At 54.9% G+C, this 230686-nt stretch carries 204 protein-coding genes, 9 tRNA genes and 1 riboswitch (2 of these 214 cut by a window edge); of the genes, 123 read left to right on the plus strand and 90 right to left on the minus strand.

Annotated features, from left to right (window positions below; all coding sequences use genetic code 11):
• Both cysK and cysZ read right to left on the minus strand, forming a co-directional pair.
• Positions 1–109 carry the 5' end (the start) of a cysteine synthase A gene (gene cysK / locus DEU53_RS07125; protein ID WP_101763577.1) on the minus strand. Its footprint begins 863 nt before the window's first position, so only the first 109 of its 972 coding nucleotides appear in the window; its start codon is at positions 107–109; the stop codon falls past the left edge of the window.
• A gap of 140 nt (positions 110–249) precedes the next feature.
• On the minus strand, positions 250–1008 hold the full coding sequence (gene cysZ, locus DEU53_RS07130) for a sulfate transporter CysZ (RefSeq protein ID WP_101763578.1): 759 nt from the start codon (positions 1006–1008) through the stop codon (positions 250–252).
• A 217-nt stretch (positions 1009–1225) separates the two neighbouring features.
• Between cysZ and zipA the strand changes: the two genes are divergently transcribed.
• The 3 genes from zipA to DEU53_RS07145 all read left to right on the plus strand — a co-directional run bounded on the left by zipA (position 1226) and on the right by DEU53_RS07145 (position 4510).
• A complete protein-coding gene (gene zipA / locus DEU53_RS07135; RefSeq protein WP_110866520.1) occupies positions 1226–2203 on the plus strand; it encodes a cell division protein ZipA in 978 nt (325 codons plus the stop codon).
• 68 nt (positions 2204–2271) lie between these two features.
• On the plus strand, positions 2272–4290 hold the full coding sequence (gene ligA / locus DEU53_RS07140) for an NAD-dependent DNA ligase LigA (protein WP_110866521.1): 2019 nt from the start codon (positions 2272–2274) through the stop codon (positions 4288–4290).
• A 1-nt stretch (position 4291) separates the two neighbouring features.
• Positions 4292–4510: a DUF3820 family protein gene (locus tag DEU53_RS07145; RefSeq protein WP_101763581.1), complete on the plus strand. Its 219-nt coding sequence runs from the start codon at positions 4292–4294 to the stop codon at positions 4508–4510.
• 31 nt (positions 4511–4541) lie between these two features.
• Here the strand turns inward: DEU53_RS07145 and DEU53_RS07150 are convergent, their stop codons facing one another.
• Positions 4542–5543, minus strand: a complete 1002-nt coding sequence (locus tag DEU53_RS07150; RefSeq protein WP_110866522.1) for a bile acid:sodium symporter family protein — start codon at positions 5541–5543, stop codon at positions 4542–4544.
• A gap of 102 nt (positions 5544–5645) precedes the next feature.
• Here DEU53_RS07150 and DEU53_RS07155 point away from each other — a divergent pair, with 102 nt between their 5' ends.
• A complete protein-coding gene (locus DEU53_RS07155) occupies positions 5646–6566 on the plus strand; it encodes a LysR family transcriptional regulator (protein WP_101763583.1) in 921 nt (306 codons plus the stop codon).
• Here DEU53_RS07155 and DEU53_RS07160 read toward each other — a convergent pair.
• The 5 genes from DEU53_RS07160 to DEU53_RS07180 all read right to left on the minus strand — a co-directional run bounded on the left by DEU53_RS07160 (position 6563) and on the right by DEU53_RS07180 (position 7451).
• Complete coding sequence (locus tag DEU53_RS07160) at positions 6563–6892, minus strand: FlxA-like family protein (RefSeq protein ID WP_101763584.1); 330 nt, start codon at positions 6890–6892, stop codon at positions 6563–6565. The two genes, DEU53_RS07155 and DEU53_RS07160, sit on opposite strands and share 4 nt — an antisense overlap.
• A gap of 161 nt (positions 6893–7053) precedes the next feature.
• Positions 7054–7129 (minus strand) — tRNA-Lys (locus DEU53_RS07165).
• Positions 7130–7133: 4 nt separating this feature from the next.
• A tRNA-Val gene (locus DEU53_RS07170) sits at positions 7134–7209 on the minus strand.
• Positions 7210–7250: 41 nt separating this feature from the next.
• Positions 7251–7326: transfer RNA gene (locus DEU53_RS07175), tRNA-Val, on the minus strand.
• A 49-nt stretch (positions 7327–7375) separates the two neighbouring features.
• Positions 7376–7451: transfer RNA gene (locus DEU53_RS07180), tRNA-Val, on the minus strand.
• Positions 7452–7724: 273 nt separating this feature from the next.
• Between DEU53_RS07180 and gltX the strand changes: the two genes are divergently transcribed.
• On the plus strand, positions 7725–9146 hold the full coding sequence (gene gltX / locus DEU53_RS07185) for a glutamate--tRNA ligase (protein WP_110866523.1): 1422 nt from the start codon (positions 7725–7727) through the stop codon (positions 9144–9146).
• A gap of 35 nt (positions 9147–9181) precedes the next feature.
• Here the strand turns inward: gltX and DEU53_RS07190 are convergent, their stop codons facing one another.
• Entirely contained in the window at positions 9182–9535 is a 354-nt protein-coding gene (locus tag DEU53_RS07190; protein WP_110866524.1) for a YfeC-like transcriptional regulator, read from the minus strand.
• 111 nt (positions 9536–9646) lie between these two features.
• Entirely contained in the window at positions 9647–10435 is a 789-nt protein-coding gene (locus tag DEU53_RS07195; protein WP_101763587.1) for a formate/nitrite transporter family protein, read from the minus strand.
• 362 nt (positions 10436–10797) lie between these two features.
• Here DEU53_RS07195 and DEU53_RS07200 point away from each other — a divergent pair.
• Together DEU53_RS07200 and DEU53_RS07205 are read left to right on the plus strand one after the other, a co-directional pair.
• Positions 10798–10873, plus strand: a tRNA-Ala gene (locus DEU53_RS07200).
• 42 nt (positions 10874–10915) lie between these two features.
• Positions 10916–10991: transfer RNA gene (locus DEU53_RS07205), tRNA-Ala, on the plus strand.
• Between the two features lie 124 nt (positions 10992–11115).
• On the opposite strand, the gene DEU53_RS07210 is transcribed toward DEU53_RS07205, so the two are convergent.
• The 4 genes from DEU53_RS07210 to DEU53_RS07225 form a co-directional block, all read right to left on the minus strand.
• Positions 11116–12732, minus strand: coding sequence for a rhodanese homology domain-containing protein (locus DEU53_RS07210; protein ID WP_110866525.1), 1617 nt, complete (start codon positions 12730–12732; stop codon positions 11116–11118).
• Positions 12725–13315: a cysteine dioxygenase gene (locus DEU53_RS07215; RefSeq protein ID WP_101763589.1), complete on the minus strand. Its 591-nt coding sequence runs from the start codon at positions 13313–13315 to the stop codon at positions 12725–12727. Before DEU53_RS07215 ends, DEU53_RS07210 begins: the two co-directional genes overlap by 8 nt.
• A gap of 5 nt (positions 13316–13320) precedes the next feature.
• Positions 13321–14409: an LLM class flavin-dependent oxidoreductase gene (locus DEU53_RS07220; protein WP_110866526.1), complete on the minus strand. Its 1089-nt coding sequence runs from the start codon at positions 14407–14409 to the stop codon at positions 13321–13323.
• Positions 14410–14601: 192 nt separating this feature from the next.
• Complete coding sequence (locus DEU53_RS07225) at positions 14602–15792, minus strand: NupC/NupG family nucleoside CNT transporter (protein WP_101763591.1); 1191 nt, start codon at positions 15790–15792, stop codon at positions 14602–14604.
• Between the two features lie 369 nt (positions 15793–16161).
• On the opposite strand from DEU53_RS07225, the gene DEU53_RS07230 reads away from it, so the two are divergent.
• Positions 16162–17403, plus strand: a complete 1242-nt coding sequence (locus DEU53_RS07230) for an Nramp family divalent metal transporter (protein WP_008101352.1) — start codon at positions 16162–16164, stop codon at positions 17401–17403.
• A gap of 45 nt (positions 17404–17448) precedes the next feature.
• Here DEU53_RS07230 and DEU53_RS07235 read toward each other — a convergent pair whose 3' ends face one another.
• Both DEU53_RS07235 and mgrA read right to left on the minus strand, forming a co-directional pair.
• Entirely contained in the window at positions 17449–17805 is a 357-nt protein-coding gene (locus DEU53_RS07235) for a DUF2502 domain-containing protein (protein ID WP_101763592.1), read from the minus strand.
• A 159-nt stretch (positions 17806–17964) separates the two neighbouring features.
• Complete coding sequence (gene mgrA / locus DEU53_RS07240) at positions 17965–18954, minus strand: L-glyceraldehyde 3-phosphate reductase (RefSeq protein WP_110866527.1); 990 nt, start codon at positions 18952–18954, stop codon at positions 17965–17967.
• 213 nt (positions 18955–19167) lie between these two features.
• Here mgrA and DEU53_RS07245 point away from each other — a divergent pair, with 213 nt between their 5' ends.
• Both DEU53_RS07245 and glk read left to right on the plus strand, forming a co-directional pair.
• A complete protein-coding gene (locus DEU53_RS07245) occupies positions 19168–20820 on the plus strand; it encodes an alpha-keto acid decarboxylase family protein (RefSeq protein WP_110866528.1) in 1653 nt (550 codons plus the stop codon).
• Positions 20821–20980: 160 nt separating this feature from the next.
• Positions 20981–21946 carry a glucokinase gene (gene glk / locus DEU53_RS07250; RefSeq protein WP_101763595.1) on the plus strand — a complete coding sequence of 322 codons (966 nt, stop codon included), beginning with the start codon at positions 20981–20983 and terminating at the stop codon, positions 21944–21946.
• A 31-nt stretch (positions 21947–21977) separates the two neighbouring features.
• On the opposite strand, the gene DEU53_RS07255 is transcribed toward glk, so the two are convergent.
• Both DEU53_RS07255 and DEU53_RS07260 read right to left on the minus strand, forming a co-directional pair.
• Positions 21978–22703, minus strand: coding sequence for a LytTR family DNA-binding domain-containing protein (locus tag DEU53_RS07255; protein ID WP_101763596.1), 726 nt, complete (start codon positions 22701–22703; stop codon positions 21978–21980).
• The gene (locus DEU53_RS07260; protein WP_110866529.1) at positions 22700–24391 is read right to left on the minus strand and encodes a sensor histidine kinase; all 1692 of its coding nucleotides are present in this window, start codon (positions 24389–24391) and stop codon (positions 22700–22702) included. The genes DEU53_RS07255 and DEU53_RS07260 overlap by 4 nt, the downstream gene beginning before the upstream one ends.
• 419 nt (positions 24392–24810) lie before the next feature.
• Between DEU53_RS07260 and DEU53_RS07265 the strand changes: the two genes are divergently transcribed.
• Both DEU53_RS07265 and alaC read left to right on the plus strand, forming a co-directional pair.
• Positions 24811–25335, plus strand: a complete 525-nt coding sequence (locus tag DEU53_RS07265; protein WP_110866530.1) for a GNAT family N-acetyltransferase — start codon at positions 24811–24813, stop codon at positions 25333–25335.
• Positions 25336–25453: 118 nt separating this feature from the next.
• Positions 25454–26692, plus strand: coding sequence for an alanine transaminase (gene alaC / locus DEU53_RS07270; RefSeq protein WP_008101332.1), 1239 nt, complete (start codon positions 25454–25456; stop codon positions 26690–26692).
• Between the two features lie 41 nt (positions 26693–26733).
• Here alaC and ypdK read toward each other — a convergent pair whose 3' ends face one another.
• From ypdK to DEU53_RS07285, 3 genes are all read right to left on the minus strand, one after another.
• Positions 26734–26805, minus strand: coding sequence for a membrane protein YpdK (gene ypdK / locus DEU53_RS07275; protein ID WP_099686956.1), 72 nt, complete (start codon positions 26803–26805; stop codon positions 26734–26736).
• Positions 26806–27007: 202 nt separating this feature from the next.
• A complete protein-coding gene (locus tag DEU53_RS07280; protein ID WP_110866531.1) occupies positions 27008–28036 on the minus strand; it encodes an HlyD family secretion protein in 1029 nt (342 codons plus the stop codon).
• Between the two features lie 5 nt (positions 28037–28041).
• Positions 28042–29643 (minus strand): MFS transporter, encoded by a 1602-nt coding sequence (locus DEU53_RS07285; RefSeq protein WP_110866532.1) that lies wholly within the window; start codon positions 29641–29643, stop codon positions 28042–28044.
• Positions 29644–29793: 150 nt separating this feature from the next.
• On the opposite strand from DEU53_RS07285, the gene DEU53_RS07290 reads away from it, so the two are divergent.
• The 4 genes from DEU53_RS07290 (at position 29794) to DEU53_RS07305 (ending at position 32387) form a co-directional block, all read left to right on the plus strand.
• Positions 29794–30579 (plus strand): IclR family transcriptional regulator, encoded by a 786-nt coding sequence (locus DEU53_RS07290; protein WP_008101326.1) that lies wholly within the window; start codon positions 29794–29796, stop codon positions 30577–30579.
• A 7-nt stretch (positions 30580–30586) separates the two neighbouring features.
• Positions 30587–31039, plus strand: coding sequence for a universal stress protein (locus tag DEU53_RS07295; protein ID WP_101763602.1), 453 nt, complete (start codon positions 30587–30589; stop codon positions 31037–31039).
• 9 nt (positions 31040–31048) lie between these two features.
• Positions 31049–31852 (plus strand): hypothetical protein, encoded by an 804-nt coding sequence (locus tag DEU53_RS07300; protein WP_110866533.1) that lies wholly within the window; start codon positions 31049–31051, stop codon positions 31850–31852.
• A gap of 253 nt (positions 31853–32105) precedes the next feature.
• Entirely contained in the window at positions 32106–32387 is a 282-nt protein-coding gene (locus DEU53_RS07305; protein ID WP_110866534.1) for a membrane lipoprotein lipid attachment site-containing protein, read from the plus strand.
• Between the two features lie 515 nt (positions 32388–32902).
• On the opposite strand, the gene DEU53_RS07310 is transcribed toward DEU53_RS07305, so the two are convergent.
• On the minus strand, positions 32903–34120 hold the full coding sequence (locus DEU53_RS07310) for an MFS transporter (RefSeq protein ID WP_110866535.1): 1218 nt from the start codon (positions 34118–34120) through the stop codon (positions 32903–32905).
• A 269-nt stretch (positions 34121–34389) separates the two neighbouring features.
• Between DEU53_RS07310 and DEU53_RS07315 the strand changes: the two genes are divergently transcribed.
• Positions 34390–34629 carry a hypothetical protein gene (locus DEU53_RS07315; protein ID WP_008101313.1) on the plus strand — a complete coding sequence of 80 codons (240 nt, stop codon included), beginning with the start codon at positions 34390–34392 and terminating at the stop codon, positions 34627–34629.
• 38 nt (positions 34630–34667) lie between these two features.
• On the opposite strand, the gene DEU53_RS07320 is transcribed toward DEU53_RS07315, so the two are convergent.
• A complete protein-coding gene (locus DEU53_RS07320; RefSeq protein ID WP_110866536.1) occupies positions 34668–35567 on the minus strand; it encodes a DMT family transporter in 900 nt (299 codons plus the stop codon).
• Between the two features lie 180 nt (positions 35568–35747).
• On the opposite strand from DEU53_RS07320, the gene DEU53_RS07325 reads away from it, so the two are divergent.
• The 3 genes from DEU53_RS07325 (at position 35748) to DEU53_RS07335 (ending at position 37270) form a co-directional block, all read left to right on the plus strand.
• Positions 35748–36617 carry an AraC family transcriptional regulator gene (locus DEU53_RS07325; protein ID WP_110866537.1) on the plus strand — a complete coding sequence of 290 codons (870 nt, stop codon included), beginning with the start codon at positions 35748–35750 and terminating at the stop codon, positions 36615–36617.
• 106 nt (positions 36618–36723) lie between these two features.
• Positions 36724–37056, plus strand: coding sequence for a hypothetical protein (locus DEU53_RS07330; RefSeq protein ID WP_233501684.1), 333 nt, complete (start codon positions 36724–36726; stop codon positions 37054–37056).
• A gap of 25 nt (positions 37057–37081) precedes the next feature.
• Entirely contained in the window at positions 37082–37270 is a 189-nt protein-coding gene (locus tag DEU53_RS07335; protein WP_110866538.1) for a hypothetical protein, read from the plus strand.
• 20 nt (positions 37271–37290) lie between these two features.
• Here DEU53_RS07335 and DEU53_RS07340 read toward each other — a convergent pair.
• A tRNA-Arg gene (locus DEU53_RS07340) sits at positions 37291–37365 on the minus strand.
• A gap of 87 nt (positions 37366–37452) precedes the next feature.
• On the minus strand, positions 37453–38367 hold the full coding sequence (locus tag DEU53_RS07345) for a formate/nitrite transporter family protein (protein ID WP_110866539.1): 915 nt from the start codon (positions 38365–38367) through the stop codon (positions 37453–37455).
• Between the two features lie 243 nt (positions 38368–38610).
• On the opposite strand from DEU53_RS07345, the gene ccmA reads away from it, so the two are divergent.
• The 10 genes from ccmA to mlaA are packed head-to-tail and all read left to right on the plus strand — an operon-like array spanning position 38611 to position 46369.
• Positions 38611–39225, plus strand: coding sequence for a cytochrome c biogenesis heme-transporting ATPase CcmA (gene ccmA / locus DEU53_RS07350; protein ID WP_110866540.1), 615 nt, complete (start codon positions 38611–38613; stop codon positions 39223–39225).
• Positions 39225–39884, plus strand: a complete 660-nt coding sequence (gene ccmB / locus DEU53_RS07355) for a heme exporter protein CcmB (RefSeq protein ID WP_101763610.1) — start codon at positions 39225–39227, stop codon at positions 39882–39884. The genes ccmA and ccmB overlap by 1 nt, the downstream gene beginning before the upstream one ends.
• Before the next feature lie 57 nt (positions 39885–39941).
• Positions 39942–40682: a heme ABC transporter permease gene (locus tag DEU53_RS07360; protein ID WP_110866541.1), complete on the plus strand. Its 741-nt coding sequence runs from the start codon at positions 39942–39944 to the stop codon at positions 40680–40682.
• The gene (ccmD, locus tag DEU53_RS07365; RefSeq protein WP_110866542.1) at positions 40679–40912 is read left to right on the plus strand and encodes a heme exporter protein CcmD; all 234 of its coding nucleotides are present in this window, start codon (positions 40679–40681) and stop codon (positions 40910–40912) included. The genes DEU53_RS07360 and ccmD overlap by 4 nt, the downstream gene beginning before the upstream one ends.
• Positions 40909–41394 (plus strand): cytochrome c maturation protein CcmE, encoded by a 486-nt coding sequence (gene ccmE, locus DEU53_RS07370; protein WP_008101293.1) that lies wholly within the window; start codon positions 40909–40911, stop codon positions 41392–41394. Before ccmD ends, ccmE begins: the two co-directional genes overlap by 4 nt.
• The gene (locus DEU53_RS07375) at positions 41391–43349 is read left to right on the plus strand and encodes a heme lyase CcmF/NrfE family subunit (RefSeq protein WP_110866543.1); all 1959 of its coding nucleotides are present in this window, start codon (positions 41391–41393) and stop codon (positions 43347–43349) included. Before ccmE ends, DEU53_RS07375 begins: the two co-directional genes overlap by 4 nt.
• Positions 43346–43903: a DsbE family thiol:disulfide interchange protein gene (locus DEU53_RS07380; protein WP_101763614.1), complete on the plus strand. Its 558-nt coding sequence runs from the start codon at positions 43346–43348 to the stop codon at positions 43901–43903. The genes DEU53_RS07375 and DEU53_RS07380 overlap by 4 nt, the downstream gene beginning before the upstream one ends.
• Positions 43900–44355 (plus strand): cytochrome c-type biogenesis protein, encoded by a 456-nt coding sequence (locus DEU53_RS07385; RefSeq protein WP_101763615.1) that lies wholly within the window; start codon positions 43900–43902, stop codon positions 44353–44355. Before DEU53_RS07380 ends, DEU53_RS07385 begins: the two co-directional genes overlap by 4 nt.
• A complete protein-coding gene (ccmI, locus tag DEU53_RS07390; RefSeq protein ID WP_110866544.1) occupies positions 44355–45566 on the plus strand; it encodes a c-type cytochrome biogenesis protein CcmI in 1212 nt (403 codons plus the stop codon). Before DEU53_RS07385 ends, ccmI begins: the two co-directional genes overlap by 1 nt.
• Before the next feature lie 35 nt (positions 45567–45601).
• Positions 45602–46369, plus strand: a complete 768-nt coding sequence (mlaA, locus tag DEU53_RS07395) for a phospholipid-binding lipoprotein MlaA (protein ID WP_101763617.1) — start codon at positions 45602–45604, stop codon at positions 46367–46369.
• 46 nt (positions 46370–46415) lie between these two features.
• On the opposite strand, the gene fadL is transcribed toward mlaA, so the two are convergent.
• The gene (gene fadL, locus DEU53_RS07400; protein ID WP_101763618.1) at positions 46416–47699 is read right to left on the minus strand and encodes a long-chain fatty acid transporter FadL; all 1284 of its coding nucleotides are present in this window, start codon (positions 47697–47699) and stop codon (positions 46416–46418) included.
• Positions 47700–48058: 359 nt separating this feature from the next.
• Between fadL and DEU53_RS07405 the strand changes: the two genes are divergently transcribed.
• The 4 genes from DEU53_RS07405 to sixA all read left to right on the plus strand — a co-directional run bounded on the left by DEU53_RS07405 (position 48059) and on the right by sixA (position 52639).
• Complete coding sequence (locus tag DEU53_RS07405) at positions 48059–48355, plus strand: YfcZ/YiiS family protein (RefSeq protein WP_101763619.1); 297 nt, start codon at positions 48059–48061, stop codon at positions 48353–48355.
• Positions 48356–48521: 166 nt separating this feature from the next.
• Positions 48522–49832 carry an acetyl-CoA C-acyltransferase FadI gene (fadI, locus tag DEU53_RS07410; protein WP_110866545.1) on the plus strand — a complete coding sequence of 437 codons (1311 nt, stop codon included), beginning with the start codon at positions 48522–48524 and terminating at the stop codon, positions 49830–49832.
• Positions 49832–51961 (plus strand): fatty acid oxidation complex subunit alpha FadJ, encoded by a 2130-nt coding sequence (gene fadJ / locus DEU53_RS07415; protein ID WP_110866546.1) that lies wholly within the window; start codon positions 49832–49834, stop codon positions 51959–51961. The genes fadI and fadJ overlap by 1 nt, the downstream gene beginning before the upstream one ends.
• Before the next feature lie 195 nt (positions 51962–52156).
• Positions 52157–52639: a phosphohistidine phosphatase SixA gene (gene sixA, locus DEU53_RS07420; protein WP_101763719.1), complete on the plus strand. Its 483-nt coding sequence runs from the start codon at positions 52157–52159 to the stop codon at positions 52637–52639.
• A gap of 55 nt (positions 52640–52694) precedes the next feature.
• Here sixA and smrB read toward each other — a convergent pair whose 3' ends face one another.
• Positions 52695–53243, minus strand: a complete 549-nt coding sequence (gene smrB / locus DEU53_RS07425; protein WP_101763622.1) for an endonuclease SmrB — start codon at positions 53241–53243, stop codon at positions 52695–52697.
• Positions 53244–53403: 160 nt separating this feature from the next.
• On the opposite strand from smrB, the gene prmB reads away from it, so the two are divergent.
• The 6 genes from prmB (at position 53404) to DEU53_RS07455 (ending at position 58031) form a co-directional block, all read left to right on the plus strand.
• Entirely contained in the window at positions 53404–54336 is a 933-nt protein-coding gene (gene prmB, locus DEU53_RS07430; RefSeq protein ID WP_110866547.1) for a 50S ribosomal protein L3 N(5)-glutamine methyltransferase, read from the plus strand.
• 46 nt (positions 54337–54382) lie between these two features.
• Complete coding sequence (gene aroC, locus DEU53_RS07435; protein WP_110866548.1) at positions 54383–55468, plus strand: chorismate synthase; 1086 nt, start codon at positions 54383–54385, stop codon at positions 55466–55468.
• Positions 55469–55473: 5 nt separating this feature from the next.
• Positions 55474–56301 (plus strand): penicillin-insensitive murein endopeptidase, encoded by an 828-nt coding sequence (gene mepA / locus DEU53_RS07440; protein ID WP_370445554.1) that lies wholly within the window; start codon positions 55474–55476, stop codon positions 56299–56301.
• 8 nt (positions 56302–56309) lie between these two features.
• The gene (locus tag DEU53_RS07445) at positions 56310–57107 is read left to right on the plus strand and encodes a sulfite exporter TauE/SafE family protein (RefSeq protein WP_110866549.1); all 798 of its coding nucleotides are present in this window, start codon (positions 56310–56312) and stop codon (positions 57105–57107) included.
• Positions 57108–57173: 66 nt separating this feature from the next.
• Positions 57174–57719 (plus strand): elongation factor P hydroxylase, encoded by a 546-nt coding sequence (locus DEU53_RS07450; protein WP_110866550.1) that lies wholly within the window; start codon positions 57174–57176, stop codon positions 57717–57719.
• Between the two features lie 30 nt (positions 57720–57749).
• The gene (locus tag DEU53_RS07455; protein WP_008101252.1) at positions 57750–58031 is read left to right on the plus strand and encodes a YfcL family protein; all 282 of its coding nucleotides are present in this window, start codon (positions 57750–57752) and stop codon (positions 58029–58031) included.
• Positions 58032–58060: 29 nt separating this feature from the next.
• Here DEU53_RS07455 and mnmC read toward each other — a convergent pair whose 3' ends face one another.
• Positions 58061–60073, minus strand: coding sequence for a bifunctional tRNA (5-methylaminomethyl-2-thiouridine)(34)-methyltransferase MnmD/FAD-dependent 5-carboxymethylaminomethyl-2-thiouridine(34) oxidoreductase MnmC (mnmC, locus tag DEU53_RS07460; protein WP_110866551.1), 2013 nt, complete (start codon positions 60071–60073; stop codon positions 58061–58063).
• 153 nt (positions 60074–60226) lie between these two features.
• Here mnmC and fabB point away from each other — a divergent pair, with 153 nt between their 5' ends.
• Positions 60227–61447 carry a beta-ketoacyl-ACP synthase I gene (fabB, locus tag DEU53_RS07465; protein WP_110866552.1) on the plus strand — a complete coding sequence of 407 codons (1221 nt, stop codon included), beginning with the start codon at positions 60227–60229 and terminating at the stop codon, positions 61445–61447.
• A 218-nt stretch (positions 61448–61665) separates the two neighbouring features.
• Complete coding sequence (locus tag DEU53_RS07470; protein ID WP_110866553.1) at positions 61666–62847, plus strand: MFS transporter; 1182 nt, start codon at positions 61666–61668, stop codon at positions 62845–62847.
• Between the two features lie 115 nt (positions 62848–62962).
• Here the strand turns inward: DEU53_RS07470 and flk are convergent, their stop codons facing one another.
• Positions 62963–63994 carry a flagella biosynthesis regulator Flk gene (gene flk / locus DEU53_RS07475; RefSeq protein WP_101763630.1) on the minus strand — a complete coding sequence of 344 codons (1032 nt, stop codon included), beginning with the start codon at positions 63992–63994 and terminating at the stop codon, positions 62963–62965.
• A 112-nt stretch (positions 63995–64106) separates the two neighbouring features.
• A complete protein-coding gene (locus tag DEU53_RS07480; RefSeq protein WP_110866554.1) occupies positions 64107–65012 on the minus strand; it encodes a DMT family transporter in 906 nt (301 codons plus the stop codon).
• A 94-nt stretch (positions 65013–65106) separates the two neighbouring features.
• Here DEU53_RS07480 and DEU53_RS07485 point away from each other — a divergent pair, with 94 nt between their 5' ends.
• The 15 genes from DEU53_RS07485 to hisP all read left to right on the plus strand — a co-directional run bounded on the left by DEU53_RS07485 (position 65107) and on the right by hisP (position 79203).
• Positions 65107–65886, plus strand: coding sequence for a helix-turn-helix domain-containing protein (locus DEU53_RS07485; protein WP_110866555.1), 780 nt, complete (start codon positions 65107–65109; stop codon positions 65884–65886).
• Between the two features lie 56 nt (positions 65887–65942).
• Entirely contained in the window at positions 65943–67067 is a 1125-nt protein-coding gene (gene pdxB / locus DEU53_RS07490; RefSeq protein ID WP_110866556.1) for a 4-phosphoerythronate dehydrogenase PdxB, read from the plus strand.
• A 101-nt stretch (positions 67068–67168) separates the two neighbouring features.
• Positions 67169–68179, plus strand: a complete 1011-nt coding sequence (locus DEU53_RS07495) for an aspartate-semialdehyde dehydrogenase (protein ID WP_110866557.1) — start codon at positions 67169–67171, stop codon at positions 68177–68179.
• Positions 68179–68985: a tRNA pseudouridine(38-40) synthase TruA gene (truA, locus tag DEU53_RS07500; protein ID WP_110866558.1), complete on the plus strand. Its 807-nt coding sequence runs from the start codon at positions 68179–68181 to the stop codon at positions 68983–68985. The genes DEU53_RS07495 and truA overlap by 1 nt, the downstream gene beginning before the upstream one ends.
• Positions 68986–69021: 36 nt before the next feature.
• On the plus strand, positions 69022–69675 hold the full coding sequence (locus DEU53_RS07505; protein ID WP_101763636.1) for a DedA family protein: 654 nt from the start codon (positions 69022–69024) through the stop codon (positions 69673–69675).
• 132 nt (positions 69676–69807) lie between these two features.
• On the plus strand, positions 69808–70716 hold the full coding sequence (gene accD / locus DEU53_RS07510) for an acetyl-CoA carboxylase, carboxyltransferase subunit beta (protein ID WP_008105205.1): 909 nt from the start codon (positions 69808–69810) through the stop codon (positions 70714–70716).
• A 66-nt stretch (positions 70717–70782) separates the two neighbouring features.
• A complete protein-coding gene (gene folC / locus DEU53_RS07515; protein ID WP_110866559.1) occupies positions 70783–72051 on the plus strand; it encodes a bifunctional tetrahydrofolate synthase/dihydrofolate synthase in 1269 nt (422 codons plus the stop codon).
• Positions 72041–72790 (plus strand): cell division protein DedD, encoded by a 750-nt coding sequence (dedD, locus tag DEU53_RS07520; RefSeq protein WP_110866560.1) that lies wholly within the window; start codon positions 72041–72043, stop codon positions 72788–72790. Before folC ends, dedD begins: the two co-directional genes overlap by 11 nt.
• Positions 72791–73040: 250 nt before the next feature.
• Positions 73041–73526, plus strand: a complete 486-nt coding sequence (cvpA, locus tag DEU53_RS07525) for a colicin V production protein (protein ID WP_064739347.1) — start codon at positions 73041–73043, stop codon at positions 73524–73526.
• Positions 73527–73562: 36 nt separating this feature from the next.
• Positions 73563–75080 carry an amidophosphoribosyltransferase gene (gene purF, locus DEU53_RS07530; RefSeq protein WP_101763639.1) on the plus strand — a complete coding sequence of 506 codons (1518 nt, stop codon included), beginning with the start codon at positions 73563–73565 and terminating at the stop codon, positions 75078–75080.
• Between the two features lie 116 nt (positions 75081–75196).
• The gene (locus tag DEU53_RS07535; protein ID WP_061717852.1) at positions 75197–75766 is read left to right on the plus strand and encodes a UbiX family flavin prenyltransferase; all 570 of its coding nucleotides are present in this window, start codon (positions 75197–75199) and stop codon (positions 75764–75766) included.
• A gap of 278 nt (positions 75767–76044) precedes the next feature.
• On the plus strand, positions 76045–76827 hold the full coding sequence (argT, locus tag DEU53_RS07540; RefSeq protein WP_101763640.1) for a lysine/arginine/ornithine ABC transporter substrate-binding protein ArgT: 783 nt from the start codon (positions 76045–76047) through the stop codon (positions 76825–76827).
• A 194-nt stretch (positions 76828–77021) separates the two neighbouring features.
• Positions 77022–77708, plus strand: a complete 687-nt coding sequence (locus DEU53_RS07545) for a histidine ABC transporter permease HisQ (protein ID WP_008105192.1) — start codon at positions 77022–77024, stop codon at positions 77706–77708.
• Positions 77705–78421 carry an ABC transporter permease gene (locus DEU53_RS07550; RefSeq protein WP_008105190.1) on the plus strand — a complete coding sequence of 239 codons (717 nt, stop codon included), beginning with the start codon at positions 77705–77707 and terminating at the stop codon, positions 78419–78421. Before DEU53_RS07545 ends, DEU53_RS07550 begins: the two co-directional genes overlap by 4 nt.
• Positions 78422–78429: 8 nt before the next feature.
• Positions 78430–79203: a histidine ABC transporter ATP-binding protein HisP gene (gene hisP, locus DEU53_RS07555; protein WP_101763641.1), complete on the plus strand. Its 774-nt coding sequence runs from the start codon at positions 78430–78432 to the stop codon at positions 79201–79203.
• Positions 79204–79364: 161 nt separating this feature from the next.
• Here hisP and DEU53_RS07560 read toward each other — a convergent pair whose 3' ends face one another.
• Positions 79365–80312 carry a sugar-binding transcriptional regulator gene (locus tag DEU53_RS07560; protein ID WP_101763642.1) on the minus strand — a complete coding sequence of 316 codons (948 nt, stop codon included), beginning with the start codon at positions 80310–80312 and terminating at the stop codon, positions 79365–79367.
• A 195-nt stretch (positions 80313–80507) separates the two neighbouring features.
• Here DEU53_RS07560 and dalD point away from each other — a divergent pair, with 195 nt between their 5' ends.
• From dalD to DEU53_RS07575, 3 genes are read left to right on the plus strand one after another with little or no spacing between them, the layout of a single operon-like run.
• Positions 80508–81902, plus strand: a complete 1395-nt coding sequence (gene dalD, locus DEU53_RS07565; protein ID WP_110866561.1) for a D-arabinitol 4-dehydrogenase — start codon at positions 80508–80510, stop codon at positions 81900–81902.
• 10 nt (positions 81903–81912) lie between these two features.
• The gene (gene xylB, locus DEU53_RS07570; RefSeq protein ID WP_110866562.1) at positions 81913–83382 is read left to right on the plus strand and encodes a xylulokinase; all 1470 of its coding nucleotides are present in this window, start codon (positions 81913–81915) and stop codon (positions 83380–83382) included.
• A gap of 22 nt (positions 83383–83404) precedes the next feature.
• Positions 83405–84685: an MFS transporter gene (locus tag DEU53_RS07575; protein WP_110866563.1), complete on the plus strand. Its 1281-nt coding sequence runs from the start codon at positions 83405–83407 to the stop codon at positions 84683–84685.
• A gap of 32 nt (positions 84686–84717) precedes the next feature.
• Here the strand turns inward: DEU53_RS07575 and DEU53_RS07580 are convergent, their stop codons facing one another.
• Positions 84718–85611: a TIGR01777 family oxidoreductase gene (locus DEU53_RS07580; protein WP_110866564.1), complete on the minus strand. Its 894-nt coding sequence runs from the start codon at positions 85609–85611 to the stop codon at positions 84718–84720.
• 204 nt (positions 85612–85815) lie between these two features.
• On the opposite strand from DEU53_RS07580, the gene yfcF reads away from it, so the two are divergent.
• Together yfcF and yfcD are read left to right on the plus strand one after the other, a co-directional pair.
• Positions 85816–86457, plus strand: coding sequence for a glutathione transferase (gene yfcF, locus DEU53_RS07585; protein ID WP_008105173.1), 642 nt, complete (start codon positions 85816–85818; stop codon positions 86455–86457).
• Between the two features lie 111 nt (positions 86458–86568).
• A complete protein-coding gene (gene yfcD / locus DEU53_RS07590) occupies positions 86569–87114 on the plus strand; it encodes an NUDIX hydrolase YfcD (protein ID WP_007889295.1) in 546 nt (181 codons plus the stop codon).
• Between the two features lie 46 nt (positions 87115–87160).
• Here yfcD and DEU53_RS07595 read toward each other — a convergent pair whose 3' ends face one another.
• From DEU53_RS07595 to ackA, 3 genes are all read right to left on the minus strand, one after another.
• Complete coding sequence (locus DEU53_RS07595) at positions 87161–88420, minus strand: 4-aminobutyrate--2-oxoglutarate transaminase (RefSeq protein ID WP_110866565.1); 1260 nt, start codon at positions 88418–88420, stop codon at positions 87161–87163.
• A 129-nt stretch (positions 88421–88549) separates the two neighbouring features.
• Positions 88550–90694, minus strand: a complete 2145-nt coding sequence (pta, locus tag DEU53_RS07600) for a phosphate acetyltransferase (RefSeq protein WP_176971183.1) — start codon at positions 90692–90694, stop codon at positions 88550–88552.
• A 73-nt stretch (positions 90695–90767) separates the two neighbouring features.
• The gene (ackA, locus tag DEU53_RS07605) at positions 90768–91970 is read right to left on the minus strand and encodes an acetate kinase (protein WP_101763649.1); all 1203 of its coding nucleotides are present in this window, start codon (positions 91968–91970) and stop codon (positions 90768–90770) included.
• Between the two features lie 339 nt (positions 91971–92309).
• On the opposite strand from ackA, the gene yfbV reads away from it, so the two are divergent.
• The 3 genes from yfbV to DEU53_RS07620 all read left to right on the plus strand — a co-directional run bounded on the left by yfbV (position 92310) and on the right by DEU53_RS07620 (position 94081).
• Positions 92310–92762: a terminus macrodomain insulation protein YfbV gene (yfbV, locus tag DEU53_RS07610; protein ID WP_101763650.1), complete on the plus strand. Its 453-nt coding sequence runs from the start codon at positions 92310–92312 to the stop codon at positions 92760–92762.
• A 150-nt stretch (positions 92763–92912) separates the two neighbouring features.
• Positions 92913–93407, plus strand: a complete 495-nt coding sequence (locus tag DEU53_RS07615; RefSeq protein WP_110866566.1) for a YfbU family protein — start codon at positions 92913–92915, stop codon at positions 93405–93407.
• A 14-nt stretch (positions 93408–93421) separates the two neighbouring features.
• Entirely contained in the window at positions 93422–94081 is a 660-nt protein-coding gene (locus tag DEU53_RS07620; RefSeq protein ID WP_110866567.1) for a sugar phosphatase, read from the plus strand.
• Positions 94082–94108: 27 nt separating this feature from the next.
• Here DEU53_RS07620 and yfbR read toward each other — a convergent pair whose 3' ends face one another.
• Together yfbR and DEU53_RS07630 are read right to left on the minus strand one after the other, a co-directional pair.
• On the minus strand, positions 94109–94708 hold the full coding sequence (yfbR, locus tag DEU53_RS07625; protein ID WP_110866568.1) for a 5'-deoxynucleotidase: 600 nt from the start codon (positions 94706–94708) through the stop codon (positions 94109–94111).
• A gap of 70 nt (positions 94709–94778) precedes the next feature.
• Positions 94779–95996: a pyridoxal phosphate-dependent aminotransferase gene (locus tag DEU53_RS07630; RefSeq protein ID WP_008105154.1), complete on the minus strand. Its 1218-nt coding sequence runs from the start codon at positions 95994–95996 to the stop codon at positions 94779–94781.
• Between the two features lie 968 nt (positions 95997–96964).
• Between DEU53_RS07630 and lrhA the strand changes: the two genes are divergently transcribed.
• The 15 genes from lrhA (at position 96965) to DEU53_RS07705 (ending at position 114224) form a co-directional block, all read left to right on the plus strand.
• Positions 96965–97888 (plus strand): transcriptional regulator LrhA, encoded by a 924-nt coding sequence (lrhA, locus tag DEU53_RS07635; protein ID WP_021509211.1) that lies wholly within the window; start codon positions 96965–96967, stop codon positions 97886–97888.
• Positions 97889–98548: 660 nt separating this feature from the next.
• Complete coding sequence (locus tag DEU53_RS07640) at positions 98549–98992, plus strand: NADH-quinone oxidoreductase subunit A (protein ID WP_007889316.1); 444 nt, start codon at positions 98549–98551, stop codon at positions 98990–98992.
• A 15-nt stretch (positions 98993–99007) separates the two neighbouring features.
• Positions 99008–99688: an NADH-quinone oxidoreductase subunit B family protein gene (locus DEU53_RS07645; protein WP_008105151.1), complete on the plus strand. Its 681-nt coding sequence runs from the start codon at positions 99008–99010 to the stop codon at positions 99686–99688.
• A 116-nt stretch (positions 99689–99804) separates the two neighbouring features.
• The gene (gene nuoC / locus DEU53_RS07650; RefSeq protein WP_008105149.1) at positions 99805–101604 is read left to right on the plus strand and encodes an NADH-quinone oxidoreductase subunit C/D; all 1800 of its coding nucleotides are present in this window, start codon (positions 99805–99807) and stop codon (positions 101602–101604) included.
• 2 nt (positions 101605–101606) lie between these two features.
• A complete protein-coding gene (gene nuoE, locus DEU53_RS07655; RefSeq protein WP_008105146.1) occupies positions 101607–102122 on the plus strand; it encodes an NADH-quinone oxidoreductase subunit NuoE in 516 nt (171 codons plus the stop codon).
• A gap of 2 nt (positions 102123–102124) precedes the next feature.
• Complete coding sequence (nuoF, locus tag DEU53_RS07660) at positions 102125–103465, plus strand: NADH-quinone oxidoreductase subunit NuoF (RefSeq protein ID WP_199559689.1); 1341 nt, start codon at positions 102125–102127, stop codon at positions 103463–103465.
• A gap of 103 nt (positions 103466–103568) precedes the next feature.
• Positions 103569–106292 carry an NADH-quinone oxidoreductase subunit NuoG gene (gene nuoG, locus DEU53_RS07665; RefSeq protein ID WP_110866570.1) on the plus strand — a complete coding sequence of 908 codons (2724 nt, stop codon included), beginning with the start codon at positions 103569–103571 and terminating at the stop codon, positions 106290–106292.
• Entirely contained in the window at positions 106289–107266 is a 978-nt protein-coding gene (gene nuoH / locus DEU53_RS07670; RefSeq protein ID WP_110866571.1) for an NADH-quinone oxidoreductase subunit NuoH, read from the plus strand. The genes nuoG and nuoH overlap by 4 nt, the downstream gene beginning before the upstream one ends.
• A gap of 11 nt (positions 107267–107277) precedes the next feature.
• On the plus strand, positions 107278–107820 hold the full coding sequence (gene nuoI, locus DEU53_RS07675) for an NADH-quinone oxidoreductase subunit NuoI (RefSeq protein WP_007889332.1): 543 nt from the start codon (positions 107278–107280) through the stop codon (positions 107818–107820).
• 10 nt (positions 107821–107830) lie between these two features.
• Entirely contained in the window at positions 107831–108382 is a 552-nt protein-coding gene (gene nuoJ / locus DEU53_RS07680; protein WP_008105138.1) for an NADH-quinone oxidoreductase subunit J, read from the plus strand.
• Positions 108379–108681, plus strand: a complete 303-nt coding sequence (gene nuoK, locus DEU53_RS07685; RefSeq protein WP_007889334.1) for an NADH-quinone oxidoreductase subunit NuoK — start codon at positions 108379–108381, stop codon at positions 108679–108681. Before nuoJ ends, nuoK begins: the two co-directional genes overlap by 4 nt.
• Positions 108678–110513 carry an NADH-quinone oxidoreductase subunit L gene (nuoL, locus tag DEU53_RS07690; RefSeq protein ID WP_110866572.1) on the plus strand — a complete coding sequence of 612 codons (1836 nt, stop codon included), beginning with the start codon at positions 108678–108680 and terminating at the stop codon, positions 110511–110513. The genes nuoK and nuoL overlap by 4 nt, the downstream gene beginning before the upstream one ends.
• An 84-nt stretch (positions 110514–110597) precedes the next feature.
• Entirely contained in the window at positions 110598–112118 is a 1521-nt protein-coding gene (gene nuoM, locus DEU53_RS07695; protein ID WP_110866573.1) for an NADH-quinone oxidoreductase subunit M, read from the plus strand.
• A gap of 6 nt (positions 112119–112124) precedes the next feature.
• Positions 112125–113582, plus strand: a complete 1458-nt coding sequence (gene nuoN / locus DEU53_RS07700) for an NADH-quinone oxidoreductase subunit NuoN (protein ID WP_008105131.1) — start codon at positions 112125–112127, stop codon at positions 113580–113582.
• A gap of 189 nt (positions 113583–113771) precedes the next feature.
• Positions 113772–114224: a GNAT family N-acetyltransferase gene (locus DEU53_RS07705; RefSeq protein WP_110866574.1), complete on the plus strand. Its 453-nt coding sequence runs from the start codon at positions 113772–113774 to the stop codon at positions 114222–114224.
• A 29-nt stretch (positions 114225–114253) separates the two neighbouring features.
• On the opposite strand, the gene DEU53_RS07710 is transcribed toward DEU53_RS07705, so the two are convergent.
• Positions 114254–115912 carry a glucan biosynthesis protein D gene (locus DEU53_RS07710; protein ID WP_110866575.1) on the minus strand — a complete coding sequence of 553 codons (1659 nt, stop codon included), beginning with the start codon at positions 115910–115912 and terminating at the stop codon, positions 114254–114256.
• A gap of 291 nt (positions 115913–116203) precedes the next feature.
• Between DEU53_RS07710 and elaB the strand changes: the two genes are divergently transcribed.
• Positions 116204–116512, plus strand: coding sequence for a stress response protein ElaB (gene elaB / locus DEU53_RS07715; RefSeq protein ID WP_008105125.1), 309 nt, complete (start codon positions 116204–116206; stop codon positions 116510–116512).
• Between the two features lie 144 nt (positions 116513–116656).
• The gene (locus DEU53_RS07720; RefSeq protein WP_110866576.1) at positions 116657–117853 is read left to right on the plus strand and encodes a nicotinamide mononucleotide deamidase-related protein YfaY; all 1197 of its coding nucleotides are present in this window, start codon (positions 116657–116659) and stop codon (positions 117851–117853) included.
• Between the two features lie 37 nt (positions 117854–117890).
• On the opposite strand, the gene yfaE is transcribed toward DEU53_RS07720, so the two are convergent.
• The 4 genes from yfaE to ubiG all read right to left on the minus strand — a co-directional run bounded on the left by yfaE (position 117891) and on the right by ubiG (position 123120).
• A complete protein-coding gene (gene yfaE, locus DEU53_RS07725) occupies positions 117891–118151 on the minus strand; it encodes a class I ribonucleotide reductase maintenance protein YfaE (RefSeq protein WP_061717835.1) in 261 nt (86 codons plus the stop codon).
• A gap of 2 nt (positions 118152–118153) precedes the next feature.
• Positions 118154–119284, minus strand: coding sequence for a class Ia ribonucleoside-diphosphate reductase subunit beta (nrdB, locus tag DEU53_RS07730; protein WP_101763665.1), 1131 nt, complete (start codon positions 119282–119284; stop codon positions 118154–118156).
• 53 nt (positions 119285–119337) lie between these two features.
• Positions 119338–121623, minus strand: coding sequence for a class 1a ribonucleoside-diphosphate reductase subunit alpha (nrdA, locus tag DEU53_RS07735; RefSeq protein WP_110866577.1), 2286 nt, complete (start codon positions 121621–121623; stop codon positions 119338–119340).
• Between the two features lie 771 nt (positions 121624–122394).
• On the minus strand, positions 122395–123120 hold the full coding sequence (gene ubiG, locus DEU53_RS07745) for a bifunctional 2-polyprenyl-6-hydroxyphenol methylase/3-demethylubiquinol 3-O-methyltransferase UbiG (protein WP_110866579.1): 726 nt from the start codon (positions 123118–123120) through the stop codon (positions 122395–122397).
• Positions 123121–123296: 176 nt separating this feature from the next.
• On the opposite strand from ubiG, the gene gyrA reads away from it, so the two are divergent.
• A complete protein-coding gene (gene gyrA / locus DEU53_RS07750) occupies positions 123297–125936 on the plus strand; it encodes a DNA topoisomerase (ATP-hydrolyzing) subunit A (RefSeq protein ID WP_110866580.1) in 2640 nt (879 codons plus the stop codon).
• Positions 125937–126100: 164 nt separating this feature from the next.
• The gene (gene rcsC / locus DEU53_RS07755; protein WP_101763669.1) at positions 126101–128956 is read left to right on the plus strand and encodes a two-component system sensor histidine kinase RcsC; all 2856 of its coding nucleotides are present in this window, start codon (positions 126101–126103) and stop codon (positions 128954–128956) included.
• A 48-nt stretch (positions 128957–129004) separates the two neighbouring features.
• Here the strand turns inward: rcsC and rcsB are convergent, their stop codons facing one another.
• The 3 genes from rcsB to DEU53_RS07770 are packed head-to-tail and all read right to left on the minus strand — an operon-like array spanning position 129005 to position 133501.
• Entirely contained in the window at positions 129005–129655 is a 651-nt protein-coding gene (rcsB, locus tag DEU53_RS07760) for a response regulator transcription factor RcsB (protein ID WP_007889370.1), read from the minus strand.
• Between the two features lies 1 nt (position 129656).
• Positions 129657–132323, minus strand: a complete 2667-nt coding sequence (rcsD, locus tag DEU53_RS07765; protein WP_110866697.1) for a phosphotransferase RcsD — start codon at positions 132321–132323, stop codon at positions 129657–129659.
• Between the two features lie 23 nt (positions 132324–132346).
• On the minus strand, positions 132347–133501 hold the full coding sequence (locus DEU53_RS07770; protein WP_110866581.1) for an MFS transporter: 1155 nt from the start codon (positions 133499–133501) through the stop codon (positions 132347–132349).
• Positions 133502–134063: 562 nt separating this feature from the next.
• Between DEU53_RS07770 and DEU53_RS07780 the strand changes: the two genes are divergently transcribed.
• From DEU53_RS07780 to ompC, 4 genes are all read left to right on the plus strand, one after another.
• The gene (locus DEU53_RS07780) at positions 134064–135848 is read left to right on the plus strand and encodes an Ig-like domain-containing protein (protein ID WP_110866583.1); all 1785 of its coding nucleotides are present in this window, start codon (positions 134064–134066) and stop codon (positions 135846–135848) included.
• A 71-nt stretch (positions 135849–135919) separates the two neighbouring features.
• The gene (locus tag DEU53_RS07785) at positions 135920–138052 is read left to right on the plus strand and encodes a type I secretion system permease/ATPase (RefSeq protein ID WP_110866584.1); all 2133 of its coding nucleotides are present in this window, start codon (positions 135920–135922) and stop codon (positions 138050–138052) included.
• Positions 138049–139218, plus strand: a complete 1170-nt coding sequence (locus tag DEU53_RS07790) for an HlyD family efflux transporter periplasmic adaptor subunit (protein WP_110866585.1) — start codon at positions 138049–138051, stop codon at positions 139216–139218. Before DEU53_RS07785 ends, DEU53_RS07790 begins: the two co-directional genes overlap by 4 nt.
• A gap of 598 nt (positions 139219–139816) precedes the next feature.
• Positions 139817–140941: a porin OmpC gene (ompC, locus tag DEU53_RS07795; RefSeq protein WP_110866586.1), complete on the plus strand. Its 1125-nt coding sequence runs from the start codon at positions 139817–139819 to the stop codon at positions 140939–140941.
• 24 nt (positions 140942–140965) lie between these two features.
• Here the strand turns inward: ompC and DEU53_RS07800 are convergent, their stop codons facing one another.
• Positions 140966–141529: a TetR/AcrR family transcriptional regulator gene (locus tag DEU53_RS07800; RefSeq protein WP_110866587.1), complete on the minus strand. Its 564-nt coding sequence runs from the start codon at positions 141527–141529 to the stop codon at positions 140966–140968.
• A 93-nt stretch (positions 141530–141622) separates the two neighbouring features.
• Between DEU53_RS07800 and DEU53_RS07805 the strand changes: the two genes are divergently transcribed.
• The gene (locus DEU53_RS07805) at positions 141623–142078 is read left to right on the plus strand and encodes a nuclear transport factor 2 family protein (protein ID WP_110866588.1); all 456 of its coding nucleotides are present in this window, start codon (positions 141623–141625) and stop codon (positions 142076–142078) included.
• Between the two features lie 3 nt (positions 142079–142081).
• Here DEU53_RS07805 and DEU53_RS23045 read toward each other — a convergent pair whose 3' ends face one another.
• On the minus strand, positions 142082–142240 hold the full coding sequence (locus DEU53_RS23045) for a hypothetical protein (RefSeq protein WP_199559685.1): 159 nt from the start codon (positions 142238–142240) through the stop codon (positions 142082–142084).
• A gap of 402 nt (positions 142241–142642) precedes the next feature.
• Between DEU53_RS23045 and apbE the strand changes: the two genes are divergently transcribed.
• The 3 genes from apbE (at position 142643) to DEU53_RS07825 (ending at position 146500) form a co-directional block, all read left to right on the plus strand.
• Entirely contained in the window at positions 142643–143680 is a 1038-nt protein-coding gene (gene apbE, locus DEU53_RS07810) for an FAD:protein FMN transferase ApbE (RefSeq protein WP_110866589.1), read from the plus strand.
• Between the two features lie 11 nt (positions 143681–143691).
• On the plus strand, positions 143692–144333 hold the full coding sequence (alkB, locus tag DEU53_RS07815; RefSeq protein ID WP_110866590.1) for a DNA oxidative demethylase AlkB: 642 nt from the start codon (positions 143692–143694) through the stop codon (positions 144331–144333).
• Positions 144334–144847: 514 nt separating this feature from the next.
• Positions 144848–146500, plus strand: coding sequence for a multidrug ABC transporter permease/ATP-binding protein (locus DEU53_RS07825; protein WP_110866591.1), 1653 nt, complete (start codon positions 144848–144850; stop codon positions 146498–146500).
• Between the two features lie 156 nt (positions 146501–146656).
• Here DEU53_RS07825 and DEU53_RS07830 read toward each other — a convergent pair whose 3' ends face one another.
• Together DEU53_RS07830 and DEU53_RS07835 are read right to left on the minus strand one after the other, a co-directional pair.
• Complete coding sequence (locus DEU53_RS07830; protein ID WP_110866592.1) at positions 146657–147382, minus strand: 4'-phosphopantetheinyl transferase; 726 nt, start codon at positions 147380–147382, stop codon at positions 146657–146659.
• Positions 147383–147459: 77 nt separating this feature from the next.
• Positions 147460–147663 carry a hypothetical protein gene (locus DEU53_RS07835; RefSeq protein WP_008105079.1) on the minus strand — a complete coding sequence of 68 codons (204 nt, stop codon included), beginning with the start codon at positions 147661–147663 and terminating at the stop codon, positions 147460–147462.
• A 291-nt stretch (positions 147664–147954) separates the two neighbouring features.
• Here DEU53_RS07835 and DEU53_RS07840 point away from each other — a divergent pair, with 291 nt between their 5' ends.
• The 4 genes from DEU53_RS07840 (at position 147955) to DEU53_RS07855 (ending at position 151200) form a co-directional block, all read left to right on the plus strand.
• Positions 147955–148275 (plus strand): metalloregulator ArsR/SmtB family transcription factor, encoded by a 321-nt coding sequence (locus DEU53_RS07840; protein WP_101763682.1) that lies wholly within the window; start codon positions 147955–147957, stop codon positions 148273–148275.
• Positions 148276–148316: 41 nt separating this feature from the next.
• A complete protein-coding gene (locus DEU53_RS07845; RefSeq protein WP_110866593.1) occupies positions 148317–149606 on the plus strand; it encodes an arsenic transporter in 1290 nt (429 codons plus the stop codon).
• Between the two features lie 12 nt (positions 149607–149618).
• The gene (arsC, locus tag DEU53_RS07850) at positions 149619–150044 is read left to right on the plus strand and encodes a glutaredoxin-dependent arsenate reductase (protein ID WP_110866594.1); all 426 of its coding nucleotides are present in this window, start codon (positions 149619–149621) and stop codon (positions 150042–150044) included.
• Between the two features lie 289 nt (positions 150045–150333).
• The gene (locus tag DEU53_RS07855; RefSeq protein ID WP_146222848.1) at positions 150334–151200 is read left to right on the plus strand and encodes a hypothetical protein; all 867 of its coding nucleotides are present in this window, start codon (positions 150334–150336) and stop codon (positions 151198–151200) included.
• A gap of 65 nt (positions 151201–151265) precedes the next feature.
• Here the strand turns inward: DEU53_RS07855 and DEU53_RS07860 are convergent.
• The 3 genes from DEU53_RS07860 to DEU53_RS07870 form a co-directional block, all read right to left on the minus strand.
• Positions 151266–151342, minus strand: a tRNA-Pro gene (locus DEU53_RS07860).
• A 70-nt stretch (positions 151343–151412) separates the two neighbouring features.
• Complete coding sequence (gene yejM / locus DEU53_RS07865) at positions 151413–153167, minus strand: LPS biosynthesis-modulating metalloenzyme YejM (protein WP_110866596.1); 1755 nt, start codon at positions 153165–153167, stop codon at positions 151413–151415.
• A gap of 22 nt (positions 153168–153189) precedes the next feature.
• Positions 153190–153417, minus strand: a complete 228-nt coding sequence (locus DEU53_RS07870) for a YejL family protein (protein WP_036648480.1) — start codon at positions 153415–153417, stop codon at positions 153190–153192.
• Between the two features lie 158 nt (positions 153418–153575).
• On the opposite strand from DEU53_RS07870, the gene yejK reads away from it, so the two are divergent.
• On the plus strand, positions 153576–154580 hold the full coding sequence (yejK, locus tag DEU53_RS07875) for a nucleoid-associated protein YejK (protein WP_101763686.1): 1005 nt from the start codon (positions 153576–153578) through the stop codon (positions 154578–154580).
• Between the two features lie 35 nt (positions 154581–154615).
• Here yejK and DEU53_RS07880 read toward each other — a convergent pair whose 3' ends face one another.
• From DEU53_RS07880 to DEU53_RS07890, 3 genes are all read right to left on the minus strand, one after another.
• Positions 154616–158428, minus strand: a complete 3813-nt coding sequence (locus DEU53_RS07880) for a S6 family peptidase (protein WP_110866597.1) — start codon at positions 158426–158428, stop codon at positions 154616–154618.
• A 216-nt stretch (positions 158429–158644) separates the two neighbouring features.
• On the minus strand, positions 158645–158929 hold the full coding sequence (gene rplY, locus DEU53_RS07885) for a 50S ribosomal protein L25 (RefSeq protein ID WP_101763688.1): 285 nt from the start codon (positions 158927–158929) through the stop codon (positions 158645–158647).
• Between the two features lie 131 nt (positions 158930–159060).
• Positions 159061–160815: a DEAD/DEAH box helicase gene (locus DEU53_RS07890; RefSeq protein ID WP_101763689.1), complete on the minus strand. Its 1755-nt coding sequence runs from the start codon at positions 160813–160815 to the stop codon at positions 159061–159063.
• 166 nt (positions 160816–160981) lie between these two features.
• Here DEU53_RS07890 and rsuA point away from each other — a divergent pair, with 166 nt between their 5' ends.
• From rsuA to DEU53_RS07905, 3 genes are all read left to right on the plus strand, one after another.
• Positions 160982–161704, plus strand: a complete 723-nt coding sequence (gene rsuA, locus DEU53_RS07895) for a 16S rRNA pseudouridine(516) synthase RsuA (RefSeq protein ID WP_101763690.1) — start codon at positions 160982–160984, stop codon at positions 161702–161704.
• A 12-nt stretch (positions 161705–161716) separates the two neighbouring features.
• Positions 161717–162901 (plus strand): Bcr/CflA family multidrug efflux MFS transporter, encoded by a 1185-nt coding sequence (locus DEU53_RS07900; RefSeq protein ID WP_110866598.1) that lies wholly within the window; start codon positions 161717–161719, stop codon positions 162899–162901.
• 346 nt (positions 162902–163247) lie between these two features.
• Positions 163248–163574 carry a hypothetical protein gene (locus tag DEU53_RS07905; RefSeq protein WP_101763692.1) on the plus strand — a complete coding sequence of 109 codons (327 nt, stop codon included), beginning with the start codon at positions 163248–163250 and terminating at the stop codon, positions 163572–163574.
• Here the strand turns inward: DEU53_RS07905 and yejF are convergent.
• The 9 genes from yejF to yeiP all read right to left on the minus strand — a co-directional run bounded on the left by yejF (position 163568) and on the right by yeiP (position 174500).
• Positions 163568–165157, minus strand: a complete 1590-nt coding sequence (yejF, locus tag DEU53_RS07910) for a microcin C ABC transporter ATP-binding protein YejF (protein WP_110866599.1) — start codon at positions 165155–165157, stop codon at positions 163568–163570. The two genes, DEU53_RS07905 and yejF, sit on opposite strands and share 7 nt — an antisense overlap.
• A complete protein-coding gene (locus DEU53_RS07915; RefSeq protein WP_110866600.1) occupies positions 165158–166180 on the minus strand; it encodes an ABC transporter permease in 1023 nt (340 codons plus the stop codon). It abuts the gene before it with no gap.
• Positions 166180–167271, minus strand: a complete 1092-nt coding sequence (locus DEU53_RS07920; RefSeq protein ID WP_110866601.1) for a microcin C ABC transporter permease YejB — start codon at positions 167269–167271, stop codon at positions 166180–166182. The genes DEU53_RS07915 and DEU53_RS07920 overlap by 1 nt, the downstream gene beginning before the upstream one ends.
• Before the next feature lie 10 nt (positions 167272–167281).
• Complete coding sequence (locus tag DEU53_RS07925; protein ID WP_110866602.1) at positions 167282–169090, minus strand: extracellular solute-binding protein; 1809 nt, start codon at positions 169088–169090, stop codon at positions 167282–167284.
• Between the two features lie 65 nt (positions 169091–169155).
• Positions 169156–170721, minus strand: a complete 1566-nt coding sequence (locus DEU53_RS07930) for a cyclic di-GMP phosphodiesterase (protein ID WP_110866603.1) — start codon at positions 170719–170721, stop codon at positions 169156–169158.
• A gap of 280 nt (positions 170722–171001) precedes the next feature.
• Positions 171002–171577 (minus strand): bifunctional murein DD-endopeptidase/murein LD-carboxypeptidase, encoded by a 576-nt coding sequence (gene mepS / locus DEU53_RS07935; RefSeq protein WP_008105015.1) that lies wholly within the window; start codon positions 171575–171577, stop codon positions 171002–171004.
• Between the two features lie 514 nt (positions 171578–172091).
• Positions 172092–172799 carry a phosphatase PAP2 family protein gene (locus DEU53_RS07940; protein ID WP_101763698.1) on the minus strand — a complete coding sequence of 236 codons (708 nt, stop codon included), beginning with the start codon at positions 172797–172799 and terminating at the stop codon, positions 172092–172094.
• Between the two features lie 44 nt (positions 172800–172843).
• Entirely contained in the window at positions 172844–173818 is a 975-nt protein-coding gene (locus DEU53_RS07945; protein WP_110866604.1) for a GTP-binding protein, read from the minus strand.
• A gap of 106 nt (positions 173819–173924) precedes the next feature.
• Positions 173925–174500: an elongation factor P-like protein YeiP gene (yeiP, locus tag DEU53_RS07950; protein ID WP_008105009.1), complete on the minus strand. Its 576-nt coding sequence runs from the start codon at positions 174498–174500 to the stop codon at positions 173925–173927.
• A gap of 152 nt (positions 174501–174652) precedes the next feature.
• Here yeiP and DEU53_RS07955 point away from each other — a divergent pair, with 152 nt between their 5' ends.
• The 4 genes from DEU53_RS07955 to fruA all read left to right on the plus strand — a co-directional run bounded on the left by DEU53_RS07955 (position 174653) and on the right by fruA (position 178965).
• On the plus strand, positions 174653–174907 hold the full coding sequence (locus DEU53_RS07955) for a YkgJ family cysteine cluster protein (protein ID WP_101763700.1): 255 nt from the start codon (positions 174653–174655) through the stop codon (positions 174905–174907).
• Between the two features lie 278 nt (positions 174908–175185).
• On the plus strand, positions 175186–176316 hold the full coding sequence (gene fruB / locus DEU53_RS07960; RefSeq protein WP_101763701.1) for a fused PTS fructose transporter subunit IIA/HPr protein: 1131 nt from the start codon (positions 175186–175188) through the stop codon (positions 176314–176316).
• Complete coding sequence (gene fruK, locus DEU53_RS07965; protein WP_101763702.1) at positions 176313–177251, plus strand: 1-phosphofructokinase; 939 nt, start codon at positions 176313–176315, stop codon at positions 177249–177251. The genes fruB and fruK overlap by 4 nt, the downstream gene beginning before the upstream one ends.
• 16 nt (positions 177252–177267) lie before the next feature.
• Positions 177268–178965: a PTS fructose transporter subunit IIBC gene (fruA, locus tag DEU53_RS07970; RefSeq protein ID WP_110866605.1), complete on the plus strand. Its 1698-nt coding sequence runs from the start codon at positions 177268–177270 to the stop codon at positions 178963–178965.
• A 54-nt stretch (positions 178966–179019) separates the two neighbouring features.
• On the opposite strand, the gene nfo is transcribed toward fruA, so the two are convergent.
• Complete coding sequence (gene nfo, locus DEU53_RS07975; RefSeq protein WP_101763704.1) at positions 179020–179865, minus strand: deoxyribonuclease IV; 846 nt, start codon at positions 179863–179865, stop codon at positions 179020–179022.
• A gap of 57 nt (positions 179866–179922) precedes the next feature.
• Positions 179923–180966: a YeiH family putative sulfate export transporter gene (locus tag DEU53_RS07980; protein ID WP_110866606.1), complete on the minus strand. Its 1044-nt coding sequence runs from the start codon at positions 180964–180966 to the stop codon at positions 179923–179925.
• Between the two features lie 138 nt (positions 180967–181104).
• Here DEU53_RS07980 and yieE point away from each other — a divergent pair, with 138 nt between their 5' ends.
• The 4 genes from yieE to DEU53_RS08000 all read left to right on the plus strand — a co-directional run bounded on the left by yieE (position 181105) and on the right by DEU53_RS08000 (position 185608).
• Complete coding sequence (gene yieE, locus DEU53_RS07985; RefSeq protein ID WP_110866607.1) at positions 181105–181971, plus strand: DNA-binding transcriptional regulator YeiE; 867 nt, start codon at positions 181105–181107, stop codon at positions 181969–181971.
• Between the two features lie 136 nt (positions 181972–182107).
• The gene (locus tag DEU53_RS07990; protein ID WP_110866608.1) at positions 182108–183574 is read left to right on the plus strand and encodes an amino acid permease; all 1467 of its coding nucleotides are present in this window, start codon (positions 182108–182110) and stop codon (positions 183572–183574) included.
• Positions 183575–183743: 169 nt separating this feature from the next.
• Positions 183744–184823, plus strand: coding sequence for an iron ABC transporter permease (locus DEU53_RS07995; protein WP_101763708.1), 1080 nt, complete (start codon positions 183744–183746; stop codon positions 184821–184823).
• Positions 184823–185608, plus strand: a complete 786-nt coding sequence (locus DEU53_RS08000; RefSeq protein WP_110866609.1) for an ABC transporter ATP-binding protein — start codon at positions 184823–184825, stop codon at positions 185606–185608. The genes DEU53_RS07995 and DEU53_RS08000 overlap by 1 nt, the downstream gene beginning before the upstream one ends.
• A 171-nt stretch (positions 185609–185779) precedes the next feature.
• Here DEU53_RS08000 and fghA read toward each other — a convergent pair whose 3' ends face one another.
• The 3 genes from fghA to DEU53_RS08020 all read right to left on the minus strand — a co-directional run bounded on the left by fghA (position 185780) and on the right by DEU53_RS08020 (position 188738).
• Positions 185780–186622 (minus strand): S-formylglutathione hydrolase, encoded by an 843-nt coding sequence (fghA, locus tag DEU53_RS08010; protein ID WP_110866610.1) that lies wholly within the window; start codon positions 186620–186622, stop codon positions 185780–185782.
• A gap of 12 nt (positions 186623–186634) precedes the next feature.
• Positions 186635–187759: an S-(hydroxymethyl)glutathione dehydrogenase/class III alcohol dehydrogenase gene (locus DEU53_RS08015; protein ID WP_064739274.1), complete on the minus strand. Its 1125-nt coding sequence runs from the start codon at positions 187757–187759 to the stop codon at positions 186635–186637.
• A gap of 67 nt (positions 187760–187826) precedes the next feature.
• Positions 187827–188738: a LysR family transcriptional regulator gene (locus DEU53_RS08020; RefSeq protein ID WP_101763711.1), complete on the minus strand. Its 912-nt coding sequence runs from the start codon at positions 188736–188738 to the stop codon at positions 187827–187829.
• 99 nt (positions 188739–188837) lie between these two features.
• Here DEU53_RS08020 and DEU53_RS08025 point away from each other — a divergent pair, with 99 nt between their 5' ends.
• From DEU53_RS08025 to mglC, 7 genes are all read left to right on the plus strand, one after another.
• Positions 188838–189965 carry a YbfB/YjiJ family MFS transporter gene (locus DEU53_RS08025; RefSeq protein WP_101763712.1) on the plus strand — a complete coding sequence of 376 codons (1128 nt, stop codon included), beginning with the start codon at positions 188838–188840 and terminating at the stop codon, positions 189963–189965.
• Between the two features lie 117 nt (positions 189966–190082).
• On the plus strand, positions 190083–190748 hold the full coding sequence (gene folE, locus DEU53_RS08030; protein WP_049852430.1) for a GTP cyclohydrolase I FolE: 666 nt from the start codon (positions 190083–190085) through the stop codon (positions 190746–190748).
• A 53-nt stretch (positions 190749–190801) separates the two neighbouring features.
• Positions 190802–191962, plus strand: coding sequence for a DUF418 domain-containing protein YeiB (gene yeiB / locus DEU53_RS08035; RefSeq protein WP_110866611.1), 1161 nt, complete (start codon positions 190802–190804; stop codon positions 191960–191962).
• Between the two features lie 142 nt (positions 191963–192104).
• Positions 192105–193145 carry an HTH-type transcriptional regulator GalS gene (gene galS / locus DEU53_RS08040; RefSeq protein ID WP_110866612.1) on the plus strand — a complete coding sequence of 347 codons (1041 nt, stop codon included), beginning with the start codon at positions 192105–192107 and terminating at the stop codon, positions 193143–193145.
• Between the two features lie 303 nt (positions 193146–193448).
• Complete coding sequence (mglB, locus tag DEU53_RS08045; RefSeq protein ID WP_101763715.1) at positions 193449–194444, plus strand: galactose/glucose ABC transporter substrate-binding protein MglB; 996 nt, start codon at positions 193449–193451, stop codon at positions 194442–194444.
• Between the two features lie 70 nt (positions 194445–194514).
• Entirely contained in the window at positions 194515–196035 is a 1521-nt protein-coding gene (mglA, locus tag DEU53_RS08050; protein WP_110866613.1) for a galactose/methyl galactoside ABC transporter ATP-binding protein MglA, read from the plus strand.
• Between the two features lie 18 nt (positions 196036–196053).
• Positions 196054–197064 (plus strand): galactose/methyl galactoside ABC transporter permease MglC, encoded by a 1011-nt coding sequence (gene mglC, locus DEU53_RS08055; RefSeq protein WP_007889502.1) that lies wholly within the window; start codon positions 196054–196056, stop codon positions 197062–197064.
• A gap of 127 nt (positions 197065–197191) precedes the next feature.
• On the opposite strand, the gene sanA is transcribed toward mglC, so the two are convergent.
• From sanA to DEU53_RS08080, 5 genes are all read right to left on the minus strand, one after another.
• On the minus strand, positions 197192–197911 hold the full coding sequence (gene sanA, locus DEU53_RS08060; RefSeq protein WP_008104952.1) for an outer membrane permeability protein SanA: 720 nt from the start codon (positions 197909–197911) through the stop codon (positions 197192–197194).
• 134 nt (positions 197912–198045) lie between these two features.
• Positions 198046–199743 carry an NAD-dependent malic enzyme gene (locus DEU53_RS08065; RefSeq protein ID WP_101763321.1) on the minus strand — a complete coding sequence of 566 codons (1698 nt, stop codon included), beginning with the start codon at positions 199741–199743 and terminating at the stop codon, positions 198046–198048.
• 160 nt (positions 199744–199903) lie between these two features.
• Entirely contained in the window at positions 199904–200800 is an 897-nt protein-coding gene (cdd, locus tag DEU53_RS08070; protein ID WP_110866614.1) for a cytidine deaminase, read from the minus strand.
• A 124-nt stretch (positions 200801–200924) separates the two neighbouring features.
• Positions 200925–201617, minus strand: coding sequence for a CidB/LrgB family autolysis modulator (locus DEU53_RS08075; protein WP_110866615.1), 693 nt, complete (start codon positions 201615–201617; stop codon positions 200925–200927).
• Positions 201610–201993, minus strand: coding sequence for a CidA/LrgA family protein (locus DEU53_RS08080; protein ID WP_110866616.1), 384 nt, complete (start codon positions 201991–201993; stop codon positions 201610–201612). Before DEU53_RS08080 ends, DEU53_RS08075 begins: the two co-directional genes overlap by 8 nt.
• 152 nt (positions 201994–202145) lie before the next feature.
• On the opposite strand from DEU53_RS08080, the gene DEU53_RS08085 reads away from it, so the two are divergent.
• Positions 202146–202502 (plus strand): endonuclease domain-containing protein, encoded by a 357-nt coding sequence (locus DEU53_RS08085; protein ID WP_110866617.1) that lies wholly within the window; start codon positions 202146–202148, stop codon positions 202500–202502.
• A gap of 225 nt (positions 202503–202727) precedes the next feature.
• Here DEU53_RS08085 and metG read toward each other — a convergent pair whose 3' ends face one another.
• Positions 202728–204761 (minus strand): methionine--tRNA ligase, encoded by a 2034-nt coding sequence (metG, locus tag DEU53_RS08090; RefSeq protein WP_110866618.1) that lies wholly within the window; start codon positions 204759–204761, stop codon positions 202728–202730.
• A gap of 161 nt (positions 204762–204922) precedes the next feature.
• Here metG and apbC point away from each other — a divergent pair, with 161 nt between their 5' ends.
• Positions 204923–206035 carry an iron-sulfur cluster carrier protein ApbC gene (apbC, locus tag DEU53_RS08095; RefSeq protein ID WP_110866619.1) on the plus strand — a complete coding sequence of 371 codons (1113 nt, stop codon included), beginning with the start codon at positions 204923–204925 and terminating at the stop codon, positions 206033–206035.
• On the opposite strand, the gene DEU53_RS08100 is transcribed toward apbC, so the two are convergent.
• Positions 206032–206484 carry a GNAT family N-acetyltransferase gene (locus DEU53_RS08100; protein WP_110866620.1) on the minus strand — a complete coding sequence of 151 codons (453 nt, stop codon included), beginning with the start codon at positions 206482–206484 and terminating at the stop codon, positions 206032–206034. The genes apbC and DEU53_RS08100 overlap by 4 nt on opposite strands.
• Before the next feature lie 226 nt (positions 206485–206710).
• On the opposite strand from DEU53_RS08100, the gene ahpC reads away from it, so the two are divergent.
• Positions 206711–207274 carry an alkyl hydroperoxide reductase subunit C gene (ahpC, locus tag DEU53_RS08105; protein WP_101763328.1) on the plus strand — a complete coding sequence of 188 codons (564 nt, stop codon included), beginning with the start codon at positions 206711–206713 and terminating at the stop codon, positions 207272–207274.
• Between the two features lie 67 nt (positions 207275–207341).
• The gene (gene ahpF / locus DEU53_RS08110) at positions 207342–208910 is read left to right on the plus strand and encodes an alkyl hydroperoxide reductase subunit F (protein ID WP_110866621.1); all 1569 of its coding nucleotides are present in this window, start codon (positions 207342–207344) and stop codon (positions 208908–208910) included.
• 67 nt (positions 208911–208977) lie between these two features.
• On the opposite strand, the gene DEU53_RS08115 is transcribed toward ahpF, so the two are convergent.
• From DEU53_RS08115 to DEU53_RS08140, 6 genes are all read right to left on the minus strand, one after another.
• Positions 208978–209181, minus strand: a complete 204-nt coding sequence (locus tag DEU53_RS08115; RefSeq protein ID WP_101763330.1) for a hypothetical protein — start codon at positions 209179–209181, stop codon at positions 208978–208980.
• A gap of 185 nt (positions 209182–209366) precedes the next feature.
• Positions 209367–211232, minus strand: a complete 1866-nt coding sequence (locus DEU53_RS08120) for a GNAT family N-acetyltransferase (RefSeq protein ID WP_110866622.1) — start codon at positions 211230–211232, stop codon at positions 209367–209369.
• Positions 211232–212263, minus strand: a complete 1032-nt coding sequence (gene galE, locus DEU53_RS08125) for a UDP-glucose 4-epimerase GalE (RefSeq protein ID WP_110866623.1) — start codon at positions 212261–212263, stop codon at positions 211232–211234. The genes DEU53_RS08120 and galE overlap by 1 nt, the downstream gene beginning before the upstream one ends.
• Positions 212264–212319: 56 nt before the next feature.
• Positions 212320–213444 (minus strand): sugar efflux transporter, encoded by a 1125-nt coding sequence (locus DEU53_RS08130; protein WP_110866624.1) that lies wholly within the window; start codon positions 213442–213444, stop codon positions 212320–212322.
• A gap of 53 nt (positions 213445–213497) precedes the next feature.
• Positions 213498–216161, minus strand: coding sequence for a beta-N-acetylhexosaminidase (locus DEU53_RS08135; protein WP_110866625.1), 2664 nt, complete (start codon positions 216159–216161; stop codon positions 213498–213500).
• Positions 216162–216212: 51 nt separating this feature from the next.
• Positions 216213–217610, minus strand: a complete 1398-nt coding sequence (locus DEU53_RS08140; RefSeq protein WP_110866626.1) for an OprD family outer membrane porin — start codon at positions 217608–217610, stop codon at positions 216213–216215.
• Between the two features lie 266 nt (positions 217611–217876).
• A riboswitch (TPP riboswitch) is annotated at positions 217877–217972 on the plus strand.
• Positions 217973–218005: 33 nt separating this feature from the next.
• Here DEU53_RS08140 and thiM point away from each other — a divergent pair.
• The 3 genes from thiM to fbaB all read left to right on the plus strand — a co-directional run bounded on the left by thiM (position 218006) and on the right by fbaB (position 220788).
• A complete protein-coding gene (gene thiM / locus DEU53_RS08145; protein WP_110866627.1) occupies positions 218006–218791 on the plus strand; it encodes a hydroxyethylthiazole kinase in 786 nt (261 codons plus the stop codon).
• Positions 218788–219588, plus strand: coding sequence for a bifunctional hydroxymethylpyrimidine kinase/phosphomethylpyrimidine kinase (gene thiD, locus DEU53_RS08150; protein ID WP_110866628.1), 801 nt, complete (start codon positions 218788–218790; stop codon positions 219586–219588). The genes thiM and thiD overlap by 4 nt, the downstream gene beginning before the upstream one ends.
• Positions 219589–219735: 147 nt before the next feature.
• On the plus strand, positions 219736–220788 hold the full coding sequence (gene fbaB, locus DEU53_RS08155) for a class I fructose-bisphosphate aldolase (RefSeq protein WP_110866629.1): 1053 nt from the start codon (positions 219736–219738) through the stop codon (positions 220786–220788).
• A 155-nt stretch (positions 220789–220943) separates the two neighbouring features.
• Here fbaB and DEU53_RS08165 read toward each other — a convergent pair whose 3' ends face one another.
• The 5 genes from DEU53_RS08165 to DEU53_RS08185 form a co-directional block, all read right to left on the minus strand.
• Positions 220944–221630, minus strand: a complete 687-nt coding sequence (locus tag DEU53_RS08165; RefSeq protein ID WP_101763339.1) for a GntR family transcriptional regulator — start codon at positions 221628–221630, stop codon at positions 220944–220946.
• 98 nt (positions 221631–221728) lie between these two features.
• Entirely contained in the window at positions 221729–223189 is a 1461-nt protein-coding gene (locus DEU53_RS08170) for a mannitol dehydrogenase family protein (RefSeq protein ID WP_110866630.1), read from the minus strand.
• Positions 223190–223233: 44 nt separating this feature from the next.
• Positions 223234–224517: an MFS transporter gene (locus DEU53_RS08175; RefSeq protein ID WP_101763341.1), complete on the minus strand. Its 1284-nt coding sequence runs from the start codon at positions 224515–224517 to the stop codon at positions 223234–223236.
• Positions 224518–224601: 84 nt separating this feature from the next.
• A complete protein-coding gene (locus DEU53_RS08180; protein ID WP_110866631.1) occupies positions 224602–225612 on the minus strand; it encodes a Zn-dependent oxidoreductase in 1011 nt (336 codons plus the stop codon).
• Positions 225613–225820: 208 nt separating this feature from the next.
• Positions 225821–225896 (minus strand) — tRNA-Asn (locus tag DEU53_RS08185).
• A gap of 306 nt (positions 225897–226202) precedes the next feature.
• Here DEU53_RS08185 and DEU53_RS08190 point away from each other — a divergent pair.
• Entirely contained in the window at positions 226203–227324 is a 1122-nt protein-coding gene (locus DEU53_RS08190) for a Gfo/Idh/MocA family protein (RefSeq protein ID WP_110866632.1), read from the plus strand.
• A 77-nt stretch (positions 227325–227401) separates the two neighbouring features.
• Here the strand turns inward: DEU53_RS08190 and yegS are convergent, their stop codons facing one another.
• The 3 genes from yegS to baeR all read right to left on the minus strand — a co-directional run.
• Positions 227402–228301 (minus strand): lipid kinase YegS, encoded by a 900-nt coding sequence (gene yegS, locus DEU53_RS08195; protein ID WP_110866633.1) that lies wholly within the window; start codon positions 228299–228301, stop codon positions 227402–227404.
• Between the two features lie 249 nt (positions 228302–228550).
• Complete coding sequence (gene yegQ / locus DEU53_RS08200) at positions 228551–229918, minus strand: tRNA 5-hydroxyuridine modification protein YegQ (protein ID WP_110866634.1); 1368 nt, start codon at positions 229916–229918, stop codon at positions 228551–228553.
• 145 nt (positions 229919–230063) lie between these two features.
• A protein-coding gene (baeR, locus tag DEU53_RS08205) for a two-component system response regulator BaeR (RefSeq protein WP_101763346.1) crosses the window boundary here: on the minus strand, positions 230064–230686 show its 3' portion. Its footprint extends 85 nt past the window's final position; 623 of the gene's 708 nt are visible here — the last part of the coding sequence; its start codon lies off the right edge, out of view; the stop codon is at positions 230064–230066.

Genomic DNA, 230686 nt, shown 5'->3' on the forward strand with positions numbered 1-230686 from the left:
GGTTGCGCGACTCGACCTTAGCCAGAATGCGGCCGTTACCGATGCGGTTCAGTCGAACCAGCGGCGTATGACCAATTGTCAGAGAGTTGTCTTCATAGATCTTACTCATAGCTCGTCCTTAACTGTATGAAATATTGGGAACCCTCAGAGCATACCTTTTCTAATGATGTGCGGAAGGAAAGAAATCGCATATCTATATAGCGCACAACCATAAGCCTTACGCAAAAATGCATAAGACGATTTAAAGCTTTAGCGGCGCGCATGTTGTGCATGATAACGATCCACCCACATGGCCGTTGCACCGCATACCGCAACCGGCAGAATCGCCAGATTGATAATCGGGATCATGGTGAACAGGCTAACCAGCGCACCAAATTGCATATTTGCGCTTTTGTGCTGGCGCAACGCCTGGCGCATCTGCTGGAAACTCACTTTGTGGTTATCAAATGGGTAGTCGCAATACTGCACGGACAGCATCCACGCACTGAATAAAAACCATAGAACGGGCGCCACCGTTTGTCCAAAGCCGGGGATAAAGTGCAGCAACAGCAAACCAAGCGCACGCGGCAAATAGTAGCCGAGCTTCTGAAACTCTCGCTTCATGATGCGCGGTATGTCTTTTATCAGGCCCACCCAACCGCTATCTGGTAATGGCGTTCCGGTCAATCGCCCTTCAAGCTGCTCGGCGAGCAAGCCACAGAAGGGCGCGGCAATCAGATTTGCCAGAGTCGAAAAGAAGTAACTGAATACCAACACAATCGAAATCACTGAGAGCGGCCATAGCAGATAACTCAGCCACTGCAGCCAGTCGGGGATATGTGACATTAAAGCCGGGATCCACTGCCCCAAGCGCTGAAACAACCAGATAAAGGCACCGCCAAGTAGCACGATGTTGATCAGTAGCGGCATGATGACATAGCGACGAATGCCGGGCAGGCGCACCAGTTTCCATCCTTCAGCGAAGTAGTGAACACCATTAAATGTTGAGACCGAATTTCCTGCGGGCATAGCGAGGCTTTCTCCTAAATATAGCGGCGCGACCATCATAACCTGGCTTTTTATCGGCTTCAGGCAGTGTTTGCGCGAAAAAACAGCAAAAAAGCGTGGGGCAGCTATCTAATTTGTCAGAAAATACTGCACAGACTTGCACTTGTTTAGCTGGGCAAATACAGTTAGAGGATAAAGTTTGCCGTGGTGGCAAGGTATTGGAACAACAGAGAATACAATGATGCAGGATTTGCGTCTGATATTAATCGTTGTTGGCGCGATCGCCATAATAGCGCTGCTACTTCATGGACTGTGGACCAGCCGTAAAGAGCGCTCCTCCGTGTTTCGTGATCGCCCGCACAAACGTCTGAAACAGCGCGAAGAAGCCGATGAAGATCTGCTGAGCGAAGAAGATGATGGCGTCGGCGAAGTCCGTGTACGTCGTCATCGTGATGCGGATGAAGAACCTGAATTCACTGCACGTCCAGCGAGCGCGCCGCGTGCGCCTGAACCTGTACGTCAACCGGCATCACGTCAGGCTGACCCATTATTAGGCGATCCGCTGCTGGATGACGAGCCAGACGTGCGTAAGCCGGCTGCGCCGCAAGCGCCAGTGGCGAAGCCAACGGCAGCGCCTGCACCACTACCGATTCAGGCCGATCCATTGCTGGATAACGAACCGCTTTCCGCGACTCAACCTGCACCTGAATTCCTCGCCGCAGAAGAGCCAGAATTCGAACCTGAAGCGCCAGTTGCACATCAACCAGAAGCGCCACAGCCAGCGGCTGCTGCGCCTGGCAGTAAAAGAGAGGCCGTATTAGTGCTGCACGTCGCTGCACATGCGGGCGGCGAACTGAACGGTGAAGCGCTGTTGCAGGGCATCCTGCAGGCCGGATTCCAGTTTGGTGAAATGAACATTTTCCATCGCCATCTCAGCCCAGCCGGTAGCGGTCCGGTGCTGTTTAGCCTGGCGAACATGGTGAAGCCGGGTTCATTCGATCCGGATCAAATGGGGAATTTCTCAACGCCTGGCGTCTCGATCTTCATGATGGTGCCGTCGTACGGCGATGCGAATCAGAACTTCAAGCTGATGCTGCAATCCGCGCAGCGTATCGCTGATGATGTAGGCGGCGTGGTGCTGGATGATGAGCGTCGCATGATGACGCCGCAGAAGCTGGAAACCTACAAAACGCGTATTCGCGAAGTTATCGGTTAATCGCCGCTAGCTGAGTCAAAACAAATATAACCCCCGCCTGTCGGGGGTTTTTTATCGGATAAGAGACTATGAAATCGGTTCAGGAGCAGATCACCGCGCTGCGCACCACGTTACGTCACCACGAATATCTCTACCACGTGATGGATACGCCGGAAATTCCGGATGCAGAGTATGACCGATTGATGGTTCAGCTGCGCGAGCTGGAAAGCGCACATCCTGATTTGATCACCCCTGATTCACCCACCCAACGCGTGGGTGCGGCACCGCTGGCGGCTTTTGAGCAAGTGCGTCATGAAGTGCCGATGTTATCGCTGGACAACACCTTTGATGAAGCGGGCTTCCTTGCCTTTAATAAACGCGTGCAGGATCGCCTTAAAAGCACTGACGAATTGACTTACTGCTGCGAGCTCAAGCTGGATGGTCTAGCCGTGAGCTTGCTGTATGAAGATGGCCTGCTGGTGCGTGCGGCGACGCGCGGAGATGGCACCACCGGCGAGAACATCACGGCGAACGTGCGCACAATTCACGCCATTCCTCTGCGTCTGCATGGCGATAACATCCCCGCACGCGTTGAAGTGCGTGGCGAAGTGTTTATCACCGAAAGCGGTTTTGAAAAGCTGAATGAAGAAGCGCGTCGCACCGGCGCGAAAGTCTTTGCTAACCCACGCAACGCCGCAGCCGGTTCACTGCGCCAGCTCGATCCACGCATCACCGCTAAACGTCCACTGACCTTCTTCTGCTACGGTTTTGGTTTGCTGGAAGGCGGTGAAATGCCTGCCAGCCATTGGCAACGTCTGCAACAGTTTAAGGCGTGGGGATTGCCAGTCACCGATCGTATTCGCCTGGCACACAGCGCCGATGAGGTGCTGGCGTTTTATCGCCAGGTTGAGCAGGAACGCCCGTCGCTCGGCTTCGATATCGATGGCGTGGTTATCAAGGTCGATTCTCAGGCGCTGCAGGAGCAGCTCGGCTTTGTGGCGCGTGCGCCGCGCTGGGCTGTGGCTTTTAAATTCCCGGCGCAGGAACAGATGACGTTCGTGCGCGATGTCGAATTCCAGGTGGGCCGCACCGGCGCGATTACGCCCGTCGCGCGTCTGGAGCCGGTTCAGGTTGCGGGCGTTGTGGTAAGTAATGCCACGCTGCACAACGCCGATGAAATTGCCCGACTGGGTTTGCGCATTGGCGACAAGGTGGTGATTCGCCGCGCTGGTGACGTGATTCCGCAAGTGGTCAACGTGGTGGAATCGGAGCGCCCGGCAGAGACGCGTGAAATCGTCTTCCCAGGTCATTGCCCGGTGTGCGGTTCAGACGTTGAACGCGTGGAAGGTGAAGTCGTGACGCGCTGCACCGGCGGCCTGATTTGTGGCGCGCAGCGTAAAGAAGCGCTTAAACACTTCGTTTCGCGTCGTGCGATGGATGTCGATGGCATGGGCGATAAGATCATCGATCAGTTGGTGGAGAAAGAGTACGTTTTAACGCCAGCCGATCTGTTCCGCCTTACTGCCGGTAAGCTAACCGGACTCGATCGCATGGGCCCTAAATCGGCTCAGAACGTGGTTGATGCGCTGGAAAAGGCCAAATCCACCACGCTGGCACGTTTCCTCTATGCGCTGGGTATTCGCGAAGTGGGCGAAGCCACTGCCGCCAACCTTGCCAATCACTTTGGCGAGCTGGAAAAGGTGATGAATGCCGATCTCGATGCGCTGATTGAAGTGCAGGATGTCGGCAAAGTGGTGGCGACGCATGTGCGTAACTTTATGGATGAAGAGAGCAACCGCGCCGTTATTCGCGATCTTACTGAAGAGATTGGCGTGCACTGGCCGCAGGTTGAAGTGATCAATGTCGAAGAAATTGAAAGTCCATTTGCCGGTAAAACCGTGGTACTGACCGGCTCTCTGTCGCAGATGAATCGCGATGATGCCAAAGAGCGTCTGGTAGCGTTGGGCGCTAAGGTGAGCGGTAGCGTGTCGAAGAAAACCGATTTGCTGATTGCGGGGGAAGCGGCCGGTTCCAAGCTGGCGAAAGCGCAGGAGCTCGGCATTCTGGTGATCGACGAAGCGGAAATGATTCGCCTGCTCGGAGCGTAACGTGGATAAACAGCAACTGGTTGAAATCGCCAACACCGTGATGCCGTTCGGCAAGTACAAGGGCAGAGCGCTGATTGACGTGCCGGAGGAGTATTTGCTGTGGTTCGCTCGCAAAGATGAATTCCCGGCCGGTAAGTTAGGCGAATTGATGCAGCTGACGCTGACCATCAAGATCGAAGGGCTGGAAGGTTTAATCAAACCGCTCAAGCGCAATGAATAACAAAACGGCCCGCTTTTGCGGGCCGTTATATTTAGGACTTCTGCGCTTGTACTTGCTGCTGCGCCAGCTGTTTTTCATTGCCGGCTTTATAGCGCTGGGCAATGAAAGAACACACCATTAACTGCACCTGATGGAAGATCATCAGCGGCAGCACGATAATCCCCACGGAACTGGCCGGGAACAGGATGTTGGCCATCGGGACGCCGTTTGCCAGACTCTTTTTCGAGCCACAGAACAGCACCACAATCTCGTCCGCACGGCTGAAGCCAAACAGGCGCGATGCCGCCAGGTTAATCGCCAGTGCGATAAACAGCACCAGCACGCTGCCGACCAGAATCCACAGCAAGGTATCCACGCCCACGCGATGCCAAATGCCGTTCACCACCGCTTCGCTGAAGGCGGAGTAAACCACCAGCAGAATCGAGGTTTGGTCGGTTTTACCAATCAGGCTGCGATGCTTCTCGACCCACGCCCCAATCCAGCGACGCGACAGATGTCCTAAAACAAACGGCACCAGCAGTTGCAGCATAATTTTGCCAATCTGCTCCAGACCGTTGCCCGGCATTTCGCTGTGCACATTCATCACCAAATTCACCAGCAGCGGCGAGACAAATACGCCGAGCAGGCTGGAGGCTGAAGCCGCACAGACCGCAGCGGCGACGTTGCCGCCCGCCATTGAGGTGAAGGCGATTGAGGATTGCACGGTCGCTGGCAGAATACACAGATAGATAAAGCCGGTGTAAATCTCCGGGCTGACGTTAACCGGATGCCACCAGACAATCAGCAAACCAATAATCGGGAAAATCACAAAGGTGCTGCACATAATCCACAAGTGCAAACGCCAGTGGCTGCTGCCGGCAATGATCTTCTCGCGCGACAGTTTGGCGCCATGCATAAAGAACAGCAGGGCGATGGCGGCGGTGGTCAGATATTCGAAGATATCGACAAAGACGCCTTTGGCAGGAATAAAGCTGGCCAGCAGCACGGTAATGATGAGTTTAATCATCATCGGATCGAGGCGTAAAAATCCCATTGTTAAAATCCGGTTAAATTTAAAAAAATGATGGTGCTGATTGTGCGCCTGCTGGGTTTAGAAATAAAATTGATTTATTGCATCAATCTATGAGCGATATCGATGAATTACACCTTACGTCAGTTGCGCACCTTTGTCGCGGTGGCGCATCACGGCAGCTTCAGTCTGGCCGGCCAAGCGATTGGTTTAAGTCAATCGGCGGTCAGCCACAGCATTAAAGAGCTGGAAGCGGAAATGGGCGTGCGCTTACTCGATCGCACCACGCGGGAAGTGATGCTGACCGAGGCGGGGCAGCAGCTGGCCACACGGCTTAATCGTCTGCTGGACGACCTCAATACCACCGTGTTGGATGTGCGCAGCTATGGCGAACAGCGCAGCGGCACGGTGCGTGTTGCCGCCAGCCAAACGCCTTCTGCCCATCTGATGCCGCAGTGCCTGGCCAGCAGCCAGCAGCGCTATCCGGATATCCGCGTCATCCTGCATGACCGCGTACAGCAATGGGTGCTGCAAAGCGTACGCAATGCGGAGGTTGATTTTGGCATTGTAATTGGCCCGCTCAACGACACTGATTTCGACAGCGAAGAGATTTTGCAGGAGCCTTTTTTACTGCTGTGTCATGAAGATGACGAGCTGGCGCAAATTGAACAGGCGCAATGGTCGATGCTGGCGGGACGCAATATGGTGCTGCAGGATTATGCTTCTGGCAGTCGCGTGTTAGTTGATGCCGCGCTGCAACAGTTGGCGTTGAGTGTGCATGTGGTGCAGGAAATCGGTCATCCCGCTACGCTTTATCCGATGGTGGAAGCGGGAATTGGCATCAGTATTCTGCCTGCGCTGGCCTTGCCGCTGCCGTCAGGACGCAAACTCACGGTGCGGCGTCTTTATCCGGAAATTAATCGCAGCCTGATGCTGATAAAGCGCAAAAACCGCTCGCTGACACCCGCCGCAGAAGCGATCTGGCAGGAAGTGCGCCAGCAGGCAGCCCTGCTGACGCAACAACGCATGCTAAAGCCGGCGTTTTAAACGTACACGTTGATTTGATTGGTATCAGTTGGGCGGTTAATACCATCAGCTTTGGTGGCCGCAGGTTGCTGTGCTTCCTGTTTCTGTTGCGCTTTCTCAGCTTGCTGCTGCTCAATCTGCGCGATTTGCGCTTCAATCATTTGAATCTGTGATTGCAGCATCTGCTCCTGTTCAGACTTTTGCTCATCGGTGAGCGTATCGTCGCTGGAAAGATCTTTCAGCTGCTTAGTGATGGATTGAATCTGTTTATAGAGGCTGGCGATTTCTGAGGTAGAACCGCCGCCGCTACTTGCGGTGCTGACACTACCTACGCTGGATATAGACATGGTTTTCTCCTTGCAATAGACCATTATCGTTATCGGTCAGAGTATAAGGAGGCTTGAGGGCAGGGAATGTTAAACTTGCGAAAAGGGTTCGTTGGGATTTAGCGCATTAACCACAGATTTAACGCATAGCAAAAAGGCGCCTTTAGGGCGCCTTTCTACATTGGTGGGTCGTGCAGGATTCGAACCTGCGACCAATTGATTAAAAGTCAACTGCTCTACCAACTGAGCTAACGACCCGAAGTGGTGGGTGATGACGGGCTCGAACCGCCGACCCCCTCCTTGTAAGGGAGATGCTCTACCAACTGAGCTAATCACCCACTTCGGTACTGCTTAACAAGAGTGTCATCTGACTAAGATATGGTGGGTGATGACGGGCTCGAACCGCCGACCCCCTCCTTGTAAGGGAGATGCTCTACCAACTGAGCTAATCACCCATATCTTATCTCTTGTTCACTGCGGGCCATCTTTAAACCTTCTAAAGAGTGGTGGGTGATGACGGGCTCGAACCGCCGACCCCCTCCTTGTAAGGGAGATGCTCTACCAACTGAGCTAATCACCCCCGCTGTGTGGAGTCGCATTATAGGGATCCTTCAAAGTGAGTCAACGGTTTTTAAAACTTAAATGTGCGTTCGCTTTAAAAATAATCATCGTGGGGTGCTTTTCGCCAATGTGCTGGTTTTATTAGCAGAAAAGCGCACAGCAAACCGGGATGCCACCGCGACAATCATTGAGGAATCAGCCTCACCTGCTAGAATGTGCGCACTGTTTTTTCGCGTTAACCCGTTTTTTTGTCATCCAGACAATGAAACCTGCGCATTTAAGGCAATGCTGAATGAAAATCAAAACTCGCTTCGCACCCAGCCCAACGGGCTATCTGCACGTAGGCGGTGCTCGTACTGCTCTTTACTCCTGGCTTTATGCTCGCCATAACAAAGGCGAATTCGTTCTGCGTATCGAAGATACCGATCTGGAGCGTTCCACACCGGAAGCCATTGAAGCCATCATGGATGGTATGAACTGGCTGAGCCTTAACTGGGATGAAGGTCCGTATTATCAGACCAAGCGTTTTGATCGCTACAACGCGGTGATCGACGACATGCTGGAAGCGGGCACGGCCTATAAATGCTACTGCAGTAAAGAACGTCTCGATGCGCTGCGTGAAGAGCAGATGGAAAAAGGCGAAAAGCCGCGTTATGACGGTCGCTGCCGCGACAGCCATGAACATCACGCTGCTGATGAGCCGTGCGTGGTGCGCTTCCGCAACCCGCAGGACGGTTCTGTCATCTTTGACGATCAGATTCGTGGTCCGATTGAATTCAGCAACCAGGAACTGGATGACCTGATCATTCGCCGCACCGACGGTTCGCCCACCTATAACTTCTGTGTGGTGGTGGATGACTGGGATATGGGCATCACTCACGTGATTCGTGGTGAAGACCATATCAACAACACGCCACGCCAGATCAATATCCTGAAAGCGATCGGTGCAGAAGTGCCAACCTACGCGCACGTATCAATGATCCTCGGCGATGACAGTAAGAAGTTGTCCAAGCGTCATGGCGCTGTTGGCGTGATGCAGTATCGTGATGACGGTTATTTGCCGGAAGCGCTGCTCAACTATCTGGTACGTCTTGGCTGGTCACATGGCGATCAGGAGATTTTCAGCGTGCCGGAAATGGCAGAGCTGTTCACTCTGGATGCCGTGAGTAAGTCGGCCAGTGCTTTCAATACTGAAAAACTGCAGTGGCTAAATCATCACTACATTAATACGCTGCCGCCGGAGTACGTTGCTACGCAGCTGCAATGGCATATTGAGCAGCAGAAGATTGATACCCGCACCGGTCCGGAGTTGGCAAAGCTGGTTACCTTACTGGGCGAGCGTTGCAAAACCCTGGTAGAGATTGCGGCATCTTGCCGTTACTTCTATGAAGAGTTTGAAGCCTTTGATGCTGACGCGGCGAAGAAGCATCTGCGTCCGGTCGCGCGTCAGCCGCTGGAAGTGGTGCGCGACAAACTGGCTGCAATCAGCGACAGCAACTGGAACGCAGAGAATGTGCATCATGCAATTCAGTCTGCGGCAGATGAGCTGGAGCTGGGGATGGGCAAAGTCGGTATGCCACTGCGTGTAGCGGTGACCGGTTCTGGTCAGTCACCGGCGCTGGATGTGACGGTGGAAGCAATTGGTCGCAGCCGCTGCGTTGCGCGAATCGAAAAAGCGCTGGCATTCATCGCGGAGCGCGAAGCAAACGCATAATATGAAAAAGCCGGAAGCATCTGCTTCCGGCTTATTTATTCTTCCTGAATCCCCAGACGTTCCAGTACGCCTCGAATTCCCTCCCGCAACAACAACGCCGCAAATTGCTCTTGCTCCGCTGCCGTCATTTGCTGGACAGAATTTATTAATAACGCAGGTAACGTATTTTGTTGTGCACCGTAATTAGCCGCCGGTTCGTTCGCGTGGCGGGTGGATTGAACAAAGCTCTTTACGCGCTCATCTATATGGATCAATCGCGCTTTACCGCCCTGAACACCGGGCTTTGGCGTGGTTGTCCAGTTTTCACGCTTGATCCATTTATTCACCGTTTGCCGACTGTAGCCCGTTTCCTGCGCGAGCTCCTCGGGGGTAAGCCATTCCTTTTTCACGATGCTGTCCCTGTTAAATACATTAGTTCTACATATTACAACAAAACGTAACGGGGAAAAGTAACCTGAACAGAAAATGCCTTCTGCTCTCCAACAAAAGGCAAAATTAGGTTATTGCGCCTGGCTCACTGCGGGTTGTTCCGGACGGAAAGCGATGAAATAGGTGAGGCCAACAAAAATTGCACCGCCCACGCCGTTACCGAGGAACACCGCGATCACATTTGGCGCAAATTCCGCCCAGCTCATCTGCCCGGCAAAAATTGCCGCCGGAACAATAAACATGTTTGCGACAACGTGCTGGAAGCCAATCGCCACGAACGCCATCACCGGGAACCACATACCGAAGATTTTACCTACTACATCTTTACTGGCGAAGGCGAGCCATACCGCCAGACACACCAGCCAGTTGCAGCCCACGCCGGAAATAAAGGCGTGCAGGAAATCGGCATTCACTTTTGCGTGCGCAATCGCCACGGTTTTTTTCAGGTAATCGCCTTCGGTCATGCCCAGCATGTGACCAAAGAACCATGCAACCGCAACGCTGCCAATGAAATTGGCGAGGGTAACCCAAAACCAGTTACGCAGAACGCTGAAGCCACTGATGCGACGAGCGAACCAGGCGATGGGCATCGTCATCATATTGCCGGTCAGCAGCTCGCCGCCCGCCAGTACCGTCATGATCAACCCGACCGGGAACACCGCAGCGCCGAGCAGCACGCCGAATGAACCCCATTCAGCAGGCAGTTGGTTAATGACATGCAGATCGAGCAGGAAGCCAGTGGCGATAAACGCACCGGCCATAAAGCCAAGAATCAACAAGGTGGAGATAGGCAGGCGGCTTTTAGCCACGCCAGCTTGAATCGCCAGTTGGGCGATCTCTTTAGGTGTATGCAGCGACATAGTTCACTTTTCTTTTATGGATTAATGGGGACGTTGCTGGCCGGTCATTGAGAGAACACCCTGGTAGGATGACCGGTTAATTAGCGCGCTAAGTTTTACACGCACTTTTAACGAAAACAAGACTGCTTCTAACATCTTTAACCTAAAGTTAACGCTGGGTTGAGGTTGGAGTGGGGAAGCATTGCCGGAGGTTGCATATAAATAGTCGCGCAGCGGGATGGCGTGTTGAAAAAAAAGCCATGCTGACGCGGGGTTGACGCCTTTTTCAGCGATCAAACACAGAACGTGAATTTGACGTTGACACTCAAGGGGCGGTTTCATATTATCCCGTCCGTCGAGTTTACTCGGCAGTTTTTCGGTTCGGGGGTATAGCTCAGCTGGGAGAGCGCTTGCATGGCATGCAAGAGGTCAGCGGTTCGATCCCGCTTATCTCCACCAAACCGCTCCCAACGGTTTGACCGAAAAATGATTTCCAGATGTGGGGGTATAGCTCAGCTGGGAGAGCGCTTGCATGGCATGCAAGAGGTCAGCGGTTCGATCCCGCTTATCTCCACCAAATCTCTGTTCATTCTGAACACATTCAAAAAATACCTTCTTAAACGCAACGCAGTAAATTGCGATTTTTGTCGTTTGAAGGGCCGCCATTTTGGCGACCTCATCACTCACCACGCAAATTATCATCAGGCCGTAACAGCCTGCGGCTGCAATTGCAGCACCCGGAAACCGTGCGTGCCATCGCGATCCAGCTGCGCCACTAAACCGTATTCCCAGTCCAGATACGCCTGCATCACGCCCGCTTCAATATCGGTGCCTTCATATGGGCGGCGATAGCGATCAATGGCCGGGGACAACAGTTGCTGCTCTCCTTGCTCCGTTGGCAAACCCGCTTCGCGCCAGGCAGCGTTACCGCCCTCCAGCACAAACACCGGCTTGCCGGTCAGCTCAGCCACTTGTTGCACCGCATAACCCGCTAGCAGGCTGCTGCCGCAGGTCAGAACATAGCGACGTGCCTCCGGCAACAATGCTTTGCCTTGCTGCTGCAGGGTAGAGCGTAGCAACCAGGCCGCGCCCGGAATATGGCTGTGGAGATGGTTCGCGCGCGTGGTGAAATCCAGTACCTGCGTTTGCCCTTCCTGCAACCATTCCGCTAACTGCTGCGGTGAGATGAATTCAGGTTGAGCGACGGGCGGCACCTGCGCTTTCCAGTTACCGCGTTCACTGAAATCACTGGCCTGCAGCTCCTCCAGCACCGAAACCTGCCAGCCAAGCTGCGCCAGCCAGGATGCGGTCATATTGGCGCGCACGCCGTCATCATCAATCAGCACAATGCGCGCACCGCGCACGCTGGCGTAATGATCGGTCTCCTGCACCAGTTGACCTCCCGGCACATGGCGGCTGCCAGGCAGATGCCCGGCGGCATATTCGTCGGCATCACGCACATCGAACAGATAAGTGGTGCGCGTCTCCTGCTGCCAGCGTTTCAGCGTGGCGAGTGGGATACGTTCCACACCGGCGCGATCGGCGATGATGCGCGCATTGTTCGCCGCCTGACGCTGTGCGGTTTCGCTGGCCTCACCGTAGCGGCGCGACTGGCCTTTATCCAGCGCATGCCCGGCCAGCGTCCAGCCGATGGTACCATTACGCAGTGCGAACACCGGATTGCGAATCCCGGCGTTCACCAGCGATTGCGTACCAATGATACTGCGCGTGCGGCCGGCGCAGTTCACTATCACCGTGGTCTCCGGCGATGGCGCGATGTCACGCACGCGCAGCACCAGTTCACCGCCCGGCACGCTGGTGGCGCCTGGAATACTCATGGTTTGATATTCATCGAAACGACGCGCATCGAGCACTACCACGTTAGCATCGCTGTTAATCAGCTGATGCACCTCGTCCGCAGATAAAGAAGGTGTGTGATTGTGATGCTCAACCAGTTCGCCAAACGCTTTGCTGGGTGAATTCACGTCGATAAACAGTTCGCCGCCCGCCGCTTGCCAGCCGGCCAAATCATCTGCCAGCAGCGCGACATTGCTGTAACCCAGCGCGGCAATCCGTTCGGCAGCGGTTTGCGCCAGGCCTTCGTTACCGTCATACAGCGTGATCGCGGTGGTGCGCTGCGGAATGCGGTCCAGCAGCTCAAGTTCCAGTTTTGACAGTGGAATATTCACGGCAAACAACGGATGCGCGGTGGCAAACAGCGCTTCATCGCGCACATCGACAATCGCCACTTCCTGCTGCTGACGCAGGGCCTCAATAATTTCCGCCGCCTGGCGTAAAGGGAAAACCGGTTTAGTCATGTGAAAGGTCCCAAATGTTCGGTAAGTAACGGTTGCTGTAACCGGAGATAAACGTTTTTTCACTGCCGTCTTCGCGGTAGACCGCGCGTTTGACCGCGCCAATGTTGGCGCCATAAACGTGAATGCTGATGGAGACGCGGTCGTCATAGGCGTTGCTGACGCGATGAATATCGCCTACCGTCGGCGACACCGCTTCAACGCGGCCGGGATCGAGTCGGACTGGCGCGCCTTCCGGCTGCAATCCGTTTGGCCCCGGCTGCCAGGATTGTGAAATCTCTGCGCCGCGCAGCATGCCAATCAGTCCCCATACGCGATGGTCGTGAATCGGCGTTTGCTGGCCTGGCCCCCAGACGAAACTCACCACCGAAAAGCGTTGCTGCGCATCGGCATACAACAAATATTGTTGATAGTGTTCGGGATGAGGTTGTGTAAAGGCGTCGTCCAGCCAGTCGTCGTGGCGAATCAACTCGCCAAGCCACGCGCTGCCACGTTGCAACACCGTGGCCTCCTCCGGCTGCGCATCCAGCAAGTTGGCAAGATTGGCGACAAAATCACGCAGGCGCTGGTGCTGATACTGGCTCATAAGCTTCAGGCGCTCCTTTTCTCGGCGGCTGAGAGCGCATCGACTTTCTCGCGCGTCAGCGGAATCAGCTCGCGACCATATTCCACCGCATCGTTAAGCGGATCGAAGCCGCGAATCAGCACGCTATGAATGCCAAGGCGATAATATTCCAGCAGTGCATCGGAAACTTGCTCCGGCGTTCCCACCAGCGCAGTGGAGTTGTAGCCGCCCTGAACCAGTTTTGCGACACCGGTCCACAGCACTTTATCCAGACGATCGCCTTCATTAGCGGCGGCGAGTAAACGCTGCGCGCCAACGCTCTGCGGCTTTGCCTTACCAAAGGCAAAGCCACTTTCGTTAAGCTGTTTTTCGGCCGTGGCGCGGATGTGCTCCGCACGTTCCCAGGCTTCTTTTTCAGTTGTGCCAAGAATCGGCCGGAACGAGATGTTGAAGTTAATTTCGCGGCCCTGTCTGGCGGCAGCGGCACGCACGTTGCGTACCGTCTCTTCCGCGCCTTTCAGCGGCTCGCCCCACAGCGCAAACACATCGGCATGGCGTGCTGCAACATCAATCGCCTCCTGCGACGATCCGCCAAAATAGATGGGCAGTTTATTCTGCAGCGGTTTGATGGCTGAGAACGCCTGCTCGGCCTGATAAAACTGGCCTTGATGATCGTACGGCTGCGCGGATTCGAGGCTCTGCTTCAATACGGTGAGGAACTCATCGCTACGTGCATAGCGCTCGGCTTTATTGAGGAAGTCACCGTCGCGGCGCTGCTCAGCATCGCTGCCGCCGCTGATGATGTGCACCGCTAAGCGACCGTCGGTGAGGTGATCAAGCGAAGCCAACTTGCGCGCCGCTAGCGTCGGCGAGACAAAGCCGGGACGATGCGCCAGCAAAAATTTCAGCGTCGAGGTGTGCGCCGCCGCGTGCGCGGTGACCAGAAAACCATCCGGCTGATCCGACCAATAGCCCACCAGAATGCGATCAAAACCGGCGTCTTCGTGCGCCCGCGCAAAACGCGCAATGTACTCTTTATCGAACAGCGGGCCGCTAGCCGGAATAATTTCGGAAGCGAGGCGGTGGCCAATCATGCCAAGGAATTGAATGCTCATGCGGTTCTCCTGAAGTGACGTCATGGAGAAAAACTACGGGCGCAGGCGGTGTGAACGGAAATTCAATATTGTGCAAAGGTTTTGCGTTTAACAGTGAAGCGGGTGATAGCGGGGGAAAAGCGGAAGCGACGCGGATTAGAACCGATTGAAATAATTAAGAAGAGAAGGGCGAGCCGCAGCTCGCCCCGTATATCAGAAGGCCAATACCAGACCAGCGATAGCGGCTGACAGCACGCTCACCAGCGTTGAACCGTACAGCAGTTTCAGGCCGAAGCGTGAAACCACGTTACCTTGCTCTTCGTGCAGACCTTTAATCGCGCCCGCCACAATCCCGATAGAGGAGAAGTTAGCAAAGGAGACCAGGAACACAGAAAGAATACCTTCCGAGTGTGGCGACAGCTGACCGGCGATTTTCTGCAGATCCATCATTGCCACGAATTCGTTGGAAACCAGTTTGGTGGCCATGATGCTGCCTACTTGCAGCGCTTCGTGTGAAGGAACACCCATCACCCACGCAAATGGATAGAACACATAGCCCAGCACGCCCTGGAAGCTGATGCCGAAAATCAGGTCGAACAGCGCGTTCAGACCGGTGATCAAGGCGATAAAACCAATCAGCATTGCGGCAACAATCATCGCAACTTTAAAACCGGCGAGGATGTATTCGCCCAGCATTTCGAAGAAGCTCTGGCCTTTATGCAGGTCCTGCAATTGCAGATCTTCTTCGCTATCCACGCGGTACGGGTTAATCAGCGACAGCACAATAAAGGTGCTGAACATGTTCAATACCAGCGCGGCCACCACATATTTTGGCTGCAGCATGGTCATGTAGGCGCCGACAATTGACATCGAAACGGTCGACATGGCAGTCGCTGCCATGGTGTACATACGGCGCTGTGACATTTTGCCAAGGATATCTTTATAGGCGATGAAGTTTTCTGACTGTCCCAAAATCAGAGAGCTCACGGCGTTAAAGGATTCCAGTTTGCCCATACCGTTTACTTTGGACAGCACGGTACCAATGCCGCGAATCACCCACGGCAAGATGCGGAAATGCTGCAAAATACCGATTAACGCAGAGATGAAAATGATGGGGCAAAGCACGTTGAGGAAGAAGAAAGCGAGGCCTTTTTCGCTCATATTGCCAAACACGAAGTTGGTGCCTTCGGCGGCATATTTGAGCAGATGATCGAAGAAACCTGCGAAGCCCTGCACAAAGCCGAGACCGATGGAGGAGTTCAGGAAGAACCAGGCCAGCAGAATTTCGATTACCAGAAGTTGAACGATATAACGAAGACGGATGCTTTTACGATCGTGGCTGACCAGCAAGGCCAGCACCGCTACCACCACTAGTGCTAAAAGAAAATGCAAAACATGGGACATGTCGGCTCCAAATTTGAGGAGGGTTGTATTTTGTTGCGTATTCTATGTAACGCGTTACTTAAAAACGAGATCAAAACCACATTATAAGTATTCGCTATCGCGTTTTTTCTCAGATAAGTCTGACCGCTCACAACCCTATTACAAATTCATCACAAGAAATATCCACAAAAACATTGTCTATAAAATAACCCAAGAGTAGAGTCTTTTGCGTTGCACTTGTTTTTAGCAAGAACTGACTTTACCGCAATGTATAGCAATGGCTATACTTTATAGCACCATCTATTACTACAATAACTATAACCAAATTTCATCTGCCTTGAATGACCCTTAATCTGGACAGGTCAACAAGCATTAGGACAGGGTAAAACTATGCTAGAAAGCCGCACCGCCGAGCGCGCCGCTCGCGGAGCCAGAAAGATCAAACTCGCGCTGCTGGGCCCCGCCTTTATTGCGGCGATTGGCTACATCGATCCCGGCAACTTCGCGACCAACATTCAGGCCGGCGCCGCCTACGGCTACAAGCTGTTATGGGTGGTGGTGTGGGCCAACGTCATGGCGATGCTGATCCAGCTGATGTCCGCCAAGCTGGGCATTGCTACCGGCAAAAATCTTGCAGAACACATCCGCGATCGCTTCCCGCGCCCGGCGGTGTGGTTCTATTGGGTGCAGGCGGAAATCATCGCCATGGCCACCGATCTCGCTGAATTTATCGGCGCGGCGCTCGGCTTCAAGCTATTACTTGGCATTTCCCTGCTGCAGGGTGCGGTGTTAACCGGTATCGCGACCTACCTGATTCTAATGCTGCAAAGTCGCGGGCAGAAGCCGCTGGAACTGGTGATTGGCGGTCTGCTGCTGTTTGTAGCGGCGGCTTATATTGTGGAGCTGTTTTTCTCCCAGCCTAAAGTGAGTGAGCTGGTGGTTGGCATGGCGCTGCCATCGCTGCCAACATCGGATGCGGTATTCCTCGCTGCTGGTGTGTTAGGCGCCACCATTATGCCGCACGTGATTTATCTGCACTCGGCGCTGACGCAGCACGGCAATAAAGGCAGCAAGGCGCAACGTTACAGTTCAACCAAGCTGGATGTGGCTATCGCCATGACCATCGCTGGCTTTGTGAATCTGGCGATGATGGCCACCGCCGCCGCGGCGTTTCACTTTAGCGGTCACTCCAGCATCGTCGATCTCGATCAGGCATACCTAACGCTGCAACCGCTGTTGGGTGAAGCGGCGGCGATTGTGTTCGGTTTGAGTCTGGTGGCTGCCGGTCTCTCCTCAACCGTGGTTGGCACGCTGGCGGGACAAGTGGTGATGCAGGGCTTTATCCGTTTCCACATTCCGCTGTGGTTCCGCCGCACCATCACCATGTTGCCCTCTTTTATAGTAATTTGGGCGGGCTGGGATCCCACGCGCATTCTGGTAATGAGTCAGGTGCTGTTGAGTTTTGGTATCGCGCTGGCGCTGATTCCGCTGCTCTCCTTTACCGGCAACCGCGAATTGATGGGCGATGAGATGGTGAACTCGCGTCTGATGCAGAATGCCGGGCGGCTGATTGTGGTGCTGGTGATCGCGCTCAATCTCTATTTGCTGGTCGGCGAAGCGCTCGGTTGGTAACTGCCAGAGAAAAGAAAAATCCCGCCATTGTGCGGGATTTTTTGTTTAGTGATGATGGTGATCGTGGTGACCTCGACGATCATCATGGCGATGATCGTGGCGGTGATGTTCACGACGTTCACGCTCATGCCAGCGGCGTTCGCGCTCACGTTCATAGGCGCGATGACGTTTCCACTCTTCGTGACGCCACCAGCGATGATCATTGTACTGATAACGATCGTTCCACCAGCGCGGCTCGCGCCAGCGCCCCCCGTCCCAGTAATTACCGTGACGATCGCGATCGCCGAGATGCAGCGTAACGCCCGGACCCAAATTGATGGTGGCGCTGTCGGCTTGTGCTGTGCTGATAGCCAATGGGGATAAGGTTGCCAGCAAGGCGGCAAACAAAATGGCACGTTTCATAACTTCTCCTTTTCAGTAGCTTATAACTGCCACCGTTGCGCTAGTTTGCCACATCGGACCAGGGAAGCCTTGAGAATCAGTCTGAAAACGCTGAGGTAAATCTGAAATGAGAATTTTCTGCTGCGGAAAACGCCCGACCAATGCCGGGCGGGTAAACGTTTACACTAAGATGTTGTGGATAGCGTCGATCTCATCCTGGCTTAGTTCCGGCTGGCTCAACATCTCAACCGCATCATCAATTTGCGCGGTTTTACTGGCGCCAATCAGCACCGAGGTAACACGCGCATCGCGCAGCACCCAGCTCAGCGCCATCTGCGCCAGCTTCTGGCCGCGCTGTTGGGCAATCGCCTGCAGCTGACGCACTTTTTCCATCTTCTCTTGCGTCAGCTGGTTTTCATTCAGGAACTTACTGCCGCTGGCGATGCGCGAGTCTTGTGGAATACCCTGCAAATAGCGGTCGGTTAACACGCCACCCGCCAGCGGCGAGAAGGCGATGCAACCAACGCCGTTGTCGCCCAGCACATCCAGTAAACCCTGCTCAGGCATACGTTCAAACATCGAATAACGCGGCTGGTGGATCAGGCAAGGCGTGCCGAGGTCGCGCAGAATCGCAATCGCTTCGGCAGCTTTGTCTGCCGGATAGTTGGAGATGGCGGCATACAGCGCTTTGCCCTGACGCACCACCTGATCCAGCGCACGCATGGTCTCTTCCAGCGGCGTTTCGGGATCGGGGCGGTGATGATAGAAGATATCAACGTACTCCAATCCCATGCGCTTCAGGCTTTGATCGAGACTGGAAATCAGATACTTGCGCGAACCCCAATCGCCGTATGGGCCGTCCCACATGGTGTAACCGGCTTTAGTTGAAATCACCAGCTCGTCACGCAGTCCCTGAAAATCCTCGCGCAGAATGCGACCAAAGTTGGATTCCGCCGATCCCGGCGGCGGGCCGTAATTATTGGCGAGATCGAAATGGGTAATGCCGCGATCAAAGGCATGGCGCAGCAGTTCACGGCTGTTATCGACGCGCGTACTGTCGCCAAAGTTATGCCACAAACCCAGTGAAATCGCCGGTAACTTCAGGCCGCTACGGCCACTGCGGCGGTATTGCATCTGTTGATAACGTTCGGGATGGGGAAAAGCACTCATGCAGCGTTCCTGTCTCATAGGGGAGAAAGTGACATCAGCATATCAGTGTATGCGTTTACACTAAGGCGAAACGCGCCGAAGATCGCAACTTACAGAATTATCTGTCGTCGTAACGAATGCTTGCCACAAATCACCACGCCACGATGATGAATATCTCGCCAATTCAGCCACATCGCTAATACTCGTGATTATCCCCTTAACAAGGAGCTGTCGATGAAAAACCCGAATGTTGGCGATTATTTACTGCACCGATTACAGCAAGCTGGCATCCGTCATCTGTTCGGCGTGCCCGGCGATTACAACCTGCAATTTCTCGACAGCGTGATTGCGCATCCCGACATTGCCTGGGTTGGCTGTGCCAATGAACTGAATGCGGCGTATGCGGCGGATGGTTACGGGCGCTGCAACGGTGCGGCGGCACTGCTGACCACCTTTGGCGTCGGCGAGCTCAGCGCTATCAACGGCATCGCCGGCAGCTATGCCGAATATGTGCCGGTGATTCATATCGTTGGCGCGCCCGCCAGTCAGGCGCAACAGCAGGGCGATTGTGTGCACCATTCGCTGGGCGACGGCGATTTTGGTCACTTCCTGCGTATGGCGCAGGAAGTAAGTGTGGCATCGGCGGTGCTGACGGCGGAAAACGCAGTGACTGAGATTGATCGCGTTATCAGCGAGGCGCTAACGCAACATCGCCCCGGCTATTTACTGCTGGCGGTGGATGTGGCGGCGGCTGAGATTTCGCTATCAGAGGAAAAAGCCACAGCCGCAGATAACCATCAGCAGGTTGCCGTGGCCTTTGCCGATGCGGCAGAACGCTTGCTGGCACCAGCACAGCGCGTGGCGCTGTTGGCCGATTTCCTGGCCTCACGCTGGCAGTTGCAGCCACAGCTTGAGGTGTTGCGCCAGCTGCGTGCGATTCCTGCCGCCACCTTGTTGATGGGCAAGGGCGTGCTGAACGAGCAGCAGCCGGGCTTCGTCGGTACGTATGCCGCGCAAGGCAGCAGCGATGCGGTGCGTCAGGCCATCGAAGATACCGACGTTACGCTGTGCGTCGGCGTGCGGTTTACCGACACCTTAACCGCCGGCTTCACACAAAATCTGCCCGCCGAGCGCGTGATCGATCTGCAGCCGTTTCAGGCCACGGTCGCTGGCGAGGTGTTTGCGCCGTTGAGCATGCAGCAGGCGCTGGCGGCGCTGACGCCGATTTATCAGCGTCACTGCGCGCACTGGCGGCTGGCAGATGCGCCTGAGTGCGAGGAAAGTGAGCAAATTGCTGCGGCGGTAATCAGTCAGCAGGCATTCTGGCAGGCGATGCAGCGCTTCCTGCAACCCGGTGATATTATCCTTGCCGATCAAGGCACTGCGGCCTTTGGTGCGGCGGCGCTGCGTTTACCGCAGGATGCGCAACTGCTGGTGCAACCGCTGTGGGGATCGATTGGCTATACTTTACCCGCCACTTTTGGTGCGCAAACCGCGCAGCCAGATCGGCGGGTCATCCTGATCATTGGCGATGGCTCTGCGCAGCTGACGATTCAGGAGTTAGGTTCGATGCTGCGCGACGGCCAGCAGCCGATTATCTTCTTGATTAATAACGATGGTTATACCGTTGAGCGCGCGATTCACGGTGCTGAGCAACGTTACAATGATATCGCGCAATGGAACTGGACCGCGCTACCGCAGGCACTGAGCCAGCACTGTGCGGCGCAAAGCTGGCGCGTCAGCGAAACGGTGCAACTCGACGCGGTGATGGAACAATTGATGCGGAATCGACGTCTGTCGCTGGTGGAAGTGGTGATGGACAAACAGGACTTGCCGCCGCTGCTGCGTAAAGTCACCGCCGCACTGCATCAGCGTAATAGTGGCTAAATTTCGGAAAGTTGCCGCTGGGAAGTCGGGCAGGTGATCGGTAGGCTGTGCAGCATCTTTGAATGGATTACGCCCATCGTGCAGGTGGGCGTTGTTGTTTTATTGGCAGGCTTTTATAGTGTCCTGCAATTGTTTATGACCCAAGCGGAGCAGCAGAAGAATGACAACATACGCCCTGGTCGGCGATGTGGGCGGTACCAATGCCCGTCTCGCATTGTGTGAGGTAGAAAACGGCGCTATCTCGCAAGCCCAAACCTTCTCAACATCAGACTACGACAATCTCGAAGCGGTGATTCGCCACTATCTGGACGAGCAAAAACAGGACATTAAGCACGCCTGTATCGCCATTGCCTGTCCGATTACCGGCGATTGGGTGGAGATGACCAACCACGATTGGGCGTTCTCGACCAAAGTGATGAAAGAGCATCTGGCGCTGGAAAGCCTGGAAATCATCAATGATTTCACCGCCGTTTCGATGGCGATTCCGATGCTGAGCGAACAGGAAGTGATTCAGTTTGGCGGTAGAGCGCCGGTTGAAGGCAAGCCTATCGCGATTTATGGTGCGGGTACCGGCCTCGGCGTCAGCCATTTAGTGCACGTGGATAAGCGCTGGATCAGCTTGCCGGGCGAGGGCGGTCACGTTGACTTCGCGCCAAATAGCGAAGAAGAGGGTGAAATTCTCGAAGTGCTGCGCGCGGAGATTGGCCACGTTTCGGCGGAACGCGTGCTGTCCGGTGCCGGTTTGGTTAATCTGTATCGCGCCATCGTGAAGTCAGATGAGCGTGAGCCAGAAAACCTCAAGCCTAAAGATGTCACCGAACGCGCATTAAAAGATACCTGCATCGATTGCCGTCGCGCGCTGTCGTTGTTCTGCGTGATCATGGGCCGTTTTGGCGGCAACCTGGCGCTGAATCTGGGCACCTTCGGCGGCGTTTATATCGCGGGCGGTATTGTGCCGCGCTTCCTCGATTTCTTTAAAGCCTCCGGTTTCCGCGCGGCATTTGAAGATAAAGGTCGCTTCCGCGATTACCTGGTCGATATTCCGGTATATATGATTACTCACGATCAGCCGGGCTTACTCGGCGCCGGTGCGCACCTGCGTCAGGTGTTGGGCCGCGAGCTGTAAACACGCAGGCGAGCGGCATCCGCCGTTCGCCTTATAATCTCATCAACTGCCGAAAGGCTTTCACCTTGCTGCGACTCACCGGCACCTGCGCATCCAAATCACGCAACTTCACCAAATAGGTATTGTTAAACCACGGCTCGATTTCACGAATCTTGCTCAGGTTGACGCAGTAAGAGCGATGGCAGCGGAAGAACTGCTGTTCCGGTAAACGGCTGCAAAACTCACTGATCACCATCGACATCACATAGGCTTCGCGCCGCGTATACACAAACGTCAACTTCTCGTGCGCCTCAACGTAATAAATCTCGTTGATATCGGTGACGATAATGCGTTCATCTTTCACCAGATTGACGGTTTGTGGCGAGCTGGTGGCTGCGTTTTGTGGTTGCAACTGCTGTTGCGCGCTGGCTTCCAGTTTCTGCAGCATGGTCATGATGCGCGACTCATGATACGGCTTGAGAATGTAGTCAAACGCGTCCAGCTCAAACGCTTCAACCGCATGCTCTTTCCACGCGGTGATAAACACAATCAATGGCTTATGAGCAAACTGATTGATGTTTTGCGCCAGCAGCATGCCATCAAGCGAAGGAATGTTGATATCGAGGAAAATCACATCCACACGATGGTTCTGCAGATATTTCAGCACTTCCAGCCCATCATCAAAGCAGGCCTCAACGCTGATTTGGCTATGTTGCTGAATCATCCAGCTTAACTCTTGCTGGGCAAGAAATTCGTCTTCAACGATGATGGCTTTCACGTGGCGGTTTCCGTGGTGGGGCGCAGCGGGGCAGGCAGCCGCTGGCCATTCTTGCTAAGCGTAAAGGCGATTTCCGTGCCGGGATGATGGCGGGTGATGACCAAGCCCTGGCCGGAGAGCAGCTTAACGCGATGATGCACATTCAGCAGACCAATTTTGTTGCCGGGCATCTCGTTTCGCGCCACGCGGCTCATCACATCATCGCTGATGCCATCACCGGTATCGCGCACCGCAACGCGCACCCGATCGCCTAAATCCTTCACGCTCAGCGTCACTACGCCTTTGCCGCGGCAAGGCTGAATGCCGTGCACAATCGCGTTCTCTACCAGCGGCTGAATCAGCAGGCTGGGCAGCGTGAAGTGCAGATCTTCATCCACGTCATAAATCATCGACAGCTTATCGCCGAAACGCGCCTGCTCAATCGCGATGTAATCCTTCACCTGCCACAACTCTTTCTTGATATCGATAAGCTCGTCATCGTTGAGTTCGAGGTTGTAACGCAGATAACGTGACAAATTGATCACCAACTGGCGCGCGGTGTCCGGATTAAGGCGAATCGAAGAGGAAATAGCATTCAGGGCGTTAAACAGGAAATGCGGGTTAATTTTGCTCTGCAGTGCGCGCAATTCTGCCTTGTTCGCCATCTCACGCAGCTGTTCAGCCCGCGAGACTTCCAACTGGGTGGAGATGATTTGCGACAGCCCAATCGCCATCTCTTTCAGCGACCCGGTGATGCGATGCGCTCGGCGATAATAGATTTTTAGCGTGCCTGTCACTTCCCCTTTTTCCCAAAGGGGAATAACCAGCATCGAGTGAATATCTTTGGTGCGATGCGCCTCGTCGTTGTTCTTAATAATGATTTTACCGCTGGCGATCGCCTGCGCGGTGGTCGGGCTGATGGCATCATCGCCGTTGTGATAGTTCTGCTCGCCGTAACCGACATAGGCGAGAATCTGTTTGTTATTGGTGATGGCGACCGCATCGGCGTGAATGTCGGTGCGGATGATATCGCACACTTTATGCAGCGACTGGCTATCAACCTGGCGAAACAGCGGCAATGTTTTGTTGGCGATCTCCAGCGCAAGCTTGGCCTGACGCGCCGCAATCGCCTCTTTTTCACCTTCGACGCTCTGCACCAGCAGCACGATTAAACCGATGCTCGATGCGCCCAAAATCATCGGCAGCGCAATCTCGGACACAATCGCCAGTCCCAGCGTCATTGGCTTGGCCCACAGCACAATCAGCAGCATGGTCAGGCTTTCGCACAACATACCGCCGAGAATACCGGCGCGCCAGCGCTGCTCTTTATTCACCCGGCGGTTGATCACGCCCGAAGCGATGCCAGCAATGATGCTGGTGATCAGGCAAGGCACCGCCGTGACGCCATCCATATCAATCAGATAGCGATGTAAACCGGCAATCACGCCGGTGGCGATGCCCACCCACGGACCAAACAGAATGCCGCCGGACATCACCGCAATCACGCGCACATTGAGCAGAGATCCGTCGACGTTAATGCCTGACCAGGTGCTGAACAGCGCAAACAGCGAGAATATTGCCGTCACCACCAGTTTTTCTCGCACCGAATGCTCATCTTTTTGCAACAGCTGACGAAACACCCGCGTGCGCGTGAGGAAGAACAGACAGATCAGCATCAGCGCCGCGCGGTCAAAAACCGCCAGCAGCATGTCGAAGTGGGAAGGCAAGGGCATCTCTCAGGCAAGAAACGGGAGGCTATGATAAAAAATGTGGTCACGATCCGCCAGCGCCACGGCAATCTGCAGACCTTTCTCGTAGCCGGGATCAATTTTGAGCATGCCTGGTCGCCATAAATGACCTAATGCTTGTCAGTTAAGACATGAAAACCCTTAATTACCGCGAGCACACATTGTAGCGGCGCAATTCATTGCGCGATAAATCGCGCCGCTACGGAATATGCGATGATTTGATTAGGTGCTTAACTGATCGGCATTACGCCATAAATGGCGACCTCTGCAAAAAGAGGAAAACTTGAGTAACAAAAAGAGGATTAGCGAAAGCGTGCGCCGAACGCTGGTTGTCAATACGCCGGTTTGCTATGTTGCCGGATAAAAAGGGGAGCTTAGCCATGCAATTACTCACGCCACGTTTGTCCCTCAGTCGGCTTCAACCTGAAGACTGGCGGATTTTCAAAGCGGTACATCAGGACCGCACGACCATGACGTGGGTCAGTGAAATTCCGGATGAAAACGATATTCGTCAACGCTTTACTGAGCGTCTGGCGCCGTGGCAGGCGAGCAGTTTTCATATGCTGTGTCTGGTGGCGCGCATCCGGGAAACCGGCGAGCCGATTGGCCTGTTTGGCTGTAGCGCCGAGTGGCATCCTTATCGTCAGGCCGAAGTGGGTTACATGCTGCGCGCGGCGTTTACCGGAATGGGTTATGGCAGTGAAGCGCTCGACGCGCTGTGCCAGTTTTTGCTACAGGCAGAATTTCATAAGCTGAAAGCGATGGTGATTGAGGGGAATTGGCCGTCGCGCCGCATTCTTGAGAAGAATGGTTTCGTCCTTGAGGGTACGTTGCGGGATAATTATCTGCTAAACGGCCAATGGGTAAGCGATTGGGTGTTTGGCCGCCTGAATCCGCAACATTAAAAAAATTTCCGTCTGCTCTCGACAATCTTGTTATCAGCGCGTTATGTTCTTGGTGCGGTCACCACAGTGACCCACGTCGCTCGGACGGTCCGGGCGCTTACGTAAACCAGAGGACATCATGGCTGATAACAGCACACCCCGTCGTTTCTCGCGTATTGAACGCCTTCCCCCGTATGTTTTTAACATTACCGCTGAATTGAAGATGGCTGCGCGTCGGCGCGGCGAAGACATCATCGATTTTTCGATGGGCAACCCGGATGGCCCCACGCCGCCGCATATCGTCGAAAAACTCTGCCAGGTGGCGCAGCGCGAAGACACGCACGGTTACTCAACCTCGAAAGGTATTCCCCGTTTGCGTCGCGCGATTTCGCGCTGGTACGCAGACCGTTATCAGGTAGAGATCGATCCGGAATCGGAAGCGATTGTCACCATCGGCTCCAAAGAGGGTTTGGCGCACTTGATGCTGGCCACGCTCGATCACGGCGACACCGTGCTGGTGCCGAACCCCAGCTATCCGATTCACATTTACGGCGCGGTCATTGCTGGCGCGCAGGTGCGTTCTGTTCCGTTGGTAGCGGGCGTTGATTTCTTCAACGAGCTGGAGCGGGCGATTCGCGAAAGCTATCCCAAACCGAAAATGATGATTCTCGGCTTCCCGTCGAACCCTACAGCGCAATGCGTTGAGCTCGACTTCTTTGAGCGCGTCATCGCGCTGGCGAAGCAGTACAACGTGCTGGTCATCCATGATCTCGCCTACGCTGATATCACCTACGATGGCTGGAAAGCGCCGTCGATTATGCAGGTGCCAGGCGCGCGTGATGTGGCGGTAGAATTCTTTACCCTGTCGAAAAGCTACAACATGGCGGGCTGGCGCATCGGCTTTATGGTCGGTAACAAAGAGCTGGTCTCCGCGCTGGCGCGCATCAAAAGTTATCACGATTACGGCACCTTCACGCCACTGCAGGTCGCAGCGATTGCGGCGCTGGAAGGCGATCAACAGTGCGTGCGCGATATCGCTGAACAGTACAAACGCCGCCGCGATGTGCTGGTGAAAGGCCTGCACGAAGCGGGCTGGATGGTCGATCTGCCGAAGGCGTCGATGTACGTCTGGGCGAAAATTCCCGATCACTACGCGCATCTTGGCTCACTGGAGTTTGCCAAATTACTAATGCAGGAGGCCAAAGTGTGCGTCTCGCCGGGCATCGGTTTCGGTGATTACGGGGATACCCACGTGCGTTTCGCGCTGATTGAAAACAGCGATCGTATTCGTCAGGCGGTCCGGGGGATTAAATCGATGTTCCGTGCCGATGGCATTTTGCCGGGAACGGTGAAAGCGCTGGAAGAAGAAGAGGAATAACCATTAAGTGGGGCGACTCAGCGTCGCCCCGCCTGGCGGCTCTACAGCATCAGTACAAAAGTACCGACCCAAAGCAACAGGAAGAAAGAAATTCCCATCAAAGCGTATCTCACAAAACAACTCCTCTGAGCGGCTACCCGGCGGGCGATCCCAAACCCGCGTAACCCGAACAGAATAAGAGAAAGGTGGAGTTCATCATCGCTACACGCTTTCTTCTCAGGTCGCTCCAGGCAAGCCCGAAACAGGATCGAGGGCTAATTTACGCGGATTTGTCCCAAAAATAAATAGGCCGCTTCTGAGATATTGCTCACATTTTCAGCGGGTCTCAATCTCCGGTATCGCCGACATTCCCACGCGCAGTTTGGCCAGATCCGGCTGGTTTTCATCGAGCACAATTTTCACCGGTAAACGCTGTACCACTTTGGTGTAATTGCCGGTGGCGTTGTCCGGCGAAATGGCGGAAAAGGTCGCGCCCGTAGCTGGAGCAATGCTGTCGACGTGACCGCTAAATACCTTGCCCGGCAAGGCATCCACCTTCACGCTCACTTTCTGCCCTTGCTGCACATCCGCCAGCTGCGTTTCCAGATAATTAGCGGTGATATAGGTTTGCTGCAGCGGCACCACCGCCAGCAAACGCGTGCCTGCGCTAACGTAGGCGCCGAGGCGCACCGAACGCTGACCGACCATGCCATCCACCGGCGCCACAATCCGCGTGTAGGAAAGATTGAGCTGCGCCTGATCGACGCTGGCCTGCGCGGCAGCGACATCGGCAGCGGCCTGACGCACCGCAGCTTGTAGCACGCCAACTTGCTTGACGGCGGAAGCTAGCGCCGCTTCGCTCTGGCGGACGGTAGCCGAAGCGGATCGCTGCGTTGAGTTGGCTTTTTGCTGATCGTCTGCGGCGATGGTGCCACTTTTATACAGCTGGTTGTAACGCGCGGCGCTTTGTCCGGCGTACTGCGCGGAAGCCTGGCTCGCCGCTAACGTGGCCTTCGCCTGGTCGATAGTGGATTGCTGCTGTTCCAGCTGCGCCTGGCTACTCAAACGCTTCGCCTCGCTGACCTGCAAATTGGCCTGCGCGGTCTCTAACGCCACGCGGTAATCGCGATCGTCGAGTGTCGCCAGCAGTTCGCCGGCCTTTACGCGCTGGTTGTCTTGCACGTTGACGCTGGCGATGTAGCCGGAAACTTTCGGCGCAACCAGCGTATAATCGGCATTCACATAGGCATCGGTGGTGCGGTGATCGTTGCCGGTCATCGATGACCAGACAAAAAAGGCCATCGCTAATAACACCAGTAATAAGGCGCTCAACAGCACCGTTCTCTTCAAAGCAAAAGCTTGCATATCAATTATCTCGACGTCGTCGTAACAGGTTGAATCAGTGTTTGTGGTGGCCACACGCGTTTTGGCAACCAGGCGGTTAACAGTAAAAGCAGGGCGGCGAAGGCAATCAGCATCTGGTAGCAATCACTCAGGCTCAGCACCATCGCCTGCTGTTTCAGCAAGGTGGCGAAGCCGCTGAGGTTTTCCGCGCTGCTGACGCTGCCGTCCGGCAGCAACGGCACGCTGCTGCTGGATTGTGCGCTGTTCGGCGCCGTCATCAGCCATGAACGGCTGGCGGCGCTATCGACCAGCACGTTGGAGTGGAATTTTTCACGGTGGCTGATAAACCATTCCACCAGCGTGCTGGCGGCGATGCTGGAGAAACCGCGCACCGTGTTGAACATCGCCGAGGCAAAGGGGCCTTCTGGTGGTGCAACCACGCTGGTGGCACTCATCAGCACCGGCAAAATCACCATGGGCTGGCCGAACGCCTGCAAAATCTGAATCAGCCAGAAATTCTGCCGCGCCCAATCGGTGGTGATGTGCATGCCCATCAGGCAGGACGTCACCAACAGCGCTACGCCCGCTGTCAACATCCAGCGGCAATCCACCCAGCGAATATTCAGCAGCGCGGCAACAAAAGGCGCGATCAGCAACTGCGGCAATCCGATGGTCAACGCCAGCGGGGCGAACTGCAGCGTGCGGAAGCCTTGCACCTGCGCCAGATAGGCCGACGGCAGCGCCGAACCTGACAGCGACAGAATCAGCACGCCCGCCAGCACCAGCAAGCCGTGCGCGAGATTGCGCCGCCCCAGCATCTGCAATTTGAACAGCGGCAGCGGATGAAACCATTCATTAATAAAGAACACAGTCAGCAACGCCAGCGCGCTGAATAATAGGCCGCAAAATAACGGCGATTCGAGCCAGTCGAGTCGCTCGCCCTGCGTCAGCGCCAGGATCAGCAGCGCCATACCCGAACAGCCGGTTAGCATGCCAAACAGATCGATCTGTTTAAAACGCTCAAGGCGCAGCGGATCCTGCGGCAAACCCCAGCTAATCAGCAGCATGGCAATCAGCATGGCGGGCACCACTTGCCAGAAGACAAACAGCCAGCTGACGTCATCGGTCCAGAACGCCGCCAGCGAAGCGGCCATATTCGGACCGAAGGTGGCGGTCAGCGCATATCCGGCTAAACCGTATAATTTGATCGGCGGCGGCAGAAAGCGCAGCGCAACGGTCATCAGCATTGGCGGCAGCGCGCCGCCAAATAACCCCTGCACCACGCGCAAGGCGATAAACAGCGTGGCGTTAGGCATCAGCGGCAGCAGCAGACCGCTTAGCATAAAACCAGCGGAGACGGTGAGCGCAAAGCGGCGCAGCGAAAAGGTGACGGCGAACCAGGGCGCAATCATCATTGCCGCCACTTCAGCGGCCTGATACGCGGAGATGATCCAGCTGCCTTGATCGAAACTGATGCCGATGGCAGCGCGGATATCGGCTAACGCGATATCGGTGACGCGATCGTTTAATCCTGATGTGAGCGCGGCAATCAGCACGCCAACCAATCCCAGCGCCAGGCGCAGAGTAAACGGATGGGGGGCCGGAGCCGCAATGGGCTGGGCGTTCATAGCAGGCTTCTCGTTATGATGTTGATGCAGTGTATTGCGATGTGATACAGGTGGCATCTTACATATCGATATGCTGTATTGCAATGTGATACAGGGTGTAAAAGTGCGATCATTCGCGTTAAAGTAGGGCAGGCCAAAAAGGAACGCATCATGGTTGAACTTCCCTCAAGCCGTGAGGATGAAAAAGCGGGTGGCATTCAGGTCATCGCGCGTGCGGCAAAAATTCTGAACGCGCTGGGTGAGCATCCCGGCGGCATGAGTTTGGGTGAAATTGCGCAGGTGGTTGATCTGCCGCGCTCGACGGTGCAGCGCATTATTGGTGCGCTGGACAGCGCACAGCTGGTGCGCAGCAGCGGTGCCGGCGGGTTACGTCTTGGTCCGGCGCTGCTCAAGCTGATCTCCAGCGTGCACAGCGACGTGGTGGAAATCGTGCGTCCATTCCTCGAACAACTCTCTGCAGAGATTAATGAAACGGTATCGCTGGCGCGGGCCAGCGGCACGCAGCTGGCTATCGTGCATTATGTGGTGGCCTCGCGCGAACTGCGCGTGGTGCCGCGCATCGGGCTGAATTTGCCGCTTTACAGCACATCGGGCGGCCGCGCGTTGCTGGCGCTGGAGAGCGATGAAGATGTGCGCGTGATGGTGGGCGAAGCCTATAAAGAGTTAACCGAGATGACGGTGAAAACGCTGCCGCAATTGCTGGAGCTGATTGCCGAGGTACGCGCCAGCGGATTGGCGATTGATCGCGGTGAGACGCTGGAGGGCATTTCGACCATGGCGGTCGCCATTGATACGCTGTTTGGCCGCTTCTCCATCTCATTACTGGTGCCGACCGCGCGTTTTCATAAGCAGGAAGCGCATTATCGTGAGCAAATCATCAAGTGCAAAGACGCCTTGATTCGTGAAATTGGCAAAATGACCGCTGTGGAAGGATAACCAACTGATGAAAACCTTGCTGATGGCCATCGATAACTCTCCGGTGGCGGAAAAAGTGATTGCGTTGACCATTGAACAAGCGCTGGCGCATCAGGCACAGGTCACGGTGCTATGCTGCGTTGATCCCGCTTACTCCTCCTGTAATCAACCGATAGAGATTGATGCCGGTGAAGATCCGGATGATTTTGTGGCGGCGAAAGATGAGCAGAACACCGCCGAAATGGTGGTGCGTCATGCGCTGGCGCCGCTTTTGCGCGCGGGCGTGGCGGCAAAAGGTTTGATTCTGGCGGGGGAAGCGGCGGAAACCATTGTGGCGCAATCCACACTTTTGCATGCCAGCATGATCATCATGGGACGCCGTCATCTGTCGCCGTTTAATCGTCTGCTGAAAGGTTCGGTCAGCGCTGCGGTGATTGAACGCGCCAATTGCCCCGTTTTAATTGATGTACGTAAGGATTAACCCCGCTCGATGCTCTCGCTTTTTCCGATTACGCTAGCGGCGTTCGCGCTGCTGGCGATCATTATTATTCTGCTGGTGCGCACCACCTCGCTGCGACTGTGGCAAGGCGTGCTGTTATTTATCTTGCCGCTAATACTGGCGAATTTACTGTGGTTCAGCTGGCTTCATCCACGTCAGGAGCGGCAGGCGCTGATGGAAGAGGTCGCAACCCAACTCAGCCTTGCGCCCGGTTATCGCCTGCTAAAAATTCAGGAACCCGCATTGTGGCAGTTGCTTAATCGCGAGCTGCTGCATAAACGGCTGGAAGGTGTTCCCGCCAATCAGGCGCTGGGGGATATGCGCGGCTGGTTGATGGATCTGGTTAATCAGCGTCTGACGCGCGCCAGCGATGCGGCGATCATTGATTACATCCGCGTCTCGGTCGAGGAGATGCAGGCGTTGCAGCAGCAGGAACCGCAGCGCTGCTTCCGTTTCCTCTATCCGCAGGTGAATGGCGGCGTCAATTTGCAACAGGTGCTGTCACCGGAACTGAATCAGCGCGATGCGCAAGCACTCGAAACGCTGCTGCAGCAAAGTACCGGCAATGAACAGCCGCTGGATCAGGCTGCGGCGCAGCGCGATTTACAAAGCGTGGTGGAAAAACTGTATGGCAAGTGGGGCGATCGGCTGCAACAGCTGAATATGCCAGCGGATACCGCGGTTGATCGCGGCGCAATGTGCGCGATGTCGATTGATCTCTACAGCGGCATTCTCGCATTGCCTGACAAACAAGCGGCCAATCTTTTACGTAAGATGGTCAGCCTTACCGGTTAGCAGGCAAAAAAAAAAGCCCGCTCAGCGCGGGCATGAAGGTCATTATCAGTATGTTTATTATTAATTCACCTGGTGTGGTGCAGACTTCGTTTTGTCTGAACAGATAATCGCACCCTTACCTTGATAAGTGAAACCGTTTGGTTTTATCGATTTGATTGGCGAAAGCTTCACTAATCCCGGACATTTCGCGCTTTATTCCTATAGATAAGCGCGGCGTTGCCTTTTAGACTGCAACGCTCAAGAGGAAACCCTAATGAAAAAAATGCTTATTAGCACATTGGCGCTTTTTATGTTGGCAGGTTGTAGCGTCAGCAAACCAGGAGGATTTGAGCGTGTTGATGAAGATACCAGCTCAAATACCGTGCAGTATCGTTACGATCCGCACACGCTGAATAAAGACGCAATGGAGATCGACCTTGCGAATTATTGCAGCCAGCGTGGATTTGATAAGGTGGAATCACTGCCGTCGCAAAATAGCCATTTGCCCGGACTTAAGAAAGCCTGGTATCAATGTAATTACGCGGTAAAAAGCTAAAAAAATAGGGCGGGATAATTTCCCGCCCTTTTTATTTTCTTATTATTTGCTGTGTGTGCTTTGCCCAACTATCTGCGGTGTCCATGACCGCCGTGCCCATGATGCCAGCCGCCGCCACCACCATGATGGCCCCAGCCTGGGCCGCCGCCTCCACGATGATGATCGATAATACAGCCACTCAACATCGTCATAATGGCTACAACCGATGCAAGCTTAATCACTTTCTTCATGGAGAGTCCTCCTCTGTTCCAATGACGCCAGATTACAGGGGAATAGTGGAGTGAAGATGCAGGAAATGTAGAGTTATTACGGAATGTATTACGGAGTGTGTCAATTAAATGCTAAAAAAGTCGCGGGGTAAAATAAACCAATCGGAATAAGCTGAATGCCTGATAATAATAACGAGATTACTCCGAAAGGCAAGGCTTAATAATAGTGGTTCTCAATTAACGCGTTATTGTGGATTAATTGTGGAGAAATGGGATGCCGCGTATTCATGCGGCATCCCAGCGAACTTAATTATGCAGTAAAGGTTCTGCCACGTTTTGGCGATTTGGCAGACGGATGCTCAGCGACAACACCAGCGAAATCACCAGCAAGGTCATAATCAGGCTGAAGGTGACGGTGAAGCCGCCAAAGGCGGAAGCCACCAGCGAACCCAGCACGCTGCCGATACCGAAGCCCAGGTAAATCAGACCATAGTTTTTGGTCAGGTTGTTCAGGCCAAAGAAATCGCTGACCAGCGATGGGAACACGGTAATGGTGCCGCCGAAGCTAAAGGCCACGCAGGCTAAGGAGAGGAAGAAGGTCGATTCACTCATATGGGTGAATAGCAAAATACTCATGCCCACCAGCGAGACGATTTGCGCCAGCGTAATCACACGGATGCGCGCCATTTTATCCGATAGCACGCCAAGAATCAGACGGCCGCTGAGGTTGGCAATTGCAATCACCGTGACCGCATTGGCGGCGGTTTGCGCGCTCAGATGCACCATGCCTTCACCGATATCTTTCGCCACGCCAATCACGTACAGGCCGCTCATGCAGGCAGTGAGGAACATCAGCGCCAGCATCCAGTACTGCGGTAAACGCACCGATTGCGCCAGCGTGTAATCTTTGGCTTCCAGCTGCGTATTACCTCTGTTCTTCTGCATCGGTGCGTCACGCATCAGCAACGCGCCGACAATGATCATGCTCATCGCCAGCAGGCCCCAGATCATGAAGGTATTCTCCAGACCTTGTGCGCTCAGCAGTGCGCCGCAGATGAATTTAAAGCCGAGGCTACCCAAACCGTACGCACCAATCGAGCAGGCGGAAATGAGCCCTTTGCGCTCCGGGAACCACTTCACGCAGTTAGAGAGCGTCATCAGATAACCGGCGCCATCGGCCAATCCCACCAGAATCCCTGCGCTGAGGTAGAGCATCATCAGATTATCGGCATGCGCGGTCAGCCAGAAACCTACCGCCATCAGCATGCCCGCACCGATGGTGACGTTGCGCACGCCAAAGCGCTCCTGCAATTTCCCGGCAAGCGATGACGCAATCGCCAGGCCAAGACTGAGTAAACCGAACGAGAAAGCCACTTCACTGATCGGCGCATTCAGCTTATTTGCCAGCGGGCCGTTAAACAGGCTCCAGGTATAAACCGAGCCCAAAGCGAACTGGGTGATAATAGTGCCGATAAGGGTGAGCATGCGGGTACGTTGGTCATTCGCGGGGGTTGCTGTTGTCATTTTTATCTCTCACTCGAGAAAGCGGAATCTGTGGAGATAATAAATTGCTCTCGCGCGTGCGGGGGGTGCAGAGGCGTGAATGAACCGGATGGTGGAACGAAATGCAGTAAAGCGGGTATGAATGGCATTGTGATGACAGTAAGTGATGTCATTTAAGCCGTAGCGGTTGCTACGGGTAACCATCTGTAAGTGTTTGTATCGATCGCGCCATATCGCCTGCAAAGTTGTGGATGTTTGCCAGGCTTAGAATTCATTCAAAAGGAGGAAATATGAAAGACCGAACATATGAATCCGCGTCAAATGAGGATGAGGTTTGCTGCATTATCGGTCAGGCGGTGATCGAGTTAAGCGATGAGCATCAACCAGTGAATAAATCCACGTTGTCGCTGAAATTACTGGCAATGGCCGACCGCGACAAAGATGATGAACGCGTCCTGCTTTACTGGATTGCCAGAAAAGCCATAACTAAACCTCACCAGCTCAATATCGGCGTTCAGGGCTGGCGCTAGAGGAACAAAAGAGCGGGCGCAATGCCCGCTCTCGTTATTTATGCGGTCCGCAATCGGCCCATCGTCGGCCAGCGTACAAACATCACCATGTTCCCCGCCAGAATCATCACCAATCCGATAATCGCATTACTATGCCAGTGATAACCTTCATAAAGCGTGGAGAGCGTTAGCGCCACCAGCGGGAACAGCAAAGTACTGTAAGCGGCCTGACTGGCACCAATACGGCCCACCAGCGTGAAGTAGGCCCCAAATCCCACGACCGAACCAAATATCGCCAGGTAGCTCATCGCGCCTAACCATTGCATATTCAGCGCTGGCGCCAGCGAATCGCCGTTAATTAATGCCAGTGCGGCCATCACCAAAGCGCCATACAGCATCGCGTAGCTGTTGGTGGTCAGCACATCACGCTGACGGCGTTGATGGCGCAGCGAAATCATATTGCCGAAGGAGAAGCCCAGCGTGCCAAGCGCGCTGAGGCCCACGCCCCACAGCAACTGTGGAGCCGGATGCGCCGCCTGAATATCATTCCAGAACAGTGCGACAATACCGCCCAGGCCAAGCACCGCCGCTGGCAACAGGCGAAACGATGGGCGCTGACGGAAGAAGATCCAGCCGTTAAGCGCGTTATACAGCACGGCCATCGAGAATATCACCGACTCGAGTCCGCTGCTGATCCACGCGGCAGCATGATAGAAGCAGACAAAGTTGAAGCCAAACACGCAGCAGCCCTGCAGCAGACAAAACAGATGATCGCGCTTATCCAGCGTTCGTAGCCGATGCAGCAGTTTGAGGATCCCCAGCATCATCAGCGACGCCAGTAAGAAACGCCAAAATACCGCCACCAAAACGGGCGTATCGCCCGCTTCCTGCTGCAGGAAAATGGCAATCCAGGTGGTTCCCCAAATCATCACCACGGCAAGGTATAACATCACATTCATAGCGCACTCTCCGACATAATCTGGCGCGCAGTGTGGCGTGAAAAGCAACCTGCGGCTTGCACGTTTTTGCGCGGCAATTGCAAAATCTTGCGCTTTTTACTTCTGTGTCCGGCTGTGACCTGTTTTCTGTCTGCGGAGATCCGTACACTGGGCGCTCATGAACTTCGAGTGATATGAACCATGGCCGATTACCAGACCTTCAACATGCTGCAGCGCCACAAAGCGCAGCTGCGCGACAGTGTGCAGTTGTCGAGCGGCATTAAGCTGGCGGCCTGGTTTAACAGCGGCGATCGCGTCACCAATCTTAGCGATCATCACACGCTGAGCCTGTATACCGCAGACGGCTATGAAACCTGGCATAAAACTCAAAACGGCTGGCGCAACGGCGGCGGCCCGGATCGCTTTTGCCTGATGCCCAGCGGGGTAGAATCGGTGTGGGATATTCGCGCCGATTTGTCGTTTGTGCATCTCTATTGCACCGACGAACATCTGAGGCATTTGGGCGAGCAGATTTGGGATCGCAGTCCGTCGCAGCTCAATCTGCATGAAAAGATCTTCGCGGCGGACGATCGCATCACCCAACTTTATCGCCACTTCTTGCTGAGCACCGACTGGCAACAGCCGGCGAACCAATTGATGCTCAGCAGCGCATCAACGTTGCTGATGACGCATCTGCTGCAACGCTACAGCGATGTGCAATGGCAAGCGCCGCAGGTGCGTGGCGGACTGGCGCCCGCCGTGTTGCGGCGAGTCATGGCGTATATTGATGCGCAGCTCGATCAGCCATTAACGCTGGCGCAACTGGCTGCTGAAGCGGCGCTGAGCGAATACCATTTTGCCCGCATGTTCCGCAGCAGCGTTGGCGAGGCCCCGCATCAATATGTGATGCATCGCCGCATGGATGCTGCGCTGCAGCTGCTGAAATTCAGCCGTTTATCGCTAACAGAAATCGCATTGCGCTGCGGTTTTCACTCCTCGAGTCACTTCAGTAACCGCTTCCGTCAGCTGCATGGCGTGACGCCATCGGCATGGCGCCACGATCAAGTCTGATTACGATCTCACTTTTAAACCGTTGTAATCGGCTGCAAGAACCTCTGTTTTTTTCTGAACACATCTCTCAATTAGGCATTCTCAAACTCAGTGAGGCATTTTTTCCATGGATTTTGGAGTAGGATGCTTTGCAGGAAAATTAAGCTATCACATTGATTACAATGACAAGTTACAAGAGGCTGTAATTGTGGAAAAGCGCGTGTCAAAGCTGGAAGCGGATATTGACGATATCAAAACCGATATGGCAGTAATGAAAACGGATATCGCGGTGATCAAATCGAATTACGTCACCAAAAGCGATCTTTATCAGGAGATCGGCAAAGTGCATCAGGATATTGGGAGAATTCATCAGGAGTTAAGTAAGCAGACAAAATGGATAATCGCTGGGATGCTGAGTACTGCGGGCATGACGTTGGCACTGGCTCGCTGGTTGTTTTGAGTGAATAACTAATCAAGGAGTGAACATGGAAAAGCGCGTATCAAAGCTGGAAGCGGATATTCATGAAATGAAAACGGATATCGCGGTGATCAAATCGAACTACGCCACTAAAAGCGATCTTCATCAGGCGATAAATCAACAAACGAAATGGATTGTGGCGGGAATAATGAGCACCGCTGGACTGACACTTGCTCTGGCAAGATGGCTGTTTTAAGCGGGAGAACGATGAAAATCTGGTGTCCCCTGCAGGAATCGAACCTGCAACTAGCCCTTAGGAGGGGCTCGTTATATCCATTTAACTAAGGAGACGCCGGGCGCGCAGTATAGCGCACCGCGAACCTGATTTTAACTATGCAGCGGTTGTTTGCTCAATCTATCAGCAATTTAAGACCAGGCTTACGCCTGTTTTTGCTTCTCTTTCCGCCTCTGTTCCGCACGCGCTTTGGCTTTCGCCGCTTCACTCATATCGTTACGAATCTGCGCATGGCTGATCAACGCAAATATCAGCGTACCGCCCGTGATGTTGCCAAGCAGCGTAGGCAGGGCAAATGGCCAGAAGAATTCGTACCACGGCAGCGTGCCCGCAAACACCAGATACAGCACCTCGACTGAACCGACCACGATATGCGCTAAATCACCTAACGCCACCAGCCAGGTCATCATCACAATCACTACAATCTTTGCGCCACCCGCATACGGGAACATCCACACCATGGTGGCAATAATCCAGCCTGATATCACCGCATTAGCGAACATTTCGCTTGGGGAGTTCACCATCACTTTTTCACTGATGGCGGTAAAGGCCTGACGCGTCGCATCGTCGAATATTGGCATATGATTAAAGGCCAGCGCCCCTAATGCGGTGCCAATCAGATTGCCGAGCAGCACCACGCACCAGAGACGTAACAGCAGCGCAAAGTTGCTGCCGGTCGGTTTGTGCATCACCGGCAAAACGGCGGTAACGGTATTCTCGGTAAACAGTTGCTGGCGCGCCATAATCACAATCACAAAGCCAAAGGTATAACCCAAATTTTCCAGTAAAAATGCGCCCGGCACGCCTTTAAGATGGACCTGAAAAATGCCTTTCGCCATCAGCGAAGCGCTCATTGACAGTCCCGCCGCAACCGCGGACCAGAGCAGCGCCATGCCGTCACGCTCGAGCTCTTTTTCCCCATCCTGGCGTATCTCTTCATGAATCGCCGCAGCCTGCGAGGGCAGGGCATCTTCATCGACTTCTATCTCCTTACCTTGCTCCTTCTCATCACTCTCTACATCGTTGTCACTGTTTGAAATCGATGGTGATTGTTTCATGTTTTCCTCAGGTGATAATGCCATTGCGTCATAAGCGTAGCTGGTTTTTGCAAGGTCGATTTGTTACGAAGATTCAAATTAAGAGTAACGAAATTTTAACTGAGTTGGATTTTTGAGCAATTTGTTGATCTGGGGCGCACGAATACCCCATTTGGGGTAAGTGGGAGCCAGCTCACAGACTTCGGCCCACAGATTCAATGTGGTATTATCCCCGCCTCATTCATTGCCGCGATTCTCCCTTCTATGCTCGAAGTCATTAATCTCTCATGCGTTCGTGATGAGCGAACCTTGTTTCATGGGTTGAGCTTCCGCGTGCAACCGGGTGACATTGTGCAAATTGAAGGGCCAAACGGAGCCGGGAAAACTTCACTGTTGCGCCTGCTGGCCGGATTAAGCCGGGCGGAAGAGGGCGACGTCATGTGGCAGTCACAGCCCCTTCGTCGACAGCGCGAAGTATGGCAACAAAATCTGCTCTATCTTGGCCATCACCCCGGCGTGAAATCGGTACTCTCACCGCTAGAGAACCTGCATTTCTGGCACGGTAGCAGCAAAGAAGACGCGATTTTTGCCGCGCTTGAGCAGGTCGATCTGCTGGGCTTTGAAGAGGTGCCGGTGGCACAACTCTCCGCCGGACAGCAGCGGCGCGTGGCATTAGCACGCTTATGGCTCAGTCCGGCGTCGATGTGGATCCTCGATGAACCCTTAACCGCCATCGATAAAGGCGGTGTGGAAAAATTAATGGCGCGATTCGTCAGCCATGCCGATAACGGCGGAGCGGTGATTCTGACCACGCATCAGGATCTGCCCGATCACAGCGCGCGCGTGCGTAAAATTCGTCTTACTTCGGAGTGGGCTTGATGTTAGGCCGGGTCATTCAGCGTGAATTAAAAATCGCTTTTCGTAGCGGCGGGGAAGTGATCAATCCGCTGTGGTTTTTCCTGATTGTTATCACGCTGTTTCCGTTAGGTATCGGACCGGAGCCACAGCAGCTGGCGCGCATTGCGCCGGGCGTGGCGTGGGTTGCCGCGTTACTCGCCTCATTGCTGGCGCTGGAACGGCTGTTTCGTGACGATTTTCTTGATGGTTCGCTTGAGCAACTACTTCTGTTGCCGACGCCGCTACCGATCACGGTGCTGGGCAAAGTGATTGCGCACTGGCTGATTACCGGGCTACCGCTGATTTTATTGTCGCCGCTGGCGGCATTGTTGCTGTCGCTGGATTTTGCCGGCTGGCGCGCGATGGCATTGACGTTATTACTTGGCACGCCAACGCTGAGTTTTCTCGGCGCGATAGGTACCGGATTAACCGTTGGGTTGCGGCGCGGCGGCGTATTACTGAGTTTGCTGGTATTGCCGTTGTCGATACCGGTTTTGATATTTGCCAGCGCGGCGATTGATGCCGCCGGAATGGGATTGCCGATCGGGGGTTATCTGGCGATTCTTGGCGCGATGCTGGCGGTAAGCGCAACGCTGTCGCCGTTCGCGACGGCAGCGGCCTTGCGTATCAGTCTGCATTAATTCGTGCCGCCCCAGAGCGGTCGAAACCTGAATTCTCTTTATTGTGAGCTATGCAAAATGTGGAAATGGTTACACCAGTGGGCAAAGCCTGAGCGGCTTTACCAGCTATGCGGTCGCTTGATTCCGTGGTTCGCGGTGCTAGGTGTTGGCACGCTGTTACTCGGTTGGGTCTGGGGATTCGGCTTTGCACCGGCGGATTATCAGCAGGGCAACAGCTTCCGGATTATGTACATTCACGTGCCTGCAGCGATGTGGTCGATGGGCGTGTACGCGTCAATGGCTATTGCGGCATTTATCGGCCTGGTGTGGCAGATGAAGATGGCCGATCTGGTCTCAGCGGCGATGGCGCCGATTGGCGCGGTGTTCACCTTTATCGCGCTGATTACCGGCTCCGCCTGGGGTAAACCGATGTGGGGAACCTGGTGGATCTGGGATGCACGCCTGACATCTGAGCTGGTGCTGCTGTTCCTCTATATGGGCGTTATCGCGCTGTATCACTCCTTTGAAGACCGCCGCACCGCCGGGCGCGCCGCCGGCATTTTGATTCTGGTTGGCGTGGTTAATCTGCCGATCATTCACTTCTCGGTGCAATGGTGGAACACGCTGCATCAGGGCTCATCAGGCATTCTGCAGCAGGCTATCGATCCAAGCATGCGCACACCGCTGCGCTGGTCCATTCTCGGTTACCTGCTGGTGTTTGGTGCGCTGACCTTAATGCGCCTGCGCAATTTGATTCTATTCACCGAGCGTCATCGTCCGTGGGCGATTGATGTGGCGCAGGGAGGAAGCAAATCATGACGCCAGCCTTTGCATCGTGGAGCGATTTCTTCGCCATGGGCGGCTATGCCTTTTACGTCTGGCTCGCCGTTATCCTCACGTTGATCCCGTTATTCGGTCTGGTACTGCACACCGTGCTGTTCCGCCGCCGTTTGCTGGCGGAAATTCGCCAGCGTCAGTCCAGGGATCGCCGCATTCGCGCGGCTAAATCGAAAAAAGCTGCCAGTGGAGCAGCGGGAGAATCCGTGTGAATATCCGTCGTCGTAATCGCCTCTATGTGGCGATCGCGGTGTTGATCGGGCTTGGCCTGGCGACCGCGCTGGTGATGTACGCGCTGCGTTCCAACATCGACCTTTTTTATACCCCGAGTGAAATTATCAACGGCAAAGGTGAAGATCATCAGAAGCCTGAGCCGGGCCAGCGCTTGCGCATTGGCGGCATGGTGATGCCGGGCAGCGTAAAGCGCGATCCGAAAACCCTCGCCGTCTCTTTCAAACTGTATGACGCCAACGGCGTGGTCAGTGTGACCTATGAAGGCATTCTGCCGGACCTGTTCCGTGAAGGGCAAGGCGTGGTAGCGCAAGGCGTGCTGGAAGAGGGCAATCTGGTGAACGCCAAAGAAGTGCTGGCGAAACACGATGAAAAATATACGCCTCCCGAAATTGAAGATGCCATGAAGAAGAATCACACAGGACCTGCAGCAGCCTATCAGCAGTCGGGTGCGCAATCATGATGCCGGAAATTGGTAGCTTTCTGCTGTGTCTGGCGCTGGCTTTAGCGCTCCTGTTGAGCGTCTATCCGTTGTGGGGCGCTGCGCGGCAGGATGCGCGTTTGATGGCGATGGCGCGCCCGTTAACCTGGGGCATGTTTATCTGTGTCGCCGCCTCTTTTGTGGTGTTGGTGCACGCCTTTGTGGTGAATGACTTTACCGTTGGCTATGTCGCCACCAACTCCAACACCTTGCTGCCGGTCTATTATCGCATCGCGGCAACCTGGGGTGCGCACGAAGGTTCACTGCTGTTGTGGGTGCTGCTGCTCAGCACCTGGACGCTGGCGGTGGCGATCTTCAGTCGCGGGATGCCGCAGGATGCGCTAGCACGCGTGCTGGCGGTGATGGGCATGATTAATCTCGGCTTCCTGCTGTTTATCATTCTCACCTCGAATCCATTTACCCGCACCTTGCCAAACTTCCCGATTGACGGGCGCGATCTCAACCCAATGCTGCAGGATATCGGGCTGATCTTCCATCCGCCGCTGCTGTACATGGGTTATGTCGGCTTCTCGGTGGCCTTTGCGTTTGCCATTGCCTCGCTAATGGCCGGACGTCTGGATACCGCATGGGCGCGCTGGTCACGTCCGTGGACTACCGCCGCGTGGGTCTTCCTGACCATCGGCATCGTGCTCGGTTCGGCGTGGGCTTATTACGAACTCGGCTGGGGCGGCTGGTGGTTCTGGGATCCGGTCGAAAACGCCTCCTTTATGCCGTGGCTGGCCGGAACAGCGCTGATGCACTCGCTGGCGGTGACGGAAAAGCGCGGCAGCTTCAAGTCGTGGACGGTGTTACTGGCGATCACCGCGTTCTCGTTAAGCCTGCTTGGCACTTTCCTCGTGCGCTCCGGCGTGCTGGTTTCCGTGCACTCGTTCGCCTCCGATCCGGCGCGCGGCATGTTTATCCTCGCCTTCCTGGTGATTGTGATTGGCAGCTCGCTGCTGCTGTACGCGCTGAAAGGCGGTCAGGTGCGCAGCCGCGTACAGAGCGAAGCCTGGTCACGCGAATCCTTCCTGCTGGGTAATAACGTGCTGCTGATCGCCGCGATGCTGGTGGTGTTACTCGGTACGCTGCTGCCGCTGGTGCATAAACAGCTCGGTCTCGGCAGCATCTCGGTGGGCGAACCGTTTTTCAACACCATGTTTACCTGGCTGATGGCACCGCTCGCGCTGATGCTCGGTATCGGTCCGCTGGTGCGCTGGCGTCGTGACCAACCACAGAAACTGTGGAAACGCCTTGGCGTGGGCCTGTTGGTGACGCTGATTCTGTCGATCGCCCTGCCGTGGCTGCTGCAGGATCGCATTGAGGCGATGACGGTTATCGGCCTGCTGATGTCGATCTGGGTGATTATGTTGACGTTGATGGAACTGCACGAGCGCGCCACCCATCGCCACTCTTTCTTCAAAGGTTTACGACATCTATCGCGCAGCCATTGGGGCATGGTGCTGGGGCATTTAGGCGTGGCGGTGACCGTGGTCGGTATCGCCTTTAGCACCCAGTACAGCGTTGAGCGTGATGTGCGCATGAAGGCGGGTGATACCGTTGATATCCACAATTATCACTTTACCTTCCACGGCGTGCGCAACCTGCAAGGGCCGAACTACAGCGGCGGCGTGGCGGTGATTGAAGTGACGCGTAACGGCAAGCTGGAAGCGGTGATGCAGGCGGAAAAACGCTTCTATGCAGCCGCGCGCACCATGATGACCGAAGCGGCAATCAGCGGCGGTTTCACCCGCGATCTGTATGCGGCGCTGGGCGAAGAGCTGGATGACGGTTCGTGGGCGGTGCGGATTTACTACAAACCGTTTGTGCGCTGGATCTGGTTCGGCGGCGTGTTTATGGCGGTGGGCGGCTTGTTCTGCCTGTTCGATCCGCGCTATCGCTCACGCAAAAAAGAGCAGCGCGAGGAGCTGGCATGAACAAAAAAATCCTGTTTATCCCGTTAGTTCTGTTTTTGCTGCTGGCCGCAGCGCTGCTATGGCAGCTGTCGCGCAACGCCAACGGCGATGATCCAACGCGTCTCGAATCAGCGTTGATCGGCAAACCGGTGCCAGTATTCAAACTGGAAGCGCTGGATCAACCCGGCAAAATCTACGATCAGCAGGTGCTGACCGACGGCAAACCGATTCTGCTCAACGTCTGGGCAACCTGGTGCCCAACCTGCCGCGCGGAGCATCAATACCTCAACACGCTGGCGGAAAAAGGCATTCGCGTGGTTGGCCTCAACTATAAAGACGATCGCACCAAAGCGGTGACCTGGCTGAACACGCTGGGCAATCCTTATGCGCTCAGCCTGTATGACGGCAACGGGATGCTCGGTCTCGATCTCGGCGTTTACGGCGCACCGGAAACCTTCCTGATCGACGGCAAAGGGATCATTCGTTATCGCCACGCAGGCGACATGAACGATCGTGTCTGGCTCGAAGAAGTGAAACCGCTGTGGGACAAATACAACAAGGAGGCGGGCGTATGAAACGGCTGCTTCTACTGTTAGCGGGCATTCTGCTCAGCACCAGCCTGTGGGCGGCGATTGATACTTATCAGTTCGATTCGGTGCAGCAGGAAGAACAATACCGCGATCTCACCGCATCGCTGCGTTGCCCGAAATGCCAGAACAACAGCATTGCCGATTCCAATGCGATGATCGCGTCGGATATGCGTCTCAAAGTCTACGAGTTAATGAAGCAGGGCGAAAGCCGCCAGCAGATCATTGATTACATGGTGGCGCGTTACGGTAATTTCGTGACGTATGAGCCGCCGGTAACGCCTTCCACGCTGATTTTGTGGGTGGGGCCAGCGCTGTTTGTGGTGCTGGGCGCGCTGATCATTATTCTGCGTAATCGTCGTGGCAAAGCGCGTAGCGAACTCGACGACAGTGAACAACAGCGCCTTGCGGCGTTACTCAAGCGTGACGGGAAGCCGTAATGACTGGATTCTGGATTACCCTGATTATTTTACTGCTGGCGGCTATCGCGCTGTTTCTGCGTGCCGGCTGGCGTCAGCGCGAGGCCAGCAGTGGCGATCGCGATCGTCTCAACACCGATTTCTATCAGCAACGCCTGCGCGAGCTGGAGCGCGATGAAGAAGAGGGCGTGGTGGCTGAGCGCCCGGAAATGGTGCGCGAACTGCAACAAACGCTGTTAACCGATGTGCCGCAGCAGGATGCCGCGACCATTCATCGCAGCAGTCGCTGGGTGTTGCTGCCGGGCGTGATTGTGCTGCTGGTGGTATCGGTTGGCGTGTATCTGAAAACCGGCGGACTTACGCAGCAAACCGCGTTTGTCAGCGTACAGCAGGAGTTTCCTGCGTTACGTGCGCGCGTGATGGATCCTAAAGCTCAGCCGCTAACCATGGAAGAGTTGGCGCGTCTGCAGCTGGGTCTGCGCAGCTCGCTGCAGAACGACGCAACGAACCTCAACGATTGGGCGATGCTGGGCCGCTTAGGGATGGTGCTGAATAATGCCACCGATGCCAGCCAGGCATTTGAACATGCGCTACAGCTGGCGCCAGACAACGTCGAACTGCAGCAGGATTATGCCGAAGTGCTGACGCGCTCCAGCGATCCGCAGGATAACCGTCAGGCCAACGTGTTGCTGAAAGCGCTGCTTAAACGCGATCACAGCGATGTGCGCACGCTGAGTCTGCTGGCGTTTAACGCCTTTGAACAGCAGCAGTACAACGAGGCGATTGGTGCATGGCAGGTGATGCTGAAACTGTTACCGGCAGGCGATCGTCGCATCACCATGATCGAGCGCAGCATTGAACAAGCGAAAACCGACGCGGGACAGCAAAATAGCAGCCTGGCATTGACGGTGAGTTTGACGCCGCCGGCAGAAAAAATGTTACCGCAAGGCGGAGTGTTGTATATTTCTGTGTCTGACGGTGTTTCACCGGTGCCTGTGGCTGTGAAGCGTTTACCGCTGAGCCACTTTCCGTTATCGCTCACGCTCGATGACAGCAATGCCATGATGCCCGATCGCCTGCTTTCGGCACAGCATCAGGTACAAGTCAGGGTGCGCATTTCGCGCGATGGCAGTGCCAATCCACAGTCTGGCGACTGGTTGGGTTTAAGCGCGGTCACACCCTGGGATGGTCATCAGCAACTGGCTGTGGAAATTAATCAACAGCAGCCCTGAAGCGATACCTTACTGATCCGCACAGGGAGAGAAGAATGAATAACCGCCTGACCGGTTTGGCGCTAGCCAGCTTACTGCTGGTGGGTTGTGCCAGCTCAAAACCGGCTGAAAATACGGAACCTGCGCAGCGCAGCGATCCGCTGGAAGGCTTTAACCGCACGATGTTTAACTTCAACTACAACGTGCTGGATCCGTATGTTCTGCGTCCGGTGGCAGTCGCCTGGCGCGATTACGTGCCGGTGCCGGCACGTAGCGGCATCAGTAATGTGTTATCCAACGTTGAAGAGCCCGCCAGCATGGTCAACGCCATTCTGGTGGGTGAACCGCGCCAGGCAGGCATCCACTTCACCCGCTTCTTCCTGAACACCGTGTTAGGGCTGGGTGGCTTTATCGACGTGGCGGGCAAAGCCAATCCGGCGCTGGCGCGTGAAGTGCCGCATCGCTTTGGTAGCACGCTGGGACGTTATGGCGTCGGTTACGGCCCGTATGTTGAATTGCCGGCCTACGGTAGTTTCACCATCCGTGAAGATGGCGGTGACTTCGTTGATACGCTCTATCCGGTCTTAAGCTGGTTGAGCTGGCCGATCTCGGTAGGTAAATGGACGCTGGAAGGGATTGAAACCCGTGCGCAGTTGCTGGATTCGGACGCCATTTTGCGTCAGCAGCAAGATCCGTACGCCTTTATTCGTAATGCCTACTTCCAGCGACATGACTTTATTGCCAACGGCGGTAAGCTGAAGCCGGAAGATAATCCGAACGCCAGTGCGATTCAGGACGATCTGAAAGATATTGATTCTGAATAAAACAAAAAGGCGACTCAATGAGTCGCCTTTTTTATCAAGCTACGTATCAGAACTTGTAGTTAAAGTTCGCGCCGTACAGCCAGGCTTTACCTTCAGAGTTAAAGGTATACGGGCCTTCTTTCACGGTGACTTTCTGACCGTGCATGTAAGAAATACCCAGGTCGACAGAAGCATCTTCATTGAAGGCGTAAGACGCACCGGCACTCAGCCACAGACGATCCTGATCCGGAATAGAGATAGAACGCTTATCGGCCGGAACCGGGCTGTCATCAAAGGCGATACCGGTACGGAAGGTCCAGTTATCGTCGTAGAAGTAAGTGGTACCCAACGCGATACGGTAGGCATCGTGGAAACTTTCATCCTTATAGAACAGCGTCTGGCCATTGCTGCCAGTGGCTTTCAACTCCTGGAATTGACTCCAGCTGGTATAAGTCAGGCTATAGTGAACCGCCCATTGCGGTGCCACTTTATGCCAGCCTGAAACTTCCCACATCTCTGGCAGATTCAAAGTCAGAGAACCCGGAATTGTGGTGCCGCTGGTGCCGTAAGGCAGGCCTAAAGCCAGTGCCTGCGGTGTACCGTTAAAGGCGGTGGGGATGTTGCTCTTGTAGTCACCGTCAAAGTCGACTTTTACTTCTGAGCGGTAGGTAAAGCCAAAGCGGTTATTTTTATCCACTTCGTACAGGATGCCGGCGTTCCAGCCGTAACCCCATTCATCACCTTTTAAATGCGCAATCTGGGTATCGGCTGGCAATCCTGCCACGGCACCTGCTTCACCGGCATAGCGCTCAATTTTCGCTTTTGCGTAGACCGCATCAAAGCCGATACCGAAGCTGAAATTCTCATTCAGTCGATAAGCGGTGCTGATATTAAAATTACCGGTCATCAGGTCGGTTTTGCCGCCATAACCACCTGCGGTATAGCCGTCATTAAATTCGGTTGCTAAACCATAGTTTGAGGTCGCAGATGCACCAATCCACCACTGATCGTTAATTGGGTGCACATAGTGAAGATTAGGGATCCACTGATTTGGGGCGATATTTTTGGCATCAAGGCTGCGACCTGTCGGGCTCTGACCGCTAATATCCACTTCGGGATCAATATAAACCGCGCCGATAGAGAAAGAAGGGCGATCCATTAATGCCATGGTTGCCGGGTTACGGCTGGCAGAGGCGGCGGTATCACCCATCGCACCTTCGCCGGAATATGCACGACCTAAACCAATTGCTGAGAATTCATTCAGTTGAAAGCCCGCGGCGTAAACATGAGAACAGACGAGCGTTACTGCAGCTGCCACAGCTGACTTTGCAAACAGGTTTTTATGGTTCATGACCACAACCTCATCCAGATTTATTATTTAACGTTGTTACGTCGCGTAACAAAGAGCGGCGAATTGTAGGGACTGATGGCAAAACCACATATCAGACCAGTGCGACGAGTATAGGTCCGACCTGTGTATTTGTTGCAATATTGTTTTTTAAATATTTCTGATTTGATCGATAAAATCAGATCTGCTTAACAAAATCTTAGCGGTTCGACTTAAACATAGCGTTCAATTTTGCTGTGGATCAATTTTTAGTGTGATATTCGTCACTTAGCGGCTTGATCGTGGATGTGAAAACGCAGCAGGCGTACACTTTGCGGCAGAAAATAATCCGATTATGTTGAAATTATCGTCAGGAGAGAATCATGACTGATGCCATTAAAAAGTGTAATGCCAACGAAACGGCGGCCTGCTGCTGTGTCGATGTGGGAACCGTGATGGATAACACCGATTGCACCGCAAGCTGGTCTGGCGTATTTGCCGACCGTCATGCGGCGGAAGCGATGCTGGCGCATTTGACTGAGCGCGCGCGTCAGGTGGAATCCGATCCTTGCGATATTCGCGCGGATTTTGCCAATGAAGGCGACGCGGTGCGCCTGTCTATCGACTTCACCTTTGCCTGCCAGGCCGAAACCCTGATTTTCCAGCTCGGCCTACGCTAATCATGCCGCTGCCGAAACCCCTTCGGCAGCCTTAACTCATTTTCGTGTATTCCTTCGCACTTTTTTCCTCTGCTTATTGGCTACTTAGCAACACTTAGTTAACACTGATGATCAGGTCAGACCTGTTTGGCAATGATGCCCCGGTCGAAAAATACAGGTGATTGCAATGAGCAAAGCGCAGCCGCTGCTGACGCGTCAGGGCGAACGTATCGCCATAACCCACGGATTACGCACGCCTTTTGCCCGCCAGGCGACCGATTTCCACGGCATTCCCGCGCTGGAGCTGGGGCGCATGGTGATCAGCGAACTGATGGCGCGCAGCGAATTACCGGTCGAGATTATCGATCAACTGGTGTTTGGCCAGGTGGTGCAGATGCCGGAAGCGCCCAACATTGCGCGTGAAATTGTTCTGAGCAGCGGATTAGGCGTGCATACCGATGCCTATAGCGTTAGCCGCGCCTGCGCCACCAGTTTTCAGGCGGTGGCAAACGTGGCGGAAAGTTTAATGGCGGGCACCATCGATGCCGGCATTGCCGGTGGCGCGGATTCATCCTCGGTGCTGCCGATTGGCGTCAGTAAAACTCTGGCGCGTGCGCTGGTGGATCTCAACAAAGCGCGCAGCTTTAGTCAAAAACTCAGCATCCTGCGTCGTTTGCGTCCGCGCGATCTCTTGCCGGTGCCACCGGCGGTAGCGGAGTATTCCACCGGATTACGCATGGGTGATACCGCCGAGCAGATGGCGAAAAGTCACGGCATCACGCGTGAACAGCAGGACGCGTTAGCGCTGCGTTCGCACCAGCATGCGGCGCGCGCCTGGCAATCGGGCGTGTTAAGCCAGGAAGTAATGCCCGCATTTGTGCCGCCGTGGAAAGCGCCTATCGAGCAGGACAACAATATTCGCTTTAACGCCAGCGCCGCCGATTACGCCAAACTGCGCCCGGCGTTTGATCGTCGCCACGGTTCGGTGACCGCCGCCAACAGCACGCCGCTGACCGATGGTGCCGCAGCGGTGATCCTGATGCGTGAAGGGCGCGCGCGCGAACTCTGCATTCAGCCGCTCGGCTATCTGCGCAGCTATGCTTTTACGGCGATTGACGTCTGGCAGGATATGCTGCTTGGACCGGCCTACGCCTCGCCGCTGGCGCTGGAGCGCGCCGGCATCACGCTCAACGATCTGACGCTAATTGATATGCACGAAGCCTTTGCCGCACAAACCTTAGCCAACCTGAAAATGTTCCGTGACGAACGCTTTGCGCGCGAGGTGCTGAATCGTCCGCATGCGTTAGGTGAAGTCAATGAAGAACGCTTTAACGTGCTTGGCGGATCGATAGCTTATGGTCATCCGTTCGCTGCCACTGGCGCACGCATGATCACGCAAACGCTGCAGGAACTGCGGCGGCGCGGTGGCGGATTGGGATTGGTCACCGCCTGCGCGGCGGGCGGCCTGGGCACGGCAATGGTTTTGGAGGCCGAATAATGAGCGAATCCGCCTTTCATTTACACATGAGCCTCGACCACGTCGGTGTGATCACCATCGATGTGCCGGGCGAGAAGATGAACACGCTGAAGGCCGAGTTTGTGCCGCAGATCAAAGCGGTGCTGGACGAAGCGCGCAGCCATCAGCAGTTGGCTGGATTAGTGTTGATCTCCGGCAAGCCAGACAACTTTGTTGCTGGTGCGGATATCAGTATGATCGCCAATTGCAAAACGGCGCAGGAAGCTGAGGCGTTGGCAAAGCAGGGACAAGATGTGATGGCGATGATTGCCGCGCTGCCGTTTCCGGTAGTGGCGGCGATTCACGGTGCCTGCCTCGGCGGCGGTCTGGAACTGGCGCTGGCCTGCGATGCGCGCATCTGTTCGCTGGATGACAAAACGCGCCTCGGTTTGCCGGAAGTACAGCTCGGTCTGCTGCCGGGTTCTGGCGGTACGCAACGTTTGCCGCGCCTGATTGGCGTACAGCAGGCGCTGCCGCTGATCCTCACCGGCAAACAGCTGCGCGCTAAACAGGCGCTCAAGCTGGGGATTGTCGATGACGCGGTGCCGCAATCAATTCTGCTGGAAACGGCGATTGCGCGCGTACACAAAGGAAAAGGCGCACGGCGGGAGCTTTCGCGCCGCGATCGTTTTCTGCAGGGACCAATCGCGCGTCAGGTGCTGTTCTCGCTGGCGCAGCGGCAAACCCACAGCAAAACCCAGGGCAACTATCCAGCGGCCCAGCGCATTCTTGACGTGGTGCGCATCGGTCTGGAGCAGGGCAGCAGCGCCGGGCATGAAGCGGAAGCGCGCGCCTTTGGCCAACTGGTGATGACGCCAGAATCGGCCGCGCTGCGCAGTTTGTTCTTCGCCTCAACGGCCTTAAAGAAAGAGTCGATGGCCAGTGTCGAGCCGCAAGTGCTGAAGCAGATTGGCGTGCTCGGCGGCGGTTTGATGGGCGGCGGCATCGCCAGCGTTACGGCGCTGCAAGCCGGTTTGCCAGTGCGCATTAAAGACATCAATCTGGTCGGCGTGAATCATGCGCTGCAATACAGCTGGGATCTGCTGAGCAACAAGGTGAAGCGGCGTCAGCTAAAAGCCGCCGAACGCCAGCAGCAGATGGCGCGCATCAGCGGTGGCACCGATTACCAGGGATTCAGCCAGCGCGATCTGGTGATAGAAGCGGTATTTGAGGATCTGGCGCTCAAGCAGCAGATGGTCAGCGAAATCGAAACCCATTGCCAGCCGCACACCATTTTCGCCTCCAATACTTCGTCGCTGCCAATTGCTGATATCGCAGCCAAAGCCCAGCGGCCTGAAAACGTGATCGGTCTGCATTTCTTCAGTCCTGTGGACAAAATGCCGCTGGTGGAGGTGATTCCTCACGCCAATACCTCGGCGCAAACGCTGGCAAATACGGTGCAGCTGGCGCGTCAGCAGGGCAAAACGGCGGTGGTGGTGGCGGATCGCCCCGGCTTTTACGTTAACCGCATTCTCGCGCCCTATATAAATGAAGCGATGCACTGCTTGCAGGAAGGTGAGCCGATTGAGCATATCGATCGCGCTCTAGTGAAGTTTGGTTTCCCGGTTGGGCCACTGCAGCTGCTGGATGAAGTGGGCATTGATGTCGGCAGCAAAATCAGCCCGATTCTTGAGCAGGCTTACGGTTTACGTTTCAGCGCCCCCAACGCCGCGAACGCCATTCTGGCCGACGGCAGAAATGGGCGCAAAAATCACAAAGGGTTTTACCTCTATCAACGTTCGCGCTGGCCGGGAAAACGCAAAGTCGATGCTTCCCTTTATTCACTGCTGAATATCAAACCGCAGGCAAGGCAGAGCGAAGCGCAGATCGCTGAGCGCTGCGTCTTGATGATGCTGAACGAAGCGGCACGCTGTCTGGATGAAGCGGTGATCCGCAACGCGCGTGATGGCGATATTGCGGCGGTATTTGGCATCGGTTTTCCGCCGTTCCTTGGCGGTCCGTTCCGCTATATGGATCAGCGCGGCATTGGCGATATCGTCAAAGCATTAAGGTCATTAATGCAGCAGCACGGCGAGCGTTTTACGCCGAGTGAGGCGCTGATTGCAATGTCAGAACAGCAAACGAATTTTTACACTTCTGCACAATCGTGAATAGGCGCACAGATTCAGCGGGTTAGTCAGCGGGCCGTGCAGCGGTAAGCGCGGCACCATTCTGAGATATGCTTATTTAATAAACAACCGGTTGACTATACTGAAGCCATTGGGGTAAAACACACCGTTCATTCGCAGAATGAAGCGTCTGGTGCTGTGGTACCGGCCGATATCGACAAACAACAGCGGTGCTTTATGCAAGTTTTTATCATGCGTCATGGCGATGCAGCTCTGGAAGCAGCGAGTGATTCTGTTCGACCTCTCACACTCTGTGGCTGTGATGAATCGAGAGCGATGGCGAGCTGGCTCAACGGCAAAACGCCAGAAATTGATCGGGTATTAGTCAGTCCTTACCTGCGTGCCGAGCAAACGCTCGCCACGGTGCGCGAAACCCTGAAATTGCCAGAAGGGCAGGATGTCTTGCCGGAACTGACGCCGGGCGGCGATCCGGGCATGGTGGCTTGCTATCTGCAGGCGCTGGCACAAAAAGGGGTTAAATCGGCGCTGGTGATTTCGCATCTGCCGCTGGTGGGTTATCTGGTGTCTGAACTCTGCCCGCAGGAAGCGCCGCCGATGTTCGCGACCTCGGCAATAGCCTGTGTGAACTTTGATGCAGAGGCCTGCGAAGGCAAGCTGGAGTGGCAGGTCAGCCCGTCAAAATTGGCTAAAGCGATGTAATTCCGCTCTATGGGCCGCTTACAAACGCGGCCCTATCCTTTTGTAGCGCGGCACGTCACGGTAATTCAGGCGGCTGCCACTCTTCTACCTCTATCAGCACCAGCAGTGCGGCATCGCCGCCAAACATTTTCGGTGCCTGATGAAACGCCATCACATGCGGATGTTGTGCCAGCCACAGCGGTGTTTGCTGCTTGAGGATGTGTTTGCCGTGCCCGGTCATCACGCTGGCGCAGAACAGATGTTCGCGGCGACAGGCGGCAATCAACGCACCGAGTTCCTGCTTGGCCTGCATCTGCGTTAAGCCATGCAGATCGAGAAAAATTTCCGGCGTGTAATCGCCACGACGCAATTTCTTCTGCTCGTAATGGCTGACATCCGCGCGCACGTAGCGCACCGGACCTTCGCTCGACAGCAACGGCTGAAACTCGTCTGAAAAATAATGGCTGTTATCGACCTGTTCTGAAAGCAGGCGTTTAAGCGGTACTTCGCGCGTTTTCACTACCGGTTTATGCACGATAGTGTCCTGTTTCAGCTTGCGGGTTCCACTCATTAACTGGCGGAACATCTCCTGATCGTCCTGGCTTAGCGGCGTTTTCTTACTCATGGCTCTGTGATTGGGTCAGAAAAGGCTGGTTAAACAGCCGGTGGCATACCTTAACCGTTACTGTTAACAAATGTCAGCTTTTTCGCCTCGCTGCGCTGAATTCTGCCCGGCTTCGTGGCACACTATCGGCCGATTGATTTTATGGCCTGCGGAGGGCTACGTGGACAAGATATTCGTCGATGAGGCAGTGAATGAACTGCACACCATTCAGGACATGCTGCGCTGGGCTGTCAGCCGTTTTTCGGCGGCAGGCATTTGGTACGGCCACGGCACGGATAATCCCTGGGACGAAGCAGTCCAACTGGTTCTGCCAACGCTGTGGCTACCGCTGGATATTCCAGAAGATATGCGCAATGCGCGCCTGACTGCCAGCGAGCGTCATCGCATTGTTGAGCGCGTGATTCGCCGCGTCAACGAGCGCATTCCGGTGGCGTATCTCACCAACAAAGCTTGGTTCTGTGGCCACGAATTTTACGTTGATGAGCGCGTATTAGTGCCGCGTTCACCGATTGGTGAACTGATTGAGAACCGCTTTGCTGGTTTGATCAGCGATTCGCCTCATCACATTCTCGATATGTGTACCGGCAGCGGCTGCATCGCCATTGCCTGCGCTTACGCCTTCCCGGAAGCGGAAGTGGATGCAGTCGATATCTCCACCGATGCGCTGGCTGTCGCCGAGCAGAATATCGAAGAGCATGGCCTGCTGAACCACGTCACGCCAATCCGCGCCGATCTGTTCCGCAACTTGCCGCCGGTGAAATACGATCTGATCGTCACCAATCCGCCGTACGTAGATGCGGAAGATATGGACGATCTGCCGAACGAATATCGCCACGAGCCGGAACTGGGTCTGGCGGCGGGCAGCGACGGCCTGAAACTGGTGCGTCGCATTCTGGCCTGTGCGCCGGATTACCTCACCGAGCAAGGCGTGCTGATTTGCGAAGTGGGTAACAGCATGGTGCACATGATCGATCAGTATCCAGACGTGCCGTTTACCTGGCTGGAGTTTGATAACGGCGGTGACGGCGTGTTTATGCTGACGCGCGAGCAAATCGTGGCGGCACAGCATCACTTCTCATTTTACAAAGACTAAATAAGAGGGCGAGCGCTCGCCCGCAACATCGCAACAAGGAACCAGCATGGCCGGAAACAGCATCGGACAAGTTTTTCGCGTAAGCACTTTTGGCGAGTCGCATGGTATTGCGCTGGGCTGCATCGTTGACGGTGTGCCACCCGGCATTCCGCTGACGGAAGCCGACATCCAGCACGATCTCGATCGTCGTCGTCCTGGCACTTCGCGCTATACCACGCAGCGCCGCGAGCCGGATCAGGTGAAAATTTTGTCTGGCGTGTTTGAGGGCGTGACGACGGGAACCTCAATCGGTTTGCTGATTGAGAACACCGACCAGCGTTCACAGGATTACGGCACCATCAAAGATCTGTTCCGTCCTGGCCATGCCGATTATACCTACGAGCAGAAATACGGCCTGCGCGACTACCGTGGCGGCGGCCGCTCTTCGGCGCGTGAAACCGCGATGCGCGTGGCAGCAGGGGCGATTGCCAAGAAGTATCTGCAGATGAAGCACGGCATCGTGGTGCGCGGCTATCTGGCGCAGATTGGCGATGTGGCCTGCGAGCTAAAAGACTGGAGCATCGTGGAAGAGAACCCGTTCTTCTGCCCGGATGCCTCCAAACTGGAAGCGCTGGATGAGCTGATGCGCGGCCTGAAAAAAGAGGGCGATTCCATCGGCGCCAAAGTTACCGTGCTGGCAGAGAACGTGCCGCCGGGCCTGGGCGAGCCGGTATTTGATCGTCTGGATGCGGATTTAGCGCATGCGCTGATGAGCATCAACGCGGTGAAAGGCGTGGAGATCGGCGACGGTTTTGCGGTGATCAATCAGCGCGGCAGTCAACATCGCGACGAGATCCGTGCCAACGGTTTCCAGAGCAATCACGCGGGCGGCATTTTGGGCGGCATCAGCAGCGGCCAAACCATTAGCGCCAATCTGGCGATGAAACCGACCTCCAGCATCACCGTGCCGGGCAACACCATCACCCGCGAGGGTGAAGAAGTCGAGATGATCACCAAAGGTCGTCACGATCCCTGCGTCGGCATTCGCGCTGTGCCGATTGCCGAGGCGATGATGGCGATTGTGTTGATGGATCACCTGCTGCGCCAGCGTGCGCAAAACGGTGACGTCAACAGCAGCGTTCCGCGCTGGTAAACCCGATGATGCGCCGTCTGCTCATTATCTGTGCCGCGCTGCTATGCAGTGCGGCCGCCATTGCCGCCACGCCGTGGCAGCAAATTCATCAGCCGATTGCCGGCAGCCCGCAGTCAATTGGCGGCTTCGCCAACGGCTGTATTGTGGGTGCGCAGCAGTTGCCGCTTAACTCACCCAATTATCAGGTGATGCGCCAGGATCAGCGCCGCTATTTCGGCCATCCCGATCTGATCGCCTTTATTCAGCGTCTCAGCACCCAGGTTCATCAGCTTCAGCTGGGACAAGTGCTGATTGGCGATATGGGCATGGCGGCGGGTGGACGTTTTAGCAGCGGCCACGCCAGCCATCAAACTGGTTTAGACGTCGATATCTGGCTGCAGCTGCCGAAAACCCGCTGGACGGCGCAGCAGTTGCTCAAGCCGCAGCCGCTCGATCTGGTTTCTGCCGATGATAAACAGGTGATTGCGCGTCACTGGCAGCCGCAAATCGATAGCCTGATTAAACTGGCGGCGAAAGATGATGAAGTGACGCGTATCTTCGTCAATCCAGCAATCAAAAGGCAGCTTTGTGCCGATGCTGGCAGCGATCGCGCGTGGCTGAATAAAGTGCGTCCGTGGTTTGCTCATCGTGCGCACATGCACGTGCGTCTGCGTTGTCCGGCGGGGAGCCTTGAATGTGAAGACCAGGCACCTCAACCGGCGGGTGATGGCTGTGGCGCTGAGTTGGACAGCTGGTTCCTGCCGAAAAAGCCAGGCAGCACGCCGCCGGTGAAGAAAACGCCGCCGCCATTGCCGCCGTCTTGCCAGGCTTTACTTGATAAGCATCTTCTGTAGGTATTTCAATGGATTGGTTCGTTGTCAGCCCACTCATCCTTTGTGTGCTGTTTTTTGTGGCAGTGCTGGCGGCGTTTATCGATTCGATCGCTGGCGGCGGCGGCCTGCTTACCGTGCCGTCTTTGCTGGCGGCCGGGCTCTCTCCGGCACAGGCGTTAGCCACCAATAAGCTGCAATCGGTCGGCGGATCGTTCTCCGCCAGCCTCTATTTCATCCGACGTGGTGCGGTGAATCTGAGCGAGCAGTGGCTGAATATCGCCATGACCTTCCTCGGCGCGATTGCTGGCACCATTTTGATTCAGCACTTACAAGCGGATGTACTGCGCCAAATCTTACCGCTGCTGCTGATCTGCATCGGTTTGTGGTTTCTGCTGATGCCGCGTTTGGGTGAAGCCGATCGCGAACGTCGTCTGCACGGTTTGCCCTATGCGCTGGTAGGCGGCGGCTGCGTCGGCTTCTACGACGGCTTCTTTGGCCCCGGTGCCGGCTCATTCTATGCGCTGGCCTTCGTCACGCTGTGCGGCTTCAATCTGGCGAAAGCCACCGCCCACGCCAAAATCCTAAATTTCACCTCGAATTTTGGCAGTTTGCTGTTCTTTATGTTCGGCGGAAAAGTGGTGTGGGGCACCGGCGCGATTATGTTGCTCGGCGCCTTTATCGGCGCGCGCCTCGGCGCCAGGCTGGTATTGAGCCGTGGTCAGAAACTGATTCGCCCCATGGTAGTGATCGTTTCTGCGATAATGAGCGCTAAATTGTTATGGGACAGTCATGGCGCAGAACTGATGGCCTGGCTGGCCACGCTGTAATCCAACACTCGTCAAGACCGGCTGCCAATGCGACAATGGCGCCGGTTTTTTTAAAGATTAAAAATTATGAGTACAACACACCATTACGATCAGCTGATTGCCATCTTTGATGGCTGCTTCGTTGACGATTTTCAGACCCGTCTAATTAAAGGCGACGACGAACCTATTTATCTTCCAGCGGATGAAACCTCACCGTGGAATCGCGTGGTGTTCGCGCACGGCTACTACGCCAGCGGACTGCATGAAATTTCCCACTGGTGCATTGCCGGTGAAGCGCGCCGCAAGCTGGTGGATTTTGGTTATTGGTATTGTCCGGACGGACGCGATGCGCAAACGCAGAGCCAGTTCGAATCGGTTGAGGTAAAACCGCAGGCGCTGGAGTGGTTATTCTGCGTGGCGGCGGGCTTTCCCTTCAACGTAAGTTGTGACAATCTCGAAGGCGATTGTGAGCCAGATCGCATAGCGTTTCAGCGCAAGGTGCATGCACAGGTGATGACGTATCTGCAGCAGGGCATTCCAGCACGACCAGCTCGCTTCATCGATGCACTGACGAATTATTACGGCACGCCGCCACTGACGGCGGCACAATTCCCCTGGCCGGAAGATCTGTAATCCGCGAAGGTTATAAGAAGAGAGGAAGAGATGATCGTAGAATTTGAAACCCGCATTCTGGCCCTGATTGATGACATGGTCGATCACGCCAGCGATGACGAGCTGTTTGCAGGCGGCTATCTGCGTGGTCATCTGACCCTGGCAGTGGCGGAGATTGAGCTGAGCGGTGAACACACGCCGGAAGCGCTGCAAACTCACGTCACCAACAGCCTGCAAAAAGCCATTGCTGCTGGCGAACTGTCACCACGCGATCAGGCGCTGGTCACCGGCATGTGGGACAATCTGTTCCTGCAGGCACGTCAAACCGCTTAACGTCTCGGGGCGATCGCTCGCCCCGCAGATTATCGACCCGCTTTTTTACCCTTCAGCAGTTTTCGCACCCAATAGCGATTTGGACTCATCGCCGCCAGCGTGGCTGCATCCAGCGGCTGCGGTTCGCCGCTCATCTGCGCCGCCAGCACTTCGGCCGCCAGCGGTGCGCTGCACAAACCACGCGAACCTAATGCGCCCAACACAAACAAACCGTTATGCACCGGCGCATCGGCTACGCTTGCACCGCGCGCACGCTGTTCTGGCAGATCGGCGTATTGCGTGAGTGTCGCTTCATAATCTGGCGCGCTGCCGCTCATCGGCAGATGATCGCGCGTGGCACAGCGCACGCCGTTGCGCGCCTGGTTATCGGACACATCAACCTGTTGCGGCCATTGGCTCTGCGGCAGACAGTTAATCAGCCGTTGGCGATTCTCCTGCTGATCGTCGGCGCGGAAATCTGTGGCGGTATCGCCACGATGATAGCTGGCGCCGATGCAATGGGTGGCGAAGTTCGGGCTGACCGGCGTGAGATAGCCGTCGTAACACAGCACGGTGCGCAGCGCGCCCAACGACGGATTAGTCGGCGCGTGGCTCACTTGTCCCGCCACCGCGTACACCGGCAGCGTTTTGCTGTGCTCAAGTTCCAGCAACGCGTGACCATTCGCCAGCACCACTTGGGAATGCTGCACCGGCGGCTGCTCGCTAAAGTGCAGCGTCCAGCGATCTTCATCGCGCGTTAATTGCGTGACGCGATGCAGCCAGTGCAGGCGTAATCCCCGCGATTGCGCGTACTCCAGCAGATTGCTGGTCAGCTGTGCAGGTGACAGCCAGCCACCTTGCGGATAAAAAATCCCGCCAACATCAAGTTCAACGCCCGCCAGCTGTTGCGCTTCTTCTTTATTAACGCCGTACGCGATGTCATGCGGCAATGCCATGTTGAGCATCTGCGCAATTTTCTCCGCGCTTTTATCATCCCAGCCCAGTTGCAACACGCCGCTCCAGTCATGCTCAAACTCCACTGGCAGCCGATCGTATAGACGTCGGGCAAAACCAAAAGCGGCCGGGAAGAAGGTGGCCAGCGCGGGATCGTGCTGATTCAGCAGCGGATAGAGCGCGCCCTGACGATTGCCGGATGCGCCCAGCGCGGGCGCGTCATCGGCGCAGTAGAGCGTTACGCGCCAACCGCGTCGCAGCAGCGCCAGCGCCAATACTGCGCTGGCGACGCCGCCGCCAATCAGCGCTACTTTATTGCTGCCTGCCGGTGGGCGTGCATACCACGGCTGGCTGTGCGGCAATGCAGCGGCTTGCTCCAGCACGCCGACCAGCATTTCACGCTTGTGACCAAAGCCTTTGCGCTTCTGCATACTGAAACCGGCGTCCTGCAACCCGCGTCGCACAAACCCCGACGCGGTAAAAGTCGCCAGCGTGCCGCCCGGCCGGGCGAGGCGCGCCATCGCGGCGAACAGATCTGGCGTCCACATCTCAGGATTTTTTGCCGGCGCGAAGCCATCAAGGAACCACGCATCCACCTGACGATTGAGGCTGTCATCAAAGGTGTGAATTAGCGCGTTAATATCACCAAGCCAGAGGTCCAGCGTGACTTCGCCGCCGTTAAACAGCAGGCGCTGACAACCCGGCAACGCCTGCGGCCACTGCTGTTGCAGCTGTTCGGCCCACGGCTTTAGCTCCGGCCAATGGGCATGCGCAGCCACCAGATCGGCGTGCGTCAGCGGGAATTTCTCGCAGCTGATGAAGTGCAGACGCTGCAAAGTGGCGTTGGGTTGCTCATTGCGGAAGCGATCGAAGGCTTGCCACAGGGTAAGAAAGTTCAGACCAGTCCCAAAACCGCTTTCGGCGACAATAAATAAATCGCGTGAATGTTCAGCAAAACGGTGCGGAATATGGTTGCCATCAAGGAACACATAGCGCGTTTCCTCCAGTCCATTATCGTTGGAGAAATAGACGTCGCCGAACGCTCGGGACACAGGTGTACCCTGTTCATTCCAGTTTATTTGGGCGTGTTCAACCGGGGTTAATTTCACGGGAAAGGCTCATATTTCAGGCAGTGGCGCGAGTTTAGCGATAGACGTCACATGACGCAAATTTACAAAGGGAAATGGCTGATCGGACTTGTTCGGCTTACAACTGTACGCTAGAGTGCACCACATCCAAATATGTGGAACGAGGATTATTGAATGAAACGTGCAGTGATTACTGGCCTGGGTATTGTTTCCAGCATTGGTAATAACCAGCAAGAAGTGCTGGCTTCTCTGCGTGAAGGCCGTTCCGGTATTACTTTCTCTGAAGAGATGAGAGATGCCGGTATGCGCAGCCACGTATGGGGCAACGTCAAACTGGATACCAACGGGCTCATCGATCGCAAAATCGTGCGTTTTATGAGTGATGCCTCTATTTATGCCTACCTTTCAATGGCCGAAGCGATCAAAGACTCTGGCCTGACTGACGAACAGTATCAGCAAAACCCACGTGTGGGTTTGATTGCCGGTTCTGGCGGCGGTTCTCCGCGTTATCAGGTATTTGGTGCTGACGCCATGCGTAGCCCACGCGGCCTGAAAGCGGTCGGTCCTTATGTGGTGACCAAGGCGATGGGTTCAGGCGTTTCTGCTTGCCTGGCAACCCCGTTCAAAATTCACGGCGTGAACTACTCCATCAGTTCAGCCTGTGCTACTTCTGCACACTGCATCGGTAATGCGGTTGAGCAGATTCAGCTGGGTAAACAGGACATTGTATTTGCTGGCGGCGGTGAAGAGCTGAGCTGGGAAATGGCCTGTGAGTTCGATGCGATGGGCGCACTGTCGACCAAATACAACGAAACGCCAGAAAAAGCCTCACGTACTTACGATGCCAACCGTGACGGCTTCGTTATCGCTGGCGGCGGCGGTATGGTGGTGGTTGAAGAGCTGGAGCACGCTCTGGCACGTGGTGCACACATTTATGCTGAGATCGTGGGCTACGGCGCAACCTCAGATGGCGCAGACATGGTAGCTCCTTCAGGCGAAGGCGCAGTGCGCTGCATGAAGATGGCGATGCAAGGTCTGGATACCCCAATCGATTACCTCAATACCCACGGCACTTCTACGCCGGTTGGTGATGTGAAAGAGCTGGGTGCGATTCGCGAAGTGTTCGGCGATAACTGCCCATCACTGTCTGCCACTAAAGCCATGACCGGTCATTCACTGGGTGCGGCGGGCGTGCAGGAAGCGATCTACACTTTGCTGATGCTGGAGCACGGTTTCATCGCGCCAAGCATCAACGTGGAAGAGCTGGATGAAGCGGGCAAAGGTCTGAACATCGTGACCAAACCGACTGATAAAGCGCTGACCACCGTGATGTCGAACAGCTTTGGCTTCGGCGGAACTAACGCCACTCTGACCATGCGTAAGTTGCCAGCATAATCCCGTAGGATCGCCATTCATGGCGACCTAATTATGCTAGCAATATCACAAGGGCCGGTTATCCGGCCCTTGTTGTTTTGACATTCCACCTTCAGCTTGCCTACACTACCACTCCATCCGAAACAAAATTATCACTTTTAGCTTAGTGTGAACCAAATATCCCGTTTCTGTTTTGGCAGCAAGCGCGTGTCTGGTTATTACAAGGAGTTCGACCCACCATGACCACGACTGCTGACGCGCAAACGCAATCCGTTATGCCGCTGGCCTGCACCTCCTTTGCGGTATTCCTCACCTATCTGACCGCTGGCCTCGCGCTACCGGTCATCCCGCTGTATGTCCATCATGAACTCGGCATGAGTAACCTGATGGTTGGCGTGGCGGTGGGGATTCAGTTCTTCGCCACGCTGTTGACGCGCAGCTTTGCCGGGCGTCGAGCCGATCAGCACGGTGCGAAACTCACCACGCAGCACGGCATGCTGGCCATCGCGCTGGTGGGCGTGGCGTATCTGGCGGCCGCGTTGTTACCGGTTTCTCCGTGGATGAAGTTTGGTTTGCTGGCGGTAGGGCGCTTGCTGTTAGGATTCGGCGAAAGCCTGCTGCTGACCGGCAATCTGACCTGGGGCATGGGATTGGTGGGCAGCAAACGCTCCGGATTAGTGATGTCATGGAACGGCATGGCGATTTATGGATCGCTGGCGGCTGGCGCACCGCTCGGCTTGCTGATCAATCAGCACGGCGGCTTTGCTGCTCTCGGTGCGGTTGCGCTGCTGTTGCCGCTGCTGTCGCTGGCGATAAATGGCTGGATCCGCAAAGTGCCGGTGGTGGGCGGCGAGCGGCCATCGCTGCTTAGCGTAGTGAAAACCATCTTTCAGCCGGGACTGGCGCTGGCGCTGCAGGGCACCGGTTTTGCGGTGATCGGCACCTTTACGTCACTCTATTTTGCTGCGGAAAACTGGGGCAACGCCGGTTTTGCGCTGACCGCCTTCGGCTGTGCGTTTGTGCTGGTGCGCGTATTCTTTGGCGGCTTGCCGGATCGTCACGGCGGCGTAAAAGTAGCGATGATCTCTTTGCTGGTGGAAACCGCCGGTCTGCTGCTACTGGCGTTCGCCACTTCTGGCTGGATGGCGCTGATTGGCGCGGCTTTGACCGGCTGCGGCTGCTCGCTGATCTTCCCGGCGCTGGGCGTTGAAGTGATTAAACGCGTATCGCCACAGATTCGCGGCACCGCGCTTGGCGGTTTCTCTGCATTTCAGGATATCGCGTACGGTGCCAGCGGCCCGTTGACCGGCTTACTGGCGACGGCGCTGGGTTACGGCTCGGTCTATGTTGCGGGTGCCTGTTGTGCGGCGCTGGGCATTCTGGTTACCTGGAGCTTTGCGCGGGCTGCGACAACAGCGTAACCAGCTTATCGCAGGCGCTGACAATCTCCCCGGGTGTCAGCGCCGCAAAGCCCAGTCGCTGGCTGACTGGCAGCTGGACGGCAATTCTCGCCACGCCCGCTGCCAACTGTGGCTGCTAGATAAACAGCCACAGCAGGAAGATAAACAGGAAGATGCCGACAATCAGCGTTAACGCCGGGCGCTGCGCCAGCGGCTGCGGCAGCATCTGGATAAACGGCGACCAGATTGGCTGCGGCCGAATTTCGCTATCGGCCAGCGGCTGTTCGTGCAGTTTCTCGGCGCGGCGGCTAAACAGCAGATTCAGCAGATCCTGCGTCTGCGCTGGCGTCAGCACGGTGGTCGGCAGCGCCTGGAAACGTTGCTGGCTGTAATCTTCCAGCAGTCGCTGCTCATCATGGGTTAACGGCTGGCGCAGTGAGGTTTCCAGCATCTGCAAGGTTGGCGCACTGTGCTGAGCCAGCGTCTGGCGCACCTGCAAATATTGCGTCAGCAGCGGGAAGTGGCGTGAGGGAATCGGATCGCCACTTTTCAGATTCACCAGCTTCAGCGTATCGGCCAGCAGTTTCACTGGCGATTCACCGGTTTTCGCTGCAAGGCGCGTCACCTGCTGATTCAGCGACTGCTGTTCTGCCGGCAACAAGCTGCGATCGGACACGCGCGTTTGCTGCGGCTGCGGGATCGCCATCTGACCGTTTTGCAACATCGTCAGCACCTGACGCAGCTGATCCTGCGACAACGCGCTCAACACCGTTTGGTTAAACTGCTGACGAATAAAATCGCTCACCGCCTGGCGATTATTGCCCTGCGGCAATTTTTCCAGCAGCTGTTGCAGCAGCTGGCGCGTAGCAAGACTGTTTTGCACCTGGGTTAAGCGACCGTTGAGATGCTGCTCCGCCGCCGGAAAGTGGCGCGATTGCAGCTCCGCCTCACTCTTCACCCCGACTTCATGCCGCACGCCAGCCCAGAGTTCCGGCGCTTTTAGCGTACTCAAAGACATAATGCGAACAATCAGACGTTCCAGCGTGGTGCGCTGGGCAGGAGAAAGCGGCTGCTCACCGGCTGGACCGCCAGGTCGCGTTGGGCCAGTGGCCTGAGATAAAGGGGAACGATCGCCCGCGGGCACACCGGGACCGCTGAGAGGTTGCATGGCGGAATCCTTGAAAACGGGTCAGATCCGGGTGCGCCGGAAAAAAGAGGCCACATCATAGCAAAAGCCCCCAGGAAATCCACGGGGGCTGCGGCCTTTCCGGATAATAAAGTCAGGCGGCGGGATCGGGAAGGGTCGCGCTGCGCGGCTTACGCAGCGGGGTTTTCAGCCGTTGCGCCAGAATAACACCGACTAACGTCATGCCGCCGCCAATCCAGTGATAGCCATGCAGCTGCTCATGCAGGAACATCACGGCAATAATGGCCGTAAACGCCGGCACGAAGTTCATGAATATGCTGGTGGTGCTGGCGCCCAAACGCTGCACGCCAAGGATCCACAGGAACGGCGCGATGATCGACGCAAACAGCCCGGCATACAGCACCAGCGGCAGATTGTGCATGTTGAGCGTGACATCCGGCGCGCGCAGGAAGCCAGGCAGCAACAGCAGCACGCCAAAGAAAATCTGCACATACAGGCTTTGCCAGGTCGGCAGCGGAATCGCCCAGCGCTTGGTCAGCACGCCGTACAAGGCATACGAGGTCGATGCTGCCAGCATCATCAATTCGCCATTGCCGAGCCGTTGATTCAGCAGCTGCGCCGGATTGCCTTCGCTCACCAGCCACACCAAACCAGCGAACGACAGCACGCCGCCAATCAGAATGCCGCGCGTCGGCGCGAGGCGCAGCACAACCAGACTGAGCAGGATGGTCAGCAGCGGAATGGTCGCGCCGAGAATTCCCATCATCACCGCAGAAACGCTGTGCGCCGCGTAATAGGCGAGACTTTGATACAGCACCATGCCAAGCAGACCCAGGAACAGCAATCGCCAGCCGTTGGCTTTAATGGTGTGACGATGGCGCCACACGCCCGGCAGGCAAAACGGTGTTAGTACTACTAGCGCCAGCAGCCAGCGATAGAAGGAGATCGCCGCAGGATCGATACTTCCCGCCGAGAGTTTGCTGACGATAGTGTTGATCGACCAGATCAATACCGCGATCAGCGGAAACAGTAAATTCATGATACAGCTCCTCAGATAATCGCGAATAGTTTACGTTTGACCGGTTTAAAGCAGATAGTTAAAATCGGACAATATTTGTTAGTGACCGGACAGAATGAATCTACAAGTCGAATACCAGCCGCCGATTGATGCGCCTTTGCTGCGCTTCTTCATGCGTTATGACGAGGTCAACGCCAAAACCGAATACCTCACCCATGTGCATGATTGGGGTCAGGTGATTTTCGTCACCAGCCACGTGCTGGAGATGGAAGTGGAGGGCGAACGTCTGCTGACGCCCGCAGATATCCCGATCTGGATTCCGGCCGGCCATCGTCACAGCAGCTACAATCACAACGAAGCGCGTTTTCGCACCTTTAATCTCGCCGCCGATCTCTGCGCGGGCCTGCCGGATAAAGCCTGTTTATTGCATGTCGATGCCATTGGGCACGCCATCATGAATGATTTTGCCCGCCGTGAACTGGAGCAGCCGCAAACGCAAGCCGACTGGCGCATGTGTGAAGTGTTGATCGATCGGCTGCGTCTGGCGCCGGTGCATAAAAGCTTTTTGCCGATGTCGGATGACAAATTCCTCGCGCCGATTCTGCGCGCGCTTGAAGCGCATCCCGGCGATAACACCACGCTGGCACAATGGGCGAAGCGCGTGTTCACCACCGAGCGTACGCTAGCGCGGCGCTGTCAGCAGCAGTTGAATATGTCATTCAGCGAGTGGCGGCAGCGTTTACGCTTTCTGCGTGCTATCGCGCTGCTGGAGCAGGGTTGCAGCGTGCAGGGCATTGCTCACGAGCTGGGTTACAGCTCGGCGTCGGCGCTCATTGTGATGTTCCAGCAGCAGGCCGGTACCACGCCCGATCGCTATCGCAGTCGGTTAGGTTAATCCCCGGCTTTATGGCAAAATACGCGCCTTAAATTTTTGCAGACAGGACCGCCGCAGTGAAAATTCTCGTCGATGAAAATATGCCTTATGCCCGTGAACTCTTCAGCCGCACCGGCGATGTGCTCGCGGTGCCGGGACGTCCGTTGCCGGAAGCTGAGCTGCAGGACGCCAGCGGATTGATGGTGCGTTCCGTCACCAAAGTGAATGCGGCACTGCTGGCCGGTACGCCGGTGAAGTTTGTCGGCACCGCGACCGCCGGCACCGATCATATTGATGAAGCATCACTGGCGGCGGCAGGCATCAGCTTCTCTGCGGCGCCTGGCTGTAATGCCATTGCGGTGGTGGAGTATGTGTTCTCCTCGCTGCTGCTGCTGGCGGAGCGCGATGGTTTTGCACTGCGCGATCGCACCGTGGGCATTGTTGGCGTGGGGAATGTTGGCGGCCGCCTGCAGAAGCGTCTGCAAGCCTGGGGCGTGAAAACGCTGCTGTGCGATCCACCGCGCGCCGATCGTGGCGATCAGGAAACCTTCCATTCGCTGGATGATCTGGTGGCGCAGGCCGACATCCTGACCTTCCACACGCCGCTGTTTAAAGATGGCCCGTATAAAAGCTGGCATTTGGCCGATGCGGCGCTGCTGATGGCGCTCAAACCCAACACTATTCTGATCAACGCCTGCCGCGGTGCGGTGGTAGATAACGCGGCGCTGCTGGCAGTGCTGAAGATGCGCCACGATCTTAGCGTGGTATTGGATGTGTGGGAGCCGGAGCCGGATCTGTCGCTCGATCTGCTGGATAAAGTGGATATCGCCACCGCCCATATCGCTGGCTACACGCTGGAAGGTAAAGCGCGCGGCACCACGCAAGTGTTTGAAGCCTGGTGCGACTTTATCGGCCAGCCGCAGCAGGTGGCGCTGGAAAGCCTGCTGCCGGCACCTGAATTCGGTTCTGTCACCCTGCGCGGCAAGCTCGATCAGCCAACGCTAAAACGCTTAGTACATCTGGTGTATGATGTGCGCCGCGACGATGCGCCACTGCGTAAAGTGGCGGCAAAGCCAGGCGAGTTTGATCGCCTACGCAAGCAATATCAAGAGCGTCGTGAGTGGTCATCGCTGCAGGTGCATTGCGATGATGCGGAGACGGCGGCGATGCTCAATCAGCTTGGCTTCCGCGCCAGTTTGTAAAGAAATTTCAATCACCTGCACTATTGCGGGGGATAATTCCTAAATCTCGGGCGATGTTTTCATCGCCTTCTGTTTTTGTGTCAATCTCTGGAGTAACCAACATGTCTGACGGCTGGAATATCGCGCTTTTGGGCGCAACAGGCGCAGTAGGGAACGCTGTACTGGAACTGCTGGCTGAACGCCAGTTCCCGGTTGGTGAGTTGTATTTGCTGGCGAGTGAAAACGGTGCCGGTGAGAACAAACGTTTTGAGGGACGTACCGTGCTGGTGCAGGACGTGGCCGAATTTGACTGGACGCAAGTGCAGCTGGCGTTCTTCACTGCGGGTCGTGAAGCCTCGGCGCGCTATGCCGAAGAAGCCGCCAGCCAGGGTTGTCTGGTGATCGATAGCAGCGATCTGTTTGCGCTCGAACCGGATGTGCCGCTGGTGGTGCCGGATGTGAATCCACAGGTGCTGGCGGATTACCGCAATCGCAACATCATTACCGTTGCCGACAGCCTGGTAAGCCAGCTGCTGTGCTCAATCAAACCGCTGGTAGATCTGGCCGGTCTGAGCCGTTTGCAGGTTACCAACCTGATTGCGGCCTCCAGCCATGGTAAAGCGGCGGTTGATGGCCTGGCCGGTGAAAGTGCGCGTTTGCTGAACGGCGTGCCGGCGGAAACGCACTATTTTGGCCGCCAGCTGGCGTTCAACATTTTGCCGCTGTTGGCGGACAGCAATGGCAGCGTCGAGAGCGAACGTCGCGTGGTTGAGCAGGTACGTAAAGTGCTGCAGGACGAAGGTTTGCCGATCGCGGTAAGCAGCGTGCAGGCGCCGGTGTTCTACGGCAATGCGCAGATCGTACACGTGGAGAATCTGCGTCCGCTCTCTGCAGAAGAAGCGCGCGATGAACTGGGCCGCTCCGGTGATATCAACCTGAGTGAAGAGAGCGATTACCCCACGCAGGTGGGCGATGCGTCCGGCAGCGACGTGCTGAGCATTGGCTGCGTGCGCAATGATTACGGCATCCCAGAGCTGCTGCAGTTCTGGTCTGTGGCAGACAACATCCGTTTCGGCGGTGCACTGATGGCGGTGAAAACCGCTGAGAAACTGGTGCAGGAGTATTTCTATTAATGTTGCCTGAAGGGAAAACGCTTAAGCTGGCGTTGGGTATTGAATACGATGGCAGCCGTTATTACGGCTGGCAGCGGCAAAATGAAGTGCGCAGCGTGCAGGAAAAGCTGGAAAAGGCGTTGTCGAAAGTGGCCGATCATCCGGTGGTGGTGTTCTGCGCGGGCCGTACCGATGCTGGTGTGCATGGCACCGGACAAGTGGTGCATTTCGAAACCACCTCACCGCGTGCTGACGCAGCCTGGACGTTGGGTGTGAATGTCAATCTGCCCGATGACATCGCGGTGCGTTGGGTGAAAGCGGTGCCGGACGAGTTTCATGCGCGTTTTAGCGCCACGGCACGCCGCTATCGCTACGTGATTTACAACCATCGGCTGCGTCCAGCGATTCTGGGCAATGGCATTACCCATTATTACCATCCGCTGGATGCAGAGAAGATGCAGCGCGCTGGTCAGGCGCTGATTGGCGAGAACGACTTCACCTCGTTCCGTGCGGTGCAGTGTCAGTCACGCACGCCGTGGCGCAACGTGATGCATCTCAACGTCACGCGTCATGGGCCGTATGTGGTGGTGGATATCAAAGCCAATGCATTTGTACATCACATGGTGCGTAATATTGTCGGCAGCCTGATGGAAATCGGCACCGGCAACCAGCCGGAAGAGTGGATGGCGACGCTGCTCGCGGCCAAAGATCGTAAGCTGGCGGCGGCGACCGCCAAAGCCGAGGGGCTTTATTTGGTAGCGGTGGATTATCCATCCCACTTTGCATTACCTCAGCCTGCGTTGGGACCGTTGTTCCTCGCGGATTAACCGTTAATTGTTGGGTGTTAGGGGAGTTGTGGTTATATGGATTTCATCCACTTTTTAGTCGATTTTATTCTGCATATTGATGTGCATTTGGCCGAGCTGGTGGCGCAGTACGGCATCTGGATTTACGCCATTCTGTTCCTGATTCTGTTTTGTGAAACGGGTTTGGTCGTCACGCCGTTCCTGCCAGGCGATTCCCTGCTGTTTGTTGCCGGTGCGCTGGCGGCCTTGCCGGGTAACGATCTCAACGTTCACCTGATGGTAACGCTGTTGGTGATCGCCGCCATCCTCGGTGATGCGGTGAACTACACGATTGGTCGTCTGTTCGGTGAGAAGCTGTTCAGCAACCCGAACTCGAAAATTTTCCGTCGCAGTTACCTGGATAAAACCCACGCGTTCTACGATCGCCACGGCGGCAAAACCATTATACTTGCGCGCTTTGTACCAATCGTGCGAACCTTTGCCCCCTTTGTGGCGGGGATGGGACACATGTCTTATCGCCACTTCGCGCTCTACAATGTGACGGGCGCACTGCTGTGGGTGCTGCTGTTCTCTTACGCTGGTTACCTGTTTGGCGACCTGCCGGTTGTGCAGGAGAACCTGAAGCTGCTGATCGTCGGCATCATCGTGGTTTCTATACTGCCAGGCGTAATTGAAGTGTGGCGTCATCGCCGCCAGCAGAAGTCGCAGTAAGCTCGTTACCAGATTTTTATCCACAGCGTGAACGGGTTGTGGTTTAATGAGCGACATTTACGGCCTGCTGAAGGTGATTTCAGCAGCAATGAGAAGACTGGACCAGGTCAGCATTAAATAGAAAGGTCATCAATGAGCTGGATTGAACGCATACTGAATAAAAGCACTGCCACGCCAACGCGCAAAGCCAGCATCCCGGAAGGGGTGTGGACCAAGTGCGATAGTTGTGGGCAGGTGCTGTACCGCGCCGAGCTGGAGCGTAACCTCGAGGTCTGCCCGAAGTGCGACCATCACATGCGCATGCACGCACGTGAGCGTCTGCATAGCATGCTGGATGAAGGTTCGCTGGTTGAGCTGGGCAGCGAGCTGGAACCGAAAGATCTACTGAAGTTCCGCGACTCGAAGAAGTATAAAGACCGTTTGGTCGCCGCACAGAAAGACACCGGTGAGAAAGATGCGCTGGTGGCGATGAAAGGCACGCTGCACGGCATGCCAATTGTTGCTGTGGCCTTTGAGTTCTCCTTTATGGGCGGCTCAATGGGTTCAGTGGTTGGCGCGCGCTTTGTGCGTGGCGTTGAGCAGGCGTTGGAAGACAACTGCCCACTGATCTGCTTCTCCGCGTCAGGCGGTGCACGTATGCAGGAAGCGCTGCAGTCGCTGATGCAGATGGCGAAAACCAGTGCGGCACTGGCGAAAATGCAGGAGCGCGGCTTGCCTTACATCTCCGTGCTGACCGACCCAACCATGGGCGGCGTTTCAGCCAGCTTCGCGATGTTGGGCGATCTCAATGTGGCGGAACCGAAAGCGCTGATCGGCTTTGCCGGTCCACGCGTTATCGAGCAGACCGTACGTGAAAAACTGCCGCCGGGCTTCCAGCGCAGTGAGTTCCTGATCGAGAAAGGCGCGATCGACATGATCATCCGTCGTCCGGAAATGCGCTTTAAGCTGGCAAGCCTGCTGGCGAAAATGATGAACCTGCCAGCGCCGCAGCTGGATGGTGATCAGCCAAATGTGGCTGAGCCGGAGAGCAACGAAGCCTGACAGGCAACGGAAAGGCGCAGCGATGCGCCTTTTTACCAATGCACCGTAAATCAGTAAACGGGACACATGGATAATCTTCTCCTTCCTCAAGCCACGTCGCCTTTGGCCACGTGGCTTCATTATCTTGAGCATCTGCATTCGCAGGCCATTGAACTGGGTCTGGATCGTATTCAACGCGTCGCCGCACGCCTCGACCTGCTCAAACCCGCTCCTTTTGTCTTCACCGTCGCCGGTACCAACGGCAAAGGCACCACCTGCCGCACGCTGGAAACGCTATTGATGGCCGCGGGCTATCGCGTGGGCGTTTACAGCTCGCCACATCTGGTGCGTTACACCGAACGTGTACGGGTGCAGGGCGCTGAACTGGATGAAGCGCAGCACAGCGCCAGTTTTGCCGCGATTGAAGCCGGGCGCGGTGACACTTCACTGACCTATTTTGAGTTCGGCACCTTGTCGGCCTTCAATCTGTTCCGCGCGGCGAATCTCGACGTGGTGATCCTTGAAGTCGGCCTGGGCGGACGTCTTGATGCCACCAATATTGTCGATGCCGACGTGGCAGTGATCACCAGCATCGCGCTCGATCACACCGATTGGCTGGGTCCGGATCGTGAAAGTATCGGTCGGGAAAAAGCCGGCGTGTTCCGCGCAGGTAAACCAGCAATTGTCGGTGAAGCCGATATGCCGGGCACCATCGCCGACGTCGCAGCGGAGAAGGGTGCGGTGTTGCTGCAGCGCAATCGCGACTGGCAGTGGCAGCAAACGGGTACCAGCTGGACGTTGCAGGATGCGCACGGCGAGCTGCGCGATTTACCGCTGCCGCAGGTGCCGTTACCCAATGCCGCCACCGCGCTGACCGCACTGCGTGCATCGGGTTTAACGGTAAGCGAAGCGATTATTCGTCAGCATCTGCCGCTCGCGATTCTGCCGGGGCGTTTCCAGACCGTCAGCGAAGCGCCGCGCGTCATTCTCGATGTGGCGCACAATCCGCATGCCGCTTATTATCTGGCTTCGCGTCTGGCTGAAGAGCCGCACAGCGGTGAAGTGCATGCGGTGGTCGGCATGCTACACGACAAAGATATCGCGGGCACGCTGGCGGCGCTGGCACCACAGGTTGATCGTTGGTACTGCGCGCCGCTCGACGGTCCGCGCGGTGCCTCCGCCGATGAGCTGCTGGCTCATCTGGATGGCGGTGTGGCTTACAGCAACGTTGATGCAGCCTGGCAAGCGGCGCGTCAGCAGGCGCGTCCCGAAGATGTGATTCTGGTGTGTGGCTCTTTCCACACCGTAGCGCAGGTTATGGAATCGATGGCAGCGGAGAACGGCAGTGGCAAGTAAGTTCCAAAATCGCTTAGTCGGTACGGTCATTCTGGTGGCGATTGGTGTCATCGTCTTGCCCGGCCTACTGGACGGTAAGAAGAAACATTATAAAGAAGAGTTCGCCGCCATTCCGCTGGTGCCAAAACCGGACGATCAGCAGGATAGCGAAATGGTGCCGCCGGTGACGCAACCCTTGCCGGCGCAGCCGCCGGAAGGGGCGGGTGCGGCCCAGAATCAGAACGGTGGTAAAACCGCCACCAACGGCAGCGCACAGCCCACGCAGAATAGCGAGCCCAGCGTGGTCACGCCGCCGCCGGTGCATCAGCAAGTGCAGCCGAAACCGGTGGAACAGTCGAAGCCAAAAGCGGTCGAGCAGCCGAAACCGAAGCCGGTTGAACAGCCGAAGCCAAAACCGGTGGAGCAAGCTAAGCCGAAGCCCGTCGAGCAGCCGAAACCGGTAGAGCAGTCGAAACCGGTGGAAACGCCGAAGCAGAGTGAACCCGCAGCGCCAGCTGGTCAGGCATTTGTGGTGCAGCTCGGAGCGCTGAAGAATGCGGCGAAAGTGAGCGAGATTGTGGCGCAGCTGCGTCTTTCCGGTTATCGCGCCTTTACCGTGCCGTCTACGCCGGTGCAGGGACAAATCACCCGCATTTACGTCGGTCCGGATGCCAATAAAGCGAAGCTCCAAGGCTCGCTGAGTGAGTTGCAAAGCATCTCCGGCCTCGGTGGCGTGGTGAAACCGTATAGCGCGCGATAACGCGCTGATAAGCCGCGCCAATAGCAGAAAAAGGCGCGGCTTTACAAAATTTTTGTAGCGAAGCGCGACAGGAAAATCATTGAATATCAGTGGATTAAATCACTGATAATACACAGGGCGAGGAAAGTTTTTTTCATCGCCCTTTTTGCGGAAACAGAACCGGAAAACCCTACGCAAACGTTTTCTTTTTCTGTTAGAATGCGCCCCGAACTGGATGCAGGGGTGCGATAGCACTGGGCTGGAAGAGTTCATGATCTGGATTGATTACGTCATTATTGCGGTAGTTGGTTTTTCGGCTCTGGTCAGCCTGATTCGCGGGTTTGTCCGGGAAGCCTTATCTCTCGTTACCTGGGGATGCGCGTTTTTTGTCGCCAGTCATTATTACGCCTACCTTGCAGTCTGGTTTACAGGTTTTGACGACGAACTGGTTCGCAACGGCATCGCTATCGCGGTGTTGTTTGTTGCCACCCTGATTGTGGGTGCCATCGTGAACTATGTGATCGGCTCGCTGGTTGAAAAAACCGGCTTGTCGGGAACCGACAGGGTGTTGGGTGTCTGTTTCGGGGCGTTGCGCGGTGTGCTGATCGTGTCTGCTATGCTGTTCTTTCTCGATACATTCACCGGCTTTTCTAAAAGCCCGGACTGGCAACAGTCGCAACTCATTCCCCAGTTCAGTTACATCATCAGGTGGTTTTTCGATTACCTGAAAAGCACGTCGAGTTTTTTACCCCGGTGACACCATCGGGAGTGCGGCTAATGAGGAAATGACAATATGTGCGGTATTGTTGGTATCACCGGTTTCATGCCAGTAAACCAGTCAATCTATGACGCGTTAACGGTGCTTCAGCACCGCGGGCAGGATGCCGCCGGCATTTGTACCATCGATGCTATTAACTGCTTCCGTTTGCGTAAAGCCAACGGCCTGGTCAGCGATGTGTTCGAAGCGCGCCATATGCAGCGTCTGCAGGGCAACATCGGGATTGGTCATGTGCGCTACCCAACGGCAGGCAGCTCCAGCGCCTCTGAAGCGCAACCTTTCTACGTGAACTCTCCTTACGGCATCACGTTGGCGCATAACGGCAACCTGACCAACGCCCACGAACTGCGTAAACAGCTGTTCGAAACGGGTCGCCGTCACGTTAATACCACCTCAGATTCCGAAATCCTGCTGAACATCTTCGCGCAGGAGCTGGACCGTTTTCAGCACTATCCGCTGGAAGCTGACAACATTTTTGCTGCGGTGGCGGCTGTGCATCAGCAGGTGCGCGGCGCTTACGCAGTGGTTTCAATGATTATTGGACACGGGATGGTCGCCTTCCGCGATCCCAACGGTATTCGTCCGCTGGTGCTGGGCAAGCGCGTTATCGCCGATGGCCGCACCGAATACATGGTGGCGTCAGAGAGCGTCGCGCTGGATACGCTGGGCTTCGAGTTCATTCGTGACGTAGCGCCTGGCGAAGCCGTGTACATCACCGAGCAGGGCCAGCTCTCTACGCGTCAATGCGCCGAGAACCCGAAAACCAATCCGTGCCTGTTCGAATACGTCTACTTTGCGCGTCCGGACTCGTTCCTCGACAAAATCTCGGTGTACAGCGCACGCGTGCGTATGGGCACCAAGTTGGGTAACAAAATTGCCCGCGAGTGGGAAGATCTGGATATCGATGTGGTGATTCCGATTCCGGAAACCTCAACCGATATAGCGCTGGAAATCGCACGCATCCTCGACAAGCCATATCGTCAGGGCTTCGTGAAGAACCGCTACGTTGGCCGTACCTTTATCATGCCCGGCCAGCAGCAGCGCCGCAGCGCCGTTCGCCGCAAGCTGAACGCCAACCGTGCTGAGTTCCGTGATAAGAATGTGTTGCTGGTGGATGACTCCATCGTACGCGGCACTACATCCGAGCAGATCATTGAGATGGCACGTGAAGCGGGCGCGAAAAAAGTCTATCTCGCCTCGGCGGCACCAGAAATCCGTTTCCCGAACGTCTATGGCATTGATATGCCAAGCGCTACCGAACTGATTGCGCATGGCCGTGAAGTGAATGAGATCTGCCAGCTGATTAAAGCGGATGCGTTAATTTTCCAGGATCTCAACGACCTGATTGAAGCGGTGCGTGAAGAGAACCCGGATATCGCCAACTTTGAGTGCTCGGTATTCAACGGCATCTACGTCACCAAAGATGTCGATCAACAGTACCTTGAGTATCTGCAGTCGCTGCGTAATGACGATTCCAAAGCCATCGCGCGTCAGACAGAAGTGGAAGGTCTGGAGCTGCACAACGAAGGCTAAGCCAGAGGTTATGGCAGAGTAAAAGCAGGGCGGGCGCAATCCCGCCCTGTTTGTTTTTGTATTTTTGTTCAGTGAGCCGCTATCATTGCCGCAATCTGAACCTGCAAGGCTGAATTATGAAACGACTGATCATTGGTATTTCCGGCGCCAGCGGCGCGATCTACGGCGTGCGCATGTTGCAAGTGCTGCAACCGCTGGCGGAGGTGGAAACCCATTTGGTGATCAGCCCCGCCGCGCGGCAAACGCTGGCGCTGGAGACCGATTTCAGCCTGCGCGAGGTGCAAGCGATGGCCGATGTGGTGCATGACGTGCGCGACATCGCCGCCAGCATTTCATCCGGATCTTACAAGACTCTCGGCATGGCGATCGCGCCGTGCTCGATGAAAACGCTGTCAGGAATCGTGCACAGCTACAGCGATAGCCTGCTGACCCGCGCCGCCGATGTGGTGCTAAAAGAGCAGCGTAAGCTGGTGCTGTGCGTACGCGAAACGCCGCTGCATTTGGGACATCTGCGCATGATGACCACCGCCGCAGAGCTGGGCGCGCTGATCATGCCGCCGGTGCCAGCGTTCTATCATCGTCCGCAATCCATCGGCGATTTAGTCGATCAAACGGTGAATCGTGTGCTCGATCAGTTCGATATTGAGCTGCCAGAAGATCTTTTCACTCGCTGGAGTGGTGCATAATGGTGCATTAATGCACTGCTCGTGTGCAAATTCGCGTGTGCGATCACTCTTCGTGCATCTTGTGCACCAAAAGTTAACAATGTCGCTTTTTCTTCCTCACACCGCTGTTATATTTCCCTCACAAACTAAGTGCTTGCGCCGCTAACCGGCGCAGTATTTAGCGCGCTTGCGCAGCGTTTAGCCAATTCGCACAACTGGCATGAAACGTGCACATCTTACAGCGCAAACCAACACATCACGCACCACATAACAATAAGCACTTCACTTGAGGGTTACCTATGAAAAAGCGAGTTCTGGCTCTTTCTCTGATGCTGACAATGGTAAGTAGCGCGAGCGTCTTCGCCGCTGTGCCGCAGTCGCTGCGCATCGGAACTGACCCGACTTATCCGCCATTCGAATCCAAGAACGCGCAAGGTCAGCTGGTGGGCTTTGATATCGATCTGGCGAACGAAATTTGTAAACGTATCAAGACTAAATGTACTTATGTGGAAAGTGATTTCGATGCGCTGATCCCGTCGCTGAAAGCGAAGAAGATCGACGCCATCATCTCTTCTCTGTCAATTACCGAAAAGCGTCAGGAAGAGATCAACTTCTCTGAAAAACTGTACGCGGCGAACGCGCGCTTAGTGGCACCGAAAGGTTCTACGCTGCAACCGACCATTGAATCCCTGAAAGGGAAAAACATCGGTCTGCTGCAGGGCACCACGCAGGAAACCTATGCAAAAGAGTACTGGCAGCCAAAAGGTGTCACCGTTACGCCTTACGCTAACCAGGATCTGGTGTATCAGGATCTGAATGCCGGTCGTATTGATGCCGCGTTCCAGGACGAAGTGCAGGCGAGCGAAGGTTTCCTGAAGCAGCCTGTTGGCGCTAAATATGCGTTTGCCGGCCCGGCAGTGAAAGACGACAAGATCTTTGGCGTCGGTACCGGTATGGGCTTGCGTAAAGATGATGCCGATCTGAAGGCCGCGATCGATAAAGCTTTTGTTGAGATGCGTAAAGACGGCACTTACGACAAGATTGCTAAGAAGTACTTTGATTTCAACGTGTACGGCGATTAATTATCCTGTTTCCTAATCCTGGTCTGTGAAAGGCAGGAAGGTTGCACATAAGTATTCACTCCGGGCGCTTACCTATGTAAACTGCCCGGCTTCATACGCTTGCCGCCATCCATCCTGCGATTCAAATTCCCCGGTTAGGACTGTCCGTCAGTTGGGCAGCGTTTGTAACTTACCCTCACGACAGGATTGAACCCATGTTGTATGGCTATTCCGAAGTAATCCTCAAGGGCACCCTTGTGACGCTGGAGCTGGCGCTCAGTTCCGTGTTGCTGGCGGTGGTGCTCGGCTTGATTGGCGCTGGCGCCAAACTTTCCCGCAGTCGCCCGCTGGCGATGCTGTTTGAAGGCTACACCACCTTAATCCGCGGTGTGCCCGATTTGGTGTTGATGCTGCTGATCTTCTACGGTCTGCAGATCGCCTTGAATACCCTCACTGATGCGCTGGGACTGGCGCAATTTGATATTGACCCGATGGTCGCCGGTATCATCACGCTCGGCTTTATCTACGGTGCTTACTTCACTGAAACCTTCCGTGGTGCGTTCCTCGCGGTGCCAAAAGGGCAGATCGAAGCGGCAACCGCCTTCGGTTTCACCGGCTCGCAAACCTTCCGTCGCATTCTGTTCCCGGCCATGATGCGCTTCGCGCTGCCGGGCATCGGCAACAACTGGCAGGTTATTCTCAAAGCCACGGCGCTGGTTTCGCTGCTGGGGCTGGAAGATGTGGTGAAAGCCACGCAGCTGGCAGGTAAAAGTACCTGGCAGCCGTTCTACTTCGCCATTGTGGCAGGTGTGATTTATCTGGTGTTTACCACGCTGTCAAATGGCGTGCTGTGGTGGCTTGAGCGTCGCTACACGGTGGGTGTGAAAAGGGCAGAGCTATGATTGAGATTATTCAGGAGTATTGGAAACAGCTGCTCTGGACCGATGGTTACCGTTTTACCGGCATCGCGATTACGCTGTGGTTATTGATCATCTCGGTGGTGATCGGCGGTTCGCTCGCGGTGCTGCTGGCGATTGCGCGCGTCTCCTCTAACCGCTTTATCTCCACGCCGGTTTGGCTGTTCACCTATGTGTTTCGCGGCACGCCACTGTATGTGCAACTGCTGGTGTTCTACTCCGGCATGTACACGCTGGAAGTGGTGAAGGGCACCGAGTTGCTGAACGCCTTCTTCCGCAGTGGATTGAACTGTACGCTGCTGGCGTTCACGCTGAACACCTGCGCCTATACCACCGAAATCTTTGCCGGTGCGATTCGTTCGGTGCCGCACGGTGAAATCGAAGCGGCGCGCGCCTATGGCTTCTCACCGTTTAAATTGTATCGCTGCATCATTCTGCCTTCGGCACTGCGCACCGCGCTGCCGGCGTACAGCAATGAAGTGATCCTGATGCTGCACTCCACCGCGCTGGCGTTTACCGCGACGGTGCCGGATCTGTTAAAAATCGCGCGCGATATCAACTCGGCCACCTATCAGCCGTTTACCGCGTTTGGCATCGCTGCGGTGCTGTATCTGATTATCTCTTACGGGCTGATTAGCTTGTTCCGCAAAGCTGAACAACGCTTCCTGGCGCACGTAAAACCTTCTTCATCGCATTGAGTATCACTATGGCTGACAATAAATTAAGCGTTACCGAACTGCACAAACGTTACGGTGAACATGAAGTTCTGAAAGGCGTATCGCTTCAGGCAAATGCCGGCGATGTGATCAGCATTATTGGCTCGTCCGGTTCCGGGAAAAGTACCTTCTTGCGCTGCATTAACTTCCTCGAGAAACCGAGCGAAGGCACCATTGCGGTCAACAACCAGCAGATCAATCTGGTGCGCGACACCGACGGTCAACTGAAAGTCGCGAACAAAGAGCAGCTGCGTATGCTGCGCACGCGCCTGACCATGGTGTTTCAGCACTTCAACCTGTGGAGCCACATGACGGTGCTGGACAACGTTACCGAAGCGCCGATTCAGGTGCTGGGGCTGAGCAAGGCGGAAGCGCGTGAGCGTGCGATCAAGTATCTGGATAAAGTCGGCATTGATGCGCGTGCGCGTGCCAAATATCCGGTGCACCTTTCCGGTGGTCAGCAGCAGCGCGTGTCGATTGCGCGGGCATTGGCGATGGAGCCAGAAGTCTTGCTGTTTGACGAACCCACTTCTGCGCTCGATCCGGAACTGGTCGGCGAAGTGCTGCGCATCATGCAGAAACTGGCGGAAGAGGGCAAAACCATGGTGGTAGTGACGCATGAGATGGAGTTTGCTCGTCACGTCTCTAATCATGTGATCTTCCTGCATCAGGGCAAAATTGAAGAGCAGGGCACGCCGGATGAGCTGTTCGGCAATCCAAAAAGCCCACGTTTGCAGCAGTTTTTGAAGGGATCGTTGAAGTAGATTTTGTGCCCGCTGTCCCCCATCCAGGCCAGTGCTCGCTGTCCCCCTCCTCGGTCCTCCCCCAAAATTGGGGGAGGAAGATGCTGCTATATGTGGGTGTTGAAGTGGGATTTGGCAGCGTCTTCTTCCCCCGCGGGCGGGGGAAGGCCAGCAAGCACCCTCTACCCCCGCAACAACTTCAGCGCCGTATCCTCATCGGTCACCAGACCGGACACCCAGCCGCCCTGCAACGCCGCGCGAATCGCCGGATATTTACGCTCGCTGCCGGCAAAGCCAATAATCTGGCGTTGCGTCTGGCTCTCCAGCAACACGCTGGTGAGCAGTTCATCGGTTTCACCCCACACGCGTTCACCTTGCTGATTGAAAAAGTGCCCGAGCATTTCGCCCACCACGCCGCGCGCGTTGAGCGCAGCAACTTGCGCATCGGTGATAAAGCCTTCGGCATGCAGCGGGCAGCCGGGCTGCACTTCGCCGATGCCAACGAAGGCCACATTCGCCTGCAAGGCGCGTAACGTCACGCGCTGATAAACCTGATGCTGAATCCACATCTCTTTATCTTCGGGCGTATCCGCATACAGCGGCGCAGGAATGAAGAAATACTTGCCCTGCATCTTCTCCGCCATCTTCAGCGGCACGTCGTAGCGCGTACCCGAGTCGTCCCGCGCAATCGCGCCAATCATCGAAACACACTGATGCTGCGGTCGTTCAACCCAGGGAAGTGCATCAATCATCGAGCGCAGCGTCTTACCGGAACCAATGCCAAATACCTGCGGCTGCTCCTCGCTGATGTATTGCGCCATCACCGCCGCGCCTTCCACTGCCAGCATCTGCTGAATAGCGTCATCATCCAGATTGGCGGATGGCACCACACGGCACAGTTGCAGGCCAAATTTATCCTGAACGTCGCGCGCCAGATGCAAGCAATGGGTAACCGGATGATCAATCTTTACGCTCACCATGCCCATTTCACGCGCGCTGGAGACCAATCGCTGCGCCACCTGACGTGACAATCCTAACGCGCGTGCAATCTCTTGCTGCGTCACGCCCGCCACGTAATACATCCAGGCCGCACGTGCTGCCAGTTCTTGTTTTTTCTCTTCTCTGCTCATCGCGCTGTTCCGTCAAAACCGGTGCGCCATGTTAACGCGAGATGCCGATGAAGTGTTAACTGAGCAAAAGCCCTAAAAAAGAGCAAAAGTATTAATTGTGATTGAGCTCGCAGAACAAGGCTGCTCGCTCGCATTATGCTACGCCTCATCGGGCAAATGCCCTTAATCGTGGCAAATGTTTATTTTGAGGCGACTATGACCAATCAATCAGTGTGGATGCATATCGGCGCAGGATCTTTTCACCGCGCGCATCAGGCGTGGTATCTGCATAAACTACGCGAGCAGGGCGATGACAGCTGGAGCATTGCCCTCGGCAATATCCGCAATGATGCCGCGCCGTTGCTAGAGCAACTCGCTGCGCAAGAGGGCGAATATGTGCTGGAAACCGTTACACCCGATGGCGAACGCGCCTATGAAACCATCACGTCATTGCGCAAAATCCTGCCGTGGGATAGCGACATCAGCGCGCTGGTGGAGCAGGGAGCGAAAAGTGAAACCCGCGTGATAGGTTTTACCGTCACCGAAGCCGGTTACTATTTGACACCGGAATTCGAACTGGACCTGACGCAACCGGATGTGCAGGCCGATGTGAAAGGCGACATCCGCACGATTTATGGCGCGCTGGCACGCATCCTCACGCAGCGCGTGGCCAACGGTGGCGCGCCCGTTACGCTGCTCAACTGCGATAACCTGCGCCACAACGGCGAACGTTTCCGTCACGGCTTCCTCGCGTTTCTTACCGCCAAAGGTGACAACGCCTTAGCGAATTGGGTGCGCGAAAATACCACCTCGCCCAACACCATGGTGGATCGCATTACGCCGCGTCCAACGCCGGATGTGGCTGAGCGCGTTAAAGCCGCTACGGGTAAAGAGGATGGTGCATCGGTGATGGCCGAATCCTTTATTCAATGGGTGATTGAAGATGACTTCATTGCCGGTCGGCCGGCGCTGGAGAAGGTTGGCGTTGAGCTGGTGGAATCGGTATTGCCGTGGGAAGAGGCGAAAATCCGCATCCTTAACGCCACGCATGCGGCGATTGCCTGGGCAGGCACGCTGATTGGCCGCAATTACATTGATAAAAGCACGCGTCAGCCAGCGATTTACCAACTGGCCTATGACTACGTGACCCAGGATGTGATGCCATCGCTGTCGCCGAGCCCGCTGGATTTAGCCGATTATCGCGATGTGGTACTGGCGCGTTTTAGCAATCCCTACATTAAAGACACCAATCAACGTGTTGGCGCGGACGGTTTGTCGAAAATCCCCGGCATGGTGACGCCAACACTGCGCGAATGCTATCAGCGTGGCGCAGAACCGGCGGCCACGGCCGTGCTGCCTGCACTGTTCTTCCTGTTCCTGCAACGCTGGGCCTGTGATGATTTGCCTTACACCTATCAGGATGGCGTGCTGCAAGCCGATGCGCTGCGCCAGCAGTTTAGCCGCTCCGATGCACTGAACGCTTTCCTCAGCGATAGCGCGCTATTTGGCGAACTGGCACAGGACAAGGCGTTTCATGCGCTGGTGACGCGCAGCGTGGCGGATCTGCAACTGTGGCTGAAACAGCCAGAACGCATGCTGGCTGCGGTGTAAGGAGCGCGTTATGTATCTTGGGATTGATATTGGCACCTCCGAGCTCAAAGCGCTGATCATCAATGCGCAGGGTGAGATCATTGCCTCGAATCACGCCACGCTCAACGTGCAGCGCCCGCATGCGCACTGGGCAGAACAGGATCCCGAGCGCTGGTGGCAAGCGTGCGGTGATGTCCTTGCTGGATTGCGCCAGCAGGACGCGCTGGCCTGGAGCGAGGTTCGCGCGATGGGTTTGTCCGGGCAGATGCACGGCGCGGTGCTGCTGGATGCGCAGGGTAAGGTGCTGCGCCCGTGCATTCTGTGGAATGACACACGCAGCGCGCCGCAATGTGCCGCGCTCAGTGCCCAACATCCGGAAATGATGCAGCTCAGCGGCAATATGATTATGCCGGGCTTCACCGCACCTAAACTGCGTTGGGTGGCGGAACATGAGCCTGAGATTTTCCGCCGCATCGATAAAGTGCTATTGCCGAAAGATTACCTACGCTGGCGTTTAACCGGACAATTTATCAGTGAACCTTCAGACGCGGCAGGCACGTTGTGGCTCGATGTGGCTCAGCGCGACTGGTGCGACGAACTGTTAGCCATCACCGGCCTCACGCGCGCCAATATGCCGGCGCTGGTGGAAGGCAGCGCGGTGAGCGCCCCATTGAAAGCCGATCTGGCAAGTGAATGGGGCTTGTCGGCCGCGGTCTGCGTGGCGGGCGGCGGTGGCGACAATGCCGCATCGGCGGTTGGTGTGGGCGCGGTCAATCCGGGCGATGCCTTTATCTCGCTGGGTACCTCCGGCGTGATTTTTGTCGTCAACGATCGTTTGCTGGCCGATCCGCAATCGGGCGTGCACGCCTTTTGTCACGCCTTGCCCGGACGCTGGCACCAGATGAGCGTGATGCTCAGCGCCGCCAGCTGCCTGCGCTGGCTGTGTAATCTGCTCTCCGTTACCGAAAGCCAACTGATGGAAGAGATGGCACAGCTCAGTGAAGAGCAGCGGCGTCATGCCCCGGTTTTCCTGCCCTATCTTTCCGGTGAACGCACGCCACACAACGATCCTGACGCCTCCGGCTCTTTCTTCAATCTGCGCCACGAAACACCGCGTGCGCTGCTCGGCTACGCAGTAATTGAAGGCGTAGCTTTTGGTCTGGCCGACGGGTTTGCGGTGCTTGGTGATGCGCAGCGCCAGATTCAGCAGTGCAGCCTGACCGGCGGTGGGGCGCGCAGCACGTTGTGGGCGCAGTTGATCGCCGATGTGCTGCAACTGCCGATCGTCACGCATCCCGCCAGCGCGTCCGGCGCATTGGGGGCTGCGCGTCTGGCATGGCTGGCCGCGGGTGGTGTGGAGAGCGAAGTTTGCCTAAAACCGCCGGTGCAGGCGCGATATCAACCAGATGCTGCGCGCGGCAAGGTGCTGCAGCAGCGATTGCAGCTGTTCCGCACGCTCTATGCACAACAGCAGCAGGCGCGAGTGTTGTTGCCTGAATAATTCCAGACAGAGGATGAATGAGATGCAATCGAATGATTACTGGTTTGGCTTACCGAAAAAGATGTTCTGGGGCTTCCTCGCCATCGCTATTTTTATGGCGGGTGACGGCTTTGAAATGGCATTTCTGTCGCGTCACATCACCGATATGGGTTTCACTCCAGCGCAGTCGGCGGTAGTATTTACTTTTTACGGACTGGCGGCAGCGCTAGCGGCGTGGGCATCGGGCGTGGTAGCGGAACTGATTACGCCCCAGCGTGCCATGATGATTGGCTTCGTGCTGTGGATTGTCATGCACACGCTGTTTATGTCGTTGGGTCTTGGCATGCGCAACTATCCGCTGATGGTGCTGTTCTACGGCATTCGCGGCCTGGCGTATCCGCTATTCATTTACTCATTCATGATGATGCTGGTGCAGGTGCTGCCGCGTGAAAAACTGGCGGCCGCCACCGGTTGGTTCTGGGCAATGTATTCCGTCGGTATCGGTGTGGTCGGCAGCTATTTACCGAGTCTGACCATCCCGATGCTCGGCGAAACCGGTACGCTGTGGCTGGCGATTATTTGGGTTGCCTGTGGTGGCGTGCTGGCCTATTTCAGCTTGCGCCATGTGCCGGTTGATCGTTCGCGCGTCAATTTGCCGATGCGCGATAAAATGACCGAAATGTCGCGGGCGGTAACTATTCTGTTTACCAACCAGCACGTGCTTTATGCCTGCCTGATTCGCATCATTAATACGCTGTCGCTGTTTGGTTTCGCCATTATCATGCCGCTGCTGTTCGTTGATCGTCTTGGTTTTACCATTTCCGAATGGCTGCAAATCTGGGCGGTGTTCTTCTTCGTTACCATTTTTACCAACATCTTCTGGGGCATTACCGGCGAGAAGCTGGGTTGGATCCGTCAGGTGCGCTGGTTTGGCTGTCTCGGTATGGCCATCTCCAGTCTGGCGTTTTACTACCTGCCGCTGTATGCCGGACATAACTTCTGGGTGGCGCTGATTCCGGCGGTGATGTTAGGAATTTTTGTCGCCGCCTTCGTGCCGATGACCGCTGTGTTTCCGACACTGGAGCCGCATCACAAAGGCGCCGCCGTGTCGATTTATAACCTGTCGGCCGGACTGAGTAATTTTGTCGCGCCCGCGATTGCGTCGGTGTTGCTGCCGTTTTTCGATATCGTCGGTGTGGTGTGGGCGTATACCGCGCTGTACGTGTTTGCTGGCGTGCTGACCTTTATCATCCGCGTGCCGCAGCCGGGACATACGCATGAACCGGCGGCAGTGAAATCACGCGTGGCGCAGCAAAGGAGTTAATCTGTGATAGGCGGGCGCCATTAATGGCGCCCCTACACGACATCCCGCAACGCTTCCTCCAAATCGTACCAGCGAAAACCAAAGCCTGACTCTTCCAGGCGCTTCGGCAACACATGTTGGCCGCCGAGCACCAGTACCGCTGATTCGCCCATCATCAGCTTGATGGCGCTGGCGGGCGTGCGCATAAAGGCTGGGCGATGCATCACATGGCCGAGCGTGGCGGCGAACTGCTCATTGCGCACCGCATAGGGCGCAACCATGTTGAACGGGCCGCGCAGTTCAGAGTGATCGATTAGCCACAGCAGCGCGTTAACCAAATCGTCGATGTGAATCCACGGTAAATACTGTTTGCCGCTACCAATCGGACCGCCTACGCCAAGCTTAAACGGCAGTTTCATCTTCGATAACGCGCCGCCTTCTTTCGCCAGCACCACGCCGGTGCGCAGCAAACAGACGCGCGTGCGATCGCTCTGTGCAGTTAACGCCAATTGTTCCCAACGTGCGCACAGCGTATGGGTAAATTCATTCTGGCCCGGATCCTCTTCGGTCAGCACTAAGTCGCCGGTATCGCCATAAAAGCCGGTAGCCGAGCCGGAAATCAAAAATTGCGGGGGATTGCTGCTGGCGTGAATCAGCGAGACCAGCTGCTCGGTGATCTGCCAGCGGCTTTCGCACAGCCGCTGCTTCTGCTGTTCGGTCCAGCGTTTATCGGCGATCGGTTCGCCCGCAAGATTAATCACACCATCAATACCGTTTAAATCGGTTTGCTGATTGATGCCGGACCACAGCGCCACGCTGGCGTCGAGTTTCTCGCGTGCGGCGGCGACATCGCGCGTGACGACGCTCACCTGATGGCCAAGCTGCAACAGACGCGGAATCAGATGGCGGCCAATCAGGCCGGTGCCGCCGGTGATCAGTAAATGCATGTTGAGCCTCCTTGTCATTTTTTATCTGCTCAGATTGAGCATAGAAGAGAAGCGTGCGCGCGGCGTGACTCGGCTTACGCTTATGAAGAAAAAGGAAAAGTCAGCGCTGGTCTTAGCCGCTAAAGATCCGACCAGCGCACCATTGCCTTAATAAATAAAAATCGGTAAACATGATGCACACCTGACGCTTTTCTGAGGCAGCCAATGAATTATCCAACCATTACTTTGTGGTCAGATTCTTGCTTTTTCAGCCCTTACGCCATGTCGGTTTATGTTGCGCTCACCGAGAAGGGCATTCCCTTCACCCTTAAGCGCGTCGATTTATCGCAGAATGCGCAGTGGGATGAGGAATACCGCGCGCTGTCGCTGACCTGCCGCGTGCCGACGCTGCAAATCGATGATGTGCTGCTGACGGAATCTTCAGCGATTGCTGAGTACCTGGAAGAGCGTTTTCCGGCGCCAGAGTTCGAGCGGCTCTATCCGCGCGATCGTGAGAAACGGGCGCATGCGCGCGAAGTGCAGGCATGGCTGCGCAGCGACTTAATGGCGCTGCGCTCTGAGCGTCCAACCGAAGTGCTGTTCGCCGGCGAACGCTTTGCGCCGCTTACGCCGGCGGGTGAGCAAGCTGCCAACAAACTCATTGCTGCGGTGCAGCGCCTTTTGCCTGATGGACAGCAAAATCTGTTTGGCGAATGGTCGATTGCGGATACCGATTTAGCCGTGATGATTAATCGCCTGGCGCTGCACGGCGATGCGCTGCCGGTGAAGCTGCAACACTATGCGGAGTTCCAGTGGCAGCGTGCTTCGGTGCAACTCTGGTTAGCGGAATCGGGTAAAACACGCTGAGCACGATGCGCCTTGCGATGGCGAAAAGAACGCTTTACCTTACCGCTCATTCTAATAAAGCATGGCAAACAGGCGCGTGCTGGGCACGCCGAAAACAGAAAAGGGTTACGGATGGTGGATCAAACGGCAGGTGACGGTATCGAGTGGGTTGATATCGTTAACGAAGAGAACGAAGTCATTGCGCAGGCCAGCCGTGCGCAGATGCGTGCGCAGTGTCTGCGTCATCGCGCTACCTATATTGTGGTGCATGATGGCATGGGCAAAATTCTGGTGCAGCGTCGTACTGAAATCAAAGACTTCATGCCGGGTATGCTGGACGCCACTGCCGGTGGCGTGGTGCAGAGTGGGGAAGACCTGCTGGAATCGGCGCGTCGTGAAGCGGAAGAGGAATTGGGTATCGCGGCCGTTCCATTCGCCGAACACGGCCAGTTCTATTTTGAAGATCAGCATTGCCGCGTATGGGGCGGGCTGTTCAGCTGCGTTTCCCATGGCCCGTTTGCCATGCAGGAAGAGGAAGTGGATGAGATCTTCTGGATGACGCCGGAAGAGATCACCGCGCGCTGTGACGAGTTCACCGATGATTCGCTTAAGGCGCTGTCGCTGTGGCTGAGCCGAAACAGTGATGCTGCACGTCGTAAACAGAGCAGCGAAGCGTAATCTTGCCGTAAGGTCGCCATTTTTGGCGACCTTATACACAACATTGTTAATGTTCCCGCAGAATCCCCGCCAACAGTGCCAACGCATCCTCGAACTGCGCATCGGGAATAGTCAGCGGATAGAGGAAGCGGATCACGTTGCCGTACACGCCACAGGTTAGCAGAATCAAACCTTTTTCCAGCGCCTGCTGCTGAATAGCTTTGGCAATCTCCGCCGACGGCTTGCCCGCCGCATCATTGAATTCCGCCGCCATCATTGAGCCATAACCACGAATTTCCGCCAGCGCTTTACAATCTGCTCGCTGCAACGTCTGTTTTAATCGGCTGCCAAGCTGGTTGGCGCGGCTGCACAGCGCCTCTTCTTCGATAATGTCTAACACCGCCAGCGCCGCCGCAATCGCCGGTGGACTGCCAGCATAGGTTCCGCCCAGGCCGCCGGGTTCTGGCGCATCCATGACTTCTGCGCGTCCCGATACCGCCGAGAGCGGGAAACCACCGGCCAGACTTTTCGCCATGGTGATGATATCGGGCTGCACGGCGTAATAGTCGCTGGCGAACAGCTTGCCGGTGCGCGCAAAACCGCTCTGGATCTCATCGGCGATCAGCAGTATGCCGTGGCGATCGCACAACTCCCGCAGCGCAACGACAAACTCTGGCGGCGCATCGTAGAAACCGCCTTCGCCCTGAACCGGTTCAAAGATAATGGCTGCCACCTGCTGCGGGCTGATATCGCTGCGGAAAATCGCTTCCAGGCTGTCGAGCGCATCGCTCACGCTGACCTTGTGCAGCGCGTTGGGATAGCGCGCGTGAAACACCGGGCTGGCGAAGGGGCCGAAGCCGGTTTTATACGGCACCACTTTCCCGGTCAGCGACATTGTCATATTGGTGCGGCCATGAAACGCGCCGGTGAAGGCGATGATGCCGGGACGACCGGTGGCCGCACGCGCTATTTTGACCGCGTTTTCGACCGCTTCAGCACCGGTTGAGAAAAAGGTGGTTTTCACCGGCCCGCTAATCGGCACCAGCGCATTTAGTCGCTCAGCGAGATGAATGTAGTTCTCATAAGGGATGATTTGAAATGCGGTATGGGTAAAGCATTCTAGCTGCTGTTGCACCGCAGCCATTACTTTCGGGTGACGATGCCCGGTATTAAGCACTGCGATGCCTGCGGCAAAATCGGTGTATTCGCGGCCATGTTGATCCCAAACCGTGGCATTCTCGGCTTTTACCGCATAGAAATCACACATCACACCCACGCCGCGCGGCGTGGCTTGTAAACGACGGCGGTGCACATCACTGTTGCTCATTATTCACCTCGCAATTAGCGGCAGACTTCAATCAGTGTTAACGCAGCGTGAGGTTTATGCCAGTGAAGTACGGGGCAAAAAAAAAGCACGCACCGAAGTGCATGCTTTTTTGGTGGGCGGGAAAGGGGATTAGCCTTCGGCCTGCTGCGATTGAATCGCCGTCAATGCGATGGTGTAGACGATATCATCCACCAGTGCGCCGCGCGAGAGGTCGTTCACAGGCTTACGCATGCCTTGCAGCATCGGTCCGATGGAGATCAGATCGGCAGAACGCTGTACCGCTTTGTAAGTGGTGTTACCAGTGTTCAGATCCGGGAAGATGAACACGGTAGCGCGGCCGGCAACCGCAGAGTTTGGCGCTTTGGATTTGGCGACGTCTTCCATAATCGCGGCGTCGTACTGCAGCGGACCATCGATCACCAGATCCGGGCGTTTTTCCTGCGCGATGCGCGTGGCTTCACGTACTTTCTCAACGTCGCTACCGGCACCGGAGTTACCGGTTGAATAGGAGATCATCGCGACGCGTGGATCGATACCGAAGGCTTTGGCTGAGTCGGCAGACTGAATCGCGATCTCTGCCAGCTGTTCTGGATTGGGATCCGGGTTGATGGCGCAGTCGCCATACACCAGAACCTGCTCCGGCAGCAGCATGAAGAACACCGACGACACCAGCGAGCTGTTTGGCGCGGTTTTGATCAGCTGCAGAGGTGGACGAATGGTATTCGCAGTGGTGTGAACCGCGCCGGAGACCAGACCGTCAACTTCGCCGCTCTCCAGCATCATGGTGCCGAGCACCACGTTGTCTTCCAGCTGCTCCTGCGCCACCACTTCGGTCATGCCTTTGCTCTTACGCAGCTCAACCAAACGTGGCACGTAGTTTTCACGTACCACTTCTGGATCCACGATCACGATGCCTGTGCCAAGTTCAACACCCTGCGCCGCCGCAACACGCTGAATCTCTTCCGGATTGCCGAGCAGCACACAGGTAGCGATGCCGCGTTCGGCGCAAATCGCTGCCGCTTTGACGGTACGCGGCTCGTCGCCTTCTGGCAGCACGATGCGTTTGCCGGCTTTGCGCGCCAGCTCGGTGAGCTGGTAGCGGAATGCCGGTGGAGACAGGCGACGGCTGCGCTCGGACGTTGCGGTCAGCGATTCCACCCAATCTTCATTAATGAAGCTAGCTACGTACTCCTGCACTTTCTCGATGCGCTGCGTATCGTCAGTCGGGACTTCAAGGTTGAAGCTTTGCAGGCTAAGCGACGTCTGCCAGGTGTTGGTTTTCACCATAAACACCGGCAGGCCGGTCTGAAACGCGCGTTCGCACAGGCGTGCGATGGGCGCTTCAATCTGATAGCCACCGGTCAACAGCACTGCACCGATTTCTACGCCGTTCATCGCGGCCAAACAGGCGGCAACCAGTACATCAGGACGATCGGCGGAGGTTACCAGCAGTGAACCCGGACGGAAGTGCTCTAGCATGTGTGGAATGCTACGCGCACAGAAGGTGACAGATTTCACACGGCGCGTCTGGATTTCACCTTCGTTGATGATATCGGCGTTCAGGTGACGGCACATATCGATGGCGCGAGTGGCGATCAGATCAAAGCTCCACGGTACACAACCCAGCACCGGCAGCGGACTGTTGGCAAACAGCTGCTTTGGATCGATGTTGGCGATGCTGGCTTTAGAGGAGTCATCAAAAATTTCTGACAGATCCGGGCGCGTACGACCTTGCTCATCCACCGGCGCATTCAGTTTGTTGATGATCACGCCAGTGATGTTTTTGTTTTTGCTGCCGCCAAAGCTGCTTTGCGTCAGTTCGATACGCTCTTTAAGCTGCGCCGGAGAATCGTTGCCCAGCGCCATGACGAAGACGATTTCGGCGTTCAGGGTTTTAGCGATCTCATAGTTCAGAGCAGATGCGAACTGATGTTTACGCGTGGGGACCAGACCTTCAACCAGCACCACTTCCGCGTCTTTAGCGTTTGCGTGATAGTTGGCAATGATCTCTTCCATCAACACGTCTTGCTGGTTAGATCCAAGCAGCGACTCAACGCGTGACATCTGCAGCGGTTCTGCGGCAGGAATCGCGGAGCTTTTACGGATAATGCTGGTGGTTTGGTCTGGCGCATCGCCACCCGCACGTGGCTGGGCAATTGGCTTGAATACGCTCAGGCGCACGCCTTTGCGCTCCATGGCACGGATCACGCCGAGGCTGACACTGGTCAGACCGACGCTGGTGCCGGTAGGAATGAGCATAATTGTACGTGACACGATAGAAACCTCTCAGGTGTTGCAGACTGTCTAAAACAACTCCGTCAGCCTAAGCTGACGGAGAGAAGTGTTTTTAAGCGGTGAGACGCGCGGCGTCTTGAGCAATCACCAACTCTTCGTTGGTTGGGATCACCACGGCTGGGCGCGTGCCTTCTTTGTTGATGAAACCCGATTTGCCGAAGCGTGCTGCCAGGTTGCGCTCGTGATCGACTTCGAAGCCGAGCAGACCCAGTTTCTGCAGCGCCAGCTCGCGCACCATCGCCGCGTTTTCACCGATACCACCGGTGAAGACCACGGCGTCCAGACGGCCTTCCATCAGCGCAGTGTAGCTGCCGATGTATTTCGCCAGACGGTGGCAGAACACATCCATCGCACGCTTAGCATCTTCTTTGGTGCTGTAGTTGTCTTCCACATAGCGGCAGTCGCTGGTGACTTCGGTCAGACCTAACAGGCCAGACTCTTTGGTCAGCAGCTTGTTGATGGCATCAACGCTCATGCCCAGGGCATCATGCAGGAAGAAGATAATCGCAGGATCGATGTCGCCACTGCGCGTGCCCATCACCAACCCTTCCAATGGCGTCAGGCCCATTGATGTATCAACACATTGACCATTGCGAATAGCAGAAACGGAACCGCCATTACCCAAGTGGCAGGTGATGACGTTCAGTTCGCTAACGGGTTTGTTCAGCATTTTCGCGGCTTCCTGCGTCACATAGTAGTGGCTGGTGCCGTGTGCGCCGTAGCGACGAACGCCGTGCTCTTTATACAATTTGTACGGCAGAGCATAGAGATAGGACTCTTCCGGCATTGTCTGATGGAATGCGGTGTCAAAAACCGCGACATTTTTATCAGAAAGATGTGGGAAGTTTTTCAGCGCTTCATCTATACCGATCAGATGCGCAGGATTGTGCAGCGGCGCAAAAGAAGAGGCGTCTTTGATGCCCTGAATAACAGATTCGTCGATGATGACTGATTTGGTCAGCTGCTCACCGCCGTGAACAATACGATGGCCGATTGCAGCGATTTGTGCCGAAAGCTCTGGTTTTTGTGCCAGAATAGTTTTGACCATGAAATTCAGTGCTTCGCTGTGTGCCGCACCCGCGCCAAGCTGAGCTTCTTGTTTGCTGCCGTCCAGTTTCCACTTAATACGTGCTTCCGGTAAATGGAAACATTCAGCCAAACCGGAGAGGTATTCGTCGCCGGTAACAGGGTTAAGGATGGCAAACTTTAGTGAAGAACTGCCGCAGTTCAGAACCAGAACTAACTTCGTCGACATGGAAGTACCTATTTTTGTTAAATAGTGGCTAAAAAAAACGCAATCAGACTAACAGCGTAGCCCATGAAAGCTGGTAGGTTAATGATAAACATCATGTGCTAGTCAAAAATTCAGTGACATGCAAAAAATTTTGGTGATTTTACGCTTATTTTTGATAAGCACTTAGCGAAACATGGCTCTGGCCGCTCTTTTATTGAGCTAAAGCTTCCGGTAATGTTACTCAAACGGCGTCAGAATACTCACTGTCACCCGCAAAGACAAAAACTTTTGAAGGATGTCACGTAAAGTTGTGTAGTTATCGGTTTATTTTAAATATTGCAGATTTAGTTGAGGTCTATCATGGCGAATGAGACAGACAAACCCGGCTGGTTCGGCTTGTTCCAGCGCGGACAGCGATACATGAAGACCTGGCCTGCAGACAAGCGCCTGGCGCCGGTATTTCCTGAAAATCGCGTGGTGAATGCAACGCGTTTTGCCATTCGCTTTATGCCGCCGCTGGCGATTTTCACCTTGACATGGCAAATCGCGATGGGGGGACAACTTGGTCCAGCAATTGCCACCGCGCTGTTTGCCTGCAGCCTGCCGATGCAAGGATTATGGTGGTTAGGTAAACGTTCGGTAACGCCGTTGCCGCCTACGCTGCTGCAGTGGTTCCATGAAGTGCGTACCAAACTGCAAGAAGCGGGGCAGGCGATTGCACCCGTTGACGGTAAGCCGACATATCAGTCGCTCGCCGATGTGTTGAAGCGCGCGTTTAAACAGCTTGATCGCACTTTCCTCGACGATCTTTGATCCGCGGACGCTTTTACCTGCCAGAGAATTTGAGCCAAATCCCGGTTCAAATCAAAGAAAAGTGGTGCGGACATACACGCATCACTCTCCTTGTGTAATCATTTCTTCATTGTTTAAATCTTAAGCGGCCGCCTGGCCCGGGAGCAAACCATGGAAATGACCCACGCACAACGATTGATCCTCTCCAATCAATACAAAATGATGGCCATGCTGGAACCCGATAACTCCGAGCGCTATCGTCGTTATCAAACCATTATTGAACGCGGCTATGGCTTGCAGTTACGCGAGCTCGATAAGGAATTCGGCGAGCTAACCGAAGCGACCTGTCGCTTACTGATCGATATTATGGAAATGCATCATGCGCTGCATGTTTCGTGGTCGAACCTCAAAGATGGCAGCGCGATTGATGAGCGTCGCCTGGCGTTTCTCGGCTTTGATGCGGCCACCGAAGCGCGTTATCTCGGCTACGTGCGTTTTATGGTGAACGTAGAAGGGCGCTATACCCATTTTGATTCCGGCACACACGGCTTCAATGCCCAAACGCCGATGTGGGAAAAATACCAACGCATGCTTACGGTGTGGCACACTTGTCCGCGTCAATATCATCTCAGCGCGAATGAGATCGCGCAGATTATCAATGCCTGAATAAGGAGCGACGCGTGAAGTACAGGGGTTTTCTGTTTGATTTAGACGGCACGCTGGTGGATTCACTGCCTGCTGTGATTCGCGCATGGTCATTGTGGGGCGAGCGCCATGGTTTGTCTGCGGAAGAGGTCCTGAGCTATATCCACGGGAAGCCTGCCATCAATTCGCTGCGCCATTTCATGGCGGGACAATCTGAAGAGGCGATTCAGGCGGAGTTCCTCTGGCTTGAACGTCTCGAAGCTGAAGACACGCAAGGCGTACAGGCAATTCCGGGCGCATTAGCGTTACTGTCAACGTTGAACGAGTTGCAGATCCCATGGGCGATTGTCACATCGGGTTCGATTCCTGTTGCCCACGCGCGCCATAAAGCCGCCAATCTACCCATGCCAGAGGTTTTCATCACCGCGGAGAACATCAAGCACGGTAAGCCGAATCCCGAGCCTTATTTGCTGGGCGCCGAGCGTTTGGGGCTTTCAGCGACGCAATGCGTGGTGGTTGAGGATGCGCCAGCGGGCATCATTTCAGGATTGGATGCGGGCAGTGCGGTGATCGCTATAAATGCGCCAGCCGATGCGCCGCGCATTGATGAAGTCACCTTCCGCGTCGCTTCGCTTGAACCGTTAAATGTCACTAAAGAAGATAGCGGTGAATTTACCCTTTCTATCACCGCATAAAAAAACGGGCCGCTGCGGCCCGTTTTTTTACAGCGGCGTATCCTGTGAGATTTCATCCAGCGACAGGCTAAAGCTGGGAATAAACACCTCAACAAAATAATCCATTTCCGGCGAGCGCCGCTGCGTCAGGGTTTTCTCCAGACGCGCTTTGGCCAGCAAAAACTCGTTATTACCCGCCGACAACTCTTCCAGACACTTCACATAGGCGCAAAGTGCATCCGCTTGCTTTACCACGGATTGTTCACTTTCGCTATGCATGTGTTCATCTATCAGCGGCCGATAAGCGTCCTGCAGTTCGGGCGGCAGCATATCGATGAGTTTCTGTTGGGCAATTTTCTCGATCTTTTTATATTCGTGCGCAATTTGCGCGTTGTAGTATTTCACCGGCGTCGGTAAATCCCCGGTCAGTACTTCGCTGGCATCGTGATACAGCGCTAGCATGGCAATGCGCTCGGCGTTGAGGTTGCCGTTAAACTTTTTGTTTTTGATGATGGCGAGCGCGTGAGCAACCATCGCCACCTGCAGACTATGCTCGGAAACGTTTTCAGTGCGCACATTGCGCATTAATGGCCAGCGGTTAATCAGTTTGAGACGGGAGAGGTGGGCGAAAAAATGGCTACGAGTCATGGAAGGTTCCTGTTCGCACGGCGGGGAAGATATCTTTTCCCCGAAATGCGAACAGTATACGCGTCACAATTTACTGGCGATACCCTTGTAAGAAACGACCAAACTTGCTGACGGCCATTTCCAAATCGTCCACGCGCGGCAGCGTAACGATGCGTACGTGATCCGGCCACGGCCAGTTGAACGCGGTGCCCTGTACCAGCAGCACTTTTTCCTGCAACAGGAAATCCAGCACCATCTTCTGATCGTCGAAGATGTTGAATTTCTTGGCGTCAATACGCGGGAACATATAGAGCGCACCTTGCGGCTTCACACAGCTGACGCCAGGAATATCATTAATCAATTCCCACGCACGCTGGCGCTGTTCATACAGACGTCCGCCGGGCGCGATAAATTCACTAATGCTTTGATAACCACCCAATGCGGTCTGAATCGCGTGTTGTGCAGGAACGTTGGCACACAGGCGCATCGACGCCAGCATCTCCAGCCCTTCAATGTATCCTTTGGCGTGTTTCTTCGGACCATTCAAAACCATCCAGCCCTGACGGAAACCCGCCACGCGATAGGTTTTGGACAAGCCGTTGAAGGTCACCGTCAGCAGATCGGGTGCCAGCGCAGCAATCGAATGATGTTGTGCTTCGTCGTAGAGAATCTTGTCGTAGATTTCATCGGCGAAAATAATCAGATTGTGCTGGCGCGCAATTTCAACAATCTCAAGCAACAACTCTTTGCTGTAAACCGCGCCGGTCGGGTTATTCGGGTTAATGATGACAATGCCACGCGTGCGCGGGGTGATCTTGCTGCGAATATCATCCAGGTCAGGGAACCAACCTGCTGATTCATCGCACAAATAATGCACCGCTTTACCGCTCGACAATGAAACGGCAGCGGTCCACAGCGGATAATCCGGCGCAGGCACCAGCATTTCATCACCGCTGTTGAGCAATGCCTGCATCGCTTGCACAATCAGTTCGGATACGCCGTTACCAATATAGATGTCTTCGACAGTGACATCGCGCATGTCACGCGCCTGGTAATGCTGCATGATCGCTTTACGCGCCGAATACAGCCCCTTTGAATCGCAATAACCCTGTGAGCTCGGCAGATTGCGAATGACATCGACCAGAATTTCATCAGGCGCTTCGAAACCAAACGGGGCAGGGTTGCCGATGTTCAGCTTGAGAACTTTGTTGCCTTCTTCTTCGAGACGTTTAGCTTCTTTCAGTACCGGGCCACGGATGTCATAACAGACATTTTCCAGCTTGCCGGATTTATCAATTTGAAAATTCATTGTTACCGCCTTTATGGGCAGAATCCTTTAACCTGCCACCAAAAATCAAACTCGCCCAATTTACTCTTCTCACCTTAACAAAAGAAGGGCAGCGCTTGGTTTTGGCGTGTTTGCCATTTTTTCCCCCTTCACGTGGCGTAAAAGTCATTGGAAATCGATTAATCTGGTTCATTAGTCCACAAATGTGAAGAATGTTAATATTAAACGCTGGTAAGGTGTGCCTGACGTGTAAATGCCTTCTTCCATCGACATCCGAGACTATTCAGAAATTTTTTAGTCAAAACTGGCTTAAAAAAACATTAGCGACCAAACGAAATAGTTAAATGAATCTTGTTGGATGGCGGAAAATTGTCTGGTAATGATTAAGCACTGTTTGGCGTCACAAAATAGAGTTCATTCTCATACACTTTCTATTGGCAGGATTAAGCACCATCATCAGCTGCAACTCAGTGTAAAACACGCGTAAAATAGCATTTGCGCTGTATCTTTAACGTAAGTCTTTAATATTCAGAACCTGGAGGGGTTAAAAAAAGAGCAGCATTATGGCAGGATGTGTGCGAAAAGACTTTTGGTCAAAAATTGCGATGTTTTGAACAAAAACATTTCCATTTATAGCGTAAAAATGATTAAGTATAATTTATTATTTGATGCACTTTATCGCTTCGCATCTACATAACATGATGTTATTTCTTTTAACCCGCAGGGACTTTGTGCGGGAGACATAGACAACTACGCAGCTTCCAGCACCTGTACGACTTACGTTTTCGGCCCAGAAGTTCTGCTGTCTATAATGACGACGCTGCTCTGATCTCAGAGTGGTGCGATCGTCGGCATCCGCCTGACAAATTTTTTTTCATGGCAACTCCACACAGGGCTGTCATTAAGCACCATTGCCTCTTATCTCTTTGATAAGTCGGGTAATACACCAGGGTAGTAGTTTTAAAAAATCTTATAAGTGAAGAAAAAACATGACTAATGCAAATCGTCCGATACTGAATCTCGACCTCGATCTGCTGCGTACATTTGTTGCCGTTGCCGATCTGAACACTTTCGCAGCCGCCGCTGCCGCCGTGTGCAGAACGCAGTCCGCAGTGAGCCAGCAGATGCAACGTCTGGAACAATTGGTAGGTAAAGAGCTGTTTGCCAGACATGGACGTAATAAATTGCTGACGGAGCATGGCATTCAACTGCTGGGTTACGCCAGGAAAATCCTTCGTTTTAATGACGAAGCTTGCACCTCTTTAATGTACAGCAACATCCAGGGCGTTCTGACCATCGGCGCTTCAGATGATACCTCAGATACCATTCTGCCGTTCCTGCTTAACCGCGTAACGTCGGTCTATCCGAAGCTGGCCATTGATGTGCGTGTTAAGCGCAACCCGTTCATGATGGAAATGCTTAATCAAGGTGAAGTCGATCTGGTTGTGACCACGTCCAGCCCAGGAAACTTTACTTATCAGGTACTGCGTACTTCACCAACGTTGTGGTACTGCGCGGCAGATTATATCTTCCAGCGTGGAGAGGCCATTCCTTTGGTTCTGTTGGATGAGCCAAGCCCGTATCGTGATATGGCCATTGATCACCTTAACGAGGCTGGCATTCCGTGGCGCATCTCGTATGTTGCTTCAACGCTGGCTGCCGTCCGTGCAGCGGTTAAAGCCGGTTTGGGTGTGACAGCGCGTCCTGTTGAGATGATGAGTCCAGAACTGCGCGTGATGGGCGCGGCAGAAGGTTTGCCAGTATTGCCTGACACCCAGTATCTGCTGTGCCGTAATCCAGACAGCGATAACGAACTGGCGCTGGCGATCTTCAATGCCATGCAGTCCACCAACGATCCTTATAATCTGAGTGCTAATCCAGACGGTACCTTGTTACTGGATGATGAAGAGTAAGGGTTGCAGTTGCTGGTAATTCCTCTCAATTGGAATACCGGTTAATTGTTAAAACCGATAAAAATGAGCCTTAGCTGGGTAATTATCCGCTAAGGCTTTTTTTATGCCTTTTAATACCTCGTTTTTAGAGCGATTTCCTGAAAAAGATTTCACTCGACAACTTAAAAATGAAATGTGTTCCATTTTTGCTCCACATGGAATGATTTTATCAATTCGTGCCAACTTTCCCAGGGCATTTGCCCGTCCACTCCGCTGTTTTTTGCAGCATAAAACCCAATTATGTGCTTTAGATCAAAAAAATACCCCTGATAAGGGGGGGGAATCTCGGGCGAGACCTGTCAAAATATGATTGTTAAATGCACGATCCACGCATGTGAATACCCGCTACACTAAAATTAACCTCACAAACTGAAGCGATTTAGCTGGCGCTCAGAGGGTTGAATGTTAATAATATGATGCAGCTGTAAAATAATGTTTGGATACTTTTGTCAAAGTTGACAAAAGGTTATAGAAAGGAGTAAAAACCCCTATAAAATTGCTGCTTTATTGCTAATGACAGCAAAATTTATAAGGTTTTTTATCCTTCCCTTGAATCGATGTGGTGTGTTTGCTGCAACAGCGCAGGATGCCATCACCACTTTTGATGAGTAAGCAAAGAGTATGTCGACAACTACAGAAGTGATCGCTCATCACTGGGCATTTATTGTTTTTATCGTTATCGCATTCGGCCTGTGTGCCTTTATGTTGACCGGTGGCTGGTTGTTAGGTGGTCGTGCGCGTGCGCGACACAAGGACACCCCGTTCGAATCGGGTATTGAGTCGGTCGGTGACACTCATATTCGCCTCTCTGCAAAATTCTATCTGGTTGCGATGTTTTTCGTCATATTCGACGTCGAAGCCCTCTATTTATACGCATGGTCGACTTCCATTCGCGAAAGCGGTTGGGTCGGCTTTGTCGAAGCCGCAATTTTCATTTTGGTGCTCTTGGCAGGCCTGGTTTATCTGGTGCGCATCGGTGCGCTGGATTGGGCTCCTGCGCGTCGTCGCGTAGTGGTCAAATCTGTCCCGGTCAGTCACAGCCACACCAACCCTCATAAGCAGTAAAAGCGAGGCAATAAGATGGACTACACGCTGACACGCGTAGACCCGAACGGGGGCGGCGATAACGATCGTTATCCTCTACAGAAACAGGAAACGGTTACCGATCCGCTGGAGCAACACGTTCACCGTAGCGTCTACATGGGCAAGCTCGAGCACGCCCTGCATGACATGGTGAACTGGGGTCGTAAAAACTCACTCTGGCCGTATAACTTCGGCCTTTCCTGTTGCTACGTGGAAATGACCACATCCTTCACCGCAGTGCATGACGTGGCACGTTTTGGCGCCGAAGTTATGCGCGCCTCGCCACGTCAGGCTGACTTCATGGTGATCGCCGGTACGCCATTTACCAAAATGGCGCCGGTTATTCAGCGTTTATATGACCAAATGCTAGAGCCGAAATGGGTGATTTCCATGGGCGCATGCGCTAACTCGGGTGGCATGTATGACATCTACTCGGTGGTGCAGGGGGTGGATAAATTCCTGCCGGTTGACGTGTACATTCCTGGCTGCCCGCCGCGTCCAGAAGCGTATATGCAGGCATTGCTGCTGCTGCGCGAGTCTATTGGCAAAGAGCGTCGTCCACTGTCTTGGGTGGTCGGTGATCAGGGTGTTTATCGCGCCAATATGCAGCCAGAGCGTGAAAGAAAGCGTGGCGAGCGTATTGCCGTCACCAACCTGAGATCGCCAGACGAAGTTTAAGCTTCCCGTACACGGATGGAGCCACGGCCACAGCAAAACACCACAATTTAATGTGCGCCGCCATCCTGACGCCTTCTTTTGAGCGCCTGATTACAGGCCGGAATGGTGAGTAACGTATGACTGATTTAACCACGCAAGATCTCGCTCAGCCTTCATGGCAAACCCGCGATCACCTGGATGACCCAGTGGTCGGCGAGCTGCGTAACCGTTTTGGGCCGGATGCCTTTACCGTTCAGGCTACCCGCACCGGGATTCCAGTTGTCTGGGTGAAGCGTGAACAGCTATTAGAAATCGTTGAATTCCTGCGCAAGCTGCCAAAGCCCTATGTCATGCTGTATGACTTACACGGTTTTGATGAGCGTTTACGCACTAACCGCGCCGGTTTGCCCGCCGCGGATTTTTCCGTTTTCTATCACCTGCTTTCAATTGAACGCAACCGCGACATCATGCTCAAGGTAGCTTTATCTGAAAACGATCTGAATGTGCCAACCATCACCAAAATTTTCGCTAACGCCAACTGGTATGAGCGCGAAACCTGGGAGATGTTTGGCATCACTTTCAATGGTCACCCGCACCTGACGCGCATCATGATGCCGCAGACGTGGGAAGGCCATCCACTGCGTAAAGATTATCCGGCGCGCGCTACCGAGTTCGATCCCTTCGAGCTGACCAAGCAGAAAGAAGATCTGGAGATGGAGGCGCTGACCTTCAAGCCTGAAGATTGGGGCATGAAGCGCAGCACCACCAATGAGGACTTCATGTTCCTCAACCTCGGTCCGAACCACCCCTCTGCGCACGGTGCTTTCCGCATCATTCTGCAGTTAGATGGTGAAGAAATCGTCGATTGCGTTCCCGATGTCGGCTACCACCATCGTGGCGCGGAGAAGATGGGCGAGCGCCAATCCTGGCACAGCTACATTCCGTACACCGACCGTATCGAGTACCTCGGCGGCTGCGTGAACGAAATGCCGTACGTGCTGGCGGTGGAAAAACTGGCGGGCATTACCGTGCCGGATCGCGTCAATGTGATCCGCGTGATGCTGTCTGAACTGTTCCGCATCAACAGCCATCTGCTCTATATCTCCACCTTTATTCAGGACGTCGGCGCGATGACGCCGGTGTTCTTCGCCTTTACCGATCGTCAGAAAATTTATGATGTGGTGGAAGCGATTACCGGTTTCCGTATGCACCCGGCGTGGTTCCGCATCGGCGGCGTAGCGCATGACCTGCCGAAAGGCTGGGAACGTCTGCTGCGCGACTTCCTCGACTGGATGCCGAAGCGTCTGAAAGAGTACGACAAAGCCGCACTGCGCAATACCGTGTTGATGGGCCGTTCGCAAGGCGTTGCGGCGTACAACATGGATGAAGCACTGGCGTGGGGCACCACCGGCGCAGGTCTGCGCGCCACTGGTTTAGATTTTGACGTGCGCAAATGGCGTCCATATTCAGGTTACGAAAACTTCGATTTCGAAATTCCGGTTGGCGCTGGCATCAGTGATGCGTACACCCGCGTGCAGCTGAAAATGGAAGAGATGTGGCAGTCACTGCGCATCCTGGAACAGTGCCTGAACAACATGCCTGAAGGCCCGTTCAAAGCGGACCATCCGCTGACAACGCCGCCGCCGAAAGAGCGCACGCTGCAGCACATTGAAACCCTGATCACTCACTTCCTGCAGGTTTCGTGGGGCCCAATCATGCCGGCCAACGAATCCTTCCAGATGATTGAGGCGACCAAAGGGATCAACAGTTACTACCTGACCAGCGATGGCAGCACCATGAGCTATCGCACCCGCGTGCGTACGCCGAGCTTCCCGCATCTGCAGCAGATCCCATCGGTGATCCGCGGCAGCCTGGTATCCGACTTGATCGTTTACCTCGGTAGTATCGATTTTGTTATGTCAGACGTGGACCGCTAATTATGCACGATCAAAAAATTGCTATTCACACCATCGACCCTACTGAGGTCTTCGTGCTGAGCGAGGCCGAGCACCACGCTATCGAGCACGAGAAACACCATTACGAAGATGCACGCGCCGCTTCGATCGAAGCGTTGAAGATCGTGCAGAAACAGCGTGGCTGGGTGCCGGACGGCGCGATTAACGCCATCGCAGATGTTCTGGGGATTCCAGCCAGTGATGTTGAAGGCGTGGCGACTTTCTATAGCCAAATCTACCGTACGCCGGTTGGCCGTCACGTTATTCGCTACTGTGACAGCGTGGTGTGCCATATCACGGGTTATCAGGGGATTCAGGATGCGCTGGAGCAGAAGCTGAACATCAAGCCGGGCCAGACTACGGCGGACGGACGCTTTACGCTGCTGCCAACTTGCTGCCTGGGTAACTGCGATAAAGGGCCAACCATGATGGTGGATGAAGATACCCACGTTCATCTGACGCCTGAAGGCATCGCCAACTTGCTGGAGCAGTATCAATGACCATTAAACAGATCATTCGTACTGCCGAAACGCATCCACTGACCTGGCGTCTCCGTGACGACAAGCAGCCGATCTGGATCGATGAATATCGCAGTAAAAACGGTTATGTCGGCGCAGAAAGAGCGTTGAAAGATTTCAGCCAGGACGAAATCGTCGCGGCGGTAAAAGACTCCGGCCTGAAAGGCCGCGGTGGTGCAGGCTTTAACACCGGCCTGAAGTGGAGCCTGATGCCGAAAGACGAATCCATGAACATCCGTTACCTGCTGTGTAATGCCGATGAAATGGAGCCGGGCACTTACAAAGACCGCTTGCTGATGGAGCAACTGCCGCACCAGCTGGTGGAAGGCATGCTGATCAGTGCGTTCGCGCTGAAAGCCTATCGTGGCTACATCTTCTTACGTGGTGAGTACATCGAAGCGGCCGTTAATCTGCGTCGCGCGATTGCTGAGGCCACCGAAGCGGGCTATCTCGGCAAAAATATTCTTGGTACCGGTTTTGATTTCGAGCTGATCGTCCACACCGGCGCAGGTCGTTATATCTGCGGTGAAGAAACAGCACTGATTAACTCTCTGGAAGGACGTCGTGCGAACCCGCGTTCTAAGCCGCCATTCCCGGCCAGTGCCGGCGTGTGGGGCAAGCCGACCTGCGTGAACAACGTGGAAACGTTGTCGAACGTGCCTGCCATCTTCCTTAACGGCGTTGACTGGTACAAAAACATCTCTACCAGTGAAGACACCGGCACCAAAATGATGGGCTTTTCCGGCCGCGTGAAAAATCCTGGTGTCTGGGAATTGCCGTTCGGCACCACCGCACGTGAAATCCTTGAGGATTACGCCGGTGGCATGCGTGATGGCCTGAAATTCAAAGCCTGGCAGCCAGGCGGTGCAGGAACTGACTTCCTCACCGATCAGCATCTCGATCTGCCGATGGAATTTGCCAGTATTGGTAAAGCTGGCAGCCGTTTAGGTACTGCGCTGGCGATGGCGGTCGATCACGAAATCAACATGGTTTCACTGGTGCGTAACCTGGAAGAATTCTTTGCGCGCGAATCCTGTGGCTGGTGTACGCCGTGCCGTGATGGATTGCCATGGAGCGTGAAGATCCTGCGTGCGCTGGAGCAGAAGAAAGGTCAGCCGGGTGATATTGAGACCCTGCAGCAACTCTGCCGCCAGCTTGGCCCAGGTAAAACCTTCTGTGCCCACGCACCGGGCGCCGTCGAACCATTGCAGAGCGCGATTAAATATTTCCGTGAAGAGTTTGAAGCTGGCATTGCGCCGCAGGTGTTTGGCAATACCCGAGCTATCGGCGGTATTCAGCCCAACCTGCTGAAAGCGCGCTGGTAATCAGCCGCCGTACACGGAATTCACCTCATGCCGACATGGCGTGGGGAAAGAATTAGATGTTTAACGCTCGTCTTAGGGCGAGCCTTACGGAAGCATGTTCACTATGGCTACAATCCATGTAGACGGTAAAGAATATGATGTGAACGGAGCGGACAACCTGCTACAGGCGTGTCTCTCTCTGGGCCTTGATATTCCTTATTTTTGCTGGCATCCGGCGCTGGGAAGCGTAGGGGCCTGCCGCCAGTGCGCGGTGAAGCAATTCCAGAATGCCGAAGATACCCGCGGTCGCCTTGTCATGTCCTGCATGACACCAGCGTCGGACGGCACCTTTATCTCCATCGACGATGGCGAAGCGAAAGAGTTTCGTGAAAGCGTGGTGGAATGGCTGATGACCAACCATCCGCACGACTGCCCGGTGTGCGAAGAGGGCGGTAACTGCCATCTGCAGGATATGACGGTAATGACCGGACACAGTTTCCGTCGTTATCGCTTCACTAAACGTACCCACCAGAATCAGGATCTCGGCCCGTTCATTTCGCATGAAATGAACCGCTGTATCGCCTGCTATCGCTGCGTGCGTTACTACAAAGATTATGCCGACGGCAAAGATCTTGGCGTTTATGGCGCTCACGACAACGTCTACTTTGGTCGTCCGGAAGATGGCACGCTGGAAAGCGAATTCTCCGGTAACCTGGTGGAAATCTGTCCGACCGGTGTTTTCACCGATAAAACGCACTCCGAACGCTATAACCGTAAATGGGATATGCAGTTCGCACCAAGCATCTGTCAGCAATGCAGCGTGGGTTGTAACACCAGCCCGGGCGAACGCTATGGCGAATTGCGTCGTATCGAAAACCGCTATAACGGCACCGTAAACCACTATTTCCTGTGCGATCGCGGTCGTTTCGGTTACGGCTACGTCAACCGCAAAGATCGCCCACGTCATCCGATACAGCAACGCGGCAACGATTGGGTCAGCCTGAATGCTGAACAAGCGGTAAATGCGGCGGCGGATGTGTTGCGTCGGGCGAAAAAAGTCATTGGTATCGGTTCTCCGCGCGCCAGCATTGAAAGCAACTTCGCGTTGCGTGAGCTGGTTGGCGCAGAAAACTTCTCAACCGGTATGCCAGCCGGTGAGCAGGCTCGCGTTGAGCTGATGCTGAAAGTCCTGCAGGACGGCGGCATCTACACGCCATCACTGCGCGAAATTGAGAGCTACGATGCGGTGCTGGTGCTGGGTGAAGATTTGACTCAGGTTGGCGCGCGCGTGGCGTTGTCTGTACGTCAGGCAGTAAAAGGTAAAGCGCGTGAGATGGCTGCGGCACAGAAAGTGGCTGACTGGCAGATCGCGGCAATCCTTAACATCGGTCAGCATGCCAAACATCCGCTGTTCGTAACCAATGTCGACGAAACCCGCCTGGATGATATCGCTGCGTGGAGCTATCGCGCACCGGTGGAAGATCAGGCGCGTCTCGGCTTCGCCATTGCCAATGCGCTGGATGAAAGCGCGCCGGCAGTCAGCGGCTTCGACAGCAAACTCAACGGCAAAGTTGACGTGGTGGTTCAGGCGCTGGCAGGTGCAAAAAAACCGCTGATTATCTCCGGTACCCATTCCGGTAGCATCGCGATGATTGAAGCTGCTGCTAACGTGGCAAAAGCCCTGAAAGCACGCGGTGCCGATGTCGGTATTACCTTCCTCGCGGGTGCGGCGAACAGCTTTGGCCTCGGCCTGATGGGCGGTCAATCGCTGGATAGCGCACTGGAACAGCTGAGTAAAGGCGAAGCCGATGCGCTGGTGGTGCTGGAAAACGATCTCTATCGTCATGCGCCGAAAGCCAACGTGGATGCGGCGCTCGATACCACCGCTAACGTGATTGTGGTCGATCATCAACGTACCGCCACGCTGGAAAAAGCCGGTTTGGTACTTTCAACCGCCAGCTTTGCGGAGAGCGATGGCACCTCAATCAACCACGAAGGCCGCGCGCAGCGCTTCTTCCAGGTTTACGATCCCGCTTATTACGATGACAGCGTAGTGATGCTGGAGAGCTGGCGCTGGTTGCGTTCTCTGCACAGCGCGGTTGAGAGCCGTCACATCGACTGGACTCAACTGGATCACGTGATTGATGCCACCGTTGCGGCGCTGCCACAGCTGAAAGGCATTAAGGATGCTGCGCCAGACGCCAGCTTCCGTATCCGCGGTCAAAAATTGGCACGTTCACCGCACCGCAACAGTGGCCGTACAGCGATGCGCGCCAATATCAGCGTGCATGAACCGCGTCAGCCGCAAGATAAAGACACCATGTTTGCCTTCTCGATGGAAGGGAACAACCAGCCCAGCGCGCCGCGTTCGCAGATTCCATTTGCCTGGGCGCCGGGCTGGAACTCACCGCAGGCATGGAACAAGTTCCAAGCTGAAGTGGGCGGCAAACTGCGTCATGGCGATCCGGGCGTGCGTCTGTTTGAAGCCAGCGATCGTTCATTGCCGTGGTTTACCGCGATTCCTGAAAGCTTCGTTGAAGGCAGCCAGTGGCGCGTCGCACCTTACTACCAGCTGTTTGGTAGCGAGGAGATGACACAGCGTTCAACCACCTTCCAGAAACGCATGTCCCCGGCCACGCTGGTGATTAACCCGGCTGATGCTGAGAAACTGGGTGTTAATAGCGGTGCTTCCGTTGAGCTGGTATGTGCAGGTGAAACACTGCGCTTGCCGGTACGTTTCTCTGCGTCGCTGCAAGCAGGGCAGGTTGGTTTACCGCTCGGTATGCCGGGCGTGCCACCGTTCCTCTCAGGTGCGCAAATTGACAAACTGCAGGAGGCCGCGCAATGAGTTGGCTGACACCGGACGTTATTGAAATCCTGATCAACATCGGCAAAGCGCTGGTCATCTTATTGGTGGTTGTCGGTTGCGGCGCTTTCATGAGTTTCGCCGAGCGTCGTCTGCTCGGCCTGTGGCAGAACCGTTATGGACCAAACCGTGTTGGCTGGGGCGGCTCGCTGCAGCTGGCTGCTGACATGATCAAAATGTTTTTTAAAGAGGACTGGGTTCCGCCGTTTACCGACCGCTTCATCTTTACGCTGGCACCGGTTATCGCCTTCGTATCGCTGCTGCTGGCTTTCGCCATTGTGCCGGTTTCGCCGACCTGGATGGTCACCGACCTGAATATCGGTCTGTTGTTCTTCCTGATGATGGCGGGTCTGGCGGTGTATGCGGTGCTGTTCGCTGGCTGGTCGAGTAACAACAAATACTCACTGTTGGGTGCGATGCGTGCATCGGCGCAGACGCTGAGCTACGAAGTGTTCCTTGGTCTGTCATTAATGGGCGTAGTGGCGCAAGCCGGCTCGTTCAACATGAATGCCATTGTCGAAAGCCAGGCGCATCTGTGGAACATCATTCCTCAGTTCTTCGGCTTCCTTACCTTCTGCATCGCGGGCGTAGCGGTATGTCACCGTCATCCGTTTGACCAACCAGAAGCAGAGCAGGAACTGGCGGACGGTTACCACATCGAATACGCCGGTATGAAGTTCGGCCTGTTCTTCGTCGGTGAATACGTGGCGATCACCACCGTTTCAGCGCTGATCGTGACGCTGTTCTTCGGTGGCTGGCACGGCCCGTTCCTGCCGCCATTCATCTGGTTCGCTATCAAAACAGCGTTCTTTATGGTGATGTTTATCCTGATTCGTGCTGCGCTGCCGCGTCCACGCTATGACCAGGTGCTGTCGTTCGGCTGGAAAGTGTGTCTGCCGTTGACGCTGTTGAACCTGCTGGCGACCGCCGCAGTGATTCTGTACACCGCGCAGTAAGGGACATTGAGATGACTTTAAAAGATATTGTCGTTGGCTTCGGCACGACAGTGCGCAGTATCTGGATGATAGGCATGCATGCCTTCGCCAAGCGCGAAACCCAAATGTATCCGGAAGAGCCGGTTTATCTGCCGCCGCGTTACCGTGGCCGTATCGTGCTGACGCGCGATCCGGACGGCGCAGAGCGTTGCGTTGCCTGTAACTTATGTGCGGTAGCTTGTCCTGTCGGCTGTATCTCACTGCAGAAAGCCGAGACGCAGGATGGACGTTGGTATCCGGAGTTCTTCCGCATCAACTTCTCACGCTGCATCTTCTGCGGCCTGTGTGAAGAGGCTTGCCCAACCACCGCGATTCAGCTGACACCCGATTTCGAACTGGGTGAGTTTAAGCGTCAGGATCTGGTGTATGAGAAAGAAGACTTGCTGATTTCCGGTCCGGGTAAATATCCGGAGTACAACTTCTATCGTATGGCTGGTATGGCGATCGACGGAAAAGAGAAGGGCGAAGCGGAAAACGAAGCCAAGCCGATCGACGTCAAAGGGTTGTTACCTTAAGGAGCCAGGTATGGAATTTGCGTTTTATCTTTGCGGACTGGTAGCGGTGCTGACGACGCTGCGCGTCATCACCCACACCAATCCGGTACATGCGCTGCTGTACCTGATTGTTTCGCTGCTGTCGATTGCCGGCGTGTTCTTCTCAATGGGCGCCTACTTTGCCGGTGCACTGGAAATCATCGTCTACGCGGGTGCCATCATGGTGCTGTTCGTCTTTGTGGTGATGATGCTGAACCTCGGCAAAACTCAGCAGGATCAAGAGCGCGAGTGGCTCAAACCTTCGCTGTGGATTGGTCCGGGCATCGTCTCTTTACTGCTGCTGGCAGTGATGATTTACGCGATTAGCACGGCAACCGATCAGGGCATTGATGGCACCGTTATCGACGCGAAAGCAGTCGGTATCAGCTTATTTGGTCCCTATGTTCTGGCGGTTGAGTTGGCATCGATGCTGCTGCTCGCGGGTCTGGTCGTGGCCTTCCATATTGGACGTGAAGAGCGTCACGGCGAAGTGTTGAGCAATCGTCAAGCTGATGCGCAAGCAAATAAGGAGGATCACGCATGATCCCGTTACAACACGGCCTGATGCTGGCCGCTGTGCTGTTTGTTCTCGGCCTGACCTCCGTGGTGCTGCGTCGTAACATCCTGTTTATGCTGATTGGTCTGGAAATCATGATCAATGCCTCCGCGTTAGCGCTGGTGGTAGCAGGCAGCTATTGGGGACAAGCTGATGGTCAGGTGATGTACATCCTGGCGATCAGCCTTGCGGCGGCGGAAGCGAGTATTGGTCTGGCGCTGTTGCTCCAGCTCTATCGTCGTCGTCAGACGCTGAACATTGACACAGTGAGCGAGATGCGCGGATGAATCTTCTCTATTTAACCGTATTATTTCCGCTGATTGGCTTCCTGCTATTGGCGTTTTCACGCGGTCGCTGGTCGGAGAACCTGTCGGCAGCAATCGGTATGGGTTCTGTTGGTCTTGCCGCATTAACCACTATTTATGCCGGTTTCGACTTCTTCAATCAGGGTCAGCAGCCGTTCACTCAGGCGCTGTGGACCTGGATTCACGTCGGCAACTTTGACATTAAAGTGAATCTGGTGCTGGATGGTCTTTCTCTGACCATGCTGTCCGTCGTCACCGGCGTTGGCTTCTTCATCCACATGTTCGCTTCATGGTACATGCGTGGTGAAGAGGGTTATTCGCGCTTCTTCGCTTACACCAACCTGTTCATCGCGAGCATGGTGGTGTTGGTGCTGGCCGATAACCTGATGCTGATGTATCTCGGCTGGGAAGGCGTGGGCCTGTGCTCCTATCTGCTGATTGGCTTCTATTACAGCAATCCAGAGAACGGCAAAGCGGCGATGAAAGCCTTTATCATCACCCGTGCCGGTGATGTGTTCCTCGCTTTCGCCTTGTTCATCCTCTACAACGAGCTGGGCACGCTGAACTTCCGCGAACTGGTGGAACTGGCACCCGCGCACTTCGCTGCAGACAACCACATGCTGCAGTGGGCAACCCTGATGCTGTTGGGGGGCGCGGTCGGTAAATCTGCACAGCTGCCATTACAAACCTGGCTGGCGGATGCGATGGCCGGTCCAACCCCGGTTTCGGCTCTGATTCACGCCGCGACCATGGTAACCGCCGGTGTTTACCTGATTGCACGTACCCACGGTCTGTTCCTGTTGACGCCGGAAGTGCTGCATCTGGTGGGTATCATTGGTGCGATTACATTGGTGCTGGCAGGTTTTGCTGCGCTGGTGCAAACCGACATCAAACGCGTGCTGGCTTACTCCACCATGAGTCAGATCGGCTACATGTTCCTCGCGCTTGGCGTACAGGCATGGGACGCGGCGATTTTCCACCTGATGACACATGCCTTCTTTAAAGCCTTGCTGTTCCTATCTTCAGGCTCGGTCATTCTGGCCTGCCATCACGAGCAGAATATTTTCAAAATGGGCGGTCTGCGTAAGAGCATCCCGCTGGTGTATGTCTGCTTCCTGGTGGGCGGTGCCGCGTTGGCCGCGCTGCCGCTGATCACCGCAGGTTTCTACAGTAAAGATGAAATCCTATTTGGTGCGATGGCGAATGGTCACATCAATCTGATGGTGGCGGGTCTGGTGGGTGCATTCCTCACTTCGATCTACACCTTCCGCATGATCTTTATCGTGTTCCACGGTGAAGAGAAAATTCATGCTCACGCCGGTAAAGGCATTACGCATCACCTGCCGCTGATTGTTCTGATGGTGCTCTCCACCTTTATTGGTGCGCTGATCACGCCTCCTCTGGCGGGTGTTCTGCCGCAGAACGAGTTTGGTGAAGGCGGCAAAGTGATGCTGGAAATCACCTCAGGCGTGGTGGCCATTGTCGGTATCCTGATCGCGGCAGCACTGTGGCTGGGTAAACGTCAACTGGTGACCAGCATCGCTAACAGCGCACCGGGTCGTTTCTTCGGCACCTGGTGGTTCGCGGCCTGGGGCTTCGATTGGCTGTATGACAAGGTGTTTGTAAAACCTTATCTCGGCATTGCCTGGTTGCTGAAGCGCGATCCGCTTAACTCACTGATGAACCTGCCTGCGCTGCTGTCGCGTGTTGGTAACAAAGGTTTGGTGGTGAGCGAAAACGGTTATCTGCGCTGGTACGTGGCCTCGATGAGTGTGGGTGCCGTTGTGGTGCTGGCGCTGCTGCTGGTGATTTAAAGATTGATGAGCGGGGCGGGTTCGCTCGCCCAATTAGAATGTCAAAAATTGCCTGAAGTAAGGCAATAAAAAGGGAAGTTTGCCGTGTTATTACCTTGGCTAATTATCATACCTTTTGTCGGTGGCTTGCTCTGCTGGCTTGCGGAGCGTCTTGGCGCAAAAGTTCCGCGCTGGATTGCCATGATCACCATGGGCCTGACGCTAGCGCTTGGTCTGCAGCTGTGGTTGCAGGGAGGCTATTCACTGACGCAGGCTGCGGGCATTCCGCAATGGCAATCGACTTTCTCCGTACCGTGGATTCCGCGCTTTGGCATCAACTTCCATCTGGCAATTGATGGTCTGTCGCTGCTGATGGTGGTGCTGACCGGACTGCTCGGTTTGATGGCGGTGCTGTGTTCCTGGAACGAAATTGAGAAATATCAGGGCTTTTTCCACCTCAACCTGATGTGGATTCTCGGTGGTGTGATTGGCGTGTTCCTCTCCATCGATATGTTCCTGTTCTTCTTCTTCTGGGAAATGATGCTGGTGCCGATGTATTTCCTCATCGCACTGTGGGGCCATAAAGCATCCGACGGTAAAACGCGTATCAGCGCGGCGACCAAGTTCTTCATCTACACCCAGGCATCGGGTCTGATCATGTTGGTGGCGATTCTGGCGCTGGTCTTTGTCCATTACAACGCCACCGGCGTATGGACTTTCAGCTACGAAGAGCTGCTGAAAACTCCGATGTCGCACACCGTTGAATATCTGCTGATGCTTGGCTTCTTTATTGCCTTTGCGGTGAAAATGCCGGTGGTGCCATTACACGGTTGGTTACCCGATGCGCATAGCCAGGCACCAACTGCCGGTTCAGTTGACCTCGCAGGTATCTTGCTGAAAACTGCGGCTTACGGTTTGCTGCGCTTTAGCCTGCCGCTGTTCCCGAATGCGTCAGCAGAGTTCGCACCGGTTGCCATGTGGCTGGGTATCATCGGCATCTTCTACGGTGCGTGGATGGCATTCTCACAAACTGATATCAAGCGACTGATCGCTTACACCTCTATTTCGCACATGGGCTTCGTGCTCATCGCCATCTACACTGGCAGCCAGCTGGCCTTCCAGGGCGCGGTGATTCAGATGATTGCGCACGGTCTCTCTGCTGCGGCACTGTTCATCTTGTGTGGTCAGCTGTATGAGCGTCTGCATACCCGCGACCTGCGTCAGATGGGCGGTTTGTGGTCACGTATCAAATGGATTCCGGGTCTGTCACTGTTCTTCGCGGTTGCAAACCTTGGTATGCCGGGCACTGGTAACTTTGTTGGCGAATTTATGATTCTGACCGGCAGCTTCCAGGTGGTACCGGTGATTATCGTCATTGCAACCTTTGGTCTGGTGTTTGCTTCGGTTTACTCCCTGATCATGATGCAGCGCGCTTACTTCGGCGAAGCAAAGTCGAAAGATCCGCTGCCAGGCATGTCACCGCGTGAGTTCATGACTATCGGCGTATTGGTGGTGTTGCTGGTGCTGCTGGGGATTTATCCTCAGCCGATCCTCGACACATCCCATGCTGCGATGAGCAATATTCAGCAGTGGTTTACCGCTTCAATTTCAACTACAAGGCCGTAATTCGCCATGACAATAACTCCTCAACATCTGATCGCGTTACTGCCGCTGTTAATCGTCGGATTGACGGTGGTGGTGGTGATGCTGTCCATTGCGTGGCGACGCAATCACTTTGTTAATGCCACGCTGACGGTGATCGGACTTAACATTGCGCTGTTTTCTCTGTGGTTTGTAGGCCAGGCGGGAGCGATGGACGTCACGCCGCTGCTGCGCGTTGATGGCTATTCGATGTTCTACACCGCGCTGGTGGTGCTGGCGAGTTTAGCCACCTGCACCTTCGCTTATCCGTGGCTGGCCGGTTTCCCGGACAACAAAGATGAGTTCTATCTGCTGGTGCTGATTGCAGCACTCGGCGGGATCGTGCTGGCGAGCGCCAATCATCTGGCAGCGCTGTTCATCGGTATCGAACTGCTGTCACTGCCGCTGTTTGGTTTGATTGGTTATGCTTTCCGCCAGAAACGTTCGCTGGAAGCGTCGCTGAAATATACCATTCTGTCGGCGGCGGCCTCATCGTTCCTGCTGTTCGGTATCGCGCTGATTTATGCTGATTCCGGCAGCCTGAGCTTTGTGCAGCTGGGCAAAAGTCTGAGCGATAGCATGATTCAGGAGCCGCTGTTGCTGCTCGGTCTGGGCATGATGATTATCGGACTGGGCTTTAAACTGTCGCTGGTTCCTTTCCACCTGTGGACGCCAGATGTTTATCAGGGTGCGCCAGCGCCGGTTTCAACCTTCCTCGCTACCGCCAGCAAGATCGCCATCTTTGGTGTGATTATGCGCCTGTTCATGTACGCGCCCGTCACTGACAGTGAAGCGGTGCGTACCGTGCTGGGTATCATTGCCTTTGCGTCGATACTGTTCGGCAACCTGATGGCGATTTCCCAGAGCAACATCAAGCGTCTGCTCGGTTACTCCTCTATCGCGCACCTTGGTTATCTGTTGGTGGCGCTGATTGCGGTGAAAACCCATCAGCTGTCGCTGGAAACCGCAGGCGTTTATCTGGCCGGTTACCTATTCAGCAGCCTTGGCGCGTTCGGCGTAGTGAGCCTGATGTCGAGCCCATATCGCGGTCCGGATGCCGATACGCTCTATTCCTATCGTGGTCTGTTCTGGCATCGTCCGATTCTGTCTGCGGTAATGACGGTGATGATGTTGTCACTGGCGGGTATCCCAATGACGCTCGGCTTCATCGGTAAGTTCTACGTTATCGCCTCGAGTGTGAACGCACATCTGTGGTGGTTGAGTGGTGCGGTGGTAGCGGGTAGTGCGATTGGGCTTTATTACTATCTGCGTGTGACGGTGAGTCTGTATCTCAGTCCGCCGGAACTGCACAACCGCGATACGCAAGCCAATTGGGCATTTACGGCGGGCGGCGTTGTGGTGCTGATCTCTGCGATTCTGGTGCTGCTGCTCGGTGTTTATCCGCAGCCGCTGATTACACTGGTGCAGATGGCTCAGCCGCTCATGTAATTCAGATTCACGAAACCACTGAATCAGGCCTGCGGGCCTGATTTTTTTTGCCTGCAGTTCACGGCGTAGTGAGAGGTTGAGCACAGAGTCACCACGAGGTTTTCAGCTGCCGCTGCTGCTCACTGCGTTTGGCGTAGCCGGTGTGATATTCTCATCGGATCCCTTTTTTCGCTCAGACAAGGAAGCACCATGGAAATGCTTTGGCTTGATTGCCACCACAGTGAACTGACAACGCAACAACTCTACACTTTGCTGGCACTGCGCAATCATGTCTTCATCGTGGAACAAAACTGTCCATATCAGGATATTGATGGCCAGGATTTAGCTGCCGAAAACCGCCACATTCTCGGATTTCTCGACGGTAAGCTGCTGGCCTATGCGCGCGTGTTAACGCCAGCGCTAGACTCTGCGCCGGTAATGATTGGTCGTGTGATTGTTTCTGAAGAAGCACGCGGCTTGAAGCTGGGCTATCGCTTGATGGAGAAGGCGCTGGAGAGCTGTGAAAAGTATTGGTCGCAGCGCGCTATTTATCTCTCTGCGCAGGCACATCTGGAAGGTTTCTACGGTCGTCTGGGCTTTGAACCGGTGACCGAAGTGTATATGGAAGATGAGATTCCCCACATCGGCATGCAGAAAGCATAACGGCGAGGATTGCTCCTCGCGGTTAATCATCAGCCTGGCGTCATCTGCCGGTCATCAACGTATTTACGTTGATCTGGCGGCGGCGGGAGGTACTGATAGAGCCAGGTTTCACTCAGCGTTTCATCTTTGGTACGCAGGAACAGGCGCATATCAACCGGTTTGGTCGAGTCGCTGTTTGGATACCAGTCAAACAGAATGCGGTAACCGTTGAGTGGCTCGACGTAGAGAATCTCAACCTGCTTGAATGTGCCTTCTGAAACGGTAATCACCGGCTCAATACCTTTCGGCGCTGCGGCTTTCAGATCGCCACCAACAAAATCAATGGCAAAGCGACGTGACCAGGTATCCGGGAAGTGTTCGCCTGGCGCCCAACCTTCCGGGAAGCCGCCGATACCGGTGCGCGTGGCATCGACACGCGCCAAACCACTGCGCACTGGTGGCAACTGGCTCCAGTAGAGTTTGTACTGGAAGCTGAACTCGCTACCGGCTTTTACCGGTTCTGACGGCTGCCAGAAGCACACCACGTTATCCAGCGTTTCCCCGGTGGTAGGAATCTCCATCACGTTAATGGCGCCTTTGCCCCATTTACCAATCGGTTCTACCCACAGGCTTGGACGTTTGTCGTACCAGCCAATCACATCCTGATAATTTTTGAAGTCATGATCGAGCTGCAACAGGCCAAAACCACGCGGGTTTTCGTCCTGATAGGCGTTGAACTGCAAACGCTGAGGGTTGTTCAGCGGACGTGCAATCCATTCGCCTTCACCGGTCCACATCGCCAGACGATCGGAGTCATGGATTTGTGGATGGTAAGTGTTACACATGCGACGCTCGTTGGTGCCACAACTGAACATGCTGGTCATTGGCGCAATGCCAAGCTGGCGAATGTCGTTACGCGCAAACAGGTGGTTTTCCACCTCCATCACGACGCGTTTCTCCTCGCAGTGAATGGTGAACTTGTAGGCACCGGTGACGCTCGCGCCATCCAGCAGGGCGTAGACCACGAAAGTAGTGTCATCCGCTTTTGGTGTTTCGAACCAGAACGCGGTGAAGTCCGGGAACTCTTCTTTGCCGTTGCTGAAGGTGTTGACTGCCACGCCGCGCGCGGAGAGGCCATACTGGAAGGTTTCATCAACCGCTCGGAAATAGCTGGCGCCAAGGAAAGAGACGATATCGCGGCGCGCCAGTTCAGGCTTCTTAAACGCACGGAAACCGGCAAAGCCGAGATCGGTTTTACCGACCAGCTGCCTGGTATCAACGTTGGCGTTGTGATAATTGAACAGCTCCGGACGGAAGTGGATCTCACGCGCTTCACGGCTCTGGGCATCGACCGAGAACATGCGGATGCGGCGCTTGAAGCCCATGCCGACGTGGAAGAATTGCACGTCCAGCTGACGGTCGGGGATGTTATTCCACAGCGAGTGGTTGGCGTCGTACTGAATTTCGTTATAGGCCTGCGGAGTGAGATTGGCCAGGGTGTCGGGCAAGGGGCCGGGGGCGCCGCCCCAGGGCTGTTTTGCCAGCGCGGAGGCTTTCTTTTTCAGTGAGTCGAAATCGAAGCGAACCGCGGTACCGTCGGCGATACCATCATCGGCCCAAGCGGATTGTGCAAACAGCGTGGAGAGACCCGTCATGCCGCTAACAGCGGAGAGGGCCATGGACGCTTTCATAAATTTTCTACGATTCATGCCGGAAATCTAATCCTTAGCTGCTCGGGTGTATTTTGACTCTCGTAAGACGAGAAGCGTCTGACTACAGGGGGTTACGACAGTCGTGAAAATAAATAATTCAGTCTGCGGAAAATTTATCAGATTAATCAAATAAGCGAAGCAGAATTCGCGTAGCGGCAGCGTACATGACACAACTTTGCACTGCGGTGGATGAAACTCGGTGAAAACCTTGCAATCGCCACCCAGCAAATCTGCAATTTATGACTATAGTTAAACCACAACGAGCAAGGAACATGGAGGAACTACATAGTGTCATCTTCAGATCAATTTGAAACGCACCTTGACGACGACCTGGCGCTGCTAACGGAAACGCTGGAAGAAGTGTTACGCGCATCAGGCGATCCGGCCGATCAGAAATATATCGAGCTGAAACTCAAAGCTGAACAAGCGTTGGAAGACGTGAAATCGCGCGTTAGCCAGGCGTCAGACAGCTATTACTATCGTGCCAAGAATGCGGCCTATCGCGCCGATGATTATGTGCATGAAAAACCGTGGCAGGGGATTGGCATTGGTGCCGCCGCTGGCCTGTTTGTCGGTTTACTGCTGGCTCGACGTTAAGTTCCAACGGGCGCGACACGCTTCGCGCCCGCTTCCTGATTTCCTCGCCGCTTTTCCCGTTAAATCCCTGTTTCGCATCATCCGCGATTGTGTTTCGCCTGCGCGCTTCCTACAGTAAAGCGACAGGGAAAAGGAGAACGCAACGTGATACGTGTAGAAATGCTCTCAACGGGCGATGAAGTGTTACATGGGCAGATTGTCGATACCAACGCCGCGTGGCTGGCCAATGTGCTGTTCCAGCACGGTTTGCCGATGACCAGCCGTAGCACCGTTGGTGATGCAATGACCTCGCTGGTGGAGGCGCTGCAGAGCCGCAGCCAGATTGCTGACGTGCTAATCGTGAATGGCGGTTTAGGACCGACCAGTGACGATCTCAGCGCGCAGGCCGCAGCCATTGCCAGCGGCAGCGAGTTAGTTATCCAGCAAACCTGGCTGGAAAAAATGGAAGCCTGGTTCACCAGCCGCGGACGTGTGATGGCGCCGAGCAACCGCAAGCAGGCAGAAATCCCTGCCATTGCTGAGATGCTGGATAATCCGGTCGGCACCGCATGCGGCTTCGCGCTGCAGCTCAATCGCTGCTGGATTTTCTTCACCCCTGGCGTGCCGTCGGAATTTAAAGTGATGGTTGAGCAGGAGATTATCCCGCGCCTCAAAGCACGCTTTGAACTGCCTGAGCCACCATTGTGTTTGCGCCTCACCACCTTTGGACGTGGGGAAAGTGACATTGCCGCCGAGCTGGAGCCGCTCCCGCTGCCGGAAGGCGTGGTGATGGGCTATCGCTCATCGATGCCGATTATTGAAATCAAACTCACCGGGCCCGCCAGCCAGCGCGTGGCAATGGAGCAAGTGTGGCAGCAGGTAAAACTGTTGCTGGCTGAATGCACCATCTTTGAGGGCACCGAAGGTTTACCGGCGCTGCTGGCGCGCGAGTTGCAGCAGCGTGGCTTCCATTTGGCGCTGAGCGAGCAGTTCACCGCCGGCTTACTTAACTGGCAGCTGGCCGCAGCGGACGTGGCGCTCAGCAAAGCAGAGATTCTGCCGCCGCAGGATGAAGATCTGGAAGCGCAGGTTGCGCGCACGCGTGACTGGGCGAAACAGCAGGGCGTGGCGCTGGCGTTGTCGGTGGGAAATTTAGTAGAAGGCGAAGTATCGATTGCATTGCATACGCCGGAAGCCAGCTGGGGCCAACGCGTAAAGTTCACTCATGGACGTCATAACGTGGAAACGCGGCAGAAAGTGGTGGCGATGATGGCGATGAACATGTTGCGTCGCTGGCTACACGGCAGTGAAGTCAGCACCGGTCACGGTTGGATTGATGTGCTGGAAACGGTGAAAAGCTGATTGATCACCAGGTCGCCATAAATGGCGGCCTGGTCAATCACAGCTCGATCTCAATCTCCCCTTTGGCGCGACAGCAGCACGGCAAAATCTCGCCTTGCTGCACAAACGCCAACGGGGTTTCGGCATAATCCACTTCGCCTTTCAGCAAACGCATGCGGCAAGAGCCGCAGTAGCCTTCGCGACACTGAAACTCAACGCACAGATTATTGGCTTCCAGCGTCGCCAGCAGATTAGGGTGATCTTCTGCGCACTCCAGCCGGGAGCCGGAGCTACGCAGAATAACAACAGAGCGGCTCATGCTTACAGCTGGAAGCCGTCGAAATCGTCTTCGCCCACTTCAGAATCAATCTGACCGACCAAATACGAGCTCACTTCAACTTCCTGCGGTGCAACCTGCACATTGTCCGACACCAGCCACGAGTTGATCCATGGAATGGGGTTGGAACGCGTCTGGAACGGCAGATCAAGACCCACCGCCTGCATACGGATGTTGGTGATGTACTCGATATACTGGCACAAAATGTCTTTGTTCAGGCCAATCATCGAACCGCCGCTGAACAGGTATTCTGCCCACTCTTTTTCCTGCTCGGCTGCTTTCTTGAACAGATCGAAGCATTCATCACGACACTCCGCGGCGATGGCTTTCATCTCTGGATCGTCTTCACCGGTGCGCAGCAGGTTCAGCATATGCTGGGTGCCGGTCAGATGCAGCGCTTCATCGCGTGCAATCAGCTTGATGATTTTGGCGTTGCCTTCCATCAGCTCGCGCTCGGCGAAAGCAAATGAACAGGCGAAGCTAACGTAGAAGCGAATGGCTTCCAGCGCGTTGACGCTCATCAGGCAGATATAGAGCTGCTTTTTAAGATCGCGCAGGTTAACGGTAACGGTTTTACCGTTGACCTGATGCGTACCTTCACCCAGCAGATGCCAGTAACTGGTCATCTCGATCAGGTCATCGTAGTACTTCGAGATATCTTCGGCGCGCGCCAGAATCTGCTCGTTGGTGACGATATCGTCAAACACCACCGCCGGATCGTTAACGATGTTACGGATGATGTGCGTGTAGGAGCGCGAGTGAATGGTCTCGGAGAACGCCCAGGTTTCAATCCAGGTTTCCAGCTCAGGGATGGAAATCAGCGGCAGCAGCGCCACGTTCGGGCTACGACCCTGAATCGAGTCCAGCAGCGTTTGATACTTCAGGTTGCTGATGAAGATGTGCTTTTCATGCTCCGGCAGCGCCTGGTAATCGATGCGATCGCGCGAGACGTCCACTTCTTCCGGACGCCAGAAGAAGGAGAGCTGCTTCTCAATCAGCTTTTCAAAGATGTCATATTTCTGCTGATCGAAACGGGCAACGTTGACGGACTGGCCAAAGAACATCGGCTCTTTTAGCTGATCATTTTTGTTCTGCGAGAATGTGGTGTAAGCCATTTTGAGTCCAAATGTGAAGAGGGCCGACCAATGTCGGCCCTGACAAGATGAGATTAGATCTTACATGCGCCGCTTTCGCAGCCATCATCCTGAATGGAAGGTGCCAGATCGTCCTGTGCATCTTCCGCACCGTCGCGGGTGTTTTGATAGTACAGGGTTTTCACGCCGAACTTGTACGCGGTCAGCAGGTCTTTCAGCAGCTGTTTCATCGGCACTTTGCCATTCGCAAAGCGGCTCGGATCGTAGTTGGTGTTCGACGAAATCGCCTGATCGATGAACTTCTGCATCACGCCAACCAGCTGCAGATAACCGTCGTTGGACGGCATTTCCCACAGCAGTTCATACTGATCTTTCAGACGCTCATACTCTGGCACCACCTGACGCAGAATGCCGTCTTTCGATGCTTTGATGCTGATGTGTCCGCGCGGCGGCTCAATACCGTTGGTGGCGTTCGAAATCTGCGAAGAGGTTTCAGACGGCATCAGCGCAGAGAGCGTTGAGTTGCGCAGACCGTGCGTGGTGATGGACTCACGCAGGCCTTCCCAATCCAAATGCAGCGGCTCGTTGCACACTGCGTCGAGATCCTTTTTATAGGTATCGATCGGCAGAATGCCCTGCGAGTAAGTGGTCTCTTTAAACCACGGGCACGCACCTTGCTCTTTCGCCAATTCGTTCGAGGCTTTCAGCAAGTAGTACTGAATGGCTTCGAAAGTTTTGTGCGTCAGATTGTTGGCGCTGCCATCAGAGTAACGCACGCCGTTTTTCGCCAGGTAATACGCGTAGTTGATCACGCCAATACCCAGCGTACGACGGCCCATGGCGCCGCGTTGTGCTGCCGGAATAGGGTAATCCTGATAATCCAGCAGTGCATCAAGCGCACGCACCGCAAGGGTGGCCAGCTCTTCCAGATCGTCAAGGCTGTTAATCGCGCCCAGGTTAAAGGCAGACAGCGTACACAGGGCGATTTCGCCGCTTTCGTCATTGACGTCGTTCAGCGGTTTGGTCGGCAGTGCGATCTCGAGGCACAGATTCGACTGACGAACTGGCGCGATGCTTGGATCGAACGGGCTGTGCGTGTTGCAGTGATCGACGTTCTGAATGTAGATACGGCCAGTTGACGCACGCTCCTGCATCATCAGTGAGAACAGCTCAACGGCTTTCACGCGCTGTTTGCGGATGCTGTCGTCTTTCTCGTATTTGGTGTACAGACGCTCGAACTCGTCCTGATCGGCGAAGAACGCATCGTACAGGCCAGGCACGTCAGACGGGCTGAACAGCGTGATGTCTTCACCTTTCAGCAGGCGGGTGTACATCAGTTTGTTGATCTGTACGCCGTAATCCATGTGACGCACGCGGTTGCCTTCAACACCGCGGTTGTTTTTCAGCACCAGCAGGCTTTCAACTTCCAGATGCCACATTGGGTAGAACAGCGTCGCTGCGCCGCCACGTACGCCGCCTTGTGAGCAGGACTTCACGGCAGTCTGGAAATGTTTATAGAACGGAATACAACCGGTGTGGAACGCTTCGCCACCGCGAATCGGGCTACCCAGCGCACGAATGCGGCCGGCGTTGATGCCGATACCGGCGCGCTGCGAAACGTATTTCACAATGGCGCTAGAGGTGGCGTTGATAGAGTCGAGGCTGTCGCCGCACTCAATCAGTACGCAAGAGCTGAACTGACGCGTTGGGGTACGCACGCCGGACATGATTGGCGTTGGCAGCGAGATTTTGAAGGTTGAGATCGCATCGTAGAAACGCTTCACGTAATCCATACGGGTTTCGCGCGGATAGCCAGAGAACAGGCATGCCGCCACCAGAATGTAGAGGAACTGGGCGCTTTCGTAGATTTCGCCGCTGACGCGGTTCTGCACCAGATATTTCCCTTCCAGCTGCTTAACCGCTGCGTAGGAGAAATTCATGTCGCGCCAATGGTCGATAAACGCGTCCATCTGCTCGAACTCTTCGGTGCTGTAATCTTCCAGCAGATGGCGGTCGTATTTGCCCATCTCAACCATTTTCACTACCTGATCGTACAGCTTCGGCGGCTCAAACTGGCCGTAGGCTTTTTTACGCAGGTGGAAGATAGCCAGACGCGCAGCCAGGTATTGGTAATCTGGCGCATCACGAGAGATCAGGTCTGCGGCAGCCTTGATGATGGTCTCATGAATATCAGAGGTTCTGATGCCATCGTAAAACTGAATGTGTGAGCGCAGTTCAACCTGTGAAACTGAAACATTGTTCAGCCCTTCGGCTGCCCAATCCAGTACACGATGAATTTTGTCGAGATCAATGCGCTCCTGGCGGCCATCGCGTTTAGTAACGAGCAGACTTTGGTTCATGTCGCGTTTTTACCTGTCCATGCATGAATGACGTATTTATCCCCCATGTATGCACAAGGTTTATGCACAAGCCGCTCGTTGTGAGTAAGCCTGTGGATAAACACTATATATAGGGGGTGCGGGAAGTTTGAACAACAATATGGTGAGTATTCTAGTCAGCAATCTCTTCTTAACAAGAGTTGATTTTCACTAAAAAATCGTCATTACCGGCTGGCTAAAATCCTGGATCCGCATGCCGCAAGGCCTGCACTTAGTGTCAACCGCTCAGCACTTTTTTTTCACTTTATGATCGGACGCGTGTTTCTTGCTCAACCACCGCGCTTCAGGAATTTTCTTAGACAAAAAAAGCCCCGACAAGGCCGCCAGCAGCGAACTTATCTAAAAGTGCTTATGAATTTTTTGTGACTTGCTTAGCCTATAAAAAAGGCTGGTACGCGTCTAAAAGGAAATTGATCTGGATAGGGCCAAAATTAGGGGATAAGAGGTCGCCATGAAAGAGGTAATGCTTGTTAGTTAAGAAAGCATTTTGCTTGAAATCTGGTGCGGGCTCTGACACCTCTGCTGCGTCACGGGCCGTCCTCGCGCCGCTAGCGCGGTGCCTTCGGCCTCCACGTCGTGCCAACGGACCGTTCGCGGATCGGCCATCCTGGCCGGCCCCGAACTGCCTCACGCATCCCTGCGTGAGGCTCCTGACCCAACGTAAAAGCCTCAGCGCTGCGAAGAGCCCTTTTGTCGCAGCAGACGCGCCAGCGCCTCTGGCAAAGGATGACATCACTCCTGACGATGCGTATGAATCATATAGTTCACATCGACACCGCGACCCAGACGGAACTGGTTGGTCAGCGGATTGTAGTGCAGGCCAATCATATTTCTTTCACGCAGCGGCGTTTCATCCACCCAGTTCAGCAACTCGGCGGGACGGATGAATTTCTTCACGTCGTGCGTCCCGCGCGGCACCATGCGCAGCACATACTCGGCACCAAATACCGCCAGCAGCCAGGCTTTTGGATTGCGGTTGATGGTGGAGAAAAACACTTCGCCGCCGGGCTTCACCAGCTGCGCGCAGGCTAAGACTACCGAGCGCGGATCCGGCACATGCTCCAGCATCTCCATGCAGGTCACCACATCATAATGCCCGGGGTGACTTGCGGCGTGATCTTCCACGGTTTGCTGCACGTAGTTAACGCTAACGCCGCTCTCAAGCGCATGCAGACGCGCCACTTCCAGCGGCTCAGCGCCCATATCCAGGCCGGTAACCTCAGCGCCTTCACGCGCCATGCTCTCCGCCAGAATGCCGCCGCCGCAGCCGACATCGAGCACTTTCTTGCCGAACAGGCCATTACTATGCTGCGCTATCCAGCCAAGTCGCAGGGGGTTAATACGGTGCAACGGCTTAAATTCACCCTCTAAATCCCACCAGCGGGATGCCACGGCCTCAAACTTGGCGATCTCGGCGTGGTCGACGTTCTGGCGGCTTTCCTGCGGTTGTTCACTCATTGAATCATCACTCCAGACAAAATATTCCCTCAGTATAAACGCTTAACTCACGCGAACGCATCTCTCACGCTCAAGGAAAAGCGGGATTAAGGCCTGGTTAACGTTCACCGAAGGGAAGCAATGTGATATACTTTCGCACCTTTAAATCCGGGATTATGTAGAGGGATAGCGGCTCCATGAGCGACCTTGCGAGAGAAATTACACCGGTCAATATCGAAGAAGAGTTGAAAAACTCCTACCTCGATTACGCCATGTCGGTCATTGTTGGCCGAGCCTTACCCGATGTGCGTGATGGTCTGAAGCCGGTACACCGCCGTGTGCTTTTTGCCATGAGCGAACTGGGCAACGACTGGAATAAACCCTATAAAAAATCCGCCCGTGTGGTCGGTGACGTCATCGGTAAATATCACCCGCACGGCGATTCCGCGGTATACGAAAGTATCGTGCGTATGGCCCAGCCATTCTCCCTGCGCTACATGCTGGTTGACGGTCAGGGTAACTTTGGTTCGGTCGACGGCGACTCCGCCGCAGCGATGCGTTATACCGAAGTCCGCATGGCAAAGATCTCTTCGGAGCTGCTGGCTGACCTGGAAAAGGAAACCGTCGATTTCGTGCCGAACTATGACGGCACCGAGCAGATCCCTGAAGTCCTGCCAACTAAAATTCCTAACCTGCTGGTAAACGGTTCTTCCGGTATCGCCGTTGGTATGGCAACCAACATTCCACCGCACAACCTGACGGAAGTGATCAACGGCTGTCTGGCGTTTATCGAAGATGAAGACATCACCGTTGAAGGCCTGATGGAACACATCACCGGGCCAGACTTCCCGACGGCGGCCTTCATCAATGGTCGTCGTGGTATTGAAGAAGCCTATCGCACCGGGCGCGGTAAGATTTACATTCGCGCACGTGGCGAAGTGGAAACCGATGCCAAGACCGGCCGTGAAACCATCATCGTGCACGAACTGCCGTATCAGGTGAACAAAGCGCGTCTGATCGAGAAGATCGCCGAGCTGGTGAAAGAGAAGCGCGTGGAAGGCATCAGCGCACTACGTGACGAATCTGATAAAGACGGCATGCGTGTTGTCATTGAGATCAAACGCGATGCGGTGGGTGAAGTGGTTCTCAACAACCTCTACTCGCTGACACAGCTGCAGGTCTCTTTCGGCATCAACATGGTGGCGCTGCATCAGGGCCAGCCGAAGATCATGACGCTGAAAGGCATCATCGAAGCCTTCGTGCGTCACCGTCGTGAAGTGGTTACGCGTCGTACCATTTTCGAACTGCGTAAAGCGCGCGATCGTGCCCACATCCTTGAAGGCCTGGCGATTGCGTTGGCTAACATCGACCCGATCATCGAACTGATTCGTCGTGCACCAACGCCAGCCGAAGCGAAACTGGGCCTGCTGGCGCAGTCGTGGGATCTGGGTAACGTTGCCGCGATGCTGGAACGTGCCGGTAATGACGCTGCACGTCCGGAATGGCTGGAAGCCGAGTTCGGTATTCGCGATGGTCAATATTATCTGACTGAACAGCAAGCGCAGGCGATTCTGGATCTGCGTCTGCAGAAACTGACCGGCCTCGAGCATGAAAAACTGCTCGACGAATACAAAGAGCTGCTGGATCAGATTGCTGAGCTGCTGCACATCCTGCAAAGCGCTGAGCGCCTGATGGAAGTAATCCGTGAAGAGCTGGAGCTGATGCGCGATCAGTTCGGCGACGCACGTCGTACTGAAATTACCGCGAACAGTGCAGACATCAACATCGAAGACCTGATCAATCAGGAAGACGTTGTGGTGACGCTGTCGCATCAGGGTTATGTCAAATACCAACCGCTGACCGACTATGAAGCCCAGCGCCGCGGTGGTAAAGGCAAATCCGCCGCACGTATTAAAGAAGAAGACTTTATCGATCGTCTGCTGGTGGCCAACACCCACGACACCATTCTGTGCTTCTCCAGCCGCGGCCGTCTCTACTGGATGAAGGTCTATCAGCTGCCGGAAGCCAGCCGTGGTGCGCGCGGTCGTCCAATCGTCAACCTGTTGCCGCTGGAAGCCAACGAACGTATCACCGCCATTCTGCCGGTGCGTGAATACACCGAAGGCTTCAACATCTTCATGGCTACTGCGAGCGGTACCGTGAAGAAAACCGCGCTGCAGGAGTTCAGCCGTCCGCGTAGCGCGGGCATCATCGCCATCAACCTGCGTGAGGATGACGAGCTGATTGGCGTGGCGCTGACCAACGGTAGCGACGAAGCGATGCTGTTCTCTGCCGCCGGTAAAGTGGTGCGCTTTGCTGAAACGGCGGTACGTGCGATGGGCCGTTCGGCTTCGGGCGTTCGCGGTATCAAGCTGGCTGAAAGCGACAAAGTGGTGTCGCTGATTGTGCCACGCGAAGAGGGCGCGATCCTCACCGTGACGCAGAACGGTTACGGTAAACGTACCGCCAACAGCGAGTATCCAACCAAGTCGCGTGCGACCCAGGGCGTGATCTCGATTAAAGTCACCGAACGTAACGGACCGGTTATCGGCGCGGTACAGGTGGTGGATGGCGATCAGATCATGATGATCACCGATGCCGGTACGCTGGTGCGTACTCGCGTATCGGAAGTCAGCGTGGTAGGCCGTAATACTCAGGGCGTGATTCTGATCCGTACTGCGGAAGATGAAAACGTGGTGGGTCTGCAACGCGTTGCGGAGCCGGTGGAAGAGGAAGAACTCGACGCCATCGACGGTAGCGTAGCGGAAGGCGAGGAGGATATCGCGCCGGAAGTGGACAGCGACGACGAAGCACCAGAAGCTGACGACGAAGAGTAATTCGTAACGGCTTTAATAAGCGGCAGGTCAGGAAACTGGCCTGCCGTTTTTTTATCTGAGTTTTCCCCTAAAGGCGCGGGCTAGCTGGCTTTTTAGGGCCGATAAAGCTAGTGTATGGAAGCTTTTCAACATCCTGATAACCTCTTACCGCCAGTGAGCCTCTTTTGAAATATCTTGTCTCCTTTCGCACTACGCTTCGAATTTCGCGCTATCTGTTTCGTGCGCTGGCGTTGCTGCTCTGGGCGCTGGGTGCGCTGCTGACCACTTTCTACATCATCAACGTGCTGCACGAGAAAGAGAACGCGGTGCGTCAGGAGTTTGCCGCCAATTATGGTCAGGCTGAGTGGTACGTGCGCCATTCGGCGGACGTGATGCGCGAGCTGAAATACATCACCGAAAATCGCCTGAGCAGCAGCGCTAATGGTCTGGATGTGCTCAACGGTTTGCCGCCGGGCAAAGGTGCGCTGCCGCAGTTCACGCCGCTATTTTCCGATGGCGACTGCACGTCAATGAGCAATACCTGGCGTAACTCGCTGGACTCGCTCAGCTACTACATCAATTACTGGAAAAGCAATTTTGCCTCGGCGTATGAATTGAACCGCGTGTTCTTCATCGGCGGAGAGAATCAGTGTCTGGCTGATTTCACCATCGGCAGCAACAATTCGGTCGATCGTGAACGTAGCCTGAAAGCGCTGCGCGAACGCGTGCTGCATTATCGCAACGGCAATGAAGAAGAGCGCCGCCAGCCGATGTATTGGATCACCAGCAGCGCGCAGCCGGGCGTCGGCAACTTCTATATGGTGATGCCGGTATATGTGGCGAACAAGCTGCAGGCGTTGCTGGGCGTGGAGCAGAATATTCGCCTTGATGAGTTTATTCAGCCGGGCGGTTTGCCGCTGGTGGCCACCATCACCGATGAAAACTACCGTCCGCTGATCAGTTCGCGTCGTGGCGGGCCGGGCTACTCGCTCGACGATCTGCCGGATAACAGCACCTGGTTCGGCTATCTCGACAGCTATCGCCAGCTGGTGCTGAAAAAGCCGCTGCCGCCGTCGAATCTCAATGTGGTGTGGTCGCTTTCCACCGACGTGTTAACCGATCAGCTCAAGCTGATGCTGATCAACGCGCTGCTACTCAATATCTTAACCGCGGTGATTTTGTTCACGCTGGCGTGGATTTTTGAGCGCCGCATGTTCCTGCCGGCCGAGGAGAATGCGCATCGGCTGGAGGAGCACGAGCAGTTCAACCGCAAGATTGTCGCCTCGGCGCCGGTCGGCATCTGTATCCTGCGCACCAGCGACGGCACCAACATTCTGAGTAACGAACTGGCGCATAACTATCTGACGCTGCTGACGCAGGAAGATCGCCAGCGTCTGAATGAAATCATTGGCGGTCAGCAGGTCAACTTTGTCGATGTGCTGACCGGCAGCAACACCAACCTGCAAATCAGCTTTGTACATTCGCGTTATCGTAATGAAAACGTGGCGATTTGCGTGCTGGTGGATGTTTCGGCGCGCGTGCGTATGGAGCAGTCGCTGCAGGAGATGGCGCACTCGGCCGAGCAAGCCAGCCAGTCGAAATCAATGTTCCTCGCCACCGTCAGCCATGAACTGCGCACGCCGCTGTACGGCATTATCGGTAACCTCGATCTGCTGCAAACCAAAGTGCTGCCGAAAGGCGTCGATTCACTGGTGACGGCGATGAACAACTCGTCGAGCCTGCTGCTGAAGATCATCAGCGACATCCTCGACTTCTCGAAGATTGAATCCGAACAGCTGAAAATTGAACCGCATCCGTTCTCGCCGCGTGAAGTGGTCAACCATATTGCCAGCAACTATCTCTCGCTGGTGGTGCGTAAGCGCCTGGCGCTGTATGTGTTTATTGAAAACGATGTGCCCCTGATTATGGATGGCGACGCCATGCGTCTGCAGCAGGTGATATCCAACCTGCTGAACAACGCCATTAAATTCACGCATACCGGCTGCATCATCCTGCATGCTTACGTCAAAGAGGGTTATCTGGCATTCCGCGTACGCGATACCGGCGTCGGTATTCCGGCCAAAGAGGTAACGCGCCTGTTCGATCCGTTCTTCCAGGTGGGTTCTGGCGTGCAGCGTAACTTCCAGGGCACCGGCTTAGGGTTGGCGATCTGCGAAAAGCTGATCAACATGATGGACGGCGACATCGAAGTCGATTCCGAACCGGGTATGGGCAGCCAGTTTATCGTGCGTATTCCGATCTATTCCGGTCAGCTGGCGGCGCCACCGCTGCTCGACGGCTTGCAGGAAAAAGCCATCTGGCTGGATATGCGTAATGAGTATCTCGCCAGCTTCCTGCTGCGTCTGCTGCAACAGCAGGGTATTCAGGCAGCGTATTACCACGGCCAGGCGGCGGCTGATGATGTGATCATCAGCGATCACGATGAGCCTGCCGCGCAAACTGGACGCGCACATATTCGTATCTGTGGTGAGCACATCGATATGCCGCACGAAACCGCGCCGGGGCAATGGATTCAGAGCAGCGCGATGCTCCACGATCTGCCGCAGCTGCTGGGCCGCATCTACCGCATCAACATTAATAGCCAAACCGCCACGCCGCTGCCGTTAACCGCGCCAAAAGCCGCCGCGACTTTCGAAGATATTATCGTGCTGATTGTTGATGACCATCCGATCAACCGCATGCTGCTATCAGAACAGCTCGGCACCGTCGGCTATCAAACCAAAACCGCGCAGGATGGCGTTGATGCGCTGAACGTGCTGAGTCGCAACCATATCGATATCGTGCTGAGCGACGTGAACATGCCGAACATGGATGGTTATCGCCTGACGCAACGTCTGCGTCAGCTGGGACACACTTTCCCGGTGATTGGCGTCACGGCAAATGCGCTAGCGGAAGAGAAGCAGCGCTGTATGGATGCGGGCATGGATAACTGTTTGTCGAAGCCTGTCACGCTGGATGTGCTGAAAAGTACGCTGGCGGTGTATGCGGAACGCGTCAGAAAGGGCAGGGTAGAGGCGTAAAGCGGATGCTAAAAAATGGGCGGTGTCAGAAGACGCCGCCCATTTGTATTACTCTTTGTCGACCTGAGTGGCGCTGACAGAAGAGAGATAGTTCAGCAGCGCGATATCGTTTTCCACGCCCAGTTTCATCATGGCTGATTTCTTCTGGCTACTGATGGTTTTGATACTGCGGTTAAGTTTCTTAGCGATCTCAGTCACCAGGAAACCTTCTGCGAACAGACGCAGTACTTCACTCTCTTTCGGCGACAGACGTTTGTCACCGTAACCACCGGCGCTGATGCGCTCCAGCAGTTTTGCCACGCTTTCCGGCGTATATTTTTTGCCTTTCTGCAGAGCCGCGAGTGCTTTTGGCAGATCGGTTGGTGCGCCTTGCTTCAGTACGATCCCTTCGATATCCAGATCCAACACCGCGCTCAGGATCGCCGGGTTATTGTTCATGGTCAGAACGATAATCGAGAGGTCCGGATAGTGACGTTTGATGTATTTAATCAGGGTGATACCGTCACCGTACTTCTCGCCTGGCATGGAAAGGTCGGTAATCAGGACATTAGCGTCCAGTTTGGGCAAGCTGTTTACCAGTGCTGTTGAGTCTTCAAACTCACCTACAACGTTAACCCATTCAATCTGTTCCAGTGACTTACGGATACCGAACAGAACGATCGGATGGTCATCGGCAATAATTACGTTCAAGTTATTCATCTTATTGGTTACCTTGCTGCAGCAGTTGGCTGACGTAAGCGTCAATTTCACTGGTGGTATTTTTAATGGTTAAATCGTCACATACTTTAATGTGTTGTTCTAACGCTTCACAAAGCTGTTTACCTGAACCCAGATTGAGCATGGCAAACACGCCTTTCAGGCGATGTGCTGTCTGAGCAAGCGAGGGATAATCCTTTTCCGCCGCTTCAGTATACAGTCTCTTCACATCTGGCGGTACTGTCTCGGTAAACAGCTGGAAATAGCCTCCGCTCATTAGCGGCGTGGCTTCTTCATCTTCGCGACTCTCCTCTAACAAATCATGAGAAAGTTGCTTTTCAATCAGGGCCAGCAGCGCATCAAGCAGTGCATTACTGAGATTGAAGTTGACCCGGAATTGCTGATCGTTCAACGCGTGATGACCCATTTCGTCACCGGCCAGCAGCAGCGCCCAGCCGTTCAGGCGCGCCGGATCGTCTGTCACCAGCACATCATGATCCTGACCAGTTAAACGCTCATCCGAGGTCAGGCATTTCGCTCCCCAGTTTTCGAGGTGGCGACAAACGATCTTGTGTACGTCTTCTACGGCGATATCCACCAACGCGGTCACGCCTTCCAGCAGTTTCTCTTCCTGCTCGCCTTGCTGCTCTAACGCCAGCGGCAGCTGAATATTGTAGCGTGTGCCGATATCGGGTTTAGCGATGATCTCCAGCTGGCCGCCCATCTGTTTGCACAGCTGCTTACAGAGGAAAAATGCCATGCCGGACGCCTGGCCAAAACGATCTTGCGTGGTGTCGCCGAGATAGGGGAAATCGACATTCGCCAGTTCATCGACGCTCAAGCCGGAGCCGGTATCCACCAGCTGCAGCAAGACCTGGTTGGGCTTGTCTTCACTGGTTTTGATCTCCAGCGAAATCTTGCCCCAGCGCGTGGTGGTCAGCGAATAGTGCATCAGCGTGGTCAGCACTTTACGCAGCGCACGACGATCGCCAAAACGCATCTCGTCATTGGCTAAATGGTTATTCACCACCAGCGCTAAACCTTTACGACGCAGCAGCGGCAGGCTTTCCAGCGCGATTTCGTCCAGCATATCCTGCAGGTTGAACACGCTGGCATCAGGCGACCAGTCATGCGCTTCCAGGCGATTAAGCAGCACGATGTCATCCACCAGGCGCGCCAAACCCTGGCTCTCGTCGAGCAGATCGAGCACGCTTTCGTCATCGTCACGCTGGCTAAGTTGTACTAGTTGCTTAACCATGCTTTGCAGTGGACCATTGAGGGCGTGACCGAGGTTATGCATTAACTGCTGACGCATCTGGTGATTACGATCCAGCACCTGTTGCGCCTTCTGCAACTTCTTATTCACCAGTAATTCGCGGTCCTGATCGCGCATCATAAATAGCTGAGTATGCGGCGACAGCACGCTGCGCGCGTGGCGAATTTCATACACTTCGTTATTGATGGTCGCCTGCAATACGCCCTGATGTTGATCGGACATATTGATGATTTTCTGCAGATTCAGGTGCGGCAACAGATGTTCAGCGATTTTATTGCTGAGCAGCGTGCGGTTAGTGGCGAAGTCGTACACCAGCAAGCCGACCGGCAAACTGGCGACGATCTCTTCGTTAAGCATGCGCAGCGAATCCAGCTCGGCGCTCTGATTCTCGTTCGGGCGCAGCGATTGCTGACGCAGCAGCGTAATGCCCGCAATCGACAGTAAAAACAGCACAAGGTTGATCAGCAGCGGCCACATCAGATTATGCAGCGTATCCAGCGCCAGGCTGGTGAGCGGCACGCGATACACCAGCTGCAGCGAAGTGCTAGGCAGCGAGGCGGCGATCTCCAGATTCGGGTTTACCAGCGCCACGTGCGTGCTTTCGCTGCTGGTGTCGTCGCTGGTGGTGGTGTTGGTGGTCGACGTTTGCGTCGCGTCCTGACGCAGTTGGAAGTTCTCCAGCGGCATATTACGCGGAATCAGATCGTTAACCGGCAAATCAAATGCCACCACGGTGGCTAAATGGCCCGGCTGATTGAAAGTGGTGCGCAGGGTAAAGTAGTGATCGTTCTGCCAGGCGAAGTGACGCAGCGGCGAGAAGCTTTCGCGCTCATCCAGCGCATTGGCCTGCTGTAGCATCTCGGCGCGGCGGCTATCAACCAGCGAATTGATCGCACTCTCTTTATAACGTGTCGCCATGTCTTTCAGCGGCAGCGTGGAGATCATAATCAGGCTGTTATCCTGACCATTGAGGAAGTACATCGACCAGGTCGGATTTTCCGCGCCCCACAGCGTATCGAGATAGTTGGACATGCGCATGGTCATATCCAGCGTGCTGCTATCGTGCGAACCGAAAATCAGTGCTTCGGTTTTGCGGCGGGTTTTTTCCAGATAATAGACATCCGGGCGCAGGCGGGTTTCCTGAAGATTACTGTTCGGCGACGAACCGGCGGCGCTGGTGGCCAGGTTCTCATAGATCTGCCACGTAGCGAAGCGCGACGCATCGATGCGTTTCTGCATCGCACGCGCCAAATCGGTCATCGCATAGCGCTTCTCTGTCATCCAGGCATTCACGCTGTTGTGCACCATCGCGCCCAGCGCCAGAAAAAGCACCAGGTTAAACACCACGAAAAAGCGCGTTACATTGCCGGATGTCAGAGGAAATTTATAAGGCAGCATAGTGTCTCAGGATCATGGAATTAGCGCGCAACCCGTCGGGCACTGGCAGCGACGGCCAGCAGCAGCAGAGCGATAAGCAAAAATGCACCACTCAGGCTGATCCACTGGGAAATTAATCCGATTAAAGCCGGACCTGAAAGAATACCTGCATAGCCTAACGTTGTCATGGCCGAAATCGCCAGATTCGACGGCATATCGTGTTGATTCCCGGCAGCATTGAACAACATCGGCACCGTATTGGCGAGGCCAAAACCCACCAGCAGGAAAGCCAGCAGCGCAATTTGCGGCCACGGCAGCAACACCGCCAACGTCATGCCTGCGGCAGCGGCTAACGCACCGGTCAACATCACCGGATAACGGCCGAAGCGCTGAATCACTTTATCGCCGGTCAGACGACCAATGGTCATTGCCACCGAGAACACCGCATAACCTAAACCAGCGTGCGCCGGGCTCATCTCCGGGCTTTGCAGCAGCAACAGCGCGCCCCAATCCAGCACCGCACCTTCGGCAAGAAACAGAATAAAGCAGAGTAAACCGAGGAATGCCACCCAACCGCGCGGAATAACCAGCCACGGCTGATCGGGCTGATGCAGGCGTTCGGTCATCAGCGTCGGCAGGCTCCACACCAGCAGCAGCACAATCAGCACCATCACCGCGCCAACGGCTTGCAACGGCGTCAGGCCGCTGCCGAGTAACAGGCTGACGGAACCGGCGCCGATAATCCCGCCGAGGCTAAAGAAACCGTGGAAACCGGACATCATCGGCTTGCGTGCGGCTTTTTCCACTTCGACAGCCTGCACGTTCATCGCGACATCCAGCATGCCGAGTCCGGCACCAAACACCATTAAAGTGGCGGCCATCAGCCACATCACATCAAGCGTCGCCAGCAGCGGTAACATCGCCAGCACCACCAGCGTGGAGCACAACATCACCCGACGACCACCGAAGCGCGCAATCAAACCGCCGGTAATCGGCATCGCCGCCAGCGAGCCAATTCCCAGACACAGCAGCAAACCGCCCAATGATGCGCCGCTCAATGCCAGACGCTGGCTGGCGAACGGCACCAGCGGTGCCCATGCGGACATGCCCAATCCAGCGATGAGGAAAACGATACGTGTCCCAAGATTGACACGATGATGCAATTTATTTTGCGGCGCGGCGTCCAGTGCTGTCATAAAGAGTAGTTTTCATTAGCGGGTGAAGCGACGAAGTTTAGCATCAAAGCGCATGTCACACCGCGCATCAGACCCTATCAGATGGCAGCGATTAAACGCCATAAACAGGCATATTACCGATTTTTTACGCATCGCTGCGCTTTTCCAGAACTTTCCTGGCATGTGCCAATCATTACTGGAGTGACTTAAGTAAAATTTTTTCTGCCGAATGATGCAGTATACTGAAGAAAGATTCCGCGCCACATGCGGCCTGGACGTCAATTTTTTGGCGCTGTCGCAAAGCATGCATTTCCGGATTTTCGCCAATAGGCAGCGACCACGTAAAACCGATATGTTAGTCATCCCATCAGCTCCCGATGCGGAATATAGCGAGATCGAGATTATTTCTCCCCCTTTGGGAGAATTTTGCTGTGCCTTATTTTAGTCCTTGTTACCTGCGGGTAACCCGTTTTCATCAGGCGAAGCGGGCCATTGATTAATGGCCTGTATGGCGCACCGGTACGTTTAAAACATTAATAAGCTTAATGACCGTTGCAATACCTTCCCTGTAACGAGGTTACCTATGTCTTCACGTCAATCCGAACAACAATTAGCGGCGATTCTGCACTCTGCGGCCACTCTTTATCCGCTGGCAGACGACACATCATCTTTGCAAACGCGCAGTGTGGATACCACGCCGCCCGCGCCGTTACGTCCTTATGAACCTATTGCACAAGATGGCGTGATTGCCGCATGGGAATCCGGCAGGAATATTCACCTGCGCGGTCGCGCCGAATCTGAGCCAGGCGCCACCGTAACGCTGGCCTTTAATGGCGAAGTCTGGCACAGCACGGTAAATAAATGGGGTTACTGGAATGCTTCGATGCCGCCGTCGGTGCTCAACGGATTGTCCGACGGTGCTTATTCGCTGACGCTAACCCTCACCGACAAAGCCGGTAATAGCACCGATACGCAGGTGGGCTTTGGGGTTTACGTGGATAAAACCATCAAGCCTACGCTGACGGTGGATCCGATCAGCGGTGATAACGCGGTCAGCGTGGCAGAAGGCATTTACGGCGTGGAGGTGCACGGCAGTGTTACGCACATGCCGGCGAACAGCCATATCACGGTGATTTTAGCCGGGAAAAAATACTCTGGCGGCGTTAACGATAAAGGCGAATGGACCGCCGCTATTCCTTCACAGGATCTTCAGGCGTTACAGGATGGCGTCTACAGCCTGAAAGTCAGCGCTACCGATCCCAACGGCAAAACCACCGCTTATCTGCAGGATGTCACCTTAATTACCCACGTTAGCAGCCTGCCGCACATCAGTTTCGATAAGGTCACGGCAGACAACGTGATCAATAAAGAAGAGAGCCAAAACGATCTCACCTTTAGCGGCGATCTTTCGGTGGTGGTGCCGGGCCAGCAGCTGTTGTTGTGCAGCGGTGATGCGGTTTATCACGCGCAGATTGGCAGCGACGGTCACTGGCAGGTAACGATTCCGGCCAGTGAAGTGGCGAGCTTTATTGCACTGGGCGAAATCCGGGTTTATGCGCAGGATGGCGCTGGCAACAGCACTGACGCAATGCTGGAACTGAACGTGGTCACCCAACTGCCAGACATCTATTACGAAATCAATATTGGCGGCGATACCACGCTGAATCAGCAGGAAGCGCAGCACGATCTCAGTTTCTATCTCGAAGGCGTGAAGGAGCTGACGCTCAACGGCAAAAACTACACGCCGGTCAACGGCATGGTCACCATCAGCGCCGAAGATCTGCAGGCGCTGCCGGATGGCGAAGTGTCGGCGCTGGCCACGCGCTGGGATGAGTACGGCAACCACGACACGCAGATTATTGAGAACCTGTTCAACGTTGCCACGCATCAGGTGCCGACCATTACGCTGAATCAACCGTTTGGCGACGGGGTGCTGGATGCGGCGGAGCTCAATAGCTGGCATCTGATTCAGGGCAGCAGTAGCCATCTCGATCAGGGCAGCCTTGTGACGTTGACGCTGGGCGATCAGAGTTACACCGCCACGGTTAAAGCCGACGGCAACTGGGCGCTGACCATTTTGGCGGGTCAGCTGGCACCGCTGGATGATGGCAGTTACCAAATGAAGGTCAGCGCGCAGGACAAAGCAGGCAATGTGGCGATGGCGACGCAGCCGGTGACCATCGATAGCCATGAGGCGGCCGCCAGCGTCAGCAGCGAGCCACTGAATACGCAACTGGTCGACGCAGGCGACAGCGCCGCCGCTCAACCCAGCGATGCGCGCGCCACGGAGAGTCACTACAACGCCAGCGATAGCAGTTACACCCTCGGCGACCATCTGCAGCAACATCAGGTTCAGAACCTGGCGTAATCCGCCATCAACCGCTAGCAACATCGGCTAGCGGTTGCCAGCCCACTCTCATTGCTCACGGGACAACAGGGATGACAGCACAACCCTTCAACAGCGACAACGGCATCGCGGCGATGCTGCGCGTGGCGGCACGCTTCGGTAAACCGGCGGACGGCAGCACGCTGCGCCAGCAGATGCGCTGGTTTCAACATCTGGCCCCGACGCAACAGTTAGAACGTTTAGCCCGGCTGTTAGGCCTGCATTTGATGTTGGTGCCGCACAGCAAACTGCGCTGGCGGCAGGAAATTGTGCCGGTATTGCTGCTGCTGGAAAATGGCAGCGTAGCGTTGATAGAAGAGGTGGATAGCAACGGTGGCGTACGTTACTGGCTGAGTGAAAGTGGCGATGTGGTGCGCGCAGGTCAGCTGCAGGATTTGCTCATGCAGGCCGACATGCAGGTCGGCGTCGTTGGTGTGGCGGCGCGGGCGCGTGATGCGCGCATCGATGAGTTTGTGCAGCCTTATCAGCCGCACTGGTTCTGGCATCACTTTCGTGGCATGAAGCGGCGCATTGCGGAAATCAGCCTGGCCTCGCTGGTCGGCAACGTGCTGGCGCTGGCGGGCATTCTGTTTTCTATGCAGGTGTACGATCGGGTGATTCCGGCGCAGTCGCTGCCAACGTTGTGGGTGTTGTTCGCCGGCGTGGTGCTGGCGGCCGCCATTGAGTATCTGATTCGTCTGATGCGCACCCAGGTTTCTGACCTGATGGGCAAACGCATCGACCTGAAAATATCCGCCATGCTATTCGCGCGGGCGATGAACATCCGCAACGAAGCGCGCCCACGTTCCACCGGCTCCTTTATTGCCCAATTGCGTGAAATTGACCAGGTACGCGAACTGCTGACGTCCACCACGGTGAATGCCGCCGCCGACTTGCCGTTTGTGCTGCTGTTTCTGCTGATTATGGCGTCGATTGGCGGCTGGCTGGTGCTGATTCCGTTACTGGCAATCCCGCTGATCGTCATTCCAGGCTTACTGGTGCAAATCCCGATGGCGCGGCTGGCGCAGGAAGGGTTGCGGGAAAGCGCGCTGCGTCAGGCGGTGCTGGTGGAAACCTTAGAAGGTGTAGAGGATATCAAAGCGCTGCAAGCGGAACCCTATTTTCAGCGCCAGTGGGAGCAAACGCACGAAGTTAGCGCGGCCATCAGTAATCAGCAACGTTTATGGGGCGCGCGCCTCACCGGTTGGTCGGCTAGCGTGCAGCAGCTCACCTATGCCGGCATGTTGGTGTTCGGCGTCTATCTGGTGCTCGACAATCAGATCACCACCGGCACGCTGGTGGCGTGCAGCTTGCTCTCATCACGCACCATCGCGCCGCTGATGCAGCTCACCATGGTGTTTTCGCGCTGGCAGCATGCGAAATCGGCGATGAAAGGGCTGGATGAACTGTTAAAGAAGCCGCTCGACCAACCCGATCACGCCACGCTGGCGCACTGTCCGGTGCTCAGCGGCCACTATCTGCTGCAAAACGTGCATTACCGCTACGAAGAGGAGAGCGGTAATAGCGTGCTCAACATTCCGCAATTGCAGATCACGCCCGGCGAACGCGTGGCGATTCTCGGTAAAGTCGGCGCGGGCAAATCGACGCTGCTGAAGATGCTGGCCGGTCAGGCGCGCGCCAGCCAGGGCAAAGTGCTGGTGGACGGCGTCGATCTCACCTGCATCGATCCGGTCGATCTGCGGCGTCAGCTTGGCTGGCTGTCGCAGGATGCGCGGCTGTTTTTCGGCACGCTGCGCCAGAACCTGCTGCTCGGTAATCCGCACGCCAGCGAGCAGGAGATGCTGCAGGCGCTGCGCATTAGCGGCGCGTTAGCTTTGGTGCAGCAGGATGCCGCCAGCCTCGATCGCATTATTCACGAAGGCGGACGCGGCTTGTCCGGCGGCCAGCGGCAAATGGTGCTGCTCAGCCGGTTGATTCTGCGCCAACCGCAGGTGGTTTTGCTGGACGAACCGACCGCGGCGATGGATGAACAGCTGGAAGCGCAGGTGATTCGTCAGCTGGCGCAATGGGTCACCGGGCGCACGCTGGTACTGGTCACGCATCGTCCCGCGCTGCTGCGCATGGTTGATCGCATCATTGTGATGGATAACGGCCGCATCGTGGCCGATGGCGCGCGCGACGAGATTCTGCGCCACGCCGCCAGTAAAAAAGGAGATGCGGCATGAGCGTGGTGCTGTTGGATAAAGATCTGACGCGGCGTGAGCGTCGCACCTCGGCGATCATCTGGCTGTGCGTGGTGGCGCTGCTGCTGTTTCTGCTGTGGGCGTACTTTGCGGTGCTGGACGAAGTCACGGTCGGCATCGGCAAAGTCACGCCTTCCAGCCGCGCGCAGATCATTGATAGCCTTGATGGCGGCATCGTCAAACAGCTCAATGTGCACGAAGGCAATATCGTGCAGCGCGGCGAGGTGCTGGCAACACTCGATCCTACGCGCTTTCAAACCAACTTTGGTGAGGCGATTGCGCGGGTGCGTACGCTGCGTGCCTCCTCTGAACGTTTACAGGCCGAGCTCAGCGACACGCCGCTGAAGTTCAGCGCCGATATCCTGCAACTTCCCGAACTGGTGGCGCGCGAAACCCAGCTCTATCAGGCGCGGCGGCAGAATTTCGTCGAGACCATCGGCAATTTGCAGCAATCCCTTGCGCTGGTGCAGGCAGAACTCAACGTGACGGAGCCGCTGATGCTGCGCGGCGCGGCGGGTAAGGTGGATGTGATTCGCCTGCGTCGCCAGGTTAGCGATCTGCGCGGCAAAATCGACGAAGCGCGCAACGATTATTACGTGCGAGCCCATGAAGAGCAGGTGAAGAACAACGGTGAGCTGGATGCGCAGCTGCAGGTGGCGGCAGGGAAACAGGATCTGCTGACGCGCACTACGCTGATTTCGCCGGTGCGCGGCATTGTGAAGGATGTGCGCGTCACCACCGTGGGCGGCGTGCTGGAGCCGGGTGGCAAGCTGATGGAGATTGTACCGCTGGAGGATCAATTGCTGATTGAGACGCGCATCAATCCACGCGATATCGGCTATATCCGGCCGGGTTTACCCGCGGTGGCGAAGATCACCGCCTACGACGCGTCGATTTATGGCGATCTGCACGGGGAAGTCGAAACCGTCTCGCCTGATACGCTGCAGGACGAAGTGCGGCACGACGAGTTTTACTATCGCGTCTATGTGCGCACGCAAAAAGCCGAACTGACCAATAAAAGCGGCCGCAGGTTCGCCATCATGCCCGGCATGGTAGCGAATGTTGAGATTAAAACCGGTCAGAAAACCGTGATGGATTATTTGCTTAAGCCACTGAATAAAGCCAGGGAATCACTGCGTGAGCGTTAACAATATGCGCCGGCAATTATTGCAGCGATCTTTGTTACGTGCCGAAATTAACATTGCCGATTTAAGGCTATTAATTGAACAAAATGTGCGAAAAGAGACAAATAATGCGCGGCAGTTATTGTGGTTAATTTAACCCGCGTAATTAACTTTACGCAATATAAGGCGATGTCTGAATTGCGGGCAAAAAAATGCCGGACCATCTGGTCCGGCGGGAAATTAGGGTAAATCAAAACATTCGGGGTGAATGAAGGTAATAATGAAATAAATGATGATAGCGGGGATAATTGTATGCTCTGGATGGGTTTGAGTTTTGTCATTCAGTGCGGAAATGTAACTCATGTAATTTTATGTTTTTAAACAATTAAAATATATGTTGTCAAAAAGTGCTATATTTTTTACCTATCTGTGCTGGTTATTAGTTCCCCGTAATTTACATTCTGAAATAACTATTAAATACACTGAAACAGTTTTGGAAATTTAGTAGCATTTTCGTGATAGATTATTGCCCAACATAAAATAACAATGGCGTGCCGGCTGAATTTTTAATCATTCAGTTCGCAGTGGCAAAAATAAAGGCACATTATAGAGGGTAATAAAAATGAAACGTCGCGTTCTCTCCCTGATGATTCCTGCATTGCTGGTGGCAGGATCAGTAAGCGCAGCTGAAATTTACAATAAAGATGGCAACAAATTAGACCTTTACGGCAAAGTGGACGGTCTGCATTATTTTTCTGACAACTCTGGCTCAGACGGTGACCAGTCTTACCTGCGTTTTGGCTTCAAAGGTGAAACTCAGGTGACCGATCAGCTGACCGGTTACGGCCAGTGGGAATACCAGGCTGCACTGAACACCGCAGAAAGCGAAGGCACCGCGAACAGCTATACGCGTGTTGGTTTTGCCGGTCTGAAATTTGGTGATGCAGGTTCATTCGATTACGGCCGTAACTACGGCGTGATGTACGATCTCGGCGCATGGACTGACGTTCTGCCAGAGTTCGGTGGCGATACCTACGGCGCGGACAACTTCCTGTTCCAGCGCAGCAACGGCCTCGCTACCTATCGTAATACCAACTTCTTCGGTTTAGTGGATGGCTGGAACTTCGCGGTTCAGTATCAAGGCAAAAACGATAACCCAACCGAATCTACTGGCTCTGGTCGTGATGTGTTGGGCGAGAACGGTGACGGCTACGGCCTGAGCACCACTTACGATCTGGGTTCAGGTTTCGGTATTGGTGCAGCGATGTTCCAGTCTGACCGTACCAATAACCAGAACGGTAACAATCCACGTACCGCCAACATCCTGGGTCGCGGTGATAAAGCCGAAGCTTACAGCGGCGCGCTGAAGTATGACGCTAACAACGTTTACCTGGCCGCAATGTACAGCCGTTCATACAACGCAACGCGTTTCGGCGCCAGCGATAGCGGCACCGTTTACGGTTACGCCAACAAAGCGGATAACTGGGAATTGGTGGCACAGTACCAGTTCGACTTCGGCCTGCGTCCATCTCTGGCGTTTGTCTCTTCTCGCGGCTCTGACATCGAAGGTTACGGCAGCCAGAACCTGAAGAAATACATTGATGTAGGCGCAACTTACTACTTCAACAAAAACATGTCGACCTACGTTGATTACCAGATCAACCTGCTGGACGACAACAACTTCACCGACGCAGCCGGTATCAATACCGATGACGTCGTAGCACTGGGCTTGGTTTACCAGTTCTAAGGGTGATGGAGCGTGACTTGCCGGTCACGCTCCCGTTTTCAGCAGCGCATCCAGCGCGGCACGCAGCACGTCGACCACCCGTTCCGACTCCTCGCCAATCTGTACCTGCACAATCGCGCCCTCAACCAGCAACACAATCTGCGCCGTTTTGACCTGCTGATCGGGCATCAACTTGTCGCTGATCGCCTGCGCCATCTCACGCTTATGTTGACGAATCAGTTCGCTGGCTTCCGCTAACGTGTCGCCCAGCTCCGCGGCGGTATTGATAAACGCACAGCCGCGATAATCGTCATCCCTGAACCAGCTCAGTAACGCCGCGGGCAGCGCTTCGATCAATGCCGCATGCTGATTCAGCGCATGGCGAAACGCCAGCATCCAGCGCTGATGGCGCTGCTGTAAAAACGCCAGCACCAGCGCATTCTTCGCCGGAAAGTGACGATAGAAAGTCACTTTGGTCACCCCCGCTTGCGCAATCACCTTATCCACACCGGTGGCGCGAATGCCTTGTTGGTAAAACAGCTGTTGCGCGCATAGCAAGATACGATCGCGCGCGGAGGCGGTGGCATCAAAGATCAGAGGCTCAAGCATAAAAATTCCTGTGTTTGCATGTAGACAGAATTGTCTACATACGGCAGGATGAATCAAGTAGACAGACCTGTCTACATAATAGGGAGAAATAACATGCTGGTGCCACCGTTCAATCAACAAACCGCATTACAGAAAGTCCGCATGGCGGAAGATGCCTGGAACAGCTGCGATGCGCAGCGTGTTTCGCGGGTGTACAGCGAAGATACGCGCTGGCGCAATCGCAGTGAATTCGTCAATGGACGCGCAGAAGTCGTGACCTTCCTGCAGCGTAAGTGGATCAAAGAGTTGGATTATCGACTGATCAAGGAGTTATGGGCGTGGCATGAAGATAAGCTGGCGGTGCGCTTTGCCTATGAATGGCATGATGACAGCGGTAACTGGTTTCGCAGCTATGGCAATGAGAACTGGCACTTTGGTGCCGATGGTTTGATGATTCAGCGATTCGCCTGCATCAACGATCTGCCGATCAGCGCAGCTCAGCGTCTGTTCCACTGGCCAGCCGGCACGCGCCCGGACGATCATCCGGGCCTGAGTGAGTTGGGACTATAAAGGTTACTGCATACCGCGCCATTTTTTAGCTTTGGGTGCCGGCTGCGGCGGCGGGTTGGTGATGGTGCTCAGGCTGCCTTCCATCGCGACACCCGCCAGCGTAAAGGCCGAGAAGCTCAGCCAGTGCTGCCATTTACTGTTTTGTATTTTGCTATTTTCCATTCTGCACCTCGCTGAAGTTCAACTCATCTTCAACAATGCAGCATTCATGCCAGCGCACCGCTCTCAGCGCCACGCGGCTTGTAGCGACTTTGCTACACTGCGCCAGCGCTGAAGCGGTGCAGAAGGGTGATTTTCTGGTGCAATAATTTAACGTCGGCGTGCAGGATAGTGCTGAATCTGGCGATGGCGGTACGTCTGCCAACATTTGAAACTGCCATAAATAAACAACCCGGCGGTTACGGCAATAATCATATAAATCATCTGATGCTCCTGTAGGCATAACGTTGCAGGAACCGGTTATCCTGTGTCAGCGTTTATCGAACATCAAGCAGCTTTAGACTGCTTTACAAGCGAGTTATGCTTTGTAATTGGCTGTAGTAATGGGTTACAGATGAGGAATTGATGCGTTTTCAGAACATTCTGCTAATTAGCCTGCTGGCATTAGGACTCAGCGGTTGCGAAAAAAACAGCAGCCAACCCGCGATGGTGCTGGAAGGCAAAACCATGGGCACCGTGTGGCGCGTCAGCGTCGCCGGCGTTGATCCGCAGCGTAAAGCGGCGTTGCAACAGCTGATCCAGCAACAGCTGGATCGCGATGACGGCGAACTCTCGACGTGGAAAAGCGATTCGGTGCTGTCGCACTTTAATCAGTATCAAGGCAACGCACCGCAGCCGGTAAGCGCTGATATGGCGGACATCGTTACTGAAGCGCTGCGAATCGGGCATAAAACGTCGGGTGCGATGGATATCACCGTGGGCCCGCTGGTCAATCTGTGGGGTTTTGGCCCGACGAAGCAACCGGCGCATACCCCCAGCGAGGCAGAAATCGCCGCCGCTAAAGCGCGGACTGGCTTGCAGCATCTGCGCGTGATTCAGGGCGTGGACGGTCAATGGCTGCAGAAAGATCTGCCCGGCCTGTATGTCGATCTCTCCACCATGGGAGAAGGCTATGCCACCGATCATCTGGCGCGTCTGATGGAGCAGCAAGGCATCACTGATTATCTGGTTTCAGTGGGCGGCGCAGTATTGAGCCGTGGCGTCAATGCTAATCAGCAGCCGTGGCGCGTGGCGATCCAGAAACCCACCGATCGCGAAAACGCGGTGGAAGCGCGCGTCGATCTGCAAGGACACGGCATTAGCACCTCCGGCAGCTATCGCAACTATTATGAACTGGATGGCAAACGCATTTCGCACGTCATCGATCCGACTACCGGAAGACCGATTGAGCACAAGCTGGTGTCGGCAACGGTGATTGCCACCACCGCGCTGGAAGCGGATGGCTGGGATACCGGTTTGATGGTGCTCGGCAGCGAACACGCTAAAGCGTTAGCGGTGAAAGAGCATCTGGCGGTCTATTTGATCAGCAAGCAGGGCGACGGTTTTACTCACTGGATGTCGCCGCAGTTTAAAACCTTCCTCATCGATCAGGCATCTCAATAAAGGAGGCGCACATGCTGGATTTATTTAGTGACGAAGCGCCGTGGCAGGAACCGCTAGCGGATGGCGCGGTGATTCTGCGACGTCGTGCCCGCGAACAGGCCGACGCGCTGCTGGCGGCGATTCACGATATCGCCGCGAAAAATCCCTTTGCCCATCGCATCACGCCCGGTGGCCATCGCATGTCGGTGGCGATGACCAACTGTGGTGATTTTGGCTGGTCCACCGATTCGCGCGGCTATCAATATACCGAGCAAGACAGCAACAGCGGACACCATTGGCCGCCGATGCCCGCGCTGTTCCGCGAGCTGGCGCAGCAAACTGCGCGCGAAGCGGGCTTTGCCAGTTTCAATCCTGATGCCTGCCTGATTAACCGCTATGAACCCGGCGCAAAACTGACGCTGCATCAGGATAAAGATGAGAAGGATCTGCGCCAGCCGATTGTGTCGGTTTCACTGGGATTGCCTGCGGTATTCCAGTTCGGCGGTTTCGAACGCGGCGACGCCACCCAGCGCGTGCTGCTGGAACATGGCGATATCGTGGTGTGGGGCGGGCCATCGCGCCTGCGTTATCACGGCATTCTGCCGCTCAAACCTGGTATTCATCCGCAGGCAGGCGCGTTCCGCTACAACCTGACCTTCCGCCGTGCTTTTTAGCGCATTTTCGTCTCGGCGCAATTAATTTGGAATGCATGTTGTTAAGCCATTGATGAAGGCGCTGGCCGGTGCCACTTTTGGTTCGGCGGTCCTCGCGCCGCTTACGCGGTACCTTCACTTCGCTCGTCTGCCTGACGGACCGGCGGAGACGGGACTTCCATGTCCCGGCTCCGCCTTTCGCCCGCGTCCTGCGGGCTCTCCTGGCTTCCTCGCTTCGTTCAGCGCTGCGGATTGCCGGCCCAAAAGCGGCCCCGGCCTGCTCATCAACTTCAGTGCTTATTATTGAAAAGGGCTCATTTGCCAGAGGCGCAGACGTGTCAGAGCCCGCACAGATAATGCATTTTCAAAACAAAATACCTTCTTATCTGACAAGCATTTCGCAATAAATCGCGCCGCTACCAAACGAGCGGCGAGAAACATTTTACTCAGGCAAATTTGAGATGAGAATTATTCTTGCTATCAGCCAAGGCGACATTAAACTGCAGGCTGCTTTATTGACCGCTGGAACCCTTTGATGGCATTGCTGCAAGTCGTTTTTCGCCAGTACCGCTGGCCTTTCATTGGCGTCATTCTTCTTACACTGTTAAGCGCCGTGCTTGGTATTGGTTTGATTGCCTATATCAATAATGAGCTGATCGTCGCGGTGAATACCTCGATTTCGGTGCTGCCGAGTTTCCTTGGCCAGCTGTTCCTGCTAATGGCGGTGACGCTCGGCTCCCAGCTGGCGCTGACTATGCTCGGCCATCACTTTGTCTGGCGGCTGCGCGGCGAATTCATCAAACGGATTCTTGATACGCGCGTGGAGCGCATCGAACAGATTGGCAATGCCCAACTGCTGGCCGGCCTCACCAGCGATGTGCGCGCCATCACCATCGCCTTCGTGCGTTTACCCGAGCTGATTCAGGGCATCATTATTACGCTCGGTTCGGCGCTTTATCTCGCCTGGCTCTCGCCAAAAATGCTGCTGATCACCTGCCTGTGGCTGGTGGTGACGCTGGTTGGCGGCTGGTTGCTGGTATCACGCGTTTATCAGCACATGGCTAAGCTGCGTGAAATCGAAGATGACCTGTATCGCGATTTCCAGACCATTATCGAAGGGCGTAAAGAGCTGCAGCTTAACCGCGAACGTGCGCAGCTTATTTACGACAGCGTTTATCAGGAGAATGCCAAAAGCTATCGCCACCACATCGTGCGCGCCGATACCTTCCACCTCAGCGCGGTGAACTGGTCGAATATCATGATGCTCGGCGCGATTGGCATCGTGTTCTTTATGGCGAACGGGCTGGGCTGGGCAAATACGGCGGTGGCGGCAACTTATTCGCTGACGCTGCTGTTCCTGCGCACACCGCTGCTGGCGGCGGTCGGCGCCTTGCCAACGCTGCTCAGCGCGCAGGTGGCGTTTCGCAAGCTCAACAGGTTTGAACTGGCGCCCTATGAAGAAACGTTCAAGGCGCTGCCAAAAGTCAGCGACTGGCAAACGCTGGAGCTGCGCGACGTCTGCTTCCACTACGGTGAGCACGGATTCCAGGTTGGGCCGATCAATTTGACGCTGCGCCGCGGCGAGCTAGTGTTCCTGATTGGCGGCAACGGCAGCGGAAAATCGACGCTGGCGATGCTGCTCACCGGCCTCTATCAGCCGCAATCGGGCAGTTTGCTGCTGGATGGCAAGGTGGTGGATTGGCAAAACCTCGATGCTTATCGCAAACATTTCTCGGCGGTGTTTACTGACGTGCATCTGTTTGATCGCCTCATCGGCGATCAAGGGCAGCCAGCCAATCCTGCGCTGGTGCAGCAGTGGCTGGAGCGTCTGAAGATGCAGGACAAGCTCAAGCTGGAAGGCAATAGAGTGCTTAATCTGCAACTGTCGAAAGGGCAGAGCAAACGTCTGGCGCTGCTGCTGGCAGCCGCCGAAGAGCGCGATATTCTGTTGCTCGACGAATGGGCGGCGGATCAGGATCCGCATTTCCGTCGCATCTTCTATCGTGAGCTGCTGCCATGGTTACAGGAATCGGGTAAAACGGTGTTCGCTATTAGTCATGACGATCACTACTTTATTCACGCCGATCGCTTGCTGGAGATGCGCGAAGGTCAACTAAGTGAGTTAACCGGTAACGAACGCGAGATGGCAACGCTGGATGCGGTGCAACGTACCGATACCGGCCATTAACGCCAGCCGGGAAAGCTTAGCAAAAACCCTTATTGGGCAAGAAGTTGCGGAGTGAGTAAAGTCACTCCCAGCAGAAATCCTCGTTTCTGCGTCCCTGGAACACTTTTCTGTCGTCTTATGTTGTCACCGGCTCAGGTTTATTTCTGAGCCGGTTTTTTATTTTGTCGGGAGCGGATGCGTCAGCAGCGTAATCACGCGATCTCCAGCCAGCCAAAAACGCGCCTGCAGCAGCGCTTTGGTGGTGAAATACTCATCAAAATCCTGACACAACCGCAGCGTTGCAAGGCCTTGCTGCACGTCCAGTTCCAGCACTTCCGCCTGAAGAAAATCCATTGGCTGATGCAATTGCGGCCACAGCGCTTTGTACACACTCTCTTTCAATGAAAACAGCAGTGTAGCGGCCTGGGCAAAGGGCATAGGCCGCGCCAGCAGGCGCTGTTTTTCCGCCGGGCTCATCAACATCCCAGCGGTTTCATCGGCGGTTTCCTCCGCCATAATCTGCTCAACATCCACACCCACGCACAGTGGCTCGCGCGTCGCAGCCATCACCGCAACGCTGTGCGTATGCGACAGCGACGCCTGAATGCCGGCGGGCCACAACGGTGAACGATCGGGCGCATTACACAACACAAAGTGCGGTAAACCGAAGTGCGCAAAGTTTTGCTGCACCAGCCAGCGACTCGCCAGATGCTCGGCTTTGCGTTTCGTCACCGCGCTCTGTAGCGACGCGGGCAGCGGCAGTTGCCACGCCTGGTGCAATTCAGCATGCCAGTGATGTTGATCGAATTCGCACCAGGCGATCGGCAATGTATCCAGCGACATGCCAGCAGCGCGGATAAACGGGGAAGAGGGCAGGGCAAGCGGCGTTTCAGAGGCGAACATAAAAAATCACGGCTGACGGAAAACGTAGTTTTACCAGCCAGCCGGATGGAGAGCAAGCCAAAGGGGCTCGCCTACTTTTAGTTATTTGGCGGAATAGCCATGCCTTTAATCTGCACCACGAAGTGCTGATGGCCTTTGGTGATGCGCGCACCGCGATCGCACCAGCGCGAGGCGAGACGGAAGAAATCGTCGCTGCCGATATCGTAAGCCAGTTCAACTTTATTGATACCCGAGTGCAGGAGTTCTTCCGCATCCTGCAGGTTTTTTGCTTTGATGACCATAATGGTTTCCATCGAAAAAACAAGAGCCCTAAGAGTAAGAGAAGTCTGTGACAGTTTTGTTTCAATTTGATGAAGCGCTGTAACATTTATCCAGAAATGTGATCTGGCTCGGGTTGAGTTGCTTTCGGTAAGTTACTGATTAAAAGCCAATAATCAGCATTTCTTTGGCGATAATCTGAGAATGCTTTATTGCATGGAAAACATATGAAATCGCCAGACTTTATATTCTGCCTTTACTTCCAACACATATGAATTACCATATGTAATAGATTTTTACTGGAACCTGGCCCAATGCTCCCTGTTCAACTTTTCAAACTGCTTGCCGACGAAACGCGTACGACCATCGTTTTATTATTACGAGAAGCCGGAGAGCTGTGTGTCTGCGATCTCTGCACCGTTACCCAACAATCACAGCCAAAGATTTCACGCCACATTGCCTTGCTGCGCGATGCTGAGCTGATTCTGGATCGACGTGAAGGCAAGTGGATACACTATCGCCTTTCTCCGCATATGCCGGCCTGGGCTGCATCGATTATCGATACGGCCTGGAATAGCCAGCGTGAGGAAGTGCGTGAGTCGCTGAAGAACGCCGCTGCTACGGGTTGTGAATAATCATTAAACACATTCGATTATTCGAATGCATTGGAGGCGTGATGTTTCTGGCAGGCGCAATATTTGTTTTGACCATCGTGTTTGTCATCTGGCAGCCGCGCGGCCTGAGCATTGGCTGGACAGCAACGATAGGGGCTTTACTGGCGCTGGTGACCGGCGTTATCCAGTTAAACGATATTCCCGCGGTGTGGCATATCGTCTGGAATGCGACAGCGGCTTTTATCGCCGTCATTATCATCAGCCTGTTGCTGGACGAATCCGGTTTTTTTGAGTGGTGCGCTTTGCACGTAGCGCGCTGGGGAAGTGGGCGAGGGCGGCTGCTTTTCACCTATATCGTGTTGCTCGGTGCATGCGTTGCCGCGCTTTTCGCCAATGATGGTGCGGCTCTGATATTGACGCCGATCGTCATCGCAATGCTGCTGGCACTGGGCTTTAGTAAAGGTGCAACGCTGGCTTTCGTCATGGCAGCAGGATTTATCGCCGATACCGCGAGTTTGCCGCTGATCGTATCCAATCTGGTTAACATCGTTTCCGCAGATTTCTTCAAATTGGGATTCAACGCTTACGCGGCGGTGATGGTTCCGGTTGATATTGCCGCTATTATCACCACGCTGATAGTGCTGCACCTTTTCTTTCGCAAAGACATTCCCGTCAGCTATGAGGTTTCACGCCTCAAACTACCAGCTGAAGCCATAAAAGATCCCGCTACCTTTAAAGCCGGTTGGCTGGTGCTGTTGTTGCTATTGGTGGGATTTTTCCTGCTGGAGCCGCTGGGCATTCCAGTCAGTGCTATCGCCGCACTGGGCGCGTTAATTCTGTTTATCGTTGCCAAAAGAGGTCAGGCGATTAACACCGGTAAAGTGTTACGCGGCGCGCCCTGGCAGATCGTGATTTTTTCGCTCGGCATGTACCTGGTAGTTTATGGCCTCAAAAATGCTGGGCTGACGCAACATCTCTCTGACTTACTCAACCTCATTGCCAGCCACGGCTTATGGGCCGCCACCTTGGGTACCGGTTTGGTGACGGCGCTGCTTTCTTCAGTAATGAATAATATGCCAACGGTGCTGATTGGTGCGCTGTCGATTGATGCCAGCAGTGCGCAGGGCGTGATAAAGGAAGCGATGATTTATGCCAATGTTATTGGTTGCGACCTGGGGCCAAAAATTACGCCGATTGGCAGTCTCGCCACGTTGCTATGGCTGCACGTACTCGACCAGAAGAACATCAACATTAGCTGGGGTTATTACTTCCGCGTGGGTGTCGTGATGACATTGCCCGTGCTGCTCGTCACCCTTAGCGCGCTGGCCCTGCGCCTAACGTTGTCCCATTAGGAAGAGAGCACCATGACTGACATCACCATTTATCACAATCCCGCTTGCGGCACTTCGCGCAACACGCTGGCGTTAATACGCAATAGCGGCGTTGAACCTACCGTTATTCTTTATCTTGAGACGCCGCCAAATCGTGAGCAACTTAAGGCGTTGATTAGCGCGATGGGGATCGATGCGCGCGCTTTATTACGCAAAAATGTCGAACCCTACGAAAAATTGGGTTTGGCTGAAGAGCGTTTTAGTGACGAGCAACTCATCGAGGCGATGTTGAATTATCCCATCCTGATTAACCGTCCGATTGTTGTCTCCCCGCTGGGAACGCGTTTGTGCCGGTCTTCAGAAGCCGTGCTCGATATTCTTCCCGATGCGCAGCAGGGCGAATTCAGCAAGGAGGATGGTGAGAAGGTGATAGATCAGCAGGGAAATCGAATCGTTTAGACCGAATTAGAAACAATAAAAAAGCAGCCATAAGGCTGTTTTTTTTGGATTTTGGTTGGCACGAGAGGACTTGAACCTCCGACCTCGGACACCTCATATGCTTTGGGCGTTTCCATCATATAGCCAAGATGGCAAAGTGAGTAAGGGTGATGAGAATGTTTCTATAGTAGAGATATTAGTGTGATTAAGATCAAATTTCCGACAATTGAGAAGTGTATAAATACGTCAACTTATTATTCGCTACGAATAAACCGAGCTCTGACGAGATTTTCAATTCGGAAATTAACTAATGAAAAATACTATGCTTGCTTTACTGGTAATGAGTTCATTTTCTACCGTGGCTGCTGACTTATCTCAGGCACAGGAAGCAGTAAGCCACACAGACCGCATGAGCGAATCAGTTAATGCCTCTCACACTAACGGCTATGGCTATGCAGGAGATAGCAACAGTGCTATCAGTACGGCTATCGGTGCTGAACAAGCACAAGCCCACGCCGATCTAAACAGTGCTGAAATGAATGCACAGCGCCAGACGGCAATTAATAACGCGGTTAACGCTGCTGATAATGCGCAAAGTGCAATTGATGCAGGTACCAAAGGTGTTGCATTAGCTCAAATGAACCAGACCCGCACACAACAACAGACAGATGCTTTAAACGCTTCGCAACAGGTGAATGATTACGGCGTTAAAGGTAGCCCTAATCTTACTTCTCAGGTTTCAGGGGATTCAGTAAGTGTAAGTCCTATGAAGGATGCAACGGTATCCAATCCAGGTATTAGCGGCACATCATACCGCTTAAGCATTACCTCAAAACAAATGAAAACGGCTGGATATGGCTCAATCAATGTAGCAGTCTCAAGCCTCAAACCTTCTGCAGCGATCAGCATTACAACTAATGGGATAACTAAAACCACTACAGCGGGTGAGGTGGCAAAAGTAAATCCTAACGTACAAGTATCAGTCCCGCACGTTCCCGCGTTTCAGGTTAATACGGGCAAAGGTTCCAAAAATGATAAGGCTTCATCACATTCTTTTGGCGGTAGCGGTAATGGTGCTAATAATGCTGCTAACACTAATAGCGCTCACGGCTTAGGCGGTGGGCCGCATATTGGTGGCGGTTCAGCGATGGGCGGTGGATTCCACGGTAGCTGGTAAGCGAGAAAATTCAGATATGAAAAAGGGATTATCTCGAAAGATAATCCCTTTTTTCGAAAGGATTTTGGTCGGCACGAGAGGATTTGAACCTCCGACCCCGGACACCCCATGACCGTGCGCTACCAGGCTGCGCTACGTGCCGAACGTGGAAGAATATTACTGTTTCTACGCACGATTGCAATATGAGCAGCATTTAACTGCCTCATAATTAATCAGTTTGCGACGAAACGCTTCTCTTCTGTCAGCACCTGCAGCAACAACGCCAGCTGCGGTTTATGATCTTTCAGTTTGTTACCCTGTGCATCGTAAGCGCTGTAGCTGCCATTATTATTCAGCTCCAGCGTCACGGTTGGCGTGGTCACTACCAGCTTGCCATCTTCGCTGCTCGCCACCCAATCGTGGCTGCGTTGTGCGGCAAACAGATCTTCACCCTGCGAGAAGTTAGCGGGATTAGTGCGCACGTGCAGTAAACGCTGCATCAGCGTGGTCATCACATCCTGCTGATCGGTCAGGCGATCGATGGTTTGCGCTGGCGTATTCGGCCAATGCACCACCAGCGGCACCTGTAACGTCGCACGGTTACCTGGATTGTCATCGTTGCTATCCAGATTGACCGCACGCTGCGCCGTGATCACCACCACGGTATTTTTCAGCAAATCGCGATCCTGCAAGGTTTGCAGCACCGCCTTAATCTGCTCGTCGACACCGCTTGCCTGACGCGTATAGCTACGCTGGCGCGCTTTTAGGTTGTCGCCATTGACCGTCACACCGTTAAGGGCAATCCACGAGAACCACGGCGCATTGTTTGATTTGTGGCCATTGAGCCAGTTCTGCCACTGCGTCACCGTGGTGCTATTCGGTTGGGTATCGGCCTGCGGCAGCGAGTAATCGGCTAACAAAGCCTGACGATACAGCGGTTGGCTGAAGCCGTCCGATGAGAACAAGCCAAACTGATAGCCTTGCGCGTTAAGCGCATTCAGCAGCACGGAAGGCGTACGCGACGCTAACACGCCATCCATATAGCTGGAAGAGATGCCGTAAAACAGGCCAAATAACCCTTTTTCCGGCTGTAGCCCCGCGCTGAAATGCTGGGTGAAGCGCACGTTCTCACTGGCGAATTGATGAAGCGACGGCAGCGCTTTTTCCACCGTGGCGTTGTTCAGACCATCAACAGTTAGCACCAGCAGATTGTGGCGCGTACCGCCATCGCGGAAGGTAATGTCACTCAGTGGATACTGTACTGACAACGCTTCCGGATCACCCTGTTGCACCAGACGGCGCTGATACTCTTGCGCATCCAGCAAACCGTGACGCTCAAGGAAGCGACGCGCGGTCATTGGATAGGAGAGTGGCAGGTTAGCGCGCTGCATGGTAATTGGGCGATAGAAATTGGCATCGGCCCAGATATAGAGCAGATGACTGGCGAAGAAGGCGCTGATAAACAGCGCAGCCAGCGGTTTGCCGAACGAGCGCCGATTAAGGCTGCGCAGCTTTTGCCAGCTCCAGGTCGCGAACAGCATTTCGACGAGGAAAATCAGCGGCACGCTGATAAACATCAGCTGCCAGTCGCGCGCCATCTCGCTTTGATCAGGGTTTATCACCAGCTCCCACACCACCGGATTGAGGTGCAAGTGGAAGCGGCTGAACACCGCGCTGTCGACCATAATCAACGTCAGCCCGGCGGTGGCGACAATCGCCGACAACACCCTAAGCAATCGCTGTGACATCACCACGAAAGTGAGCGGGAAGATGATGAGCAGATAACCGGCGAAGACGATGAAACTGAAATGACCGATCCAGCTGGTATAGGCATAGATACGTCCCGCGAGTGACGCGGGCCAGTCGGCGACCAACAGGTAGCGGCTGCCTAAAATTAACGCGAAGATAATATTAAACAGGGCAAACCAATGCCCCCAGCTGATCATCTGGGAGACTTTTTCACGGTAGCGCTGCCGGTTGGTTACCATATTATGAGGTCAAATCTGCATATTAATGAGCGTTATCATCGCGTACGGATGACTGCAACGCATCCGCGAAAGATCGAGCCAGTGTGCGGCGTTGAGCCGGTGAAACGCTGGTATTGATCAAGTTAGTTACCATGTTACCCAATACCATCAGGGAAAGGTCGGTTGGCGCTTTGTCTTTTTCAAGAATCTGCGCCATCTCTGCGAGGAGCTTTTCCACGCGTTCGTCACTGTAACGGGATGATTGTGGCATATCGTCGTCTAATCAAGGGTGAAAAGGCGGTATATTACCGTAACAACGCATTTTTTTCCGCAATTTTATCGCAAGCAGAGCGATCAGTTTGTGCTGGCAGTTGAAAGCGGCTGCGGGCGGTGTTTGAATACGCGCCTGAGCTAAAAGGAGAGTCTACCATGAGTCTGGATATCGACCAGATTGCCCTGCATCAGTTAGTTAAACGTGATGAAAACCAGCTTGAACTGGTACTGCGCGACACCTTGCTGCCTGCAACCCGCGCGGTTGAAGAGATGGCAGAAGAGCTGCACCGGGTATATAGCGCCAAAAGCAAAGCTTACGGACTGTTTAACGAAGATAGCGAACTGGCCGATGCGTTGCGTAACTGCCGCAAAGGGGAAGATGACTTTCTGGCGTTTAGCCGTGCGGCGACCGGACGTCTGCGTGATGAACTGAGCAAATATCCGTTTGCGGAAGGCGGCGTGGTGCTGTTTTTGCACTATCGCTATCTGGCCGTGGAATATTTGCTGATTGCGGTTCTCAACAGCCAGTCGAGCATGCGCGTTAACGAGCAGCTGGATATCAGCAGCACCCATTATCTTGATATCAATCATGCGGATATTGTGGCGCGTATCGATCTCACCGAGTGGGAAACTAACCCGGAATCCACCCGTTATCTGACCTTCCTGCGCGGTCGCGTGGGGCGTAAAGTAGCGGATTTCTTCATGGATTTCCTTGGTGCTAGCGTCGGTCTGGACACCAAAGCGCAAAACCGTGGGCTGCTGCAAGCGGTTGATGATTACTGCGCCGAATCGGATCTCGATAAAAACGAGCGTCAGAACTATCGTCAGCAGGTTTACAGCTACTGTAACGATCAGCTTCAGGCCGGCGAAGAGATTGCGCTGCACGATCTCTCCAGTGAATTACCGCCGCTGGGAGAAAAAACGTTTCAGGCCTTCACCCAGGAGCAAGGTTACGAGCTGGAAGAGACCTTCCCAGCGGATCGTAGCACCTTGCGCCAGTTGACCAAGTTTGCGGGTAGCGGCGGCGGATTAACCCTGAACTTTGATGCCATGCTGCTCGGCGAACGCATCTTCTGGGATCCCACCACCGACACGCTGACCATTAAAGGCACACCACCGAATTTGCGCGATCAGCTGCAACGCCGCACCAGCAGTAAATGAAAAAAGCCGGGTCACCAAAGTGCCCGGCTTTTCTATTAGAACGAATAGTTTATGCCACTGCTGATGAGAGAATTGGTGCGGAACTTGCCACCAAAGCTATGCTTCGCGCCAATATTCGCTGACCAGTTGTCGCTGATTTTCCCTTCTAAACCCAGATGAACCCGATAACGATTGTCGTCCAGCGCGCCATAAATGCGTCGGCTGTGGCGATCCTCAAGGGTTAGTGAAGAGCCAGAACGGCCCGGTGAAAATTGTTTTTCAACGGTGGCGCTGAATCGCACGCGTGGCAGCAGCGTACCGAGCCCCTGCTTGCTGACTTCAATACCCGGCGCGAGCCCCCACGGCATGGCTGAACTCAGGGCAATGCTGGCCTCTCTGCTTTCCAGCGTGTATCCCGGTAAATAGCCTGCGCTGGCTTTCAGGTAAGGCGATAGCGTGAAAGACGCATCCAGCAGAGGGTAGGATTTACCCCATTTTGCACTGCCTGCCAGCATATGGCTGGTTTTTGAGGTGCTTTTTACTCCCAATACCGGGTCAAGGTGAATGTCCTGACGCAGATGCAGGTAGCTGGCAGCAAGATCCATAAACCATCCTTCATCGCTCATTCCGCTTGCATACAGGCCCAGAGTGCTCAGTTTATGGCTAATGCTGGCTTCGTCCCCGGCATTTCCCTGGCTGTAACTGGCGGTCACGCCATAAAGCCAGGCATCCGCTTGCGCATCGGCGCCGATCTCTAGCCTGCTGTCTTTTAACGTTACGCTATCCATTCTGCCGCGATTTTGGCTGAGGCTGGCCCATGCGCCGCTATTTTCATGGTTACCGCGCAGGAGCTGAGCGCGATCGTTCAGCATATTGCTGATTTCACTGAACAGGTAGTGGCGCGAAGCGAGCAGGGCGCGCGTACTCTGCACCAGCGGCTGATTATCAATGATCTCAAACCAGTCTTCTGCAGTACCCGGATTTGGCGTGATCTCGGGCTCAGGTTTCACTTCAGGCTCAGGCTTAACTTCCGGTTCAGGCGTAATGTCGGGTTCGGGATGAGTCTCCGGATCGGGGTCATTTATCGGATCGGGTGGTAACACCGGATCAGGCGTTTTGGCAATGATCCATTTCACGCGACCATTCTCTTCCACAACCTGATAATCAGCGGTATAGAGCGAGAACCCGCGTTTGACCGGAGGTAGCGTGAAATAGTCGTGCGCGGTTCCGGCGGGCGCGTTCACCAGCACGATCTCTTTCGCGATGCGGTTGGGGAAGGTTTCACCCAGCATAAAGCCAAGATCGAGGGTGTTGCTGCCGCCCTGCACGCTGGACCCAATGTATAAACTGTCGCTGATGGCGGACTGTGGCGCGATGCCGAAACCAAGCTGCAGATGATTTGCCGTCAGATGTTCCACAGAGAGCAGCTTCGGCGTCCAGGCCATTTCATCTGCAGAAAGAAGCGAGATGATACCGCCTTTACCTGCATCCATCCGATGCACGCGGCTGTTACCATTCATATTCCAGAATGTTTCACTGCTCAGGGTGACTCTCGCTGAGTGACTGTCGTTGATGTGGCCGTGGTAATCGACTTTGCCAAGATGAAGCATTGCGTTATCGCCCAGCGTGATATTGCCCTCAACCGAGCTGGCGGGAAGGAAACGCAACTCTTCCGCGTTTCGCTGTGCAACTTTGCAGCTGCCCTTAGTGCTTTGCACCGGCGAGGTGCAGCGTAAAATTTGCTGCTCATCAGCAGCGTCGGGATGGTAGCCAAGGATAACCTGGCTGTTGTCGCCCGCCTGGATATCGGCTTTAACCTGCGCGTATTCACCGACCTGTAAACGTGCATTGTCATTGACTACAATGTTATTGGCGGTGAAAGAGGAAGTGTACCAATCGTTGTCAATGATCAGGCCGCCGGCATGAGGAACGGGTTGCCCGGACAGCAGAAGAGTCCCCTTATTGACGCTGATATTTCCATTTAAATGGATATTACCGGTCAGTGCGAAATGTGTATTTCCACTCTCCGGAGATAAATTCACATCTAATGCACCATTATTTTTATCCGACGAGCGCGTGCCAATGTCTCCGCGGAAAACTAAATCATTTAACTGCGATAGTCGATAATCGACGGCTTGAACCAGATCATATCCCAGATACTTCCAGTCTTCATTGTCCTGCTGATTTGTGGGGAAGTACCAATACTTCTCTTTTTTTAATTGAAAATACTCTTTACGTTGCGTTCTCGAATTATAATATTCATAAATATCACCAATATTACCAATGTCGACACTGCTCCAGGTGTTAATGTTGATATCGCTACGTGAGTACCCTGTAAGCGTTAGACTGGCCGAGGTTAACTCACTCTGATTGATCACTGCCGCACCGCTATCCGTGTGATTAATCTTTCGCATTATGAGATTATTACCACTAAGATCCAATGTCCCCCCACGATAACCAAAATAAATGTTATCAGGATTAACCTGGTCTTCGCTCGCTAAAATAACGGTAGGCCGACCGCTCGCTAAATACAGTCGAGAAAATGCCTGGCGATTTCCTTGCGCATCTTTTTGTTGATCCAGAATAACGGTGCCATCGCCGATATTCAGTCCGCCTTCATTCACACCTGTAGCATTAATATGTAAGACGCCACCGCCAATTTTGTGTAAATCATCATCTTTGAGTCCATTCACTTGCCAGATGACTTTTTTCCCTTCATCGATTTCAACGCCGCCGCCCACCCAGGTTGCGCCCACATTCTCTGCAGATTTCAGTGTGTAGTTATTAGAAAACTGTAGTTTTCCTGCTCCCAGATTGACAGCCTCATTAAGAATAATGTCTCCGCCCGCGCCGTTAAAGCGAATATCTTTGGTTGCATCAAGTTCAATAAGGCTGGCTTTGCCTGGCGCCAAATGACGATATGTGTTGTCTAAACCTTGCCAACCCCAGTTTTTACTACCCTGAACCAGCTTATCTGCATTCCAGTAAATTGGGCCATTATTCGCAAAATCAGTGACATCGGGAGAGATATTGTTGGCAATAATCCCATTGAAATATTCTTCATTAAAACGTGTTGAGATAACTTTGCGACCATAAGGCGTTGCGCTACCATAACCACCATAATGTACACCAGCGAGTTTCCATTTTTTATCAACATTGTCGTAGACGTAAATAGGGCTGCCACTGTCACCGCCGCCGGTTGATATTGATAAAGCGGATGAATATTGATGGCCAGGTTCATATTGAATCCAATAGAAATCGTCATTTTTTTCTTTGTTGAAGGTAATGGTGTCAATATTAATTGTTCCACCCGCTAACCATTTATAGGCACTGGCCAGGAACTCTTTCTCAGTGAGGTCATTTGTGACCTGTGTCATTTCACCAGCACCCGCGCGCACATAAGCAATATACCGAGAGCCATGTCCTTTCTGAAGCTCATTACGTTCCACATAATCTATTGGCGCTACTTCGGTTACAACTTTGTTTAACCGTGGCAGAATATTATCCTGAACGGCGGATTGATTGCGGTTAATAAAAAGATAACGGGAGGAATAAGCAGAAGGACCGCCAAAAGAAACGCTACCCAAAGCGGTTACGTGCCGTGTGGTGGTTACATAGGATGGATTAATTAATGTGGCAAACCCGCGACGAGATACACTGCTAAGGTCGGGCATGGCAAAATCAAGATAACCACTCAGCTCGCCATCTTTTTTAAAAATGGGAATATTGCTTAAGCCGACATGATATTTACCCATATTTTCGGCAAAATCACGGTATTCTTGCACGTTAATGTCATGACGCATTACGCCCGCATAGCCAGAAAATGAGATGAGTATGATGCCATAGCCCAAGGCAGGTATTTTTTTCACTTGAAGTCCTTGCAGACAAATTCTGGAGAAATGTTAAAACGGCATTCTCCATGGTTTGTGAAAGCTTCACGGTAAAGAACAGTCTCAAATAAACGAAAGCAGAGAGAAATGAAAGACAGGGGTTTTTAGGAAGGGAAGATATCGGGTTATTTTTTATGCCTAAAATAAAAGGGCCGGTTTCGCAACCGGCCCTTCTACCTTCAACTTATTCAGCGATTAAGCGCGAACGAAGTCGATGTGGAACAGTTTTGGCTTGAACGGATGACGCTGTACCGCCTGAGCTTTAACTTTAACTTCTTTGCCATCAACCGCGATGGTCAGCACTTCGCTGTAGAACTCAGGTTTAACCTGTACGTTCATCACTGCATCGTGGTCGAGTTCGATAGCAATTGGTGCTTCATTTCCGCCATAGATGATGGCTGGGAATTTGTTTGCTACACGCAGGCGGCGGCTCGCACCCTTACCCTGGTCTTTACGTACTTCAGCGTTAATAGTGAACATTTGATGTCTCTTCAATAGTTCCTGCTACAGGCGACCCAGCAACAGGACGGTTATTCAAACTGCTTTTACGGATGCAAAAGCGGGCGGCATTATAGCCCCAATGATGCTGCAGGGGCAAATGATTCCGCCGCTTAACGCAGCTCATTGGCACGGCGATAACGGCCCTGATAATCAAACATTTTTTCGCGAATCTGCCAGAAATGGCCTTTTGCGCGTGCCACCACAAAGTCCGGATGACGCAATAAAGGCTGTAAGGCGATGACATCCGCTGCGGTTTGCCAGCCAAGTTCCACGCCCGGCGCGCGCTGATGCGGGCGCATAAACAGCTGCTCAAAGGCTTTGCGTTGTGCTGGCGTTTGCAGGCGAAAACGCTCGCTGACGCTGGTGCCATCTTCATCGAAATAGGTGGCTTTCAGCCATTCGCCTTTATCATCGCGTCCTTGCTCCAGCGTCATGCCGGCGCAGCGCAACACGCGCGCATCTTTCAGTTTCAGCGCCGCTTTCAGCATGTCATCCGGATCGACCAGAATTTTGTCGCATTGATGGCAGCGTCGCGCGGCGATGTCATTCTCGGCGCCGCAATCCGGGCAGCTTTTGAAGCGAAAGCGATAATCACACTGTTCGCGCTCGCCTTCATCATCTTCCAGTACGCCCTGACAGCGGCGGCCAAAATGCTCGATGATGTGTCCATCTTCGGTGGTTTTGCCCCAGAAGGTATTGGCGAAACCGCAGGCGGGACAAAAAACCTGCACCGGCTGATTGTCGCTGGCCCCTTTCGGCGCGCCGACTTCGGGGGTGAAAAGATCGTGTGGATTACCGGCGTAATCCAGCACCAGACAATCGGTTTTGCCGGGTGACAAGCGTAAACCGCGACCGACGATCTGCTGGTAGAGGCTAACGGATTCGGTAGGGCGCAAAATGGCGATCAAATCCACGTGGGGCGCGTCAAAGCCAGTGGTCAGAACGGCAACGTTGACCAGAAACTTCAGCTGCTGCGCTTTAAATGCACCAATCAAGCGGTCACGATCCTTTACTGCCGTTTCCGCCGAGACCAGCGCGCTGTTTTCAGGCAGCAGCGTGAGGATTTCACGGGCATGTTCCACGGTGGAGGCAAACACCATCACGCCACGGCGATCTTCAGCAAACTCAATAATCTGGCGAATAATATGCGGCGTTACGCGATGCTGTTGTTTCAGCTCGCGGTTGAGATCGGCTTCGCTAAACAGGCCATTATTTTGCGGGATCAGGCGGCTGAAATCGTACTGTACCACCGGCATATCTAAGCGCTCCGGCGGCACCAGAAAGCCATGTTTGATCATATAGCGCAGCGGCAGCTCATAAATGCAATCGCGGAACAGTGCTTTCTCATCGCCGCGCACCATGCCGTGATAGTGGAATTGGTAGATCCAGCCTTTGCCGAGACGGAAGGGCGTGGCGGTCAAACCCAACAGGCGCAACTGCGGATTGTGCTGCCGCAGGTGGGCGAACAGCAGCTGATACTGGCTCTCTTCGTTATCACTGATGCGGTGACACTCATCAACGATCACCAGTGAAAAGGCGCTATCGAAGCGGTTGAGATTGCGCGCTACCGACTGCACGCTGCCAAACACCACTTTGCTTTCGCTCTGCTTGCGTTGCAAACCCGCGGCGAAGATGTCTGCTTCAAGTCCATAAGCCTGATATTTGCTGTGATTCTGCTCCACCAGCTCTTTGACGTGAGCCAGCACCAATACCCGTCCACGCGCTAGCCGCGCCAGTTCAGCAATCACCAGACTCTTACCCGCACCGGTCGGCAGCACAATCACCGCAGGCGTGGTATGGCGACGAAAGTGGTTGAGGGTGGCGTCAACCGCCTCTTGTTGGTATGGGCGCAGGGAGAATGACATTGGGGCAAACTTTTTTCTGGAACGGACGCGCATTATGCCATGAAAGCCAGTTAAACGCAGGTTCACTACTGTTAGCACTCTAAGGATCAAGCTATACTGCCCACACTTTCTTAACGGACAAAAACACCGTTTCAGTTTCCCCCGCAGTAACAGGCAAAACGAATTCATGCGACTCGAAAAATTCATATCTCAGCAACTGGAAGTTAGCCGTGCTATCGCCGGACGCGAAATCCGCGCCAAAAAAGTCACCATTAACGGCGAAGTTGTGCGCGATGCGGCATACAAAGTACAGCCAGACGATGAAGTCGAATACGACGGCAATCCGCTGGTGGTGCAGCAAGGACCGCGCTATTTCATGCTGAATAAGCCGCAGGGTTACGTCTGCTCAACCGACGATCCCGATCATCCCACCGTGCTGTTCTTTATCGAAGAACCCGCGGCGTTCAAGCTGCATGCGGCGGGCCGTCTGGATATCGACACCACCGGTTTGGTGCTGCTGACCGACGATGGCCAATGGTCACACCGCATTACCTCCCCGAAGCATCACCTGGAAAAAACCTATTTGGTGGAAGTGGAGGAGCCAATCGATCCTGTCCTGGTTGAGAAGTTCGCTGCGGGTGTACAGCTGCACAATGAAAAAGAGCTCACCAAGCCGGCCGTGCTAGAGATTCTCGATGAGAAAGCCGCCCGTTTGACTATCAGCGAAGGGCGTTACCATCAGGTCAAACGCATGTTTGCGGCGATGGGTAACCATGTCTCAGCGCTGCATCGCGAACGTATTGGTGACATCGAGCTGGATGAAGATCTCGGCGAAGGTGAATATCGTGAACTGACCCAGCAAGAGGTCGACAGCATCGGCCTGCCAGAAGAACTCAAACAACGTAAATAGCGGGAGAACGCGGTGCGCAAGGAAAAGAATTCACCGGTCGGTTTAGTGGTCATCCTCGGATTGCTGGCAATGCTGATGCCGCTCTCTATCGATATGTATCTGCCGGCCATGCCGCAAATCGCCCATGAGTTTGCGGTTTCAGCGGGCAGTGTGCAGATGACGCTCAACCTTTACATCCTCGGTTTCGCCATTGGCCAGTTAGTTTATGGTCCACTGGCAGACAGCTACGGACGTAAACCGGTGATTGTGCTGGGAACGCTAATTTTTGCCTGCGCCGCCGCGGCTTGCGCGCTGTCACAAACCATCGATCAGCTGATCTTTATGCGCTTCCTGCACGGCTTATCGGCCGCCGCTGCCAGCGTGGTGATCAACGCCTTGATGCGCGACACCTACTCGAAAGAGGACTTCTCGCGCATGATGTCATTCGTGATGCTGGTGACCACCATCGCGCCGCTGCTGGCACCGATTATCGGTGGCTGGCTGCTGTTGCTGTGGAACTGGCACGCTATTTTCTGGACGCTGGCAGGTGCCGCGCTGTTCACCACCATGCTGGTCGTGACGCAAATTCGTGAAACGCTCAAGCCCGAACAGCGCCAGCGCTTTCATCTGCGGACCACGTTGGGCAACTTCGTGGCGCTGGTGCGCCACAAACGCGCCTTCAGTTACATGCTGGCGAGCGGTTTCTCCTTTGCCGGATTATTCACCTTCCTCAACGCCGGTCCGTTTGTCTACATCGAAGTAAACCACGTTTCCCCGCAGAACTTTGGCTATTACTTTGGCCTGAACGTGGTGTTCCTGTTCGTGATGACGTTGATCAACAGCCGCGCCGTGCGCCGTTTTGGTCCGGTGAAAATGTTCCGCATGGGATTGTTGATTCAGTTCGCGATGGGCGTTTGGCTGCTGATTTCCAGCGCGCTGGATTTAGGCTTCTTGTCGCTGGTGTTTGGCGTGGCGATGTTTATTGGCTGCGTCTCGACGGTGTCGTCGAATGCGATGGCGGTGATTCTGGATGAGTTTCCGCATATGGCGGGCACCGCTTCCTCGCTGGCGGGAACGCTGCGTTTTGGTGTCGGTGCTTTAGTCGGCGCGCTGCTCTCATTAGTCAGCATTAACAGCGCGTGGCCGATGGTTGCCACCATTGCGCTGTGCGCCACAATTTCGATTGTGCTGTTCACCTATGCTTCGCGGCCTCAATAGCCAGCGTGACATCCCCAGGGTCGTCATAAATGGCGACCTGGCCTCTCTTAATTCTTCTCCCTCACTCGCTAATCCCCATTCATTCGTTATGCTTAATGTTTCCATTATGTGAAAATTTAGAGATAAAAAAGTAACGATAATGCGTCTAAAATGATTGTTAACCGCAGCCGAACACGGTAAACATAGGCATAAATGTGAGAAGCCTCGCAAATTATAAATTGGCTACACGCTTTGTGCTTAATACGAGAAGGCAGACTGAATTGGTATTCAGAGCTAATCAGGTTGGGATTCACCACGTTTTGCCGTCGTCGTGAATAAAGTTAACGTCTCTGGGGGCCGTATAACTATGCTGCAACTTTCCGTTGTGCATCGCTTGCCACAACATTATCGCTGGTCGCTGGAACATGCGGGTGAAATTGTGCGTCAGGAAGCAGCGAATGGCGTGCATGCCGAAGATTTAGTGGTGCTGCGCCTGCTGAGTCATGATGGTCATCCGGCGCTGGAAATTCTGCACCAGCTGAAGGAGACGCTGGCGCAGATTCAGGTCGAGTGCAAAATCGCCGAGTGTGAAGGGCAGCCTTGCCTGCTGATTCAACGTGATGACGAAAGCGCGACCAACTGCTGCCTGAAAAATCAGGGTGTCGCTATCGCCGAAACCTTTGATGGTCACTGACTTAGATCTTTTCCCTGCGCAGACGCCAGTAGCTGCCGCGTGTAATCGGCTGCTGGTGCGTTAAACAGCGTTTCGCAATCACCTTGCTCCACCACTTCACCCTGACGCAGCACAATCAGCTGATGACAGAGCGCGCGCACCACCTGCAAATCATGGCTGATAAACAGATAGGCGAGCTGATGCTGCTGCTGCAAACGGCGCAGTAAGGTGAGAATTTGCTTCTGCACCGAGCGGTCCAGCGACGAGGTGGGTTCATCCAGCACAATCAGCTGCGGCTCAAGGATCAACGCGCGGGCGATGGCGACGCGCTGGCGCTGACCGCCTGAAAACTCCGCCGGATAGCGCGAGCGGCTGTCGGCATCGAGCCCCACTTCCTGCATCACCGCAATCACTTTGGCTTCCTGCTCCGCACTGCTCAGTTCCGGGCGATGCACCGCTAAACCTTCCGCAATCACCTGTTGCACCGTCATGCGCGGATTGAGCGAAGAATTGGGATCCTGAAACACCACCTGAATGCGCTGGCGCAGCGGCAATAATTGCTTTGGCGACAGCTGATGCAGCGGCTGATCGTCAAACCAGATCTCACCGCGCGCGCTAATTAAACGCAGCAGCGCCAAGCCCGTTGTACTCTTGCCCGAGCCCGATTCGCCCACCAGTCCGAGGCTTTCGCCACGCCGCAGGGTAAAGCTAAGATCCTTCAGCGCCATCTTCTCTGCCACAGTGCGACGCAGCAATCCCCGCCGGATCGGGAAACCAACCTGTAAATTCTTCACCTGTAACAGCGGTTGCGCATCCAGCAGCGGCACCGGTTCGCCATCCGGCTCGGCGGCGATCAGTTCGCGCGTATAGGGCTGCTGCGGCTGGCTGAACAGCATATCGCAGCGATTGTGTTCCACAGCGCGGCCATTGCGCATCACCGTGACGCTGTGCGCCAGCTGACGCACGATATTGAGGTTATGGGTGATGAACAGCATGCCCATATTGAGTTCACGCTGCAGTTCGCGCAGCAGCTGCAGAATCTGCGCCTGAACCGTCACATCCAGCGCGGTGGTCGGTTCATCGGCGATCAGCAGCTTCGGCTGGGTTAGCAGCGCCATGGCGATCATCACGCGCTGTCGCTCACCACCAGAAAGCTGGTGCGGAAAATCCTGCAAGCGCGATGCCGCATGGCGAATGCCGACGCGATCCAGGCAGCTCAGCATTTCGCCACGTGCGGCTTCGCGCCGCATGCCGCGATGCACCGACAGCACTTCATACAGCTGCTTCTCCACGTTATGCAGTGGATTGAGCGACACCATCGGTTCCTGAAAAATCATTGCCATCTGGTTGCCACGCAGCCCGCGCAAGGTGCGTTCGCTGGCCTGCAAAATATCCTGGCCGTTAAACAAGATTTCGCCTTGCGGATAGTTGACCGGCGGCTGCGGCAATAAGCGCATGATCGACAGCGCAGTCACGCTTTTACCGGAACCGGATTCGCCCACCAGCGCCAGCGTTTCGCCGGCGTCAATCTGCAGCGAAATGTCTTCTACCACGCGGCGATCCTGAAAGGCCACCGCCAGATGATTCACCGTTAACAGGCTCATTTAGCGTCCTCGGCTCGGGTCAAAGGCATCGCGTACCGCTTCGCCGATAAATATCAGTAACGACAGCAGCAGGGCGAGGGCAAAGAAGCCCGCCAATCCCAGCCACGGCGCCTGTAAATTGTTTTTGCCCTGTAACAGCAGCTCGCCAAGCGAGGGCGATCCCACCGGCAAACCAAAACCCAGGAAGTCCAGCGAAGTTAGCGTGGTGATTGAGCCGCACAGGATAAATGGCAAAAACGTCAGCGTGGCGACCATGGCGTTGGGCAGCATGTGGCGCAGCATAATGCGGCTATCGCTGACGCCGAGCGCGCGCGCCGCACGGATATAATCGTAGTTACGTGCGCGCAGGAATTCGGCGCGCACCACGCTTACCAGGCTCATCCAGCCAAACACCACTGTCACCAGCAGCAGCCACCAGAAGCCGGGCTGAATCACGCTGGAGAGCAGAATCAGCAGGAACAGCGATGGCATGCCGGACCACACCTCAATCAGGCGTTGACCCACCAAATCGATGCGGCCGCCAAAGTAGCCTTGCACCGCGCCAACCACGATGCCAATCACGCTGGAGAACAGCGTCAGCATGATGCCGAACAGCAATGAGATGCGCGTGCCATACAGCAAGCGTGCCAGCACATCGCCACCGTTAGCATCGGTGCCGAGCCAGTTTTGTGTGGAAGGTGGCGAAGGGAAGGGCACATCGGTGGCGAAGTTGATGGTGCTGTCGCTGAAGCGAATCGGTGCCCAGATCGCCCAACCTTGTTGATCGATGCGCTGCTTCAGCCAGGGATCCTGATAATCGGCAGGCGTAGAGAAATCACCGCCGTAATCACTTTCGCTGTAGTTGAACAGCAGCGGCACATACCAGCGCTGCTGATAATGCACCAGCAGCGGTTTGTCGTTAGCCAGCAGCTCAGCGCCCAGTGACAGAACAAAAATGATCAGGAAAATCCACAGCGACCAGTAACCGCGTCGGTTATGGCGAAAACGCTGCCAGCGCTGCTGGTTAACCGGAGATAAGCGCATCAGCGTCCCTCAAAATCAATGCGCGGATCGACCAGCGTGTAGGTCAGATCGCTAAGAATGTTCATCAGCAGGCCAATCAAGGTGAAGATATAGAGCGTGCCGAACATCACCGGATAGTCGCGCTGAATAGTGGCGTCATAGCCGAGCAGGCCCAAACCATTGAGTGAGAACATCACCTCTATCAACACCGAGCTGGTGAAAAACATGCTGATAAAGGTGGCGGGGAAACCGGCGATCACCAGCAGCATGGCGTTGCGGAACACGTGGCCGTACAGCACGCGCTTCTCATCCAGCCCTTTGGCGCGTGCGGTGACCACATATTGTTTGCGGATCTCATCAAGGAACGAGTTTTTAGTCAGCATGGTCAGCGTGGCGAAACCGCCAATCACCGTAGCCAGCACCGGCAGCGTGATGTGCCACAGATAATCGCTGATTTTGCTGTACCACGGCAGCGCATCAAAATGCGGTGACGTCAGGCCGCGCAGCGGGAACCAGTCGAAATAGCTGCCGCCGGCGAACAGCACTATCAGCATGATGCCGAACAGAAATGCCGGGATCGAATAGCCAATGATGATAAAAGTGCTGCTCCAGATATCGAAAGCGCTGCCGTTACGCACCGCTTTTTTGATGCCCAGCGGAATTGATACCAGGTAAATGATCAAGGTGCTCCACAATCCCAGGCTGATGGAGACCGGCAAACTCTCTTTGATCAGCTGCAGCACCGATGCGCTGCGGAACAGGCTGTCGCCGAAATCAAAACGGATATAGTTCCACAGCATTTCACCGTAACGCTGCAGCAGCGGTTTATCGAAACCATAGCGATGCTTAATTTCCGCGATCACTTCCGGATCGAGTCCGCGTGCGCCGCGATATTGGCTGTCGCCGGGATTGTCACGCATCAGCGCACCGCGCGCGCCGCTGTCGCCGCCGCCTGAGCCAGGAATGCCGGTGCTGTGACCAAACTGCACGTTGGCTAACGCCTGATCCACCGGTCCACCCGGCGCAATCTGCACAATAAAGAAGTTCAGGGTGATGATCGCCCAAAGTGTCGGGATGATCAGCAGTAACCTGCGAAGAAAATAGGCTGCCAAACCGTGCTCCTCAGCGTCGATTGGCCGGCAATCGCCCGGCTTTGTTCACATCGTACCACCAGTTTTCCAGACCGGTAGCAAACGCGGGTTTAATCTCGGGATGGGAAAACTTGTCCCAATACGCCATGCGATCTTCCGCGCTGTACCACATCGGAATCATGTAGGCATTCCACAGCAGGATGCGATCCAGCGCCTGGCCGAGCGGCAGCAGCGCTTTCTCATCGCCCTGATGCTCAACGATCTGCTGCACAAAATGGTCGACGATGGGATCTTTCACGCGCGGCCTGTTCCAGGAAGAGTCAATAAATTGAGATTGCCAAATCGTTTGCAAGCTGGTCGAGGGCCATGGCATGGCGTAATAGAGCGATGGGATCATGTCGTAGTCGCCTTCGCGCATACGGCGGAGATATTGCGAGCTGTCAATCTGGCGCAGCGAGACCTGGATGCCAAGCCGTTGCAAGCTGTGCTGGAACGGCAACGCCCAGTCGTTTTGCGTACCGCTGCGCATCAGTAATTCGAAACGGAACGGCTGGCCGGATTTCACGTTCACCAATTGCTGATTTCTGATTTCCCAACCCGCCGCTTTCAGCAAGTTCATGGCTTTTAACAGGTTGCCGCGATCGAAACCGCTGCCGTCAGAACGTGGCGGGGCATACTCATTGTTGAACACTTCGGGCGGCAGCTGCGCTTTGTAGGGCGCCAGCAGGATCAACTGCTCGGCTTTGGGATAGCCAAGCGCTGCATATTCAGTGTTCTGGAAATAGCTGCGCGTGCGTTTATAAGCGCCATAGAACAAGGCTTTGTTCATCCACTCGAAATCGAACGCCAGCGTGATGGCTTCACGTACGCGACGATCGGCGAACAGCGGTTTTTCGTTGTTAAATGCCAGCCATTGCGTGTCGGTGGAAACGGTGTTGGGAATGGTCGATTTGACGATGGCGTGACTGTCAAAGTTGCGACCGCGATATTGTGTCGCCCATTTCTTCGCTGAACTCTCTTCGCGCAAATCGTAAGCGCCGGCTTTAAAGGCCTCAAACGCCACGTTGTCATCAAGATAATAGTCATAACGCAAAGTATCGAAGTTAAAACGCCCGCGATTCACCGGCAGATTGGCGGCCCAGTAATCTTTCACCCGGCTGTACTGGATAAACTGACCCGATTTATAGGAGGTGACGCGATAAGGCCCGCTGGCCAGCGGCGGATAACCAATCGGCTCGTTAAACTTTTTGTTTTGCCAGAATTTTTCCGGGATGACCGGCAGCGTTAGCCAGCTGAGAATCCGATCTTTGTCCGGTTTCGGCATGTCGATACGCACGGTGAGACGGTTTAGCGCTTTCACTTGCACGTCACGAAACGCCACGCGGAACTGCGGCACACCTTCCGTCATGAATTTCTGGAAGGTGAAAGCCACATCCTGCGCGGTAATCGGTGTTCCGTCCTGAAACTGTGCATGAGGATTGATCGACACTTCCATCCAGCGATAGTCGTCGGGATAGCGCGCTGATTCCGCGATCAGCGGATAGTAGCTGCCAGGTTCATCATCGGAGGTGGTGAACAAGCCGTCATACAGCGTATCGGTACCGATGCCGGGATTGCCGCGCGAGGCGAAACGGTTGAAGTTGTCGTAGGTGCCCACCACCGCCAGCGTGATTTTGCCGCCTTTGGGCGCGGCGGGATTGGCGTAATCGTAGTGGGTGAAATTCACCGCATATTTCGGCTCGCCCAGTTTAGCGAAGGCATAGCTTTCATTGATGGTGGCGGCATGCAGCGGCGCAATGGCGCTACAAATGAACAACGCTGTGACAAGACGCAGCAGCATAAGTGGGGCGATCTCCTGTGGTATTCCGCACTTTATGGTAGCAGTTTCATGGGGTTCGCGTGATGTTAACTCAGTGCGCGCTGGCGTTGATAATAGCTGACGAGGTTTTCGGGGCGTAACGGACGACTAAACAGATAGCCCTGCAAATGCGTCACGCCGCGATTCACCAGCCACGCCGCCTGATCGCCCGTTTCGACCCCTTCAGCGACGGTTTTGAGATTGAGTTTTTTCGCCAGCAGCAGCACTGCATCAAGCACCGGTGAGGTGACAGTTTCTGTACCAATGCTTTGCACAAAACCGCGATCGATTTTCAGGTAATCGAACGGATATTTTTCCAGATAGATCAGCGCGCTATGCCCGGTGCCGAAATCATCAATCGCTATTTTAAAATTGTTCTCATGTAGCCAGGCGAAGATTTCTCCCGCGCTTTTTTCACCGACCATGCTGCGTTCGGTAATTTCAAACACATAGTTGAAGTGATCGGTGGGCATGATGTTAATCCATGCCTGGACATCGCGCCGGAAGCTCTCTGAAGCGAGATGCAGCGGCGAGAGATTGAGGCTCAGGCGCGTGCCGCGCGGCAGCTGTTTACAGAGAAACTGAGCATCGCGCGCCACCAGCGTGAACAGATGCTGAGTGAGCGGAATAATCAGGTTTTGCGCTTCGGCGTAGCTGATAAAGGCATCCGGCGGAATCATGCCTTCAGTGGGATGCGTCCAGCGCAGCAGCGCTTCCACGCCGTAGGGTTGTCCATCGTGCGCAGTGACCAGCGGCTGGTATTCAACATGAAACTGGCCACGTTTAATGCCCTGCATGATCTCTTTGCCCGGCCGCTGATGTCGCGTCAGCAACAACCCGCTTAGCGCGGAAATCAGCAGTGAGAAGAGTATGCCGGTCAGCAACGTCAGTGAGTAATCGCGTGGCGCTAAGGTGGTGCCAAACAGCACGAAGCGTAGATCGCTGTTATTAAAGGCTATTTCATGTAGCGATGCCGGTAAATCACTCGCGCGTACCACGTTGTTGCTGCCGCTCAACAGCGCTTTGTTGCCGACCACCAGCGCCATGCCAGTGATTTCGGGATGATAAGAGGCCAGCAGCTGATAAGGCGTCAGGCTGATGTTCATGGTGGCGAAAAGGCCGGTCTCGGCTGAACCTGGATTTTTCACCCATAGCACCAGCGCCGGTTTCTTCGGTAGCAATGGCGTGCCTTCAAGCAAGCGCATATCGCGATCGCGTTCCAGTTCAGACTCAGGAGAAATATCGTTGGCCGGCATCAGAAAAGCGCCGGTGGCAGAAGAGCAGTAAGCGTTGCCATCACGCACCAGCAGGATGGCGCGGATATTACCGGCAAAGGCGGCGCGAGAAGTGAGCTCACGACTGACGTTGTTGCAGGCTAACTGGGTGTATTGCTGTAAGGGATAAAGTGTATCGACCAGGCTTGCTATCACCTGTTGTAAATCGTCGCGGCTGTGTGCCAGAAGCTGTTCGTGTTGTTGTACGCGTTTTTGCCAGGTGAGTGTTAATAGCACGGTGACAAAAAGCAGAAAGAATGCCGCGCCGATAATCGCGCTATGCCAGGCGATACGGCGTGAATAACTGCGGTGGTGTTTTAATGTCCCTGACAGTGGCATGGAGTGCATTCCCCTTGTCTTGCCATTTTTTATTATGTTTATCGTTTGGTCACTACCCACTTCAGACCGCAGCCACGGTGATAACGGTGTCTGCAGCGCAATATCTGGGTATCAGGAAGTCAACGAGAATATAACGAGAGCGCGAAGAATGTCTCGTTATATTTTTGATTCTCAATTACTTTTTATCGGTTGGATTTGAGTTAAAAACTACGGGCGAAAAAAAACGCTGCCGGGGCAGCGTTTCTGATTCTCTGGCTGAGAGGATCATCAAAGAAATACGTTAGCTTGGGTTTTTAGCAAGAACCCGACGCGCTTCGCGGTAACGATTTTTCCAATAACTGTCATTCAGGTTGGAAATCATTACGCCACTGCTGGTGGACGCGTGAACAAAGTTATCGTTGCCAAGATAGATGCCCACGTGGCGACCGGTAGAACCGGCGCGGAACAGCACTAAGTCACCTGCGCGCAATTTATTGCGTGAAATCTCTTTGCCGGTGTCTTGCTGTTCAGACGTTGAGCGTGGCAAATCTAAACCGAACTGCTCGCGAAAGGTGCGCTGAACAAAAGCAGAACAATCAATGCCGCGTTTGGTGTCGCCGCCTAAGCGATAACGTACACCTTTCCAGTCACTGTACTGTTCCATGATGCGGGACTTAACGTCCACGTTCTGCACCATCTGTTCAAATTCGTCCTGAGACGCTTGAAGTAAAAAACCATTCTGGTTGTTAACTTCATGATTCTCGTTATTCGCGTTCTGACCGTTATGGGTACTGCTGCATGCTGATAAAAGTGTTGCGAGTGCTACCGCGGGAATGATCCGCCTGAGGTATCTCAGAATTGGTTGAGACTTGACCATTGTACGTGTTTTCCTTCGATTTCCTTACGACAGAATGTCGTCAGCCAGATGACAAAACGGGTTGAGATTAATAAGTACGACCGTCTAAGACAAATCCTTAATTACTAAAATGTGTTAATGCACACATTTTTGTCGCTTTCAGCACCGCATTTTATGCTGTTGCTTACTAATCGGATTCGAGGTTAACCGATTACAGACCGCGTGGCGAGTGCTTTTATATAAATATTCAAAGGTTTTTTCGATGTGAAATCAATCTGTAACACAATGGCGACTTTATCAACAATTGGCAGCGATTTAATAGCCAAACAGCGGTGCAATAAGGGGGTAATTCTGGCGCTAAGGCCGATTTTAAGAGGGGTCGGGCTGGACAACTTAGGATTAAGGCTATTGTTCCGCGTTTTTCATCATAATCTTTTCTTTTACCTGAATAATGTTAGTTTGCTAATAGTTTATTCAAGTTTTAAATAAGCGCGAGCGACTGACTTTTTGTTCTATGATCACTCGCGCTTAACAATTACGTGCGCGGCTTATATTTGCCCGGCAACGAACGGTTCAGCCAATTCACCAGCTTGTCGCTGAAGGGCGTTAACAGGCACCAGCTCATGCCAACCAGCACCACTGACAACGAACCCACAGCGATATCAGTAAACCAGTGCGCACCCGCCATCACACGTGGCAGAGCAAACACCACGGTAATCATCAACCCCACCAGAAACGCGCGGAAGCCGAAATAGCGCCACATAAAGCAGGTGAAGATCATCAGCATCATGCCGTGGTCGCCAGGGAAGCTATCTTTCGAGGCATCTTTGGCCGGGATGCCGGTCAGTTCGCTTACGCGATGCACATTCTCAAAGAACAGCGTTGGGCTGGAGTGCTGTACCGGCAGCAGATGACCGAGTTGGTTCAGTACTACCGCGCTTAGCAGCATCGTGATGCCAATGGCCAGCAAACGGCGACGACCTTGCGGTGTCTCGCGACGCCAGTAGCTTAAATAGAGCAAACCCATAGCCAGCAGCGAAACCACATCGAAACCGCGGAAGTTAGTGATGGCCACTAACAGTGCGAAACCGTGATGATCGACCATCTGGTCATTGAAGCCATAAAAGATGGCTTTATCGATACCAAACCAGAACCCGTGATCCGGCGGCAGGTACCATGAAAGGAAAAGCATCACACCCAGTGCATTCAGCAGCAGGATGGTGACTAATCGAGAAGCGCGCATAGAAAATAGACTCAAAGTGAAAACAACGGGGCAACCTAACGCATCTAATTTAAACGAATCTTCAACAAAGCGGTCTGCAAAAGGTTCCAGTCAGCAGGCTGATGATGAATCAATTCGATGCGGCTATCAGGCGGTGTAGTAGGGCGGGTTTCTATAAACAGATCGTCGCCCTGGCGATTGATATTCACTAAACCATCGGCAGTACGCAACACACCTTTAACGCGATCAACCGGCGCATGCCTTGCCCACTCTAGCGCTTTGATCGTATCAAACACGGTTTCACCATCGAAAATCCAGCCACAGGAAGCATAGCCTTGGCCTTCATTTAGCGCACGACGCCAGCGCGCCTGGCCATCCAGTTTCAGTGCGGCCAAGCCTTGTGGACGTGAATTCTGGTGGTGATGTGCTGCATCGGGAACCGCACGATCCGCCAAGGCGGGTTGAGTCAACAGCGCGGGATCGATGTGTCCCCACGCCGCTTCCACCATCTGACGTTCGCCCAAAAATTGCTGCTGCCAATCCTGCAAACGCTGACGATCATTATCGCTCCAGCGATCGCTTTTGTTCGCCACGATGATATCGGCCGCCACCAGCTGATCGCGGAAATTCTCATTCTCCACTACGCGTGCGTCGGCAAGCTGGCGCGGATCGAGCAGCGTTAAGGTGGCATCCACCTGAATCCAGGGTTGATAGACGGCAGCACGCAGCATATTCAGCAGCTGTTTGGGATGGCCAAGGCCGGTGGGTTCGATAATCAGACGATCGGGTTTAGCCTGTTTTAGCAGCATGTTCAGCCCAACCTGCAGCGGCAAGCCGTTAACGCAGCACATGCAGCCGCCGGGAATCTCTTTCAGCGTGGCACCGCGATCGGCGAGCAGTGCGCCGTCGATGCCAATTTCGCCAAATTCGTTGACCAGAATCGCCCAGTTTTCATCGGCGGGTTTATTGGCTAACAGATGCAGCAGAGTGGTGGTTTTTCCGCTGCCGAGAAATCCGGTGATGAGGTTTACGCGCGTCACAAAAGGGCTCCCAAAAAAAGAGAATAAATCGCGCGTGGATGAGAGGCATCCGGCGCGCACGGCCTTGTTATACTATAACAATCACCGGCCGCCGGACGGAAGCACGTTATGAATCAGCGCGTCCCATATAACGACGTTCCGCAATATGAATGCGGATGCGATCGCCATTGCTCAGGTATTCCGGCACCTGAATGGATAAGCCGGTGCTCATGCCTGCGGGTTTGGAGCGAGCGCTGGCGGAGGCGCCTTTAATGCCCGGCGAGGTATCAACAATTTCCATATCGACGGTTTGTGGCAGCTCAAGCGCCAAGACCTGGCCATCCATCGTCAGCACCTGTATGCCTGGAATGCCACCTTCAGGAATAAACAGCAGCTCTTCTTCAATTTGCTCTTTTTTGAAGTTGTACGGCGTGTAGTCTTCGTCATCCATAAACACATACTCATCACCATCTATATAAGAGAAGGTGACGGCGCGGCGGCTGAGCGAAATGGCGTCAATAATATCGTCGCCTTTGAAGCGTTCTTCCACTTTCAGGCCGGTGCGGACATCGGTGAAACGCATCTTATAGAGCGTCGCGGCACCGCGAGCACTTGGGCTCTGTACATCAATGTCTTTCACCAGCAACAGTTTGCCGTTCCAGGTGACAGCCATCCCTTTTTTGATCTCATTTGCCTTTGGCATGGTGGTTTTCTCGCTGACAGGAGGTTAATGCGCGTCACGTTACTCGCGCGGCGAAAAACTGGCAAGTCAGCCAATGTAAAATTGTTGCCGGTGCATGGCATTCGCGGTCTGGGACTGTTATTGTCGCGGCGAATTGTCTGCAGGAGCGCATGATGTTTTGTCGTGACCAGTGCGGTGCCTGTTGCACAGCCCCCTCAATCTCGTCCCCGATTCCTGGCATGCCGCACGGCAAGCCGGCCAACACGCGTTGCGTGCAGCTTGATGAGCAACAGCGTTGCAAAATCTTTGGTTCACCGCTGCGTCCGGCGGTCTGTGCCGGCTTACAGCCCAGCGCCGAAATGTGTGGCAGCAGCCGTGATAGCGCCATGACATTTCTGCTTAAACTGGAAGCCGAGACGGCGCCCTGAAGCACTGCTGACGCATAGCTGAAGAATTGGGCTTAGTGCCGTTGGTCTGTACAGCAAAAGCATCAGCCTGCCTGCCGGTAAAAATCTTAAATCCAACATGAAGTGTGCGGAACGTCAAAAATCTGCTACTCAGATCGCGCATTTTCTTGCCTGCTGTACGTGGCTGTACCATATTCCCTGAAACGTTTCAGCGTTGTCACTCCGGCTAAGTCCGCGATGCACAGCAGCTTTTTTCGCCATCTAGCTGAAACGATTCAATACAGCAAGCGAGGAGAGATATGTTCCAGCTCGAAGTTCAGGCCATTCATACCGGTGCTAGCGCACAGAATAAAGAAGAGGCCATTCGTCAGGTTGCCGCTGCGTTAACCGCTGCAGGCAATGTGGCCGAAGGCTACGTTAACGGCATGCTGGCGCGCGAACAGCAAACCACCACTTTCCTGGGTAACGGCATCGCCATTCCGCACGGCACCACCGACACCCGCGACCTGGTGCTGAAAACCGGTGTCCAGGTTTATCAGTTCCCGCAGGGCGTGGATTGGGGCGAAGGGCAAACGGCGTATGTGGCGATCGGTATTGCCGCTAAATCGGATGAACACCTCGCGTTGCTGCGCCAGCTCACTCACGTATTAAGTGATGACAGCATTGCTGAACAGCTGAAAACCGCCTCGGCGGAAGATCTGCGTGCGCTACTGATGGGCGAAAACCAGGCCGCAGAATTCAAATTCGATACCTCGCTGATTGCCGTTGATGTGGCGGCCAGCGATTTAATCACGTTACAGGCACTGAACGCCGGACGTCTGCAGGCTGCAGGCGCGGTGGACGCATCCTTTATTGCTGACGTGATTTCCCGCGCCCCGCTGAGCCTCGGTCAGGGCATCTGGCTGAGCGACAGCGCCAACGGCAATCTCGGCAGCGCAGTGGCCGTAAGCCGCGCGGCTGCGCCATTCCAGCATCAGGGCGAAAACGTCGCGCTGCTGCTGACCGTGGCGGCTAACGATCAGCGTCCGCTGGAAGTGCTGGGCTATCTCAGCAACCTGCTGCTCAGCAACAAAGCTGAACGTCTGCTGAAAGCCGATGCCGCCGGTATCCTGGCGCTGCTGACCAGCGAAGTCGATGAAGCTGCCGAGCTGCTGACCGCTGAATTCACCATCCGCAACGAACACGGTCTGCACGCGCGTCCGGGCACGGCGCTGGTGACCGTCATCAAACAGTTCAACAGCGACATCACCGTAACTAATCTCGATGGCAGCGGTAAGCCTGCTAACGGCCGCAGCCTGATGAAAGTCGTTGCGCTCGGTGTGAAAAAAGGCCATCGCCTGCGCTTCACCGCCAGCGGCGAAGATGCACAGCAGGCGCTGAACGCAATTGAAGAAGCGATCAATTCTGGTTTAGGCGAGGGGGTTGCATGAGCCGTCGTGTCGCAACAATTACCTTAAATCCGGCTTACGATCTGGTCGGATACACGCCAGAAATTGAGCGCGGCGAAGTTAACCTGGTGAAAACCACCGGCCTGCACGCGGCGGGTAAAGGCATCAACGTTGCCAAAGTGCTGAAGGATCTCGGTATCGATGTCACCGTCGGCGGTTTCCTCGGCAAAGAGAATCAGGACGGCTTTCAGCAGCTGTTCAGCGAACTCGGCATCGCCAACCGTTTTCAGGTGGTGCAGGGCCGTACGCGTATTAACGTTAAGCTGACCGAAAAAGACGGCGATGTGACCGACCTGAATTTCTCTGGCTTTGAGGTCACCGCGCAGGATTGGGAGCGCTTCACCGCCGATTCTCTCACCTGGCTCGGCCAGTTCGACATGGTGTGCGTCAGCGGCAGCCTGCCAGCCGGCGTGGCGCCAGAAGCCTTCACCAAATGGATGAGCGATCTGCGCACGCTGTGCCCGTGCATCATCTTCGACAGCAGCCGCGAAGCGCTGGTCGCCGGTCTGAAAGCCGCGCCGTGGCTGGTGAAACCGAACCGCCGCGAGCTGGAGATTTGGGCTGGTCGCAAACTGCCTGCGCTGCAGGACGTGATCGGTGCTGCACATGAACTGCGTGAGCAAGGTATTGCGCACGTAGTGATTTCTCTCGGTGCGGAAGGTGCGCTGTGGGTGAATGCCTCCGGCGAATGGATCGCCAAACCGCCTGCCTGCGAAGTGGTCAGCACCGTCGGTGCCGGCGATTCGATGGTCGGCGGCCTGATTTACGGCTTGCTGATGCGTGAATCCAGCGAGCACACGCTGCGTCTGGCGACGGCAGTGGCGGCGATGGCCGTCAGCCAAAGCAACGTTGGCGTGAAAGATCGTACCCAGTTGGCCGCGATGATGGCGCGCGTCGACTTACAACCCGTTAACTAACAGCAGGAGAGCGATAATGAAAACGCTGCTGATAAAAGATTCTTCACTGGGACTGGCGTCAGGACATCTGGCGCTGGAACGTTTACGCGCGACGGCGGCACAAGCTGGCCTGACGCTGACCGACAATGCCGCCGAAGCTGAACTGGTGCTGGTTGCTGGCCACAATGTGCCGCACGACGCAGAGCTGGCCGGTAAATCGCTGGCGCTGGTTGATGTGCAGCAAGCGCTGCGCGATCCGCTGGCGGCAATCAATCAAGCCAAAGCGAGTGCCAAAACCTGGCAGCCTGCTGCTGCAACCGCTGCCGCGCCAGTAGCTGCGCAGAGCGCTGCTCAGAAACGCATCGTGGCGGTGACCGCCTGCCCAACCGGCGTGGCGCATACCTTTATGGCTGCTGAAGCTATTCAGGCCGAAGCGACCAAGCGTGGCTGGTGGGTGAAAGTTGAAACCCGTGGTTCAGTGGGCGCAGGCAACGCGATTACCCCAGAAGAAGTGGCGGCGGCCGATCTGGTGATCGTCGCGGCTGATATCGATGTGGATCTGGCGAAATTTGCCGGTAAGCCGATGTACCGCACCTCAACCAGTCTGGCGCTGAAGAAAACTGCGCAGGAGCTGGATAAAGCGCAGGCCGAAGCGAAAACCTATCAGCCGAGCGGCAATCAGGCTGCCAGCGCACAGGGCGACAGCAAAGAGAAAGCCGGTGCCTATCGTCACCTGCTGACTGGCGTTTCGTACATGCTGCCGATGGTGGTTGCCGGTGGTTTAAGCATCGCGCTGTCATTTGCCTTTGGTATCACCGCATTTAAAGAGCCGGGCACCTTAGCGGCTGCACTGATGCAGATTGGTGGTGGCAGCGCCTTCGCGCTGATGGTGCCGGTGTTAGCCGGTTTCATTGCCTTCTCGATTGCGGATCGTCCGGGTCTGACGCCTGGTTTGATTGGCGGTATGATCGCCACCAGCATTAACGCCGGTTTCCTGGGCGGTATCATCGCCGGTTTCATTGCCGGTTACGCTGCGAAAATGCTGAGCAGCAAAGTGAAACTGCCGCAGAGTATGGAAGCGCTGAAGCCGATTCTGATTATTCCGCTGGTGGCGAGTTTAATTACCGGTTTGCTGATGATTTACGTGGTAGGTAAGCCGGTGGCGGGCATCATGACTGGCCTGACAACCTGGCTGGCCAATATGGGTACCGCGAACGCAGTGCTGTTGGGCGCAATTCTCGGTGGCATGATGTGTACCGACATGGGCGGTCCGGTGAACAAAGTGGCCTATGCGTTTGGTGTTGGTCTGCTGAGTTCACAAACCTACGCACCGATGGCGGCCATTATGGCAGCCGGTATGGTGCCACCGCTGGCAATGGGCCTGGCGACGCTGGTTGCGCGTCGTAAGTTCAACAAAGGTCAGCAGGAAGGGGGTAAAGCGGCGCTGGTGCTCGGGCTGTGCTTCATCTCTGAAGGTGCGATTCCGTTTGCGGCGCGTGATCCAATGCGTGTGCTGCCGTGCTGTATCATTGGCGGCGCGGTAACCGGTGCGATTTCCATGGCGATTGGCGCGAAACTGATGGCACCGCACGGTGGTCTGTTCGTCCTGCTGATCCCAGGCGCGATTACCCCAGTATTGGGTTATCTGCTGGCGATTGTGATTGGTACTGCGGTAGCGGGACTTGGCTACGCCATCCTGAAACGTCCGGAAGAAGAGCTGGTTAAAGCCGCGTAATCTTCGTCAGACATAAAAAAGGGAGCTGCGGCTCCCTTTTGTTTAATCAGATAATTAACCCTGCTGCTCCGACTTCAACCACGCAATCTCATCCTTCCAGATATCCGGATTAATGGTTTCCAGAATCATGGGAATGCCGTCAAAACGTTTATCTTTCATCAGCCAGCTAAACGCGGTTTTACCGATATTGCCTTCACCCAGACTGTGATGGCGGTCGACGCGACTGCCCAGCGTGCTCTTGGCATCATTCAGGTGCATACCGCGCAGATACTGGAAACCAACGATGCGCTCAAAGTCGCTGAAGGTCTCGGCGCAGGCTTCTTCGGTACGCAGGTCGTAACCGCCCGCAAAGGCGTGGCAGGTATCAATGCACACGCCAACGCGCGACTTATCTTCCACGTGCTCAATAATGGTGGCGAGGTGCTCGAAGCGGAAACCGAGATTGCTGCCCTGACCGGCGGTGTTTTCGATCACCGCCACCACGCTGCTGGTTTTATCCAGCGCGATGTTGATCGATTCGGCGATACGCTTCAGGCAGGCTTCTTCTTCAATCTGCTTCAGATGGCTGCCCGGATGGAAGTTCAGCAGGGTTAAACCCAACTGCTCGGCACGCTGCATCTCATCGAGGAAAGCCTCGCGCGATTTCTCCAGCGCTTCCATCACCGGATGGCCGAGGTTAATTAAATAGCTATCATGCGGCAGAATCTGCGCGGAGGTGAAGTTGTAACGATCGCAGGCGGTTTTAAACGCATCGATCACTTCTCCTGACAGCGGTGCGGCTTTCCACTGGCGCTGATTTTTGGTGAACAGCGCAAAGGCTGTGGCTTCGAGTTCGTGGGCACGGATAACTGCCTGGTCCACGCCGCCTGATGCACTGACGTGTGCGCCGATATATTTCATGCCGCTCTCCTGATTGGGCGATTGCTGCTGCAAAGCTGCCCATCATAGCGGATGCGGTTACGCCATGAAATGTTGCACCAGCACATTGAGTGCTCCGCCGCCGAGAATTAACCAGCCAAACATCACCAATCCCAGCAGCAACGGTTTACAACCGGCCTGTTTCAGGGCGCTGAAGCGCGTAGTCAAACCCAGCGCGGCCATCGCCATCGCCAGCAGCAGATTGGCCAGCTGATTCAACGTGCCAACAATATTGGCAGGCAGCAGATGCAGCGAGTTAAACAGCGCCACCACAATAAACAGCAGCGCGAACCAGGGAAAACTAATCGCTTGTTGCTGTGCGTTGTGGCTAGGCTGACGTTTCAGCCAGCTTCCCAGCATCAGCAAGAAGGGCGCTAACATCATCACGCGTAGCATTTTGGCAATCACGGCGGTGTTTTCGGCCTCGGCACCCATCGCGTGTCCTGCCGCGACAACCTGCGCCACTTCATGCAACGTCGAACCCGTGAAGATTCCGAAATGTTCCGCGCTGACCGTTGGAAGCAGCGACCACAACATCGGATACAGCACGATGCCAACGGTACCAAACAGCACCACAGTCGCAACAGCTACCGCCACTTTTGACGGCGCAGCCTTGACGATAGGTTCACTCGCCAGCACCGCCGCCGCACCGCAAATGCTGCTGCCCGCCCCAATCAGCCACACGGTTTCGCGATCCATCTTCAGCAGACGAATGCCGATAAAACAGGTCAGCAGGAAAGTGGAGCTGAGAACCATCACATCAATCAATACGCCGCTAAGACCGACATCAGCAATCTGCTGCACGGTAATACGAAAGCCATACAGGATGATGCCGAGGCGCAGCAAGCGCTGTTTCGCCAGCATTACGCCGCTGTCACAGGCGCCGGCCATCTGCGGATAAAGGGTGTTACCGAGCACGATGCCCAAAATAATCGCTAACGTCAGCGCACCGAATCCGGCCCCGGCCAACCAAGACTGATTGCTTAACCACGCCGTGGTACCGGCAATCGCCACGGTCAACAGCAAACCCGGCAGCCAGTGATGTAGATGAAACGGGGTTTTATTCACGCTTAACTCAGCCATACTTTTCTCCTGTAGGGGCACCATTCCTGGCGACCTTCTAACATTCAATCTCTGCCTCAAGCCTGCGCTGTGCTGGTATAAAAGTAAAATTGATAATATATTTATAATTAACCAGAATAAGTAATATAAGGGAACCGCATGCACATCACGTTGCGCCAGATTGAAGTGTTTACCGAAGTGCTGAAGAGCGGCTCGACGACGCAGGCCTCGCAGGTGCTGGCGCTGTCGCAGTCGGCGGTGAGCGCCGCGTTAGCAGATTTGGAAAACCAACTCGGTGTGCAGCTGTTTGACCGCGTTGGTAAGCGGCTGGTGGTGAATGAGCATGGCCGTTTACTCTATCCGCGCGCCGTGGGTTTGATGGAGCAGGCGGGCGAAATCGAACAGCTGTTTAAGGAAGATAACGGGGCGATTCGCCTGTTCGCCAGCAGCACCATTGGTAATTACCTGCTGCCGGGCATGATCGCCGCCTATCGCCGCGATTTCCCGGCGTTGCCGCTGGAGCTGAGCGTCGGTAACAGTCAGGATGCGATTAATGCGGTGGCGGATTTCCGCGTCGATATCGGTTTGATCGAAGGTCCGTGCCACGAGCTGGATATTATCAGCGAGCCGTGGCTGGAAGATGAGCTGGTGGTGTTTGCCGCGCCGAATGCCGCCATCCTGCAGCAGCCGATTACGCTGGAAGCGCTCGCCGCCGCGCCGTGGATTCTACGCGAGCGCGGTTCAGGCACGCGCGAGATCGTTGATTATCTGCTGCTGTCGCATCTGCCACAGTTTCAGCTCGGCATGGAGTTAGGCAATTCAGAGGCGATTAAACACGCGGTGCGTCACGGCATGGGCATCAGCTGTTTGTCGCGGCGGGTGATTGAGGATCTGCTGGAAGCCGGCACGTTGGTGGAAGTCGCGATCCCATTGCCGCGCCTGACGCGCACGCTGTATCGCATCCATCATCGACAGAAGCATGTGTCCAAAGCTTTAAGCCGTTTCCTGTCGTATTGCCGTGAATAATCACAGCGCTGATCACGCTGCGGCTAATAATTCCCGGCCGATCATGAAGGTAACTAATAACCCGACGTGAATGCTATACAGCTTGGGGCTAGCTGCTACAATCTCGCCTCATTTTTATCCAGCATAGCGTTTACACATGCATAATGACTCAAAAACAACACAACAACCTGGATTGCGCCGTGAATTAAAAGCGCGTCATCTCACCATGATCGCCATTGGTGGTTCCATCGGTACCGGCCTGTTTGTCGCCTCGGGTGCCACCATTTCTCAGGCCGGACCCGGCGGCGCGCTGCTCTCCTATGCGCTCATCGGCCTGATGGTTTACTTCCTGATGACCAGCCTCGGCGAACTCGCGGCCTTTATGCCGGTTTCTGGCTCCTTCTCCACCTACGGTTCAAAATATGTTGAAGAAGGCTTCGGCTTCGCGCTGGGCTGGAACTATTGGTACAACTGGGCGGTGACCATCGCCGTTGACCTCGTCGCCTCGCAGCTCGTCATGAACTACTGGTTCCCGGACACGCCCGGCTGGATCTGGAGCGCACTGTTCCTTGGCCTGATGTTCCTGCTCAACTACATCTCAGTCAAAGGCTTCGGCGAAGCGGAATATTGGTTCTCGCTGATCAAAGTGACCACCGTCATCATCTTTATTGTGGTTGGCGTGTTGATGATCACCGGCATCCTGCGCGGCGCAGAAAACGCCGGCTGGCATAACTGGACCGTGGGCGAAGCGCCGTTCGCCGGTGGTTTTGCCGCGATGATAGGCGTGGCGATGATCGTTGGCTTCTCCTTCCAGGGCACCGAGCTGATCGGTATCGCGGCCGGTGAATCTGAGGATCCGGCGAAGAACATTCCGCGCGCGGTGCGTCAGGTATTCTGGCGAATTCTGCTGTTCTATATCTTCGCTATTCTGATCATTAGCCTGATTCTGCCGTACACCGATCCGAAGCTGCTGCATAACGATGTCACCGATATCGCCATCAGCCCGTTCACGCTGGTGTTCCAGAATGCCGGTCTGCTTTCGGCGGCAGCGGTAATGAACGCAGTGATTCTGACGGCGGTACTGTCGGCGGGTAACTCCGGCATGTACGCCTCAACGCGTATGCTGTTCAACCTGGCACGCGAAGGTAAAGCGCCACGCATTTTCGGCAAGCTGTCGAAAGGTGGCGTGCCGCGTAACGCGCTGATTGCTACCACCGTGGTGGCGGGATTGTGCTTCCTGAGCTCGAAATTTGGTAACCAGGAAGTTTACCTGTGGCTACTGAACACCTCAGGCATGACCGGTTTTATTGCCTGGTTGGGTATCGCCATTAGCCATTACCGTTTCCGTCGCGGTTATATCGCTCAGGGTCACAACCTGGCCGATTTGCCGTACCATTCGGGCTTCTTCCCGCTGGGACCGATTTTCGCCTTTATTCTGTGTTTGATCATCACACTGGGTCAGAACTATCAGGCGTTCCTTGCTGACCGCATTGATTGGTATGGTGTGGCCGCAACCTATATTGGTCTGCCGCTGTTCCTGATTATTTGGTTGGGCTACAAGCTGACACGCGGTTCGCGGTTCGTGAAATACAGCGAGATGGAATTCCCGACGTTTAAAGAGTAGTCATACTCTTGCGCGATAAATCGCGCCGCTACGAATAAGGTGCACGTGTAGTAGCGGCGCAATTTATTGCGCATTGTTTTGGATTTTGTTACTCAGATTGAATTGATAATTATTATCACCTGCACTATTGTGGCTGCCGTTATGATTTCGACAAGAAACGGGTAGAACAATGCGTACCACCGACGCCACGCTGCTGGCGGAAAACGGCCTCGAAACCGACACCATGACGCGTTATCGTCAGGTACTGCGCCAGCGACTGATGTTAATTGGCGTGCTGGCGCTGGCGATATTAGCGTCAGTGATTCTTGATTTCACCCTCGGCCCGGCTGGGCTCTCCCTCGACACCTTATGGCAAACGCTGACGCATCCCGATGCGGTCGATGCGGGCACCCGCGTGATTGTCTGGGATATTCGTTTACCGTACGCCTTGATGGCGGTGGTGGTGGGCTTCTCGCTCGGCCTTGCCGGTGCAGAGATGCAAACCATCCTGAATAACCCGCTTGCCAGCCCGTTTACGCTCGGCGTTTCGTCGGCGGCGGCCTTTGGTGCGGCGCTGGCCATCGTTCTTGGTATCGGCATTCCTGGCGTGCCGGATCAGTGGTTTATCTCCGCCAACGCGTTTGTGTTTGCGCTATTTGCCGCCTTGATGCTGGATGGCGTGACGCGCTGGACCAAAGTTTCGACCTCTGGCGTGGTGCTGTTTGGTATCGCGCTGGTGTTCACCTTCAACGCATTAGTCTCAATGATGCAGTTCATCGCCAGCGAAGATACTTTGCAGGGCCTGGTGTTCTGGACCATGGGCAGCCTCGCGCGCGCCTCGTGGGAAAAGCTCGGCGTATTAACCGCCGCCTTTGCCATCCTGATTCCGTTCTCGATGCTCAGCAGCTGGAAGCTGACCGCGCTGCGCCTCGGCGAAGATCGCGCGGTGAGTTTTGGTATCGACGTGCGCCGTCTGCGCCTGGCAACGCTGCTGCGCATCAGTATTCTCTCTGCGCTGGCGGTGGCGTTTGTCGGCCCAATTGGTTTCATCGGTCTGGTCGCGCCACACATTGCGCGCATGATGTTTGGTGAAGATCACCGCTATTACCTGCCAGCCAGCGCGCTGGTCGGTGCGCTGGTGCTGTCGCTGGCTTCGGTGGCGTCGAAAAACCTGATTCCCGGCGTGATCATTCCGGTGGGAATTGTGACGTCGCTGGTCGGCGTGCCGTTCTTCCTCAGCATTATTCTGCGTCATCGGGGGACGGTGTAATGGAGCAGGGATTACGTCTCAAGCATTTCTCCGCCGGTTATCCGAAACGCAAGGTGATTGACGATCTCAACGTGCCGGAACTGCCGCAGGGCAAAATCACCGTGTTGCTTGGCCCCAACGGCTGCGGCAAATCGACGCTGTTGCGCGCGCTGGCTGGATTGGGCAAAGGGCAGGGCGAGCTGTGGCTGAACGGTGAAGAGCTGATGAGCCAGCCGTTTGCGCGCCGGGCGCAGCGTGTGGTTTATCTGCCGCAAAGTTTGCCGGCGGGCGTGCATCTGCACGTGCTGGAGTCGATTATCGTGGCGCAGCGTGCGTCGGGTGGCTTGCACAGCGCCTCGAGCGAAGCGGAGATCATGCATCTACTCGAGCAGCTCGGCATCGCGCATTTAGCCATGCGTTATCTCGATCAGCTTTCGGGCGGGCAGAAGCAGTTGGTGGGTCTGGCGCAATCGCTGATTCGCCGTCCGGAACTGTTGCTGCTGGATGAACCGCTTAGCGCGCTGGATCTTAACTACCAGTTCCACGTGATGGATCTGGTGCGTCGTGAAACCCGGTTGCGCAATATTGTGACGGTGGTGGTGGTGCACGATATCAACATCGCGCTGCGTCATGCGGATCACGCGCTGATGCTGAAGGATGGCAATCTGCTGGCGGACGGCGAGCCGTCGCAGGTGATTACGCCTGAGACCCTGGCGCAGGTGTATGGCGTGCGCGGCCGTATCGAGCACTGCTCACGCGGCATGCCGCAGGTGATGATCGACGGGTTGGCGGAGACGTTGGTGTAGTTAAGCAGGTGCACGCTGTCCCCCATCCCGGCCTTCCCCCGCAAGCGGGGGAAGGAGACGCTGCCACATGCAGCTTCCTCACTGACATGTGGCAGCATCTTCCTCCCCCATTTATGGGGGAGGACCGAGGAGGGGGACAGCCAGCACATACCGAGAGGCCAGCCAGCACCATCACACCAACAAATGCTTCGCGTGGAAACGCAGATGATCTTCCACGAAGCTGGCGATAAAGAAGTAGCTATGGTCATAACCCGGCTGAATGCGTAGCTCCAGCGGGAAACCTTGCTCACGCGCCACCGCTTCCAGTCGCTCTGGACGCAGCTGATCGGCGAGGAACTGATCGCTATCCCCTTGATCAATCAGAATCGGCAAGCGCTGTTCCACGTCACGCATCAACAGGCAACTATCCCATTCACGCCACGTCTGACGATCTTCACCCAGGTATGCGGCAAAGGCCTTCTGCCCCCACGGCACTTCGGTAGGATTGACGATTGGCGCGAAGGCAGAAGCAGACGCAAAACGTCCGCCAAGACGCAATGCCAACACCAGCGCACCGTGACCGCCCATTGAATGACCCATCACCGACTGACGATCGCTCAGCTTAAAGTTATCCGCCACCAACTCCGGCAGCTCCGCGCTGAGGTAATCGAACATGCGGAAGTTCGCCGCCCACGGCTGCTGCGTGGCGTTGAGGTAGAAACCTGCGCCCTGGCCGAGATCGTAACCGCTGTCGTTTGCCACATCGTCACCGCGCGGGCTGGTGTCTGGCATAAGCAGCACCAAACCCAGCTGCGCAGCCACGCGCTGGGCGCCGGCTTTGGTGGTGAAGTTCTCATCGCTGCAGGTCAATCCGGCGAGAAACCACACTACCGGCGGCGGTGCGTCACTTTGCGGCGGCGGCAGAAAAATGCTGAAGGTCATCGGACAGTTCAGCACGGCCGACTGATGACGCCAGCGCTGCTGCCAGCCACCAAAAATGCGATGCTCTTCTAACAGCTCCAAAGTGGAAGCCATAACGTCTCCTGATTACTTAGTAAAATGCACCACCGTACGGATGGATTTCCCTTCATGCATCAGATCAAAGGCGTCGTTAATCTCTTCCAGCGGCAGGTTATGGGTGATGAAATCGTTCAGGGCGAATTTACCGTCGAGGTAATCCTGCACGATGCCCGGCAACTGTGAACGGCCTTTAACGCCACCAAAAGCGGAACCACGCCATACGCGACCGGTCACCAGCTGGAATGGACGGGTAGAAATCTCCTGGCCCGCGCCAGCCACGCCGATAATCACTGATTCGCCCCAACCTTTGTGGCAGCACTCCAGCGCCGAACGCATCACGTTAACGTTACCGATGCACTCGAAGGAGAAATCGACGCCGCCGTCGGTCAGTTCAACGATCACATCCTGAATCGGCTTATCGTGATCTTTTGGGTTGATCAGATCGGTGGCACCCAGTTTGCGCGCCAGATCGAATTTACTGGTGTTGAGATCGATACCGATGATGCGACCGGCTTTCGCCATCTTCGCGCCGATAATCGCCGACAAACCAATGCCGCCGAGGCCGAAGATCGCCACGGTATCGCCTTCTTTCACTTTGGCCGTGTTCATCACCGCGCCCATGCCGGTGGTGACGCCGCAGCCCAGCAGGCACACTTCTTCCAGAGGCGCTTCTTTGCTGATCACCGCCAGCGAGATTTCCGGTACCACGGTGTATTCAGAGAAGGTTGAGGTGCCCATGTAGTGGAAAATCGGCTTGCCGTCTTTGAAGAAGCGGGTGGTGCCGTCTGGCATCAAACCTTTGCCCTGGGTGGCGCGAATCGCCTGACACAGGTTGGTTTTGCCCGAGAGACAGAACTTACACTTGCCGCACTCTGGGGTGTAAAGCGGGATCACGTGGTCGCCGACGGCCACGCTGGTCACGCCTTCACCCACCGCTTCCACCACGCCGCCGCCTTCGTGGCCGAGGATCGCCGGGAATACGCCTTCCGGATCTTGTCCCGACAAGGTGTAAGCATCGGTGTGGCACACGCCAGTAGCCACGATGCGCACCAGCACTTCACCTTTTTGCGGTGGCATCAGATCCACTTCTTCGATTTTCAGCGGTTCGCCAGCTGCCCAGGCAACGGCGGCGCGGGTTTTAATCATGTTCATACAATCCCTCTTCCTGTAGATGCGGGGTAAGTGGCCCCGATGGTCGTGATGTCGATAAAACAGAAACTCACTCGGCAACGTGCAGCGGATGCCGTAACTCGTCGTTAACCGGGCGATCGTCAAACAGTTCAATAATCAAATATTTCAGTGCTTCCACATTGGGTGTAAACGCATCGCGCCGCCACATCAGCCAGGTGGCGGTATCGCGGTAAGCTGGCGGTAACGCATGCTCCTGCACGCGGGCGCGGGCTGGCATTTGCGCCAGCACCGAGGCGGGAATCATCGCCACGCCCGCGCCGCCGGCCACACACGCCACCATCGCGTGGTAAGACTGTATCTCCATCACGCTGCTCGGCGCGGTCTGGCTTTCGCGATACCACGCTTCCAGCTTGGTGCGGTAGGAACAGCTGTTGCGAAAAGCAAACAGCGTGTCGCCTTGCACATCGCGCGCGCTGGCAATCGGCGCATGTTCCGGGCTGGTGATCAGCACCATCTGCTCATTAAAGGCAATGCAGCCATTGAGATCGTCGTGCGCCACCGGACCATCCACCAGCGCGGCGGCCAGCGTGCCTTCCCGCACTTTGTCGATGATTTCACCGGAAGTATTGGTGATCAGCGACAGTTCCACGGCGGGAAAACGCTGGTGATAGGCCGCCAGGAGGGCAGGGAGGCGCGTCGCGGCGGTGCTCTCCATCGAACCGAGCGCGAAATTACCGCCCGGCTCACCGGCGCGCGCCATGTTCAGCGCTTCATCGCTCAATGCCAGGATGCGCTGCGCATAGTTAAGAAAATTGTGGCCCATTGGCGACAGGCGAATGCGTTGCTTCTCACGAATAAACAGATCAACGCCAATTTCATCTTCCAGCTGGCGCAGACGCGTGGTGAGATTGGAAGGTACGCGATGGAGTTGCTCGGCGGCACGCGCCAGCGAACCGGATTCGGCCACGGAGCAAAACATGCGGAGCTGTACTAAATCCATATTCTCTTCTCGTAAACAACTTGGTTAGTATTATTCACTTTCCGTGAGTTTAAACGTCATGCATGCTAGTGACAAGTGATAAAACATTCTGAGGTCGGTATGGCGTTTCGTGTCGCGCTTAGCGCGTTCTTAAGTTTAGTGGTTGCGATGGGGATTGGGCGATTTGCTTTCACGCCGCAGGTTCCGCTGATGATTCAGGACCATCAACTGACGCTCACCAGCGCCAGTCTGGTGGCGGCACTCAACTATCTCGGCTATCTATTTGGCTCGTTTGATGCGATGCGTGCGCGCACCCGCGTCGAGTGGCGTTTACAGGCGGGCGTGTGGGGCGCAGTGATTTTAACGCTGCTCTCGGCCTGCGTCAGCGGTCCGTGGTTACATGGCCTGATTCGTTTCCTGATTGGCTGGGCCAGCGGCTGGGCGATGGTGTTGCTGGCGGCATGGGCCAGCGACCAGCTACATCATCACGGACGTCCCGGCTTGCTGGCGGCGGTGTTTGCCGGACCCGGCACCGGCATCTTTATCAGCGGCATGCTGGCGGTGGCGCTGCACGCCAGCGGTGTCAGCGCGGCCTTTGCGTGGGCGGCTTACGGTTTGCTGGCGCTGTTGTTGATTGCCGCGATTGCGCGATTCCTGCCGCGCACCGGCCAGTTACATCGCCCCGATCACGCTGCATCGCCGCTGGTGCTGAATGGCAATCTCAAGCGCCTGGTGCTGAGTTACAGCCTCGCCGGCTTTGGCTACATTCTGCCCGCCACTTTTCTGTCGCAAATGGCGGCGGCGCGTTTTCCTGACAGCGCGTTTGCCCAGTTTGTCTGGCCGGTGTTTGGTGGCGCGGCGGTGATCGGCATCGTGTTAGGCATCCTGACGCGTCACTGGGGCAGCAGCCATCTGCGGCTGGCCATAGTGTTGTGGGCGCAGGCGCTGGGCGTTATCGCCGCGATTGTGCTGCCCGGCTTGAATGGCCTGATGCTGGGCGCAGCGCTGATCGGCGGCGGCTTCCTGTGTGTGGTGCAGCTGACGCTGCAATATGGGCGCGAGCTGGCACCGCAGCATGCGCGCTATCTTGCCGGTTTGCTCACCACCGGTTATGCGGTCGGGCAGTTGGGCGGTCCGCTGCTGTCGTGGATCTCCAGCATGCTATGGCATCAGCTGGAACCCGCGCTGTGGGTAGCGGGCGCCAGCTTAATCCTTGCGGGAATGCTGGTTTTACGTCGCCGTACGTGATGAAAAGCTTATCAGAATGATTACTGGATTAAGGGCGCGGAGTATTTCACAATACGCGCTCAGAATTTCCCCCGTGGGCGAAAACCCGCGGGCGCATCACCTGTCGGAGAAGAGTAAATGAGCACCTTAAGTCAGGAAGCCGCCCTGGTTCACGAAGCGCTGTTGGCGCGTGGTCTGGAAACACCGTTACGTGCCCCGGTGCGTGAAATGGATGACGCCGCGCGCAAACGCGAAATTGCCGGTCACATGACGCAAATCATGCAGCTGCTGAACCTGGATCTGGAAGATGACAGCCTGATGGAAACGCCGCACCGCATCGCTAAGATGTATGTGGATGAGATTTTCTCAGGTCTGGATTACGCCAACTTCCCGAAAATCACCGTTATTGAAAACAAGATGAAAGTGGATGAGATGGTAACGGTGCGTGATATCACGTTGACCAGCACTTGCGAACACCACTTTGTGATTATCGATGGCAAAGCCACCGTGGCCTATATCCCGAAAGAAAAAGTGATTGGCCTGTCGAAAATCAACCGTATTGTGCAGTTCTTTGCCCAGCGTCCGCAGGTGCAAGAGCGCCTGACGCAGCAAGTGCTGGTGGCGCTGCAAACGCTGCTTGGCACCAATAACGTTGCGGTGTCGATTGATGCGGTGCATTACTGCGTGAAAGCGCGTGGCGTAAAAGATGCTACCAGCGCCACCACCACCACTTCACTGGGTGGCTTGTTCAAATCCAGCCAGAACACGCGTCAGGAGTTTTTGCGCGCGGTTCGTCACAGCTAATCTGTTTGGGCAACAGCCTGTTGCCCGATTTCCTCTCTCCGTCAGGGCACTCGATGCAACGCTATCTCGCGCTGGATTTCATTCGTGGTTGCGCCATTCTCGGCATCTTGCTGCTGAACATTGTCGGCTTTGCGTTGCCATCGGCCGCCTATCTCAATCCGGCATGGCGCGGCGAGGCTGCTACGTCTGATGCCTGGACGTGGGCGATCATGGATGGCCTGGCGCAGCTGAAATTCCTCACGCTGTTTGCCTTGCTGTTTGGTGCCGGCCTTTATATGCAGGCGCCGCGCGGTAGCCGCTGGATGTCGGCGCGTCTGACGCTGCTAGTGCTGCTCGGATTTATTCACGGCATCTTTTTCTGGGAAGGCGACATCCTGCTGGATTATGGCCTGATTGGGCTGATTATCTGGCGCATGCTGCGTGATGTGCCTTCCGACCGCGCGTTGTTACAAACCGGCGCATTACTCTATCTGGTCGGCTGCGGCGTGCTGCTGATTTTCGGCGCGGTCTCCAGCCCCAATCCCACGCGATCCTGGCTGCCGGGTGCGGCGGACCTGCAGTATGAAAGCTACTGGAAACTGCTCGGCGGTTGGGAAGCGGTGCAGAACCGGCTGGATCATCTGTCATCAGGCCTGATGGCGCTGGCATCACAATATGGATGGCAACTGGCGGGTTTGATGCTGATTGGTGCGGCATTGATGCGCAGCGGCTGGCTCAGCGGGCAATTTAGCGTGCAGCACTATCGCCGTTCGGCGGCGCTGCTGCTGACTATCGGCTGGCTGATCGCCATTCCCGGCATCGCCGCGCAGTGGATGATTGGCTGGGAATTCCGCTGGACCGGCTTTTTCCTGCAGGTACCGCGCGATCTCGCCAGTCCGTTTATCAGCCTCGGTTATGCCGCGCTTTGCCTGGGATTCTGGCCGCAAATTGCGTCAATGCGCGTCAGCTACGCCATTCAATGCGTTGGCCGCATGGCCTTGAGCAATTACCTGTTACAGACGCTGATTTGCACCACGCTGTTCTACCGCTTTGATCTGTTCCTCAGGTTCGATCGACTGCAGCTGCTGGCCTTTGTACCGGCTATCTGGCTGGTTAATATCCTGTTTTCCGTGCTGTGGCTGCGCGTCTTCCCGCAAGGCCCAATGGAGTGGATCTGGCGCAAACTGACACGTCTTGCCGCGGGAAAAGCTGATCCTTCCTCCTCGCTCAGATAATGATGTTCATCACAAAGGTTGCAGAATTGTATGTAACCGTTTTCATTGCTGTGATGTGATTCACGTAGTCGTTTCACATGTCCTGACAGAATAGCGCCGTTACGCGCTTGTCGCGCATTTTCAGCCTCTGTGGAACAGCTGCATGATAACGATTCGTGATGTCGCCCGTCAGGCCGGTGTGTCAGTAGCCACCGTGTCGCGTGTGCTCAACAACAGCAGTGCAGTCACCGCCGATACCCGGGAAGCCGTGCTGGCTGCCGTTGATGCGTTAGGCTATCGCCCGAACGCCAACGCGCAGGCGCTGGCTACGCAAATCAGTGACACCATTGGCGTGGTTGTGATGGATGTTTCCGATCCCTTCTTTGGCGCGCTGGTCAAAGCGGTGGATACCGTGGCGCAGCGCGTGCATAAACACGTGTTAATCAGCAACTCCTGGCATCAGGAAGAGAAAGAACGTCACGCAATTGAGGTGCTGATACGTCAACGATGTAACGCATTGGTGGTGCACGCGAAAACGCTTTCAGACGCCGAACTGACGCAGTTTATGGATCAGGTTCCCGGTATGGTATTGATTAACCGTACAATTCCCGGTTATGAACACCGCTGCGTCTGCCTGGATAACGTTACCGGCGCTCAGGTAGCCACGCGCATGTTGTTACAACAGGGACATCAACGCATCGGCTTTCTTAGTTCCAGCCACCCGATTGAGGATGTAACGCAACGACGTGAAGGCTGGCTGCAGGCCTTGTCAGAACAGGGAATCCGCCCGCAGGAGTCATGGATTGCGCATGCTGAACCTGATATGCAAGGCGGCGAAGCAGCGATGGTGGAGTTGCTGGGTCGTAACTTACATTTAACCGCGGTGTTTTCCTACAATGACGGCATGGCGGCGGGTGCATTGACCGCTTTAAAGGACAACGGCATCCAGGTTCCGCAGCATTTCTCTGTCATTGGCTTTGATGATATTCCCATCTCCCGCTACACCGATCCGCAGTTAACCACGGTCCGTTATCCTATTGTTTCTATGGCGAAACTCGCCACGGAATTAGCGCTCAAAGGTGCCGCAGGTGAGCTGGATCAGCTGGCTGTACACTGCTTTATGCCAACGCTGGTGCGTCGCCATTCTGTCGCCCAGCGGCAAATTGTGGAGTCGGTCACTAATTCAGGCGATAGCTCAGTGTAACCGTTTCCAATCTGTGATTGCATTCACAGTTAATTAACATGCCGCTCACTATGATGGCAGCGTCTTACCGGACTGAAACATCATGTAACGCTGGGAATTCCTTCTCCCAGCCGGTTTCAGTAGCCGATTGAAATAGTTCACAACACTCTTCAGGAAGCGTTTACCTACAGGGAAGTCAGGATTGCGATGGTGGCCCGGCTTTGCGTTACGCGTCCGCCCATTATCAGGTTTACAACCGACGGCGCTGTTTGCCCGCAGGCAAATAGCGCAATGAAATGCCCTACATAAAAAACCGGAGATACCATGAATAAGAAGGTTTTCACGCTCACAGCACTGGTTGCCAGCATGATGTTTGGTGCAACTGCGCACGCCGCCGATACCCGCATTGGCGTGACCATCTACAAATACGACGACAACTTCATGTCGATGGTGCGTAAGGACATTGAGAAAGAAGCAAAATCATTGGGCGGCATTCAGCTGTTGATGAATGACTCCCAAAACGACCAGTCTAAACAGAACGACCAGATTGACGTGCTGATGGCGAAAGGCGTGAAAGCGCTGGCCATCAACCTGGTGGATCCGGCTGCTGCGGCAGTGGTGATTGATAAAGCGCGTGGCAACGATGTGCCGGTGGTGTTCTTCAACAAAGAACCTAACGCCAAAGTGCTGGCCAGCTACCCTAAAGCGTATTACGTCGGTACCGACTCTAAAGAGTCAGGCATCATCCAGGGTCAGCTGATTGAGAAGCACTGGAAAGCCACGCCAGCCTGGGATCTAAACAAAGACGGTACCATCCAGTTCGTACTGCTGAAAGGCGAGCCGGGCCATCCGGATGCCGAAGCGCGTACTAAATACGTGATCGATACCCTGAACAAAGACGGCCTGAAAACGCAGCAGCTGGCGATGGATACCGCGATGTGGGATACCGCACAGGCAAAAGACAAAGTTGACGCCTGGCTCTCTGGCCCGAACGCCAACAAGATTGAAGTGATCATCGCTAATAACGATGCGATGGCGATGGGTGCGGTTGAAGCGCTGAAAGCGCACAACAAAACCAGCATTCCGGTGTTTGGTGTCGATGCACTGCCAGAAGCGCTGGCGCTGGTGAAATCAGGCGCGCTGGCCGGTACCGTGTTGAACGATGCGGAAAACCAGGCGAAAGCGACGCTGGATATTGCTAACAATCTGGCCAATGGCAAAGAGCCAACTGCAGGCACTAACTTCAAAATGGACAACAAAATCGTACGTGTTCCTTACGTACCAGTAGATAAAGAAAATCTGTCGCAGTTTGTGAAGTAATTCATCCTGGGCGCGGCATTTCGCCGCGCCTTATTGCATCTGACCAACGCTTTATTTAGCCAGGTAAATTATGGCCAGTGAGAATCCGACCACACAGCGTGAATATCTGCTGGAGATGACGAATGTCTCGAAATCATTTCCAGGAGTTAAAGCCTTAGATAATGTGAATTTAAAAGTGCGGCCGCACTCTGTTCATGCATTAATGGGCGAAAACGGCGCCGGGAAATCTACATTATTAAAATGTCTGTTTGGGATTTATAAAAAGGATACGGGGAGCATCCTGTTTCAGGGTGAGGAAATTGATTATAAGAGCTCCAAAGAAGCGCTGGAAAATGGCGTTTCCATGGTGCATCAGGAATTAAACCTGGTTCTGCAACGCAACGTCATGGATAACATGTGGCTTGGCCGTTATCCACGTAAAGGCGTGTTTGTCGATCAGGATAAAATGTATCGCGATACCAAAGCGATCTTTGATGAATTAGATATTGATATCGATCCGCGCGATAAAGTTGCCACCTTATCGGTGTCGCAGATGCAGATGATCGAAATCGCCAAAGCCTTCTCCTATGATGCCAAAATCGTCATTATGGATGAGCCGACATCATCGCTGACCGAAAAAGAAGTGAACCACTTGTTCACGATTATTCGTAAGCTGAAAGATCGTGGCTGCGGCATTGTGTATATCTCGCACAAGATGGAAGAGATATTCCAGCTGTGTGATGAGATTACCATTTTGCGTGACGGACAGTGGATCGCCACCCAGCCGCTGGAAGGCCTGGACATGGACAAAATCATCTCGATGATGGTTGGCCGTTCATTGAACCAGCGCTTCCCGGATAAAACTAACGTGCCGGGGGAAACCATTCTTGAGGTGCGCCATTTAACCTCACTGCGTCAGCCGTCGATTCGTGATATCTCGTTCGATCTGCGTAAAGGTGAAATTCTTGGTATTGCCGGTTTGGTGGGCGCTAAACGTACCGACATCGTCGAAACCCTGTTTGGCATTCGCGAGAAGTCAGGCGGTACGATTAAGCTGCACGGCAAGAGTATTAATAACCACAGCGCCAACGAAGCCATTAACCACGGCTTTGCGCTAGTGACGGAAGAGCGTCGCTCCACCGGTATTTATGCGTATCTGGATATTGGCTTTAACTCGCTTATCTCCAATATTAAAAAGTATAAATCCAGCATGGGGCTGCTCGATAATAAACGTATGAAAAGCGATACCCAATGGGTCATTGATTCGATGCGCGTGAAAACGCCGGGTCATCATACGCAAATTGGTTCGCTTTCCGGTGGTAACCAACAGAAAGTGATTATTGGTCGCTGGTTATTAACGCAGCCGGAAATATTGATGCTTGATGAACCGACGCGCGGGATTGATGTGGGCGCGAAATTCGAAATCTACCAACTTATTGCCGAGTTGGCGAAGAAAGAGAAGGGCATCATTATTATCTCTTCTGAAATGCCAGAGCTGTTGGGTATTACCGATCGTATTTTAGTGATGAGTAATGGCCAGGTAGCAGGCATTGTTGATACCAAAACGACCTCGCAGAATGAAATCCTGCGTTTAGCGTCATTACACCTTTAATGAAGCAAGGGCTTTAACATGAAAGCGACTACTAAAAAGAATGCGCTAACCTGGTTAAAAGAGGGCGGCATTTACGTTGTCCTGTTTGTACTGCTGGCAATTATTATTTTCCAGGATCCAACCTTCTTAAGTTTAATGAACCTGAGTAACATTCTGACCCAATCCTCGGTGCGTATTATTATCGCACTCGGCGTGGCCGGTTTGATTGTCACCCAGGGTACCGACCTTTCAGCGGGTCGTCAGGTTGGCTTAGCGGCGGTGGTGGCAGCCACGCTGCTGCAGGCGATGGATAACGCGAACAAGGTGTTCCCGCATCTGGATACCGTACCTATTCCAGTGGTTATCCTGACCGTGTGCATCATCGGCGGTGTGATTGGTCTGGTGAACGGGGTGATCATCGCTTACCTCAAGGTAACGCCATTTATCACCACGTTGGGCACCATGATTATCGTTTACGGTATCAACTCGCTCTATTACGACTTTGTGGGTGCATCGCCAATTGCCGGTTTCGATCCTGGCTTCTCCAAATTTGCCCAAGGCTTCCTGCGTTTTGGTGATTTCAAACTGTCGTTTATCACCTTCTACGCTGTGATTGCCATCGTCTTTGTTTGGGTGCTGTGGAATAAAACTCGCTTCGGTCGCAACATTTTTGCTATCGGTGGTAACCCGGAAGCGGCGAAAGTGTCTGGCGTGAACGTGCCGTTCAACCTGATTCTGGTGTACGCCTTGTCTGGCGTGTTCTACGCGTTCGGCGGGATGCTGGAAGCAGGCCGTATCGGCAGCGCCACCAATAACCTCGGCTTTATGTATGAGCTGGATGCGATTGCGGCTTGTGTGGTCGGCGGCGTGTCGTTTGCCGGGGGCGTGGGTTCGGTGGCCGGCGTGGTGACCGGTGTCATCATCTTCACCGTGATCAACTACGGTTTGACCTACATCGGCGTTAACCCTTACTGGCAGTACATCATCAAGGGCGGCATTATCATCTTCGCCGTGGCGCTGGATTCATTGAAGTACGCACGTAAGAAGTAGTGGATTTCCCCTCACCCCAACCCTCTCCCGCAGGCGGGAGAGGGAGCAGACCGAATTCTGGCTTAAACCTGCACTACACGGTTCCCTCTCCCGCTCGCGGGAGAGGGCCAGGGTCAGGGAGCAAACGTCACTTCTGCAGTTTCTCTTCTAACTCCAAAAGCTGCTCCGGCGTCACCGCCGGATAACTCTGCGCATCTTCCGGCACTTCATGCACCGCAGGAATTGGCACTAACGGGCCAAGGAAGCGCGGCTCGCGCTTCATCAAATACAAATCCGCCAGCGCACCCAAACGCGCACCCACTTCGCGGAAACGCACCGACAACATATTCTTCGGCGACGGCACCGCATAGCACTGCGCCTGAATGCCCAAATGCTGCGCGATATACAGCGCTCGCTCGCAGTGGAAGCGCTGAGTAATGATGATGAAATCGTTGGTATCGAACACTTTACGCGTGCGCACAATCGAATCCAGCGTGCGGAAGCCAGCGTAATCCAGCACGATGTCCGACGGCGCGACGCCCGCTTTGATCAAATCGCGGCGCATAGTCATCGGTTCGTTATAGCTTTGCTGCGCATTATCACCGCTCAGCAGCAGGTAATTGACCTTGCCGCTGTTATAGGCGTTCAACGCGCCCTGGATGCGATAGAGGTAATACTGATTGATCACGCCCGTGCGGTAGTACTTCGCCGTGCCCAAGACCACGCCGACCTGACGATGTGGCAACGAGGTGACATCTTCATATATAAAGGGCGCGGTTTTCCAGCTGATCCAGCGATCCAGGCCGAGCGCGGTCGCCACCATCAGTAAGATGATGAAAAACAGACCAAAGAAAACGCGTTTAATCATGCGCGCGGGCACTCGGTTGGCAGAATTCAGAATGGATAAAGGCTACTTGAGGCGGGCGGGGGAAGCAAGTAAACGCCCGTTGGCTGACGTTTTTTTAAACGTTGCCGGATCTAAATGATCCGGCAACGGATTTATCAGATCGAAGTACGGCGATAATTACGATACTGCGGCAGCCAGAAGTTGTTGCTGACGGCTTTCGACAACACATCTTCCGACGTCACCACCGCCACGCCCGCCAGCTGCGCGGCTTTACCCACCTCAATGGCAATCAGCTTGGAAACGCCCTGAATGTCTTTGATCTCCGGCAGAACCGGACCTTCGCCATCGTTAACCAGCGGCGAGCAGTCGGCCAATGCGCGACTGGCGGTCATCAGCATCGAATCCGTCACGCGACTGGCGCCTGCGGCGATAACCCCCAAACCGATGCCAGGGAAGATATAGGAGTTATTGCACTGGGCGATGGGATAGGTTTTCCCCTTCCAGGTGACCGGCGAGAACGGGCTGCCGGTGGCAACCAGCGCGGCGCCGTCAGTCCAGGCGATGATGTCGGCTGGCGTCGCTTCAACGCGTGAAGTCGGGTTCGACAGCGGCATAACAATCGGACGCTTGGTGTGCTTGTGCATCTCGCGAATGATCTCTTCGGTGAACAGGCCTGGTTGGCCAGACACGCCGATCAGAATATCCGGCTTGGCGTTGCGTACCACGTCGAGCAGAGAAATGGAGTCGCTGCTGGTGTCCCAATCTTTCAGGCTGTCACTCTTCTGCACCAGCTTGCTCTGGAAATTGAGCAGGTTCGGCAGCTTGTCGGTGAGCAAACCGAAGCGATCGACCATCATCACGCGGCCACGCGCTTCATCATCGCTCAATCCTTCCGACTTCATCTGCGCGATGATCTGCTCGGCAATACCGCAACCGGCAGAACCGGCACCGAGGAACACCACTTTCTGCTCGCACAGGCGGCTGCCCGCAGCGCGGCTGGCGGCGATGAGGGTGCCGACGGTCACTGCGGCGGTGCCCTGAATATCGTCGTTGAAGCAGCAGATCTCATCGCGATAGCGCTCCAGCAGCGGCATGGCGTTTTTCTGCGCGAAGTCTTCGAACTGCAACAGCACGTTCGGCCAGCGACGATTCACCGCCTGAATGAATTCATTGACGAACTCTTCGTACTCTTCGCCAGTGATACGCGGATGACGCCAGCCCATATAGAGCGGATCGTTCAGCAGCTGCTGGTTGTTGGTACCAACATCCAGCACCACCGGCAAGGTGTAAGCCGGGCTGATGCCGCCACACGCGGTATACAGCGACAGCTTACCGATTGGGATGCCCATGCCGCCGATACCCAAATCGCCGAGGCCGAGAATACGTTCGCCATCAGTCACCACGATCACTTTGACATTCTGCTTGGTGGCGTTCTGCAGCATGTCTTCAATGCGGTCGCGATTGTTATAAGAGATGAATACGCCACGCGCGCGACGGTAGATTTCAGAGAAGTGTTCACAGGCGGCGCCGACCGTTGGGGTGTAGATGATCGGCATCATCTCTTCCAGATGATTGTCGAGCAGGCGGTAGAACAGGGTTTCGTTGGTGTCCTGGATGTTGCGCAGATAGACATGCTTGTCGTTGTTGTTTTTAAAATCCAGGAACTGGCGCCAGGCACGTTCTGCCTGCTCTTCGATGGTTTCTACCGCTTCGGGTAGCAGGCCGTTGAGGTTAAATTCGTTACGTTCTTCGAGGGTGAAGGCGCTGCCTTTATTCAATAGCGGAAATTCCAGCAGGATCGGACCCGCATAAGGAATATACAGCGGGCGTTTACTTTCGTAGTCGAGTTCCATGCAGTGCTTGCTCCGGTTGCAGTGTTTTCTGACGTATCGCCGGGAAAAGGTAACGCCAGTCCATCTTGAAGTGAAGAGGTTCTGGCGCCCGATCCTATGAAAATTCCTGCAGATGTACAGCTTTTGTTAACAGGAGGTCACAAAAGCGGTAAAAGGATCACTAAACTGATGTTTTCGAAACTAAAGTAAGTGAGAAATCCTCACATCCTAACGCCTTAAGCGTCGCGCGGGTCGCGTCAAGCTGACTCAGCGTGCTGTCCTGACATTCCACCAAAACCGCTTGCTGAATTGTCTCCAGCGCTTCGTTGCTCATGTTCATCAAAATCAGTGCAGCCTGCAGCGGCGGCAAGCTGGGGTTGAAGGCGGCGTTTTCCGCATAGCGACCGGTAAAGACCTTGCCGCTCTGGCTGCGCAGCGCCACGCCGCTGTAACTCTGGCTGTAAGGCGCGTGACTGTGATTGGCGGCGGTAATGGCGGCCTGTTGCAATGCATCGCCTGCAACCGCAAAACCATGATCGACCGGCGTTAGAAGACGTTCGTTGATATTCAGATCGGCAGGGCCAAACGCATCCGGCAGATAGTCGCCCAGCGTGCTAACCGCGCGTCCCGGCAGGCTGATGCGAATCGCCGTGCCGCTGTTCAGCTCGTTCATAAACTGACGGCAATGTCCGCACGGCGTGTAGTTGACGGTAATCGCCGCCAGCTTCTCTTCACCGCGCAGCCAGGCGTGCGTAATCGCGCTCTGCTCGGCGTGCACCGTCTGCTGCAGCGGGGTATGCAGGAACTCCATGTTGGCGCCGAAGTACCAATGGCCGCTGACGCCGCGGGAAATCGCGCCGACATTAAAGTGAGACACCGTTGCCACGGCGCAGCTCGCCGCCAGCGGCAGCAGTTCCAGTGCCAGCGCATCTTCATCCAGTCCGGTAAGCTGTTTCAGTTGCGCGACATCCTGCGGACGCAATACGCCATGGAAATCCGGCGCATCCAGCAGCGGCTGAATCGCAGCTTGCAGCGCAGCGGGCAGGGCAGAAAAAGCAGTTAGGAATCGTGAATGCATGATGGGATGACCTCAGTTACGCGTTAGCGGCGATGCGCCGCCTGACGTTTTATATGTGATCCAAGTCGCTCTGACAATGCAAGCTGATTGGGTTGTTTCAACTTTGCGAGATCTCTCGCAAGTTTTAGCCCCACCAATGCATTAATAGCGGAAAAAGCAGCGGCGCCAGTAACGAGGTGATGATGCCGCAAATCACCAGCGCAAGGGAGCTGAACGCGCCTTCCTGATAATCGATCTCGGCTGCGCGCGCGGTACCTAACGCGTGCGATGCGTTACCAATTGCTAACCCGCGCGAGGATTTGTTTTTCACCTTAAACAGATTGAGCAGCATATGGCCAAACACCGCACCCAGCACGCCGGCGATAAGCACGCAGATGGCGCTGATGGCAGGAATACCGTGCAGCGATGCGGAGACCGCCATCGCAATTGGCGTGGTGACGGATTTCGGCATGATGGTGGCGGCGATTTCCGGCGTTGCGCCCATCCACAGCGCAATCGCGGTGCCCGATACCATTGCCGTGATGCTGCCGATGAAGCAGACGCTGATGATGGTTTTCCAGCGCGCGCGAATCTGATGCATCTGCTCATACAGCGGCAACGCCAGTGCCACAACCGCCGGTTGCAGCAACTGATTGAGCAGGCTGCTGCCGGCAAAATAGCGCGTGTATGGTAGGTGAGTCAGCAGCAGAATCGGAATGACAATCGCCATCGCCACTAACAATGGATTAACGATGGAGATATTAATTTTCGCGGCCAGTCTACGCGCCAGGAAATAGGCGATCACCGTCAGCGGCAGCGACCACCATGCATCACTCATTCGGCTTCTCCTGCGGGCGCTGCAGGCGCTCTGCGCTGAGCCCGACAATCAGCAGCACCATAAAAGTACTGACAATGCATGACACCACAATCGGCCCAAACTGCGCGGTGAGGATATCGGTATAGCCCATTACACCAACGCTAATCGGCACAAACAGCAGTGCCATATAGCGAATCAGTAAATGGCATCCGGGTTTCACCCACTCAACCGGCATGATTTGCAGACCCAGCAGCAGGAATAGCAGCAGCATGCCGATGATACTGCCGGGAATGGTTATTGGGAGCAGGGCAGAAATCCCCATTCCAGCGTAAAGCGCCGCATAGATGATGACGAAGGCGCGCACATAGCGCCAACAAGCAGTGAGAACGGCAGGCATGTCAGGCTCCTGTTTTCGTAGCGCTTTATCATACGCATTAAGCGATTAGCGTGCTAGCGTTCACATTGGAATGCAGATTCCAGCTTTTTCATCGCGTTATTTTCCTCCTGCAAACATGGCGTAGGGTAAGCCGATATCGCGAAAGGGAGGCGATGATGAAAGCGATTACGCGGCGGCGACAACTGCGCCAGGCGATGCCTGAAGCGGAGCATCTTTTGTGGCTTTTTTTACGTAATCGGAATTTATGCGGAGTGAAGTTTCGGCGTCAGCATCCGATTGGCGGTTATATCGTGGATTTCGCCTGTAATGAAAGGAGGGTGATAGTTGAGCTAGACGGCGGGCAGCATAACGAAGATGAAGCGAAGATTTATGATCAACAACGAACGGCTTTTTTAGAGCGAGGTGGCTGGAGAGTGATTAGATTCTGGAATCATCAGGTTTTCGAAGAGTTTGATGCGGTGATGGAGGAGATATATCGGCAGTTGATGTTGCTTGGGCCCTCACCCTAGCCCTCTCCCGCCAGCGGGCGAGGGAATGGTTAGGTGGAGCAGGCTAGCAAAAGTAGAGTGAAAAATTAAATGGCTGCTTTGAACCATTCCCTCTCCCGCCAGCGGGCGAGGGAATGGTTAGGTGGAGCAGGCTAGCATAAAGTGGAGTGAAAAATTAAATGGCTGCTTTGAACGGTTCCCTCTCCCGCGCGCGGGAGAGGGTTAGGGTGAGGGCAACGAAATCCCTTACTTAACCGGCATGCCCGGTACTGCGCCGCTATCGACCGACAGCACAAACAGGTCTTTGCCGCCTGGACCCGCTGACAGCACCATACCTTCGGAAATACCGAAGCGCATTTTACGCGGCGCGAGGTTGGCGACGATGATGGTCATCTTGCCAACCAGCACCGACGGATCCGGATAGGCAGCGCGAATGCCAGAGAAAATCTGACGCTTCTCGCCACCCAAATCCAGCTCCAGACGCAGCAGCTTGTCAGAACCCTCAACCAGCTCAGCTTTCTCTATCAGCGCCACGCGCATATCGACCTTGGCAAAATCATCAATGGTGATGGTGTCGCCAATCGGCGCATCAGCCAGCGGACCGGTTGCTGCAGGCTTATTCGCCGCCGCCGCATCTTCTTTCGAGGCCTCAATCAGCGCGTCAACTTTGGTCATTTCGATACGGCCATACAGCGCTTTGAACGGCGCTACTTCATGATCCAGCAGCGGTTGGGTAATTGCATCCCAGCTCAGTTCGCTCTGCAGGAAGGCTTCGGCACGCTCGCTCAAAGATGGCAGCACTGGCTTCAGCCAGGTCATCAAGACGCGGAACAGGTTAATGCCCATGGAGCAAATCGCCTGCAGGTCGGCATCGCGGCCTTCTTGCTTTGCTACCACCCAAGGTGCCTGCTCATCGACATAGCGGTTTGCCAGATCGGCCAGCGCCATGATTTCACGGATCGCGCGGTTATATTCGCGGCTGGCCCAGGCTTCGCCAATCTTCTCTGAGGCCGCCACAAAGGTCTGATATAACGCGGGATCGGCCAGTTCACTCGCCAGCTTGCCGCCAAAGCGTTTGGTCAAGAAGCCGGCATTACGTGACGCCAGGTTCACCACTTTGTTCACCACGTCTGCGTTCACGCGCTGCACGAAATCTTCCAGATTCAGGTCGATGTCGTCGATGCGTGAAGAGAGCTTGGCTGCGTAGTAATAGCGCAGGCTATCGGCATCCAGATGCTGCAACCAGGTGCTGGCTTTAATAAAGGTGCCGCGCGATTTAGACATCTTCGCGCCGTTAACCGTCACATAACCGTGTACGAACAGATTGGTTGGCTTGCGGAAGTTGCTGCCTTCCAGCATCGCTGGCCAGAACAGGCTGTGGAAATAGACGATGTCTTTACCGATGAAGTGATACAGCTCAGTAGTGGAATCTTTCTTCCAGAACTCGTCGAAATCGATATCGCCGCGTTTGTCGCACAGGTTTTTGAATGAACCCATGTAACCGATTGGCGCATCCAGCCAGACGTAGAAGTATTTGCCCGGCGCGCCAGGGATTTCGAAGCCGAAGTAAGGTGCGTCGCGGGAGATATCCCACTGCTGCAAGCCAGACTCGAACCACTCTTGCATCTTGTTAGCCACCTGCTCTTGCAGTGCGCCTGAACGCGTCCACGCTTGCAGCATCGCGCTGAAAGAGGGCAGATCAAAGAAGAAGTGCTCGGAATCGCGCAGCACCGGCGTCGCGCCTGAGACCACTGATTTCGGGTCGATCAGCTCGGTTGGGCTGTAGGTCGCGCTGCACACTTCGCAGTTATCGCCATATTGATCCGGTGACTTACATTTCGGGCAGGTGCCTTTGACGAAACGGTCCGGCAGGAACATGCCTTTCTCAGGATCGTACAGCTGCGAAATGGTGCGGTTCTTAATGAAGCCGTTCTCTTTCAGACGACCATAAATCAACTCGGACAGTTGACGGTTTTCGTCACCGTGCGTCGAGTGATAGTTGTCGTAGCTGATATTGAAGCCAGCAAAATCCGTTTCGTGCTCCTGCTTCATCTCCGCGATCATCTGCTCCGGCGCGATGCCAAGCTGCTGAGCTTTCAGCATGATCGGCGTGCCGTGAGCGTCGTCTGCACAGATGAAGTGAACCTGGTTGCCACGCATTCGCTGGTAACGGACCCAAATGTCAGCCTGAATGTGTTCAAGCATGTGACCGAGATGGATTGAACCGTTTGCGTACGGCAGTGCGCACGTTACCAGAATTTTTTTAGCGACTTGAGTCATGTTTGCGTAGCGTTCCGTTGAAGAAAAATCGGTGTTAGATGTTAACCGAAGCACCCTCTGGCGTAAACACAGCTGGACATCCACGTCACTTTTAGCGCCTATCTGATATTATTGAACAGACACCGCCGCAATCTGGCGTGATGAATAAACAAGGAGAGGGGATGACTTCACAATCCCAGCAACATCATTCACCTGAGGCGCTGCGAGCATTGGTTATTGGCGTGTTGAGTGACTTTGAACATCCGACGCTGCAACATAACCTGACCACGCTGAAAGCCCTGCGCCATGTCGCGCTGCTGGATGACAAGCTGCATATCGAACTGGTGATGCCGTTCGCGTGGGCCAGCGCTTTTGAAGAGCTGAAAGCGCAAACCAGCGCCGAACTGCTGCGCCTGACGGACGCCAGCGCCATTGACTGGCGACTGCGCCACGACATCGCCACGCTGAAGCGGGTGAAAAACCATCCGGGCGCGACCGGTGTGAAGAACATTATCGCCGTCAGTTCCGGCAAAGGTGGCGTGGGCAAATCCAGCACCGCTGTGAACATGGCGCTGGCGCTGATCGCCGAAGGCGCGCGCGTGGGGATTCTCGATGCGGATATTTACGGTCCGTCGATCCCTAACATGCTCGGCACCGAAAATCAGCGTCCCACCTCGCCGGATGGCACGCACATGGCACCGATAATGGCGCACGGCCTGGCAACCAATTCGATTGGTTATCTGGTCACCGACGACAACGCCATGGTGTGGCGCGGTCCAATGGCCAGTAAAGCCCTGATGCAGCTGCTCAACGAAACTCTGTGGCCGGATCTCGATTACCTGATCCTGGATATGCCGCCCGGCACCGGCGACATTCAGCTGACGCTGGCGCAGAACGTGCCGGTGACCGGCGCGCTGGTGGTCACCACGCCGCAGGACATCGCCTTGATTGACGCGCGTAAAGGGATGGTGATGTTCGAGAAAGTCAGCGTGCCGGTGCTGGGCGTGATCGAGAATATGAGCATGCACATTTGTAGCCAATGCGGACATCACGAGCCGATTTTCGGCACCGGCGGTGCGCAGAAGCTGGTGGAAGATTACAGCACCCGTTTGCTGGCCCAGTTGCCGCTGCACATTACGCTGCGTGAAGATCTGGATGATGGCGAACCGACCGTGGTGCGCCGTCCGGACAGTGATTTCACCGCGCTCTACCGCCAACTGGCGGGTCGCGTTGCAGCGCAGCTCTATTGGCAGGGAGAGATTATCCCTGGCGATATCGCGTTCCGCGCCGTTTAACGCCTTCCAGTTCCGCTGGTGCGCGTCGCCAGCGGAAAATGCATCAGCACATATTTTCCCTGCTCGCTCTCGCCAACCGCTTCGCGCCGCCAGCCGTGTTTGAGATAAAAATCCATCGCCGCCTGATTCTGTTGCAGGCATTTTAAGGCGCCCGTCGAGCTAAATCGCGATTGCACTTTTTCTAACAGCGCGCTGCCCACGCCTTGTCCCTGCGCATCGGGGTCGACATACAGACTATGCAGGAAGTTGTCATTATCCAGCACCGCCGCAAACCCTACGCGATGCCCATTCAGTTCAGCGACCAGCACGGTTTCGCCCAAAATCACCGCATCGAAATCTTCTAACTGCCAATCATCGCCATCCAGCCACGTCCAGTTATGGCGTCGCGCGGCAAGATAGAGCGTGCGCAGAAAAGGCCGATCGGCTTCGTCAAAAAAACGTATATGCACCCATTTGCTCCGTCAGTTAGGTATTTGAATAAAAGTAGCAGTTTCACCGTAAAAAGATAAAGCCTGACAGAACCGCGCCCTTTTTGTGTAGAATGCCTCCGCGAGCCGCATGAAATCAGGTGTCGGCGCTTTGATAGCTTTTGGTTATCTGATTGATAACGTCTGCATATTAGAAGTTGGCCCGAAAATTCTGTAGCCTGCATCACATCTTTTAACGGAGGTCACCATGTCCATCATTAATACCAAGATCAAACCATTTAAAAACGCAGCGTTCAAAAACGGCGAATTCATCGAAGTCACCGAGAAAGACGTTGAAGGTAAATGGAGTGTTTTCTTCTTCTACCCGGCTGACTTCACCTTCGTATGCCCAACCGAACTGGGTGACGTTGCAGACCATCACGAAGAGTTCCAGAAACTGGGTGTAGATATCTACTCTGTTTCCACTGACACGCACTTTACCCACAAAGCCTGGCACGGTTCTTCAGACACCATCGCGAAAATCAAATACGCAATGATCGGTGACCCAACTGGCGCGCTGACCCGTAACTTCGAAATCATGCGCGAAGACGAAGGTCTGGCAGACCGCGGTACCTTCATCGTTGACCCGCAAGGCATCATCCAGGCGATCGAAATCACTGCAGAAGGCATTGGCCGTGACGCATCTGACCTGATCCGCAAAGTGAAAGCCGCTCAGTACGTTGCTTCTCACCCAGGTGAAGTTTGCCCGGCAAAATGGAAAGAAGGCGAAGCAACTCTGGCTCCATCACTGGACCTGGTTGGCAAAATCTAAGTTAGCTGCCATTCGATCTTTCTCTATCGGGTGCTACGGCACCCGATTTTCATGACAGGAACTCACTATGCTCGACACCAATTTAAAATCCCAACTCAAGGCTTACCTTGAGAAACTAACGAAACCGGTTGAGTTGATTGCCACATTGGATGATGGCGCCAAATCTGCGGAGATTCGCTCTCTGTTGGCCGATATCGCGGGCTTGTCAGACAAAGTCAGCTTCCGCGAAGAGAACGATCGTCCGGTGCGTAAACCCTCTTTCCTGATCACTAACCCAGGCAGCCAGAGCGGTCCGCGCTTTGCCGGTTCGCCAATGGGTCACGAATTTACTTCACTGGTTTTAGCCCTGCTGCAAACCGGTGGACACCCTTCGAAAGAATCGCAGAGCCTGCTGGATCAGGTTGTGGCTTTGGAAGGCGACTTCCACTTCGAAACTTATTATTCCCTGTCGTGCCACAACTGTCCTGACGTGGTACAGGCGCTGAATCTGATGGCGGTACTGAACCCGCGTATCAGCCATACCGCGATTGACGGCGGTATGTTCCAGAACGAAATCACCGAGCGCAACGTGATGGGCGTGCCGGCGGTATTCCTCAACGGCAAAGAGTTCGGTCAGGGCCGTCTGAGCCTGGCGGAAATCGTCGGTAAAGTGGACACCAACGCCGACAAGCGCGCGGCGGAAGAGCTGAACAAACGTGATGCCTACGAAGTATTGATCGTCGGCAGCGGCCCGGCGGGCGCAGCAGCGGCCATCTACTCTGCACGTAAAGGCATCCGTACTGGCCTGATGGGCGAGCGTTTCGGTGGTCAGGTGCTGGACACCGTAGACATTGAAAACTACATCTCCGTACAGAAAACCGAAGGCGCGAAGCTGGCCGGTTCTTTGCGTGCCCACGTTGATGATTACGATGTTGATGTGATTGATACCCAGAGCGCCATCAAGCTGATTCCGGCGGCGAAAGAGGGCGGTCTGCACGCAATTGAAACCGCATCTGGCGCAGTACTAAAATCCCGCAGCATCATCATTGCTACCGGCGCACGCTGGCGCAACATGGGCGTACCGGGCGAAGAGCAGTATCGCACCAAGGGCGTAACTTATTGCCCGCACTGCGACGGCCCGCTGTTTAAAGGCAAACGCACCGCGGTGATCGGCGGCGGTAACTCAGGCGTGGAAGCGGCAATCGATTTGGCCGGTATTGTTGAGCACGTGACGCTGCTGGAATTTGCCAGCGAAATGCGCGCCGACAAAGTGCTGCAGGACAAACTGCGCAGCCTGAAAAACGTCGATGTGATTCTGAACGCACAGACCACCGAAGTGAAAGGCGACGGCAGCAAAGTCACCAGCCTGACCTACATCGACCGTAACAACCAGAGCAGCCACGAAATCGCGCTGAGCGGCATCTTCGTGCAGATTGGTTTGCTGCCGAACACCACCTTCCTGGAAGGTGCGGTTGAGCGCAACAAGATGGGCGAAATCATCATTGATGCCAAGTGCGAAACCAGCCTGAAAGGCGTGTTTGCCGCAGGCGACTGCACCACGGTGCCGTACAAGCAGATCATCATCGCCAGCGGTGAAGGCGCGAAAGCCTCACTCAGCGCCTTTGATTATCTGATTCGCACCAAACCGGCTGAATAAGTTTTGCGATAGCCACGCAATAGCCCTGCAACGCATGTTGCGGGGCTTTTTTATATAGAAACAATGATTAGCCTAACCAGCGTATGGCTTGCGCATCGCTAATATCGCGGTAATAGATTTTATGCAGCCGTTCGCCACAGCCTTTACATTGTGCTTCAACATGAGTTGAGAAGTAGGCTCGCCCGGTGGGAGAAATAGCGCCTTTGCGGGAAATACGGATGTTATGCCATTTGTGTGCATGCGGAATAAAGCTGAAGAATTTTAATTTCATTATCGCTACCGGAATGGAGTGGGCGGTGTTTATCTTCAAATCCGGAGCGCAATTAGGCCCGTTTTCTGGCCTAATAAATTTGATAAGTATCAAGGTGATTAAAACTTTGCTTATTTCACCGCGCTTCTGTTGCTTCCGGTGCGAATAAAAATAGATTCGCACCGGATTATTTGATCGCGGAAGGATTACAGCGTTAGCGCCATAAACACGATTTCATCACTAAACCGTGCAACCTCCTGTTTCATACTGCTCACCACCTTAAAACCTTTCTTGCGATAGATCATAGCTGCCGGGTTCGATTGCCAGACGCATAAGGTGATGCGGCGCATTTTTTGCTGTTTGGCTTGATCCTTAAGCTTTGACAAAATTTGATTGAAATAGCCTTTTCCCTGTTCCTCGGGCTGCAGCGCCACGCTGCAAATGAAGAAATCGTCCGGCTGGCGATGCTGATTCACGAAACTGTCGTAAGCCACATCCAGTGGAAAAACCTCCTGACGATAGCCATATTGCACCTTGATGTGATCGTAATCCTGAATCGGCGCAGCGTTAACGAAACCCACCATTTTTCCCTGCGGATTATAAATCACGGCAATCTGTTGCAGGAAAGGCTGGATATTTTGCTGCAGCTGTAGGGTGGTTATATCAGTGGCATAAATATTATCGACCGAGCAGTATTCCAGATAGCTGGTGGTGAAAATTAATTTCGCCATCGCGAGTTGTTCTTGCTTGTCTGCAATACTTCCCGGTTTGAAGATCAGTGGCGACGCTTTCTGACCATCAATCGGCTGCCAGAAATCACCTGCTTTAATATTCTTTGCGGTAAGCGCAATTAAAAAATCGCTGAATAATGCATTCACTTTATCCAGTTGCGGATCCTGAGAGAGCACGCCGTAATAGTGATAATAGGGAATTTCAGCACGCAGCTGCGGCGCATAAGCAATTTGCAGGATATCGCATTCAGAAAGCAAAGGTACCAGTTCACCTAACTGCAGAGGATCGCTTAATTGCCAGTCGCGTTGTGCTAGCTGAGTAATCGTATGCTGATAATGCTGCTGCTCTTCACCACTCAGCGGGCGACGTTCACCGCTGAGAATATCCTCCGTCAGGCGCATGCCTTTAATCCCGCTCACGCGATGCTGCTGAACATCAAAACCCCATACGGCAAACCGGCTGAAATCCTGATGGCTGAGCTGCGTGACCTGCAATTGCTCGCACCATAACTGGTAAAAAGGTTCGAAGATGGCGCGTTCGCTTTCCGGCGTTTTTGCTGGAATTGGCTGAGGCCAGCCGCGATACACCGCACTGAGCCGCCGTTGTAAATTCTGCAACACCGGATTGTTTTGATGACTGATGATCATGCCGGTTTCATCGGTGAAGAGATTCAGCCAATTTATTTGCTGCTGTTCTCCCGCAAAATCCGGCAGTTCTGGCTGACAGAGAAACAGCGTCGCAGGCTGAGCGGGAAGTGTATCGGCATCCATATAAACGCCGCCGCACCGATTGAGAATCGCCAGGCGGAAGAAGTCAGAGAGCGTAGCGTAATAGCGCTTATCATGCAGTTGCTGCAGCACATCGATCAGGGCGCCATCAAATGACTGCATCAGTGCGCTCAGGCTGTTGACCTGCACCAGCGCATCAGGCAGAAACAGCGTGCCAGCATGAAAGGGGCTGTTTCCCTGCTGAGCGACGAAGCGATCCTCTGCCGCCAGCTGCTGTGCATTCCACACCCATAGCGTTTGCCGGAAATCACTGCGACTGGCTTCTATCGCCCGTTGCCATTGGGCAATGGTGCGGTTGACGTTGAGTGGTGATGGTCCGCCGAGCCAGACGCGATGGAGCGTGCATTCATTACCTGTCAGTCGGCTGGTGGGCACCGCGAACATCGAAGAGAGTTCCGCAACGCACACCTCGTGCGGCTGATGTTCCACTTGCCACTGTTTAAACTGCCGTAACGCTTGTTGCCAGTCTGCTGTCGCGGGATAGGTAAAGCGCTTTTTAAGCGCGGCGAGTTGGCGTTCGTAGTGAGGTAAAAACGTTTCGCGCGTCATCATCAGATTTCGCTCCCGGCTGGTTGAGCAACATAGCCTTGCGGATTCTGCGTATGCCAGCGCCATGCGTCGCGCAGCATGTCTTCGAGGCCGCGAGTTGCTTGCCAGCCCAGTTCTTTTTTCGCCTGACCGGGATCGGATAAGCAGATCGCGACATCGCCGGGACGACGCGGGCGCATATCGAGCGGCACGCGTCGTCCGCTCACCTGTTCAAAAATCTGCACGATTTCCAGCACCGAGTAGCCTTGTCCGGTACCCAGGTTGTAATGGCGATAGCCTGGTTTGAGATGATTTAGCGCCTGAATATGACCTTCGGCTAAATCCATCACGTGGATGTAGTCGCGCACGCCGGTGCCGTCGGGCGTTGCATAGTCATCACCAAATACTGGCAGATGGCTTCTTAGTCCATTGGCAACCTGAAACAGATAGGGCAGCAAATTGTTGGGAATACCTTCAGGATGCTCACCAAGCTGGCCGGAGGGATGTGCGCCGGCGGGATTGAAATAGCGCAGTGCGGTAATGGCTAACTCTGGTTGTGCATCAACCACTTCACCCATGATCTTCTCCACCATATATTTGGAGGCGCCATAAGGATTGGTGGTATTGCCGGTATCACAGTTCTCACACAGCGGAATCTTTACCGGAATGCCATAAACCGTGGCGGATGAGCTGAAAATGAGTTTTTTCACCTGATGCTGCTTCATGGTTTCCAGCAGCATTAGCGTTCCGGCAATATTGTTTTGATAATACTTCACCGGTTTCTGCAGCGATTCATTTACCGATTTCAGCCCAGCCATATGAATAACCGCATCAATCGGCTGATGGCTAAATACCAGATTTAGATCGGCGCGGCGGCGAATATCGCCCTGATGAAACGTCATTTTCTTTCCGCTTAACGCTTCGACACGCGTTAAGGCCAGCGGTGAGCTATTACACAAATTATCCAGCACGATCACACGATGGTTTTTCTGCAGCAGGCTAAGGGCAATGTGTGAGCCAATATAGCCCGCACCGCCAGTAATTAAGACATTCATTTACGTACACTCCATGTGTTTTGTTGCGCGCAGCGGTGCGCGACGAATGAGGGTGTTTAAACATTGTCGACCTTTGTTATCAGTAGTAATGACATCACCAACAGCACACAGGCTGCCGGCCAGATGGCCAGCGGTGAGACGGTGGTGATAATTCCCTGTAAAACGCCAGCCAGCAGCACGCCGATGGACATCGAATTGGTATACAGCGTGGCCGCCATTCCCTGACGATGTTGCAGTAAATCCTGAAACCAGAACATGCCAACGGTAGCGATGATAGCGATGAAAATGGCATTGAAAATTTGCAGTAACATCAGTGGGATAAAACTTTGACTGAAGTAAATTCCCACATAAAACATCATGCCGCACAGCATGGCTGCCTGCATTTGCGTTTTCTTACCCCAGCGTTTGAGCATGCTGGCGCTGAGCAGCATGATCGGTATTTCCAGCGCCGCGGCGAGGCCAAAAAGCACGCCACTCCAGTCGGCAGACAAGGTTGGCTGCTCTGCCAGATGCAAAGGAAACGCAATCAGATAGAGTGCGCTGCAGCTCCATACCAGCAAGGTGGCAAACATCAGGAAGCAAAGGTTTTGCCCCAGCGGCTGCCGGTCCGGTTGCTTTGCAGGAGTAGCGCTTGCCAGCCGCTCGCCAGGCGGCAAGGTGACAGCCAGCAGCGCCACGCTCTGTAACAGCACGAACATGACGGCATACAGCCAGGTGAAGCCGGCCAACTGAACAATCCAGAATGCCAGCGGTGGGCCGAATACCCACGCCAGCGAAAATTGCGCGCGTAAAATGGCGCTGAAAGCATTGTCACTGCGGGTTTGCCGTGCCAGCGCGAACAGTTGCGGTATCGCCGCACTGCCGCAAGCATTGAGCAGCGAGCCGAGCGAAATTAACAGCAGATAATCGCGGCAGAAGATAAACAGCAGCGCATTGAGCGCCTGTGCGAATAAGCACAAGAGCAGTAGCGGGCGACGCTGCGTGACACGATCTGAATAACGGGCAATCAGTAAGCTCATCGCAATACTGCTGAGCGCATTAACACTGTAGAAGGCGCCGATTTTCCAGGCTGCCACGTTAAGTTCACTGGCTAGAAATAAGCTGAGCGTCGGAATGAACAGGGCGCCGCTTAAACCGGCACCCAGCGCAACAACATAAAAAGAGAAAGTTGAGTGTTTCATCGACATCCTTGTCAGTGTTCGCCCCAGGCACTCCAGCGAGGGGCAGAAAGTTTTTAAAGTGCTTCAGCGCGGCTGAAGCGTTTGCCATCCGGACTCACGCTACGCACCCAGACTTTATCGCTAGCAGTAATTGCCGGTTTAGCATGTGGTTGATAACGCTGCCAGCGCTTACCCTTATCCAGGCTGTACTCCAGCGGCAGACCCGGCAGCGCAATGTTCATGGTCAGTGTGCCATTCTCGACGCGCGCCCCCGGCACCGGTAAACGGTAGTGAATACCGGCTTTATCCATCTTGCCCAACTCACGCTGGCCTAACAGATTGGCGAAACGCTGCCAGTCCTGATTGCGCTGCTGCTGGTTAACGAAGTGGGTTTCACCGCCTTTAAAGGTGCGGCCTTGCTGATAATCCAGCTCCCACTCCGCGCGATGCCAACCGCGTTCGGCCACCGACAGCAGGCGCGGGAATACCATGTAATCCATCTGCTGATCGGTACGCGTGGTTTCACTCCACAGCTGTACTGAAATGCCGTATGCGCCTGACCACGGCTTATTCGAGGCGGCATCAAAGGTCTTCCCGTCGCGATCCACCGAGGTTTCAGCGTTCTGCGGCAGGTTATCCGGCGCGAAGCCAAACATCTTGCGCTCATCGCTGAAGCGTGTGCCCCAGTAATAGCCGCGCTCGTTAGGATTCACCTCATACGGGAAGTCCATGTAGACGTAATCCGGATTGGAGATCACCACTTCATAATCTTTCTGCGTCCAGTCGTTGGCGGTGTCAAAGCCGCCCCAATAGAGCGTGTCCCAGAAGTTAACGCGTACGCGCGAAGTGGCGAAGGCGTGCGCGTCAGTGGCATCTTTCAATCCATCCTGCCAGGCCTGCATCACCGGAATGCCGTGCGCTTTCACCATCTTGCTCACTTCCAGCGCGAAGTGACTTGGCAAGTGCTCCAGATCTTCCACCTTGCCGGATTTCACCACCGCCTGGCAGACCTGAGATTTTGCCCAGGGTTTGTCCTCTTTGCTTTGGTCTAAAATGCCCGTTCCCGCTTTCGGGTTCTTAACATCGCTGTAGCCGCTACCGAGGCGAATGTTTTTCGCTTCATCACCGCCAAAGTGCCAGGTGGTCAACGGTTGGCCGGCTTCGCGGTGCATCGCCTGCACTTCACCCATCACTTTATCGACAAATCGCTTCGAGGAATCGAGGCAAGGATTGAGATAGCTGGTGCGGTCGTACAGCTGCACGGAACGGGTATTCGAGGTATCCGTGGGATCCACCAATCGATATTCACTGGCCTGCTGCGGTTTACCCGCTTTCATCAGTTGCTGATATCGCGCCTCCATAGAGATCACCGCCGCGCGTGCATGCGCGGGCATATCGATTTCCGGGATCACTTCGATGTTGCGCGCCTGCGCATATTTGACGATCTCGATATAATCGGCGCGGCTGAAATGTCCGGTTCCGTTGTTATTCGTGAGCGGGCCGGAGCCCAATTGCGGCAGAAGACATTGCTGCTCAGTCAGATCGTGACAACGCTTACTGCCGACGTCGGTCAACTCTGGCAGACCGGGGATTTCGATACGCCAGGCTTCGTCATCGGTCAGGTGGAAGTGGAATTTATTCATCTTCCACGCCGCCATTTGATCGAGCATGCGCAGCACCGCTTGCTTGCTGTGGAAATTACGCGCCACATCGAGGAAGGCACCGCGATAGGCAAAGCGCGGTGCATCTTTCGCTTCAAGCGTGGCGATAATCGGTTTACCTTCAGCCGGCACCAGCGACAGTAACGACATTAAGCCGTAGTAAACGCCAGCCTGATCGTAACCAATGATATCGGTGCCGCGCGGTGTGATGCGCAGTTCATAAGCACCGGAAACCGCCTCTGCGCCGTGGAAATGATTGACGGCGATACGGGTATGAATGTCATAACCCGCTGACTGCGGTTTGAGCCCCATCAAATCGAAACGCTGTTTAACCGCATCAGCCTGGTTGTCCGCCAATACCTCAAGATGCAAGGCAACGCCACGGCTCAGGTCGACATCCGCCGCATGAACTTTCACCGAACGCGGCGTTGGGGTGATTTGTCCGCGCAGCGCGCTGGCAGGCAGTTGCGCCACATCGGCATTCTTTGTGAAACGACTTTGCGGCAGCATTAGCACGTTTTTATCGTCGGCAATGCGCTTCCATTGGCCGCCAAACGGCTTAACAAAGTCGCTGAGGTTTTCGGTATCGGTGCTGGTGATAATTTTTGGCGCGGCATTGGCGGCGGTGACATACCAGCGCGGCATCACGTCGGTGATAAACAGCTGCCAGTATTCATTGACGATAGGGATCTCAATCGACTCACCCGCCGCGATACCTTTGAATTTCTCCGTCGGTTCCAGACGGGTTAAATCGCCGACGATATGGGTCATTTTGAACTGATCGTTATCCACCCGCAGCGTTTCGTGCACGTTGCTCATGTAGATTGCCCAGTTTTTACTGGTGAGCGCCGGACCGTTGTTGGTCAGCGTGATGGTAGCGGTGTTGCAGGATGCCCAATCGGCACCGAGTTTCGCGCAGTTCACGCCGTGATCGGCCGCCTGGTTGTCAGTGACCTGATACTGCACGCCGAACTGACTGATTTGATCGACGACCTGCTGATTACTGCGCGGGGATGAACTGCAGGCGGCAAGGCTCATCACGCTCAGCGCCAGTAAACTGATTTTTAACTTTTTCATGTTGTTATCCTTCTCCACGGAGGTAAGTCTCTGGCTCCTGCCAGATCGGGGTCAAAACAGGGTGAATGGCGCGACGACCATAAATTTGATGTCTTTCTCGTCCTGGAAGATGTTGCCGTAGCCGCCGCTATAGCTGGGAAGATCGCTGTGATTGTCGTAGCGGGTGTAGTGCAGTTTGAATTGGGTGTCTTTGGCGCGGCCTTGCTGGATGGTGTAAACCAGGTCGAGGCTCCACGCTGATTCTTTCAGGCGCTGATTTTGGTCGTAGAGGGGATTGGTGGAAGGCTTCGCGTCCCAACCGTAGGCGTACGATGTACCGACTTGCCAGCCAGGTAATTGCCAGTGTCCCAGATCCACCATCACACCGGCGAAGAGCGCTTTCTCACCATTGGCGTTCCAGTCTGAGCGAGAATCCCACCACACGTCCATGCGGCCATTCGAGCTGGCGTAAGACGGCGTCATACGTTGCAGGAAGAAGCCCTGATTACCCTCGGCTTTTACCCATGTGCCTTCGAGGCGGAAATCGAACGCGCCGAGCGTGTAGCCGAACGTCAGCGCCTGCAGCCACGCGAGGCCATCGTAAACATCGTTCACCTGGCCAACGCCTCTGTTGTCACGATCCTTCGCGCCATAAAATTGATAACTGGTGCGCAGCGGTGCATCGGCCAGCGGCAGCTGATAAGAGGCTTTGGCAAAATACTGATCCATGTAATTTGCCGCCTGGCCGTAGGCGCCTTCCAGCACCAGCGCGTTTTTAAAATCGTATTTGGCACCAAAGGATTGCAGCCACGGAATCTCCGTCACGCCATCGGCTTTACGGAAGTTGTACATGTCGCGATACCACGGCGCTTTGTATTCGTCAGTCCACATCCAGGAGACGGAAAGGGCGCCGGCGTCGCTAAAATCAAAGGTGGTGCCGGCCTCAACGCCGCGATAGGTGCCGGGCAGGAAGCTCCAGTGCGGTGCCAGCAGCGTCTGCCCGGTGGGCTGCAGATAGCCTGCGCGCAGCCAGTTATCCTGCCATTTTGCCTTGATGGCGGCTTTATAGAGACTTAAGCCGCTCTTATCTCCGCTCCAGTCCTCATCCCAGCGCGTACGGGCATTGCTGAAACCAATTTCATTCGGTGCCGCCGGGCCGCCGTTGCTTAACTCCAGCGCGCCAAACGCTGCCAGATCGAGGCCGATCACCTCACCGGCGTAACCGGATGAGAAGTCGAGATTGGCATTCGCAGAGGCGTGATGCAGATTGGCATCATACTGACCGTACGAGCCTTTTTGCGGATCCATCTCTTTGCGATCGCGCTGGCGTTGCCAGTAAAACAGATTGCCAGAGAGAGTGGCGTCTTCGACAAAACCCACGGCGTGGGCGGAGGGAACCGGCATAAAAGTGCCGGCAAACAGGGCAGAGACAATGGCCGCAGAGAGCGGCGCGCGTGGAATCCGACGCATAGCAAATCCTCCGTGATGCTTCCATAAACAATTAACAAATCCGTATTGTTTCGTCATGAAACAAGTTGCCGGGGATGCTATTTTTCGCGACGCGAATTATCAATGGGATTTATTACAAAGTATGACGCAGCACGCAAAAAAGCGTCGTTTTAAGGCGTTTTATCAATAAGTTACATGAATGTGTAATTTGTTGCTTTGTGAGCCAGATTCCAGGAAAGCGGCGTTTACTTGCTTTACCCCAACTTGTTCCCTATGCTCGCCAACGTAGTTTTGACTCGGGGTGCCCCTTTAATACAGGGCTGAGATACACCCGCCGACCTGATCTGGATAATGCCAGCGTAGGGAAGTCAGATGCCTGACCGCATTCGCCTTCTTGATCGCCGGTTGGGAGCCTTATGAAACAGCCTGACCTTCTTTCCCCCGCGCAACTCGCGCACTCTCTGCAACTGCTGCGTCAGCAAGCGCCGCTGGTGCACTGCATGACCAATGACGTGGTGCAAACCTTTACTGCCAACGTGCTGCTGGCACTGCAAGCTTCGCCCGCGATGGTGATCGATCCTGAAGAAGCGGCGCAGTTTGCCGGTTTTGCCGATGCGTTGTTGATAAACGTAGGTACGCTGACGCGCCACCGTCGTGATGCGATGTGGGCGGCGGTGCAAGCGGCGCAAACCGCAGGCACGCCGTGGACGCTGGATCCGGTGGCGGTCGGCGCACTAACGCTGCGCACCGCATTCTGCCAACATTTACTGAGCCTGCAACCGGCGGCGATTCGCGGTAACGCTTCAGAAATTCTCGCACTGGCGCAACAGGCTAGCGGCGGACGCGGTGTCGACAGTCTGCATCAGGCCGATGTCGCGCTAAACGCTGCCCAGCAGCTGGCGCGCGATTACCACACCGTTGTGGCGGTGACCGGTGAAGTGGATTACGTCACTGACGGCGTGCAGACATTCGCCATCCCCGGCGGCAGCCCGCTGATGACGCGCGTGGTTGGCACCGGCTGCGCGTTGTCGGCGGTGGTTGCCGCCTGCACCAGCTTGCCGGGCGATCGCCTGCAGCATGTCGCTGCGGCCTGCCGCGTGATGTCGCTGGCGGGTGAGCAGACAGCGCGCCAGGTCGCCGGGCCAGGCAGCTTTGCCGCTGCTTTCCTCGATACGCTGTGGACGCTGGAGGTCGAGGCATGAAACGCATCAATGCATTGACCATTGCTGGCACCGATCCGAGCGGCGGCGCAGGTATTCAGGCCGACCTCAAAGCTTTCTCCGCGCTGGGCGCGTATGGCGCCAGCGTCATCACCGCGCTGGTGGCGCAGAACACCTGCGGCGTGCAGTCGGTGTATCGCATCGAACCTGATTTTGTTGGCGCACAGCTCGATTCGGTGCTGAATGATGTGCGCATTGATGCTGCGAAGATTGGCATGCTGTCCGAAACCGCTATTGTCGAGGTGGTCGCCGAGCGGCTGAAACGGGCCAGCCTGCCGTTTGTGGTGCTGGATACGGTGATGATTGCCAAAAGCGGCGATGCGCTGCTGTCGCCGGATGCGGTGGCGAGCGTGCGCGAATTGCTGCTGCCGCAGGTATCGCTGATCACACCAAACCTGCCGGAAGCCGCCGCGCTGCTGGGACGCGCGATGGCGCAGGATGAGAAAACCATGTTGCAGCAGGGCGGTGCGCTGCTCGATCTTGGCTGCGAAGCGGTGCTGATGAAGGGCGGACACCTTAGCGATGCCGAAAGCCCGGACTGGCTGATTACCCGCGACGGACGTCAGCGCTTTACCGCGCCGCGCGTCAATACGCGCCACACGCACGGCACCGGATGCTCGCTTTCAGCCGCGCTGGCGGCGTTGCGTCCGCGCCATGATAGCTGGGCAGCGACGGTCGCTGAAGCCAAGGCGTGGCTGCAACAGGCGCTGCTGCATGCCGATTCGCTGGAGGTCGGCAAAGGCATTGGGCCGGTGCACCATTTCCATCAATGGTGGTAGGGCGTAACGTCAGATTGCCGCTTTTTCACTGCGCATCCGTCTGAAAAATGGAGTCAGCAATTTGCCAGCCTGGCGCTTTCCGGTCCAGGCTGTTGGGGGCGAATCGGCAACGGCCGGTTCCAATCCAGCCATTTATCAGGAGCGAACATGACGGACATCGTACAGTTATTGGGCAAAGAGGCGGATAGCCTTCTTCAACATCGCTGCATGACCATTCCAGCGGATAGCCTCTATTTACCCGGCGCGGATTATGTTGATCGCGTGATGATCGACAACAATCGTTCTCCTGCCGTACTGCGCAACATGCAAACGCTGTACAACACCGGACGTTTAGCCGGCACCGGCTATTTGTCGATTTTGCCGGTCGATCAGGGCGTTGAGCACTCGGCGGGCGCATCCTTTGCGGCCAATCCAGCTTATTTTGATCCAAAAAACATTGTTGAGCTGGCGATTGAAGCCGGCTGTAACTGCGTCGCCTCTACCTACGGCGTGCTGGCTTCGGTTTCTCGTCGCTACGCGCACCGCATTCCGTTTATGGTGAAGCTAAACCACAACGAAACGCTGAGCTATCCGACGCAATACGATCAGACGTTGTACGCCAGCGTGGAACAGGCCTTTAATCTGGGCGCGGTGGCGGTTGGCGCCACCATCTACTTCGGTTCTGAACAATCACGTCGCCAGATTGAAGAGATCTCGGCGGCCTTTGAACGTGCGCACGAGCTGGGCATGGTGACGGTGCTGTGGGCCTATCTGCGTAATGATGCGTTCAAGAAAGAGGGCGTCGATTATCACGCCAGCGCCGATTTAACCGGCCAGGCCAACCATCTGGCGGCGACCATCGGTGCGGATATCGTCAAGCAGAAGATGGCGGAGAATAACGGCGGCTATAACGCGGTGAAGTTTGGTCATACCGATGAGCGCGTCTATAGCAAGCTGACTTCGGAAAACCCGATAGATTTGGTGCGTTACCAGCTGGCGAACTGCTATATGGGACGCGCAGGTTTGATCAACTCCGGCGGCGCTTCTGCGGGTGAAACGGATACCGCGGAGTCAGTGCGTACGGCGGTGATCAATAAGCGTGCCGGCGGCATGGGGCTGATTCTGGGGCGCAAGGCGTTTAAGAAGACGTTGAAAGAGGGCGTGCAGCTGATTAATGCGGTGCAGGATGTGTATTTGTCGAAGGATGTGACGATTGCTTAATTGAGTGGGGTTGTGCTCGCTGTCCCCCATCCCGGCCTTCCCCCGCGAGCGGGGGAAGGAGATGCTGCCACATGCTGCTTCAACACTTACATTTTGCAGCATCTTCCTCCCCCATTAATGGGGGAGGACCGAGGAGGGGGACAGCGAGCACTAAATCAAGGCGCCTCAAACCACTCACTATTACGCTCGGCAATCGGCGTAATGGTCAAAATCATCTCCTGCAGATGACGGCGCATTGCGCTTTCAGCTGCGTCAACATCATGCGCTTTCAAGGCGTTATAGATATCTTCATGCTGCTGAATCAAACGCTCCGGCGGTGACACTTCGCTCAGGGTCAGAAAGCGCACGCGGTCCATGGTAGCTTTGATGTTCTCCACCGTTTCCCACGCCAGCAGGCAATTAATCCCTTCAGCAATTAAGCGGTGAAACTCATCGTCCAGCCCCAGGAAAGCCTGGCTGTCATGACGTTCAGCGGCGAGACGCTGCAGCTGCAGGTTATGCTCCAGCGCCATCAATCCGGTCGCACCCATCTCCTGCGCGGCGCGGCGAACCACGGCGATCTCTACCGCTTCCCGGATAAAGCGACCGTCGGCCACGCGCTGAGCGGAGATTTTGCGCACGAAGGTGCCGCGCTGCGGTAACACCTGCACCAGTCCGGCTTCCGCCAGCTTGATAAAGGCTTCACGTACCGGCTGACGTGACACGTTAAAACGCGCCGACACTTCCTTCTCCGACAGCAGCGAGCCCGGATGAATAACGCAGGTCACAATATCTTTGCGCAGATAACGATAGATCTGCTGATTTACCGGTTCGCTGGTGGTTATGGTATAGGCAGTCGACATGCAGCAATATCCGTATTACGGCTGGCATCTGCCAGCCCGTTAAGAAAGGTTCAGTCTAATCAGCACGCTGCGTCTGCGCTACACATTTGTGCAGGCGCTTAGCCTTGTGTGACGAGGCTTTGAACGGTGGCGCGCGCGCCCTGTTTAACCAGTTGCTGATAGAGTTCAGTCACGCGTGAGACAAAGGCGGGCTGCTGCTGCAGATCGTCACCGAACACGGCGTTGAGGCTGAGCAACGCCTTAACGCGTGTCGCACCGTCCTCACTGTTTGCCACAATGTCCGCCAGCTGATCTTTCAGCGGATCGCGAATCTCAATGGCCTGACCTTGCTCATCCACGCCGCTGACGTAGCGCATCCAGCCCGCCACGCCCAGCAACACGAAATCGCACGAGGTGCCATTGCGCAGATGCCAGCGCGCGCTATCCAGCAGGCGCTGCGGCAGTTTTTGCGTGCCATCGGTGGCGATTTGATAGGTACGATGTTTGATGGCGCGATTCTCGTAACGCGCAATCAGGGAATCAGCGTAGGCTTCGAGATCGACGCCTTGCGTGCGCAGCGTCGGCGCCTGATCCTGCAACATCAACGCGCGCGCCGCCGCACGATAGCTGGCATCCGCCATGCAATCGCTGATGTGTTCATAACCGGCGAGAAAACCGAGATACGCGAGGAACGAGTGGCTGCCGTTGAGCATCCGCAGCTTCATCTCTTCGAACGGCAGCACATCGCTGACCAGCTCCGCACCCGCGTTTTCCCACGCCGGACGTCCGTTAACGAAGTTATCTTCGATGACCCACTGGAAAAACGGTTCGGCTTCAACCGCCACCGGATCGCGGCTGCCCAAACGTTCCGTCAGCGTGTCGAACGCTGCATCGGTCATGGCCGGGACGATGCGATCAACCATGGTCGAAGGGAAAGTAATGTGCGCCTGGATATACTCCGCCAGCGCAGGGTTGTGGCGCGCGGCCAACTGGGTGATCACGTTGCGCGTGACATGACCGTTCTCTGGCATATTGTCGCAGGACATCACGCTAAACGGCGGCAAATTGCGTTCGCGGCGGCGGATAATGGCCGCCAGAATCAAGCCGGGCAGCGAACGTGGCTCACCAGGATGAGCGAGGTCGTGCACAATATCGGGATGATCGGGATTGAGCTTGCCGCTCGACGGCATGTAGCAATAACCTTTCTCGGTTACGGTCATCGAGACAATCGCCACGTCCGGCTGGCTCATCGCCTCGATCACCGCCTCAATGCCGTCGCCTTTGCCATGCAGCGCTTGCGTCACCACGCCAATCACCCGCGTGTGTAAACTCTCATCCGCCATTTCGGTTAGCGTGTAGAGCAGATCCTGCTGACGCAGCGCCTGAATCAGCGTGCCGCTGTTGAGATTCACTTCGCAATAGCCCCAGTCGCTGCCCTGAGCGGCCAGCTTATCGGTCGCCAGCGCCTGATGCGCGCGGTGGAAGGCGCCAAAGCCGATGTGCACCATGCGGGTCTTGAGTTGGCTACGATCGTAAGCGGGGCGTTGGACATCAGCGGGGAGGCGTTCAAGCTCTAACATAGTCATTCCTTTTAGCAAATGGGGCGCTCAGCGCCCCATGAGATTTACACTGAAACCGGTTTATTGGTGGCTTTTGGTTCACGAATCACCAGCAGTACCAGCAGCGCACCGACGCCGGCTACCGCACCCGCGAGGATAAAGGCGCTGTCAAACTTACCGGAGTGCTGCACGATGAAGCCAGTCACCACCGGGCCGATCACACCGGACAAGCTACCAATCAGATGGATAAAGCCACTGATGCTGCCGACACGGCTTTTGTGCACCACGTCCTGCACAATCGCCCAGTAAATTGCGCCGGTGATGTAGAGGAAGAAGATCGAGATCGACATCATGATCACCGCCGAGTTGACCTCTTTTATCGTACCTGCCAGCGCCACGCAAATCGCCGCGGCGGTAAGTGAAACCACCAGCACAATTTTTCGTGAAAGCAGCAGCTTGCCGGTGATGTTGAAAATCTTATCGGAGATCCAGCCACCCAGCGCCAGGCCCACGAAGCCAACAATCCACGGGATCATGGTGGTGATGCTCATCGCTTTGATATCGAGGCCGTGCGCCTGCACCAGATACGCCGGGAACCAGCTCAGGAAGAAGAACAGAATGTAGTTGTAGCAGAAGAAGGCAAAGGCGGTGACCAGAATGATCGGCTGGCGCAGATAAAAGCCTAACCCGTGCGCGGCGCCGCTTGAGTCGATCACGTCGGCCGGTTCTTCGGCTTTCAGTTTTTCTACTAAGGCACGCTCTTCTGCCGAGACGCGCTTACTTTTCGCCGGATTGTCGGATGCGAAGAAGAACCACAGCGCCAGCCAGACGAAGCCAATCGCGGCGATCACCACAAATGCCGGACGCCAGCCGAACGACAGCGCCAGATAGCCAACAATCGGACCGGCAACCGCGCCACCCAGCGGTGAACCCGAGCTGAGTAAGCCCATTGCGGTGGCGGCCTGTTTTTTCGGGAACCAGCCGTTAATGGCTTTGTTCGCTGAGGCAGAGATGGGGCCTTCCGCCATGCCAAACAGCACGCGCAGAATCATCATCGACCAGAAGCCAGTCGCCATTGCGGTCAGGCCGCAGAACAGCGACCACATACCAACGGCGGTGCCGAGCACGATGGTCGGGCCAAATTTATCCGTCGCCAGGCCACCGATGAAGTTAAACAGGGCATAACCGAAGAAGAAGCTGCCGAAAATCATGCCGAACTGCTCGGCGTTGATCATCAGGTCTTTTTCCACCAGCGGTACCGTCAGAGAGAGGGCGATACGATCAAGGTAGTTGATCATAAACACCAGGAACAACAGCAGTACGAGGGTCCAGCGCAGGTTCTTAAACATAGAAACTCCGTCATCGTCATTTTTTATAGTAATAATGCCGGCAGGTAAGGGACCGGCATGGGGACACCTGGTGTGCGGGTTAACTTAACCCATTTGTAGGATCACTTTGCAGCAGGTGCGGGGATCTTTTTCGAACAGCGTCATGGCTTGCTCAACGTCTGCCAGCGGGAAATAGTGCGTCACCAGTTTCTCCGGCTGGATCTGGCCTTGCTCAATCCACTCAATCACCTGCGGGAAGCGATTGCTGTTGAGACGCGAGGTGAACAGCGACAGCTCTTTGCTGGTGAGACTTTGCTGCGTGATGCTGCACGGCTCGCCAGAAAAACCCAGCAGGCCGATACGCGCCGCTGGTGAAGCGAGGGCGGCGGCTTCTGCCAGGATCGAAGGGTGACAGGCGGCGTCGATAATCAGCGTTGGTTGCACGCCTTCCAGCTGCGCGGCGAGCGGAATTTCGCTGTTGTTGAACACCTGATCGGCACCGTTTTCCTGCGCCAGCGCCAGCCGTTCTGGCAGACGATCAACCACCAATACCTGTTCAACGCCATACACGCCTTTCAGCACCTGAATGGCGGTAAGGCCCATTGGTCCGGCACCGTAAATCAGCGCCACATCGTTTGGCTGTGGTTTGAGGAAGGCGGTGATATTGGCCGCGATGGTGAAAGGTTCGACCATGCTGGCGAGTTTGTCGGGAATGCTATCCGGCAGGCGGAAGGCGTTTTTTGCTGGCGCCACGGCATATTCGCTAAAGCCACCGTCGCGGTGCACGCCAATCACCTGCAACGCTGTGCAGACGTTCGGGCGACCAATCGAGCAGGGATAGCAGTGACCGCAGCTGACGACCGGATCGACCGCCACACGTTCGCCAATGCGGCTGGCGGCAACGTCATCGCCGACCGCATCAATCAGGCCGAAGAATTCGTGACCAATCACGCGCGGATATTTAGCGAAAGGATTGTGACCGTGCCAGATATGCACGTCGGAACCGCAGATGCTGGCAAATTGCACCTTCACGCGTACTTCACCTGCAGCGGGTTGCGGCAGCGGACGTTCTGCCAATACCAGTTCACCCGGTTGCTCAATCACTACACTTTTCATCATCTACTCCAACGGGAATGCAATGATGAAAAAATACGCGCACTAATACTACCATACAAGTCGGCGTTAAAGAGTTGTGAAGAGAATCACAGAGGAACAGTTACGTAGGGGCGCCATTCATGGCGACCAGGGAATCACGGCCACCCTAAATCGCGATGCTGAAATGACAAAAACCCGCTCAGGTTTCCCTGAGCGGGTTTTTTAAATTTGGCTCCTCTGACTGGACTCGAACCAGTGACATACGGATTAACAGTCCGCCGTTCTACCGACTGAACTACAGAGGAATCGTTTGAACGGGGCGCATATTATCGAGCGGCCCTCGCCTTGTCAAAACTCTTTTTCACAATTCGTTCTGACTGCTGAATAAAGCGTCAATTGCGCGCTATGAGCGGACTCAGCGCGGCAAAATCACAACTGATACAACCTCTTTTGTGACGATGATCACCATCTCTATGCAAAATTACATTCTGATTTGTCGATTTTGTCGGATACCTCGCATGCATGATCACAGATATTTCATTTCGCCGTTGTCGGGGCCAAAAGCGAAACATATATTCCAGAATAACTCTTAAGCGAATGCGGGAATAGTCATGAACAAAGTCAGAATTGGAATGATTGGCAGTGGTTACATCGGTCGTTGTCACGCGATTGCTTACGCTCAGGCACCTACGGTTTTTGCCCTGAAAGGCGAGATCGTGCGTGAAATGCTGGCGGAAGTGAACCCAGAGCTGGCAGCAAAACAGGCGGCAACTTTTGGCTTTGCCCGTTCTACTGGCGACTGGCACGAGCTGGTGCGCGATCCGAACATTGATGTGGTTGATATCTGCGCACCGAACTTCCTGCATAAAGAGATGGCGCTGGAAGCGATTCGCAACGGCAAACACGTTTACTCGGAGAAACCGTTGTCGCTATCGGTGGCCGATGCGGAAGAGATGGTGCAAGCGGCGCAGCAGGCCGGCGTTAAAACGCTGGTCGGCTTTAACTACATGAAAAACCCCACCAGCCAACTGGCGCGCGAAATTATCGCGCGTGGTGAAATCGGCGATGTGGTGCACTTCTACGGCACGCACAATGAAGATTATCTGGCACGGCCGGAAACGCCGCTCGATTGGCACTGCCAGAAAGCGTTGGCCGGATTAGGCGCGCTTGGCGACCTCGCTGCGCATATTGTGAATATGGCACACTATCTGGTCGGAGATATTGAAGAAGTCAGCGGCGATATGATGACGGTGATTAAAGAGCGTCCGGATCCGAAGAATGCTTCGCGCCTGCTGCCGGTGGAAAACGAAGATCAGGCCAGCGCCTTGCTGCGCTTTAAAAACGGTGCGCACGGCGTGTTTGAAACCTCGCGTATCGCCTGCGGCAGCAAAATGGGCCTGACGTATGTGGTCACCGGCACCAAAGGCACGCTGCGTTATACTCAGGAACGTATGGCCGAGCTGGAGCTGTATATTCACGATGAACCGGCAGGCCGCCAGGGTTTCAAAACCATTTTGACCGGTCCGTCGCATCCGGATTACGCCAACTTCTGCGTCTCTGCCGGGCACGGCATCGGTTTCAACGATCAGAAAACCGTCGAGATTCGCGATTTAATCAATGGCATTGCCGCTGGCGATCGCATGTGGCCTGATTTCGCGGAAGGATTGCAGGTGCAAAAGGTGCTGGAAGCGGTTGCGGTTTCCGCACTGGAACGTCGCTGGATGAAAGTGTAATCACAGCTAACTGAACAACATCGTAGCGGCGCAATGTATTGCGCGCCATTGAAAGCGCGCCGCTACGGTAATGTACGTTAAGCAAGTAACGGGCATTGCGGCGGTAAACGGCAGCTCAGTGCGCCCGCCATCACTTCAATCTCAAACTCACTTCCCGTCAGCGGTTCGCCATCCAGATTAAACGTCATCTCATGGGGTGAACGGATGGTGAGCGACTGCAGCTGCGCCGTGACGATATTCGGATTTTCATCATCACGCGTTAGCGAATGCAGCAACGTTGGCAGCAGCTCTTGCGCGGTGACGATGCTGAGATTGAGCTGTCCGTCATTGATTAAGGCATCCGGGCAGAGCTTTTGTCCGCCGCCAGCCTGACGTCCATTGCCGATGCCAATCACCAGCGCATCGCCTTGCCAGTTAAAGCCGGGGCCGCTGATTTCGCAGCGATCCGGTTTCAGCGCATCGACGCGCATCAAACCATGAATAAAGTACGACACGCCGCCGAGCGCCGATTTCAGCTTTTCAGGCGTTTCGGTGGTGATGCGTGTACCAAATCCGCCGGTCGCCATATTGATAAAGTAGCGATCGCCGTTCACGCGCGCCAAATCGATAGCCGTGGCTTTTCCCACCAGCGCGAGACGTAAAGCCGGTTCCATCCCTTCGGGAATACCGACGCTGGTGGCGAAATCATTGGCGGTGCCGAGCGGTAAAATGCCCAGCGCCGGACGCTGCTGCTCGGGCAATCCCGCCAGCGCGGTGGCGATCTCATTGATGGTGCCATCACCGCCGCCAGCCACCACGGTTTCTGCTTGCAAAGCGACCGCTTCTTGCACATAACGATCGCCATCACCTTTTTCCCAGGTGACGCGCACCGCCAGATTAAAGCCTTCATCACGCAGCGTATTCACCGCAGCGCGCAAATCTTCATTACCTGCGCCTTTCCCGTTGAGGATCAGCAGCGTCAGCGGTTTGTTTTGCATTATCAGTTCCTTGATGCGAGAGACAGAGCACTGGTTATAGCATAGCTGGGGAGAGAACTTTATCGGCGGGCGACGAAAAAATCGGTGGGCGATCAAAAAAGAAAACCCGCACGGGGGAGCCGGGCGGGTGAATGAGGTGGTTCCTGGTACTACCTGCTTTTATTCTTACTCGTTAGCAGCAGGCGAGATTCTAAAGCGAGGCGAAGAAAGGGTCTGTGATCCTACTCTAACTTCGCTATTTTCTTTTCTTTATGTGCGATTTTTCCCGTGTGGATCGTAGGTGCTGTGGCCATCGGTGAAATTACGCAACAGCAGGGCGAAGGCGAGGTTGACCGATTCCGGGACCGGGATCCACACGCGGTGTCCATCGCCTGGCGCCACGTCCACTGCCGATCCTTTATCGTTCTGCATGGTTTCCAGCGTGCAATTGAGGTTGCCTTCGGGCGTCATGATCTCGACAGAATCCCCGAGCATAAACTTATTCTTCACCGCAATCTGCGCCCAGTCACCGCGACGTTCGCCGGTGAATTCGCCGACAAACTGCTGGCGCTCGGAGATGGAGAAACCTTGCTGGTAGTTCTGATAGCTGTCATGGGTATGACGACGCAGAAAGCCTTCGGTGTAACCGCGGTGCGCCAAACCTTCCAGCGTCTCCAGCAGCGCTGGATCGAAGGGTTTACCCGCAGCGGCATCGTCAATGGCACGGCGATAAACCTGCGCGGTGCGCGCGCAGTAGTAGAAGGATTTGGTGCGGCCTTCGATTTTCAGCGAGTGCACACCCATTTGGCTAAGACGTTCAACGTGCGCCACCGCACGCAAATCTTTTGAGTTCATGATGTAGGTGCCGTGTTCATCTTCGAAGGCGCTCATCACCTCACCCGGCTTCATCTTCTCTTCCAGCAGGAACACGCGGTCGGTGGTGGCGCCGACGCCCAAAGTCGGCTCCTGCACCTTAACCGACTCATGGAAACCGACGATATTGCCCATCTCATCCTGCTTGCCTTCTTCCACTTTGTATTCCCAGCGGCAGGCATTGGTGCAGGTCCCTTGATTAGGATCGCGTTTGTTGAGGTAGCCCGAGAGCAGGCAGCGGCCGGAGTAAGCCATGCACAGCGCGCCGTGCACGAAGATCTCAATCTCCATTTCCGGCACCTGCTGACGGATTTCTGCAATCTCATCCAGCGATAGCTCGCGTGAAAGAATCACGCGCGTCAGCCCCATCTGCTGCCAGAATTTCACCGTGGCCCAGTTGACCGCGTTGGCCTGCACCGACAGATGAATCGGCATCTGCGGAAAGGCTTCACGCACCAGCATAATCAAGCCGGGATCGGACATGATCAGCGCGTCCGGCTGCATGGCAATGACCGGCGTCAGATCGCGGATAAAGGTTTTCAGTTTGGCGTTGTGCGGGGCGATGTTGACCACCACGTAGAATTTCTTACCGAGCGCATGGGCTTCATTGATGCCCTGCGCCAGAATCTCGTGGGTGAATTCGTTGTTGCGCACGCGCAGGCTGTAGCGCGGTTGGCCAGCGTAGACGGCATCAGCGCCGTAGGCAAAGGCATAGCGCATATTCTTCAGCGATCCCGCTGGAGAAAGCAGTTCAGGTTTTAACATGGATTTTCTCACTGATGTCAGGTCAGCATGCCATCGTGGATGGCAGGTGCAGCGGCCGCATTATACGGCCCTGCAAAAGGTGGGGAATTGTAGGCAGGCCCGTACCCGATGTAAATTGACCTGGATCAATGTAAGCCGTTGCAGGCTACAGCAAGCGGCAGACGTCGGCTTCCCAGCGATACCCCATGCCGTACACCGCGCGGATAAACGGCTGTTCCGCATCGAGGCTTTCCAGCTTGCGGCGCAGGTTTTTGATGTGACTGTCGATAGTGCGATCGGTGACTACGCGGTAATCGTCGTAGAGATGATTGAGCAACTGCTCGCGCGAGAACACTTTTCCCGGCTCCAGCGCCAGCGTTTTCAGCAGACGAAATTCGGCGGGCGTCAGCTCCAGCTGTTGTTCACGCCAGCTGGCCTGAAAGCGGCTCTCATCAATATGCAGAGGCGATTCCTGCTGCGCCTCTTCCGGCGAACGTTTGACGCGGCGCAAAATGGTTTTGACGCGCGCCACCACTTCACGCGGGCTGAACGGCTTGCAGATATAGTCATCCGCGCCGATTTCCAGCCCCAGCAGGCGATCAATCTCCTCGGTGCGCGCGGTCACCATGATGATCGGCAGCTCCGAGAAACGGCGAATTTCGCGGCACAGCGTTAAGCCGTCGCGGCCGGGCAGCATCAAATCCAGCAGCATCAGGTCCGGCGGCGTGTGCTGAACATAGCTCAACACCGCGTTACCGTCGGCAATGTGGTGCGTGCGATAGTTGGACG

The sequence above is a fragment of the Pantoea sp. AG1095 genome (assembly GCF_003208415.1).
Taxonomy (GTDB): Bacteria; Pseudomonadota; Gammaproteobacteria; order Enterobacterales; family Enterobacteriaceae; genus Pantoea; species Pantoea leporis.

What these genes read in the sequence shown, in the direction of transcription:
- ccmB (WP_101763610.1), top strand. Translation starts at nt 39,225, where the DNA reads ATGTTAGGCCGGGTCATTCAGCGTGAATTAAAAATCGCTTTTCGTAGC.
- yejM (WP_110866596.1), bottom strand. Translation starts at nt 153,167, where the DNA reads ATGGTAACCAACCGGCAGCGCTACCGTGAAAAAGTCTCCCAGATGATC.
- thiD (WP_110866628.1), top strand. Translation starts at nt 218,788, where the DNA reads ATGAAACGCATCAATGCATTGACCATTGCTGGCACCGATCCGAGCGGC.
- DEU53_RS08165 (WP_101763339.1), bottom strand. Translation starts at nt 221,630, where the DNA reads ATGTCGACTGCCTATACCATAACCACCAGCGAACCGGTAAATCAGCAG.
- DEU53_RS07705 (WP_110866574.1), top strand. Translation starts at nt 113,772, where the DNA reads ATGGAAATGCTTTGGCTTGATTGCCACCACAGTGAACTGACAACGCAA.
- DEU53_RS07375 (WP_110866543.1), top strand. Translation starts at nt 41,391, where the DNA reads ATGATGCCGGAAATTGGTAGCTTTCTGCTGTGTCTGGCGCTGGCTTTA.
- DEU53_RS08140 (WP_110866626.1), bottom strand. Translation starts at nt 217,610, where the DNA reads ATGCGTCGGATTCCACGCGCGCCGCTCTCTGCGGCCATTGTCTCTGCC.
- DEU53_RS07990 (WP_110866608.1), top strand. Translation starts at nt 182,108, where the DNA reads ATGCATAATGACTCAAAAACAACACAACAACCTGGATTGCGCCGTGAA.
- rcsB (WP_007889370.1), bottom strand. Translation starts at nt 129,655, where the DNA reads ATGAATAACTTGAACGTAATTATTGCCGATGACCATCCGATCGTTCTG.
- DEU53_RS08000 (WP_110866609.1), top strand. Translation starts at nt 184,823, where the DNA reads ATGGAGCAGGGATTACGTCTCAAGCATTTCTCCGCCGGTTATCCGAAA.
- DEU53_RS07645 (WP_008105151.1), top strand. Translation starts at nt 99,008, where the DNA reads ATGGACTACACGCTGACACGCGTAGACCCGAACGGGGGCGGCGATAAC.
- DEU53_RS08115 (WP_101763330.1), bottom strand. Translation starts at nt 209,181, where the DNA reads ATGAAATTAAAATTCTTCAGCTTTATTCCGCATGCACACAAATGGCAT.
- xylB (WP_110866562.1), top strand. Translation starts at nt 81,913, where the DNA reads ATGTATCTTGGGATTGATATTGGCACCTCCGAGCTCAAAGCGCTGATC.
- DEU53_RS07780 (WP_110866583.1), top strand. Translation starts at nt 134,064, where the DNA reads ATGTCTTCACGTCAATCCGAACAACAATTAGCGGCGATTCTGCACTCT.
- DEU53_RS08080 (WP_110866616.1), bottom strand. Translation starts at nt 201,993, where the DNA reads ATGCCTGCCGTTCTCACTGCTTGTTGGCGCTATGTGCGCGCCTTCGTC.
- ompC (WP_110866586.1), top strand. Translation starts at nt 139,817, where the DNA reads ATGAAACGTCGCGTTCTCTCCCTGATGATTCCTGCATTGCTGGTGGCA.
- nuoE (WP_008105146.1), top strand. Translation starts at nt 101,607, where the DNA reads ATGCACGATCAAAAAATTGCTATTCACACCATCGACCCTACTGAGGTC.
- DEU53_RS07195 (WP_101763587.1), bottom strand. Translation starts at nt 10,435, where the DNA reads ATGTCGCTGCATACACCTAAAGAGATCGCCCAACTGGCGATTCAAGCT.
- DEU53_RS07300 (WP_110866533.1), top strand. Translation starts at nt 31,049, where the DNA reads ATGCTCTCGCTTTTTCCGATTACGCTAGCGGCGTTCGCGCTGCTGGCG.
- DEU53_RS07280 (WP_110866531.1), bottom strand. Translation starts at nt 28,036, where the DNA reads ATGCAAGCTTTTGCTTTGAAGAGAACGGTGCTGTTGAGCGCCTTATTA.
- DEU53_RS07330 (WP_233501684.1), top strand. Translation starts at nt 36,724, where the DNA reads ATGGATTTTGGAGTAGGATGCTTTGCAGGAAAATTAAGCTATCACATT.
- cvpA (WP_064739347.1), top strand. Translation starts at nt 73,041, where the DNA reads ATGATCTGGATTGATTACGTCATTATTGCGGTAGTTGGTTTTTCGGCT.
- mepS (WP_008105015.1), bottom strand. Translation starts at nt 171,577, where the DNA reads ATGGTCAAGTCTCAACCAATTCTGAGATACCTCAGGCGGATCATTCCC.
- DEU53_RS07485 (WP_110866555.1), top strand. Translation starts at nt 65,107, where the DNA reads ATGAATCTACAAGTCGAATACCAGCCGCCGATTGATGCGCCTTTGCTG.
- yfbV (WP_101763650.1), top strand. Translation starts at nt 92,310, where the DNA reads ATGGCGAATGAGACAGACAAACCCGGCTGGTTCGGCTTGTTCCAGCGC.
- DEU53_RS07235 (WP_101763592.1), bottom strand. Translation starts at nt 17,805, where the DNA reads ATGAAACGTGCCATTTTGTTTGCCGCCTTGCTGGCAACCTTATCCCCA.
- ccmI (WP_110866544.1), top strand. Translation starts at nt 44,355, where the DNA reads ATGACTGGATTCTGGATTACCCTGATTATTTTACTGCTGGCGGCTATC.
- nuoG (WP_110866570.1), top strand. Translation starts at nt 103,569, where the DNA reads ATGGCTACAATCCATGTAGACGGTAAAGAATATGATGTGAACGGAGCG.
- cdd (WP_110866614.1), bottom strand. Translation starts at nt 200,800, where the DNA reads ATGCATTCACGATTCCTAACTGCTTTTTCTGCCCTGCCCGCTGCGCTG.
- yfaE (WP_061717835.1), bottom strand. Translation starts at nt 118,151, where the DNA reads ATGAGCCGCTCTGTTGTTATTCTGCGTAGCTCCGGCTCCCGGCTGGAG.
- galS (WP_110866612.1), top strand. Translation starts at nt 192,105, where the DNA reads ATGATAACGATTCGTGATGTCGCCCGTCAGGCCGGTGTGTCAGTAGCC.
- yeiP (WP_008105009.1), bottom strand. Translation starts at nt 174,500, where the DNA reads ATGCCAAAGGCAAATGAGATCAAAAAAGGGATGGCTGTCACCTGGAAC.
- DEU53_RS07505 (WP_101763636.1), top strand. Translation starts at nt 69,022, where the DNA reads ATGGATTTCATCCACTTTTTAGTCGATTTTATTCTGCATATTGATGTG.
- fruB (WP_101763701.1), top strand. Translation starts at nt 175,186, where the DNA reads ATGTTCCAGCTCGAAGTTCAGGCCATTCATACCGGTGCTAGCGCACAG.
- apbE (WP_110866589.1), top strand. Translation starts at nt 142,643, where the DNA reads ATGCGTTTTCAGAACATTCTGCTAATTAGCCTGCTGGCATTAGGACTC.
- fbaB (WP_110866629.1), top strand. Translation starts at nt 219,736, where the DNA reads ATGACGGACATCGTACAGTTATTGGGCAAAGAGGCGGATAGCCTTCTT.
- rplY (WP_101763688.1), bottom strand. Translation starts at nt 158,929, where the DNA reads ATGTTCACTATTAACGCTGAAGTACGTAAAGACCAGGGTAAGGGTGCG.
- ahpC (WP_101763328.1), top strand. Translation starts at nt 206,711, where the DNA reads ATGTCCATCATTAATACCAAGATCAAACCATTTAAAAACGCAGCGTTC.
- yfbR (WP_110866568.1), bottom strand. Translation starts at nt 94,708, where the DNA reads ATGACTCGTAGCCATTTTTTCGCCCACCTCTCCCGTCTCAAACTGATT.
- DEU53_RS07305 (WP_110866534.1), top strand. Translation starts at nt 32,106, where the DNA reads ATGAAAAAAATGCTTATTAGCACATTGGCGCTTTTTATGTTGGCAGGT.
- DEU53_RS07855 (WP_146222848.1), top strand. Translation starts at nt 150,334, where the DNA reads ATGAAAAATACTATGCTTGCTTTACTGGTAATGAGTTCATTTTCTACC.
- DEU53_RS07260 (WP_110866529.1), bottom strand. Translation starts at nt 24,391, where the DNA reads ATGCTGCTGGCGGTTTTTGACCGCGCGGCGCTGATGCTGATCTGTCTG.
- ccmA (WP_110866540.1), top strand. Translation starts at nt 38,611, where the DNA reads ATGCTCGAAGTCATTAATCTCTCATGCGTTCGTGATGAGCGAACCTTG.
- DEU53_RS08015 (WP_064739274.1), bottom strand. Translation starts at nt 187,759, where the DNA reads ATGAACATGATTAAAACCCGCGCCGCCGTTGCCTGGGCAGCTGGCGAA.
- nuoH (WP_110866571.1), top strand. Translation starts at nt 106,289, where the DNA reads ATGAGTTGGCTGACACCGGACGTTATTGAAATCCTGATCAACATCGGC.
- DEU53_RS08025 (WP_101763712.1), top strand. Translation starts at nt 188,838, where the DNA reads ATGGCGTTTCGTGTCGCGCTTAGCGCGTTCTTAAGTTTAGTGGTTGCG.
- DEU53_RS08065 (WP_101763321.1), bottom strand. Translation starts at nt 199,743, where the DNA reads ATGGAACTCGACTACGAAAGTAAACGCCCGCTGTATATTCCTTATGCG.
- truA (WP_110866558.1), top strand. Translation starts at nt 68,179, where the DNA reads ATGTTGCCTGAAGGGAAAACGCTTAAGCTGGCGTTGGGTATTGAATAC.
- nuoN (WP_008105131.1), top strand. Translation starts at nt 112,125, where the DNA reads ATGACAATAACTCCTCAACATCTGATCGCGTTACTGCCGCTGTTAATC.
- DEU53_RS07160 (WP_101763584.1), bottom strand. Translation starts at nt 6,892, where the DNA reads ATGTCTATATCCAGCGTAGGTAGTGTCAGCACCGCAAGTAGCGGCGGC.
- DEU53_RS07325 (WP_110866537.1), top strand. Translation starts at nt 35,748, where the DNA reads ATGGCCGATTACCAGACCTTCAACATGCTGCAGCGCCACAAAGCGCAG.
- DEU53_RS07955 (WP_101763700.1), top strand. Translation starts at nt 174,653, where the DNA reads ATGTTTTGTCGTGACCAGTGCGGTGCCTGTTGCACAGCCCCCTCAATC.
- yegS (WP_110866633.1), bottom strand. Translation starts at nt 228,301, where the DNA reads ATGCAAAACAAACCGCTGACGCTGCTGATCCTCAACGGGAAAGGCGCA.
- DEU53_RS07215 (WP_101763589.1), bottom strand. Translation starts at nt 13,315, where the DNA reads ATGAGCCAGTATCAGCACCAGCGCCTGCGTGATTTTGTCGCCAATCTT.
- DEU53_RS08085 (WP_110866617.1), top strand. Translation starts at nt 202,146, where the DNA reads ATGATGAAAGCGATTACGCGGCGGCGACAACTGCGCCAGGCGATGCCT.
- nuoJ (WP_008105138.1), top strand. Translation starts at nt 107,831, where the DNA reads ATGGAATTTGCGTTTTATCTTTGCGGACTGGTAGCGGTGCTGACGACG.
- DEU53_RS08190 (WP_110866632.1), top strand. Translation starts at nt 226,203, where the DNA reads ATGAACAAAGTCAGAATTGGAATGATTGGCAGTGGTTACATCGGTCGT.
- DEU53_RS07220 (WP_110866526.1), bottom strand. Translation starts at nt 14,409, where the DNA reads ATGAGCATTCAATTCCTTGGCATGATTGGCCACCGCCTCGCTTCCGAA.
- DEU53_RS07615 (WP_110866566.1), top strand. Translation starts at nt 92,913, where the DNA reads ATGGAAATGACCCACGCACAACGATTGATCCTCTCCAATCAATACAAA.
- gltX (WP_110866523.1), top strand. Translation starts at nt 7,725, where the DNA reads ATGAAAATCAAAACTCGCTTCGCACCCAGCCCAACGGGCTATCTGCAC.
- fadI (WP_110866545.1), top strand. Translation starts at nt 48,522, where the DNA reads ATGAGCAAAGCGCAGCCGCTGCTGACGCGTCAGGGCGAACGTATCGCC.
- fabB (WP_110866552.1), top strand. Translation starts at nt 60,227, where the DNA reads ATGAAACGTGCAGTGATTACTGGCCTGGGTATTGTTTCCAGCATTGGT.
- DEU53_RS07980 (WP_110866606.1), bottom strand. Translation starts at nt 180,966, where the DNA reads ATGGCTGAGTTAAGCGTGAATAAAACCCCGTTTCATCTACATCACTGG.
- ccmD (WP_110866542.1), top strand. Translation starts at nt 40,679, where the DNA reads ATGACGCCAGCCTTTGCATCGTGGAGCGATTTCTTCGCCATGGGCGGC.
- nuoI (WP_007889332.1), top strand. Translation starts at nt 107,278, where the DNA reads ATGACTTTAAAAGATATTGTCGTTGGCTTCGGCACGACAGTGCGCAGT.
- aroC (WP_110866548.1), top strand. Translation starts at nt 54,383, where the DNA reads ATGGCCGGAAACAGCATCGGACAAGTTTTTCGCGTAAGCACTTTTGGC.
- DEU53_RS07245 (WP_110866528.1), top strand. Translation starts at nt 19,168, where the DNA reads ATGAAAAACCCGAATGTTGGCGATTATTTACTGCACCGATTACAGCAA.
- DEU53_RS07940 (WP_101763698.1), bottom strand. Translation starts at nt 172,799, where the DNA reads ATGCGCGCTTCTCGATTAGTCACCATCCTGCTGCTGAATGCACTGGGT.
- arsC (WP_110866594.1), top strand. Translation starts at nt 149,619, where the DNA reads ATGACTGACATCACCATTTATCACAATCCCGCTTGCGGCACTTCGCGC.
- nrdB (WP_101763665.1), bottom strand. Translation starts at nt 119,284, where the DNA reads ATGGCTTACACCACATTCTCGCAGAACAAAAATGATCAGCTAAAAGAG.
- DEU53_RS07870 (WP_036648480.1), bottom strand. Translation starts at nt 153,417, where the DNA reads ATGCCACAATCATCCCGTTACAGTGACGAACGCGTGGAAAAGCTCCTC.
- fghA (WP_110866610.1), bottom strand. Translation starts at nt 186,622, where the DNA reads ATGGCTTCCACTTTGGAGCTGTTAGAAGAGCATCGCATTTTTGGTGGC.
- DEU53_RS07805 (WP_110866588.1), top strand. Translation starts at nt 141,623, where the DNA reads ATGCTGGTGCCACCGTTCAATCAACAAACCGCATTACAGAAAGTCCGC.
- fruK (WP_101763702.1), top strand. Translation starts at nt 176,313, where the DNA reads ATGAGCCGTCGTGTCGCAACAATTACCTTAAATCCGGCTTACGATCTG.
- glk (WP_101763595.1), top strand. Translation starts at nt 20,981, where the DNA reads ATGACAACATACGCCCTGGTCGGCGATGTGGGCGGTACCAATGCCCGT.
- DEU53_RS07825 (WP_110866591.1), top strand. Translation starts at nt 144,848, where the DNA reads ATGGCATTGCTGCAAGTCGTTTTTCGCCAGTACCGCTGGCCTTTCATT.
- DEU53_RS07335 (WP_110866538.1), top strand. Translation starts at nt 37,082, where the DNA reads ATGGAAAAGCGCGTATCAAAGCTGGAAGCGGATATTCATGAAATGAAA.
- mglC (WP_007889502.1), top strand. Translation starts at nt 196,054, where the DNA reads ATGAAAGCGACTACTAAAAAGAATGCGCTAACCTGGTTAAAAGAGGGC.
- DEU53_RS07380 (WP_101763614.1), top strand. Translation starts at nt 43,346, where the DNA reads ATGAACAAAAAAATCCTGTTTATCCCGTTAGTTCTGTTTTTGCTGCTG.
- purF (WP_101763639.1), top strand. Translation starts at nt 73,563, where the DNA reads ATGTGCGGTATTGTTGGTATCACCGGTTTCATGCCAGTAAACCAGTCA.
- DEU53_RS07915 (WP_110866600.1), bottom strand. Translation starts at nt 166,180, where the DNA reads ATGCGCTTATCTCCGGTTAACCAGCAGCGCTGGCAGCGTTTTCGCCAT.
- DEU53_RS07545 (WP_008105192.1), top strand. Translation starts at nt 77,022, where the DNA reads ATGTTGTATGGCTATTCCGAAGTAATCCTCAAGGGCACCCTTGTGACG.
- nuoL (WP_110866572.1), top strand. Translation starts at nt 108,678, where the DNA reads ATGAATCTTCTCTATTTAACCGTATTATTTCCGCTGATTGGCTTCCTG.
- DEU53_RS07790 (WP_110866585.1), top strand. Translation starts at nt 138,049, where the DNA reads ATGAGCGTGGTGCTGTTGGATAAAGATCTGACGCGGCGTGAGCGTCGC.
- DEU53_RS23045 (WP_199559685.1), bottom strand. Translation starts at nt 142,240, where the DNA reads ATGGAAAATAGCAAAATACAAAACAGTAAATGGCAGCACTGGCTGAGC.
- ubiG (WP_110866579.1), bottom strand. Translation starts at nt 123,120, where the DNA reads ATGAGTGAACAACCGCAGGAAAGCCGCCAGAACGTCGACCACGCCGAG.
- DEU53_RS07155 (WP_101763583.1), top strand. Translation starts at nt 5,646, where the DNA reads ATGAATTACACCTTACGTCAGTTGCGCACCTTTGTCGCGGTGGCGCAT.
- metG (WP_110866618.1), bottom strand. Translation starts at nt 204,761, where the DNA reads ATGACTCAAGTCGCTAAAAAAATTCTGGTAACGTGCGCACTGCCGTAC.
- DEU53_RS07535 (WP_061717852.1), top strand. Translation starts at nt 75,197, where the DNA reads ATGAAACGACTGATCATTGGTATTTCCGGCGCCAGCGGCGCGATCTAC.
- fruA (WP_110866605.1), top strand. Translation starts at nt 177,268, where the DNA reads ATGAAAACGCTGCTGATAAAAGATTCTTCACTGGGACTGGCGTCAGGA.
- DEU53_RS07580 (WP_110866564.1), bottom strand. Translation starts at nt 85,611, where the DNA reads ATGCATTTACTGATCACCGGCGGCACCGGCCTGATTGGCCGCCATCTG.
- yfcD (WP_007889295.1), top strand. Translation starts at nt 86,569, where the DNA reads ATGGTGGATCAAACGGCAGGTGACGGTATCGAGTGGGTTGATATCGTT.
- hisP (WP_101763641.1), top strand. Translation starts at nt 78,430, where the DNA reads ATGGCTGACAATAAATTAAGCGTTACCGAACTGCACAAACGTTACGGT.
- ackA (WP_101763649.1), bottom strand. Translation starts at nt 91,970, where the DNA reads ATGTCGACGAAGTTAGTTCTGGTTCTGAACTGCGGCAGTTCTTCACTA.
- fadL (WP_101763618.1), bottom strand. Translation starts at nt 47,699, where the DNA reads ATGAACCATAAAAACCTGTTTGCAAAGTCAGCTGTGGCAGCTGCAGTA.
- DEU53_RS07595 (WP_110866565.1), bottom strand. Translation starts at nt 88,420, where the DNA reads ATGAGCAACAGTGATGTGCACCGCCGTCGTTTACAAGCCACGCCGCGC.
- lrhA (WP_021509211.1), top strand. Translation starts at nt 96,965, where the DNA reads ATGACTAATGCAAATCGTCCGATACTGAATCTCGACCTCGATCTGCTG.
- gyrA (WP_110866580.1), top strand. Translation starts at nt 123,297, where the DNA reads ATGAGCGACCTTGCGAGAGAAATTACACCGGTCAATATCGAAGAAGAG.
- fadJ (WP_110866546.1), top strand. Translation starts at nt 49,832, where the DNA reads ATGAGCGAATCCGCCTTTCATTTACACATGAGCCTCGACCACGTCGGT.
- DEU53_RS07785 (WP_110866584.1), top strand. Translation starts at nt 135,920, where the DNA reads ATGACAGCACAACCCTTCAACAGCGACAACGGCATCGCGGCGATGCTG.
- nuoK (WP_007889334.1), top strand. Translation starts at nt 108,379, where the DNA reads ATGATCCCGTTACAACACGGCCTGATGCTGGCCGCTGTGCTGTTTGTT.
- dalD (WP_110866561.1), top strand. Translation starts at nt 80,508, where the DNA reads ATGACCAATCAATCAGTGTGGATGCATATCGGCGCAGGATCTTTTCAC.
- smrB (WP_101763622.1), bottom strand. Translation starts at nt 53,243, where the DNA reads ATGAGTAAGAAAACGCCGCTAAGCCAGGACGATCAGGAGATGTTCCGC.
- mglA (WP_110866613.1), top strand. Translation starts at nt 194,515, where the DNA reads ATGGCCAGTGAGAATCCGACCACACAGCGTGAATATCTGCTGGAGATG.
- DEU53_RS08120 (WP_110866622.1), bottom strand. Translation starts at nt 211,232, where the DNA reads ATGATGACGCGCGAAACGTTTTTACCTCACTACGAACGCCAACTCGCC.
- DEU53_RS07925 (WP_110866602.1), bottom strand. Translation starts at nt 169,090, where the DNA reads ATGCTGCTGCGTCTTGTCACAGCGTTGTTCATTTGTAGCGCCATTGCG.
- DEU53_RS07295 (WP_101763602.1), top strand. Translation starts at nt 30,587, where the DNA reads ATGAAAACCTTGCTGATGGCCATCGATAACTCTCCGGTGGCGGAAAAA.
- ahpF (WP_110866621.1), top strand. Translation starts at nt 207,342, where the DNA reads ATGCTCGACACCAATTTAAAATCCCAACTCAAGGCTTACCTTGAGAAA.
- DEU53_RS07770 (WP_110866581.1), bottom strand. Translation starts at nt 133,501, where the DNA reads ATGACAGCACTGGACGCCGCGCCGCAAAATAAATTGCATCATCGTGTC.
- rsuA (WP_101763690.1), top strand. Translation starts at nt 160,982, where the DNA reads ATGCGACTCGAAAAATTCATATCTCAGCAACTGGAAGTTAGCCGTGCT.
- DEU53_RS07315 (WP_008101313.1), top strand. Translation starts at nt 34,390, where the DNA reads ATGAAAGACCGAACATATGAATCCGCGTCAAATGAGGATGAGGTTTGC.
- DEU53_RS07550 (WP_008105190.1), top strand. Translation starts at nt 77,705, where the DNA reads ATGATTGAGATTATTCAGGAGTATTGGAAACAGCTGCTCTGGACCGAT.
- DEU53_RS07345 (WP_110866539.1), bottom strand. Translation starts at nt 38,367, where the DNA reads ATGAAACAATCACCATCGATTTCAAACAGTGACAACGATGTAGAGAGT.
- DEU53_RS07930 (WP_110866603.1), bottom strand. Translation starts at nt 170,721, where the DNA reads ATGCCACTGTCAGGGACATTAAAACACCACCGCAGTTATTCACGCCGT.
- DEU53_RS07450 (WP_110866550.1), top strand. Translation starts at nt 57,174, where the DNA reads ATGAGTACAACACACCATTACGATCAGCTGATTGCCATCTTTGATGGC.
- DEU53_RS08170 (WP_110866630.1), bottom strand. Translation starts at nt 223,189, where the DNA reads ATGTTAGAGCTTGAACGCCTCCCCGCTGATGTCCAACGCCCCGCTTAC.
- yfcF (WP_008105173.1), top strand. Translation starts at nt 85,816, where the DNA reads ATGAATTATCCAACCATTACTTTGTGGTCAGATTCTTGCTTTTTCAGC.
- DEU53_RS07285 (WP_110866532.1), bottom strand. Translation starts at nt 29,643, where the DNA reads ATGAACGCCCAGCCCATTGCGGCTCCGGCCCCCCATCCGTTTACTCTG.
- yieE (WP_110866607.1), top strand. Translation starts at nt 181,105, where the DNA reads ATGCACATCACGTTGCGCCAGATTGAAGTGTTTACCGAAGTGCTGAAG.
- DEU53_RS07320 (WP_110866536.1), bottom strand. Translation starts at nt 35,567, where the DNA reads ATGAATGTGATGTTATACCTTGCCGTGGTGATGATTTGGGGAACCACC.
- ligA (WP_110866521.1), top strand. Translation starts at nt 2,272, where the DNA reads ATGAAATCGGTTCAGGAGCAGATCACCGCGCTGCGCACCACGTTACGT.
- DEU53_RS07225 (WP_101763591.1), bottom strand. Translation starts at nt 15,792, where the DNA reads ATGTCCCATGTTTTGCATTTTCTTTTAGCACTAGTGGTGGTAGCGGTG.
- DEU53_RS07150 (WP_110866522.1), bottom strand. Translation starts at nt 5,543, where the DNA reads ATGGGATTTTTACGCCTCGATCCGATGATGATTAAACTCATCATTACC.
- DEU53_RS07890 (WP_101763689.1), bottom strand. Translation starts at nt 160,815, where the DNA reads ATGTCATTCTCCCTGCGCCCATACCAACAAGAGGCGGTTGACGCCACC.
- DEU53_RS07405 (WP_101763619.1), top strand. Translation starts at nt 48,059, where the DNA reads ATGACTGATGCCATTAAAAAGTGTAATGCCAACGAAACGGCGGCCTGC.
- sixA (WP_101763719.1), top strand. Translation starts at nt 52,157, where the DNA reads ATGCAAGTTTTTATCATGCGTCATGGCGATGCAGCTCTGGAAGCAGCG.
- zipA (WP_110866520.1), top strand. Translation starts at nt 1,226, where the DNA reads ATGATGCAGGATTTGCGTCTGATATTAATCGTTGTTGGCGCGATCGCC.
- DEU53_RS07495 (WP_110866557.1), top strand. Translation starts at nt 67,169, where the DNA reads ATGTCTGACGGCTGGAATATCGCGCTTTTGGGCGCAACAGGCGCAGTA.
- DEU53_RS07840 (WP_101763682.1), top strand. Translation starts at nt 147,955, where the DNA reads ATGCTCCCTGTTCAACTTTTCAAACTGCTTGCCGACGAAACGCGTACG.
- mgrA (WP_110866527.1), bottom strand. Translation starts at nt 18,954, where the DNA reads ATGAGTGCTTTTCCCCATCCCGAACGTTATCAACAGATGCAATACCGC.
- DEU53_RS07360 (WP_110866541.1), top strand. Translation starts at nt 39,942, where the DNA reads ATGTGGAAATGGTTACACCAGTGGGCAAAGCCTGAGCGGCTTTACCAG.
- alkB (WP_110866590.1), top strand. Translation starts at nt 143,692, where the DNA reads ATGCTGGATTTATTTAGTGACGAAGCGCCGTGGCAGGAACCGCTAGCG.
- nuoC (WP_008105149.1), top strand. Translation starts at nt 99,805, where the DNA reads ATGACTGATTTAACCACGCAAGATCTCGCTCAGCCTTCATGGCAAACC.
- folC (WP_110866559.1), top strand. Translation starts at nt 70,783, where the DNA reads ATGGATAATCTTCTCCTTCCTCAAGCCACGTCGCCTTTGGCCACGTGG.
- DEU53_RS07575 (WP_110866563.1), top strand. Translation starts at nt 83,405, where the DNA reads ATGCAATCGAATGATTACTGGTTTGGCTTACCGAAAAAGATGTTCTGG.
- argT (WP_101763640.1), top strand. Translation starts at nt 76,045, where the DNA reads ATGAAAAAGCGAGTTCTGGCTCTTTCTCTGATGCTGACAATGGTAAGT.
- DEU53_RS07560 (WP_101763642.1), bottom strand. Translation starts at nt 80,312, where the DNA reads ATGAGCAGAGAAGAGAAAAAACAAGAACTGGCAGCACGTGCGGCCTGG.
- DEU53_RS07290 (WP_008101326.1), top strand. Translation starts at nt 29,794, where the DNA reads ATGGTTGAACTTCCCTCAAGCCGTGAGGATGAAAAAGCGGGTGGCATT.
- DEU53_RS07830 (WP_110866592.1), bottom strand. Translation starts at nt 147,382, where the DNA reads ATGTTCGCCTCTGAAACGCCGCTTGCCCTGCCCTCTTCCCCGTTTATC.
- DEU53_RS07230 (WP_008101352.1), top strand. Translation starts at nt 16,162, where the DNA reads ATGCTAGAAAGCCGCACCGCCGAGCGCGCCGCTCGCGGAGCCAGAAAG.
- DEU53_RS08075 (WP_110866615.1), bottom strand. Translation starts at nt 201,617, where the DNA reads ATGAGTGATGCATGGTGGTCGCTGCCGCTGACGGTGATCGCCTATTTC.
- yeiB (WP_110866611.1), top strand. Translation starts at nt 190,802, where the DNA reads ATGCAACGCTATCTCGCGCTGGATTTCATTCGTGGTTGCGCCATTCTC.
- DEU53_RS08135 (WP_110866625.1), bottom strand. Translation starts at nt 216,161, where the DNA reads ATGAAAAAGTTAAAAATCAGTTTACTGGCGCTGAGCGTGATGAGCCTT.
- DEU53_RS07385 (WP_101763615.1), top strand. Translation starts at nt 43,900, where the DNA reads ATGAAACGGCTGCTTCTACTGTTAGCGGGCATTCTGCTCAGCACCAGC.
- flk (WP_101763630.1), bottom strand. Translation starts at nt 63,994, where the DNA reads ATGCAACCTCTCAGCGGTCCCGGTGTGCCCGCGGGCGATCGTTCCCCT.
- mglB (WP_101763715.1), top strand. Translation starts at nt 193,449, where the DNA reads ATGAATAAGAAGGTTTTCACGCTCACAGCACTGGTTGCCAGCATGATG.
- DEU53_RS08020 (WP_101763711.1), bottom strand. Translation starts at nt 188,738, where the DNA reads ATGGATTTAGTACAGCTCCGCATGTTTTGCTCCGTGGCCGAATCCGGT.
- DEU53_RS07470 (WP_110866553.1), top strand. Translation starts at nt 61,666, where the DNA reads ATGACCACGACTGCTGACGCGCAAACGCAATCCGTTATGCCGCTGGCC.
- galE (WP_110866623.1), bottom strand. Translation starts at nt 212,263, where the DNA reads ATGAATGTCTTAATTACTGGCGGTGCGGGCTATATTGGCTCACACATT.
- DEU53_RS08180 (WP_110866631.1), bottom strand. Translation starts at nt 225,612, where the DNA reads ATGAAAAGTGTAGTGATTGAGCAACCGGGTGAACTGGTATTGGCAGAA.
- DEU53_RS07265 (WP_110866530.1), top strand. Translation starts at nt 24,811, where the DNA reads ATGCAATTACTCACGCCACGTTTGTCCCTCAGTCGGCTTCAACCTGAA.
- nfo (WP_101763704.1), bottom strand. Translation starts at nt 179,865, where the DNA reads ATGAAATATATCGGCGCACACGTCAGTGCATCAGGCGGCGTGGACCAG.
- DEU53_RS07905 (WP_101763692.1), top strand. Translation starts at nt 163,248, where the DNA reads ATGCTGCAACTTTCCGTTGTGCATCGCTTGCCACAACATTATCGCTGG.
- alaC (WP_008101332.1), top strand. Translation starts at nt 25,454, where the DNA reads ATGGCTGATAACAGCACACCCCGTCGTTTCTCGCGTATTGAACGCCTT.
- DEU53_RS07845 (WP_110866593.1), top strand. Translation starts at nt 148,317, where the DNA reads ATGTTTCTGGCAGGCGCAATATTTGTTTTGACCATCGTGTTTGTCATC.
- yegQ (WP_110866634.1), bottom strand. Translation starts at nt 229,918, where the DNA reads ATGTTAAAACCTGAACTGCTTTCTCCAGCGGGATCGCTGAAGAATATG.
- nrdA (WP_110866577.1), bottom strand. Translation starts at nt 121,623, where the DNA reads ATGAACCAAAGTCTGCTCGTTACTAAACGCGATGGCCGCCAGGAGCGC.
- yejF (WP_110866599.1), bottom strand. Translation starts at nt 165,157, where the DNA reads ATGAGCCTGTTAACGGTGAATCATCTGGCGGTGGCCTTTCAGGATCGC.
- DEU53_RS08175 (WP_101763341.1), bottom strand. Translation starts at nt 224,517, where the DNA reads ATGTTTAAGAACCTGCGCTGGACCCTCGTACTGCTGTTGTTCCTGGTG.
- DEU53_RS07640 (WP_007889316.1), top strand. Translation starts at nt 98,549, where the DNA reads ATGTCGACAACTACAGAAGTGATCGCTCATCACTGGGCATTTATTGTT.
- DEU53_RS07455 (WP_008101252.1), top strand. Translation starts at nt 57,750, where the DNA reads ATGATCGTAGAATTTGAAACCCGCATTCTGGCCCTGATTGATGACATG.
- DEU53_RS07310 (WP_110866535.1), bottom strand. Translation starts at nt 34,120, where the DNA reads ATGACAACAGCAACCCCCGCGAATGACCAACGTACCCGCATGCTCACC.
- DEU53_RS07710 (WP_110866575.1), bottom strand. Translation starts at nt 115,912, where the DNA reads ATGAATCGTAGAAAATTTATGAAAGCGTCCATGGCCCTCTCCGCTGTT.
- DEU53_RS07480 (WP_110866554.1), bottom strand. Translation starts at nt 65,012, where the DNA reads ATGAATTTACTGTTTCCGCTGATCGCGGTATTGATCTGGTCGATCAAC.
- yejK (WP_101763686.1), top strand. Translation starts at nt 153,576, where the DNA reads ATGAGTCTGGATATCGACCAGATTGCCCTGCATCAGTTAGTTAAACGT.
- folE (WP_049852430.1), top strand. Translation starts at nt 190,083, where the DNA reads ATGAGCACCTTAAGTCAGGAAGCCGCCCTGGTTCACGAAGCGCTGTTG.
- sanA (WP_008104952.1), bottom strand. Translation starts at nt 197,911, where the DNA reads ATGATTAAACGCGTTTTCTTTGGTCTGTTTTTCATCATCTTACTGATG.
- cysZ (WP_101763578.1), bottom strand. Translation starts at nt 1,008, where the DNA reads ATGCCCGCAGGAAATTCGGTCTCAACATTTAATGGTGTTCACTACTTC.
- thiM (WP_110866627.1), top strand. Translation starts at nt 218,006, where the DNA reads ATGAAACAGCCTGACCTTCTTTCCCCCGCGCAACTCGCGCACTCTCTG.
- mlaA (WP_101763617.1), top strand. Translation starts at nt 45,602, where the DNA reads ATGAATAACCGCCTGACCGGTTTGGCGCTAGCCAGCTTACTGCTGGTG.
- DEU53_RS07995 (WP_101763708.1), top strand. Translation starts at nt 183,744, where the DNA reads ATGCGTACCACCGACGCCACGCTGCTGGCGGAAAACGGCCTCGAAACC.
- DEU53_RS07445 (WP_110866549.1), top strand. Translation starts at nt 56,310, where the DNA reads ATGGATTGGTTCGTTGTCAGCCCACTCATCCTTTGTGTGCTGTTTTTT.
- DEU53_RS07630 (WP_008105154.1), bottom strand. Translation starts at nt 95,996, where the DNA reads ATGAATTTTCAAATTGATAAATCCGGCAAGCTGGAAAATGTCTGTTAT.
- DEU53_RS08130 (WP_110866624.1), bottom strand. Translation starts at nt 213,444, where the DNA reads ATGAAACACTCAACTTTCTCTTTTTATGTTGTTGCGCTGGGTGCCGGT.
- accD (WP_008105205.1), top strand. Translation starts at nt 69,808, where the DNA reads ATGAGCTGGATTGAACGCATACTGAATAAAAGCACTGCCACGCCAACG.
- apbC (WP_110866619.1), top strand. Translation starts at nt 204,923, where the DNA reads ATGACTTCACAATCCCAGCAACATCATTCACCTGAGGCGCTGCGAGCA.
- mepA (WP_370445554.1), top strand. Translation starts at nt 55,474, where the DNA reads ATGATGCGCCGTCTGCTCATTATCTGTGCCGCGCTGCTATGCAGTGCG.
- DEU53_RS07835 (WP_008105079.1), bottom strand. Translation starts at nt 147,663, where the DNA reads ATGGTCATCAAAGCAAAAAACCTGCAGGATGCGGAAGAACTCCTGCAC.
- DEU53_RS07210 (WP_110866525.1), bottom strand. Translation starts at nt 12,732, where the DNA reads ATGACTAAACCGGTTTTCCCTTTACGCCAGGCGGCGGAAATTATTGAG.
- DEU53_RS07800 (WP_110866587.1), bottom strand. Translation starts at nt 141,529, where the DNA reads ATGCTTGAGCCTCTGATCTTTGATGCCACCGCCTCCGCGCGCGATCGT.